General features: G+C 40.0%; 200 protein-coding genes, 2 tRNA genes and 2 pseudogenes (2 of these 204 cut by a window edge). 83 read left to right on the forward strand and 121 right to left on the reverse strand.

Features of this window, described 5'->3' with window-relative positions:
• Positions 1-596, forward strand: partial view of a transporter substrate-binding domain-containing protein gene (locus tag MTP24_RS13605; RefSeq protein ID WP_243531671.1) — the 3' portion only. 103 nt of this gene lie to the left of the window's left edge; the window shows 596 of its 699 coding nt (coding positions 104-699); its start codon lies beyond the left edge, outside the window; its stop codon occupies positions 594-596.
• Here MTP24_RS13605 and MTP24_RS13610 read toward each other — a convergent pair.
• The 4 genes from MTP24_RS13610 to zntR all read right to left on the reverse strand — a co-directional run bounded on the left by MTP24_RS13610 (position 593) and on the right by zntR (position 3,810).
• Positions 593-838 (reverse strand): DUF1289 domain-containing protein, encoded by a 246-nt coding sequence (locus MTP24_RS13610; protein WP_010556589.1) that lies wholly within the window; start codon positions 836-838, stop codon positions 593-595. The two genes, MTP24_RS13605 and MTP24_RS13610, sit on opposite strands and share 4 nt — an antisense overlap.
• Before the next feature lie 103 nt (positions 839-941).
• Complete coding sequence (locus MTP24_RS13615) at positions 942-2,078, reverse strand: 1-acyl-sn-glycerol-3-phosphate acyltransferase (RefSeq protein WP_058433151.1); 1,137 nt, start codon at positions 2,076-2,078, stop codon at positions 942-944.
• Between the two features lie 159 nt (positions 2,079-2,237).
• Positions 2,238-3,413, reverse strand: coding sequence for an SO_0444 family Cu/Zn efflux transporter (locus tag MTP24_RS13620; protein WP_243531673.1), 1,176 nt, complete (start codon positions 3,411-3,413; stop codon positions 2,238-2,240).
• Positions 3,400-3,810 carry a Zn(2+)-responsive transcriptional regulator gene (zntR, locus tag MTP24_RS13625; RefSeq protein WP_006793210.1) on the reverse strand — a complete coding sequence of 137 codons (411 nt, stop codon included), beginning with the start codon at positions 3,808-3,810 and terminating at the stop codon, positions 3,400-3,402. Before zntR ends, MTP24_RS13620 begins: the two co-directional genes overlap by 14 nt.
• A 103-nt stretch (positions 3,811-3,913) precedes the next feature.
• Between zntR and MTP24_RS13630 the strand changes: the two genes are divergently transcribed.
• Complete coding sequence (locus MTP24_RS13630; RefSeq protein ID WP_243531675.1) at positions 3,914-4,858, forward strand: D-2-hydroxyacid dehydrogenase; 945 nt, start codon at positions 3,914-3,916, stop codon at positions 4,856-4,858.
• Positions 4,859-5,086: 228 nt separating this feature from the next.
• Positions 5,087-5,467: a DUF3192 domain-containing protein gene (locus MTP24_RS13635; protein WP_243531677.1), complete on the forward strand. Its 381-nt coding sequence runs from the start codon at positions 5,087-5,089 to the stop codon at positions 5,465-5,467.
• 37 nt (positions 5,468-5,504) lie between these two features.
• On the opposite strand, the gene MTP24_RS13640 is transcribed toward MTP24_RS13635, so the two are convergent.
• The 3 genes from MTP24_RS13640 to MTP24_RS13650 form a co-directional block, all read right to left on the reverse strand.
• Entirely contained in the window at positions 5,505-6,404 is a 900-nt protein-coding gene (locus tag MTP24_RS13640; RefSeq protein ID WP_203985064.1) for a diguanylate cyclase, read from the reverse strand.
• Complete coding sequence (locus MTP24_RS13645) at positions 6,388-10,179, reverse strand: PAS domain-containing hybrid sensor histidine kinase/response regulator (protein WP_243531680.1); 3,792 nt, start codon at positions 10,177-10,179, stop codon at positions 6,388-6,390. Before MTP24_RS13645 ends, MTP24_RS13640 begins: the two co-directional genes overlap by 17 nt.
• 66 nt (positions 10,180-10,245) lie before the next feature.
• Positions 10,246-11,643: a PhoH family protein gene (locus tag MTP24_RS13650; RefSeq protein ID WP_243531682.1), complete on the reverse strand. Its 1,398-nt coding sequence runs from the start codon at positions 11,641-11,643 to the stop codon at positions 10,246-10,248.
• 307 nt (positions 11,644-11,950) lie between these two features.
• Between MTP24_RS13650 and rapA the strand changes: the two genes are divergently transcribed.
• The 3 genes from rapA (at position 11,951) to MTP24_RS13665 (ending at position 16,717) form a co-directional block, all read left to right on the forward strand.
• Positions 11,951-14,845: an RNA polymerase-associated protein RapA gene (gene rapA / locus MTP24_RS13655; RefSeq protein WP_243531684.1), complete on the forward strand. Its 2,895-nt coding sequence runs from the start codon at positions 11,951-11,953 to the stop codon at positions 14,843-14,845.
• Between the two features lie 193 nt (positions 14,846-15,038).
• Positions 15,039-15,692 carry a bifunctional tRNA pseudouridine(32) synthase/23S rRNA pseudouridine(746) synthase RluA gene (rluA, locus tag MTP24_RS13660; protein ID WP_243531686.1) on the forward strand — a complete coding sequence of 218 codons (654 nt, stop codon included), beginning with the start codon at positions 15,039-15,041 and terminating at the stop codon, positions 15,690-15,692.
• 119 nt (positions 15,693-15,811) lie between these two features.
• Complete coding sequence (locus tag MTP24_RS13665; protein ID WP_243531688.1) at positions 15,812-16,717, forward strand: DUF3530 family protein; 906 nt, start codon at positions 15,812-15,814, stop codon at positions 16,715-16,717.
• On the opposite strand, the gene djlA is transcribed toward MTP24_RS13665, so the two are convergent.
• Genes djlA through MTP24_RS13680 form a run of 3 tightly spaced genes read right to left on the reverse strand, consistent with a single transcriptional unit; the run spans position 16,700 to position 19,242 of the window.
• On the reverse strand, positions 16,700-17,557 hold the full coding sequence (gene djlA / locus MTP24_RS13670) for a co-chaperone DjlA (RefSeq protein WP_058429690.1): 858 nt from the start codon (positions 17,555-17,557) through the stop codon (positions 16,700-16,702). The two genes, MTP24_RS13665 and djlA, sit on opposite strands and share 18 nt — an antisense overlap.
• Before the next feature lie 33 nt (positions 17,558-17,590).
• Positions 17,591-18,244: an N-acetylmuramate alpha-1-phosphate uridylyltransferase MurU gene (murU, locus tag MTP24_RS13675; protein ID WP_243531690.1), complete on the reverse strand. Its 654-nt coding sequence runs from the start codon at positions 18,242-18,244 to the stop codon at positions 17,591-17,593.
• A complete protein-coding gene (locus MTP24_RS13680) occupies positions 18,241-19,242 on the reverse strand; it encodes a phosphotransferase (RefSeq protein WP_243531692.1) in 1,002 nt (333 codons plus the stop codon). Before MTP24_RS13680 ends, murU begins: the two co-directional genes overlap by 4 nt.
• A 112-nt stretch (positions 19,243-19,354) precedes the next feature.
• Here MTP24_RS13680 and lptD point away from each other — a divergent pair, with 112 nt between their 5' ends.
• The 7 genes from lptD (at position 19,355) to MTP24_RS13715 (ending at position 28,091) form a co-directional block, all read left to right on the forward strand.
• Positions 19,355-21,601: an LPS assembly protein LptD gene (lptD, locus tag MTP24_RS13685; protein ID WP_243531694.1), complete on the forward strand. Its 2,247-nt coding sequence runs from the start codon at positions 19,355-19,357 to the stop codon at positions 21,599-21,601.
• A 39-nt stretch (positions 21,602-21,640) separates the two neighbouring features.
• Complete coding sequence (gene surA, locus MTP24_RS13690) at positions 21,641-22,936, forward strand: peptidylprolyl isomerase SurA (protein WP_006793224.1); 1,296 nt, start codon at positions 21,641-21,643, stop codon at positions 22,934-22,936.
• A gap of 2 nt (positions 22,937-22,938) precedes the next feature.
• Positions 22,939-23,931, forward strand: a complete 993-nt coding sequence (gene pdxA / locus MTP24_RS13695) for a 4-hydroxythreonine-4-phosphate dehydrogenase PdxA (RefSeq protein WP_203985125.1) — start codon at positions 22,939-22,941, stop codon at positions 23,929-23,931.
• Positions 23,928-24,734 (forward strand): 16S rRNA (adenine(1518)-N(6)/adenine(1519)-N(6))-dimethyltransferase RsmA, encoded by an 807-nt coding sequence (gene rsmA, locus MTP24_RS13700; RefSeq protein ID WP_006793226.1) that lies wholly within the window; start codon positions 23,928-23,930, stop codon positions 24,732-24,734. The genes pdxA and rsmA overlap by 4 nt, the downstream gene beginning before the upstream one ends.
• On the forward strand, positions 24,718-25,107 hold the full coding sequence (gene apaG, locus MTP24_RS13705) for a Co2+/Mg2+ efflux protein ApaG (protein ID WP_006793227.1): 390 nt from the start codon (positions 24,718-24,720) through the stop codon (positions 25,105-25,107). The genes rsmA and apaG overlap by 17 nt, the downstream gene beginning before the upstream one ends.
• 12 nt (positions 25,108-25,119) lie before the next feature.
• A complete protein-coding gene (locus MTP24_RS13710; RefSeq protein ID WP_039038028.1) occupies positions 25,120-25,920 on the forward strand; it encodes a symmetrical bis(5'-nucleosyl)-tetraphosphatase in 801 nt (266 codons plus the stop codon).
• 155 nt (positions 25,921-26,075) lie between these two features.
• Positions 26,076-28,091 carry a methyl-accepting chemotaxis protein gene (locus MTP24_RS13715; RefSeq protein WP_010556604.1) on the forward strand — a complete coding sequence of 672 codons (2,016 nt, stop codon included), beginning with the start codon at positions 26,076-26,078 and terminating at the stop codon, positions 28,089-28,091.
• Between the two features lie 80 nt (positions 28,092-28,171).
• Here the strand turns inward: MTP24_RS13715 and mutM are convergent, their stop codons facing one another.
• Together mutM and MTP24_RS13725 are read right to left on the reverse strand one after the other, a co-directional pair.
• Entirely contained in the window at positions 28,172-28,981 is an 810-nt protein-coding gene (gene mutM / locus MTP24_RS13720) for a bifunctional DNA-formamidopyrimidine glycosylase/DNA-(apurinic or apyrimidinic site) lyase (RefSeq protein ID WP_006793230.1), read from the reverse strand.
• Positions 28,981-29,496: a hypothetical protein gene (locus MTP24_RS13725; RefSeq protein ID WP_033019392.1), complete on the reverse strand. Its 516-nt coding sequence runs from the start codon at positions 29,494-29,496 to the stop codon at positions 28,981-28,983. The genes mutM and MTP24_RS13725 overlap by 1 nt, the downstream gene beginning before the upstream one ends.
• Positions 29,497-29,614: 118 nt before the next feature.
• Between MTP24_RS13725 and MTP24_RS13730 the strand changes: the two genes are divergently transcribed.
• On the forward strand, positions 29,615-30,541 hold the full coding sequence (locus MTP24_RS13730) for a manganese-dependent inorganic pyrophosphatase (RefSeq protein WP_010556607.1): 927 nt from the start codon (positions 29,615-29,617) through the stop codon (positions 30,539-30,541).
• 85 nt (positions 30,542-30,626) lie between these two features.
• Here MTP24_RS13730 and MTP24_RS13735 read toward each other — a convergent pair whose 3' ends face one another.
• On the reverse strand, positions 30,627-31,532 hold the full coding sequence (locus MTP24_RS13735; protein ID WP_243531697.1) for a tetratricopeptide repeat protein: 906 nt from the start codon (positions 31,530-31,532) through the stop codon (positions 30,627-30,629).
• Between the two features lie 73 nt (positions 31,533-31,605).
• Positions 31,606-32,790, reverse strand: coding sequence for an NAD(P)/FAD-dependent oxidoreductase (locus MTP24_RS13740; RefSeq protein ID WP_243531699.1), 1,185 nt, complete (start codon positions 32,788-32,790; stop codon positions 31,606-31,608).
• Positions 32,791-33,121: 331 nt separating this feature from the next.
• Between MTP24_RS13740 and MTP24_RS13745 the strand changes: the two genes are divergently transcribed.
• On the forward strand, positions 33,122-35,257 hold the full coding sequence (locus MTP24_RS13745) for a S8 family peptidase (RefSeq protein WP_243531701.1): 2,136 nt from the start codon (positions 33,122-33,124) through the stop codon (positions 35,255-35,257).
• 321 nt (positions 35,258-35,578) lie between these two features.
• Here the strand turns inward: MTP24_RS13745 and rpmG are convergent, their stop codons facing one another.
• From rpmG to radC, 3 genes are all read right to left on the reverse strand, one after another.
• Entirely contained in the window at positions 35,579-35,734 is a 156-nt protein-coding gene (gene rpmG, locus MTP24_RS13750) for a 50S ribosomal protein L33 (protein ID WP_004587947.1), read from the reverse strand.
• Positions 35,735-35,745: 11 nt separating this feature from the next.
• Complete coding sequence (gene rpmB / locus MTP24_RS13755; protein WP_006793236.1) at positions 35,746-35,982, reverse strand: 50S ribosomal protein L28; 237 nt, start codon at positions 35,980-35,982, stop codon at positions 35,746-35,748.
• Positions 35,983-36,252: 270 nt separating this feature from the next.
• A complete protein-coding gene (radC, locus tag MTP24_RS13760; RefSeq protein ID WP_008131137.1) occupies positions 36,253-36,927 on the reverse strand; it encodes a DNA repair protein RadC in 675 nt (224 codons plus the stop codon).
• A gap of 143 nt (positions 36,928-37,070) precedes the next feature.
• On the opposite strand from radC, the gene coaBC reads away from it, so the two are divergent.
• The 3 genes from coaBC (at position 37,071) to MTP24_RS13775 (ending at position 41,889) form a co-directional block, all read left to right on the forward strand.
• Positions 37,071-38,264, forward strand: a complete 1,194-nt coding sequence (gene coaBC / locus MTP24_RS13765; RefSeq protein WP_010556610.1) for a bifunctional phosphopantothenoylcysteine decarboxylase/phosphopantothenate--cysteine ligase CoaBC — start codon at positions 37,071-37,073, stop codon at positions 38,262-38,264.
• 100 nt (positions 38,265-38,364) lie between these two features.
• On the forward strand, positions 38,365-38,952 hold the full coding sequence (gene slmA / locus MTP24_RS13770) for a nucleoid occlusion factor SlmA (protein WP_006794533.1): 588 nt from the start codon (positions 38,365-38,367) through the stop codon (positions 38,950-38,952).
• 162 nt (positions 38,953-39,114) lie between these two features.
• Positions 39,115-41,889, forward strand: a complete 2,775-nt coding sequence (locus MTP24_RS13775) for a prolyl oligopeptidase family serine peptidase (protein ID WP_243531703.1) — start codon at positions 39,115-39,117, stop codon at positions 41,887-41,889.
• Positions 41,890-42,046: 157 nt separating this feature from the next.
• Here MTP24_RS13775 and MTP24_RS13780 read toward each other — a convergent pair whose 3' ends face one another.
• The 5 genes from MTP24_RS13780 to rplU form a co-directional block, all read right to left on the reverse strand.
• A complete protein-coding gene (locus MTP24_RS13780; RefSeq protein ID WP_008131132.1) occupies positions 42,047-42,421 on the reverse strand; it encodes a DUF3718 domain-containing protein in 375 nt (124 codons plus the stop codon).
• A gap of 79 nt (positions 42,422-42,500) precedes the next feature.
• Positions 42,501-42,992 (reverse strand): type 3 dihydrofolate reductase, encoded by a 492-nt coding sequence (gene folA / locus MTP24_RS13785; RefSeq protein WP_243531704.1) that lies wholly within the window; start codon positions 42,990-42,992, stop codon positions 42,501-42,503.
• A gap of 71 nt (positions 42,993-43,063) precedes the next feature.
• Positions 43,064-44,215, reverse strand: coding sequence for an Obg family GTPase CgtA (cgtA, locus tag MTP24_RS13790; protein ID WP_006794537.1), 1,152 nt, complete (start codon positions 44,213-44,215; stop codon positions 43,064-43,066).
• A gap of 141 nt (positions 44,216-44,356) precedes the next feature.
• Complete coding sequence (gene rpmA / locus MTP24_RS13795) at positions 44,357-44,614, reverse strand: 50S ribosomal protein L27 (RefSeq protein ID WP_002957747.1); 258 nt, start codon at positions 44,612-44,614, stop codon at positions 44,357-44,359.
• Between the two features lie 16 nt (positions 44,615-44,630).
• Positions 44,631-44,942, reverse strand: coding sequence for a 50S ribosomal protein L21 (rplU, locus tag MTP24_RS13800; RefSeq protein ID WP_006794538.1), 312 nt, complete (start codon positions 44,940-44,942; stop codon positions 44,631-44,633).
• Between the two features lie 422 nt (positions 44,943-45,364).
• Between rplU and ispB the strand changes: the two genes are divergently transcribed.
• Complete coding sequence (gene ispB / locus MTP24_RS13805) at positions 45,365-46,336, forward strand: octaprenyl diphosphate synthase (protein ID WP_008131122.1); 972 nt, start codon at positions 45,365-45,367, stop codon at positions 46,334-46,336.
• Between the two features lie 95 nt (positions 46,337-46,431).
• Here the strand turns inward: ispB and mdh are convergent, their stop codons facing one another.
• The gene (mdh, locus tag MTP24_RS13810; protein ID WP_006794540.1) at positions 46,432-47,364 is read right to left on the reverse strand and encodes a malate dehydrogenase; all 933 of its coding nucleotides are present in this window, start codon (positions 47,362-47,364) and stop codon (positions 46,432-46,434) included.
• Positions 47,365-47,588: 224 nt separating this feature from the next.
• On the opposite strand from mdh, the gene argR reads away from it, so the two are divergent.
• On the forward strand, positions 47,589-48,056 hold the full coding sequence (argR, locus tag MTP24_RS13815) for a transcriptional regulator ArgR (protein WP_006794541.1): 468 nt from the start codon (positions 47,589-47,591) through the stop codon (positions 48,054-48,056).
• Here argR and MTP24_RS13820 read toward each other — a convergent pair.
• The 11 genes from MTP24_RS13820 to ampD form a co-directional block, all read right to left on the reverse strand.
• Entirely contained in the window at positions 48,053-48,952 is a 900-nt protein-coding gene (locus tag MTP24_RS13820) for a Dyp-type peroxidase (RefSeq protein WP_006794542.1), read from the reverse strand. The two genes, argR and MTP24_RS13820, sit on opposite strands and share 4 nt — an antisense overlap.
• Before the next feature lie 46 nt (positions 48,953-48,998).
• Positions 48,999-50,048: an ABC transporter ATP-binding protein gene (locus MTP24_RS13825; RefSeq protein WP_243531707.1), complete on the reverse strand. Its 1,050-nt coding sequence runs from the start codon at positions 50,046-50,048 to the stop codon at positions 48,999-49,001.
• Positions 50,049-51,680 (reverse strand): iron ABC transporter permease, encoded by a 1,632-nt coding sequence (locus MTP24_RS13830; RefSeq protein ID WP_008131115.1) that lies wholly within the window; start codon positions 51,678-51,680, stop codon positions 50,049-50,051.
• Positions 51,680-52,684, reverse strand: coding sequence for a Fe(3+) ABC transporter substrate-binding protein (locus MTP24_RS13835; protein ID WP_010556616.1), 1,005 nt, complete (start codon positions 52,682-52,684; stop codon positions 51,680-51,682). Before MTP24_RS13835 ends, MTP24_RS13830 begins: the two co-directional genes overlap by 1 nt.
• Positions 52,685-53,476: 792 nt before the next feature.
• Complete coding sequence (locus MTP24_RS13840) at positions 53,477-54,169, reverse strand: DTW domain-containing protein (RefSeq protein ID WP_008131110.1); 693 nt, start codon at positions 54,167-54,169, stop codon at positions 53,477-53,479.
• Positions 54,170-54,375: 206 nt separating this feature from the next.
• A complete protein-coding gene (gene lpdA / locus MTP24_RS13845; protein WP_243531709.1) occupies positions 54,376-55,803 on the reverse strand; it encodes a dihydrolipoyl dehydrogenase in 1,428 nt (475 codons plus the stop codon).
• Between the two features lie 175 nt (positions 55,804-55,978).
• Positions 55,979-57,883, reverse strand: coding sequence for a pyruvate dehydrogenase complex dihydrolipoyllysine-residue acetyltransferase (gene aceF, locus MTP24_RS13850; protein WP_243531711.1), 1,905 nt, complete (start codon positions 57,881-57,883; stop codon positions 55,979-55,981).
• A gap of 10 nt (positions 57,884-57,893) precedes the next feature.
• Positions 57,894-60,560, reverse strand: coding sequence for a pyruvate dehydrogenase (acetyl-transferring), homodimeric type (gene aceE, locus MTP24_RS13855; RefSeq protein WP_138739827.1), 2,667 nt, complete (start codon positions 60,558-60,560; stop codon positions 57,894-57,896).
• 90 nt (positions 60,561-60,650) lie between these two features.
• Complete coding sequence (gene pdhR, locus MTP24_RS13860; RefSeq protein ID WP_243531713.1) at positions 60,651-61,400, reverse strand: pyruvate dehydrogenase complex transcriptional repressor PdhR; 750 nt, start codon at positions 61,398-61,400, stop codon at positions 60,651-60,653.
• A 386-nt stretch (positions 61,401-61,786) separates the two neighbouring features.
• Positions 61,787-62,638, reverse strand: coding sequence for a beta-lactamase regulator AmpE (gene ampE / locus MTP24_RS13865; RefSeq protein ID WP_243531715.1), 852 nt, complete (start codon positions 62,636-62,638; stop codon positions 61,787-61,789).
• Between the two features lie 13 nt (positions 62,639-62,651).
• On the reverse strand, positions 62,652-63,206 hold the full coding sequence (gene ampD / locus MTP24_RS13870) for a 1,6-anhydro-N-acetylmuramyl-L-alanine amidase AmpD (RefSeq protein ID WP_243533726.1): 555 nt from the start codon (positions 63,204-63,206) through the stop codon (positions 62,652-62,654).
• Positions 63,207-63,422: 216 nt separating this feature from the next.
• Here ampD and nadC point away from each other — a divergent pair, with 216 nt between their 5' ends.
• The 7 genes from nadC to yacG all read left to right on the forward strand — a co-directional run bounded on the left by nadC (position 63,423) and on the right by yacG (position 70,308).
• Positions 63,423-64,268 (forward strand): carboxylating nicotinate-nucleotide diphosphorylase, encoded by an 846-nt coding sequence (gene nadC / locus MTP24_RS13875; protein ID WP_243531718.1) that lies wholly within the window; start codon positions 63,423-63,425, stop codon positions 64,266-64,268.
• 527 nt (positions 64,269-64,795) lie between these two features.
• Positions 64,796-65,212 (forward strand): prepilin-type N-terminal cleavage/methylation domain-containing protein, encoded by a 417-nt coding sequence (locus tag MTP24_RS13885; protein WP_279388985.1) that lies wholly within the window; start codon positions 64,796-64,798, stop codon positions 65,210-65,212.
• A 68-nt stretch (positions 65,213-65,280) separates the two neighbouring features.
• Positions 65,281-66,510, forward strand: coding sequence for a type II secretion system F family protein (locus MTP24_RS13890; protein ID WP_243531720.1), 1,230 nt, complete (start codon positions 65,281-65,283; stop codon positions 66,508-66,510).
• A 147-nt stretch (positions 66,511-66,657) separates the two neighbouring features.
• Entirely contained in the window at positions 66,658-67,551 is an 894-nt protein-coding gene (locus MTP24_RS13895) for an A24 family peptidase (protein WP_243531722.1), read from the forward strand.
• 17 nt (positions 67,552-67,568) lie between these two features.
• Positions 67,569-68,201 (forward strand): dephospho-CoA kinase, encoded by a 633-nt coding sequence (gene coaE / locus MTP24_RS13900; protein WP_203985175.1) that lies wholly within the window; start codon positions 67,569-67,571, stop codon positions 68,199-68,201.
• Positions 68,202-68,333: 132 nt separating this feature from the next.
• Positions 68,334-70,010 carry a type IV-A pilus assembly ATPase PilB gene (pilB, locus tag MTP24_RS13905; protein ID WP_243531725.1) on the forward strand — a complete coding sequence of 559 codons (1,677 nt, stop codon included), beginning with the start codon at positions 68,334-68,336 and terminating at the stop codon, positions 70,008-70,010.
• Between the two features lie 67 nt (positions 70,011-70,077).
• The gene (gene yacG / locus MTP24_RS13910) at positions 70,078-70,308 is read left to right on the forward strand and encodes a DNA gyrase inhibitor YacG (RefSeq protein WP_006794561.1); all 231 of its coding nucleotides are present in this window, start codon (positions 70,078-70,080) and stop codon (positions 70,306-70,308) included.
• 81 nt (positions 70,309-70,389) lie between these two features.
• Here yacG and MTP24_RS13915 read toward each other — a convergent pair whose 3' ends face one another.
• Complete coding sequence (locus MTP24_RS13915) at positions 70,390-70,881, reverse strand: Spy/CpxP family protein refolding chaperone (protein WP_203985191.1); 492 nt, start codon at positions 70,879-70,881, stop codon at positions 70,390-70,392.
• 183 nt (positions 70,882-71,064) lie between these two features.
• Here MTP24_RS13915 and MTP24_RS13920 point away from each other — a divergent pair, with 183 nt between their 5' ends.
• Genes MTP24_RS13920 through MTP24_RS13930 form a run of 3 tightly spaced genes read left to right on the forward strand, consistent with a single transcriptional unit; the run spans position 71,065 to position 74,098 of the window.
• Complete coding sequence (locus MTP24_RS13920) at positions 71,065-71,754, forward strand: response regulator (RefSeq protein ID WP_203985199.1); 690 nt, start codon at positions 71,065-71,067, stop codon at positions 71,752-71,754.
• On the forward strand, positions 71,732-73,147 hold the full coding sequence (locus MTP24_RS13925; RefSeq protein WP_203985207.1) for an ATP-binding protein: 1,416 nt from the start codon (positions 71,732-71,734) through the stop codon (positions 73,145-73,147). The genes MTP24_RS13920 and MTP24_RS13925 overlap by 23 nt, the downstream gene beginning before the upstream one ends.
• Positions 73,148-73,150: 3 nt before the next feature.
• On the forward strand, positions 73,151-74,098 hold the full coding sequence (locus MTP24_RS13930) for an alpha/beta hydrolase (RefSeq protein ID WP_243531729.1): 948 nt from the start codon (positions 73,151-73,153) through the stop codon (positions 74,096-74,098).
• Here MTP24_RS13930 and MTP24_RS13935 read toward each other — a convergent pair.
• A complete protein-coding gene (locus tag MTP24_RS13935; RefSeq protein ID WP_243533731.1) occupies positions 74,058-74,924 on the reverse strand; it encodes a cation diffusion facilitator family transporter in 867 nt (288 codons plus the stop codon). The genes MTP24_RS13930 and MTP24_RS13935 overlap by 41 nt on opposite strands.
• A gap of 155 nt (positions 74,925-75,079) precedes the next feature.
• Between MTP24_RS13935 and trmL the strand changes: the two genes are divergently transcribed.
• Entirely contained in the window at positions 75,080-75,544 is a 465-nt protein-coding gene (trmL, locus tag MTP24_RS13940; protein WP_008128796.1) for a tRNA (uridine(34)/cytosine(34)/5-carboxymethylaminomethyluridine(34)-2'-O)-methyltransferase TrmL, read from the forward strand.
• Between the two features lie 74 nt (positions 75,545-75,618).
• Here the strand turns inward: trmL and gpsA are convergent, their stop codons facing one another.
• Genes gpsA through MTP24_RS13960 form a run of 4 tightly spaced genes read right to left on the reverse strand, consistent with a single transcriptional unit; the run spans position 75,619 to position 77,874 of the window.
• Positions 75,619-76,626 carry an NAD(P)H-dependent glycerol-3-phosphate dehydrogenase gene (gene gpsA / locus MTP24_RS13945; RefSeq protein ID WP_243531731.1) on the reverse strand — a complete coding sequence of 336 codons (1,008 nt, stop codon included), beginning with the start codon at positions 76,624-76,626 and terminating at the stop codon, positions 75,619-75,621.
• Positions 76,627-76,629: 3 nt separating this feature from the next.
• Positions 76,630-77,118 carry a protein-export chaperone SecB gene (gene secB / locus MTP24_RS13950; RefSeq protein WP_006794821.1) on the reverse strand — a complete coding sequence of 163 codons (489 nt, stop codon included), beginning with the start codon at positions 77,116-77,118 and terminating at the stop codon, positions 76,630-76,632.
• Positions 77,119-77,152: 34 nt separating this feature from the next.
• Positions 77,153-77,410 (reverse strand): glutaredoxin 3, encoded by a 258-nt coding sequence (gene grxC / locus MTP24_RS13955; protein WP_006794822.1) that lies wholly within the window; start codon positions 77,408-77,410, stop codon positions 77,153-77,155.
• Positions 77,411-77,442: 32 nt separating this feature from the next.
• Positions 77,443-77,874: a rhodanese-like domain-containing protein gene (locus tag MTP24_RS13960; protein WP_243531735.1), complete on the reverse strand. Its 432-nt coding sequence runs from the start codon at positions 77,872-77,874 to the stop codon at positions 77,443-77,445.
• A gap of 271 nt (positions 77,875-78,145) precedes the next feature.
• Between MTP24_RS13960 and gpmM the strand changes: the two genes are divergently transcribed.
• The 4 genes from gpmM to MTP24_RS13980 all read left to right on the forward strand — a co-directional run bounded on the left by gpmM (position 78,146) and on the right by MTP24_RS13980 (position 82,944).
• Positions 78,146-79,690, forward strand: coding sequence for a 2,3-bisphosphoglycerate-independent phosphoglycerate mutase (gene gpmM / locus MTP24_RS13965; protein ID WP_243531738.1), 1,545 nt, complete (start codon positions 78,146-78,148; stop codon positions 79,688-79,690).
• A gap of 3 nt (positions 79,691-79,693) precedes the next feature.
• Positions 79,694-80,833, forward strand: a complete 1,140-nt coding sequence (locus MTP24_RS13970) for a peptidoglycan DD-metalloendopeptidase family protein (protein WP_006794825.1) — start codon at positions 79,694-79,696, stop codon at positions 80,831-80,833.
• Between the two features lie 34 nt (positions 80,834-80,867).
• Positions 80,868-82,115 carry a S41 family peptidase gene (locus MTP24_RS13975; protein ID WP_243531741.1) on the forward strand — a complete coding sequence of 416 codons (1,248 nt, stop codon included), beginning with the start codon at positions 80,868-80,870 and terminating at the stop codon, positions 82,113-82,115.
• Between the two features lie 79 nt (positions 82,116-82,194).
• On the forward strand, positions 82,195-82,944 hold the full coding sequence (locus MTP24_RS13980) for a divergent polysaccharide deacetylase family protein (protein WP_010556638.1): 750 nt from the start codon (positions 82,195-82,197) through the stop codon (positions 82,942-82,944).
• On the opposite strand, the gene MTP24_RS13985 is transcribed toward MTP24_RS13980, so the two are convergent.
• The 6 genes from MTP24_RS13985 to ftsY all read right to left on the reverse strand — a co-directional run bounded on the left by MTP24_RS13985 (position 82,945) and on the right by ftsY (position 88,663).
• Positions 82,945-83,361 carry a hypothetical protein gene (locus MTP24_RS13985; RefSeq protein ID WP_243531743.1) on the reverse strand — a complete coding sequence of 139 codons (417 nt, stop codon included), beginning with the start codon at positions 83,359-83,361 and terminating at the stop codon, positions 82,945-82,947.
• A gap of 35 nt (positions 83,362-83,396) precedes the next feature.
• On the reverse strand, positions 83,397-83,693 hold the full coding sequence (locus tag MTP24_RS13990; RefSeq protein WP_243531746.1) for a hypothetical protein: 297 nt from the start codon (positions 83,691-83,693) through the stop codon (positions 83,397-83,399).
• Between the two features lie 68 nt (positions 83,694-83,761).
• Positions 83,762-84,625, reverse strand: a complete 864-nt coding sequence (gene rpoH / locus MTP24_RS13995) for an RNA polymerase sigma factor RpoH (RefSeq protein ID WP_008128777.1) — start codon at positions 84,623-84,625, stop codon at positions 83,762-83,764.
• 441 nt (positions 84,626-85,066) lie between these two features.
• Positions 85,067-86,053 carry a permease-like cell division protein FtsX gene (gene ftsX, locus MTP24_RS14000; protein WP_243531749.1) on the reverse strand — a complete coding sequence of 329 codons (987 nt, stop codon included), beginning with the start codon at positions 86,051-86,053 and terminating at the stop codon, positions 85,067-85,069.
• Complete coding sequence (gene ftsE, locus MTP24_RS14005; protein WP_006794808.1) at positions 86,050-86,727, reverse strand: cell division ATP-binding protein FtsE; 678 nt, start codon at positions 86,725-86,727, stop codon at positions 86,050-86,052. Before ftsE ends, ftsX begins: the two co-directional genes overlap by 4 nt.
• 85 nt (positions 86,728-86,812) lie before the next feature.
• Positions 86,813-88,663 (reverse strand): signal recognition particle-docking protein FtsY, encoded by a 1,851-nt coding sequence (ftsY, locus tag MTP24_RS14010; RefSeq protein WP_243531752.1) that lies wholly within the window; start codon positions 88,661-88,663, stop codon positions 86,813-86,815.
• Positions 88,664-88,869: 206 nt separating this feature from the next.
• On the opposite strand from ftsY, the gene rsmD reads away from it, so the two are divergent.
• From rsmD to MTP24_RS14080, 14 genes are all read left to right on the forward strand, one after another.
• Positions 88,870-89,475, forward strand: a complete 606-nt coding sequence (gene rsmD, locus MTP24_RS14015) for a 16S rRNA (guanine(966)-N(2))-methyltransferase RsmD (RefSeq protein WP_243531756.1) — start codon at positions 88,870-88,872, stop codon at positions 89,473-89,475.
• Positions 89,476-89,620: 145 nt separating this feature from the next.
• Positions 89,621-89,836 (forward strand): 30S ribosomal protein S21, encoded by a 216-nt coding sequence (gene rpsU, locus MTP24_RS14020; RefSeq protein ID WP_002957797.1) that lies wholly within the window; start codon positions 89,621-89,623, stop codon positions 89,834-89,836.
• Between the two features lie 19 nt (positions 89,837-89,855).
• Complete coding sequence (locus tag MTP24_RS14025) at positions 89,856-90,302, forward strand: GatB/YqeY domain-containing protein (protein WP_006794811.1); 447 nt, start codon at positions 89,856-89,858, stop codon at positions 90,300-90,302.
• 239 nt (positions 90,303-90,541) lie between these two features.
• Complete coding sequence (gene dnaG / locus MTP24_RS14030; protein ID WP_008128763.1) at positions 90,542-92,293, forward strand: DNA primase; 1,752 nt, start codon at positions 90,542-90,544, stop codon at positions 92,291-92,293.
• A 124-nt stretch (positions 92,294-92,417) separates the two neighbouring features.
• A complete protein-coding gene (gene rpoD / locus MTP24_RS14035) occupies positions 92,418-94,262 on the forward strand; it encodes an RNA polymerase sigma factor RpoD (RefSeq protein WP_006794813.1) in 1,845 nt (614 codons plus the stop codon).
• A 66-nt stretch (positions 94,263-94,328) separates the two neighbouring features.
• Positions 94,329-95,210: a 50S ribosomal protein L11 methyltransferase gene (prmA, locus tag MTP24_RS14040; protein WP_008128759.1), complete on the forward strand. Its 882-nt coding sequence runs from the start codon at positions 94,329-94,331 to the stop codon at positions 95,208-95,210.
• Between the two features lie 281 nt (positions 95,211-95,491).
• Positions 95,492-96,463 (forward strand): tRNA dihydrouridine synthase DusB, encoded by a 972-nt coding sequence (gene dusB / locus MTP24_RS14045; protein WP_010556644.1) that lies wholly within the window; start codon positions 95,492-95,494, stop codon positions 96,461-96,463.
• Positions 96,464-96,482: 19 nt separating this feature from the next.
• Positions 96,483-96,773: a DNA-binding transcriptional regulator Fis gene (gene fis / locus MTP24_RS14050; RefSeq protein ID WP_002957804.1), complete on the forward strand. Its 291-nt coding sequence runs from the start codon at positions 96,483-96,485 to the stop codon at positions 96,771-96,773.
• 191 nt (positions 96,774-96,964) lie between these two features.
• A complete protein-coding gene (gene purH, locus MTP24_RS14055) occupies positions 96,965-98,551 on the forward strand; it encodes a bifunctional phosphoribosylaminoimidazolecarboxamide formyltransferase/IMP cyclohydrolase (protein WP_039037995.1) in 1,587 nt (528 codons plus the stop codon).
• Positions 98,552-98,652: 101 nt separating this feature from the next.
• Positions 98,653-99,474 (forward strand): class I SAM-dependent methyltransferase, encoded by an 822-nt coding sequence (locus MTP24_RS14060; protein ID WP_006791164.1) that lies wholly within the window; start codon positions 98,653-98,655, stop codon positions 99,472-99,474.
• Positions 99,475-99,490: 16 nt separating this feature from the next.
• Entirely contained in the window at positions 99,491-100,774 is a 1,284-nt protein-coding gene (purD, locus tag MTP24_RS14065; RefSeq protein ID WP_243531759.1) for a phosphoribosylamine--glycine ligase, read from the forward strand.
• A gap of 109 nt (positions 100,775-100,883) precedes the next feature.
• The gene (locus MTP24_RS14070) at positions 100,884-103,424 is read left to right on the forward strand and encodes an EAL domain-containing protein (protein WP_243531762.1); all 2,541 of its coding nucleotides are present in this window, start codon (positions 100,884-100,886) and stop codon (positions 103,422-103,424) included.
• A 23-nt stretch (positions 103,425-103,447) separates the two neighbouring features.
• Entirely contained in the window at positions 103,448-104,257 is an 810-nt protein-coding gene (locus MTP24_RS14075; RefSeq protein WP_006791167.1) for a DUF2797 domain-containing protein, read from the forward strand.
• A gap of 2 nt (positions 104,258-104,259) precedes the next feature.
• Positions 104,260-104,553 (forward strand): DUF4144 domain-containing protein, encoded by a 294-nt coding sequence (locus MTP24_RS14080; RefSeq protein WP_243531764.1) that lies wholly within the window; start codon positions 104,260-104,262, stop codon positions 104,551-104,553.
• 15 nt (positions 104,554-104,568) lie between these two features.
• Here MTP24_RS14080 and MTP24_RS14085 read toward each other — a convergent pair whose 3' ends face one another.
• The 6 genes from MTP24_RS14085 to MTP24_RS14110 form a co-directional block, all read right to left on the reverse strand.
• The gene (locus tag MTP24_RS14085) at positions 104,569-105,486 is read right to left on the reverse strand and encodes a histone deacetylase family protein (protein WP_243531765.1); all 918 of its coding nucleotides are present in this window, start codon (positions 105,484-105,486) and stop codon (positions 104,569-104,571) included.
• A 99-nt stretch (positions 105,487-105,585) separates the two neighbouring features.
• The gene (locus tag MTP24_RS14090) at positions 105,586-107,127 is read right to left on the reverse strand and encodes a serine hydrolase (RefSeq protein WP_243531769.1); all 1,542 of its coding nucleotides are present in this window, start codon (positions 107,125-107,127) and stop codon (positions 105,586-105,588) included.
• A gap of 13 nt (positions 107,128-107,140) precedes the next feature.
• Positions 107,141-107,632: a gamma-glutamylcyclotransferase family protein gene (locus tag MTP24_RS14095; protein ID WP_243531771.1), complete on the reverse strand. Its 492-nt coding sequence runs from the start codon at positions 107,630-107,632 to the stop codon at positions 107,141-107,143.
• 35 nt (positions 107,633-107,667) lie between these two features.
• Entirely contained in the window at positions 107,668-108,294 is a 627-nt protein-coding gene (locus MTP24_RS14100; RefSeq protein WP_008128734.1) for a LysE family transporter, read from the reverse strand.
• Positions 108,295-108,305: 11 nt separating this feature from the next.
• Positions 108,306-109,079, reverse strand: coding sequence for a hypothetical protein (locus MTP24_RS14105; RefSeq protein ID WP_039037989.1), 774 nt, complete (start codon positions 109,077-109,079; stop codon positions 108,306-108,308).
• Positions 109,080-109,097: 18 nt separating this feature from the next.
• Positions 109,098-109,580 (reverse strand): CreA family protein, encoded by a 483-nt coding sequence (locus MTP24_RS14110; RefSeq protein ID WP_006791174.1) that lies wholly within the window; start codon positions 109,578-109,580, stop codon positions 109,098-109,100.
• 206 nt (positions 109,581-109,786) lie between these two features.
• On the opposite strand from MTP24_RS14110, the gene MTP24_RS14115 reads away from it, so the two are divergent.
• Entirely contained in the window at positions 109,787-110,116 is a 330-nt protein-coding gene (locus MTP24_RS14115; protein WP_006791175.1) for a 5-carboxymethyl-2-hydroxymuconate Delta-isomerase, read from the forward strand.
• Here MTP24_RS14115 and MTP24_RS14120 read toward each other — a convergent pair.
• Positions 110,113-111,086 (reverse strand): annotated as a pseudogene (locus MTP24_RS14120) (LysR family transcriptional regulator). The gene MTP24_RS14115 and the pseudogene MTP24_RS14120 overlap by 4 nt on opposite strands.
• Before the next feature lie 137 nt (positions 111,087-111,223).
• Here MTP24_RS14120 and MTP24_RS14125 point away from each other — a divergent pair.
• Positions 111,224-112,047: pseudogene (locus MTP24_RS14125) on the forward strand (DUF4437 domain-containing protein).
• Between the two features lie 64 nt (positions 112,048-112,111).
• Here MTP24_RS14125 and MTP24_RS14130 read toward each other — a convergent pair.
• On the reverse strand, positions 112,112-112,693 hold the full coding sequence (locus tag MTP24_RS14130) for a porin family protein (RefSeq protein WP_058429645.1): 582 nt from the start codon (positions 112,691-112,693) through the stop codon (positions 112,112-112,114).
• Positions 112,694-113,005: 312 nt separating this feature from the next.
• Between MTP24_RS14130 and MTP24_RS14135 the strand changes: the two genes are divergently transcribed.
• A complete protein-coding gene (locus MTP24_RS14135; protein ID WP_243531774.1) occupies positions 113,006-114,172 on the forward strand; it encodes a site-specific integrase in 1,167 nt (388 codons plus the stop codon).
• 109 nt (positions 114,173-114,281) lie between these two features.
• On the opposite strand, the gene MTP24_RS14140 is transcribed toward MTP24_RS14135, so the two are convergent.
• The 3 genes from MTP24_RS14140 to MTP24_RS14150 all read right to left on the reverse strand — a co-directional run bounded on the left by MTP24_RS14140 (position 114,282) and on the right by MTP24_RS14150 (position 116,917).
• Positions 114,282-115,031 (reverse strand): hypothetical protein, encoded by a 750-nt coding sequence (locus tag MTP24_RS14140; protein WP_243531778.1) that lies wholly within the window; start codon positions 115,029-115,031, stop codon positions 114,282-114,284.
• Positions 115,032-115,420: 389 nt separating this feature from the next.
• A complete protein-coding gene (locus MTP24_RS14145) occupies positions 115,421-116,623 on the reverse strand; it encodes an ImmA/IrrE family metallo-endopeptidase (RefSeq protein WP_243531781.1) in 1,203 nt (400 codons plus the stop codon).
• A 9-nt stretch (positions 116,624-116,632) separates the two neighbouring features.
• Positions 116,633-116,917: a type II toxin-antitoxin system HigB family toxin gene (locus MTP24_RS14150; protein WP_138739927.1), complete on the reverse strand. Its 285-nt coding sequence runs from the start codon at positions 116,915-116,917 to the stop codon at positions 116,633-116,635.
• Between the two features lie 208 nt (positions 116,918-117,125).
• On the opposite strand from MTP24_RS14150, the gene MTP24_RS14155 reads away from it, so the two are divergent.
• Positions 117,126-118,556, forward strand: a complete 1,431-nt coding sequence (locus tag MTP24_RS14155) for an ATP-dependent helicase (protein WP_243531784.1) — start codon at positions 117,126-117,128, stop codon at positions 118,554-118,556.
• A 3-nt stretch (positions 118,557-118,559) separates the two neighbouring features.
• The gene (locus MTP24_RS14160) at positions 118,560-119,219 is read left to right on the forward strand and encodes a DarT ssDNA thymidine ADP-ribosyltransferase family protein (RefSeq protein WP_243531786.1); all 660 of its coding nucleotides are present in this window, start codon (positions 118,560-118,562) and stop codon (positions 119,217-119,219) included.
• Here the strand turns inward: MTP24_RS14160 and MTP24_RS14165 are convergent.
• From MTP24_RS14165 to MTP24_RS14200, 8 genes are all read right to left on the reverse strand, one after another.
• The gene (locus MTP24_RS14165) at positions 119,212-119,901 is read right to left on the reverse strand and encodes a hypothetical protein (RefSeq protein WP_243531788.1); all 690 of its coding nucleotides are present in this window, start codon (positions 119,899-119,901) and stop codon (positions 119,212-119,214) included. The two genes, MTP24_RS14160 and MTP24_RS14165, sit on opposite strands and share 8 nt — an antisense overlap.
• Before the next feature lie 35 nt (positions 119,902-119,936).
• The gene (locus tag MTP24_RS14170; RefSeq protein WP_243531790.1) at positions 119,937-121,448 is read right to left on the reverse strand and encodes a restriction endonuclease subunit S; all 1,512 of its coding nucleotides are present in this window, start codon (positions 121,446-121,448) and stop codon (positions 119,937-119,939) included.
• Positions 121,445-123,073, reverse strand: a complete 1,629-nt coding sequence (locus tag MTP24_RS14175) for an N-6 DNA methylase (RefSeq protein ID WP_243531794.1) — start codon at positions 123,071-123,073, stop codon at positions 121,445-121,447. Before MTP24_RS14175 ends, MTP24_RS14170 begins: the two co-directional genes overlap by 4 nt.
• A gap of 11 nt (positions 123,074-123,084) precedes the next feature.
• Positions 123,085-124,080 carry an Abi family protein gene (locus MTP24_RS14180; protein ID WP_243531797.1) on the reverse strand — a complete coding sequence of 332 codons (996 nt, stop codon included), beginning with the start codon at positions 124,078-124,080 and terminating at the stop codon, positions 123,085-123,087.
• A gap of 239 nt (positions 124,081-124,319) precedes the next feature.
• Positions 124,320-127,844, reverse strand: a complete 3,525-nt coding sequence (hsdR, locus tag MTP24_RS14185; protein WP_243531800.1) for a type I restriction-modification system endonuclease — start codon at positions 127,842-127,844, stop codon at positions 124,320-124,322.
• A gap of 271 nt (positions 127,845-128,115) precedes the next feature.
• Positions 128,116-130,680, reverse strand: a complete 2,565-nt coding sequence (gene mobF / locus MTP24_RS14190; RefSeq protein WP_243531803.1) for a MobF family relaxase — start codon at positions 130,678-130,680, stop codon at positions 128,116-128,118.
• A complete protein-coding gene (locus MTP24_RS14195) occupies positions 130,677-132,347 on the reverse strand; it encodes a type IV secretion system DNA-binding domain-containing protein (protein ID WP_243531805.1) in 1,671 nt (556 codons plus the stop codon). The genes mobF and MTP24_RS14195 overlap by 4 nt, the downstream gene beginning before the upstream one ends.
• Positions 132,344-132,634 (reverse strand): hypothetical protein, encoded by a 291-nt coding sequence (locus MTP24_RS14200; protein WP_243531808.1) that lies wholly within the window; start codon positions 132,632-132,634, stop codon positions 132,344-132,346. The genes MTP24_RS14195 and MTP24_RS14200 overlap by 4 nt, the downstream gene beginning before the upstream one ends.
• A 521-nt stretch (positions 132,635-133,155) precedes the next feature.
• Here MTP24_RS14200 and MTP24_RS14205 point away from each other — a divergent pair.
• Positions 133,156-134,712, forward strand: coding sequence for a hypothetical protein (locus tag MTP24_RS14205; protein ID WP_243531811.1), 1,557 nt, complete (start codon positions 133,156-133,158; stop codon positions 134,710-134,712).
• A gap of 86 nt (positions 134,713-134,798) precedes the next feature.
• On the opposite strand, the gene MTP24_RS14210 is transcribed toward MTP24_RS14205, so the two are convergent.
• From MTP24_RS14210 to MTP24_RS14220, 3 genes are all read right to left on the reverse strand, one after another.
• A tRNA-Ile gene (locus MTP24_RS14210) sits at positions 134,799-134,875 on the reverse strand.
• Positions 134,876-135,160: 285 nt separating this feature from the next.
• A complete protein-coding gene (locus tag MTP24_RS14215) occupies positions 135,161-135,319 on the reverse strand; it encodes a YqaE/Pmp3 family membrane protein (RefSeq protein ID WP_006791179.1) in 159 nt (52 codons plus the stop codon).
• 63 nt (positions 135,320-135,382) lie between these two features.
• Complete coding sequence (locus tag MTP24_RS14220) at positions 135,383-135,946, reverse strand: BON domain-containing protein (protein ID WP_006791180.1); 564 nt, start codon at positions 135,944-135,946, stop codon at positions 135,383-135,385.
• Between the two features lie 319 nt (positions 135,947-136,265).
• Here MTP24_RS14220 and MTP24_RS14225 point away from each other — a divergent pair, with 319 nt between their 5' ends.
• On the forward strand, positions 136,266-136,922 hold the full coding sequence (locus tag MTP24_RS14225; RefSeq protein ID WP_243531813.1) for a LiaF domain-containing protein: 657 nt from the start codon (positions 136,266-136,268) through the stop codon (positions 136,920-136,922).
• A 55-nt stretch (positions 136,923-136,977) separates the two neighbouring features.
• Here the strand turns inward: MTP24_RS14225 and MTP24_RS14230 are convergent, their stop codons facing one another.
• Positions 136,978-137,394 (reverse strand): VOC family protein, encoded by a 417-nt coding sequence (locus MTP24_RS14230; RefSeq protein ID WP_243531816.1) that lies wholly within the window; start codon positions 137,392-137,394, stop codon positions 136,978-136,980.
• A gap of 248 nt (positions 137,395-137,642) precedes the next feature.
• Here MTP24_RS14230 and suhB point away from each other — a divergent pair, with 248 nt between their 5' ends.
• Positions 137,643-138,446, forward strand: a complete 804-nt coding sequence (suhB, locus tag MTP24_RS14235; protein ID WP_006791183.1) for an inositol-1-monophosphatase — start codon at positions 137,643-137,645, stop codon at positions 138,444-138,446.
• Positions 138,447-138,508: 62 nt separating this feature from the next.
• Here the strand turns inward: suhB and MTP24_RS14240 are convergent, their stop codons facing one another.
• From MTP24_RS14240 to queA, 7 genes are all read right to left on the reverse strand, one after another.
• Positions 138,509-139,318 (reverse strand): transporter substrate-binding domain-containing protein, encoded by an 810-nt coding sequence (locus tag MTP24_RS14240; RefSeq protein ID WP_243533733.1) that lies wholly within the window; start codon positions 139,316-139,318, stop codon positions 138,509-138,511.
• Between the two features lie 31 nt (positions 139,319-139,349).
• Positions 139,350-141,119 (reverse strand): bifunctional diguanylate cyclase/phosphodiesterase, encoded by a 1,770-nt coding sequence (locus tag MTP24_RS14245; protein WP_243531818.1) that lies wholly within the window; start codon positions 141,117-141,119, stop codon positions 139,350-139,352.
• 128 nt (positions 141,120-141,247) lie between these two features.
• A complete protein-coding gene (gene secF, locus MTP24_RS14250; RefSeq protein ID WP_006791186.1) occupies positions 141,248-142,201 on the reverse strand; it encodes a protein translocase subunit SecF in 954 nt (317 codons plus the stop codon).
• A 9-nt stretch (positions 142,202-142,210) separates the two neighbouring features.
• The gene (gene secD, locus MTP24_RS14255; protein WP_006791187.1) at positions 142,211-144,070 is read right to left on the reverse strand and encodes a protein translocase subunit SecD; all 1,860 of its coding nucleotides are present in this window, start codon (positions 144,068-144,070) and stop codon (positions 142,211-142,213) included.
• 19 nt (positions 144,071-144,089) lie between these two features.
• A complete protein-coding gene (yajC, locus tag MTP24_RS14260; RefSeq protein ID WP_006791188.1) occupies positions 144,090-144,425 on the reverse strand; it encodes a preprotein translocase subunit YajC in 336 nt (111 codons plus the stop codon).
• A 25-nt stretch (positions 144,426-144,450) separates the two neighbouring features.
• On the reverse strand, positions 144,451-145,578 hold the full coding sequence (gene tgt, locus MTP24_RS14265; protein WP_006791189.1) for a tRNA guanosine(34) transglycosylase Tgt: 1,128 nt from the start codon (positions 145,576-145,578) through the stop codon (positions 144,451-144,453).
• Between the two features lie 184 nt (positions 145,579-145,762).
• Positions 145,763-146,794 carry a tRNA preQ1(34) S-adenosylmethionine ribosyltransferase-isomerase QueA gene (gene queA, locus MTP24_RS14270; protein ID WP_010556659.1) on the reverse strand — a complete coding sequence of 344 codons (1,032 nt, stop codon included), beginning with the start codon at positions 146,792-146,794 and terminating at the stop codon, positions 145,763-145,765.
• Positions 146,795-146,987: 193 nt separating this feature from the next.
• Here queA and MTP24_RS14275 point away from each other — a divergent pair, with 193 nt between their 5' ends.
• Both MTP24_RS14275 and MTP24_RS14280 read left to right on the forward strand, forming a co-directional pair.
• Complete coding sequence (locus tag MTP24_RS14275) at positions 146,988-149,504, forward strand: EAL domain-containing protein (protein ID WP_243531820.1); 2,517 nt, start codon at positions 146,988-146,990, stop codon at positions 149,502-149,504.
• A gap of 194 nt (positions 149,505-149,698) precedes the next feature.
• A complete protein-coding gene (locus tag MTP24_RS14280; RefSeq protein ID WP_243531823.1) occupies positions 149,699-149,911 on the forward strand; it encodes a hypothetical protein in 213 nt (70 codons plus the stop codon).
• A 30-nt stretch (positions 149,912-149,941) separates the two neighbouring features.
• Here the strand turns inward: MTP24_RS14280 and MTP24_RS14285 are convergent, their stop codons facing one another.
• From MTP24_RS14285 to MTP24_RS14315, 7 genes are all read right to left on the reverse strand, one after another.
• The gene (locus MTP24_RS14285; RefSeq protein ID WP_006791193.1) at positions 149,942-150,871 is read right to left on the reverse strand and encodes a hydrogen peroxide-inducible genes activator; all 930 of its coding nucleotides are present in this window, start codon (positions 150,869-150,871) and stop codon (positions 149,942-149,944) included.
• Positions 150,872-150,953: 82 nt separating this feature from the next.
• Positions 150,954-152,222, reverse strand: coding sequence for an inorganic phosphate transporter (locus tag MTP24_RS14290; protein WP_010556661.1), 1,269 nt, complete (start codon positions 152,220-152,222; stop codon positions 150,954-150,956).
• A 39-nt stretch (positions 152,223-152,261) separates the two neighbouring features.
• A complete protein-coding gene (locus tag MTP24_RS14295) occupies positions 152,262-152,939 on the reverse strand; it encodes a TIGR00153 family protein (protein ID WP_006791195.1) in 678 nt (225 codons plus the stop codon).
• 143 nt (positions 152,940-153,082) lie between these two features.
• A complete protein-coding gene (gene phoU, locus MTP24_RS14300; RefSeq protein WP_006791196.1) occupies positions 153,083-153,784 on the reverse strand; it encodes a phosphate signaling complex protein PhoU in 702 nt (233 codons plus the stop codon).
• A 46-nt stretch (positions 153,785-153,830) separates the two neighbouring features.
• Positions 153,831-154,658, reverse strand: a complete 828-nt coding sequence (pstB, locus tag MTP24_RS14305) for a phosphate ABC transporter ATP-binding protein PstB (protein ID WP_006791197.1) — start codon at positions 154,656-154,658, stop codon at positions 153,831-153,833.
• Positions 154,659-154,685: 27 nt separating this feature from the next.
• On the reverse strand, positions 154,686-156,335 hold the full coding sequence (pstA, locus tag MTP24_RS14310; RefSeq protein WP_243531825.1) for a phosphate ABC transporter permease PstA: 1,650 nt from the start codon (positions 156,333-156,335) through the stop codon (positions 154,686-154,688).
• A gap of 15 nt (positions 156,336-156,350) precedes the next feature.
• Positions 156,351-158,585, reverse strand: a complete 2,235-nt coding sequence (locus MTP24_RS14315; protein WP_039037978.1) for an ABC transporter permease subunit — start codon at positions 158,583-158,585, stop codon at positions 156,351-156,353.
• A gap of 365 nt (positions 158,586-158,950) precedes the next feature.
• On the opposite strand from MTP24_RS14315, the gene MTP24_RS14320 reads away from it, so the two are divergent.
• From MTP24_RS14320 to MTP24_RS14330, 3 genes are all read left to right on the forward strand, one after another.
• A complete protein-coding gene (locus MTP24_RS14320) occupies positions 158,951-159,457 on the forward strand; it encodes an ACT domain-containing protein (protein ID WP_006791200.1) in 507 nt (168 codons plus the stop codon).
• A 94-nt stretch (positions 159,458-159,551) separates the two neighbouring features.
• Positions 159,552-161,639, forward strand: a complete 2,088-nt coding sequence (ppk1, locus tag MTP24_RS14325) for a polyphosphate kinase 1 (RefSeq protein ID WP_243531828.1) — start codon at positions 159,552-159,554, stop codon at positions 161,637-161,639.
• On the forward strand, positions 161,632-163,119 hold the full coding sequence (locus tag MTP24_RS14330) for an exopolyphosphatase (RefSeq protein WP_243531831.1): 1,488 nt from the start codon (positions 161,632-161,634) through the stop codon (positions 163,117-163,119). The genes ppk1 and MTP24_RS14330 overlap by 8 nt, the downstream gene beginning before the upstream one ends.
• 70 nt (positions 163,120-163,189) lie before the next feature.
• Here the strand turns inward: MTP24_RS14330 and MTP24_RS14335 are convergent, their stop codons facing one another.
• The 7 genes from MTP24_RS14335 to MTP24_RS14365 all read right to left on the reverse strand — a co-directional run bounded on the left by MTP24_RS14335 (position 163,190) and on the right by MTP24_RS14365 (position 172,259).
• A complete protein-coding gene (locus tag MTP24_RS14335; RefSeq protein ID WP_243531835.1) occupies positions 163,190-163,645 on the reverse strand; it encodes a hypothetical protein in 456 nt (151 codons plus the stop codon).
• A 178-nt stretch (positions 163,646-163,823) separates the two neighbouring features.
• Positions 163,824-166,943: an efflux RND transporter permease subunit gene (locus tag MTP24_RS14340; RefSeq protein ID WP_243531838.1), complete on the reverse strand. Its 3,120-nt coding sequence runs from the start codon at positions 166,941-166,943 to the stop codon at positions 163,824-163,826.
• Positions 166,940-168,433: an efflux RND transporter periplasmic adaptor subunit gene (locus MTP24_RS14345; protein WP_243531841.1), complete on the reverse strand. Its 1,494-nt coding sequence runs from the start codon at positions 168,431-168,433 to the stop codon at positions 166,940-166,942. The genes MTP24_RS14340 and MTP24_RS14345 overlap by 4 nt, the downstream gene beginning before the upstream one ends.
• On the reverse strand, positions 168,423-169,790 hold the full coding sequence (locus MTP24_RS14350) for a TolC family protein (RefSeq protein ID WP_243531842.1): 1,368 nt from the start codon (positions 169,788-169,790) through the stop codon (positions 168,423-168,425). The genes MTP24_RS14345 and MTP24_RS14350 overlap by 11 nt, the downstream gene beginning before the upstream one ends.
• Before the next feature lie 149 nt (positions 169,791-169,939).
• Positions 169,940-170,314 carry a hypothetical protein gene (locus MTP24_RS14355; RefSeq protein ID WP_243531845.1) on the reverse strand — a complete coding sequence of 125 codons (375 nt, stop codon included), beginning with the start codon at positions 170,312-170,314 and terminating at the stop codon, positions 169,940-169,942.
• Between the two features lie 59 nt (positions 170,315-170,373).
• Entirely contained in the window at positions 170,374-170,991 is a 618-nt protein-coding gene (locus MTP24_RS14360; protein WP_243531847.1) for a paraquat-inducible protein A, read from the reverse strand.
• Between the two features lie 2 nt (positions 170,992-170,993).
• Positions 170,994-172,259 (reverse strand): HDOD domain-containing protein, encoded by a 1,266-nt coding sequence (locus MTP24_RS14365; protein WP_058429631.1) that lies wholly within the window; start codon positions 172,257-172,259, stop codon positions 170,994-170,996.
• A 153-nt stretch (positions 172,260-172,412) separates the two neighbouring features.
• On the opposite strand from MTP24_RS14365, the gene MTP24_RS14370 reads away from it, so the two are divergent.
• Positions 172,413-173,162, forward strand: coding sequence for a transporter substrate-binding domain-containing protein (locus MTP24_RS14370; protein ID WP_008130444.1), 750 nt, complete (start codon positions 172,413-172,415; stop codon positions 173,160-173,162).
• Positions 173,163-173,235: 73 nt separating this feature from the next.
• Positions 173,236-173,802: an alkylphosphonate utilization protein gene (locus MTP24_RS14375; RefSeq protein ID WP_010556671.1), complete on the forward strand. Its 567-nt coding sequence runs from the start codon at positions 173,236-173,238 to the stop codon at positions 173,800-173,802.
• A gap of 94 nt (positions 173,803-173,896) precedes the next feature.
• Here MTP24_RS14375 and rlmJ read toward each other — a convergent pair whose 3' ends face one another.
• A complete protein-coding gene (gene rlmJ, locus MTP24_RS14380) occupies positions 173,897-174,736 on the reverse strand; it encodes a 23S rRNA (adenine(2030)-N(6))-methyltransferase RlmJ (RefSeq protein ID WP_039037970.1) in 840 nt (279 codons plus the stop codon).
• A gap of 448 nt (positions 174,737-175,184) precedes the next feature.
• On the opposite strand from rlmJ, the gene zapB reads away from it, so the two are divergent.
• The 8 genes from zapB (at position 175,185) to MTP24_RS14420 (ending at position 180,908) form a co-directional block, all read left to right on the forward strand.
• Positions 175,185-175,415, forward strand: a complete 231-nt coding sequence (gene zapB, locus MTP24_RS14385) for a cell division protein ZapB (protein WP_006791213.1) — start codon at positions 175,185-175,187, stop codon at positions 175,413-175,415.
• A complete protein-coding gene (locus MTP24_RS14390; RefSeq protein WP_006791214.1) occupies positions 175,415-175,720 on the forward strand; it encodes a cell division protein ZapA in 306 nt (101 codons plus the stop codon). Before zapB ends, MTP24_RS14390 begins: the two co-directional genes overlap by 1 nt.
• Before the next feature lie 62 nt (positions 175,721-175,782).
• A complete protein-coding gene (locus MTP24_RS14395) occupies positions 175,783-176,805 on the forward strand; it encodes an MBL fold metallo-hydrolase (protein WP_243531852.1) in 1,023 nt (340 codons plus the stop codon).
• Positions 176,806-176,860: 55 nt separating this feature from the next.
• A complete protein-coding gene (locus tag MTP24_RS14400) occupies positions 176,861-178,348 on the forward strand; it encodes a LysM peptidoglycan-binding domain-containing protein (RefSeq protein WP_039037968.1) in 1,488 nt (495 codons plus the stop codon).
• Between the two features lie 66 nt (positions 178,349-178,414).
• On the forward strand, positions 178,415-178,903 hold the full coding sequence (locus MTP24_RS14405) for a peptidylprolyl isomerase (protein ID WP_006791217.1): 489 nt from the start codon (positions 178,415-178,417) through the stop codon (positions 178,901-178,903).
• A gap of 20 nt (positions 178,904-178,923) precedes the next feature.
• The gene (locus MTP24_RS14410; protein WP_008128273.1) at positions 178,924-179,652 is read left to right on the forward strand and encodes an SDR family oxidoreductase; all 729 of its coding nucleotides are present in this window, start codon (positions 178,924-178,926) and stop codon (positions 179,650-179,652) included.
• Positions 179,649-180,488 carry an amidohydrolase family protein gene (locus MTP24_RS14415; RefSeq protein WP_243531854.1) on the forward strand — a complete coding sequence of 280 codons (840 nt, stop codon included), beginning with the start codon at positions 179,649-179,651 and terminating at the stop codon, positions 180,486-180,488. Before MTP24_RS14410 ends, MTP24_RS14415 begins: the two co-directional genes overlap by 4 nt.
• Before the next feature lie 51 nt (positions 180,489-180,539).
• Positions 180,540-180,908 (forward strand): hypothetical protein, encoded by a 369-nt coding sequence (locus MTP24_RS14420; protein ID WP_243531857.1) that lies wholly within the window; start codon positions 180,540-180,542, stop codon positions 180,906-180,908.
• 72 nt (positions 180,909-180,980) lie between these two features.
• On the opposite strand, the gene MTP24_RS14425 is transcribed toward MTP24_RS14420, so the two are convergent.
• From MTP24_RS14425 to MTP24_RS14440, 4 genes are all read right to left on the reverse strand, one after another.
• Positions 180,981-182,156 carry a mandelate racemase/muconate lactonizing enzyme family protein gene (locus MTP24_RS14425; RefSeq protein WP_010556678.1) on the reverse strand — a complete coding sequence of 392 codons (1,176 nt, stop codon included), beginning with the start codon at positions 182,154-182,156 and terminating at the stop codon, positions 180,981-180,983.
• 26 nt (positions 182,157-182,182) lie between these two features.
• On the reverse strand, positions 182,183-182,950 hold the full coding sequence (locus MTP24_RS14430; protein WP_243531859.1) for a class II aldolase/adducin family protein: 768 nt from the start codon (positions 182,948-182,950) through the stop codon (positions 182,183-182,185).
• Positions 182,951-183,091: 141 nt separating this feature from the next.
• Positions 183,092-183,415, reverse strand: a complete 324-nt coding sequence (locus MTP24_RS14435) for a c-type cytochrome (protein ID WP_008128263.1) — start codon at positions 183,413-183,415, stop codon at positions 183,092-183,094.
• 180 nt (positions 183,416-183,595) lie between these two features.
• Positions 183,596-184,135: a DUF2058 domain-containing protein gene (locus tag MTP24_RS14440; protein WP_243531862.1), complete on the reverse strand. Its 540-nt coding sequence runs from the start codon at positions 184,133-184,135 to the stop codon at positions 183,596-183,598.
• 196 nt (positions 184,136-184,331) lie between these two features.
• Here MTP24_RS14440 and MTP24_RS14445 point away from each other — a divergent pair, with 196 nt between their 5' ends.
• Positions 184,332-185,480, forward strand: coding sequence for an MFS transporter (locus MTP24_RS14445; protein WP_243531865.1), 1,149 nt, complete (start codon positions 184,332-184,334; stop codon positions 185,478-185,480).
• Here the strand turns inward: MTP24_RS14445 and MTP24_RS14450 are convergent.
• Positions 185,447-185,947, reverse strand: a complete 501-nt coding sequence (locus tag MTP24_RS14450) for a prolyl-tRNA synthetase associated domain-containing protein (protein WP_243531867.1) — start codon at positions 185,945-185,947, stop codon at positions 185,447-185,449. The genes MTP24_RS14445 and MTP24_RS14450 overlap by 34 nt on opposite strands.
• Before the next feature lie 2 nt (positions 185,948-185,949).
• On the reverse strand, positions 185,950-186,345 hold the full coding sequence (locus MTP24_RS14455) for a hypothetical protein (protein ID WP_243531870.1): 396 nt from the start codon (positions 186,343-186,345) through the stop codon (positions 185,950-185,952).
• Between the two features lie 166 nt (positions 186,346-186,511).
• Here MTP24_RS14455 and MTP24_RS14460 point away from each other — a divergent pair.
• The 4 genes from MTP24_RS14460 to MTP24_RS14475 all read left to right on the forward strand — a co-directional run bounded on the left by MTP24_RS14460 (position 186,512) and on the right by MTP24_RS14475 (position 193,116).
• A tRNA-Ala gene (locus tag MTP24_RS14460) sits at positions 186,512-186,587 on the forward strand.
• A gap of 151 nt (positions 186,588-186,738) precedes the next feature.
• Complete coding sequence (locus tag MTP24_RS14465; RefSeq protein WP_243531873.1) at positions 186,739-188,001, forward strand: extracellular solute-binding protein; 1,263 nt, start codon at positions 186,739-186,741, stop codon at positions 187,999-188,001.
• Positions 188,001-190,862, forward strand: coding sequence for an ATP-binding protein (locus MTP24_RS14470; protein WP_243531875.1), 2,862 nt, complete (start codon positions 188,001-188,003; stop codon positions 190,860-190,862). Before MTP24_RS14465 ends, MTP24_RS14470 begins: the two co-directional genes overlap by 1 nt.
• 46 nt (positions 190,863-190,908) lie before the next feature.
• Positions 190,909-193,116, forward strand: coding sequence for an EAL domain-containing protein (locus MTP24_RS14475; protein WP_243531878.1), 2,208 nt, complete (start codon positions 190,909-190,911; stop codon positions 193,114-193,116).
• Positions 193,117-193,174: 58 nt separating this feature from the next.
• On the opposite strand, the gene MTP24_RS14480 is transcribed toward MTP24_RS14475, so the two are convergent.
• Together MTP24_RS14480 and proB are read right to left on the reverse strand one after the other, a co-directional pair.
• Positions 193,175-194,422 carry a glutamate-5-semialdehyde dehydrogenase gene (locus MTP24_RS14480; protein ID WP_008128245.1) on the reverse strand — a complete coding sequence of 416 codons (1,248 nt, stop codon included), beginning with the start codon at positions 194,420-194,422 and terminating at the stop codon, positions 193,175-193,177.
• Complete coding sequence (gene proB, locus MTP24_RS14485; RefSeq protein ID WP_006791232.1) at positions 194,419-195,525, reverse strand: glutamate 5-kinase; 1,107 nt, start codon at positions 195,523-195,525, stop codon at positions 194,419-194,421. Before proB ends, MTP24_RS14480 begins: the two co-directional genes overlap by 4 nt.
• Before the next feature lie 820 nt (positions 195,526-196,345).
• On the opposite strand from proB, the gene MTP24_RS14490 reads away from it, so the two are divergent.
• Positions 196,346-198,187: a sodium:proton antiporter gene (locus MTP24_RS14490; RefSeq protein ID WP_008128242.1), complete on the forward strand. Its 1,842-nt coding sequence runs from the start codon at positions 196,346-196,348 to the stop codon at positions 198,185-198,187.
• Between the two features lie 100 nt (positions 198,188-198,287).
• Here the strand turns inward: MTP24_RS14490 and MTP24_RS14495 are convergent, their stop codons facing one another.
• From MTP24_RS14495 to cutA, 15 genes are all read right to left on the reverse strand, one after another.
• A complete protein-coding gene (locus MTP24_RS14495; RefSeq protein WP_058429617.1) occupies positions 198,288-198,926 on the reverse strand; it encodes a tetratricopeptide repeat protein in 639 nt (212 codons plus the stop codon).
• Between the two features lie 111 nt (positions 198,927-199,037).
• Positions 199,038-200,351: an adenylosuccinate synthase gene (locus tag MTP24_RS14500; protein ID WP_008128387.1), complete on the reverse strand. Its 1,314-nt coding sequence runs from the start codon at positions 200,349-200,351 to the stop codon at positions 199,038-199,040.
• A 211-nt stretch (positions 200,352-200,562) separates the two neighbouring features.
• The gene (gene hflC / locus MTP24_RS14505) at positions 200,563-201,441 is read right to left on the reverse strand and encodes a protease modulator HflC (RefSeq protein ID WP_006791238.1); all 879 of its coding nucleotides are present in this window, start codon (positions 201,439-201,441) and stop codon (positions 200,563-200,565) included.
• Between the two features lie 14 nt (positions 201,442-201,455).
• Positions 201,456-202,616, reverse strand: a complete 1,161-nt coding sequence (gene hflK / locus MTP24_RS14510) for an FtsH protease activity modulator HflK (protein WP_006791239.1) — start codon at positions 202,614-202,616, stop codon at positions 201,456-201,458.
• A 100-nt stretch (positions 202,617-202,716) separates the two neighbouring features.
• On the reverse strand, positions 202,717-204,006 hold the full coding sequence (gene hflX / locus MTP24_RS14515; protein ID WP_008128385.1) for a ribosome rescue GTPase HflX: 1,290 nt from the start codon (positions 204,004-204,006) through the stop codon (positions 202,717-202,719).
• 15 nt (positions 204,007-204,021) lie between these two features.
• Entirely contained in the window at positions 204,022-204,285 is a 264-nt protein-coding gene (gene hfq / locus MTP24_RS14520) for an RNA chaperone Hfq (RefSeq protein WP_006791241.1), read from the reverse strand.
• An 81-nt stretch (positions 204,286-204,366) separates the two neighbouring features.
• Entirely contained in the window at positions 204,367-205,284 is a 918-nt protein-coding gene (gene miaA / locus MTP24_RS14525; protein ID WP_008128382.1) for a tRNA (adenosine(37)-N6)-dimethylallyltransferase MiaA, read from the reverse strand.
• Positions 205,285-205,294: 10 nt separating this feature from the next.
• Positions 205,295-207,127: a DNA mismatch repair endonuclease MutL gene (gene mutL / locus MTP24_RS14530; protein WP_243531882.1), complete on the reverse strand. Its 1,833-nt coding sequence runs from the start codon at positions 207,125-207,127 to the stop codon at positions 205,295-205,297.
• 36 nt (positions 207,128-207,163) lie between these two features.
• Positions 207,164-208,507: an N-acetylmuramoyl-L-alanine amidase gene (locus MTP24_RS14535; protein WP_243531883.1), complete on the reverse strand. Its 1,344-nt coding sequence runs from the start codon at positions 208,505-208,507 to the stop codon at positions 207,164-207,166.
• Between the two features lie 27 nt (positions 208,508-208,534).
• Complete coding sequence (gene tsaE / locus MTP24_RS14540; RefSeq protein WP_243531887.1) at positions 208,535-209,002, reverse strand: tRNA (adenosine(37)-N6)-threonylcarbamoyltransferase complex ATPase subunit type 1 TsaE; 468 nt, start codon at positions 209,000-209,002, stop codon at positions 208,535-208,537.
• A 126-nt stretch (positions 209,003-209,128) separates the two neighbouring features.
• Positions 209,129-210,469, reverse strand: a complete 1,341-nt coding sequence (gene accC / locus MTP24_RS14545; protein WP_243531890.1) for an acetyl-CoA carboxylase biotin carboxylase subunit — start codon at positions 210,467-210,469, stop codon at positions 209,129-209,131.
• Between the two features lie 26 nt (positions 210,470-210,495).
• A complete protein-coding gene (accB, locus tag MTP24_RS14550) occupies positions 210,496-210,963 on the reverse strand; it encodes an acetyl-CoA carboxylase biotin carboxyl carrier protein (protein WP_006791247.1) in 468 nt (155 codons plus the stop codon).
• A gap of 43 nt (positions 210,964-211,006) precedes the next feature.
• Positions 211,007-211,459 (reverse strand): type II 3-dehydroquinate dehydratase, encoded by a 453-nt coding sequence (gene aroQ / locus MTP24_RS14555; protein ID WP_006791248.1) that lies wholly within the window; start codon positions 211,457-211,459, stop codon positions 211,007-211,009.
• Between the two features lie 229 nt (positions 211,460-211,688).
• Positions 211,689-213,479: a protein-disulfide reductase DsbD gene (locus MTP24_RS14560; RefSeq protein WP_243531893.1), complete on the reverse strand. Its 1,791-nt coding sequence runs from the start codon at positions 213,477-213,479 to the stop codon at positions 211,689-211,691.
• Positions 213,479-213,799: a divalent-cation tolerance protein CutA gene (cutA, locus tag MTP24_RS14565; protein WP_006791250.1), complete on the reverse strand. Its 321-nt coding sequence runs from the start codon at positions 213,797-213,799 to the stop codon at positions 213,479-213,481. Before cutA ends, MTP24_RS14560 begins: the two co-directional genes overlap by 1 nt.
• A gap of 170 nt (positions 213,800-213,969) precedes the next feature.
• On the opposite strand from cutA, the gene MTP24_RS14570 reads away from it, so the two are divergent.
• The 5 genes from MTP24_RS14570 (at position 213,970) to MTP24_RS14590 (ending at position 217,418) form a co-directional block, all read left to right on the forward strand.
• Complete coding sequence (locus MTP24_RS14570) at positions 213,970-214,446, forward strand: FxsA family protein (protein WP_243531895.1); 477 nt, start codon at positions 213,970-213,972, stop codon at positions 214,444-214,446.
• Between the two features lie 110 nt (positions 214,447-214,556).
• A complete protein-coding gene (locus tag MTP24_RS14575; protein WP_006791252.1) occupies positions 214,557-214,844 on the forward strand; it encodes a co-chaperone GroES in 288 nt (95 codons plus the stop codon).
• A gap of 49 nt (positions 214,845-214,893) precedes the next feature.
• Entirely contained in the window at positions 214,894-216,543 is a 1,650-nt protein-coding gene (groL, locus tag MTP24_RS14580; protein ID WP_243531897.1) for a chaperonin GroEL, read from the forward strand.
• A 248-nt stretch (positions 216,544-216,791) separates the two neighbouring features.
• Complete coding sequence (locus tag MTP24_RS14585; protein ID WP_243531899.1) at positions 216,792-216,944, forward strand: hypothetical protein; 153 nt, start codon at positions 216,792-216,794, stop codon at positions 216,942-216,944.
• Positions 216,945-217,019: 75 nt separating this feature from the next.
• The gene (locus MTP24_RS14590; RefSeq protein WP_243531901.1) at positions 217,020-217,418 is read left to right on the forward strand and encodes a VOC family protein; all 399 of its coding nucleotides are present in this window, start codon (positions 217,020-217,022) and stop codon (positions 217,416-217,418) included.
• A gap of 5 nt (positions 217,419-217,423) precedes the next feature.
• Here MTP24_RS14590 and MTP24_RS14595 read toward each other — a convergent pair whose 3' ends face one another.
• The 7 genes from MTP24_RS14595 to rpoB all read right to left on the reverse strand — a co-directional run.
• Complete coding sequence (locus tag MTP24_RS14595) at positions 217,424-218,890, reverse strand: NAD(P)H-hydrate dehydratase (protein ID WP_243531902.1); 1,467 nt, start codon at positions 218,888-218,890, stop codon at positions 217,424-217,426.
• A gap of 369 nt (positions 218,891-219,259) precedes the next feature.
• Complete coding sequence (gene tuf / locus MTP24_RS14600; protein WP_006791257.1) at positions 219,260-220,444, reverse strand: elongation factor Tu; 1,185 nt, start codon at positions 220,442-220,444, stop codon at positions 219,260-219,262.
• Positions 220,445-220,506: 62 nt separating this feature from the next.
• Positions 220,507-222,621, reverse strand: a complete 2,115-nt coding sequence (gene fusA, locus MTP24_RS14605; RefSeq protein ID WP_006791258.1) for an elongation factor G — start codon at positions 222,619-222,621, stop codon at positions 220,507-220,509.
• Positions 222,622-222,648: 27 nt separating this feature from the next.
• A complete protein-coding gene (rpsG, locus tag MTP24_RS14610; protein ID WP_004588211.1) occupies positions 222,649-223,119 on the reverse strand; it encodes a 30S ribosomal protein S7 in 471 nt (156 codons plus the stop codon).
• A gap of 97 nt (positions 223,120-223,216) precedes the next feature.
• Positions 223,217-223,591: a 30S ribosomal protein S12 gene (rpsL, locus tag MTP24_RS14615; RefSeq protein WP_002958885.1), complete on the reverse strand. Its 375-nt coding sequence runs from the start codon at positions 223,589-223,591 to the stop codon at positions 223,217-223,219.
• Positions 223,592-223,785: 194 nt separating this feature from the next.
• Positions 223,786-227,961 (reverse strand): DNA-directed RNA polymerase subunit beta', encoded by a 4,176-nt coding sequence (rpoC, locus tag MTP24_RS14620; RefSeq protein ID WP_006791259.1) that lies wholly within the window; start codon positions 227,959-227,961, stop codon positions 223,786-223,788.
• A gap of 104 nt (positions 227,962-228,065) precedes the next feature.
• Positions 228,066-230,686, reverse strand: partial view of a DNA-directed RNA polymerase subunit beta gene (gene rpoB / locus MTP24_RS14625; protein WP_006791260.1) — the 3' portion only. Its footprint extends 1,405 nt past the window's final position; the window shows 2,621 of its 4,026 coding nt (coding positions 1,406-4,026); its start codon lies beyond the right edge, outside the window; it ends in the stop codon at positions 228,066-228,068.

The raw sequence follows: 230,686 nt of genomic DNA on the forward strand, positions 1-230,686 counted from the left end.
TACCGCAAGCAAATTATGTTCTTGAGCTTCTTACACTCGCCTACAAGGACATAGGCTACGAAATACACCTTATCGATTTTAATCCCCAAAATGCTCTTCGCGCTGCTAATAATGGCACACTAGACGGACAGTTGGGTCGAGACAACAGTATAGAGGTAGATTTTCCTAATTTGCTGCCTGTTAACTACCCATTGTTCAAGTTTAAATTAATACTGTATAAAAACTGCCAGCAAAGCATATTAAACCGGCTCGATAACGTCGCTATTTTAGCTGATTGCCCCATACAAGCACAGTACATAAAAAATACGCAATTTGATGGTAATGTAATTGAAGTAAAAAATATAAGTACGCAACTAAACCTGCTTACTCAAGAAAAAGTAAAAGGTATATTGCTACTCGATTTTGCATCTGACAGTCTACCAATCCAGCATCCTGATGTTTGCTACCAAAAAGAGACACTACGTGTAACACCTGTTTATCATTACTTAAACAAACAAAATGCGCACCTAATTGAAGGCTTAGAAGCGGCACTCAATAAACTTCATAACAATGGTACGGCTTATGCGCTTAAAGCTAAATACAATATGTATGATTAAAAATCGAATCCGTGCTGCTTTGCCGTGTTAGTTGCACTTTCAGCTTGCTGTTTTTTGAGAAGATATCGCTTGTAGCGCTGCTGACATAGGCTCAAAACTTTTTTCTTTTGTGCATTGGTTAAAGAGTTCCATAAAAATCGCTCGTCACGACTACGGTAACACCCTTTGCAATACCCTCTATTGTTAACTAAGCAAATACTTTTACAAGGACTTGGAATATCAAATATTTCAATTTGTTGCATAGCATACACCGCTTAGTTAAGGTCATACTTGCAGTATAGCGTTATTTTTAAACAAAAAAAAAGTAGCAATACTATTGCTACTTTTTACTTTATTTACTTAATGCTAAAGCGATTCAGGGCTTTTAACATTTATTTGTGCTTTACGATGAAATGGTTTTGCATACATAGCCAATACAAGTGGCTTAAGCTCTTCAGGTACCTGCGCAATACGTTGTTCAAATGTTGCCGTATCTGGAGAGTTAATTACCGACTCTTTACAACCACCAGCAATATAATTGCCTGGATGTAAGTAAAATGAATCTATTATTTGCTGGTCAATAGTGTTAGCAAGTTCCTCAGCGCTATCGCATTGTGACTCAATAGGCTGCCCAAAAGCTAAATGAACATGGCCCTTTGCCGTACTAAAGCCCTCAACAATGCTTAAAATATCTTCACCCACCGACTTAACATATTCACCATGTTGTTGCTTATGATAAAGCTCTTTAGCTTTTGCTATAGCACATGGCTCATATTGATAAGAAATAGACACAGGCACAACTTTTAACTCTTTAATGTATTCACCAAACTCTTTCTTTTGCTTACGGCCATTAAGTTGCAACATTTTTAGTAATGCAGGATCGGTTTGATCAAAGCCATCTTTAGCGCGCCCTTCTTTTTGTGCAATCCAAATGGAGTGCCCGCCCATTAGTGAGTCATAAATATACGATGACAATTGCGTAAGGGCTTTTAGCATTTCTTTAGGGGCTTTAGCTGAGCGCTTAACAATAAAGCTTTTATTTAAACGCATCAGCTCTGTTATGTAGGGTATCTGCAGTAAATTATCGCCAATAGCTATTCGTACCGTTTTCATTTTATGTTGGTATAACCCCCAGTTAACAAGCGCAGGATCAAGCACTATATCGCGGTGGTTAGAAACAAATAAATAAGCCTGATTAGGATCTAATTTATCTAAACCTGAAAAGGTGACTTTTGACGTGGTGCGTTTTATAAGTTTATCTAAATACTTAGCAACTTCATTTTGAACATCTTCAACGCTCGTTACTTTTCCCCACTTTTTGCGTAGTTGGCTTCTTACCAATGGGCGGGCAATAAATGGCACTGCTGATAGAAAGCGCGGTAGATTATACTTAGCAATGACATCTATAAATGCATCATCACTCATTAAACGCGCTAATGATGCGTTAACCTCATTGTCGTTGTAAGGTCTTATGTCTGCGTACTTGTCTTCTAATTCACTCATTACTGCATCTATAAAGTTAAAAAACGGCACGTAAAATACGTACCGTTTGTTTTATTGGTTTGAGTATAACTCAGGCAAACTGAAATGCGAACTAAGTCAGGCTATTGCATTTTTATAAAAACTAACAAGCACTCTAAAAAGTACATATATAACAAATAATTAAGTAATGCTCTTACCAGTTACCTTTCGCTTTGCTTGTAATGCTATGACAACTAAACGCAGAATAAGTGCGATTAAAATTACACCACAAATAAAGCTTAGCCAATATGGCAGCACCTGATGCTCTTCACCAAGTTGCGGGGAAACAACAAAGCCAAACTCAGTTACTAAATAATCCGTTAAAAACCCAAAAATCAATGCAACCCCAATAACCCCTGTCAAATAAGCGAATACAGCACGCTTGCCAAGCTCATTAGCTACAACACCTAACGTAGCAATATTTGTTGCCGGCCCTGCGAGCATAAACACTAACACCGCTCCAGGCGATACTCCACTCAATAACAAGCCTGCAGCAATAGGCGTAGAAGCAGTGGCACAAATATACATGGGTATACTGATCAAAATCACCACAAGCATGGCAACAATGCCACTGCCCCACTGTGTTAAAAATGACTCTGGAACATAGGTCTGTACCAACGCGGCAAAGAATAAACCAATCATTAACCAGACCATGGTATCCGACAGAAGTTTATTGCAGCTAAAACTTATCGCTTGTTGTACTTTCTGCCATTGACTTTGTAGTGCCTTGTTTGGTTTATCACAACAACTGGTTTGAACTTTAGGCTCCGCCGTTTTAGACGCACAACAACTGGTTTGAACTTTAGGCTCCGCCGTTTTAGACGCACAACAACTGGTTTGAACTTTAGGCTCCGCCGTTTTAGACGCACAGCAACTGGTTTTTGTTTGAGCACCTGCCGCTGGCTTAGTCTGCAGCCTATCGGTATCTCGCCCAACTAACACACCTGCAACAATAGCACTGCAGATAGCAGCTATGGGACGAATAATAGACATAAACGGACCTAATAACACATACGATACTGAAACAGAATCAACCCCTGTTTCAGGCGTCGACACTAAAAACGCAGTAGTGGCACCTTTTGAAGCACCGGCGCGTCTCAATCCTATTGCAGCAGGAATAACACCACATGAACACAAAGGCATTGGCGCACCAATTAAAGCCGCTTTCACTGTGGTCAAAAAGCCTTCTTTACCTAAATGTTTATTTAAAAAATTTGTCGGTAAATATACATTTAATAACCCAGCAATCAGCAAACCAAGCATTAACCAAGGGGCAGATAATAAAAATAACTGCCAAAAATTATTAAGTAAGTCCATCGATGTCCTCCAAGGTTGTTAATATTGAACAGTTATAAGCGGGTTCTTGTCCACCACAGCACTTATCTGCCAGTATCGATAGCGATTGATGAAAACGTGTTAGCTCAGCAATACGCTCTGCAACTAGATCGCGTTTTTGTATCGTTAAATCTTTCACTTCACGGCACGAATGCTGGTGTTTTTTAAATTTAATTTGCAGTAACTCTCTGATCTCTAACAGGCTAAAACCAACATTTTTAGCACGCAAAATAAACTTCATTTGTTTGAGAGCTGCCTTATCATAATCGCGATAACCTGCCTCGGTTCGACTTGATGGCGTTAACAAATTGTGTTTTTCATAGTATCTTAGGGTATCTGTTGAGACACCTAACTGATTTGCAAACTCACCTATTTTCATTTGTTTCTCCAATGAGTATATTCTCAACTGATGCCAACTATAAACCTTAGAGCACACACCAAGGTCAAGTATTAAAATTTATTTTATTTAATTAGGACACATCATGAAAATTACTGTTCTCGATAACGCCACATTAGCAAATACATCACTTGCCTGTTTAGAGCAACTAGGGAGCCTTAAAACCTACGAACTTACTAGCCCTGAGCAAGTTGTTGAGCATAGCCAAGGGGCTGATATTTTAATTACCAATAAGGTCGTGTTAAACCGCGAAACAATTAGCCAACTAAAAAATCTAAAACTAATATGCGTGAGTGCTACGGGAACTAATAATGTTGATCTAGAGGCTGCAAAAGATCACGGCATTGCAGTTACAAACGTTGCAGGTTATTCAACACCTTCGGTTGTTCAACATACCTTCTCTTTAATCACAAACCTGCTAGGTAATACACACCGATATCAAGCTGATTGTCAGCAAGGTGCTTGGCAGAAAAGTGAAATGTTTTGCCGTCTTGACTACAGTTTTAATGATTTACAAGGCAAAACACTAACAATCATAGGCGGTGGTACACTAGGACACGCTGTTGCAAATGTAGCCGAGGCTTTTGGTGCAAATGTAGTTATGTCTGAGCGCAAAGGCGCACCATGCCGCGATGGCAGAACGCCTTTTGACGAAGCCATAAAAACCGCAGACATAATTAGTGTGCACTGTCCGTTAACAGAAGAAACGCGCAATTTAATTACCCTAAACGAATTTAAAGTCATGAAACCAAGCTGCATCATAATAAACACAGCACGAGGCGGTATTATTAATGAGGCGGATTTAACCAGTGCACTAGAGCAAAATATAATTGCTGGCGCAGGCGTTGATGTATTAACAAAAGAGCCTGCTGAGCTTTCAAATCCACTGGCAAATTATAAAGGGAGTAACCTATTGCTAACGCCGCATATTGCGTGGGCAAGCACCGAATCAATTGTGCGATTAGTCAAAGAGGTAAGTTTAAATATTAAAGCATTCAAACAAGGGGAGTCTCGTAGCCGCTTAGTTTAATACTCGCATTAGCGAAGTAACCTGAGCTCTGAATAGTAAATACCTTAATCATTGCTTGGGTTAAATAAACTAAAAAGTGGCTGTTTTTACCAATTTTTTTATTTTTTAAAATTAACGAAATACCCCACACAACGTAAGCAATTGATTGTAAATAAAATTTAAACTTGGCGTATACTTTGCGTTACTATCATTAATAATTAAGTAAAAATGATTAAGGTACATACAAAAATGAATAAATCTCTACTAGCAGCGGCACTTATTACTCCATTTTTAACGGGTTGTGTTATCGCCGTATCTGATGGTGAAGCAGAAACGCACTGGGCAGGTAATGACTCAACTAGCTGGCAAACTAAGCACAAAAATAATCGCGAAGCGATTTCTGAATTAAAAATGGATAGCAGCTACCAGTCGGTATTAACAACACTTAAAACCCCTAATTTTACCGAGTTACTAAAAAAAGGGGATGATGTGTATCAAGTCTTATTTTATGCAACTCATAGCATTCATTCTGATGGTAAAATGACTAAAGATGAGTGTACGCCACTTGTATTCAAAAACGATAAACTTGTCGGTATTGGTGACAGCGCATTAAATATGATTAGCCACTAAAATACAAAAAGGCCAGTAACGTTACTGGCCTATTTTATTAGTGAGCGACCACTCTATTACGGCCAGCCTCTTTTGCTTCATACAACCCTAAGTCAGCTTCTTCTAATAATGAATGCTCTGAGGTTGAGCGGCCATCTTCCATGGTTGCAACGCCAATACTGATAGTTATACATTGTGCATTTAACGATGTTTTGTGTTCTATATTTAATTTGTTTACAGCGCTTCTAAGCTTATTTGCAAACGCAATTGCTTCCTCTTTAGATACATCAGGTAAAATAGCCGCAAACTCCTCCCCACCGTAGCGGGCAATAAAGTCACTTCCACGTTTACATTGTGCCAATAAAGATTGTGCTACTTTTTTTAAACATTCATCACCGGCTCTGTGGCCATATGTGTCGTTGTATCGTTTAAAGTAATCTATATCCATTAGCAGTACAGATAGCACCGAGCCCCCTCGTTTACTTCTTCGCCACTCTCGAGACAAATTTTCATCAAGGTAGCGTCTGTTGGGTATTTCGGTTAATCCATCAATGGACGCTAACATTTCAAGTAAATCGTTTTTTTGTTTTATCAGTAATTGATTTCGTACTCGCACTCTAACAATAGAAGCGCTGAATGGCTTAGTAATATAGTCCATCGCGCCTAGCTCTAATCCTTTTGATTCATCAGCATGCTCTTGATTAGCAGAAATAAAAATAACTGGAATAGCCTGGGTAATAGGATTTTCTTTTAACTTAACAATAAGCTCAAAGCCGTTCATAACGGGCATTACAATATCAAGCAGAATCAAATCAAACTGTGTAGTTCTTACAAAAGCAAGTGCCTCTTCTGCACTTTTAGCTAAAAACACGTCATGCTCTTCACACAACGTTTTTTCAAGCACTAACCTGTTAAGTGGATCGTCGTCAACTACAAGCACTTTAGCTTTTTTTGACATCCACCGCCTCCAAACCTCTAATAAATACAATAACCTGCTTCAACTGCATAATAAGCTCTTTTATGATTTGATCTTCAGGGTCATTGGTTGCTTTAAGACTTTGTTCGCACTGAAGCGCACAAGACGATAACCGCTTAAAACCCAAGTTACCCGATACTCCTTTGATACTATGCACTAAACGTACCAATTCACCTTTAACAGTACATTCGTCAATTTGTTGTAATTGGGTCTCACATAGGCTAGAAAATTTATCAATCATAGTATTAAGTAACGCCTCATCAGCGCTAAATTGAGCTAAGGCAAATGCCCTATCAAAAAATACCGTTTTAGTGATCTGCATATCTGCAATAGCATCAAGTAGTACTTTTGCTACAACGGGCTTTGTTAAATGTTTATTCATACCGCATTTTAACGAACGCTCTATATCCGCAGGCTCACAATGCGCTGTCAATGCAAATATAGGCAATTGCTTATCGTCAAACTGTTGACGAATCAACGTAGTAGCTTGACAACCATCTATATGCGGCATTTGCACATCCATTAAAATCAGATCTGGTTTTAAAACTTGTAGCAGCTCCATACCATCAGATGCATTGGTTGAGGTTACAACATTTACATTAGCTTTTTCTAAAACACTACTTATAATTTCTAAGTTTAGTTTATTATCATCAATTGCCAAGATCAGTAAACCTGACACCTCTCTACTCGGTTGCTGTGCCTGTATATTAGCGTCACTTGCAATTTGCTTTAATGCAAAACCACTACTTAAATCAAATAATCGCTGCCCAAGTGCAGATGCTTTAACATGCTGCGCTAATAAGCCTTTGCTCATAGATGAACTAAAGGTTAGCTGATGATTAACGATAATGACCGATACAGTGTGTGAAGTAAGCGAGTCATATATTGCTTTTACACTTAATAGCTCAGGTAAATCAGCTTCATCAACAATAAGCTGATTATATCCTGAAAGTTTGATTGGGTAATTCAATGCTTCATCTAAATCAATACTGGTCAACTCTGAATAGGCTGCTACAGCGCGTTTTAAAGCTCGGCTTCGCTGGGATATAATAGCCAGAGCATCAACAGGCAACAGCTGATTTTTTGTATCGTCTACCTGTAAACTAATGCTGAAATAAAACTCACAACCAAGGCCTTTTTCACTGTTTACGGCTATCTCGCCGCCCATGAGCGATACAGCATGTTTTACAATAGCCAACCCTAACCCTACACCTTGATGGGCGCGTGTTGATGATTCATCACCTTGTGTAAAGGCATCGAATAAACGTAATTGGTCAGCCTCATTAATCCCGCTGCCAGTATCTTTTACACTAAAACAGATCGCTTGCTCGTTACTATCTCCCTCAATTAGCTCCATTTTTAAGGTAATACTGCCATTGTGAGTAAACTTAACAGCATTAGTTAATAAATTACCCAACACCTGCTGTAGTCTTATGCTATCGCAAATCAAACTAGGTGCAATTAAAGGGTCAACATCAATAATAAATTCAACCCCTTTTTGCTCACACAAGGGCCCTGTTAAGCTATCGCAAATATCAACAAGTTCCACAACCGTAAATGGGGCTAGTTTTAACTCAGCCTGTGCGCTTTCAACTCTGGCAAAATCAAGCATGCGGTTGAGCATTAATAGTAAACTTTGCGCAGCTTGCTTAGCTTGATCTGTTTGCTGAATTTGTCTTTGCGTAAGTCCTTGCTCTATAAGCATGTCAAGCAAACCTAACACCGCATTCAAAGGGGTACGTATTTCATGACTTAAGTTAGCAATAAAGCGGCTTTTAGCAAGGGTTGCGCGCTCAGCATTGTGCTTAGCTTTAGTTAATGCACTCACATCTTGTAAGTGGATAACATAATACGAAGGATCTCGCTTTTCATCCCACACGAGCGATACACTGAGTTGAAGCCAGCTAGTCAAATTTCCTCGTGCTAATGTTAAATGATAAACCTCTTTCTTATCATCAAGCAGCTGAGCTAGTCTTGTTTTAATTTCTTGCCACTGACTATCATCAAATAGCAGTTTAAGTTGCTCACCTACCAACACATCTTGCTCAGTAAATAGTTTTCTTGCTGCTTTGTTTACTTGCAATATAGTCTGATCAAGCGAAAGAAGCACAACACCGTTTGCAGCAAATTCAATAGCACTTCTAAATTTAGACTCAGACGCTTTTAGTGCATGTAAAGTTTGCTGCTGTTCTGTTATATCTCTACCGATCCCCATTGTGCCTAACAAGTGCTGCTGCTCATTGTAAAAAGGCGCAATCGTCAGTTGGTAAGACTTATCATCTGTATCAACGCGTTGCTGAACATTACTGCGATTTTGTAAAACCTGTTTTTCAAGAATACTTATTTGTTCGTATTCGTCAGTTATATCTTGTATACGCCTACCCACTAGCGCGCTTTGATCGCACCCAATGTACGCTTCAAATGCCTTGTTACACCCTAAAAAAGACCCATCAATATTCTTAAAATATATAAAATCAGGAACACTGTTTAACATTGTGTTTAGTAAAGCTAAATGTCGCTCTTTAGCTTGATAACTGCGTGTTAGTTTTTCTGATTGCAATTGCAGCTTTTCGTCAAGCTCTCGGTTTACATCTTGCAGCGAATCGACTAGTTGTCTGTTTTTAGCAAATACTAGTTTTATTTTAGTGAACCATGGCTGCCAATTAATAGGGATTTGATAATTAGACTCTTTGCTGTTATCGCTATTGCTTTGCTCTAAGTAATGCATAAGATGTGTCATAGGTTTTAAAAATATGCGCTGACTTAACCAAAAGAACACGCAAAACATCAAACTTAAAAACAGCGTTAAAAATATAAACTCGAGTAAAATTTCATACCGAATAAGATTTACAAAATCGGATTTAGGCTCATAAAATGCTGCATGTATTGGGAGGTTGCTTTTTGGCTGCATAAAAAAGTTTGTGCCACTGGTTAACACCGTTAATTTTTGTTGTGATGCCGCCATTTCAGGCCAGTATTCTTTAAGTGTGATCCCCTCAGCTATCGCATTTTTTGTGCTTGCAACAACCTGATCAAACCGATTAACAAATATATATTCGCCCTGATTTGGCGTAACTTTTTTTAGCCAAGCAGAAATAACCTCCACATCGTAAATAACGATAATATAATCACGCGAGCCAAGTTCTCGCTGGCGTCCGATTGAGTAGTAAGCCTTCCCGTCTATATTTACAATCGGGCTTGAAGATAAAAGGCTGCCTGAAAAGTCTGGTTTAAATCGCCCTTCAAGAATCTCTGTTAGTAATAAACTCTTGCTCTTATTACGCCTAGCTACAAATGCAGCGCCATTTTCATCAACATACGCAACGGCGCTAAGCGACTGCATAAGTGCCAGAGTTGTATTAAACGAAGGACCTAATTTAACTAACTGTTGCCACTTTGAAAGTTCATTTGGTGAAAGATTAAAATCTCCTTTACCTACAATCTCGGTGCCTTGTTGAGTAAAATGGCGATAGTAATAACCTTCATACTGATTAATACCTTCAAATAAATTACGATTAGCAAGACTCAGTGCGGGCTGCTCGTATAAGTTAAGCATATTAGCCATTAAATCACTGATTGATTGCATGCCATGATTTATTTGGGCGGATATATTAAGAAAATCAGCGTCACGTTTTTCTACTGTGCGCTCAAGCTTGATATTGTAAAGATGTAAACACAGTAAAAAAGCAACGATTAAAGGCACCAACAGGGCAACAATTAAAGAGCGATAATAATGTTTGAGAGGTAAAAAATTCAACGTGCAGTCTGCCATTTGGCCCGAAAATCAATCATTAGACTATCGAGCCAAATAGTTAAGCGCAAGTTATAAATTCTCTTCTGCAAATGAAGCCAACCGACTCCTTACAACACCATTAAGATTTATAGTTGCACTGCCTTCAAAGTTTTTAAAACGCTCTACTATGTAGGTTAAACCTGATGTGACTGGCGTTAAATAATTACTGTCTATTTGCGCTAAATTACCGGTGCAAATGAGCTTGGTGCCTTCTCCGCATCGAGTAATAATTGTTTTAAGTTGAGACGCTGTTAAATTTTGGCTTTCATCTAAAATCACCACCGCATTTTGAATACTGCGCCCACGCATAAAATTAACCGACTTAAACTGTACATTGGCCTTTTCCATGATGTAATTTCGGCTCGATATTGGGTTCTCGTCACCCTTATGGAGCACTTCTAGCGTATCGGTAATAGCAGCGAGCCACGGCGCCATTTTTTCCTCTTCCGTACCGGGTAAAAAACCAATAGACTCTGCAATTTCAGGGGTATTTCGGGTCACAAGCACTTTATCGTAAATACCTTTTTCTATAACCAACTCAAGTGCACAGGCAAGCGCTAATAACGTTTTCCCACATCCAGCGGGGCCCGTTAAAATCACCAGCTCAATGCTAGTATCAAGTAATGCATCAAGCGCCATACCCTGATAAATATTTTTGGGCTTAACGCCCCATGCATGATGATGCATTAACCGCTCAACACTAATATCTTTTATAGTAATGTGCTTATCATCAAACGACTTTACCCTAGCTGCAAAGTGATTACTCTCGTCAAGTAAATACTCATTACAAAATACATCGGGTATTAAATTTTTAGGCACATGATGATACGTATCTCGCCCGTGCTGCTCTGTATTGCATTGCCCTACATGTTCCCAAAAATCACCCTCTACTTTTTTATATCCGCTAGTGAGCAAATTAATATCATCAATAAGCTGATCTGTTCGGTAATCCTCTACATATTTAAGCCCTGCACCTTTAGCTTTTAAGCGCATGTTTATATCTTTGGTAACCAATATCACTTTTGAATCGCTATGCTGCTTTTGTAAATATACAGCACAGTTAATAATTCGATGGTCGTTTTCATTGCCTGGCAAACCCGAAATTGAGTCTGCGAATAAATGGTCGTTAACAATAATGAGCGTACCGGCAGAGCTCGACTTTGCTTTTTTATTACTGGGTAAGGCTACACCTTGTAGCATTTGTTCAGGGGTTGCGTTTTTGAGTACCTCATCTAAACCACGAATTGCAACGCGGGCATCGCGGCTTACATCGTGTTTTCTATCTTTAATATGATCAAGCTCTTCAAGTACGGTCATCGGAATAACCACGTTATGTTCTTGAAAAGACAAATAAGCGAGGGGCTCGTGGAGGAGTACGTTGGTGTCTAGCACATACATTTTACTTTCAAGGTTCGAAGCTTTTTCCATAGCACTTTCCTTACGTTTTATGATTTTTATGCTATACCAAAATAACTAAGTAAAACGGGCAAAAATCAAAACCTGCAATACTTAATTGCCAAGGCATATTGAAAGTTTAGTCTATTTGTCATAAAAGTCCGTTTTATTACAACCTGAATTTAGTTTTTATTTACCTTTTTAATAGGTTAAAAAATGGCGGTTTTATTCTTTATAATTAACACTTATAAAATTAATTAAAAGTGAGCTAAATAGCGCCTTGCAGTGGTGTTAGCTTACAGGTAACATAGCCGCCCTTTTCATCATAGACGAGACATACATGAATTTTTCCTTAGGTCAGCGTTGGATCAGTGATACAGAGTCAGATTTAGGATTAGGCACCGTTGTTGCCATTGAAGGCCGCCAGGTCAGCATATTATTTCCAGCCAGTGGTGAAAACCGTGTTTACTCTACAGCAGAAGCACCCGTTACCCGTGTGGCATTTAATCCAGGCGATGTGATCAAAAGCGTTGAAGAATGGGAATTAGAAGTCGAATCTATTGAAGTACAAGGTGAGTTACTTTGCTATGTGGGCACCCGTGTTGATAACGGCGAAGAAGCAAAGTTAAAAGAAACCTTTTTAGATCATTTCATAAAATTTAATAAGCCACAAGACCGTTTATTTGCCGGCCAAGTAGACCGTTTTGATCGTTACACGCTTCGTTACCAAACATGGCAACATAAATTTGAACGCGAGCAATCACCTATAAAAGGATTGATTGGTCAACGCGCTAACCTTATTCCGCATCAGCTTTACATTGCCCAAGAAGTGGGTAAACGTTTTGCACCACGCGTATTATTATCTGACGAAGTAGGCTTAGGTAAAACCATTGAAGCAGGCATGATTCTGCATCAGCAAATTATTAGTGGCCGCGCCAGCCGTGTACTTATTGTTGTACCTGAAAACCTTCAGCACCAGTGGTTAGTCGAAATGCTACGCCGCTTTAACCTACGTTTTTCTATTTTTGATGAAGAGCGTTGCGACGAAGCCTTTGCCGACTCGCCAAATGTATTTGATACAGAGCAGCTAGTCCTTACTAGTCTTGAGTTTTTAACCAAGAAAAAGCGCTGGTTTGAACAAGCCACATTGGCTGATTGGGATCTATTAGTTGTTGATGAAGCGCACCACTTAAGCATTAATAACGGTAAACCAAGTACTGAATATCAGCGCATGGCTGAGCTAAGCCAAGATATTCCAGGCCTTATTTTACTTACAGCAACGCCTGATCAACTAGGCCATAGCAGTCACTTTGCACGTTTACAATTGCTCGACCCTGACCGTTTTTACGACTACGACGTATTCAAAGAAGAAGAAGCCAATTACAAAGATGTAGCGCAAGCTGCAAACCAGTTATTGCAAGAGCAAGCTCTTGACGACAATGCAAAAGCAACGCTTATCGAGCTATTAAAAGAAACCGACATTACCGTCATTCTTGAAAAAGCACAGCAAGGTGATTTACCAGCGCGTAAAGAAATACTTAACATGCTACTCGACAGACACGGTACTGGCCGTATATTGTTCAGAAATAGCCGCAGTGGCATTGATGGCTACCCAAGTCGTAAATTGCATGCCTATCCAATGGCATTACCAAAGCAATACAAAACGGCCATGTCGGTATTAGGTAACATGAGTGGTATTCAAAACGCTGAGCTGAGCGCGCATCGTGCTCTTTTTCCTGAAAAAATATTCCAAGAGTTTGAAGGTGAAAGCGCAAGCTGGGGCGCCTTTGACCCTCGCGTAGATTGGTTAATCGAAACACTTAAAACGCTTAAACACGAAAAAGTACTCCTTATTTGTGCCAAGGCCGAAACGGCTATTAGCCTTGAACAAATACTGCGTGAACGTGAAGCGATTAAAGCCTCGGTTTTCCACGAAGGTATGTCAATTATAGAGCGTGACCGCGCGGCCGCCTTTTTTGCAGACGAATACGATAACGCACAAATATTATTGTGTTCAGAAATTGGCTCAGAAGGTCGTAACTTTCAGTTCTCACATCACCTAGTGTTATTTGATTTACCATTAAACCCAGATTTACTAGAGCAACGAATTGGTCGATTAGACCGTATAGGGCAAACACAAGATGTAAACATTCACGTGCCATATTTTGAAAACACGGCGCAAGAAGTGTTACTGCGTTGGTACAATGAAGGCCTGGATGCGTTTGAAACCACATCAACAACTGGCCAGCTATTGTATAAAGAATTTCGTGATGACTTACTCGAGTTTATTTCAGCCCATAACTGTGATGAAGACGAACTTGACCCACTCCTTGAGCAAGTCGCTCAGCAAAATACTGTGCTACGTAAAAAAATGGAAAGTGGACGAGATCGTTTATTAGAACTGCACTCATCGGGGCAAGGCGCCGCCGACTCATTAGTTGCTGATATTGAAAAGCTCGACAACCAGTTTGAGCTGCCCAGCTACATGATTAACGTGTTCGACACCTTTGGTGTAAGCCAAGAAGACAAAGGCGAAAATACAATTATATTAAAGCCTACAGAGCATATGTTAAGCGCGTCATTTCCATCGCTTAAAGATGACGGCATGACAGTGACATTTGACCGTGATACTGCACTTTCGCAAGAAGATGTACATTTTATCAGTTGGGATCATCCAATGGTGCAAGGCACGATGGATATGATTTGTGATGATGACTTTGGTAGCGCATCGGTTGCTTTACTCAAAAACAAAAAACTCCCTGCGGGCACCTTTTTTGTTGAGCTTATTTTTGTAGCCGAAGCAATGGCGCCTAAAGCATTACAAGTGGGCCGCTTTTTACCTCCAACGCCTATTCGTATATTGCTTGATAAAGCCAGTAATAACTTAGGCGAAAACGTCGCATTTGACGGGTTTAACCAACAGCTTTCAGCCGTTGGTCGTCAAACAGCAAGTAAACTTGCGGGTGCGTTACAAAGCGCAATTCACCCTATGATCACAACTGCAAAAGACATGGCACAAGAAAAACTCGAGGTTATTCGTGCACAGTCGCTAGCTAAAATGCAAACGTCTCTTAGCGAAGAACAAGAGCGATTAAGCGCGCTTAAGCAAATTAACCCTAATATTCGCCAAGAAGAAATTACCTTTTACGATAAGCAACGCACCGAGCTAACTGCACACATTGAAAAGGCGCAGTTACAACTAGATGCAATTCGCTTAATCGTGGTTTCTCACTAAGGTTTTGAGCTTTTAGTTGTTAGTAAAAATTGCAAACAACAGCAGCTAAGTAAAGCGTGGTATTTATACCGCGCTTTTTTATATTCAAAAAAGTATATAAATTAGAAGCCTTCGTACAGGCTATCAATGTTTTCCTTGAGCCTTTGCCCTTGCTACCCTAAAATAGCGTCCTTCAAAATCATTAAGGTCGGCCGTGTTAGTTAATTACAATCCCCCAATGAACCCGTATTTAACCATACTTTTTCAAGACGACGACTTGCTCATTGTTAATAAACCCAGCGAATTATTGACCGTACCGGGTAAAGATCCTAAGCATGCCGACAGCTTAATTAACCGCGTTAATCGCGTATTTCCAACTGCAAGAATTGTTCATCGTCTTGATATGGCAACGTCTGGCATACTCTGCCTTGCTATGAATAAAGCTGCACACCGACATTTAAGTATGCAATTTCAAGATCGCGAAACCGCTAAGCGTTATATAGCTCGCGTTTTTGGTAAGCTTGAACAAAACAATGGCTCGGTTGATTTACCCCTTATTTGCGACTGGCCTAATCGCCCAAAGCAAATGGTAGATCATGAAAATGGCAAGCCATCACTCACTCATTTCAAAGTACTTGAACGAGAAGAAAACGCCACACGCGTAGAGCTCACTCCAATTACGGGGCGTTCACATCAATTGCGCGTACACATGCTAAGCCTTGACCACCCTATTTTAGGTGACCGACTCTATGCTCATAAAGAGGCGCTTGCAGCCGCACCGCGTTTACAACTCCACGCACAAATGTTGCAACTAAAACACCCAGTAACCGAACAAGTAATGACCTTTGAAGCAAAACCCGAGTTTTAATGGGCTCAATTACTTAGGAAAAATTAAACTTTTAAACAAGCATGCCGATACCTAACTAATGACGACTGGTTGAGCGTGTTATGGTGTTTTTGCAATTATTTAAAAAGGTTCTGTGTTACATGGCGTTTAGCTGTGTAGCCCTTTTAGGACTCTGTACAACGGCTGCAGAACATATTGCCCCGCCTTCTTTATCAAGTATTGAAAATAGCGATATTAAACGCCTTTTACCTACCGACGAAGTAAAAACAATGCTAGCAGGTGAAACTGAATTTTTAAGTTTACGTAGTGAATACATGAGCGCTGATTTTAGAGGGATTGTATTACTTATTCCCGATTGGCAATCAACCCCTACCAACAATGCTGGAATGAGTTACTTACGCAAAGAGCTTAACAATTTAGGCTACACCACCTATGCGATGACCACCCCTGATATTGATTGGCAAGCGAGTAAAATAGCTGAGTCTGCTGCAGAAACAGCACCAAGTGCCGCCACTGAAACAGAGAGTCAAGCCAACAGTGAATCAGAGCAGCCTGATGCTTCAAGTAAAAATGAAGCGCCTCATCATGTGGATGCCATTGAAGCCATCAGCGACGAAATACTCGATAACTACAAACTAAATTTACTTGCTCGCTACAAAGCGCTTTACCAAACCGCGATGCAAGAACCCACTAATATCGTTGTAATTGCGCAAGGCACCAGCGCAGGGGTTTTAACTGAGTACTATGCAGACTTTCCACAGGAGCGTATTGATGCGTTTATTAGTGTAAGTAGCTATCTGCCCAATGCAAAGCGCAATAAAAGCTTAAGCCAAACAACGTCTCTTGTTACGCCTGCATTTTTAGATATTTATTACGCCAGCGACAACCGTGATATTTTAATTAACTTAAAAAATCGCCAGCGCTGGGTTAACCGAAACGCCAAGTTTGACTACCGCCAGCGCCAGTTATTTGGGCTTCGTGATCAACCTCAACAACATGCTCGGCTAACAAAAGAAATAGACGGCTTTTTACGCCGCCTTTTTTAAATACTCATAGGCTGCTTGAATGTCTTGGCTTTTTTTAACCGCCAATTCCATCATATGTTTTGGTAAACCTTGCGATACTAATTTATCAGGGTGATGTTGCGCCATTAACTTTCGGTACGCTACTTTTACTTCCCGCTCGGTTGCCCCATCGTTAAGTCCTAAAAGCCCAAGCGCTTGCGCACGATTCATATTATTGTTGGGGGGTACATGGTGCCCTGAGCCTTCTTTATAACTGCTACTTTGCCCTTGCTGCTGTTGGTAACGCTGTTGCTGTTTTCTAAAGTTAAATTCAGCTTGATAGCGTTTAAGTACAAACGCAAAATGAGTTTTAGAAATACCTAACTGCTTGCTTACTTCACTTAATAACTGCTTTTCTTGGTCAGCTAAAACGCCATCAGAAAACGCCATTTGAATTTGTATTTCTAAAAATAATTGCAGTAAATCATGACGCTTAGCAAAGCGTTCTTTAAAATCATAGACGGTTTCTTTTAATGAAAAGTCGCTTTGTTTACCCGCTTGAAATGCATGCTGTGCTTCACGGCGTTCTTCGCCTTTCAAACCCATTTCGTCCATAAATAAGCTAGCGGCTTTAATGTGTACCTCGCTTACTCGGCCATTAGACTTTGCAATATGCCCCATCACTGCAAAGCAGCTTGAAAAGAATAGCGCTTGACGCTCGTGGACATCATCACCATTAAATAAACTTGAAAAACCACCCGCCTTATCAAAATTATTTTTTAAGCTTTTATCAAATAAATGACCAAGGTATAACCCTAAAATAGCACCAAAAATTTTGCCAAACATAAAACCAAAACAAAATCCGAGTATTTTTCCCCACATGTAAACGACTACTCCTATTAATTATGTGTCGGCTTACGCCAAGCGCTCATTTAATGCCATTAAACGCGCTGGTGTGCCTATATCATCCCAATTACCAATATAAAGCTCGGTAGACACTAAATGCTTACTTAGTTTTTCTCGCAATAACGGCCCAAGCGGACGAATGCCCGGCTCTAAACCATTAAAAAAGTCAGCCTGATAACGACTAATACCCGAAAACGTATATTTTTGACTATCTGGCGATAAATGGCTCAATGTAAAATCCCCACCAAGATTGTGTGGGGGATTTTCAATAAGCACCAAATGTGCCTCTCCTGGCTGTAAATGTAATTGCATAAGCGAGCTTACATCGTAATCGGTAAATACATCGCCATTTATCACAATAAACGACTCACCCAATAAAGGAAGTGCTTGAATAATACCACCGGCGGTCTCAAGGCCGCCTTCAACTTCTTGGCTATAAACAATATTTACACCAAATTGACTGCCATCTTTAAAGTACGCTTTAATTTTATCACCCTGCCATGCAAGGTTTATCACTATGTCGGTAATGCCAGCGGCCTTTAAGTTATTAACATGATGCTCTATTAGTGGTTTATTTTGCACTTTAAGCATAGGTTTAGGCATAGTTTGAGTGAGCGGCATCATGCGCTGCCCACGCCCTGCGGCTAAAATCATGGCTTTCATAAATTTACCTGCTCTAATCTTTTAGTCACTTTTGGCACTATCGTATTTTTAACCCAGTCACTGAGTGCATTGAGTTCAGGATAGCGTTCAGCAACATCTACAATATATTCAAGGGTAGGCAAAATATTAGCTAAATAACCGGCCTTACCGTCACGCAAATACAGGCGACAAAATATACCTGCGGCTTTTAAATGACGCTGTAAACCCGTTAAGTCAAACCAAACTTTAAATTCTTCAAACGACGTGTTAGTGACTAAGCCTTCGCGTTTAAACTCGTTATATCCAAATACTAGTAACTGAGCGAGTTCATTGTTAGGGAGCTTAAAATAGCAATCGCGTAACAACGAAACTAAATCGTAACAAAGTGGCCCGCGTACGGTGTCTTGGTAATCAATTATTGCCCACTGAGAATCGCTGTGCATAATATTACGGCTGTGGAAGTCGCGATGAACTGTGACCGTGGGTTGTTCAAGCATGGTTTTAGTGAGTAGATCACAGCTCAACTCCCACATTTTAAGTTGGTTTGTATCAACGTTTTCAGCAATAAACTCTTTTACTAACCATTGGCTGAATATCGACAATTCAAGCGCTATAAAGTCTTTACCATAGGCCTGCATATCTGAAGCCTCAGGCGTTTGTGCCCACTTGGCTGATAAACTTATTAACTGTGTGTAGTAGTCGGTTCTATTTGCATCATTAAGCATGTCGGCTAAGTGTGTGCTGCCTAAATCAGTTAAAATAAAAAAGCCTTGTTGTTCATCACTTTTAATAATATGCGGTAACAAAAAACCCTGGTCAGTAAAAACTTGATTCAAAGATAAATATGGTGCGTTATTGACCTTTTGTGGATCGGAGTCCATTACAATAAAGTGCTGATTATTAATTGTTAAGCGAAAATACCGCCTAAAACTCGCATCTCCGGTTATCGCCTCAAGGGTATCTGGCTGTTTGCCAAAGTGGGTCGTTATGAAGTGTTGTAAATTATCAAAGCGTGTCATTTTATAAGATATCTATTTTTAACTAAGTTAATTAGGTCAATTACTGTATTTGCCATTATTTTCCTTTATTATGTGTAAATTATATTTATACACACAGTATTAGGGTCAATAAATGAGCAAAACCTGGGGCATTTTGATGCTAAGCGTAGTTAGCGCACCATCGCTTGCCGAAACTGAACTGACACACAAACTTTGTGGCACTTCAATGCAAACCAGAGCTTGGCAACCGCTACCTGGCGTAAAACTCGGTAATGTTGACATTAAAGCTGATGATGTAGAACTCCTTGGTACTCAAAGCGCCGAATTTACCGGCAATGTTGATATTAACACCGTTAATATGAGTTTGTCCGCACAAACTGCATTGATAGACAAGCAACGTGGTTTACTTAATGCCACAGGTCCTATTGTATATCGCGATGCTGTTAGTAACGTAAATAGCTCAGGGTTAAATGCCGATTTAAATAATTCAGAAATTAGCCTGTTAGGTGCTGATTACAAGCTAACAGAACAACAAGGTAAAGGCGGTGCTGAAAAGCTCACTATAAACGATTCTGGCTTAGTACTGATGAATGCAAGCTTTACTGCTTGTCCGGGCGAAACCCCAGCTTGGGAAATTGAAGCCGACGAGATTAATTTATCTCGCGAAGAAGGTTGGGGTGAAACTCACAACGCCATACTTCGAATTTTAAATACCCCTGTTTTATATTTACCTTATTTTACTTTTCCATTAGACGAGCGCCGTAAATCGGGATTACTCACGCCTAGTATCTCAAGCTCAGACAAGTATGGCTTAGAAACCATTACTCCTTATTATTGGAATATTGCGCCTAACTTAGATGCCACCATCACGCCGCGTTATATGGCTAACAAGGGTTTGCAATTAAAAACAGAGCTTAGATATTTAACCAAGCAACATGAAGGCCTAGTGGGTATAGAATACCTAAACAAAGACGACTCAGAGCCAGCGCTTGGTGAGCGCTACATGTTTCATTGGCAGCAAAAAAGTTACTTAAACGAAAATTGGCGAGCAAGTGTTGACGTTACCAATGTAAGCGACGATAACTACATTACTGATTTAGAATCTAATTATGCAAGTAAAACCGACACCCAACTTTATCGTACCGGCGTACTGACTCATTTAGGAGACACATGGCGGACCGATATAAAAGTTCAAAACTTTGAGGTACTGGGTGATCACTTAGAGTCGTACACTGCTATACCACAAATTAATTTCACACAAACAGCACCATGGAAATTTGATCATTTTGATTTTAGCGTGTCTGGTGAGTTGAGCCATTTTACCAACAGCTCTGCAATTATAGATCAAGCAACTCGAGTTCATATTGAGCCAAAAGCACGGTTTGATTACGACCAATACGCATGGTCATTTTTATCTGAAGTAAGCTTATTACAAACAAATTACGATCAACAAGGTGACCTATCTGGCACACAGTTTAAGCAAAGCGTATCGCGTACTTTGCCAAAAGTACGTTTATATTCACAGCTTAATTTTGAGCGCGATACGTCCTACCTTGTCCAAGACGGCATTCAAACACTAGAGCCGCAAATACAGTATTTATATACGCCTAATAAGGATCAATCTGATATTGGTTTATACGATACAACCAAATTACAAGACGATTATTACGGCTTATTTAGAGACACACGCTTTTCTGGTGTTGATCGAATAGCTGCTGCAAACCAGTTTACGCTCGGTGCAACAACGCGCTTATTTGATAAAAAACAAGAAGAGATTTTTAACTTTAGTGCCGGACAAATCTTTTATTTATCTGATGATGCCAAGCCAACCGAGCAAAGCTTAAACTCAGATACCAATTACAATGCATTATTTGCAGCGCAAACCATGGTACATTGGCATCGTCGTTGGTATTTTTCTGCGGGTATACAGTACAACACTGATAGCAAACAAATGATTCAATCAAATGCCACTTTAGATTACAAAGGTGATAATAATCAGCTAGTGCAATTGAACCATCGCTATGCAAATGATGTCTCAGGAAATACAATCGAGCAAACGGGTGTGTTTACAAGTATTCCAATAAGTGACGAATGGCAGTTTATTGCAAGCTATCATCGCGACCTTGAAAACAACCGAAGTGTCGAAATATTAAGTGGGTTGCAGTATGAATCGTGCTGTTGGGCGTTTCAAATTACTGGTCACCGCCAAATCGAAACTGATTTAAATCAGTCAATAGGTACAGAGCAAGCCACCTTTGATTCAGGTATTAGTTTTAATTTTGTACTAAAAGGACTGGGAAGTAAAAGCCGCTATGATGCACAAAAACTATTACAACAAGGTATTTTTGGCTATCGTAGACCGTATTTTCTTAATAACTAGTATCACAAACGTACTATTAGCAAGAGTAGTAAATAGAACATGACTTTAAAAAAATTATTAGTATCAACCGTTTTAAGTATCAGCCTGTGCCAAAATGCATTTGCTGAACCAGTAGAAATTGACAAAGTTGTTGGCATTGTAAACCAAGGTGTTATTTTACAAAGCGAAGTAAACTCCATTGTTGATCGCGTAAAAAAGCAAGCCCAAGAACAAGGTCAACAATTACCTAAAGACGAAACTTTACGTGTGCAAGCCATGGAACGTTTAGTTAGCCAAGCACTGATGATGCAAATGGCTGAGCGCATGGGTTTACAAATTTCTGACAGCCAGTTAGATCAAACGCTTGCTAACATTGCAAAAGAGCAAGGCGGTACAATTAGCGATTTACGACGAACGGTTGAAGCATCTGGCGATAGCTTTCAAGCATACCGTGAAGAAATACGTAAAGAGATCACAACACAACAAGTTACCCGCGCAAACGTTGACCGCCGCATTTATATTAGTGAGCAAGAAGTCGATAATTTATTAAAAATAATGGCTAGCCAAGGTCAAAGTGCGGAAGAGTATGATATTGGCCACATCCTGATCGATATTCCTAACGAAGCAACAGCAGATGAAATATCAGCGGCTAAAACCCGTGCTGATAAAGTTATTGAATTACTTAACGACGGCCAAGAATTTAAACGCATTGCAATTTCATCATCAAGCGGCTCAAAAGCACTTGAAGGCGGTCAATTAGGTTGGATGGGTATAAATGAGATGCCTTCTCTTTTCGCTGAAGCTGTAAAGAGTAAAAAGAAAGATGCTATCGTAGGGCCACTTCGCTCAGGTGCTGGCTTTCATATTATTAAAGTTCAAGATGTGCGTGGCCTACAAGTAGTTGAAACAACAGAAGTGCGCTCACGCCACATACTTATTGAACCTTCAATTATTCTAAGCGAAGAAAAAGCACGTAATATGCTTGCTGGTTTTGCTAAAGACCTACGTGCTGGCAACGCTGATTTTGGCGAGCTCGCTAAAGAATACTCTGAAGATCCAGGCTCTGCACTCAAAGGCGGTGAATACGATTGGACTGATCCAACTACCTATGTTCCTGCGTTTAGAGATACATTACTATCGCTCAAACAAGACGAGATTAGCGAGCCTTTTAGAACCCAGTTTGGTTGGCATATAGTACAGCTACTCGACAAACGTGTTGCTGATAAAACTGAGTTAGCAAAACGTAACCGCGCACATGGCATGCTATTTAACCGTAAATTTAAAGAAGAAAGCTTCAACTGGCAGCAAGAAATGCGCGAACAAGCCCATGTTGAAATTTTCCCTACAGACGAATAAATATGACCTTAAGAATAGCAATTACACCAGGTGAACCTGCCGGTATTGGTCCAGATTTGCTCATTACGCTTGCTCAGCAAGCGTGGGACGCACAACTTGTTGTGCTTGCTGATGCCAAACTATTAAAAGAACGTGCAAAACTTTTAGGTTTACCTATAAACCTCATTGAGTTTGATGAAAACGCCCCCGCAAAAACAACACCCGCAGGCAGCGTGTATATTTATCAAGTCAATTTAGGTGATGATGTAGAGTTAGGCGTACTTAACGATGCTAATGGCCAATACGTGTTAGACACCTTGCGCATCGCAAGCGAAAAAAACATGGATGGGACGTTTGACGCTGTCGTTACAGGCCCTGTTCACAAAGGGATTATAAATAAAGCCGGCATTTCGTTCAGTGGCCACACAGAATATTTTGCACAACAATCAAACACTGCAGATGTTGTCATGTTATTAGCCACAGAAGGGCTCCGTGTTGCACTTGTGACAACACACATCCCGCTGGCTTATGTATCACGTGCAATCACCGAAGATCGCCTGACTAAAGTTGCCACTATTTTAGATCACGACTTACGGACTAAGTTTGGTATTGAAAGGCCACGTATATTAGTTTGTGGGTTAAATCCGCACGCTGGTGAAGATGGTCACTTGGGCCGTGAAGAAATAGACACAATTACCCCTACCCTTGATATTTTAAGAAACCAAGGGATGAATTTAATTGGTCCACTACCTGCCGATACATTATTTCAGGATAAATACCTTTCTGAGGCCGATGCCGTACTTGCTATGTATCACGATCAGGGTTTACCTGTGCTAAAATACAAAGGATTTGGTAAATCGGTGAATATCACACTGGGTTTACCTTTTATTCGCACTTCAGTTGACCACGGTACAGCGCTAGATTTAGCTGGTACAGGTACCGCCGATGTTGGAAGTTTTGAATTAGCGATCCGCGAAGCAATTAAGCTCGCCCATGAAAAAGCACAAAATCAATGACCGATAAAGTACACTTAGGACACCGCGCCCGAAAACGTTTTGGACAAAACTTTCTATTTGATGAAATGATCATCGATAAAATAGTTTCAGCAATCGATCCTAAACCAGAAGATAATTTAGTAGAAATAGGCCCAGGCTTAGGTGCGATCACCGAACCTGTGGCTGAACTTAGCGGACACCTAACAGTTGTAGAGCTAGATAAAGACCTTGCAAAACGCTTAATTGAACACCCATTTTTAGGGCCAAAATTAACGGTAAACCAAGGCGATGCAATGAAGTACGACTTTGCAAGCTTAGTTAAAGACGACAAAAAGTTAAAAGTGTTTGGTAATTTACCTTACAACATCTCCACGCCATTGTTATTTCATCTTTTTGAGTTTGCCGATAACATTGAGCACATGCACTTTATGCTTCAAAAAGAAGTTGTAAAGCGCATGGTTGCAGGTCCTGGCAGTAAAACATTTGGTCGTTTAAGCGTGATGACGCAGTACTACTGTAATGCAATGCCTGTAATTGAAGTGCCGCCAGAATGTTTTAAGCCCGCTCCTAAAGTTGACTCTGCAGTTATTCGCTTAATTCCTAAAAAGCCTGAACAACGAACAGCTAAAAGCGTAAAAATACTTAACACGGTATGTTTAGAAGCGTTTAATCAACGCCGTAAAACATTACGAAACAGCCTTGGCAACTTACTTACAGCCGAAGAAATGGCAAGCATAGGTGTTGACGCTACATTACGTGCTGAAAGTTTATCTTTACAACAATTTATTGATATAGCTAACTGGATTTATGACAAAGAGCAGTAATATTGGATCACCTGTAAAGGTGTCTGTAGAGACATTTTATGTTGAAGGTCAATCACAGCCGGAAATAGAAAAATACGTATTTGCCTACTCTGTAACAATAAAAAATCATAGTTTATGTAGTGCTAAGTTATTGCATCGTTATTGGTTAATTACAGACGCAAACGGCAAAGAAGTTGAAGTTGAAGGCGAAGGCGTTGTTGGCGAAACCCCCACAATTGGCCCAGGTGAGAGTTACAAATACACCAGTGGTGCTATCCTAGATACGCCTGTCGGTACAATGCAAGGCCACTACACGCTACGCAACGAGTTTGGTGCAGAGTTTGAAGCACCTATTAATGTATTTCGTTTAGCTTGCCCTAATATTTTGCATTAGTAAAAACGCTACATGGCCGATTATGCAATAGGTGATTTACAAGGGTGCTTCAAAGAGTTCAGCACCTTGTTACAAAGGGTTGATTTTAACCCAAGTAAAGATCACCTATATTTAGTGGGTGATATTGTTGCCCGTGGCCCTGACTCACTTGCCTGCCTTGATTTCATCTATCAACATCAAGACAGCATGACAATCACACTGGGTAATCATGATTTGCACATGATTGCTTGTTATTTTTTAAATAAGCCGACTAACCCAAAAGATAAATTAGCTCCTATTTTTAAAAGCAGCTTACTCAAGCGTTATATCTCTTTTTTACAAACCCAACCACTCGCTTTATATTTAAAAACACATAATTGCTTTATCTCTCATGCAGGCTTAAACCCTGATTGGTCAATTGAAGATGCATTGCAACACGCAAAATTTGCTCAAGATTGCTATCAATCAAAGAATGCAAAAAACTTTTTTAAGCATATGTACTCTCCCCATCCTAAAAAGTGGTCAACAACACTCAATGACTACGAAAAGTTTAGATATATAGTTAACTACTTTACCCGCATGCGCTTTTTAACCCATGACCATAAGCTAGACCTTAATGCAAAAGGTGCAATAGCAGATAGCAAAATGTTAACACCGTGGTTTATGCACAAGAACATTCTCACACTTAAGGATGAGCTTGTTTTTGGTCACTGGGCATCACTTGAGGGTAAAACAGGGGTTAACCATGTTCATGCTTTAGACACAGGCTGTGTATGGGGTAACGGGATGACGTTAATGGAACTTAAAACAAAAAATCTATTTATAGAAAAATGACTCTTTTTACCTAAATAACCTGAAAAATTCCAATACATCTGTTAGATTTATAAACTAATAGTTAAAATTAATTAAAGTAATTGATTTTAATTACTTAACTTATCCGAATAAAAGCCGATAAGTTTTAATTAAAGTATCTTTGAGTGGAAATCCATATGAATCTAACAGTGAGCCAACGTATTTGGGGTGGTTTTATATTTATCACGCTATTACTTTTAATTATTGGCGGCAATTCGTTAATTAAAATAGCGAATATAGACCGTTCTACTCAACAGGTGAACCAGCTATCATTACCGGCATTAAACAAAAGTTCAGAGCTACAAGCTGAATTCATATTAATGAGTAAGGCAGCACAAGCAAGTTTTTATACTTCATCCGCAAGTGAGCTTGAACCCATTAAAAAAAGAGTATTCGAACAAAAAAAATCATTCAACGAACTCCATGCACAGCTTCAGAGCGTTGTTAAAAACGACCCTGAACTAAGTAAAAGTAGTCAAAGTGTTGAGCAAACCTATGAAAACTTTTTAAGTATTGTTGAAAACTTACTCGAAGATAAAAATAAACAACTTGCATTAAATAAAACACTCACTGCACAAATTGAAGCCATTGAGCTTAGCGCAGAAGATGCTAACTCAGTAGTTTTAGACATAATTGATATAGATGGTTTTGAACAAGACCACCCTCGTGCTTTCCAAGCTGCGAATAACTTGGAAAATAACTTTATGTCGGTGGTTACCAACAGTACCGACATGTTAACAGTAAAAACGTTAACCACATTAGATATCGTTAAAAGCGAGCAAACCTACTATCTTGAAGAAGTAACACGCACTGTTGCTCTAATTAAACCGGCTATTGAGCAAAGCCATAGCGACTTGTTTAATGACCTCAAAGAGCATGTTGAAGCACTTGAGAGTAACGTAAAAGGTAACAACAGTTTAGCCGCGAATAAAAAACGTTTAATTGATTCAATTGCGCTCACTGAAAAAGAGCTAGCCGACTCAGAAGCCGCAACAAAAATAGCACTTAATCAAATTGACGAGTTAGTTTCGCAAGCAAGTAATGTTGCCTTTGAGCTTCAAAAAGGCGTTCGTAATGACGTAGACTCAGCAAACTTATGGACATGGGTTGGTATGGTTATCGCAACTTTACTTGCCATCGCCATTGCATATATAACCGTAAGCCGTATTACCAAGCCACTTGCCGAAGTAAACAGAATTTTAGATATTGTAGCCAGTGGTGATATGACTCAACGCTTGGATGACAGCGCTAAAGACGAATTTGGCGAGCTATCAAAAAGCTGTAATACTCTAATAGACAGCTTACGCAGCTTAATCAAAGGGATTATTTCTCGCTCGACCCAACTAGCGGCTGCATCAGAAGAAACTTCGGCAATTACTGCAGAATCAAGCCAAGCTATTAGTAACCAGCAAGCACAAGTGCAGCAGGCAGCAACAGCAACGACTGAAATGAGCAGCACATCGCAAACAGTAAGCAATAGTGCACAGCAAGCATTAAGCGAAATTAAAAACGCAGATAAAGAAGCTGAACGTGTTAAAGGTATTTCCAACAATAACAAATCAACTATTGAGCAACTTGCTCGCGAGGTTGATGATGCCTCTCAAGTTATTAATAAGCTTCACCAAGATAGCGCATCGATTGGCAGCATACTTGATGTTATTCGTGGCATTGCAGATCAAACTAACTTACTCGCGCTTAACGCCGCAATCGAAGCCGCTCGTGCAGGTGAATACGGCCGTGGCTTTGCCGTTGTAGCAGACGAAGTACGCTCACTGGCAAGTAAAACTCAAGAGTCGACACAAGAGATCCAATCAATGATTGAATCGCTACAAACGGGCGCAGAAGCGGCTGTAACAGCAATGACCAAAGGTAAGCAACGTGCGGTATCGTGTGTAGAGCAAACTGACTTAGCAAGTACAGCGCTTGACTCAATCACCTTTGCGGTATCGCAAGCCCATGACGTGAGTGAAGAAATATCTACAGCAGCACTTGAGCAACAACAAGTGGCTGAAGAAATTAGTGAACGTTTGGAGTCAATTGTTGCTATTGCAGAACAAACAGCTGAAGGCGCAAGCCAAACTAATATCTCAAGCTCTGAAGTAGCAAAACTAGCCGAAGAGCTGCGTTTATCGGTAGACGAGTTTAAAGTTTAAAACGCTTTGTATATACTAAAAACCCCGTTAGCACCATGTGTTAACGGGGTTTTCTTTATAGCATTAGAAAGTAAAGGTAGTTACTTTTGGCAATGTGAACAAAAAACGGTACTACGCTGCCCCAGCCTTATTTCTTCCAGCTCATTATCACACGTTAAACAGGGCTTTCCTTTTCGCCCATATACCAATAGCTCTTGAGCAAAATAACCCGGCTTACCATCACTTTGTGCAAAGTCTTTAAGCGTGGTACCACCTTGAGTGATAGCGGCAGCAAGCGTGTCTTTTATTATAGGGATAAGTGCTTGATAGCGCTTAAGTGACACCTTCCCCGCTTCGCGCTTTGGATGAATCCCAGCTTTAAACAGTGACTCGTTAGCGTAAATATTCCCAACCCCTACTACCACAGCGTTATCCATAATAAACTGTTTTACAGGTACTTTTTTATTGCGTGACTGCTCGTATACGCGCTTTGCGAAAAAGTTATCCGTTAAGGGCTCTGGGCCAAGCTTTGAGAGTAACTTATGCACCTCACCTGGCTCTTGCCATAAGCAACACCCAAAGCGGCGAGGATCGTTTAAGCGCAGCGCTTTATCATTAGCAAATACAAATTCAACATGGTCGTGCTTTTTTAAAGGCTCACTCTTATCTACAACCCTTAGGTTACCTGACATACCTAAATGTAAAATAGTGCTACCAAGCTCACAATGCAGCAATAAATATTTTGCACGGCGCTCAATATTGGTAACAGTTAACCCCTCTAGCTGGTAAACATCGTCAGGTACTGGCCAGCGCATACTCGCATTATAAATATTAACCTTGGTTACAACTTGGTTTTTTATATGAGGAGTAATGCCCATTCGGCTCACTTCTACCTCTGGTAATTCAGGCATTAATTAGACCCACTTTGTGAAAAATCAAAACTAGGAAACAACTGTGTAGCTATAGTTAGATCAAGTGCAAATACGCGCTGAGTACTTTTTTCGAGTAAATAATACTGATTATTTCCTTTGTAAAGTAAATATACCCAAGGCAAACTTTCTCCAGCTAATTCAAATGTGGCAACAAACAAAGGCGCATTTGGGTTAAAAACCACAGACTCATTAACCACTGGCAACTGTATTCCTTGCCAAATATTAACAAGTTCTTGTAGTTGTTGCTCTGATGGTTGCCAAAAAACAGGCACATCTTTCTTTATTGCAGTTGTACGCCAACTAGTACCAATACGCTCAATTTTTTGATCAACAAAACTAAGGGTTAAAACAAAGCTTTGTGTAGGTAACACCGCTTGCAATGTGGGCTCTTGTTCACCACTTAAAAACTGCTTATGCCAACCATTTAAAAAGAAAATCATAATCAGCATCGAGAAGATTATAACGTTATTCCACCCCTTACGGCCCAGTCGCATATTTATACACCTAGTAAATTCAATATTTTAAAGTGTAACTAAAACTTAATTGCACTGTCTATATGTTAAAGGGCGCAGACTTTGTTAGAATATCGGCAAATTTAAAGGAGTTCCGTCAATGTCTATGTATGTAGTGGGCCATAAAATCCCAGATTCAGATTCTATTTGTGGTGCAATTGCACTGGCTTATTTAAAAAACCAAATTGATGAGCCGGCAATACCAACTCGTCTTGGTGAAGTTTCACCAGAAACTCAATTTATCCTTGATAAATTTGGCTTCGAAGCACCTGAGCTTAAATTAAGCTACGCGGGCGAAGATGTGTATATTGTCGATCACACAGAAAAAACACAAGCACCTGATGATATCGACCAAGCCCGCGTTGTTGGCGTGGTAGATCACCATAAATTAGGTGACTTAACATCATCTACTCCGCTTGAATGTTGGATCCGTCCTGTTGGCTGCTCAAATACCATTATTAAAATGATGTACGATTTTTACAGCGTAGAAATCCCTAAAGACATCGCAGGTATTATGATGTGTGCAATTTTAAGCGACACCGTAATATTTAAATCACCTACATGTACCACTGCCGATATTAAATGTGTTGAAGCACTTGCTGAAATTGCGGGTGTTGAAGACTTTAAAGAACTAGGCATGGATATGTTCCGCGTTAAGTCTGCAGTAGAAGATACACCTGCACGTGACTTAGTTATGCGTGACTTTAAAGATTTCAACATGAACGGTAACCTAGTAGGTATTGGCCAACTAGAAGTAATCGACCTTGCTGTGTTTGACGATATTAAAGCTGACCTTGAAGCTGATATTGCAAAGCTTAAAGCCGAAGGTAATCGTCACTCAGTATTTTTGCTGCTTACCGATATTATGAAAGAAGGCTCACAAATGCTAATTGTATCTGACGATGCAAACTTAGTTGAGCAGGCTTACGGCGTAAAACCAGAAAATGATAAAGTATGGTTAGATGGTGTATTAAGCCGTAAAAAGCAAGTAGTACCTCCACTACAAGATGCCTTTGCTAAAGCCTAATAGCTTTAATAAATAACACTAAAAAGCCGATATTGAATATGCATTATCGGCTTTTTTGTTTTTAAATTTAAAGAGCAAACTAGCATTAGATTTTACTTTTTATTTCATCATAAACTTTTGCATGGTTTTTTGAGAATTCCACATTAGTTCTATCTATTTTATTTAACCACAAAGCCGCTTGTATTTTGTTACCCAACTCCCAATACGATTGCGCTAAACGTAAACTATAGGTTGCTTGGTAAATGCTATCCGGTTCGATGTAGTCGAACGCAGTTTTATAATATTTTACTGCGTTATTAAAATCATTATGCTTAAAATATGAAAAAGCTAAGTTACCTAGCGCAATTACAGTTTTAGCATGGTGTTTTGTTCTTTTTATAGCGTTGTAGGCTTTTAAATTACTTTCTATCGCTTGAGGGTACTGTTGCCAATTGTAATAAATGTGCCCTTTATTGATGTGCAGCTCAAAGTGAAAAATAGCATCACTACTTTTTGCATAACGCTTTTCGGCATCAAGCAATACCCTTAGTGCCTTTTTTTTATCGCCAAATATGTGCTGTAAATTAGCCAGCTCTACAAGCCTTAAAGGATCACCAAATACATTATAAATTTCATCAAGTTGAGCAAATGCTTTTGCCGCATAGGCTTTCGCTTGTTGCTTATCACCCAAGTAATTAAGCGATTTAGCATAATAAAAATAAACTTGTATTTTAAATGCGCCGGGTAATTCTTCTTGGTCAACAAAGGGGCTTAATGCGCTATGAAGATTATCGAATTTTTGATAATCAAAATAATAGTCAAACTCGTAAGTTTTCAATTTATACCAATTAGAGGAGTTCTTTTGTGTATTTAAAAGGCGAGATTGAATGTAGGTTAAGCAATCTTGGTCTGTTTTCATACAAAACACTTCATGATCACTTAAGTTTTCAGAGGCTTTTGCACCCATGCTTACATATAAAAGCAAAAAAACAATTAAAACATGCTTCAGCATTAGAACACTCATATTAGCCACATAAGCTTTAAGTGTAATATGAGTGTGCTCTATTTAACAATGGATAAAATAACTACGCGTATTGCCCGGCTGCAAATCCACAGCTCCAAGCGTACTGAAAGTTATAACCTCCAAGCCAACCGGTTACATCGGTTACTTCCCCTATAAAGTACAAGCCTTGTGATTTTTTGGCTTCAAACGTTTTAGAGCTTAGTTCGTCTGTATTTACACCACCTAGGGTTACTTCTGCAGTTCTATAGCCTTCGGTTCCGTTGGGTTTTATTTGCCACGCATGAATGTAGTTAGCAAGGTCTTCAATTTGACTATGGGTAAGCTGATTAATATTGCAATCAGGTATTGCATTGCTTTCATGTAATATTTCAATGAACCGTTTTGGCAATATTGTCGTTAGGCTATTTTTTAGTGATTTTTGAGGTTGCGTTTCTCGCCAGTCTGCAAGCTGCTGTTTTAAATCTAGCTCAGGAAGTAGATTAATAGTAACAGCCTGCCCTGCACGCCAAAATGAACTTATTTGTAATATAGCGGGGCCAGATAAACCACGGTGCGTAAATAATATATTTTCTTTAAATGTGGTGCAGTCTTCACTTGTTACTTCGCACGGTATGCTAACGCCTGATAACCCTTCAAAGCGTTCTTTGTCGTGTTGGTGAAGGGTAAATGGTACAAGCGCGGCCATAGTAGGTAGTACGTTTAAACCAAACTGCTCAGCAATTTTATAACCAATAGGTGTAGCACCAAGCTTGGGCATAGTAAGCCCACCCGACGCAACCACTAACGACTCGCAATGAAAGGTCTCTTGCTCTGTGGTAACGCTATAACCCGACTCTGTTTTTTGTACATTAATCACTTCACTGCGCAAGGCTATATTTACACCTGCCCACTCGCATTCAGTAAGAAGTATATTAACAATATCTTGCGCACTATTATCACAAAACAGCTGGCCTAACGTTTTATGATGGTATGCCAAACCGTGGCGGTCCACCAGCTCAATAAAGTCATATTGCGTATAACGGCTCAAACATGATTTAACAAAATGTGGATTGCTGCATAAGTAATTTTCCGTTGCTGCATTCTCATTTGTAAAATTACAGCGCCCGCCACCACTAATTAAAATTTTACGACCCGGCTTTTTACCCATATCAAGTACTGTAACACGTCGGCCTCGGTATCCAGCTTGTGCTGCACACATTAATCCAGCCGCTCCCGCGCCAATTACAATTACATCTACCTGGGTCATCTATTTATCTCACTTAACAATTTGCTCGATTATAGCAAAAATTAGTTGCCAACAATGCTCCAATTTAATTATTACAAATAACACAATAAATATACTTTCTACTTTTTAGAAGTATTAAAAACACAAACCAAAAAGCAATACCTTTATGTCATTTTTATTTTATATGATAAATACAAAACAATGAAAAAACCCTTTAAAACGCTCGTTATAACTAAATGAAATAGGGACATAATGATTTAGTATTTTAAATTTATTAACACATAATTTACCTTTGTACCTGCATTGTGACAATCCATCACGATATAACTAATAAAAAAATCTAGGGAAAATTATGACAACAAGTAAAACATTTAATAAGTGTGCAATAGCACTTACCATTAGTACGCTTTTTGCTACTGCATCAAGCATGGCTAACCCAGCACAAGCAATTGGCCCTTCAGTGGCTGATACAACAGCTAAACTTCAAAATCAAAGTGGCTTTGAAACGCAATTCATCATTAAATATAAAAATAACAACGTTGATGCACTGAGTTACTCTACTGCAGATGAAAGCCCTGTAAACATGAAAGCACGTGCAAAAAACTTTGTTAAAAACTTTGCCTCTAAAAAAGGAAAAGTTAAAGCAAAGTACATTCGCGCAATGGCACTAAATAACCACCATGTTATGCGAGCAGATAAAAAACTTAGCGCAGCAGAAGCACAAGAGTTTATGCAAGAAATGGTTGATTCAGGCAACGTTGAGTACATTGAAGTTGACCAAATGTTAAAACCTTTTGCGACACCTAACGATCCGCGCTATGGCGACCAGTGGCACTACTATGAGCAAGCTGGCGGTTTGAACTTACCAACAGCTTGGGACACCGCAACAGGTAGTGGTGTAGTAGTGGCTGTTCTTGATACAGGTTACCGCCCTCATGCCGATTTAAATGCTAATATTTTGCCAGGTTACGATATGATTTCTAACCTATCAGTTGCTAACGATGGCGGCGGCCGTGATAGCGATGCACGTGATCCGGGCGATGCAGTAGCAGCCGGCGAATGTGGTAATAATGGTGCGCAAGGGTCTAGCTGGCATGGTACGCACGTTGCGGGTACTGTTGCAGCCGTTACAAATAATGGTGAAGGCGTTGCCGGTGTTGCTTATGACGCAAAAGTAGTTCCAGTACGTGTACTTGGTAAATGTGGTGGTTTAACGTCTGATATTGCCGACGGCATTATTTGGGCATCTGGCGGTAACGTATCGGGCATCCCTGGAAACCCTAACCCAGCTGATGTTATTAACATGAGCTTAGGCGGAAGTGGCTCTTGTAGTTCTACAACACAAAATGCAATCAATACAGCTCGCAACAATGGCGCTGTTGTAGTTATTGCAGCAGGTAACGATAACGATAACTCAGCAAACTACAACCCAGGTAACTGTAACGGTGTTGTTAATGTAGCATCAGTTGGTCGAAATGGTGGCCGTGCTTATTACTCAAACTACGGTAGTAACATTGATGTTGCTGCACCCGGTGGTGCACAAAGCTTTGCTAACGATTCTGAAGGTGTTCTGTCTACGTATAACTCGGGATCTTCTTCTCCATCAACCGATAGCTATTCATTCTCTCAAGGTACATCTATGGCCGCTCCGCACGTAGCGGGTGTAGCTGCACTTATCAAGCAAGCAAAACCAAATGCTACGCCTGATGAAATTGAGAGTATTTTAAAATCGTCTACTCGCTCATTCCCTGCAACATGTAACAACTGTGGTACAGGTATTGTTGATGCAGCAGCTGCTGTTGCCGCAGCAAGTGGCGGTACAACACCACCTACAACAGGTGATAATGAACTTGTTGATGGCGAAGCTAAAACAGGCTTAAGCGGTGGTGCTAACGCACAAGATTTTTACACCATGACCGTACCAAGCGGAGCAACCAATGTGACGTTTACAATGAGCGGTGGTACAGGTGATGCCGATCTATACGTTCGTGCTGGCAGCCAACCAACTACATCAAGCTACGACTGTCGTCCGTACAAAGGCGGCAACAGCGAAGAATGTTCTATCGATAATCCAACGGCAGGTACGTACCATGTAATGCTTCGTGGTTACTCTGCTTACTCTGGTGTGAGTTTGGTAGGTAATATCACAGGTGCATCTTCTGGTGGCGGTTCAGGCACACCTGAAGCTGGTGGTGGTACTGTTAGTGACGTAAGTGCCAGTGCTGGTCAGTGGAAACACTACACACTAGATGTCCCTGCAGGTATGTCTACATTTACTGTAACTACTTCTGGTGGTACAGGTGATGCTGATTTATTTGTGAAGTTTGGTAGTCAGCCAACATCGTCTAGCTACGATTGTCGTCCATATAAAAATGGTAATGCTGAAACATGTACCTTTAATAATCCACAAGCCGGTACATGGCATTTAAGTGTAAATGCTTACAGAACCTTCTCTGGTTTAACTATTAGCGGACAATACCAACCATAATAGTAATTTCATAATCTTTGGGATAGCAAAGGCCAAACTGACTGTTTGGCCTTTTTTTGTGAGTAAGGTAATTTTTAGTCTAATGAGGCTTAATGCTAACGAGCTATTTTAGACAACTAAGCCTCGTCAATCACTAGAGGAAGCTTTGTTATATACCTGTTTTATATAAAGATTAAACATACAATATCGGTTTTATTCCCTAAAACTGGTTAAGTATAGTTGCTAATGAATATACGTATTAGTTCAAATATATTACTAACTTATCACCAGAAAACAAAAAACCCAGCCTAAGCTGGGTTTTTAAATTCTAAAAAACTAAAATTACTTGATTTTAGCTTCTTTGAAAATCACGTGTTTACGAGCCTTAGGATCGAACTTTTTGATTTCCATCTTTTCAGGCATGTTACGTTTGTTTTTGTCAGTAGTGTAGAAAAAACCAGTACCGGCAGTTGAAACTAAACGGATTTTATCGCGCATGATTCAGTTCCTTAAACTTTTTCGCCGCGAGCACGGATTTCTGTAAGAACCGCGTCGATGCCTTTTTTATCGATAATACGCATACCTTTAGTAGTAGTGCGTAATGTTACAAAACGTTTTTCACTTTCAACCCAAAAACGGTGTGTTTGTAGGTTAGGTAGGAAACGACGTCTAGTCGCGTTTCTCGCGTGTGAACGGTGGTTACCAACCGCTGGACGCTTACCTGTAACTTGACATACTTTAGACATGTCTATATATCTCCAATAACTTCGCTCGAGCTTAATTTAATCTAAGGCCGTGTATTTCTGCCCTAGATAAATCGAAGGGCGCTCTTTATACAGCTTTTACAGGCAAAGATCAAATACTGATCTATCCAACCAGCTCATATGTAAATTTGATAGCGGCCAATTATAAAGATCGAATGCCCTTAGGGAAAGTAAAAACTGCATTTAAATTAAACTAATTTACTAAAATGTATTAAACCGCTCATTTTTAGCACATTTCTATATTAAAGAGAGTCAAATAAGGCCACGCTCGGCAAACGAAACACACGTTTCACCTCCCACAATGATATGGTCAAGCACATTTATGTCTACTAATTGCAGTGCTTGCTGCAATTTATTGGTAATAAGCTTATCTGCTTGGCTTGGTTCAGCAATCCCACTTGGATGGTTATGAGCAAAGATAACAGCCGCTGCATTATTTTTAAGTGCCGCTTTAACAACCTCCCGCGGATACACACTTGCGGCATTTATTGTGCCGTAAAAAAGAATCTCATCTTTTACTAAGCGGTTTTGACTATCAAGATAAAGCACCATAAATACCTCTTGCTGTAGACCCCGCATTTGAATGGTAAGGTAATCGTATACTGAATTAGGGGAGTTAAACACGGCATCTCGTTGGCAGCGCTCCTGCATATAACGCTGACTTAATTCAAGTACCGCTTGTAATTGAACATACTTCGCCGTTCCCAATCCTTTTTGCGAACAAAATTCGTCCATGCTGGCATTAAACAAGTTATGTAATGTTTTATTTTCGTTCAGTAAGTGCTGAGCCAATTCTATTACGTTCATCCCCGGCAACCCGGTACGTAAAAATATGGCAAGGAGCTCTGCATCACTTAGCGCTTTAGCGCCTTTTTCGATAAGCTTTTCACGTGGGCGTTGAGCATTGGGCAGTGAAGTTAGTTGCATTTTTTCATCCTTGAATAACTCATGTGTCTTATAAATGTAATGCAAAATAAAAATTTAGCTTGTAATTTTAAATTAAAAGCTTAGCTGAACGAGTAAAGATTTGTTATTTTAGGCGCCATATTTAATAAGATTGACAGACAACCATGATGACGTTAACAAACAAAAAAATTGTACTGGGTATTAGCGGTGGAATTGCAGCCTATAAATGCGCTGAGCTCGTAAGACGATTAAAAGAGCATGGTTGTGAAGTAAAAGTTGTCATGACTGAGTCAGCCAAGCATTTTATTACGCCACTCACAATGCAAGCCGTTAGCGGCGAGATAGTATCGGATTCATTGCTCGACCCTGCCGCTGAAGCCGCGATGGGACACATTGAGTTTGCCAAGTGGGCTGATCTTATTTTAGTCGCTCCTGCAACATGTAATATTATTGCCAAAATGGCGACCGGCATTGCAGACGACTTACTGACGACTTTACTACTTGCGACTCCTGCAAAAGTTGCGGTAGCCCCAGCTATGAACCAGCAAATGTATGCACATGCTGCAACGCAAGCAAACCTAGCCACTTTAAAAGCGCGTAACGTTCTTATTTGGGGCCCGGGCAAAGGAGAACAAGCGTGTGGAGATGTCGGCTCAGGACGTATGCTTGAACCACATGAGCTTGTAGCGTTATGTGTTGAAAACCAACCTCCTCAAATTTTAGCTGGTAAAACAATTACTATCACCGCAGGCCCAACCCGTGAGCCGCTTGACCCTGTTAGGTTTATATCAAACCATAGCTCTGGAAAAATGGGTTACGCACTTGCAGAAGCCGCGTTGTTACTCGGTGCTAACGTTAATTTAATTTCTGGCCCTGTAACTATCAAAGCCCCTATTGGTGCAAATCTAATAAATATAGAAAGCGCAGAGCAACTATTAAATGAAGCACTAGTATATGCACCGCAGTCGGATGCGTTTATTGGCTGCGCAGCTGTTGCCGATTACAGAGCTGGCGAAGTAGCAACTCAAAAAATGAAAAAGCAAGGCGACGAGCTAACACTAACGTTAGTTAAAAACCCAGATGTCATTGCAGCGGTTGCTAATATAGAAAAAAACCGCCCTTACACTGTGGGTTTTGCCGCTGAAACGCAAAACGTTGAGAGTTATGCTAAAGGTAAATTAGTTAATAAAAACCTAGATATGATATGCGCAAACGATGTATCGCAAAGTGGTTTAGGGTTTAATTCTGATCAAAACGCGTTGACTCTGTATTGGCAAAATAAACAGTTAGAATTGCCCGTTAGCAGTAAAAGTACAATTGCTTTAAAAGTGATCGAACAGCTGGCTAAACATCTATAAAAGGCTGGAAACAAACTGAATAAAACATTAACATATGCTTTTCATTTGAACAAAAAATGATTAACCCCAGCCAAGAATAACTAATAAAAAAGGAATGTTCATGCCTGCGACAAAAAGAAGTAATCGCAAAGAGCAAATACTGCAAGCACTCGCACAAATGTTAGAAACAAGCCCTGGTCAACGAATCACCACAGCTAAACTAGCTGCTGAGGTTGGTGTATCTGAAGCGGCCCTGTATCGTCACTTTCCTAGCAAAGCGCGTATGTTTGAAGGCTTAATCGAGTTTATTGAAGACACTCTTTTATCGCGCATCAACCTTATTTTAGAAAACGAAAAAGAAAGCCAAACCCGTGTTTATAATATTTTACTTTTACTTTTAACATTTGCCGAAAAAAACCCTGGTATTACCCGTATTTTAACCGGTGATGCGCTGCAAGGTGAACAAGAGCGCTTACGTGAACGCGTTCAAAGCTTTTTTGAAAAATTAGAAACCCAACTTAAACAAGTACTTAGAGAACGCAAGCTTCGTGAAGGAAAAAACTTCCAAAGCGATGAGCTTACACTGGCTAACTTTTTACTTGCCTATGTTGAAGGAAAAATGAATCAATTTGTGCGCAGTGACTTTAAAACTAAGCCAAGCGTCCAATTTGAAAAACAATGGCCTGAATTGCAAAAAATTTGGCTCTAACATAATTATACCCGCTGAATTAATTTTTAAATAAAACGACCAAATGGTCGTTTTATCGTTTATACCTGTTACTTATCGCCACCACCTGCCTTCTATCCTATCTGGTCGAAATATTAGTCAAACTCGTTACAATAAAATAATGTTAAAAAACGAGATTCAATAATGAAAACAAAGCTCACCCTACTAAGTAGCGCACTTATTACTGGCTTAGTCAGCACCGCGCCTAATGCAAAAGAGGCATTAGAATTCACAGATGTATTTAACTTTAAATCAGCCAAAGGCACACAACTATCTGAAGATGGACGTATTTTATCTTTAAGTGCCACGCCATACCGCGGCAATGCTGCAGGTCAGGTTTACTCTTTAACCTCAAATAGTTTAATCAGCGAAGTGGACCGCGGCACCAAGCCGTTTATAAACAAAGCAGCCAACTGGACTGCATTTACACAAGTACCCACATTACTCGAAAAAGAAACCACCAAGAAAAAAAACACGCTTAAAAATAACTTAGTGCTAGTAAATACAGAAACAGGTGAGCAAAAACGTTTTGAGAATGTAAAAGACTACGCATTATCAAACGACGGGATATGGCTTGCGTATCGCTTAGATAAAAAAGCAGATAAAACTGATAATGTAGAAAAAAACACCAAAAATGAGAGTAAAGAGGAAGACAGCAGCGCCATTTCACCTGACAAAAAAGACAAGGTTTACTCGCTCGTTATTGTTAATTTAAAAAACCAACAAAGTGAAACTATTGATAATGTTTTTAGTTACAGTATAAGTGCTACCAATGATCAGCTTTTGCTAAGCCAAAGTTACCCTGATGGTAACGACAACCAAATAAAGCTAATCACACTAACATCTTTTAAAAGTGAAGTGCTAATTGATGAACCCGGTGTTGTTGCTAATAAAATAGCATGGCACCCAATCGAAGCAACCGTAGCATTTACTTTGGGTAATTATGTAAACGAAGATACCCGCCGTCGAAACCACTCACTACAATTATGGAAAAACGAAACACTTTCAACTATTGAATCTACAAACAAAGAGTGGACTATAGGCAAAACCGCAAAACTAAGCTGGTCAGAAAACGGCGAACGCTTATACTTTGAAAACCGACCAAAACTTGCAGCGAAAGTAAAAGCCAAAGAATTCGTAGATGAAACCTCACTCTATGACATTGCCACTATTCGCGAGCAAAAAGGCTTGGATGTTTGGCATAATAAAGACCCAGAAATAAAACCACGAGAAAAACAGCAATGGAACGCGGTTAATAAGCACCGTCACTACGAAGCCGTATACCATGTAAATTCACAAAAAGTGGTTCAACTAAGTACCCCTGCAATGCCGAGTGTTGCTCTTAATACAGAACGCGATACTTCCTTACTGGGCTCGTCAAATACTCCCTATTTAGAAAAAATAATGTATGGCGGCTTTTTTGCAGATTACTACGCTGTAAACATTAATACAGGCAAGCAAACTCCTATTGTGACTAACAGCCCTTTTAGACCTTCTCTTTCTCCTAATGGCTTATTTGCGGCTTACTTTGCTGACAACCAAATACAACTAAAAGAATTAGCTAACAATAAAGTTACTCCGGTTACAAAAGCCATAAAAGCAACTTTTGCCGACGACAAACACGACTACCCATCAGATCAACCAGGCTATGGTTTTGCAGGCTGGATGAGCGATAGCAGCCAAGTACTTGCTTATAGCAAATATGATATTTGGGCGTTTAATGTAAACACCAATCAAGCTAAACGCTTAACAAATGGAAAGCAGACTAATACACAGTATCGCGTCATTAATCTTGATAGAAACCAGGTAGGCTTTAAACAAGATGAAACACTGCTAGTTACTGCTGTTGACCTTCAAACAAAGCAACGGGGGATTGCAAAGCTTGATTTAGAAAACACGACCATTACTGAAGTACTCAGTGGTGATAAACGTTTTGATATTGTTAAAAAAGCCAAGAAAGCAGATAAATACCTATTTACAGAACAGACTTATCATCAGTTCCCAGATTTTTATCAAACCGACTTAAGCTTTTTAAGCACACAAAAAGTAACTGATTTGAACCCTCAAACCGCAAATTTTGCTTGGGGTGAAAAACCTGAACTGATTAGCTACAAAGGCTTTGATGGTGAAGACTTGCAAGGTGTTTTAATAAAACCTGACGGTTACAAAAAAGGCGATAAAGTGCCTGTTGTCGTTTATTTTTATCGTTACATGAGCCAGCGTATGTTTGATTTTCCTAAAATGGAGTTAAATCATCGCCCTAATTTCCCAATGTTTACATCAAATGGCTACGCCATCTTTTTACCTGATATTCGTTTTGAAATAGGTCACCCGGGCAAATCGTCAACGCAAACCATGATCAATGCTACCCAAAAGTTAATAGATCTTGGTATTGCCGATCCAAACAAAATTGGCTTGCAAGGTCACTCATGGGCCGGGTACCAAAGTGCATTTATGATCACCCAAACAGATATGTTTAAAGCGGTTGTATCAGGCGCGCCGGTATCTAACATGACCAGCGCATACAGTGGTATACGCTTAAAGTCAGGCCTTGCTCGCCAGTTTCAATACGAAACAGGACAAAGCCGCATAGGTAAAAACTTATTTGAGGCACCAGAGTTATATATTGAAAACTCACCCGTATTTTTTGCTGACAAGGTCAATACGCCAATTTTAATCATGTTTGGAGACAAAGATGATGCGGTGCCATGGCACGAAGGCGTACAGTATTATTTAGCACTTCGTCGTGCAGGCAAAGATGCCACTTTTTTACAGTATGAAGGTGAACCGCATCACCTTAAAAAATTCCCAAATCAGGTCGATTTTTCAGTCCGTATGATGCAGTACTTCGATCATTACCTAAAAGGTCAGCCTGCAGCTAAATGGATGATTGAAGGTGAAGCATTTATAAGTGAGTGAACTGAGACATTCATAAATAAACATGATAAAAGCTGATCAGGGTACTCTGACAGATAGAGGCCGATATTACTCAGTAATATCGGCCTCTAAATAGTCAATTATTTTTCCAGCAACAAAAAAGCCGCGATAATCGCGGCTTTTTTTAAATTACTAATAATTACAAACCAGCACGGTCTTTAATTACAGGAATAAGCGCAGAACCTGCGTGATTGCCTTCAGCCCAGGCTATGTCGGCACCGTCTGACAATGAACTTTTAGATAAGTTTTTAACAATATACTCACCTGCATCTACAGCATTGCTGGCAACAGCATGACGCAATAAGTTATTACCGTTACATTGAATAGAATCATATATGTTACGAATTTTTACACGAGAGCTTTTTAACTTACTACGTAAACGGTTTTTATCATCTGCTGCGATATACTCGCAAATAGATATTGCTAGTTGATCATCAGCTTTTACTGGAGCTGTGTAAGAAAGTGAAACTGCAGCGATAGCAGAAATAACAACTAACTTTGATAATTTAAACATTGTCGACCCTTGTTTGGTACTTTATTCCTACGTTAACTGGTTAATATTGTACCAACCTAGTTAACCTTTCGCAATAATGTTAGCAGTATTTATATAAAGTTACGAATTTATAACTATGTTTATTTTTTTCGTCTGGCTGTTTAGATTGCTCTTCTTTCACTTCCCAATTTGCAATAGCTTGGTAATCAGGGAACTGTGTATCGCCTTCAACATCGAGATCAATAAAGGTTAAATATAAGCGCTCAGCTTGTGTTAAAAACTGCTGATAAACATTTCCACCACCAATAATCATCACTTCTTCAACATCACAAACCAAGCTCAGCGCGGCCTCTGGGCTTGTTACCGTTTCAATACCTTCGGCCTTATATTCAGTGTTGCGCGTAATAATAATATTGCGTCTACCAGGTAAAGGACGGCCAATAGACTCAAAAGTTTTACGACCCATGATCACAGGCTTGCCTGTAGTAACGGCTTTAAAATGTTGGAGATCTGCAGGTAAATGCCACGGCATTTTATTATCAAGACCAATAACACGGTTATTTGCCATAGCGGCAATCATTGAAATAATCACATTAAATACCTAATACTTTACTATTAAAAAACAAAAAAGGAGCCTACGCTCCTTTTTATATTTAATGAAAATTAACGTTCGTAGACTACTTCTACATCGTAATCATCTTCATCCCAGTCATCCCAATCATCATCATCGCCTTTGGTGGCTTTTTGATGGTAGGTATCCCACTTAAATTCTATTTCTTCATCTTCAACTTGCTCAAACTTCTCTTTAGGCATGCTATCAAGCAATGTCATAATATCGTGTATAAGCGGTTGAGTATGCAGCTTGTTAATAGCTGAGATTTGATAAATATTTTCAGACTCACCTAGCTCTTGTGCAATCGCATCGCATAGTGCTTGTGCTTCATCTTCAGGTAACAAATCTATTTTATTAAATACTAACCAACGCGGCTTTTCTGCAAGTTTAGGGCTGTATTGATGCAGTTCGTTTATAATTGCAAACGCATTATCGACTGGGTTTGATCCATCTACAGGCATTACGTCAATAATGTGCAATAACACACGACAACGCTCTAAATGCTTTAAGAAGCGGATACCTAAACCGGCACCATCAGACGCACCTTCAATCAACCCAGGTATATCAGCTATTACAAATGACTTGTTAGCTTCCGGACGCACTACACCTAAATTAGGAATAAGCGTTGTAAATGGGTAATCAGCTACTTTTGGTCTTGCTGCTGACACACTGCGAATAAAGGTCGATTTACCAGCATTTGGCAAACCTAGTAAACCTACGTCAGCTAGCAATAGTAACTCTAATTTTAAGTTACGTACTTCACCGGGTGTACCTAGTGTTTTTTGACGAGGCGCTCGGTTAGTACTTGATTTAAAACGTGCATTCCCCAAGCCGTGGAAACCACCTTTTGCAACCAAAATTCGTTGACCATGTTGGGTCAAATCACCAAGCCCTTCTTGCGTATCAACATCGGTTATACGCGTACCCACAGGGACCATTACAAACAAGTCGTCTGCTTTTTTACCTGTACAGTTTCGGCTACGTCCGTTTGTACCGCGTTCAGCTCTGTGAAAGCGCTCAAACTGATAGTCAATCAGGGTATTTAAGTTTTCATCAGCTTGTAGATAAACACTACCACCGTCTCCACCGTCACCGCCGTCAGGCCCACCATCTGGGACATATTTTTCACGTCGGAAAGACACGATACCGCTTCCGCCGTCTCCGGCCTCTGCGCGAATTTCTACTTCATCTACAAACTTCATGATTACTCACTTTAGGGATTGGCTTGCTAATTTATACATTATATACCGAAGCCAAGCCGATTGCAGGCTTGGCTTTGGTATATATTTTTGTCTCAAAACAAAAAACCCCGCAAAGGCGGGGTTTTTTAACTACCTTACTGATTACTCAGTTACGATAGTTACGTATTTACGGTTTAAAGGACCTTTTTGTTCAAATTGAACTTTACCATCTGCTTTTGCAAAGATAGTGTGGTCTTTACCGATACCTACGTTTGTACCAGGGTGGAAACGTGTTCCACGCTGACGAACAATGATGCTACCCGCTAGAACTGATTCGCCACCAAAACGCTTAACACCTAGGCGTTTGCTTTCTGAATCGCGACCGTTACGAGTACTACCAGCTGCTTTTTTATGTGCCATTTCTAAGTACCTCTAATTAAGCGCTAATGCCAGTGATTTTAACTTCAGTGAACCATTGACGGTGGCCCATTTGCTTACGAGAATGCTTACGGCGTCTAAATTTAACAACCTTAATTTTCTCACCGCGACCATGTGAAACAACCTCTGCTGTTATCTTACCACCGTTTACGAACGGTACACCGATCTCGATCTTCTCACCATCAGCAACTAAAAGCACTGAATCAAATTCAACTGCCGCACCAGTTTCAACGTCTAATTTTTCAAGACGAATCGTTTGACCTTCAGTCACACGATGCTGTTTACCACCACTTTGGAAAACCGCGTACATAATTAACTCCGTCTGTGCACCCTCAAATCGGCGCAACTAAAATATTCTTCGATAGGGCGCGAAGTTTACGCTAACGCGAAATAACTAGCAAGCCTATTTTGTAATTAAAATGAATAAAAAGTAGCTGCTTTGAGAGCAATTCAATATTTTCTCTATTTTATATTAATTAAGCCTTTTGCCAAGCGCTTTTTAACTCTTTGCAAAAATAACCCTACTAATAAAATTACAACCTGCGTCGACCATTATTCAAACTCAAAAACCATCTTTCATCGTCTAGTAATTAAACACATTTGTGATTGAATTAAGCACTTATTAAGCACTTTAGGTAGGTTTTTTAAATCAATCGTCACAAAATATCGAGCTAGTGCGTTTTTTGTTGTACAATCTGCGCCGTTCACACATAAAAATTGGCTCGGAGATCAATGGATATAAAAGCTATCCAGGCGTTAATAGAAAGCGATATGAATGACGTCAATCAACTTATACATGCGCAAATGCGCTCAGAGGTGGCGTTAGTAAACCAACTTGGTTTATACATAGTTAATAGCGGCGGCAAACGCGTTCGCCCTATGTTGGCTATTTTAGCTGCCAAAGCGCTAGGTTATACTGGTAAAGACCACATTACACTTGCGACCATTGTTGAGTTTATTCACACCGCGACCTTATTACACGACGACGTTGTTGATGAGTCAAACTTACGCCGAGGCACCCCGACCGCTAACGCTGAATTTGGTAATGCTGCTAGCGTATTAGTTGGCGACTTTATATACACGCGCTCATTCCAGTTAATGGTTGGTTTAGGCAAAATGCAAATTATGCAAATACTCGCCGATGCTACCAATATCATTGCTGAAGGTGAAGTGCTGCAACTTATGAATTGCAACGATCCAGACACAACCGAAGCCAGCTACATGCAAGTTATTTACTCTAAAACGGCTAAGCTGTTTGAGGCTGCTACCGGGCTTGCTGCTATTATTACCAATAATGATGAAGCCACGCTCAATGCATTAAACTTATACGGTATGCACTTAGGTACGGCATTTCAACTTGTTGACGATGTGCTTGATTATAACGCCGATGCAGACCAGCTAGGTAAAAATATAGGCGATGATCTAGCCGAAGGTAAGCCTACCCTACCACTTATATATGCAATGCAACACGGTAATGCGCATCAAACACAGTTAATTCGTGATGCTATTGAGCACAGTAATGGTATGGAACATTTAGAAGAGATTTTATCTACGTTAAAACAAACCAATGCGCTTGAGTTTACAATGCAAAAAGCAGAGCTTGAAGCCGATAAAGCAATTGCTTGCTTAGATTTTTTACCAGAATCTGAATACAAGCACGCATTGGTAAGCTTAGCCCGTATAGCCGTTGACCGTGATCACTAGCCTTAACGAGCCTGTTATTTAACACTAATAGTAAATAACATTCGAGCAACAAAAAAGCCTGCAAATGCAGGCTTTTTTAATGCTCATTCTGGCTATTACGCCATGAAATCAACACCTTCTTTGATGTCTTTTTTCAGTGTCTCAAGCATATCGTTCTTCGCTTTTTCTTCAAATGCGCTTAGTTCGCCGTAAGAAAGAATTTCTTCAACGCCGTTTTTACCTAAACGTACTGGGTGTGCAAAATACTCTGCATCACCATCTTCAACAGCAACGTATGCGTAATCTACAACATCTTCACCTTGTAGGCCTTTAACTAAAGACATACAAAAACGTGCTGCAGCAGCACCCATTGATAATGTAGCTGAACCACCACCTGCTTTAGCATTTACTACTTCAGTACCTGCATTTTGGATACGTGGAGTAAGTGCAGCAACTTCGTCTTCAGTGAAAGTTACGCCTTCAACTTGAGAAAGTAGAGGAAGAATAGTTGTGCCAGAGTGACCACCAATTACTGGTACTTTAACTGTAGCAACGTCTACGCCTTTAAGTTCAGCAACAAATGCTTCTGAACGAATCACGTCAAGCGTAGTAATACCAAATACACGGCTTGCATCGTATGTGCCTGCTTTTTTGAACACTTCAGCAACAATCGGTACTGTGCCGTTTACTGGGTTAGTAATGATACCCACAAGTGCTTTAGGACAACTAGCTACAATGCCTTCAGCTAGTGTTTTGATGATACCGGCATTTACGTTAAATAAATCTGCACGATCCATACCTGGTTTACGTGGCATACCCGCTGGGATTAAAACAATATCAGCACCGTCAAGCGCTTTGTTTAAATCGTCTGCGCCAAAACCTGCTACTTTAACATCAGTTGGGATGTGTGATAGGTCAACAGCAACACCTGGTACAACTGGTGCAACATCGTAAAGTGATAATTCAGAACCAGCTGGTAAGCCTGTTTTTAATAGTAAAGACAATGCTTGACCGATACCGCCTGCAGCACCTAATACAGCAACTTTCATTGGAATTCTCCGTCATTTGAGGTAGGAAATACTTGTGGCCCTTAAGATAATGAAATTAGCGCCTAAAAACAAATTTATCGGACCTATTTTGCGATATTTTCGACCATAGTTGTAAACTTTGGTGGTTTATCGCATCAAACTGTCAAGTTGACTAAACAACTGCTGCATAATTATTCATTTTTGTGTACTATTTACAGCATAAATAACAATAATGAATAAAGACTATGCAACCTCAAGATAAACAAGAAGCATTGGTAAAAGCGTTTAAATCACTTTTAAAAGAAGAAAACTTTGGCTCTCAAGGCGAAATAGTTGATGCGCTTAAAGAGCAAGGCTTTGACAATATAAGCCAGAGTAAAGTGTCACGCATGTTAAGTAAGTTTGGTGCTGTGCGTACCCGCAACGCTAAACAAGAAATGGTTTACTGCCTACCCGCTGAAATGGGAGTGCCGACCGCTAAAAGCCCATTACGCCAGTTAGTCATTGATATTATGCATAATGAAATGATGATCATTATTCGCACCAGTCCAGGCGCTGCGCAGCTTATTGCCCGCTTACTTGACTCGTTAGGAAAGGCCGATGGTGTATTAGGTACTATTGCCGGAGACGATACTATATTTATTGCCCCAGCTAAAATTTCTGAAATAGACGTTACGCTTGAACGAGTACGTATTTTATTTGATACGGTTTAAATTTGCTTTAAAAACCCAACTGAGGGGGCAAAAAAAGCAGACCCCATATCGGCTTGAGTAAAATCAAGCCAATGGTCGTAACACTCCCCCTCTCCTAAACGGCTATTTAATACAGCCTCAAATGCAGTACCAGTACTTGCGCAGCTTATGCATAACATACCTTGCTCATAAACATCGCCATAAGGCATGCTTTGATTCAACAAAAGGGGTTGCCCCTCTTCATCTTTTAATTCGCTACGCGTGGCATGACTGGTATTTAATGCTGGGGTTATAAGCGTATTATCAAGTCGTGTACGGCCCATAATTTGCTCTTGCTCACTGAGCGATAAGTGCTGCCAAACAGTTAAGTCGTGTTTATAGCGCTGAACATGAATATAACTTCCCTGATCTTCAAAACAACCAGGTTTATTAATTAAAGCAGTTGAACGCTTTTTTCTTCCGTGTGGCATATCACCACCATAAATAAAACCATTAAAATCTCGGCCATCTAAAAAACGAAAGTTACGTATTTGCTCCACCAGCTCCACATCAGGTGCAAAAAGCTTTAAAACTTGCAATGCAAATAAGTGGTTTACGTCTTCTCTGTCTGAACGCACCTGCACAAACAAGTCGCACGGCTGAACACTCATTTGGTGATCTGCATGATTTATATTAGGAAAGCTTTGCAGCTCACTAGGAATATACTCAGGAAGAATATGAGGCCAATATTGGGCGCCAATGGCAACAACGCACGACAACATCGACTCTGAAAACTGATCATTAAACTCTTCTTCAATTGCGCTTACTTGTTTTAATTTAGCGCGCAATGATTCGTCTTGACCATCAAACACATTAAAAAATAAATGCAAACCATGCAGGTTTGCTTCAGCACAAATCCCAGATTGCGCTTGCGCCATTGTTATTCCTCAGTTTTACAGATATGTACACAGTGAATCACATTAACTATGATTCAAAAAAATTCACTGTGTGGGGTTTTATTTTTATTATAACCTGCTCATTGATTTCAAATGATTGGCCATATTGCGCTTCAACTTCAAGCGTTTGTTCGGCTATAACAACTTTATAAACATACGCAGAGCCAATAAAGCGACGACTTAATATTGTAGCCCGTTTACTGAGTTTGTCACTTTGACACTCTTGCAAAAGTTCAATTTGGTGAGGTCGCACATATAACTCACCACTACATGGATAGCAGCTCGTTTGCATATCTGACTCAACGGTGCCAAAAGGTGTTTTATATTCAGTAGCCGTTAATGCTTCTGCGGATAAGTATATGCCTTGACCTAGAAACTCTGCAACCACCTTTGACCTAGGAGCTGCAAAAAGCTGCTCTGGCGTACCTTGTTGGGCAATATTACCGCGGTCCATAATGGCAAGCGTGTCAGAAAAAGCAAAAGCTTCTTCTTTTGAATGGGTAACAAATACCGCTGATACTTGTTGCGCCTTAATAATACGGCGAATATCTGCAATTAATTCAAAACGAACTTGGGTATCTATATTTGAAAACGGCTCATCAAGAAGTAGTAAACTTGGTTTATAAGCCAACGCACGGGCAATTGCAACGCGTTGCTGCTGCCCACCAGAAAGCTGGTGAGGAAATCTATCTGCGCAACCAGACAAATGCACTAACTGAAGCATTTCATCCACACGCTGTTGTTTTTCGGATTGGCTCATTTTACCTAACCCAAACGCAATGTTATTTGCTACGCTTAGATGAGGAAACAACGCGTAATCTTGAAACATCATACCTATATTTCGGTGCTCTGGTGCAATAAATGTTGACCCATCACTTACCAGCTTGCCATCTATAAATACACTTCCGTGCTTGGCCTCAACTAAGCCTGCAATGGCTTTTAATGTGGTGGTTTTACCGCAGCCACTGGCACCAAGCAAGCATACAATCTCATCTTTACCCACGGTTAAGTCTAAGTTTTCGATCACCTTTGTACCGTTATAGTGATAGCTGACACCTTGCAAAATTAAACTACTCATTTAAGTGTGTTGCTCCATAGAACGATTAATAAAATACAAGGGGATAAATCCAACAATAACAATAGATAAAGCAGATATAGAAGCCAGCTCTAACTGCTCATCACTCACGTACTGAAAAACATGCGTTGCTAGACTTTCAAAGTTAAATGGTCTGAGTAATAACGCAGCAGGAAGTTCTTTCATGCATTCAATAAAAACGAGTAAGGCAGCTGTCAGTAAGCCTCTTCTTAATAAAGGTAGGTGCACTAAACGCAATGTTTGGCCTTGGCTTTTACCCATAGACTGGCTTGCCATATCAAGTGATGGACTAATACGCACAAAGCTCGACTCTATCGCTCCGTGAGCAATGGCATAAAACCGAACGACATAAGCAATCACAATAGTAAACACACTGCCTGTTAGTAACAAACCTATGTCTAAATTATAAGGCTCTAATACATTATTAATACTACTTTCTAACAGTGTTAGAGGTAATAAAACGGCAATTGCTAATACGGTGCCAGGCAGTGCATAGCCCGTACTCGCTAGTCGCCCAGGAACGAGAGGGTAAGACTGTGTTGCTATACGCTGATAAAAAACAACAAAAACACCTAATGCAATTGTTATTACGCTCACAACGCCTGCCACTTTTAGGCTTTGCCACGCATAATTAAAAAACTCAGCACTCCATGCTTTTTCAAAGTAGGTAATGGCGTAATTAAGTAATACTGCAATCGGGATCACAAAAGATACAAGTAAAACCGTGCCACAAAATGCCGTTGCTAACCAAGCCGACTTTCCCTTTAAAATATAAAGTGCTTCACTATTTACGCCCGATTGGCGTTCAAATACAGCTTGATTACGACGACTAAAGCGCTCTGCCATAAGCGCTAAAAAAAGTAGTAACAGCATGACACCTGATATTTTTGCAGCAGCAGTCAAGGAGTAATAACCAAACCATGTATCGTATACCGCGGTTGTGAGCGTGCTAACAGCAAAATAACTTACTGTTGCAAAATCGGCCATTGTTTCCATACTAATGAGCGCAAGAGCAGCAACAATAGAACCACGAGATAATACAAGACTCACTTTAAAAAAACTTTTAGTTGGGGAAAGTCCCATTAGTTGACTTGCCTGTACCAATTTAAAAGACTGCTCTCTCAAAGCCGTTTTAAAAATTAAAAATAAGTATGGGTAAAGCACCAAGGCAATCATGACTATTGCGCCCGGCAGGGTACGTATATCAAAAAACCAATAGTCACTGGGAGATTGCCAGCCAAACCACTCCCTTAGAGTAATTTGCACGGGTCCTGCATAATCAAGTAAATCAGTATACACGTAGGCAATAATGTAAGTAGGCATAGCAAGGGGCAGCATGAGCGCCCATTCAAAATGTTTTTTACCGGGAAAGTTACAATAAGCAGTTAGCCAACCAAGTGGCAACGCTATAACACTACTGAGTGCACACACACCTAATATAAGTAGTACAGTATTAGAAATGTAATCCCAAAGCACAGTGTCCCAAAGGTGAGTAAAAACCTCTGAGTTGCCTTGTAGCGATTCAAAAAGAAGGAAGAACAACGGGGCCGACAAAACTAAACCTGTCGACCACGCGAATAGCTGCCATTTAGACAGCTTAAATTTATAAGTCATTAAAGATCGAACTTCACCTCATCAATTAACTTAAGCGCTAACGGACGATATTTACTGATCTCATCAAGTGGCAAGCTATCTTCTTTAAAGCTGCCCCATGATGCAACCAAACTGGATAATTGCACACCAGGCTTAACTGGGTATTCCATATTAAGCGATGCATACATGTTTTGCGCTTTATTGTCGGTCATATACTCTATGAGTTTCAAGGCATTTTCAGGGTTTTTAGCATATTTAGTGATAACAGCCCCCGAAACATTAATATGTGAACCACGATTAATTTGATTAGGGAAATTAATGTGTACCGCCTCAGCCCATGCTTTTTGTTCTTCGTCTTGCAACATTTTACCCAAGTAGTAACTATTGCCTAACGCAAGATTACATAGCCCCTCTTTAACGGCTTTAACTTGAGCACGGTCATTGCCTTGTGGTTTACGTGCTAAATTAGCCTTGACGCCTTCAAGCCATGTTTTAGTTTGCGCTTCACCGTGATGCGCAATCATTGAAGCAACTAACCCTAGGTTATACGGATGTTTACCTGAACGAGTACAAATTTGCCCTTTATACTTTGGATCGGCTAGTTCTTCGTAAGTGAGCTTTGGTAATGCGCCCAAACGATCTTTCGACGAATATACATTTCGCACGCGTTTTGTTAGCGCAACCCATTGACCATCTCCATCTCGAAAAGCAGAAGGTACGTTAGCATTTACATTAGTGCTATTAATTGTTTGAGTTAAGTTTAAATCTTCCAATTGAATGAGTGCACTAAAATTAGAAGTAAGAACTAAATCAGCTTTACTATGTTTACCTTCGCGTTTTACACGCTCGATTAAGCCTTTTTTAGCAAACACAACATTTGTTTTAATACCGGTTTGTTTTGTAAAATCGTCTAAAATAGGTTGTATTAAAAAAGGTTGGCGAAAAGAGTAAATATTAACAACATCATTTGCAAAGGCTGGCGCCGATACGATAAACCCTAAAGCGATAGCGAGTGTTTTCTTCATTATTCCACCTAAATAGTAATTATTATCAATAATTCTACCGTGAACAGTTAAAAAGTGCACACCCTAAATACCCATAAATACTAAAAAAGCGTCCAAAACAGAAATACCCTGTAAGAGATATCTCACGGAAGTGGCAGCTTATAAGTAAAACGCCGATTAAATACCTAGCAAAAACAACATAAGCCATTGATATTTAATACCTATATAGTATTTAACAATAATAATACATAAACTATTTAGGGTTTTTGCCCTACTTTAGTTGGACCATTCACCTATAATTACCTCATCAACTAAGCAATGATGCTTAACGAGTGAAAGGACAGGGATCAATTACTCGCAAACCAGTGATTGGTTATGAAGGATAACACGGAGTTAGGACAGGCTCAGGATGAGCATCGCAACGGAGTGTTAATAAACGGACAGCATCAGGAAGATGCACACAGGAGTGCAACATTGGAGTGTTGCTTAACAGGAAGTTGAAGGAATATAAAGGACAGGCCTTAACAGGCAACACAATGGACTGATAACAACACGGAAGCACTAGGACGTGCAAATGAAGGATTTGGTAATAGGTTTTACCGCAACAGGACGTTTAGGAATAAAGGAGATAAGCCCGGATTGGCTTATATTGCATAGAACTAAAAAGTAATATAGCAATAAACATGGAACAGTAAAAATTGGAGTTGATTAAGTTCAATTGCAGGATGCAGAAAATTAGAAGATTCCGCAAGCGCGCCTAGAGATAGAGCGCGCTTTTCTTTGCCCTAAATTTAATACTCAATACAATCGGTATTAGAGAGACTCGGGTCTACCTTTATTTCGTTTTCCCATAAGATACGCATCTCTAAACTTTATAAAGTGATCCTCAAGCTTTTTAGCTGCATCCATTTCACCCGCGAGTGCTAGCACTAAAATACCTACTTCAGCTGTGCCTAATTGATGCGCATGAGGCGCAACTCGTAAGCGATAGTCTGATAACTTATCAGCTGTAATAGACAATACGGGCAAGTTATCTAAATATGGGCTTTTACGAATCATTTTTTTCGCTTCACGCCATGTACCATCTAAAAATATGAATAGCGGCTTTTTATTAGGCTCAATATTCACTTGCGTAATAGCTCGCCCCTCTTCTACATCCTCAGCAGGAAAAATAACCATTGGCTGATATTGCTCATCATTAATAAGCGCTATTAGCGCATCATCTGGATTAGTTCTATCCCATTTAAAAGCATGGTTATCGGGTATAATTTCGGCAATTAAACGCCCCGTATTTGAAGGTTTAAAACTTTCGTTATGGTACATCAATAAACACACTGCAGCATCGCACTGTGCTTTCTCTACGCCTTCACAAATACAGTAGTGCTTTGCAATTAAGCATTGCTCACAACGTGCTAACTTAGCGCCACGGGCATTAAATTCGCGACGAGACTCGCTAATTTGCTGAGCGCGTAATACCAGTACTGAATTATGGGAAGAGTGAGTCACAGTGATTAATTACCTTAAATTTGATCGGCGCATATTGTAGCTAAAAACGTGATGAATAGATATCAGCTATCAGCTATCAGCTATCAGCTCAAAATAAAATGGCATTTTATTAAAGCAAGTTTTGTTTATGTTTGGATTAACAGCTATAAAACAAAAAACCCAAGCCGAAGCTTGGGTTTTAAAAAAGCGTTGCTAGTTAAAAGAACTTACTTCTTCTTTTTAACTGCTTTTTTGTTTGGTAAATCAGTGATTGAACCTTCAAAAATTTCAGCTGCAAGGCCAATTGATTCGTTCAATGTTGGGTGAGCATGAATAGTAAGTGCTAAGTCTTCACCATCTGCACCCATTTCAATACCTAAACCGATTTCGCCAAGCATTTCGCCCGCGTTAATACCAATCATAGCACCACCAATTATACGGCCGCTTTCTTTATCAAAGATAAGCTTAGTAGAACCCTCAGTACGAGAAGATGCAATTGCACGACCTGAAGCAGCCCACGGGAATACCGCAGTTTCAATGCTTAAACCTTGCTCTTTAGCTTCTTTCTCAGTAACACCTACCCATGCAATTTCTGGGTCAGTGTAGGCAATTGAAGGAATACATTTAGGGTCGAAGAAATGCTTCTGACCAGAGATAACTTCTGCAGCAACATGACCTTCATGAACCGCTTTATGCGCAAGCATAGGCTGGCCAACTAAGTCACCAATTGCAAAAATATTGCTTACATTAGTACGTAACTGTTTATCAACGTTAATAAAACCACGCTCATCTACATTTACGCCTGCTTTTTCAGCATCAAGTAAATTACCGTTAGGCGTACGACCTACTGCAACAAGTACTTTATCGTAACGTACTGGCTCAGCTGGTGCATTTTTACCTTCAAATGTAACGTATAAGCCATCGTCTTTCGCTTCAACAGCAACAACTTTAGTTGAAAGCATAACGTTAAACTTATCGCTTACGTATTTTTGGTAAATTTTGATAATATCTTTATCAGCTGCAGGAACTAATTGATCAGCAAATTCTACTACATCAATGGCAGAACCTAATGCGCGGTAAACACTTCCCATTTCAAGACCGATGATACCACCGCCTAAAACAAGTAGTTTTTCAGGAATATCTTTAAGCTCTAATGCGCCAGTTGAGTCAATTACACGGTCATCTTCTGGGATAAAAGGTAAATTAACTGGTTTTGAACCTGCGGCAATAATAGCATTATCGAATGTGATAGTAGTTGTACCGTCAGCACCTTCAACAGCTAAAGTGTTGCTACCAGTAAATTTACCATAGCCTGGTACAACTTTAACTTTACGCATTTTAGCCATGCCGTCTAAGCCGCCCGTAAGCTGACCAACAACAGACTCTTTCCAAGAACGGATTTTGTCTAAGTCAATTTGCGGTGCACCAAAAGTAACACCATGAGATGACATTTCTGCAGCGTCATCAATTACTTTAGCTACGTGTAAAAGTGCTTTTGAAGGAATACAACCAACATTAAGACATACGCCGCCTAATGTTTCACGCGATTCTACTAATGTAACTTCTAAGCCCAAGTCAGCAGCACGGAAAGCCGCAGAGTAACCACCAGGACCACCGCCTAGTACAACAACTTGAGTTTTTAATTCGTTGCTCATGCTATTACCTTAATTGTTTGAACGGGACACTGCCCTAAAATTTAACTGCCATGTTTCTGCATGGGCAGAAAATCAGAGCAATTCACAAATAGTGCAAAGATTGTATCATTGCATATAGTAAAAATCCCAGCTAAAAACAACTGGCTGGGATTTGATTTTGTTCATATTGTAGCGATTACATCACTAATTGACGTATGTCGCTCATGTAGCTAGCAAGCGTTGCTGTAAAGCGTGCAGCTAGAGCACCGTCAATCACACGGTGATCGTATGACATAGACAACGGAACCATTAATTTAGGCTCAAAGTCTTTACCGTTCCACTTAGGTTTCATTTCAGATTTAGATACACCTAAAATAGCAACCTCTGGTGCGTTAACAATTGGCGTAAATGCCGTACCGCCAATACCGCCTAAACTTGAAATAGTAAAACAACCGCCTTGCATATCAGATGACGTTAACTTGCCTTCACGCGCTTTTTTAGATACTTCCATTAGCTCACGAGATAGCTCAATAATGCCTTTTTTGTCCACGTCTTTAAATACTGGAACAACTAAGCCATTAGGCGTATCTACTGCAACACCAATATTAATGTACTTTTTAAGAATCAAGCTTTCACCATCTTCAGACAGCGACGAGTTAAACGTTGGGAACTCAGCAAGTACTTTAGCCGCAGCTTTCATCACAAACACTAGTGGTGTGATTTTAACGCCAAGCTTTTTCTTCTCGCTTAAAACGTTTTGTTCTTTACGGAATACTTCAAGGCTTGTGATATCTGCTTCGTCAAACTGTGTAACATGCGGTATTTGTACCCAGTTACGGTGTAAGTTTTTACCCGATAGCTTTTGGATGCGAGACAGTTTTTTCTCTTCAATTTCACCAAATTTAGCAAAATCTACTTTTGGCCAAGGAATTAAGCCAAGCTCACTGCCACCAGCATTACCTGCTGATGCTGAAACTTGACCAGACTCAACTTGCTTCACTAAGCTTTTAACATAGTTTTGCACGTCTTCTTTAACCACACGGTTTTTACGACCCGTGCCTTTTACGTTCGCTAAGTTAATACCAAACTCACGTGCTAAACGACGAACAACGGGCGATGCATGAGCATACGCGCTATTGTTTTCAAAACTTTCGTTGCTAACTTTAGCGGCAGGTGCAGCCTGTGCTGGCGCAGACTCGGTTTTTGCAGGTGCCGCCGCTGGCTTTTGTTCAGCAGGTGCTGAAGCTTTTGCAGGTGCACTGCCTGCAACTTCAAATACAAAAATAAGTGAACCAGTTTTTACTTTATCGCCCGCTGCTACTTTAATTTCTTTAACTATACCTGCAAATGGCGCGGGTACTTCCATAGCCGCTTTGTCGCCTTCAACGTTTAAGATAGATTGCTCTTCTTCAACGGTATCGCCAACAGCAACCATGATTTCAGTTACTTCAACTTCGTCGTCGCCAATATCAGGGACGTTTACTTCTTTTATGCTTGGCTCAGCGCTTTGAGCAGGCTCTGCTGGTGCAGACTCTTGCTTAGGTGCATCTGATGCAGATGCGCTCGAACCTGCAACTTCAAAAACAAATACTAATGAACCTGTTTTTACTGTATCGCCAGTGGCTACTTTTATTTCTTTTACAGTACCAGCAAACGGTGCAGGTACTTCCATAGCTGCTTTGTCGCCTTCAACGTTTAAGATAGATTGCTCTTCCTCAACGGTATCGCCAACAGCAACCATGATTTCAGTTACTTCAACTTCGTCATCACCAATATCTGGTACGGTTACTTCTTTAGTTGAAGAACCTGAAGCGTGAGCTGGTGCCGCCGATTCAGCGGGGGCTTCAGGTGCTGAATCAGCACCTGCGCTTTCGCCTTCAAATATAAATACTAAAGAGCCCGTTGTTACTGTATCGCCAACATTTACTTTAATTTCTTTTACGGTACCCGCTTGCGCAGCAGGTACTTCCATTGAGGCTTTGTCGCCTTCAACTGTCAGTAAAGATTGGTCAACATCTACTTTGTCACCAACGCTTACTAAGATTTCGGTTACTTCTACGTCATCGCCACCGATATCTGGAACATTAATTTCAATACTCATTACAAACCTCTTATGCGTACAGTGGGTTTAGTTTATTTGTGTCGATGTCGAATTTCTTAAGCGCGTCAACAACAACAGACTTTTCAACTTCACCGCGTTTAGCAAGTTCAGATAACGTAGCAACAACAACGTAGCTTGCGTTAACTTCAAAATGACGACGTAAGTTTTCACGGCTATCAGAACGACCGTAACCATCTGTACCTAACACTTTATAGTTGCTGCTAGGAATAAATGAACGCGCTTGTTCTGCGTAGTTTTTCATGTAATCGGTAGCGGCAACAGTTACTGAGTCGTTTAATACGCTCGTGATGTAAGCTGTTTTTTGCTCGCTTTCAGGGTTAAGCATGTTGAAGCGCTCAACATCTTGACCATCACGCGTAAGCTCATTGAATGACGTTACAGAGTAAACATCTGATGCAATGCCGTAATCATCACTTAGAATTGCAGCCGCTTTACGCACTTCAGTCATGATAGTACCTGAGCTTAATAGCTGTACGTTGGCTTTTTTACCTTCGTAGCTTTCAAGCTTATAAATACCTTTACGAATACCTTCTTCAGCACCTTCAGGCATAGCTGGCTGATGGTAGTTTTCGTTCATTAGCGTTAGGTAGTAGTAAATATTTTCTTGGTCGTCACCGTACATACGACGAATACCATCTTGTACAATTACGGCAACTTCAAATGCGTAAGTCGGGTCGTAAGAAATACAGTTAGGAACCGTGTTTGCAAGAATATGGCTGTGACCATCTTCGTGCTGTAAACCTTCACCATTTAGCGTAGTACGACCAGCCGTAGCACCTAACAAGAAACCACGTGCTTGTTGGTCTCCCGCCATCCATGCCATGTCACCAACACGTTGGAAACCAAACATAGAGTAGTAAATGTAGAATGGGATCATTGGTAAATCATTCGTGCTGTATGATGTTGCAGCAGCAACCCATGACGACATTGCACCTAACTCATTAATACCTTCTTGAAGTACTTGCCCTGATGTAGCTTCTTTATAATAAGAAACAATATCACGGTCTTGAGGGGTATAGTTTTGGCCATGTGGGTTGTAAATACCAATTTGACGGAATAAACCTTCCATACCAAAGGTACGCGCTTCATCGGCAATAATTGGTACAATGTTTTTACCAATGCCTTTGTCTTTTAATAAAATATTAAGTGCACGAACAAAGCCCATTGTGGTTGAAATATCACGTTTTTGCTCTTCAAGTAGTGGCTTAAATGCTGCTACTTCTGGCAACTGTAATTTTTCAGAAAACTTAGCTATGCGAGTTGGTGTATAACCTTCTAAGTCTTTACGACGAGCGTGTAAGTATTTGTACTCTTCAGAGCTTTCATCAAGCTCTAAGTAAGGTAAGTCTTTAATTGCTTCTTCAGAGACTAAGTCTTGTAGGCCTAAACGGTCACGTAAGTGTTCAACATGGCTCATGTCCATTTTTTTCACTTGGTGCGCAATGTTTTTACCTTCAGCTGCTTCACCCATGCCGTAACCTTTTACAGTTTTAGCAAGTATCACAGTAGGACGGTCGTTAGTTTGCTCGGCCTTTTTAAACGCTGCGTAAAGTTTTGATGGCTCATGACCACCACGCTTAAGCGCAAAAATTTCGTCATCCGTCATATCAGCAACAAGGGCTGCTGTTTCTGGGTAACGACCAAAGAAATGCTCACGAACGTACGCGCCATCTTTTGCTTTATATGTTTGGTAATCACCGTCAATTGTTTCGTTCATCAATTGTAGTAATTTACCTGTTGTATCTTTAGCTAGCAGAATATCCCAACCGCTTCCCCATACAACTTTAATTACGTTCCAACCAGCGCCTTTAAATAGGCCTTCAAGTTCTTGAATAATTTTGCCATTACCCATTACTGGGCCATCTAGACGCTGTAAGTTACAGTTAATTAAGTAACATAGGTTGTCTAACTTTTCACGTGCAGCAAAAGAGATTGCGCCGCGTGATTCTGGCTCATCCATTTCACCATCACCTAAAAACGCGTATACACGTTGGTTTTTAGTGTCTTTTAAGCCACGGCCGTCTAGGTATTTTAAGAAACGCGCTTGGTAAATAGATGCAATTGGGCCTAAACCCATTGATACCGTTGGGAACTGCCAAAATTCAGGCATTAATTTAGGGTGTGGGTACGATGGTAAACCTTTACCATCTACTTCTTGGCGGAAGTTGTCTAGTTGAGCTGCGCTTAAACGCCCTTCAACAAATGCACGCGCGTAAATACCCGGAGAAATATGGCCTTGGTAATAAACTAAGTCACCACCGTCTACCTCGTTTGGCGCTTTAAAAAAGTGGTTAAAACACACTTCATAAAATGCTGCTGACGATTGGTAAGACGCCATATGGCCGCCTAAGTCGAGATCTTTTTTAGATGCACGCAGAACGATCATAATCGCGTTCCAACGAATAATTGAACGAATACGACGTTCAAGGTTCACATCACCTGGGTAAGCAGGCTCTTGATCTACAGGAATAGTATTAACGTAGTTCGTGGTAATACCCGTTGGCATATCAACGCCGTCTAAGCGGGCTTGCTCTAATACTTGCTCAAGTAAGTACTGAGCTCGTTCAACACCTTCTTCACGCACAACTGATTCAAGAGCTTGTAACCACTCTTGTGTTTCTAGCGCGTCTACGTCAATTTTATTGACTTCAGACATATGGAGGTTTCCTTATGTTTAAAATACGAATGTTGTTAATTTAATACAACTGATACTTAAGTTAGTGTGTTCAAGTAATAGAGTATTAGCTTAATTTTGTTTTGTGCGTCTTAAACTACGTTCAATTCGCGAATATTCTTTGCCCGCTTCAAGTAATGCTTCCTCAATAAACGCTAAATGCGCATTACTTGCTAAACGAGCTTGTTCTGGATTGCCGTCAATAACCGCATCCATTAACAAACGCCTGTGCTCGGCTAACTGACTGCTAATATCAGGTTTTTCTAATAAAACCGTTAAATTTTGCAATACGTTTTGCTCAAGCAACGCCTGCATACCTCTCACCAAGTGCAATAACACAACATTATGTGAGGCCTCAGCCACACTAAAATGAAAGGCATTAATTGCTTTTGCTTTTTGCTGTAAGTCATCTTGCGAAAGCGCAATTTTATCAAAGCTTTGTTTTACTTTAGTAAAATCGTTACTTGTACCTCGCAGTGCTGCGTAGTAAGCAGCAATACCTTCTAAAGCATGACGAAATTCGAGCAAATCAAATTGTGACTCAGGGTGTTTACTTATCAGTTCAAACAACGGATCAGTTAACCCTTCTTCCAGCTGATTTTTTACAAACGTACCACCGCCTTGACGACGCGTAACTAGCCCTTTTGCTTCTAGCTTTTGAATGGCCTCGCGCAGCGAAGGACGAGACACTTCAAACTGTTTTGCTAGTTCACGCTCTGGAGGCAGCTTTTCTCCTGGTGCTAACGAGCCCTCAAGAATCATATTTTCGAGTTGCTGTAAAATAACATCAGATAGTTTTGCTGCTTTAATCTTTAAAGACATGAATCAACGTCCGCGTTGTATAAATACCAAGCCCTAAAACTGGAGCTCAAAGTTATAAGATTTACCCAAAAGGTAAATTGGTCATACCAAGAATTTGCAATACGTTATCAAAAACCCATATAGCTGTCAATTTACAGGTTACTTGTACGGGAATATTAGCGTAACGCATTTTTAACGAAGATCAAACAATACACAATATAGCTTAGTTTTGAGAGGCTAGTAAGCTGGTCATTCAAATGGTCTGACCAGATAGATTTAGAGTTTTAACTCTATTTTAAAGGAGGGGCTAATCGCTATGTTTAAATAGAAAAGGTAACCAAAAAGCAAAGCTCTTGGGCATCAATAAGTGCTTTGCTTTTAAATTGGCTGTAAAAATAAATAAGGTGTTAAGACAAACCACCAAACAGGGTAAGTAATGCAATTAAAACTAAATAAAAGAGCACATTACGCTTAACTAATTTAATCATACACGTTGCCTCGTAAGTACAACCATAATAACGCTTTTCTACTTGCTCTGCTGCAAGCGCAGTATAGGTGACGACCTTTCGGTTAGGGCTTGAAAAATCAAGCGCGTAGTGTAACCAGCAGCTAGTGCCTTTATTAAAGTTACCAATCACTAAATAACCAAAACTCGCTATACGTGCGGGTAACCAATCTAACCAAAACAGTAATTTATGTATTAACTTAAAATGTTTAGCAAATATTACTTTGTGGTTGTCTCGTACTAAATCAGCAAAGGTACGTACAAGGGCATATAAAACAGCACCCGGCGCACCTAAAACAACAAACCAAAAAATAACTGCACAGTAAAACCTAAAATTTACCCAAGCAAGTGTTTGCCCAAAGGTTTCACCGCCTTTTTGATCTTCAGTACGTTTTTGCCCCATTTGCAATGCATATAAAGACGCCGCGGTACCATCATCGCGTGTAAGTGCGTTTAAATACGCTTTATATAAAGCACGTTGCTTTGCACAACCAAAGCAAACAAGTAAAACAGCAATATTAATGGCCAACTCCCACAAAACAAATTCCGACAAGTTGTAAATACACGCCATAGCTACTACAGGTAAAAATAGCCAAATTAAAAAACCAATTGCCGAACTAAATAAACCGTTACTGGCAAGTAAGCGGTTGGAGCGTTTTAAATAGCCATTAGCGTAATAGCTTATTTGCCAATAGTTAGCTCGCGCCCCTAAACGCTCTAAAATTAACGCTAAAATAATAGAAACTAAAATCATGATAGTGACTCTCTCAGCTTGGTTGCTCAAGCATATTTAAAAATAATGGCCAGTTAAAACTACTGCCGGGGTCTGTTTTGCGACCGGGTGCAATATCGCAGTGCCCCACAATACGCGAAGAGGTAATTTTGGGATAGCGCTGCATTATAGATTTACTTAAATTACATAACGAGGCGTACTGAGCGTGAGTATAAGCAGCTGTATCGGTGCCTTCAAGCTCAATACCAATACTGTAATTATTGCACGCAGTTTGTCCTTCATATTCAGATACGCCGGCATGCCAAGCACGCTTGTTAAATGGCACGTATTGAATAACCTCACCAGTGCGTTTTATAAAGCAATGAGCTGATACGCGCAGCCCTTTTAAATCACTAAAACTTGTATGGGCATTGCAATCAATACACCCCATAAATAAATCATCTACAAAGGGTGTGCCAAACTGCCCTGCGGGGAGTGAAATATTATGAATGACCAACAAGGTAATATCTGTGTGTTCTGGGCGCTCATCATAGTGCGTGCATGCGCGCTGTTGCGCCGCTAATAACACTCCATTTAAATCTATTGTCATCACATTTATACCAAACCATTCATAACCTTGATGCTAAAGGATTTATAAAAATAATGATAGTAACCAAGCCTCATCTAGGTAGGTAGGGAATTATAAGCTGCTTATATTTTAGTATTAAAGCTCTCAGCTATGATCTAATAATTAAAAGCGCTTCTATTCATTATTTAAACATAGTAAAATTTTCTTTAATTTATTAATGCTTATGAGCTTTTAGCCATGTCTATTTCGCACACTTTACTTAGTCAACTTGTTACCCTTGCGCTCGACGAAGACTTAAACTACCAAACCGCAGCCGATGGAGATATTACCGCTCAGCTTATCCCACAAAACGAGCAAGCAAGTGCCAAAGTGATAACCCGTGAAGAATGCATATTTTGTGGTAAAGACATCATTATTGAAGTATTCAAGCAAGTAGACCCAACAGTACAAGTGTCAGTACTGGTAAACGATGGTGACGTTGTCACTGCCAATAGCACCCTATTCACAGCAAAAGGGTCCGCCCGCGCAATTTTAACCGCAGAGCGCACCGCACTTAACTTTGTACAAACGCTTTCTGGCACAGCAACAACCACAGCGCATTATGTAAAAAAGCTTAGCGGCACTAGCACACAGCTACTCGATACCCGCAAAACAATTCCAGGACTAAGAGCCTTACAAAAATATGCAGTAAAATGCGGCGGCGGAGCAAACCATCGCATTGGGTTGTTTGATGCGTTTTTAATAAAAGAAAACCACATAGCAGCCTGCGGAGGTATTGAAAAAGCCGTTGCTCAGGCAAAACTAAACCACCCGAGCAAACCAGTTGAAGTTGAGGTTGAATCGCTGCAAGAGCTAAAACAAGCCATAGACGCTGGCGCCGATATAATCATGCTTGATAACTTTAGCGTTGAACAAATTAAGCAAGCAGTAATCTTAACTAACAAGCGCACTAAATTAGAAGTGTCTGGCAATATGACGCTAGAAACACTTAAAACGTATTCACAAGCGGGTGTAGACTTTATATCTAGCGGCGCATTAACAAAAAACTTACAATCAATCGATTTATCGATGCGTTTTGAATGATGCATAGCCAAAGTAATAATTTAGTTCTACATTTAATAAATGCTAAAGCGTTGACAAGTTAAAATAAAAGTAATTTAATAGTTAAAAATAACTAATTGTAACAATTTGTTAAATTAATTAGCTGTTTTAGGAAAAGTAGCGTGCTAACAACTAAAATAAAATGAAACACTTGTACTGCTTTATTATAAAAGCTCATCATAAATAATTAGATGCTTGATTTTTAGTTAATCCTAACAAGCAATCCAAGTTACTTATGACTACACTTTTTATTAGCTGCTGGTAGCAATTATTTGTATCCAGCCTATAAGCAGCCAGTTAAGTATAAAACATAATGAATTCACACCTAGCTTTTGTTTTCATACCCTAAAGCTAAAGTGCATATATAGCGCGGATTATCTCATTCAAACCGGAGATAGCGCAAAAAGTTTATTTTAAGCAAAACTGTAAAGTAAATCAGTTAAATTAAGCTCGGCATAATGCCAATTAAGTGATTTAACTTACACAATCTATCCTTTAGGAGAGGAAACATGAAAACAATGACTCAAAAACAACAGGGTTTCACCCTAATTGAATTAATGATTGTAGTAGCAATCATCGGTATTCTTGCAGCGGTAGCATTGCCTGCATATCAAAATTACACCAAAAAAGCATATTTTTCAGAGGTAATTTTAGCAACTGCGCCTTATAAAGCTGGTGTTCAAACTTGCATATTAACTAATGCAATCGCTGACTGTGATACTGGTTCTAATGGTATACCTGCAACTACAGCAACAAAAGTTGTAGCATCTGTTTCAGTTACTGACGGCGTAATACTAGTAACACCTAAAGCAGTGAATGGTGTTTTAGCAACAGATACATATACATTAACGCCTGTAGGGGCTACAAATGCAGGGGATCAGATAACTAGCTGGACTGAAACCTGTGCTAATGGTATCTACTGTTAAAATACAGGCACTTAACCTTAGAAGGCTGCTGTATTGCAGCCTTTCTTATTTAATCATAGAAGTTACCTATGAAAAAAAAGAATGAAATTAAAAAAGGAAAAGACACTTTCGAGTGGGTTGGCGTAAGTGTCAGAGGCAAACGCCTTGAAGGCGAATTAACCGAAACCAGTATCGCGTTAGTAAAGGCGCAACTTCGCAAACAAGGTATCACACCCTCTAAAGTAAAACGCAAAGCCAAACCTCTATTTGGCGCACGAATACAAAAAATCACACCGAAAGATATTGCCTTAGTTACGCGTCAAATTGCCACTATGCTGATGGCAGGGGTACCGCTTATACAAGCTATTGAAATGATAGGTTCTGGCTCTACCAATAAAAGCGTTGCTAAGTTAATGGAGACTATTGGCGATGAAGTAAAAGCAGGTCAGCCTTTATCACAAGCACTTAGAAAGTACCCTCGTTATTTTGACGACTTATATTGCGACTTAGTGGCGTCGGGCGAGCAATCGGGCGCTCTTGATAAAATATTTGATCGTGTTGCTTTATATAAAGAAAAATCAGAAGCGTTAAAATCAAAAATAAAAAAAGCCATGTTTTACCCTATTGCAGTTTTAGTAGTAGCGCTTATCGTTACCTCTATTTTGCTAATATTTGTAGTACCACAGTTTCAAGATATATTTGCAGGCTTTGGCGCTGAACTTCCCGCATTCACTTTGTTTGTAATTGCTATATCCGAATTTATGCAAGAGTATTGGTGGGTTGCACTAATTATAATAGTTGGTAGTGGTTGGATTTATAAAGAGGCACTCCTAAAAAGTTTAAAGCTCAGAGATGCAACCGACAGAGCCATACTAAAACTGCCAGTTATTGGCATGATTTTAAATAAAGCAGCAGTCGCTCGCTATGCACGAACGCTTTCGACCACGTTTGCTGCAGGCGTACCATTGGTTGATGCACTTGACTCTGCAGCAGGTGCCTCCGGTAACGCAGTGTACCGTTACGCTATTTTAGATATTAAAGCCGAGGTAAGCTCGGGTAATCAAATGAACTGGGCTATGCGTAACTCCAAAATATTCCCTGATATGGTAATCCAAATGGTGGCCATTGGTGAAGAGTCTGGCTCACTCGATGGCATGCTGGCAAAAGTAGCGACTATTTACGAGCAAGAGGTTGACGATGCGGTTGATGGCCTTTCTAGCTTACTAGAGCCCCTTATTATGACGGTACTTGGTGTGCTTGTGGGTGGATTGATTATTGCTATGTACTTGCCAATTTTCCAGCTAGGCTCTGTCATTTAATTAATAAAAATTTATAGGAACTAAAGAGAGCCTTGTTTTATGAGGTTGGTGGTTTAGTCTTCTCATTTGCTCTCTTTAACTTCTCTTTGTGATAATTATCTCACTTAATTTTTGCCCTCTAATTTTTAGAAAAGTTTTCAGGTATATATGCAAAGTATTATTGAAGTAATGCAAAGCCAACTGTGGTTTTATTTAATCACTGTTGGCTTAGTTAGTTTATGTGTAGGCAGTTTTTTAAACGTGGTTATTTACCGTTTGCCACTTATGATGCAACGTGAATGGCAAAGCGAGTGTAGGCTATTATTAGATGATGAGCTAAATACTAATATAACTAAACCAAAAAATACCAGCGAGCCTTTTAATCTTGTAAAACCAAATTCTACCTGCCCTAAGTGCAAAACGGCCATTAAGCCTTGGCAAAACATTCCTATTATTAGCTGGTTAATACTTAAGGGTAAATGCGCAAGTTGTAGTAATCCTATCTCTATTCGTTACCCTGCAGTTGAGGCTGTTACGGCTCTATTAAGCTTAGTGGTTGCTTATACCTTTGGCGCAACAGAACAAGCATTATTATACATAGTGATCACATGGGCACTTGTGGCACTGACCTTTATTGATATAGACCACATGTTACTGCCTGACCAGCTAACTTTGCCGCTTGTTTGGCTGGCACTTATTGCCGCTGTTGGCGGAGTTACAATTACACCAAGTGATGCCGTTATGGGTGCCGCTTTTGGTTATTTAAGCTTGTGGAGTGTATTTTGGCTATTTAAGTTATTAACCGGCAAAGAAGGCATGGGCTATGGCGACTTTAAACTGTTAGCTTTATTTGGTACGCTATTGGGTTGGCAGTCGTTACTTACCATAATACTGCTTTCAAGTGTTGTTGGCGCCATTATTGGCATCGCTTTGTTAACTATTCAGGGTAAAGATAAAGCAACGCCCATCCCATTTGGGCCTTACCTAGCAATTGCTGGTTGGATCACGTTACTGTGGGGTAACCAATTGCAAAGCGCGTATTTTAACTTAATTGGTTACTAACTTGAGTGCGCACTAAAATGAGCAAATCTGATATTAAAGCATCGCCTTGGGTACTTGGCTTAACAGGTGGTATAGGCTGTGGCAAAACAGCGGTAAGTAATATGTTTGAGCAGCTGGGTATAACAATAGTTGATGCCGACATTATTGCGCGCCAAGTCGTAAAGCCTAAAAGCGATGGTTTAAATGCCATTGTAAGCAAATTTGGACAAAGTATTTTATTGCGCGAAGGCACACTAAACAGAAGCGCTTTACGTGAACGTATTTTTACTAATAGTGCCGACAAAGAGTGGCTAAATAATTTATTGCATCCACTCATTAGAAACAAAATACATAACGACCTTACTGCCGCAAAAAGTCCATATGTAGTACTTGTAGCACCACTTTTGTTTGAAAACAGCCTAGATAAATTGTGTAATCGAACGCTACTGATTGATATACCTCAAAGTGTACAAATAGAGCGCACGGCTTCGCGTGATAACGTAAGTGTTGAGCAAGTAAAAGCGATTATTGCAGCGCAAATGTCACGCGAAGACAAACAAAAAAAAGCAGATGATATTTTAAATAACGACCGTGCACTTAACGACGTTAACCACGACTTATTAACGCTGCATAAACGTTATCTGCACATGGCACAAATGCAAGCAACTTAAATAGTAAAAACGAGTCAAAACAAACTAATCTCCTATATTAATTAATAAATTTAGCCTAGATTGTGAAGAGTAATGTAATCCCCTTCTTTTTTCTGATAAATTACTCTCTCTGAAGGATTAAAAAGGTGCGCAATGAATATTAACTCACCGTTATTAAGAAAGTTTCTTACGCTTGGGCGTATTGATGCCGATACGGTAAAAGCAAAGCAGCAAGAGTTTGCCTCAACCGCTGAACTGATTTCTAAATGCGGAAAAATAGACAGTAAAGAGTTAGCAGAGCAATGTATTGATTTGTTTCGTGTTCCCTATTTTGATTTAAAAGACTTTGATCCTGCATCTATTCCTGCCGATCTTGTAAAAGAAAAACTGATCCGCAAACACCATATTTTACCGTTGGTACAAAAAGGCCGAAAAGTGTATGTGGCGGCCTCTGATCCAACCGATTACGGCGCCTTCGAAAACTTTGAATTTAGTACCGGCCTTTCATGTGAAATAGTCGTCGTTGATTACATTCAGCTCGATAATAAAATTGAGCAATTGCTAGATGCAACCGGCAGCCTAAATTTAAGCGATGATGAGTTTAAAGAATTTGCCGACCTAGAGACAGAAAGCCAAAAAGAAACCGCCCCACAAGATGACGACAAAGACGATGCCCCAATTATTGTGTACATTAATAAAATTTTAATGGACGCGATAAAAAAAGGCGCATCGGATCTACATTTTGAACCTTACGAGCATAAGTACCGAATTCGTTTTCGTATTGATGGTATTTTGCACGAAGTGGCAAGCCCGCCTAATACATTAGCAACCAAGCTTTCTGCTCGTATTAAAGTAATGTCGCGACTTGATATTGCCGAAAAGCGTAAACCACAAGATGGCCGAATTAAATTAAAAATTACTGAACGAAAAAGTATCGATTTTCGTGTCAGTACTATGCCCACGCTGTGGGGCGAAAAAATAGTAATGCGTATTCTTGATTCATCAAGCGCTATGCTAGGCATTGATGTACTTGGTTACGAAGAAGAGCAGAAAAAGTTATACATGGATGCACTTGGTCAACCACAAGGCATGATACTTGTTACAGGTCCTACCGGGTCAGGTAAAACGGTATCGCTTTATACGGGTTTAAACATATTAAACCAACCTGAGCGAAACATTAGTACCGCTGAGGATCCAGTTGAGATAAATCTTGAAGGGATAAACCAAGTACAAATTAACCCTAAAGCCGACATGACCTTTGCTAATGCACTGCGTGCGTTTTTACGTCAAGATCCCGATGTAGTTATGGTAGGTGAAATACGTGACCTTGAAACCGCAGAAATTTCAATAAAAGCGGCGCAAACAGGTCACTTGGTTTTATCTACATTACATACCAATTCAGCGCCAGAAACCATTACCCGACTATTAAATATGGGCGTACCCGCCTATAACGTAGCCAGCTCAATTAGTTTAATTATTGCACAGCGACTAGCACGTCGTTTATGCCCTAAATGTAAAACGGCAGAACAATTGCCAAGCGAAGAGCTCTCTCGTCAAGGATTTAGTACAGCGCAAATTGAAGATATAACTTTATATGCACCTAAAGGGTGTGATGGCTGTACCGATGGTTACAAAGGCCGTGTAGGTATTTACGAAGTTATGCAAATCACACCAGAAATTGCACAAATAATCATGCGCGGTGGTAACTCACTAGAAATCGCTGAGGTATCATTAAAAGCCGGTTTTAATAATTTGCGCCTATCGGGTTTACGTAAAGCCGCTGATGGTTTAACGTCACTTGCTGAAATAAACCGCGTAACTAATATGTAAAACTATTTAGCGCTTTGCTTGCTTTAAATACAGTAAGCGCTAATGAGTAACCTGTTAAGAGTAAAACATGCCTACTGTTGTAAATTGTCCAACCTGTAAAACAAATGTTGAGTGGTCTGAGCAAAGTCCTCACCGCCCATTTTGTTCTAAGCGTTGCCAACTCATTGATCTGGGTGAGTGGTCGTTTGAAAATAATAAAATTTCAGCGCCAATCACATCGGCTGATCAAATAAACCAAGACATGATTGAAGACATAGAAGCCATGATGGCTAAAAATGAAGATGACTTTTTTAAGTAATGTCATCTAGTTTTTATATAAACAAAAGCCAGCTAAATGCTGGCTTTTTAGTACTCACTTAAAAGTTAACCTTAGGGTCAGTTAGCTTTTTTGCTTACGCTGCTTTTTACTTTTACGCTTTTGAATTTTAGCAAACTTTTCTTTTTGCTCTGCGTTAAGCAACTGCATTACTTGATGCTGCGTTTTTAGCTTAATTAAGGCAAACTCTTCACCTTTACTTTGGCGCTCACTTAAAAGCTCTTTTGCTGCATTTTCGTCAAATGTTGCTGCTGATAGTAGTACGTCCATTTTTGCTTTGTGCGCTTCACGCATTGCTTTACGTGCTTCTTTATCGTCGCCTCGTAAGGCTTTCATTTGTGTTTTTTGTGCTTCAAAAATAGCTTTTAGCTTAGTTTGCTGACCTTGCGTTAAATCAAGTTTTTCGGCGCCGCGTTCAGAAAGCAAAAAACGCGCTGAAGAATGCCCTTGTCGATCATGCATACCGCCTTTAGCTAGTACGCTACCTGCACCAAGTGTGGCTGTTGCTAAGCCACAAATAAGTACTAATTTTGAAAGTGTATTTACTTTAGTCATAATCATCACCTTAACTGTTGGGTTGGTTGTGGTTGGCTGTCGTGTAATTGCCTAGCCAGTGAGTTAACTATAACTAACTCAACGCAAAGTAACGCAAAGCAGTGTAAAGGTTGTGTAAAGATTCACTTTTGAGCAATTAAGGGCGTAAAATAAAGAAATGAAATATTGCCTAAGGGTTTGTAAATGAAACTATTAATGATTGACGACGATACGGGTCTTTGTGAGTTACTAAGCGAATACCTTTCAAGCCAAGGGTTTGAAATACAAAGCGTACACGACGGCGAACAAGGCCTAAAGTTAGCACAGGCAAACGACTACGCATTAATATTGCTTGATGTCATGCTACCTACGCTAGATGGCTTTGAAGTTCTAAAACAACTTAGGCAAACCAAACTCACCCCAGTTATTATGCTTACAGCTAAAGGTGAAGACTTTGATCGTATTTTTGGATTAGAGCTCGGTGCGGATGATTACATACCAAAACCATTTAATCACAGAGAGTTACTTGCCCGCGTAAAAGCGATTACACGTCGTATAGAGCATATAAACAGCTTAAATATCAACACAACTAATAAGCTGCTTGTAAATGGTGTAACTATTAACCTTGCAGCACGAGAAGCCTCTATTGATGAAAATACTCTCACGCTTACTGGCACAGAGTACGAAATACTGGCACTTTTGTGTAAAAACGCCAGCCAAGTTGTTAGTAAAGAGCAAATTAGTGAAGAAGTGCTAGGCAGGCGTTTAGCATCGTTCGACCGCTCTATTGATATGCATGTAAGTAATATCCGAAAAAAAATAGCAGAGCACATTAAAACAGAACGAATTAAAACAATGCGAGGCAGCGGTTATGTTTTCATCCAAGGCGAGTAAATCAGGCGCTTTATCTTGGCTTAAGCACCCTAGGCATTATTTATTTTTTAAAATATTTGTTTGGTTTTGGCTAACCATTATTGGCACCGTTACTGCGCTTGTTTTTTTAAGTAATATCAGTGTACTGAACTTAGTAAGTAATGAACCCTTACATGGCCCGATGGAAAAAAACCTAGCTTATACCGCAAGAAGCATTGAGCGCTCTGCATATAAGCATAAACGTTCGCTTGAGAGTATTCTTTCGCATCCACGCTTATCTAAACGTAAGCTTTTATATTTAAGCGCTGAGCAATCTGATATTTCTTTTACTAATAAAGAAACACCTATAAACATAGACCTAAGCCTTCTTAATTTTACCAAAAACATGCCACCGCAAATTGTTTTCACTGAGCAATATCAAGCCTTTGGGCCAGTTCAATTAACCGTCCCCGAAGGAGTATTTTATTTATATGAAATAGACATAAACAATCAGCCACCTCTGTTTATACGCTTAAAGCTAATGCCCGGCTGGATCAAAGTATCTATTGCAATTATTGCCTCTTTAATTTTGAGCTTTTTGTTTAGTCGTAACTTAATTGCACCAATTAACAGCCTTAAAAAAGCAGCTATAAAACTATCTTCTGGCAATTTAAGCGCACGTGCTGCTATTTCAACTAATAGAAAAGATGAGCTAGGGGTACTTGGTCGAGACTTTAACAGTATGGCAAACCAGCTAGAACTATTAATAAGCTCACAAAAACGCTTGCTTGCTGATATATCCCATGAGTTACGTTCGCCACTTACTCGCTTAAAAATGGCAACAGGCCTTGCACAAATGCAAGCAAATGAAGCAAGTCAGTCTTATTTATTACGAATAGAAAAAGAGGCTAATCAACTCGATCAAATGATTGCTGATGTGCTTCAAGTGTCTCGTTTAGAAGCAAAAAGCCAAACCCTTGCAATGCAAAAGCAATCACTAAACGTTATTGTTGAACATGTTTTAAACGATGCAAAATTTGAAGCAAAACAATATGATAAGCAGTTAACAATAACAGGCGATGCAAGCGTAACCATTAGCTGCGATGAAGCCCTGATTGCCAGCGCGCTTGAAAACCTACTTCGTAATGCCATTAAATATGCAAATAACACAATAAGTATAAAACTATCGCATGGTGATGCCGTGCATATTGAAATATGTGATGATGGCCCAGGCGTTCCAAATAACCAGCTTGATAAGCTATGTGAGCCGTTTTTTAGGCAGTCTGATGCAAGAGATAGAGTCAGTGGTGGAACCGGTTTAGGCTTAGCTATCGCAAAAAATGCAATTACAGCTCATAATGGCACCTTAGTTTTATCGAACAAAGATCAGGGCGGCTTGTGTGCTAATATCACACTGCCAATAATCAAAGAGTAAACCATGTTTTATAGTAGTGAGCGCGAGCTTAAAGGTAACCAATCAGCCATTAATGATTTTTATCAAAACACATTAGTTAAAGCGTATTTAAATACGCCTAATGGGCAGTTATTTTATGCGCATGCCCAGCCAGATAAAGCTCATGTTGCCATAGTTATTAGCTCAGGCAGAATCGAAGGGCTCGATAAATACAAAGAGTTGTTATGGGAGCTTTATACTAATAATTTTGCTGTTTTTATTGTTGACCACCAAGGACAGGGTCGCTCTTACCGCTATTTAAAAAATAAACATAAGGGCTATGTAAATAATTTTGGTGACTACAGTGCCGACCTTAATTTATTTAACACCCAAATAGTCGACACCGTTTGGCAAGGTAAAAAGCTATTAGTGAGCCACTCAATGGGAGGTGCAATTGCATTTGATTATTTGGCAAACTATGAGCATAGTTTTAGCGGTGCGTTTTTATCAGCCCCAATGTTCGATATACACACCAAAGGTATTCCAAAGCCTTTAGCCCGAATAATTGCAAGTAATGCCGTGCGTCTTGGTTTTCAGTTTAGCTATGCCCTTGGGCAAACCGACTACACCCCAGAAGAGTTCCCTTTAAACGTATTAACAAGTTGCGAATTACGCTACAGCCTATTTAGGCAAACATATAATGAGGAGCCTTTGCTACAACTTGGCGGGGTTACTTATGGGTGGCTAAATTCAACCTTTACTTTTTTATCATCAATAGATGAGCTTACTGTTGATATTCCACTTTATATTGCAAGCGCAAAAAACGATGTAGTTGTCGATAATGAAGCGCACTATAGACTAGCTAATAAGTACGCGAATATTACCCTAGAAAGCTTTGCTGACGCCAAGCACGAACTATTCTTTGAATGTGATGAAGTACGCCAGCCAGTGCTTAAGAGTCTGTATAAGTTTTGTGAGTCGGTGACGGCTTAGTTAAAACAGAAAGCGGGTCAAGGTGGATTAGTATATCAACCTCAGATTCAAAACGAGCACCAATCATCGCTTCAACCTCATCAGCCACAGTATGGGCTCGTATTAGACTTAAATGGTCATCAAGCTCTAAATGCATTTGAATAAACTTAATTTTCCCCCCCTGGCGAGTACGGATCCCGTGTACGCCATGCACATCGCTGTGCTCTTTAGCAATATCAAAAATGCTTTGCTTTTCATCGTCTGGGAGTTCTTTATCCATTAAATGATCGGCACTATCTCTTGCAATATCCCAACTGTTATAAAGTAAGTAACCTGCTACCCCTATTGCAAAAATAGGATCGGCATACATCATTCCGTAATAAGATAGAGCAATCGCAATTAAAACAGCAGCGTTTAAAATCAAATCACCTTTGTAATGCACCGAATCTGCTTTTATAGCAATCGACTCGGTATGCTGAATAACCTTAGTTTGTACAAAAACAATGACCAGAGTACATGCAATTGCAAAAGCACTTACCCATACACCTAATAATGAATGTGTAAGCTCTATAGGGTTAAATAAGCGCTCAACACCATGAAATGCCAGTAAACAGCCCGAGCCAGCAATAAACGCAGCTTGCCCAAGCCCTGCTAATGCCTCGGCTTTACCGTGGCCAAACCGATGATCATCATCGGCTGGGCGCAGTGCGTAGCCTAAAACTAAAAAACTCATAAATGTAGCGGTAATGTCCATTAATGAGTCTGTTAAGGAGCCAAGCATTGAAGCAGAGCCTGAAGCAAGCCAGGCCCATGCCTTTGCCCCAATCATTAAACTCACCATTACCATAGTAATAATACTAGAGGCCTTAACCCAAAATTCGTAACTGCGGTTATGCACAATTTCATCCGCTAAAAAGAGTATTCAATACCTTGAGTATATCATTTTTTTTAAGGGTTTCGTGTATACTGCTTTCGTCAAATACCATTATTAAAAGGCTAATTATGCTGGATATTGTTTTATACCAACCTGAAATTCCACCAAACACAGGGAATATTATCCGCCTTTGTGCAAATACCGGCTTTTCGCTGCATTTAATTGAGCCTTTAGGGTTTGAGTGGGACGACAAACGTGTAAAGCGTGCAGGCCTTGATTACCACGAATTCAGCCATGTTCAGCGTCATGCGTCATTTGAAGCATATCTTGAAAAATGTAAACCGAAAAAAGTGTATGCATGTACAACCAAAGGCAGCCAATTTCATCATGAAGCATGTTACGAACCCGGCGACTGTCTAGTATTTGGTCCAGAAACACGCGGGCTACCCGATGAGATGATTCAAGCTCTACCAAACGAGCAGCGCGTGCGTATCCCAATGCAACCAAATAGCCGAAGCATGAACCTATCAAACGCAGTCGCTGTATTTGTTTACGAATCATGGCGACAGCTGGGCTTTCCTAACGCGCAGTAATACGCGTATTATTAAAGCTGACAAAAAAACCGACATGATGTCGGTTTTTTTAGTTTTTATCACAGTAGTGAATACTATTCTGATCGTTGCTCTCTGCCTAACAATGCCATGGCAGCAGCTTTCATATCTTTATTTTCATAAAGTACTTTGTAAATCTGTTCAGTGATAGGCATTTCAACGCCTGCACGCTGGGCAAGTAAATACACTTCTTTGGTGTTTCTAAAGCCTTCGACTACTTGACCTATCGACTCAATTGCAGCTTCAACACTTTCACCTTTACCCAGTGCTAAACCAAAACGACGATTGCGTGATTGGTTATCGGTACAGGTTAAAATTAAATCGCCAAGGCCTGCCATTCCCATAAAGGTTTCTGGCTTTGCGCCTAGAGCGCAACCTAACCGAGTCAGTTCAGCAAGACCTCGTGTGATCAAGGCTGTGCGAGCATTGGCTCCAAAACCTACACCATCTGAAATACCCGCGCCAATAGCAATTACGTTTTTAACCGCACCACCTAGCTGTATGCCAATAAAATCGTCATTGTTATACACTCGAAATGAACGACCACAATGCAGTAAATCAGCCAATTGTTGTGCAAACTCAGGTGAGGTAGACGAAACAGAAATAGCTGTTGGTGAACCCATTGCCATTTCTTTCGCAAATGTAGGACCCGAAAGTACCGCAAGTGCGATTTCATCACCCAACTCTTGCTGCGCAACTTCTTGTAATAAACGCCCCGTATTTGGCTCAAGGCCTTTAGTCGCCCACGCGACTTTAGCATCGATTTGCAATGCAGGTTTTATTTGCGCAAGTGTGTCGCCAAATGCATGGCTTGGCACAACAACAAGCACAATAGCACTGCATGCAACTGCGCGTTGTAAATCGGCTTCTAGTACTAGAGAGTCTGGGAAGGGTGCATCTGGTAAGTAACGTTGATTTTTCCGCTCAGCTGCAAGCGTAGCAACGTCGTCGCTATTGCGTCCCCAAAGCGTCACTTTATGACCATTTCGGGCTAAACAAATAGCAAGGGCGGTGCCATAAGACCCCGCCCCCAATACAGTAACAGCTGAAGTTGCTGTACTCATAAGTTATGCGTCTGCTGTAACCTGGTCAGCTTGCGCAGTACGTTGTTGCATATACTGTGCAAACAATGCGTCAAAGTTTACTGGCGCAAGGTTTAACTGTGGGAAAGTGCCACGGTTAACTAGGTTAGATACCGCTTCACGTGCATATGGGAACAATACGTTAGGACAAAATGCACCTAGCATATGAGCAAGCTGTACTTCTTCAACCTCAGCAATAGTAAAAATACCCGCTTGTTGAATTTCACATAAAAACGCAGTTTCTTCGCCAATTGATGCTGTCACAGTTAATGCTAAAACAACTTCAAATACACCTTCGTCTAACTTGTTAGAGCGAGTATCTAGGTCTAGCTTAACTTCTGGCGTCCATTCTTTTTGAAAAATTGCCGGAGAGTTTGGCGTTTCAAACGACACGTCTTTAGTGTAAATGCGTTGAATAGTAAATTGTGCGCCTGCGTCTTGTGCCGCTGCTGCGTTTTGAGTTTCTTCGTTCATTGTTATTCCTAACTTGTTCGTTATTATAATTAAATTAAGCGTTAAGCTTAGCGTCAAGTTTACCTTGAGCCTCAATAGCCATCATGTCGTCACAGCCACCGATATGTTCATCATTAATAAAAATTTGCGGTACAGTGCTTGCGCCACCGGCTTTAGTAATCATTTCATCGCGAAGTTCAGGTTGTACACCAATATCAAAATTAGTGAATTCAACGCCTTTGCTTTTTAAAAGCGCCATAGCGCGCTGACAAAATGGACAATATGCCTTGGTGTATAAAACAACGTTACTCATAATAAATCCTCTATCGGTTTAGCTAAACGAGATTAGCGACCTGTTATCGTTGGTAAGCTAGCAGATTGCCATGCACCCATTCCGCCCGCTAATACATAAACCTGTTCAAAACCAGCTTTATGCATTGCTGTGGCCGTGCCTTGGGCTGTCATACCTGTAGTACATACCAATATAATGGGTTTAGTCTTGTACTTTTCAAGGCCTGAAAAGTCAGATTTTTTGGCATTTTCAGGGCTTAAGTGTTCAGCACCCGAAATACGGCCAGACGTAAACTCTTTTTGTGCGCGCATATCCACTACTTGACCATCTTCACGGTTAACAAGTAGCGTTAGTTGCTGAGGGTTTATTTGACGAATAGCTGAAAATTTACTTTTTATCCAACCACTGACAATAAGAAAAACAATACCAACCCAAGCAAGGCTTAAGATAGGGTGATTGCTTATAAATTCAATATATTGATCCATTCGACTTCCACTATAAATTACATCCTAAAACGCAATGTTTTAGACATTTTAGACTTTAGCCACGCAAGTATACCCAAACCAACTTAAAATGCGAGTTTACACAGAGTTTAAAAGGAGGAAAAACACCCCATATAAAGGTTATTAACCGCACATCAGCATCAATACGATATTCAATTAAGTGAAAAAAATTAATATGCTGTTTTGTATGCTGATTCAAGTAACAAAACACGGTATGCTAAAGCAAAACAGGTGCTAACTTTTAGGAGTGACTATGACTGAACATAAAAAACCACTGGTATTAATGATTTTAGACGGTTGGGGATATCGTGAAGACGAGCAAAGCAATGCAATACTAGCAGCGAATACCCCCGTGTTAGATAACTTATGGGCATCTCGCCCTCGCACATTAATTTCAGCATCTGGTTTTGATGTAGGTCTTCCTGATGGACAAATGGGTAATTCTGAAGTTGGGCATGTTAATTTAGGTGCAGGACGTGTTGTATACCAAGACTTTACTCGAATCACAAAAGCAATAAATGACGGTGAATTTGACTCAACCCCTGCACTTGTTGATAACATTGATAAAGCAGTTAATGCCGGCAAAGCCGTTCATGTTATGGGGTTATTGAGCCCGGGTGGCGTTCATAGTCATGAAGATCACATTGTTGCAAGCATAGAGCTGGCTGCAAAACGCGGTGCTAAGGAAGTCTATTTTCATGCATTTTTGGATGGTCGTGATACACCACCGCGTAGTGCCAAAGAATCGATTGAACGTATAGAAGCGTTGTTTGCAAAACTTGAATGTGGTCGACTAGCAACACTGGTTGGTCGTTATTATGCAATGGATAGAGATAACCGCTGGAATCGTGTAGAAAAAGCCTATGACGTAATGACCTCTGGCATTGGAGAGTTTAACTACAGCGATGGCGTAACCGCATTAAATGCAGCTTATGAGCGCGACGAAAACGACGAGTTTGTTGCTCCTACAACCATTACACCAGCAGGTAGAAAAGCTGCGCAAATTAATGACGGCGACACCGTTATTTTTGCAAACTTTAGGGCAGACCGGGCACGTGAAATTACACGCGCCTTTGTTGAGCCTGAGTTTGACGGCTTTACCAAGAAAAAATCCCCCGCTCTAAGCGCATTTGTCATGATGACAGAATATGCAGCCGATATAGACGCACCCGTTGCATTTGGCCCAACGCCTCTTACTAACGTATTAGGGGAATGGCTTGAAAAACAAGGGAAAACACAACTGCGTATTTCTGAAACAGAAAAATACGCACACGTTACCTTCTTTTTTAGCGGCGGACGTGAGGACGAATTTGAAGGTGAAACGCGTGAATTAATCCCTTCACCGCAAGTGGCTACCTACGACTTGCAACCGGAAATGAACTCAGAAATGCTAACTGATAAGCTCATAGAAGCAATTAAAAGCGGGAAATACGACGCCATTATATGTAATTACCCCAATGGCGATATGGTTGGCCACTCAGGTGTATTTGATGCCGCTGTAAAAGCTTGTGAAGCCGTTGACACCTGTATTGGCCGTGTAGTTGATGCATTGAACGAATTTGGCGGTGAAGCGTTGATCACAGCCGATCATGGTAATGCAGAACAAATGGCTAACCTTAAAACGGGCCAAGCACATACCGCGCATACAAGTGAACCGGTGCCCTTTATTTATGTTGGTCGCGATGCGACACCATCTGAAGGTAAAGCATTAAGTGATGTTGCCCCTACTATGCTGCACTTAATGGGCATGGAGCAGCCAAGTGAAATGACTGGCACACCTATCATGACGTTGAAATAACCCATGATTAAACGTGTTAACCGATACTTTAAGTGCGGCTTAATACTCGCCTCATTGGTGACTGCATCAGCAGTTGCCAATGAAGATCGCACTAAAAAAGATCTCTCACAGGTGAAACAAGCACTTGAACAAAGCCAATCTGAGTATAATCAACAACGAAAAAAAATATCTCAACTTCAAAAAAATCTTAAAAGCCATGAGCTTGAAATAGCTAAAAACGCTAAAGCACTTAATATGGCTGAGCAGTCTGTTAAAGAAACCCAACAACAGCAAAATCAACAACAAAAAAAAGCTGATGAACTCGATAAAAAACACATCGAATTTCAACGTATTCTAGGAGCGCAACTTAAAAGCGCTTACATGGCAGGTGGTGATGACTACTCTAAAATGTTGCTGAATCAAGAAAACACAGCGCAATTTGAGCGAACACTGAGCTATTATAATTACCTAAACAAAGCACGAATTGAACAGATAGAAGAATTAAAAGAACTTAAACAACAAATCGCGTTAAACCAAGTTGCACTCAATAAAACAAAAGAAAAACTTTTAGCTTTATACGACGAGCAAAAAAGGCGCCAAACAGCCTTAGTAAATGCACAAAGTGAACGCCAAGCTAACCTTAGGAATCTTCAAGCTCAGCTTACGAGCACTAAAAGTTCTATCGATTACTTAAAAGAAAACCAACAAACCCTTGTTAATACAATTGAAGAATTAGAAAAAGAAAAAACAAAAAAAATAGAATTACTTGGCCTCAATAAAAATAAAGGCAAATTAAACTGGCCTAGTAAAGGTAAGTTAAAACACAAATTTGGCCAACGAAAACATGGCGGCATTGATTGGAAAGGCGTGCTAATTGGCGCTAAAGAAGGCGAAAATGTTAATAGCGTGCACAATGGCCAAGTTGTATTTGCAGATTGGTTAAAAGGTTATGGCTGGGTAATTGTAGTCGATCATGGTGAAGGATTTATGAGCCTATACGGCCATGCACAAACACTACTGAGAGACGTAGGTGACATGGTACGCCAAGGCGAAACTTTAGCGTTGGTTGGCCAAAGCGGCGGACAGGCAAGTTCTGGTCTATACTTTGAAATACGACACAAAGGACGCGCAGTAAATCCCGTAAAATGGTGCAGACGTATTTAATTGAATAAACCGCTGCTCCGCTGAGGAGTAGCTGATGAAAAACAACAATGTAATACCCGCATTTAAAAAAGCAGGCTATGTTTTCAGCCTGCTTTTATTCACCTTTACTTTAGTACTTAACAATGCATTTGCCAGCTCAGTAAAAAACCTTAAAAGCCAACAAATAGATGAAATTTTATTTAACATACACGCCTATTATGTTGACGATTTAGATCTTCAAAACAGCCATTATGTGCAATACAACAACAAACAGTTTGAGCGCTTATACTCAAAGCTAGACCCCTACTCTAAATACCTTAACGAACACGAGCTCGATGCCTTATTTGATAATACCAATGGCCAATATACGGGCTTAGGTATTGAAGTAAAAAAGGTCGATACTGACATAAAAATAGTTAACGTGGTAAATAACTCACCAGCGAAAGAAGCAGGTATTTTAGCTGGCGATATTATTGTTAGTGTTAATCAAAAAACGGTTAATTTACTCAGCGTTAGCGAAGTCGCAACTTTAATAAAAGAAAATAAATTTACAACAATTAATCTCACCGTTAAGCGAAATGAAAGCCCAGAAGTTTTGTCATTTAACGTAGCTCGTACGCAAATACAATTAGAGAGTGTAACCAGTGAAGTTTTAGAGTCCGGCATTGGCTATTTAGCTATCAATAGTTTTTCTAATTACACGCTACACGAAGTTGCACTGCAAATTGCAGCGATGCAAAATAATTATGATTATCCATTATTAGGGCTTGTAATTGATTTACGTGACAACCCCGGAGGCACCCTTAAAAGTGCGATTGCCGTCTCTGATTTATTCTTAGAAAGCGGAACTATAGTAACAACGAAAGGCAGATACTTTGACGCTAACCAAGCCTTTTATGCTAAAAGGGGCGACATACTCAAAGGCGCCTCAATTGTTGTACTTATTAATGAAAATTCAGCCTCTGCGGCCGAAATTTTGGCCGGCGCCTTAAAAGACAACAACAGGGCAAAAGTGGTTGGAAGCCAATCTTTTGGAAAAGGGTCAGTGCAATCACTTATACCATTAGGTGATGGCAATACCGCTTTAAAACTCACTACCGCAAAGTATTTTACACCTTCTGGTGAATCAATAGATGGCGTTGGAATAAAGCCCGATGTGACGATTAATCAAACAACACTTCCACAAAACAATAAAGCCGTTATAATAAAAAATGAGCAAGTAAAAAATAATCAACACCAGCTTGTTAACACCTTAGCTGATTTACAGTTAGTTAAAGCAAAACAATTACTCAGTATGCAGTAATCTATTTTGTTTGAGCGTTACTGGGCATAAAAAGATAATAAAAATTATAAACGTGAATACTATTAACAAAAAAATACGGATGTGGCTTTTTTTCAGTGTATGTATTGCTTGCTTTAGCGCTAATGCTAAACAAATAGCGATAGTTATTGATGATATAGGCTACCACCAAAGAGACTTAGAGTTTTTAACCTTACCTGGGCAATTGACCTATTCAATTTTGCCCCACACACCCTATTCGCAAGTTTTTGCAACACGTGCTAGCAAAGCAAATAAAGAGCTGCTTTTACATGTGCCTATGCAGGCACTTAACGGCAAAGCACTAGGGCCTGGTGCGCTTACTCTTGATATGGACAAAGCTCAACTTCAACAAACGCTAGGAACAGCACTAGCAAGTTTACCGCAAGTTAGAGGTGTTAATAATCATATGGGCTCTGCATTAACTCAGCAAAGCCAAGCCATGAAATGGACAATGGAAGTACTTAAAAAGCGCGAGTTGTACTTTTTAGATAGCCGAACAACTGGCTTAAGCCAGGCGCAAAATGCTGCAAACTTTTTTGGGGTTGAAAATATTGGTCGCCATGTTTTTTTGGACAACATAACAACAGCAGATCAACTTCAGTTTAGGCTCGATGAACTTAAACAAAAAGCAACAGATCACAATTTTGCCATTGCCATTGCTCACCCTTATCCTGAGACCATTGCTTTTTTACGTAAAGCCCTGCCTGAGCTTACTCAACAAGGCTATGAGTTAGTACCTGTTTCTCAGTTAGTACAGCGTAAATATATTCAGTTAGCGCAAGCTCAAGGGAAAACGATTAGCGCGCGATAATTAAATAGGGTACTTATTCTTTTTTGCTTGTGCCTGATAGTATTTCAAAATACTCTTTTGGCCGTCTTCACTAATTGGTTTCAGTGTTATTTTTCGTGTTTTTAGCTTTTCATCTTCCATCAATGTAAGAACTATGTGTTCATCTAGCTTTTTTGCACTTACAACCGCGCTATTAGCTATTAACCAACGTGAACGAATTAAGCCTTGTTTAACCTCTGAATATTTAGAATAAAACCTAACCACTTCAATATTGCTATTAACAAAATACATAGTAATGAGTAGTACACCATAAAATGCAGCCATTGGTATAAAGAAGGCTAAAGGTAAAATTAATATACCTACATATAATTGTATTTGCAGTTTTCCTTTATCAACTTTAATAATACCTGTAGGTTTATCGATGGTTTCTGTTGTCATTTTTCAGTGTCCTTTTGAATAGTAATTTAGCATGATCATCCATCATGTTTCTTATTGCGTAGATACCTATCAGGCCAATAGGCACAAAAAAAAATAAAGCCAAGCATTGCTACAAAGCCAAATATCTTCTTATTAGTTAATCTATATATAAAGCCAAATATAGTGAGCAAAAAAGCAGGGATTAAGATGTAGTTTACTTCGTAATAGTCTGGGTCATGCCCAATGCTAATAATCACTCCTAGGGCGATAATTAACGACATTAAGTAGTAATTCAAAGCCAAATATCCTTTTAAAGCTTTTTTATAATCACTAGAACCTACATGAATGCGCATAAATTTTCAACAAAAAAGCCCTGCATTTTAATGCAGGGCTTTTAAAAATATTACGCTTTTAGAACGTATCAGCTCATAGCGCTTTGTAACTTTTTCATTGCTGTTTTTTCAAGCTGGCGAACACGCTCAGCAGATACACTGTATTTTTCAGCAAGCTCTTGCAGTGTTGCTTTATCATCAGACAACCAGCGCGCACTTACAATATCTTGTGAACGTTCATCTAGTGTTTTAAGTGCACTAAACAAACGAGTATGAGACTGTTCTTGCCATTGTTGCTGTTCAATGTCATCAGCTAAATCAGCAGAACCATCCGTTAAATATTGTACCGGTGAATAAGTGCTTGTTGGTGCGTCATCGTTATCATCACCCGTTAAGTCAAAGCCCATATCTTGACCGCTCATACGAGATTCCATTTCACGCACTTCTTTTTCGCTTACACCCAGCTCACTAGCAACAGTGCTAACCTCTGCTTGGTTAAACCAGCCTAAACGCTTTTTATTTTTACGAAGATTAAAAAACAATTTACGCTGTGCTTTTGTAGTAGCTACTTTAACTATACGCCAGTTCTTAAGAACAAATTCGTGTATTTCGGCTTTAATCCAATGCACTGCAAACGATACTAAACGAACACCCACGCTTGGGTCGAAACGTTTAACCGCTTTCATCAGGCCTATATTGCCTTCTTGAATAAGGTCAGCTTGTGGCAAGCCGTATCCCGAGTAGCTTTTAGCTATATGCGCTACAAAGCGCAAATGCGACATAATGAGTTGCTTTGCAGCACTAAGATCACCTTCTTCCTGAAGTTTTTTAGCAAGTTCTTGCTCTTCTTCAACTTTAAGCATAGGGATTGTGCTGACCGCTTGAAGGTAGCCATCCATGCTTGCGCTTTGTTGTCCAACTGTAAGTGCCATTGCGTATAAATCTTTACTCATTTTTCACCTCGGTGATAAACATTTGAAACCATCTTAGCACTCTTTCCTGAAGAGTGCTAACCCCAATTTAAAACTTTTTTAAAGTATAAATCAAGCGGTTTTTTAGCGTTATTGAAGTCTACTATAAGCGACTGAATAAGCGATGAATTAAGGGATTGCAGGTGATTAACGTCAGTTTTTCACTCTATTTACAATTCATGCTTGATAAGGAGGGTAGTAGATAAATGTGACAGTTTTTATAGGACCTGAACAACCTAACCCAATAACATACGCGCTAAGCATTGAGTTAGTTCACTTGTATTAGCTTGCGCGAATGAGGAAGAGATAAACACGCTTATAAAGTTAAATGTATATTCACAAAGTTTACTTTGAAGCGAATAAAGCGCCAATAGCATAACCTATATAGCTCGCTTGATTAACAGCGAGCTATATAGGTGCGTATTACACTTTGTCCGGCTCTATTTCTTTAATGTATCGATTTACAGATAAGTAAGAGCCAACAAACCCCAAACTTGTAGCAAGTAAAACTAAAAAGCCAAATTCGCTAAGCGTTAAACCAATGAGTAAAAAGTTAGTTTGATACACACCAGCCACACTGTTTACGGCTGAAGAAAGCCACCACATCATCAATGCAACTGATATAAAAGCAAATAATCCACCAATAACGCCATACCAAATACCAGTCCATAAAAATGGTGCGTGTATAAACGTATTTGTAGCACCTACAAGTTTCATTACTTGTATTTCTTCTTTTTTATCCATAATCGATAGGCGAATAGTATTACCTATTATGAGAGTTACAGACGTTAATAATAATAAGGTAATGGTTATTACACTTTCTTTTAGCAAGCTAAGCAATGCATTTAAGCGCTCTAACCAGGCTATATCAAGTTTGCCAAAATCAACCTCACGTTCCGCTTCTAACTTAGTCATAAGTACCTTGGCGGCATTAGGCTGGCGGTGCCGCTTAGTAGGTGTAACTAGCACAACATCGGGTAATGGATTGCTATCTAAATATTCTAGCGCTTGCCCAAAACCTGACACTTCCTGAAATTCTTTTAATGCTTGCTGTTTTGAAATAAACGTTACACTCTCTACTTCAGGATATAAGGCTAGGCGCTTAACTAGCGTCGCTGTTTCTTGTTTCGTCATTGTTTGTTTTACAAATAACGATATTTCACTAGCCTCTTCAAAGCCACTACTTACTTGCTGGACATTTTTAACCACTAAGTAAAGTGTGGCAGGAAGCGTTAAGCTTAATCCAAGTACCGCAATTGTCATCATAGATGCCAGTGGTGTACGCCACATTTCACCCAGGCTATGAATCCCTTGGCGAAAAATATTAACGATAAAAAAGTAGCTATTTGAAATAAATGATTTTTTTTGTTTTTCGTTTTTGTTTTGGCGGCTTTTAAACAGTAAACTCATAATGCCCCCTGCGCTAATGGATCTTCAAGCATTCTGCCATCCTTTAACGTTAAGCTCCTATACTTCATGCGTGCAACAAGGCCTAAGTCATGGGTAGCAATAAGTACGGTTGTACCATGCTTATTAAAGTCTTCAAATAATTTAAGTATTTCCATTGATAGTTCAGGATCTAAGTTACCCGTTGGCTCATCGGCAAGTAAAATTGGCGGAGAATTAACAATAGCGCGTGCAATACCGACTCGCTGTTGCTCACCACCCGACAACATAGATGGATGACATTTAACTTTATCGATTAAACCCACTTTATCGAGCGCACCATGAACACGCTTTGCAATTTGATTACGATGAGTACCTTCGATGATCAGCGGTAGCGCAACATTATCAAATACAGTGTATCGCTCTAATAATCGATGGTTTTGAAAAATAATACCAATATCTCGGCGAGCGTAAGGGATTTGTCGCGAGTTAACTTTATTTAAATCAACACCATTAATAAATACGTTACCAGCAGATGGACGTTCCATTAAGCTGATAAGCTTTAAAAGTGTACTTTTACCCGCACCACTATGGCCTGTCAAAAAGGCCAATTCGCCAGGTTTTATATGAAAATTAACTTTTTCGAGGGCACGATGCCCCCCTGGATAGGTTTTACTTACTTGCTGAAAATTTATCATTTTTTATTATGCCAACCTCATTAAAGTGTTAATGCAATTGGTATTCCTCGCAATTAAGAAGGGAGCAAGCTCCCTTCTTGGTAAATTAAGCGTCGTCCTCATCTTGGCTAAATAATGCATCAATAAAGTCATCGCTTTTAAATGAACGCAAATCATCAATACCTTCACCAACACCAATATAACGAATTGGAATGTTAAACTTATCAGCTACAGCAAAAATAACCCCACCTTTTGCTGTACCATCAAGTTTTGACAAAGTAATACCCGTTAAACCTACACATTGGTTAAACAAGTTTACTTGGCTAATCGCATTTTGCCCTGTACCTGCATCTATTGTTAGCATCACCTCGTGCGGTGCATCAGGATCTATTTTTTTCATTACACGAGCTATTTTCTCAAGCTCTTGCATCAAATTATCTTTATTTTGCAGACGACCTGCTGTATCAGCAATTAACACATCGACATTACGCGCTTTTGCGGCCTGAAAAGCATCAAATACCACCGATGCACTATCGGCGCCGGTATGCTGTGCTATAACTGGAATACTATTGCGCTCACCCCATACTTGAAGTTGTTCAACCGCAGCGGCTCTAAAAGTGTCACCCGCAGCAAGCATGACCGACTTACCTTCATTTTGGAATTGCTTAGCGAGCTTACCAATCGTAGTTGTTTTACCAACCCCATTTACGCCTACCATTAAAATCACAAACGGTTTTTTTTCTGCTGGTATTGTTAATGGCTGTTCAGCAGTCTTTAGCATCGCTGCCATTTCTTGCTTCATTAACTCATATAAAGCATCACCATCTTTAAGCTGCTTTCTATTTGCACCGTCCGTTAATCTATCGATTAACTTCATGGTGGTATCTACGCCTAAATCAGCCGTCAATAATTGAGTTTCAAGCTCTTCAAAAAGGTCATCATCTATTTTTTTACCACTAAAAATAGACGAGAACCCTGCGCCAATGTTAACGCGGGTTTTTAGTAATCCTTTTTTAAGACGTGAAAAAAAGCCTTCTTTCTTAGGCTTTTCTTCTTTCTTAGCTTGCTTTGCTACAATACGCTCTTGTTCTAAGCGCTGCGCTTCTGCTTGCTCTGCTGCAATACGTTCTTGTTCTATGCGCTGCGCCTCTGCTTGATCTGCTGCAACACGTTCTTGTTCTAAGCGCTGCGCTTCTGCTTGCTCTGTTGCAATGCGTTCTTGCTCTAAACGCTGCGCCTCTGCTTGCTCTGCTGCAATGCGTTCTTGCTCTATGCGCTGCGCTTCTGCTTGCTCTGCTGCAATGCGTTCTTGCTCTAAACGCTGTGCTTCTGCTTGCTCTGCTGCAATGCGTTCTTGCTCTATGCGCTGTGCTTCTGCTTGCTCTGCTGCAATGCGTTCTTGCTCTAAACGCTGTGCTTCTGCTTGCTCTATGCGCTGTGCTTCTGCTTGCTCTGCTGCAATGCGTTCTTGCTCTATGCGCTGCGCTTCTGCTTGCTCTGCTGCAATGCGTTCTTGCTCTATGCGCTGCGATTCTGCTTGCTGTGCTGCAATATGTTCTTGCTCTATGCGCTGCGATTCTGCTTGCTGTGCTGCAATATGTTCTTGTTCTAAACGCTGCGCCTCTGCTTGCCGTGCTGCAATACGTTCTTGTTCTAAACGCTGCGCTTCAGCTTGCTCTGCAAGGCGATTTTGTTGCTCCACTCTCTGCTGCTCGGCTTCCGCTTGTTCTTTTGCTAACAGCTCAGCATTTGCTCGTTCTATTGCTAATTTTTCCGCTTGCTCTGCAGCAGCGCGTTCTTGCTCGGCTTTTTCAGCGGCAACGCGTTCTTCTTCTAAGCGTTTAGCTTCTTGCTCTGCTAAAGCTTGTTGTTTATCAGCCTCTGCTTTTTGTTCGGCTTGTTTTTTATCTGACTTACCAAAGCCGAGCCAAGACATTAATTTACTTTTTTTTGCCATACTTGCTAATAACCACTTATAAAAATCTGATAAACTAAAATTTGAAAATAGCTTGGAAGAGCCAACACACTTTGCCAGCCAAACAACCATTCAAAACATAAGTGTTCAATAGTAACACTTTTAATGCGGTTGAAAAATGAAGCTATACGTAATCTACTACAATATTATCTGAGCTAGATCCCAGATACCATTTTTTAGTGAGCTAAATGAGAAATAAAACAACTAAAAATAAAGCAATTACCAAATCTACTGATGGCTTTATTAGAGTGATAAGTGGGCAATTTCGCGGCCGAAAGCTTCCAGTAAAAGACGTACAAGGTTTACGTCCTACTACAGACCGAATTAAAGAGACAGTATTTAACTGGTTAATGCAAGACACGCGTGATGCTAACGTTCTAGATTGTTTTGCAGGTTCTGGTGGGTTGGGGTTCGAAGCTCTTTCGCGTTTTGCAAGTACTGCTATTTTTATAGAGCTTGACCCAAGTGCAGCAAAGCAGCTAGCGCAAAACATAGCAACACTAAAATTACAAAATGCACAGGTAAGGCACACTAACTCTCTTTCATTTTTAGAACAAAAAAATAGTAATACGCCTTTTGATCTTGTTTTTGTTGACCCGCCTTTTCGCAAAAATTTAGCTCAAACTAGCTGTAACTTATTAGAAATAAATAATTGGCTTAGCGAAGAAGCACTAATTTACCTCGAAGTAGAGAGCGATCTAAATACGTTCAAACCACCTAGTAACTGGCTGTTAATTAAAGAAAAAAAAGCAGGCCAAGTATTTTGTAGACTCTACCAACGCCAGCTAAATTAATACTGTTTTACACTATGCGTTTCTGTTAATATTATCCTTTACATGTGGTGTTGCTTCGGATTACAATACCGCACCATTTTTGAACCACTTGATCAATGTTTGATCAACTTGAGCAACGCTCATAATTTAGGTAGGTGAATTTTTAATGCCAGTAATTAAAGTAAGAGAGAACGAACCGTTTGACGTAGCACTTCGTCGCTTCAAGCGTTCATGTGAAAAAGCAGGTATCCTTTCAGAAGTTCGTCGTCGCGAGCACTATGAAAAGCCAACAGCTGAGCGTAAGCGTAAGAAAGCTGCAGCAGTTAAGCGTCACATGAAAAAACTTTCTCGTGATAACGCTCGTCGCGTTAAATTATACTAATACATTAGGTCTTGTATAAATGAGCCTTTTAATAACGCTAAAAGATGCGCAAAAAGATGCGATGAGAGCTAAAGACAAACAACGTCTTAACCCTATTCGCATGGTACTTGCTGCAATCAAGCAACGTGAGATTGACGAGCAAATAACACTAGACGACGCAGGTATTACCTCCGTTATAGTGAAGCTTGTTAAACAACGTCGCGACTCTTACACTCAGTACAAAGATGCTGGGCGTGATGATTTAGCTGAAATTGAAGCCAATGAAATAACAGCACTTGAAACCTTCTTACCTCAACAGTTGAGTGACGAAGAAATAATTGCTCTCATTGACGCGGCTATTGCTGATACTAACGCAGCAGGTATGCAAGACATGGGTAAAGTGATGGGTATAATCAAAAGCAAAGCTGAAGGTCGCGCCGATATGGGTAAGATCTCTGGTTTAATAAAGCAAAGATTAACCGCCTAACACTCCCTATACGTAAAGTATAATTGAAGTAAACCGAGCCTAGTGCTCGGTTTCTTTGTTTTTACGTCACTAAAAAGTAAACGTTATGCCTATATTCAAAAATGAAATTATTCATACTGACTCTATTTATTTAGCCGTCATTTTGATAAGTTAAGATCCAATTATTTATACCTTACGAGTATAAATTTTAAGTTTCACTTTCGTTATTCTTCTTAATATTTCAGGACTGTATTTTACTAATGGCTGGAAAGATCCCACGAAGTTTTATAGATGATTTACTTGCCAGAACCGATATTGTCGACCTGATAGACTCTAAAGTTGGGCTTAAAAAAGCCGGTAAAGACTATCAAGCGTGTTGCCCTTTTCATAACGAAAAGTCTCCCTCGTTTACGGTATCGCAAGATAAACAGTTTTATCATTGCTTTGGCTGTGGGGCGAATGGCAACGCAATATCATTTGTTATGGAATACGACAAACTAGAGTTTGTTGATGCCATTGAAGAGCTTGCCAGCATGCTCAACTTGGACGTGCCCCGCGAACAAGGCGGTAGCTCTGCGCCAGAACGTACCGCTGCGCAAAAGCGTTCAGATTACGATTTGATGCTTCATACAGCTCGCTTTTATCAGCACCAACTAAAGCACCACGCTAACTCGGCCGCAGTCATTGACTATGTTAAAGGTCGAGGACTGAGCGGAGAAACCGTTAAAAAGTTTATGGTTGGCTACGCCCCTAGTGAATGGGATGGCTTATGTTTACAACTTGGCCGTAATAAAGAACAAAAAGAGCAACTCGTCGAATTAAAGCTCGCCTCAGAAAAAACACCAGGCAGGCAGTTCGACTTTTTTCGCGACCGCTTAATGTTTCCTATTCGTGATAAACGCGGCAGAGTTGTCGCCTTTGGCGGTCGCGTTATGCAAGCTGATCAAGGGCCTAAATATTTAAACTCTCCAGAGACTCGAATTTTTCATAAAGGGTTTGAGCTTTATGGCCTTTATGAAGCTAAACAAGCACACAAAAAGTTAGAGCACATTCTTATTGTTGAAGGCTACATGGATGTTGTTGCACTTGCAGAAAAAGAGATTGAATACGCTGTTGCAGCACTGGGAACCGCCACAACAAGCGAACACATGCATACGTTATTTAGAACGACCGATAAGGTCATTTGTTGTTACGATGGCGACCGAGCTGGACGCGATGCAGCTTGGCGAGCACTTGAAAATGCGCTCCCCTACTTAAATGACGGTAAAGCATTGAACTTTGTATTTTTGCCTGATGGAGAAGATCCCGATTCATTAGTGCAAAAAGAAGGTAAAGAAGCATTCGAACAGCGTTTAAGTGAAGCCGATGACTTTACTAAAGTCATGTTTAACAAATTAAGCCAAGAAATTGATTTAACACTCGATTCGGGTAAAGCAAAATTACTCAGTGCAGCCCTACCGCTCATTGAAAAAATTCCGAGTGAATTTTACCAAGAAAATATTTTAGAGCAATTAGGCAGACTAATTGGGCGCACGCGTGAACAACTTAATAATCGATTAAAAACACCAAAGCAACAGCATTCTATTGAGCGAAAATTTAAAATAACCCCAATGCGACAGGCTATTGGTATTTTAATTCAGCATCCAAACCTAGCTAAAAGTGTTCCTTATTTGCCAGAACTTGCACAAATGAACATTGCAGGTATTGGTTTATTGCTTCGCTTGCAGCAACAAGCACTTGAAAAAGAGACTATCACTACGGCTCAGATACTCGAATTTTTTAGAGATACTGACGATTATGAGCCTCTTATTAAGCTCGCTACTTGGCAACATGAAATAAATGAAGAGCGTTTAGAGACTGTTTTTAAAAATACTTTTAAATTTATTGAAGATCAGTGTTTAAATTATCGACTAGAGACCTTATTAATAAAAGACAAGACACAAGGTTTAAATAGCGACGAAAGACTAGAATGTCATTTACTAATGACAGCGTTAAAAGCGACTAACAGCTAGTCAGATCTAGTTTTGGATGTTATACTGTGCTATTCACTGCGTCACATTGTTCTGGTTGGCATTAATGTAAACCAAGTGATGGCGCCTGTTGTATCAACTTATCAGAGTGGAAGAAACAATCTCTATGGATCCAACTCCTCAGTCACAATTAAAACTTCTGATTCAAAAAGGTAAAGAGCAAGGCTACTTAACTTTTGCAGAAGTAAATGATCACCTTCCACAAGACATAATTGACTCAGATCAAGTAGAAGATATCATAAGCATGATTAATGACATGGGTATTAAGGTTAGCGAAAACGCGCCTGATGCCGATGAACTAATGATGCAAGAAACAACGACAGACGAAGACGCAGCTGAAGCTGCCGCTGCTGCACTTGCTACGGTAGAAAAAGAAATTGGCCGCACTACCGATCCGGTTCGCATGTACATGCGCGAAATGGGCACTGTTGAACTTCTTACACGTGAAGGCGAAATTGTTATCGCTAAGCGTATTGAAGAAGGGATCAACCAAGTACAAATTTCAGTTGCTGAATACCCTGAAGCAATCACTTACCTACTAGAGCAGTGGGATAAGTTTGAAGCAGAAGAAATGCGTCTAAGCGATATCATCGTTGGTTTCATTGATCCAAACGAAGATGAAGCGCCAATTTCAGCAACTAATATCGGTTCAGAATTAAGTGAAAAACAACTTGATGACGACGATGAAGACGATGACAAAAGTGACGATGATGAAGATGAAGAAGAAGTAGATACAGGCCCAGATCCTGAAGAAGCTCGCATTCATTTTGAAAACTTACGTGATTTATATAATAAAGCACGTGATACGTTTGAAGCTAAAGGTCGTTCGCATCCTGACTCACAAGCCGCTATTTTTGAAATTGGTGAGCTTTTCAGAACCTTCAAGCTAATTCCTAAACAGTTTGATCGCATGGTTAACAACATGCGCGAAATGATGGACCGCGTTCGTGTTCAAGAACGTCTAATCATGAAACAAGCTGTACAAATTGCTAAGCTACCTAAGAAAGCATTCGTTAAGCACTTTGCTAATAACGAAACAGATCCTTCGTGGGTTGATTTAGAAATTTCAAACAACGAAAAATACTCAGCTAAACTTGAAGAAGTTAAACCTGAAATAATTCGTTGTATCAATAAGCTATCTATTATTGAGCAAACAACTGGTTTAAGCATAGAGCGTATTAAAGACATTAACCGTCGTATGAGTATTGGTGAAGCAAAAGCGCGCCGTGCGAAAAAAGAAATGGTTGAAGCTAACTTACGTCTTGTAATCTCAATTGCTAAAAAATACACAAACCGTGGTTTACAGTTCTTGGATTTAATCCAAGAAGGTAATATTGGCTTGATGAAAGCGGTAGATAAGTTTGAATACCGTCGTGGTTATAAGTTCTCTACTTATGCTACGTGGTGGATACGTCAAGCAATTACTCGCTCTATTGCCGACCAAGCAAGAACTATCCGTATTCCGGTACATATGATCGAAACGATTAATAAGCTTAACCGTATCTCTCGTCAAATGTTACAAGAAATGGGTCGTGAGCCAAATCCAGAAGAATTAGCTGAACGCATGATGATGCCTGAGGATAAAATCCGTAAGGTACTTAAAATTGCTAAAGAGCCAATTTCGATGGAAACACCAATCGGTGATGATGAAGATTCGCACTTAGGTGACTTTATCGAAGATACCACCATTGATTCGCCAATCGATTCGGCAACAATGGAGTCGCTTCGTGGTGCAACTAACGATGTACTAGCCGGCTTAACAGCGCGTGAAGCAAAAGTACTTCGTATGCGCTTTGGTATTGATATGAATACCGACCACACCTTAGAAGAAGTAGGTAAGCAGTTTGATGTAACACGTGAGCGTATTCGTCAAATAGAAGCGAAGGCACTGCGTAAATTACGCCACCCTTCTCGCTCAGATTTACTAAAAAGCTTTTTAGACGCTAAGTAATTTAGCGCTTAATATAAACTAAAAAGGCCGCTGTAGCGGCCTTTTTTCTATTTCAAGGAAATAAAGATGGCTTGGATCCAAATCCGTATCAATGCCAATGCTGCAACCGCAGATGCAGTAAGTGACCTATTAATGGAAGCAGGCAGTGCGTCTGTTACCTTTATAGATGCTAAAGACACCCCTATTTACGAGCCAAAAATTGGCACTGTTGAATTTTGGGCTGACACCACTGTAATTGGTTTATTTGAAGCTAATCACGATATGAACGAAGTGATCGCACTATTAAAACGCCACGACGAAATAAATGAATCACTCGTTTACAAAATTGAACAGCTTGAAGATAAAGACTGGGAACGTGAATGGATGGATAACTTCCACCCTATTCAGTTTGGTGAAAAGCTATGGATTTGCCCTAGCTGGCGCGATATTCCTGATCCTGATGCTGTTAACGTTTTACTTGATCCTGGCCTTGCGTTTGGCACAGGCACACACGCAACAACAGCTCTGTGTTTAAAATGGCTAGAAAGCCAAGACCTTACCGGTAAAACCGTCGTGGATTTTGGTTGTGGCTCGGGCATTTTAGGTATCGCTGCTATTAAACTGGGTGCTGAGCGCATGATTGGGATTGATATTGACCCACAAGCACTCGAAGCAAGTTTAGATAACGCTAACCGTAATGGCGTTGCTGATAAACTTGAAGTGTACCTGCCAGAAAACCAGCCAGAGTTTACAGCCGATATTGTTGTGGCAAATATTTTAGCGCAACCTCTGCGTGAGCTTCACAGTGTGATTTTAGGATTGTTAAAGCCAGGTGGCAAAATTGCGATGTCTGGCATTTTAGAAGAACAAGCACAATCGGTTGCTGACATATACGCGCCCTTTATTGAGCTCGATGAAATTGCCATTGAAGGTGATTGGACCCGTGTTAGCGGTACAAAAAATAGCTAAGCATATACATTATAAACTTTAGAGTATTAACTCAAAAATCGCATGTAAAGCCTGTATTTAACAGGCTTTACTATTTTTTTACAAAATAAAAAATAAACATTATTTATTATAAAAACATCATTCGTTCAAATTTCACACAAATAAACCCTTCCGTCATACGGTTATCAAATGTCAATACGAAAAGTGCAAAAAAAAGTCACTTTTGTTCAATTTATAGCCTTTGATTTTTGTCAAAAAAGCCGTAAACTTAGCGCCCCTTGAAAAGAGGCCTATTGAATACAGTGCGTATCGGTAAATACCAACTTGAGAATAATGTAATTGTTGCGCCTATGGCCGGCATTACAGACAGACCATTTAGACAACTCTGCCGTCGCTTAGGCGCCGGGCTTGCTGTGTCTGAAATGTTATCGTCAAACCCAAAGGTTTGGAAAACTGAAAAGTCGATGAATCGTATGGATCACAGCGGTGAGTCGGGTATACGCGCGGTGCAGATTGCAGGAGCTGATCCTGAGCTTATGGCGCAGGCCGCACAATTCAATGTTGCTAACGGTGCACAAATCATAGATATCAATATGGGGTGCCCAGCAAAAAAAGTGAACAAGAAACTCGCAGGCTCTGCTTTATTACAGTTTCCTGAACTCGTGGAAGAGATTATTGATGCAGTGGTTAATGCTGTTGATATACCTGTAACACTTAAAATCCGTACAGGATGGGATCCGGATAACCGTAATGGTGTAGAGATTGCGAGAATAGCTGAACGTTATGGCATTGCATCACTGGCTGTACATGGGCGAACGCGCGCATGTATGTATAAAGGTGAAGCAGAATACGCCACGATTAGGGATATAAAACGTTCAGTGTCAATTCCTGTTGTTGCAAATGGTGATATTACCTCGCCAGAAAAAGCAAAACAGGTTTTAGACTATACGGGTGCAGATGCCATTATGATTGGTCGAGCCGCCCAAGGTCGCCCTTGGATATTTAGGGAAATAGACCACTATTTGCGAACTGGTGAACACATGCAGCCACCTGCTATTGCAGAGGTGCGCAGTATTTTAATGGAGCATTTAACAAACCTCCATGCGTTTTACGGTGAGCCAATGGGCGCGAGAATTGCTCGCAAACATGTATCTTGGTATTTGCAAACCCATGACAGTGATGGTCAGTTTAGGCGAGTATTTAATGCGCTCGACAACTCAGAAGCACAGGTCGTCGCATTAGAGCAATACTTTAAAACACTAGCAGCTAACTAAGAAAGAAAGAGACTTTATAATGTTCGAACAAAACGTGACTTCTCCATTTATCACAAACCCTCATGTTCAGTCACACGAGAAACCGCAGCCATTGCGTGATGCAGTAAAAAAAGCTGTTCACCACTACTTAAAACAGCTTAACGGTCAAGATGTGCAAGACGTTTACGACCTTGTTCTTTCAGAGCTAGAAGCGCCATTACTTGAAGAAGTAATGACATACACACGTGGTAACCAAACTCGTGCAGCTATTTTACTAGGTATCAACCGTGGTACTTTACGCAAAAAGCTTAAAAAATACGGCATGAACTAATATGCTGGCTGTGATAAATCACAGCTGTTTATTAAAAAAGCACCTTAGGGTGCTTTTTTTATGCGTACAATTTAGTAGAGATGTTGCAAAATGCTCACGCTTATTGGCGCTTTATAAGTCGTTTTTTAAGTTGTAATCAGTTAAAATGCCCGCTTCTAAGCTAGCTCATTAACTGAGGAAATCAAACTACAATGGATACTCATCGTCCCATTCGTCGCGCACTTTTAAGTGTGTCTGATAAAACCGGTATTGTTGAATTCGCCCGCGCACTAGAAGCACAAGGTGTAGATATTTTATCAACTGGCGGTACGTGTAAACTCCTTGCTGATAACGGCATAAAAGTGACTGAAGTTTCAGATCACACCGGTCACCCTGAAATCATGGATGGCCGCGTAAAAACCCTTCACCCTAAAATTCACGGCGGCATTTTAGCCCGTCGCGGACAAGATGAAGATGTAATGGCAGATAACAACATTTCTGCAATCGACATAGTTGTAGTTAACTTATACCCCTTTGCGAATACTGTCGCTCAAGAAAACTGCAGCCTTGAAGATGCCATTGAAAATATTGATATTGGCGGCCCGACAATGGTTCGTGCAGCTGCTAAAAATCACAAAGACGTAACGATTGTTGTAAACGCAAGCGATTACGATCGCGTTATTAGCGAAATGCAAAATAACAATGGTTCAACTACGTATAAAACACGTTTTGATTTAGCTATTGCCGCCTATGAGCACACAGCTCAATACGACGGAATGATTGCTAATTACTTTGGCAAAATGGTTCCTGATTACACTGAAGAAGCCGTTGAAGACACTAAGTTCCCACGTACTATCAACATGCAATTCACTAAAAAGCAAGATATGCGTTACGGTGAAAACTCACATCAAGATGCTGCTTTTTACGTTGAAAACGATGTAAGTGAAGCATCAGTTGCAACTGCTACTCAGTTACAAGGTAAAGCATTGTCGTTTAATAACATTGCAGATACCGATGCAGCCCTTGAGTGCGTTAAAGAATTTGATGTACCTGCGTGTGTTATTGTTAAACACGCAAACCCGTGTGGTGTTTCAATTGGTGAAGATATTCTTAGTGCTTACGAGCGTGCATTTAAAACAGACCCAACATCAGCGTTTGGCGGCATTATTGCCTTTAACCGCGAGCTTGATGCAGCAACAGCACAAGCCATTGTTGACCGTCAATTTGTTGAAGTGATTATTGCCCCGAGCATTTCAAGTGAAGCTGCAAAAATTGTTGAAGCTAAAAAGAACGTACGTTTATTAGCGTGCGGACAATGGAGTGGCAAAGCAACGGGCCACGATATTAAACGTGTAAACGGCGGCGTTTTAGTACAAGATCGCGACCTAGGTATGGTTACTCAAGGCGACTTAAAAGTCGTCTCTAAGCGTCAGCCTTCTGAGCAAGAACTCAAAGATTTACTGTTTTGCTGGAAAGTCGCTAAGTTTGTTAAATCAAACGCGATTGTGTATGCCCGCGACGGTATGACTATTGGTGTAGGCGCAGGCCAAATGAGCCGCGTTTACTCTGCTAAAATAGCGGGTATTAAAGCTGCTGATGAAAACCTAGAAGTACCGGGTTCTGTTATGGCATCGGATGCGTTTTTCCCATTCCGCGATGGCATAGATGCTGCTGCAGAGGCTGGTATAACAGCGGTTATTCAACCGGGTGGTTCAATGCGCGATGAAGAAGTTATCGCGGCCGCGGATGAAGCGGGCATGGCTATGGTGTTTACTGGCATGCGTCACTTCCGCCACTAATCACAAAAAGGGTTAAGCTCAACGTTTAACCCTTTTTGTTTGCAAGCAATTCACGTATTCTGATTATTCTAACTCCTAATTTTAATGTGAAGGAACAAACGATGAAATTTGCACTAAAGTCTCTACTTGTTGCTAGCCTAGCACTTACTTCAACAATGGCATTGAGCCATAACCATGAATCAAGCCTAAGCCACGCAATAAAAGCAAGCGAGCGAAGCGCTAAAAATAGTGCTCGTGATGAATATCGCCACCCTGAGCAAACATTGGCATTTTTTGGCTTTAAACCGTCAATGACCGTTGTAGAAATTGCGCCAGGTGGTGGTTGGTACAGTGAAATTTTAGCGCCAGCATTGAAAGAGCAAGGCTTATACTACGCTGCTCATTTCCCTAGCGACTCATCGGTTGGTTACTATCAACGCTCATTAGCTGCGTTTAAACAAAAAGTAGCTGAAGACGAACGCTTTAGTAATGTTAAAATTACAGAGTTTGCCCCTTTAACCCACCTAGATATTGCGCCTGCAGAATCTGCCGATATGGTACTTACCTTCCGCAATGTGCATAACTGGTATATGGGTAAAGATACAGACGGTGCATTGAGCGCATTTAAAGCGTTTTATAAAGCACTAAAACCAGGTGGTACATTGGGTGTGGTTGAGCATCGTTTAGCTGAAAACCGTGCTGATGAGGATCAAAAAACATCAGGTTATATGAAACAGAGTTACGTGGTTGACCTTGCAAAGCAAGCAGGATTTGAGCTAGCAGCAACTAGTGAAATAAATGCTAATCCAAAAGATACAGCCGATCACCCTAAAGGGGTGTGGACGCTACCACCTAGCTTAAGACTTGGCGAACAAGACGCTGAAAAATATAAAGCTATTGGTGAAAGCGACCGTATGACGCTTAAATTTAAAAAACCGCTTTAAATAGGAATAGTACGCCATGAATGTATTAGTCATTGGCAGCGGCGGCCGCGAACACGCACTTGCGTTTAAGGCCGCTCAAAACAGTAAAGTAAATACCGTGTTTGTTGCTCCAGGTAACGCAGGTACTGCACTTGAGCCTAAACTCGAAAACGTTGCAATTAACGTTGAAGATTTAGATGGCTTATTAAAATTTGCTCAGCAAAACAATGTAGAGCTCACCATTGTAGGCCCTGAAGTACCGCTCGTATTAGGTGTTGTGGATAAATTTCGTGAACATGATATGGCTATATTTGGCCCAACAGCGGGTGCTGCCCAGCTTGAAGGCTCTAAGTCGTTTACGAAAGACTTTTTAGCTCGCCATGATATACCAACCGCCGATTACCAAACATTTGAGCAAATTGACCCGGCCCTTGCTTATTTAAAAGAAAAAGGTGCGCCAATTGTAATTAAAGCCGATGGTTTAGCCGCAGGTAAAGGCGTTATTGTTGCAATGACACATCAGGAAGCTGAAGGCGCTATTCGCGATATGCTTGCCGGTAATGCCTTTGGTGATGCTGGTAGCCGTGTTGTTATTGAAGAGTTTTTAGAAGGCGAAGAAGCCTCTTTCATTGTAATGGTAGATGGTAAAAACGTCCTTCCGTTTGCAACAAGCCAAGATCATAAACGTGCTTATAATGGCGATGCCGGCCCAAATACTGGAGGTATGGGTGCATACTCTCCTGCGCCAGTGGTGACAAACGAAATCCACCAACGCATTATGGATGAAGTGATCACCCCGACAGTAGAAGGCATGGCAAGCGAAGGCCACCCGTACACTGGCTTCTTGTACGCAGGTTTAATGATAGATAGCTCAGGTACACCTAAAGTTATCGAGTATAACTGTCGTTTTGGCGACCCTGAAACACAACCTATGATGCTACGTTTACAATCAGATTTAGTTGAACTGATTGAAGCGGCTAACCGTGAAGAACTAGATAAAACCACCATCGAGTTTGACCCACGCGCAGCGGTAGGCGTTGTACTTGCAGCTAAAGGCTACCCGGGTGACTACCCTAAAGGCGATGCTATTTCAGGCCTTAAGGTTAACTACCCTGCTGATGAAAAAGTATTTCATGCGGGCACTAAACAAAGCGGAGATGATGTTGTTACTGCCGGCGGCCGTGTTTTGTGCGCAACGGCATTGGGTAATAGCGTAACAGAAGCACAACAACGAGCCTACGAGCTGGTTAAACAAATTAGCTGGGATGGTATGGAGTATCGAACTGATATTGCTTATCGTGCCATTGCTCGCGAGCAGTAAGCTAATAAAAATTGATTGGTATGACCAATTAATTTAACTAAAAAAGCGCAGTTCGCCTGCGCTTTTTTAGTGCTACACTAATTAAAAGTTTTTAAAAAGTAAGCATACATTGGAACTTAGAACTTTACGTTATCATTCAGTTGCTGTTGCCATTTTGATATTTATATTTTTTATTATCAATACATTGGCTTCAAACCTAGTAGTGCCTACACGTTACACAATTGATAAAACATCACCAATGTATCTCAATCACGCCTACTACATTGATGAAACCAAAAACCAAACATTCGATGCAATTATCAAGCAACCTAATTTACTTACCCATGCTCCTTTTTCAGAAATTCCTTGGAGTTTTACTCAGCAAAATTATTGGTTATTTCTTGATTTAGAAAACAAGAGCCAAGAAAGTCAAAAAGTAGTTGCTCACTTTGATAACCCAATGGCAGATCACCTCACAGTTTATCGTTTAGATAAAAACAACCATATATTAAAAACTTATAAGTTGGGTGATAGAGAAAAAAAACTGACTTTGTTTCAGTACAGCGTGCCACACATCAACTTTTTGATGGAGCAAAAATCAACCCAGCGCCTCGTTATTAAAATAGACACCGTGGGCATTAGCAAAACACCTATCAATTTATACCGCGATAAAGAATTTGTAGATTTAATGCGTTCTCAAACTGGTATTTGGGGAATATTTGCTGGCGTATTACTCATGGCTGCACTTTACAACCTAGTACTCTATTTTGGTATAAAAGACCGGGTTTACCTTGTTTATATTGGTTACATAATTAGCGCACTGATACTAATGGGTATTGTACTTGGGTTTGGGTTTTACCTTTGGCCTTTAGAGTGGCAACTATTTTTTCATCACAAAGTCATTGTGAGTAATTACGCGGTTTCGTTTTTTACTCTCGCCTTTTGTACTATGTTTTTGCGCTACCATAAAGATAAGTGCTGGCGATACACAATGAGCAAAGCGCTGCTTTCTCTTATGTTTGTTATGGGTATAGCTAGCTTTTTTATTCCTGAAAACATCGCTGCGCCACTTTTTTTCTGCGTATTAGCGCTGCTATATATTGCATGCACTATATTAATTTATAAAAAACTGCTTAGTGGTTTTAGATGGGCCAAATTTTACGTTTTTTCGTGGGTTCCCCTTATTTTAGGTGCTGTAATACAACCACTGGAGCTCACCGGCGTGATTGATTACAGTTTCACTTCGCGTCACGCCTTTTTGGTGGCGATTTTATGTGAAATTGTTTTAATGGCCATGGCGTTGGCTGATCGTGTACGCTATCAACGAGAGCGCGCGCTTTACCATGCAACTCACACTCAACAAACTAAGTTGCTTAATAGCTCTAAGCTCAAACAAGCATTTATGTCCCTGCAAAGCCAAAACCGTTCTACCACCTTGTGCCTAATAAAAATATGTCATTTTAATTCGCTTAATACCATCATTACATCGACTCAAGGTTACACCCTCATAAAGCACATTGCTGAGCGACTAGAGAATGAATTAATGCACGAAAGAGAGTTTGCAAACCTTGAAACCGATTTAAATAACAGTCCTCGTCTGGCTGATTTAAACAGTGGTGTATTTGCTTGTATCTCAACCAAAAACCAAAACCAAGACACACTCAAAACACTACTCACAAAAGTCATTAGTAACCTCCCCAAGCAATATGAAATTAAAGGTTTGAGTCTGCAACTCAACTACACAATTGGCATTAGTAGTGCAAACCAAAGTAATGATTTTGAATATTGGTTAAAGCGCGGTTACTTAGCCTTAAAAGATGCAAAAGGACGTGCAGATCGCGTTGCGTCGTCTGCAATTAATAACAGTTTAATAATGGATGTTGGTTTGGCGGCTCATTTGCAAAAAGCAATTAAAACAAACCAGCTTGCGCTGTATTATCAACCGCAAATAAGTTTAGTTAATAATCAAGTAATAGGCGCTGAAGCGCTACTACGCTGGCCTGATCCCACCTATAAAAACATTTCGATTGAAGAGCTTGTAATTTTGGCAGAGCATACCGGAATAATTAATGAGCTGACCTTGTGGGTTATTGAACAAGCTTGTAAAGATCTTGTAGAGCTAATTAACAGCGGCCATAAAGAGCACACAATTAGCGTTAACTTAAGCGCTAAAAACTTAGCCATTAATAACTTAGCTGAAAAAATAGAAAATATATTAATTAAACATCAAGCACCCGCTCACTTACTTAAGTTTGAATTAACTGAATCTGCCTTTGTAGAAAGCCAAGACGTGCTCATTAAATTAGTTGATGAATTATCAGCATTAGAAATAAAAGTTGTACTCGATGACTTTGGCACAGGTTACGCATCATTGAGCTACCTTGTTAACTACCACTTTAGCGAGCTTAAAATAGATAAATCATTTATTTTTGACCTCGTTAATAACCCCGCTCACCAAGTCATAGTTCAAACATCAATAGATATGGCGCACCAGCTTAACTTGTCAATTACTGTAGAAGGTGTTGAAACTCAAGAAATCCACCAGCTACTAAAACAAATGAATGCAGACCGCGCACAAGGTTATTTATATGCTAAAGCGTTGCCTTATCCTGAGTATGTTAATTTCTTAAAAAGCCAATACAGTTTAAAAATGTTAGACTCTCCTTTTTAAACATCTTTAGGGGCTATGTGAAGATGCAAGGCACACTGCGTAAATTAAAATCGAGCTTAACAGAACCCGTTCAATATCACCTTCCCGTTGGCGATGAGCTAGTTAATTTAAATGCTTTTATAGGTAAAGAACTAACGCTTACATTTAGCGGCACTATTTTGTGTTCTAACTGCGGTAAAAAAACCAAAAAAAGTTATTCTCAAGGCCATTGTTTTGTTTGTATGCGTAAGCTCGCTAGCTGCGACATGTGTATTATGAAACCAGAAACCTGCCACTACGATCAAGGTACATGTCGAGAGCCACAGTGGGGCGAAGCTAATTGTATGATCCCACATTACGTTTACTTAGCTAACACCTCGGGATTAAAAGTAGGTATTACGCGCCATACACAAATACCTACACGTTGGATTGACCAAGGCGCCACTCAAGCTTTACCTATTTTTAAAGTACAAACACGTTTGCAGTCGGGATTGGTAGAGGTTGCATTAGCAGAGTTTATTGCCGATAAAACTAATTGGCGCAACATGTTAAAAGGTCAAAACGAAGCTATAGACTTAAAAGCTGCCGCCGCTGAGCTTATTCCACAAATTAGCGATAAACTAAACGAGCTTAGTGAACTATTTGGTGCCACAGCCATAGAACAACTTGATGAAGACGTGGTTGATTTAAACTTTCCAGTCACCGAATACCCAACCAAAATTAGCTCGTTTAACTTTGATAAAAATCCCGTTGTAAGCGGTATTTTACAAGGTATTAAAGGCCAATATTTAATATTTGATAACGGCGTTATTAATATACGTAAATTTACTTCATACGAAGTAACTGTAGGCTAACCATGTTAAACAGCTTTCCACAGTTAATGGTTATTTATAATGAGCTTGAAATGGTGCGAAACCAGCAAGAGCAAAATGAGTGCTTACACGGTGTTGCATCAAGTGAACTAACTAATGTGAGAGTACTTAATAAACAAGGTGAATACCTTAACCTACAAGCTCAACCTTGCTTAGCCTTAACCGAAGAGCAGCTAGCACACCTTGTTACTGCTTACCTATTAAATGAAGGGCATTGTTGCCTAGGTAAAATTAAAACGCTAAGTACTTCACAGGCATTTGATTTACTCGGGCTTTAAACATACTTTTAATAACTATTGCTCGCTAAGCACTTTAATATGCGCTACTGCACTTCTACCCAATGCTGATAGCGCATAGCCCCCTTCCAAATACGATATAACTCCCTTACAGCCACTTTCTTTTGTTACTTTGCATAGCTGCTCAGTGAGCCAAATGTAATCGTCTTCCACAAAATTCAGGCTTGCCATGTCATCTTCTACATGTGCGTCAAAACCTGCACTTATAAATAACAGTTCAGGCTTAAAATCTTTTAATTTTGGTAACCATTGATTATTGAATACCTCTTTCAAATCGCCCCCATTGCTTGCAATGGGTAAAGGCGAATTAACAATATGGCTATTATTTTTAACCGCTGTATTTGGGTAAAACGGGTATTGAAATAACGAGCAAAGCAGTACCCTTTCATCATCAATAAAAATGTCTTGGGTTCCGTTACCATGGTGTACATCAAAATCGGCAATTGCAATACGTTTGATGCCTTTGCTTTGTGCATACTTAACAGCAATCGCTAAGTTATTAAATACGCAAAACCCTGATGACGAGTGCTTATTGGCATGATGCCCTGGCGGACGCACAGAACAAAATGCCGCGTCGAGTTTATCATCAAGTATTTCATCTACCGCTAAAACCCCGGCCCCCACCGCGCGCTCAATTGCTTTAAATGAGTCAGGGCAAAGCCACGTATCGCCATCGAGATTATTTAAGCCCTCTTGAGGAATTAATCGCTCAACCAAATTAACCAGCGCCTCATCATGCGCTAGTAAATAATGTTCTCGATGAGCTTTAGGCGCTTGTAAATGCTTTAACCCCACGTCGATGCCACTGGCAAGTAAGCGATCAGTTATCGCATCTAAACGTTCTGGGCACTCAGGGTGGTCGTCTATCATTTTATGCTTACGGCAATGTGGATGTGAGATAACTGCAGTACGCATAAAAACTCCAAAAACCAAATAAGTGAAAACTTAATATAACAAAGCCACCCGATGGTGGCTTTGCGACTTTGGTGTATAACTATATAACTTGAGCGTTAATCATTTAGTTTTTAAATTTAAATTTCTAAAGTCAAAGCTAAAGTCGGTCACGGCTGTTGAAACTGCACGCATGTTGGCGCTATTAACACGGTTAGCTGTACTCATTTCAAAACTAATAAACGCATCGGCTTCGAGCAGCTTTTCGTCCCACTTAACAATAAACGTATTGCCTGTATAGTGCTCAAGTGTGCCTTTTAAGCGTTTTGTGTGCGTAAAATCAATTCGTAATTTACCATCAAGCTCTTCAATAATAACGTCGCCATACCAATCATCGTTTAGTGTACCAGTATAATTTATACTAGGTAGCTGTGGCTGATAATCCGCAGGGGTTGGTGGTGTCGCATTTGCGTACGCTTTTTGCTTACCTTCAAAATGCTTTTTGGCTAAATCTTCAACCCAATCTTTATCCTCTAGGTTGAGCACATCCTCAAGTACTTCGTGGGTAACAGCACTTAAAGCACTAAATGCTTGCTGATTAGACAAAATAACAATACCGAGTTTTTTTTCTGGTAGTAACGTAACTTGCGACACCATCCCTAAAATACCGCCACCGTGACCTAACTTTTTAAAGCCGTGGTAGTCCTCTATACTCCAACCTAAACCATAACCTCTAAATTGTTGATGGTATGCCTCAAAGGCACTTTTAGATGCCATAGAGGTAATCTGCGGATGCCACATTTGCGCTTGTTGTTTTTCACTAAACAATTGATCGCCATTAGGCATTTTGCCGCCATTCAATTGAGTGCGTAGCCATTGGCTCATATCCTCTACACTCGATGCAATAGCACCTGCACCTCTAAAGTCTTCAAGGTAATTAACAAAAAATGGGTGTAAGCTTCCTTCCATTGGAATATGCCCTATTGCCCAGTTTTTATTACTTTTTGGAATACGCGAAAAACCTGCGCGTGAATTGGTCATTTTTAGCGGCTGTAAAATATGTTTTTCAACGTAATCGTTCCAGCTTATGCCAGATACACGCGCTACAACTTCCCCAGCGGTTACAAACATCAGGTTGTTATAAGCGTATTTACTACGAAAACTGCTGGCTGGTTTTAAGTATTTTAAGCCTGATAAAATATCAGAAACTGATTTATCTGTGCTTGGCCAAATCATTAAGTCGCCTTGCCCAAGGCCTAAACCACTACGGTGGCTTAGTAAATCGCGCACTCGCATTTCCCGGGTTACATATGAGTCGTATAATCTAAATTCAGGTAAATGGTCGATTACGCGGTCATCCCAGCGCAATTTCCCCTCATCGACTAATTTAGCTAACGCGGCGCTGGTAAATGCTTTTGTATTTGATGCAATACCAAATAACGTATCTTTATTTACTTCAGCCTTTGTATTTAGGTTTGCGATGCCAAACCCTTTAGCGAGTATAACCTCGTCATTTTCAACAATAGCAACGGCCATACCTGGCACATCAAAGCGCGCCATAGAGGTTTTAATGACCTCTTCTATTTTGTTGGTATCAACCTGTGCCCAAGTATTAAAAGTAGCACTGGCCAGTAGTGTAAAAGCCGCTAAATTAGTCAGTTTCATGTTAGTCCTTTTATTATTGATGCACTGCAAATTCAATTGCTGCGCGTTCTTTATTAGGATCGCTCTTTTGTGGGCGATTAAGTATTGCATCACTGTAAGCCTTTGGTACGCCCGCTTCAAGTGCTCCGCGATGAACATGTTTAACGTACCAATCGTAGGGTAAAACGTTCTCGTCGTGTGTATTTGCAATATAACAATGGGTATCAATTGTTTGCCCATTTAACAGCTCAACCGTTATATCTACACAATCGTAACCTGGGCCTTCTATCACATCTAAAGTGAGTTTTTCGTCAGTGTTAACCTCATAGACCACACCGTATACTAAGGCATCTGCTTTATCAGTTTTTTGAATACTGCATTTACCCGAACCATCAGAAAAAAGCATATCAAAGGTTAGCTCATACCCTTTAAGGATTGCTGTGCCCACACGCTTTGCGTTTGGCAAACGTGCTAACAAACGATTAGACGACATGTTAGATCCAAACGAAAAATTATATAAAGGCATGTTTACTCCTGCTTGTATTACATAAATTGAACAAGTTAAATAACAACACGTACAGCCAACGCAATTAAAATAACGCCAATACCTCGGTCAAACCAGTAGCCGCGTTGCTGAAAAAAATCACGCACGCAGGCTTTAGAAAGTACCAACGAAAGCGCAGAAAACCACGCCCATGTTGCAAGCGCCATATAAATACCATAACCAATTTGCACACTCACTGGCGTTGTTTGACTTATTACCAAGGTAAATAACGACATAAAAAAGAGCGTGGCTTTTGGGTTCAGTGCGTTAGTGAAAAAACCGCGTCTAAAAGCAACCCAAATAGACTCCTCTGGAGCTGTTTGGTTATCAATATCATTGGTTGATGATGCGCCCGGCTTAGCCGCTCTTAGTGCTTGTATTCCAAGATAAGCCAAATAAGCGCCTGCTACATATTTAAGTGCCATAAACAAACTAGGCGATTGAGACAAAATAAGCGCCACACCCATTACACAATAAGCTATGTGCAACAAAATAGCGCCGCCAACGCCTGCACTTGTCCACAATGCGTTTCGCCTACCTTGTTGCACACTTTGCTTTAGCACAACAGCAAAGTCAGGACCTGGGCTTGCTACTGCAAAGAAGTGAGCAATAACAATTAATAAAAATTCATCTAAATAGTCCACACTTATCCCTGCTAGTTAGGTGCATACGCCAGTAATAACGGGTTTGCCGATTCACTCACCAGCGCTTTAATTTCTTTTTGCGCTTTTTTGAATTGGCTTCGTAAATGGGGCTTTAAATGTTTTTTAGATACGTTGTCTTTTTTGAAGTAGCAAACCAGTGCATGCATAAATACCGTATGTGTTTCGCTCAATTGTGCTTCACGGTTAGCGTACGGGTTGTAACATGAGCCGCACCCGCCTTTAAACTGATACACCGTATTGCTCATCATGACACCAAAACCTAAAAAACAGGCAAGCGCATCAGCAGCTTGGGGTAAAAAGTCCTTCCCCCCTGGAGGCAATACACCAACATGATGAATCATAATAGTAGCCAGTGTTCCGGCAAAACTGGCAACTAAATCTTGGGGCTGATTTATTTGATTAGGGTTAAATGAAATATTAATAGCATGGCTCGGCGGCACAATTAACTCACAGCGCTCACCACGTATTACACTACTAAACTCAAAACGAGGAAACACTTGTGGCTGTAATTGCTGAGGCGCAACTAATTGAATTGGCCATGCACTCATTCCCGCATACGTAGTTACTCGCTTAAATACGCTGGTGGCCATTTGCTCAATACTTGATACCGAATCAGGAAAATATTGCCCTGTAGGCAATATTATTTGCGTATGTTTAGTAAAAAACTCAGCATCAAAATTTTCTACAGCCCAAATAAAGGTATCAATAAGCCATTGCTGCTCTTGTTGCTCTAACAAAGGCGCTGATTTAAATAACGCTAACATAGTGTACTCTTAATTTAATTATTCTTGCTCTTGTGCCCACTGCCATGCTTTCGTGTTATATAAAGGCACAGTAGATAATGCATGGTGATGACTGCCGCTCGACTCTTTTGTTGAATACGACAAATATAATAATGTGCGAGTTTTAGCGTCGTATATTCGGCGCACCTTTAACGATTTAAATAAAATGCTCTTTGATGACTTAAACACCACCTCACCAGACTTACTACGATCAATTTCTTGTAATTGCTCCGCAGTGATTGGCCCTGTTTGACGACACGCAATCGACATGTCTGACGGGTCAGAAAAGTCTAAATCGGCCTCAACATGACTAATATGACACGTCACTCCTTTAATGATCGGATCTTGTTGTGAGTTCACCACCACATCTTTTGTAGTAAACAAACCTAAACTCACCGACGCCACATCATCAGAGCAGGCACTTAACGTAATTACTGCGCCCATTAGCACGGCTAAATGTTTTATTTTTTGCTGAAATTTCATACTCATCCTTAATATAAGCTAGGTTTTTTTACACGCTTATTTTAATAAGCTTGGGTTCACCTGTGTGTTTTTATACTAACATCAAAAATCAGCACAACTAAATTAGTTTAAAACAAACATTTTAGCCGTATGGGGTTTAGCGAGCCGTCGTGTATTTGTTACAATTAACGACACGCTTAATGCCGTAACCAACAGGAACCACCCGCATGCCGCACATTATTATTGAGCACTCAGAAGACCTCCCTGTATTACCTCAAGTACTGGTAGAAAAAATCCATAAATGCACATTCGAAAGCGGTTTATTTGATTTAGAAACTATAAAAACTCGCGCAGTTGCATATCAGCAGTATCAATTGGGTGTGGGTAAAGAAGGGTTTATACATGTGCAAGCACACATTATGGCAGGGCGAACAGTAGAGCAAAAGCAAACTCTGAGTGAGCACCTACTTGCGTGTTTAAAAACCTATTGCAGGGAGTCTGACAGTTTAAGCGTTAATATTTACGACATGGACCACGAGATATATCGTAAAAATTAACACAATTCAGGCCTTGTACCATCATCACAAGGCCACTCGTCTTCAGTCAAAATATGCTTTGCCAATAGCGATGCCCTAAGAGCCATTATTTTACTTTTTAACTCATCACGTATCAGCCTTATTGCAGGCGAAATAAACTGCCGGCTCGGAAGCACTAACCACATTTCTGTTAAGGGTATTTTATAATCGGGTATTATTCGTTTGAGCTTTCCGCTAAGCAAATCATCTGCTACATCAATGGCTGACTTTTTTGCAATCCCAGCACCATCAACACACCAGCGTCTAACAATATCACCATCGTTTACAGCTCTATCGCTGTTCATTTTAACTTTGTATTGCTGTGTATTATCATAAAACTCCCAATCAGCGTGCACTACTTCGTAAAGTTTGTAGAGTAATGCGTTGTGCTCGCTCAAATCGTTCGGCACTAACGGCTCGCCATTCAGTTTTAAGTAACTAGGTGAAGCGCACACCACGTGTGGAATATTACAAATTTTAAATCCATATAAATTAAGCTCCTCAGCTACACCTTTTTTCATCGCTCTTAATGCAACATCAACTCCATCACGATAAAAATCAGCACGGCTATCACTTGCATGCAATCTCAAAGTTATAGAACTATGAATATCCATAAGCTCATTAAGCAAAACACGCATTAAATTACGTCCCATTTCAGACGACACAGCCATTCGCACTTCGCCTGTAATACACTCCTGCTTTTCATTAATAACCGCTGCCCTTGCATTAGTAGCCCAAGCGCCTGTTCGCATAAGGGTAAGTAACGCTCACCTTCAGCGGTCAATCTTATCTTTCTAGTAGTGCGAACAAATAGTTGTGTACCAAGAGCTTGCTCTATTCGTTTAATAGAGACACTCGCTGCCGACGAGCTCATATCCAACTGATGCGCAGCCGCTGTTATTGATTGAAGCTGCGCAACTTTTAGTAATACGCGTAAATCTGCAATTTTCATATCCGCCCCTTTATAAAACTATTCGTTGATGCTGCCAATTATCCACGTTTTAACGAAACTGTATTAAACATTAGCCTGTTTATGGAATGAAAAATACTCGCTATTGTGTCTCTATCCCAACGCAAAGGAAAATATTTATGAAATGTAGAATTGTCCTATCAGCTTTAATGCTCACAACTTCGCTTATATCTGTACCTACTTTTGCAGACGAGTACGAATCAAAAGTAATACCTGCGAACAAAGTCAAATGGGGCTATTTAAACCCATTAAGAGGCGATCAAAGTCCCGGTGCAGCCGATTTATGGGGCGATCGTACCGCAGATACCGCAACAGGTATGCTAGTACGCTTTAAAAAAGGGTTCGAGTCCCCGCCGCATATTCATAACATTACTTACCGAGGTATCGTAATTGAAGGCCAAATGCACAATGACGACCCCACAGCTGAAAAAATGTGGATGCCTGCAGGATCATTTTGGACACAACCTGCCGGTGAAAACCATACTACTGCAGCCAATGGCACTACAAATCTAATTTACCTAGAAATAGACTCAGGCCCTTATTTAGTAAAACCAACAAACAAACAAACAAACAGTTTGATAATGGTGAACGCCCATTAAACGTTCATAAAGACAACTTAGTTTGGCTAGACAAAAGCGACGTAAGCAATATTAATGCTAAAGGTGTACAAACAACCTACCTTTGGGGAGACACCGGGACAATGTACGGCTCAATGATAAAACTACCAGCCGGGTTTAAGGGGGAAATTAGCACAGATGCGGATGAGTTTCGAGCAGTGATAATTGCAGGCAACGTGCAATACAGCTCAAAAAGTAACTCACAAAACTTAAGTGCAGGTAGCTTTGTAGAATCTGGGGGTAAATTCATTCACTCGCTTGAGAACACAAGCGATATACCAGCAACTATTTACATTCGCAGCAATGGCTTATACCACGTAAATTAGCGTGTTATAGCTACGTAAAAACTAAAAAGCGCACTAATAAGTGCGCTCATTTAACTGCTTGTGATCAAAAGCTGTAACGTGCAGTTAAGCTAATATAATCTAAATCATCTATTGTGGTGTAGCTAGTACCTACAGAGAAATTTGTATTCACATAGTAACGAGCACCTAAAGTGATAGCTGTTTCACTGTCATCTGCAATATCAATGTAACTTAAGCGGCCATCAATTTCGATGCTATCAGTTAGCATTGATCTAACACCAACAGATAATCCATAGCCATTTTCATCATCCGACAAATCAGTACCGCTGAACGATACTTCAGTTTCAATGTTTTCGTACGTTACTAAACCATAAAAGTCAGTGCTTTCACTAATTGCAGTACGGTAACCCACGCCTGCGCTCAACCAATTTAGATCTACATCCAAACCATCTTCTGAGTCGCCTACAGTCTTATATTGACCAGACACAAAAAAGTTATCGCCTAGTAATTTACTACCATCAAGCGTCCAACCGTTTAAATCATCGCCATCAAGATCTGCATTTAAATAACCGCCAGAGACATAATTAAAGTTAGGTGTTTCTGCAAATGCAGCAGGGGTGACAAAAACTGAGCTTAATAATAAGAGTGCGACTTTATTCATTTTCATGGTACTTCCTTTTAGATATATTTTAACAACATATTGTTGTACCCAATAAAATACACAGCTATATATTTGATTGCAATTAGAAATTTTATAGATTAATTAAAAATCAATATATCAACCAATAAAGGATAATAATGTAGAGCTTTGGATTTTAAGTGCGTAAAAATTTAATAGGGATCTACTTGGAAAGTGGTGGCCCCTCCCAGTATAAATACAGCTGTTTTTCAGCGTTTTCAGGGTGGTTTTAGCACTGTTTTTTAAAGAAAAAGCATCTTTTTTTACACCTTTTCTCAATGTAAAAAAAGGTGTAAAAAAATGACTCAACCAACAAAATTCAAATTTACTGACCGACGTATAAAGATGTTATTACCAGAAAGTAAAACGAGAACATACTCGGACATATCTCTAGTTAATCTAAAGTTAACGTTAACACCATCAGGTACAAAAACATTTTATGTGCGCTTTAAAGTGAGTGCACAAGATATTAATCATAAGTTGGGTAATGCAGAAAAAATTACTGTAGATGATGCTAAGAGTAGAGCGATAAGCTTTATGAACTTAAAGTCAGCGCAAAAGCTCGAACATAATTCAGGATTAACAATCAATGACATCTTTAAAATTTATAAAGAAAATGAGCTTTCAGCAAGAAAGACTTTGGCAGGAAGAACGCATCCACTAGAGGTATCATATCGAACTCACTTGAAGCCGAAAATTGGCAAGACACCCATTGAAGAAATTACCAGAAAAGAAGCAAGAAACTTATTTTGTGAGATGGAGAAACTAGGTTACTCAGTACACAATAGGTGTTTAACTTCAATTAAGTCTGCATTTACTTATGTTATTGACTTTGAAGATGATCTAAACATCGGACTTAACCCTTTTATTGGTATTAAGAAGATGCGCGAAGTCCAACGAAATCGCTATCTAACCGAAGACGAAGCCAAACGGCTTTTAAAATCTTTGGATCATGAGAGTAATCAGGATATGGCTGATATCTACAGGGTCGCACTCTTTACAGGTGCGAGGCTATCGAATATTAAAACGCTTAAGTGGCATGAAATAGACTTCTCTAGCTGTCAATGGTTAATACCTGCAACCAATACTAAAACGAGTAAAGTTTATCAAATACCATTACATAGCTTTGTAATAAATTTACTAAAACAACGTAGAGAGCAAGCATCCGACTCCCCTTTTGTATTTGCATCTGAGCGTTCTAAATATGGCTACATCACAGGTGGAGACAAGGTGTGGAAGTCAGCGATTAAGCGAGCTGGCTTATATCACGAAAATCCAAACATCAGGCCGAGGCCACATGACTTGCGAAGGACGTTTGCAACGTGGCAAATTCAATCTGGAGCTGACATTAGTGTAGTGTCAAAAGCGCTCTGTCATACATCACTAAAGCATACAATGATCTACGCACAACTTAACGTTGAACAGGTTCGTAATTCAATAGAAGAGGCATTTAGAATGTTCAAGTAATTTGAATTTAATAATTACAAGTAAAGAGGGGAGAATTCTCCCCCTTTTACTGTTGAGACACGCCTATCGAGGCGTTGCCAGACTTAGTAGCAAATATCGGAAAACTACGTCAGGCTATTAAACGACTAAGTACAGAGGCTGGGCATAGTACCCATGATTGAAAGAAAGGCCCTATACCTCTATTGAGCAACCATTTATCAATAGTTAACTTGGAGTGCCTAGTCAAAGTTAATGTCTTTCCAGACCAAGAGTAAACTTTAAAACTACCGTCATTAGGCATGAAATAACACTGTATCATTTCTCCTTTGCTATTGCGTGAGTTTCGGTAATCAGCTGGTATATGCGCCACAAAACAATCTGTATTGCTAGAAACTAATTCAGATATCAGAGGTTTTAACTCGTCGTAAACCGGGTAGCAAATTATATTTACGTTCTTGAAAGTAGCATTATCCGGGTACTTGCTCAGTAGCCAACATTTGCCAGCAACTACTCTGTGGTTCCCATTTGTACATTCGTAAATTGAGCTTCCATACTGGCTAAACTTTAGCTCCCCTAAAGCCTCTGGAGCAGGAAACTCTTTACCTGCTAAATCAGATAAGTAATAGTTGAAGATATCATCAGACCAGTCTTTTCCATGTATTTTTTGAAGTACTTGGCGCCAATTTTCACCACGTCTCCAAAAATCACCTCGATTCAGAACCATGACGTTTCCAGCACTCACGTCTGCTGTCTTAGATGTCCATGCATCTACATCAGTGAATGACATCAGCCCTAGGTTGTTATCCAAGTATACGCTTTCATTTAAAGCTGCTTCATCCGACTGACTTGTCGATAGCTTTATTATATCAATTGCTTCCATGCTAACCTCTTTTAGGAAATCCTTTTATGTGAATTAATATGCTATCACATTAAAAGCATATCGACGGATTGCGTTTAAAATATTTATCTCGCTCATGTGCTTGTTAAAAAATATACTCATATATAACCAAGCTAATATTAAACTGAACTTTTAATTTCCTTAATTTGAAAAGTTCACCTTTTACATACTGCGCTGAACAGTCCGCAATTTAGCACTGTGTTTCTCTACCCAATACTTAAAATCAAAAAGGACTGAGTATGCCTGATAACCATGTTTTACCTACTAGCTTCGATATACACTTAATCGACTAGAGTCTTCAACATTGCCTGTATATTATTGACCATAAATTTCTAGCACTTACTTTAAAGTTAACCGTAAAGATAAGAAGTTTATTTTTTAAAATGGCTTCTTACTTTATCTCTAAATGCTTTACCAAATTTAGAATGATCATTGAGCTCATGGCGAACTCTACCGGCAACAATACAAGGGGAGATACTAAGGCTACTCGCAAATTTACGGACTGAACTAGTATCTTGCATTTCTAAAGGGTTCAAATAACCTGATGGAATTAAGCTTTCTTGAGCCAATGCATCTGCTTCTTGTTCAACTTTATCGCCACCTTCTGCATCTAAATTATCCAAATACCAAGTCTCGGTGCCATCTAAATGCAACGCGATATGAGCTAATTCATGCATCAATGAAAACCAAAAGTTATCTAACTTATCGTGGCGTAATGTAAGTGCAACAACAGGGTTCCCGCTTGCACAAATACATACAGCACCGTCCAAATACGTTTTTGGTAAATGACCCTCAATAACTAAATGAATACCATGGCGGTTTAAAAACTCTTTAGCTAATTTAGGCCCCTGATCCGACCATGACAATTGCGCTAATTTTTTCATCCAATTAGCATCAACAGTCCCTTTTACATATTTTACTGGGAGCTGCTCTAATTGCGCTTTTTGCAAAACCCTAACTTGCCAAGCCCATAGAGCATAGCTATCAGTCTCTTTGTCATTTGAGCGTAAATGAGCTGTGGTTCTTAATAATGCTGGTTTTAAAGAAAATCCATTAGGTACAGACGATAAAAACTGATTAAGCTTCTCAATTGAATACTCTTTCAATTCATTTATTGAGCCTTTGAATCCTTCAAAATATCCACGAGATCGCATTTCAGCTATAGGAAAGGCATCCCAATTAATATCTTTTGAGATAGCGCTTTTATCGCAAGGCTCTTTTATCAAAATGTCAGCAGATATTCCTAAGCCCGCGCTTAGCTTACGAATCATATTCAGGCTTAAACTTCGTGTGCCGTTTAGTACTTCACTCACTTTAGAAGCAGATCCAAAATAAGGCACTAAATCTTTTTTAATCAAGCCCAGTTGTTCCATACGAAATTTTATCGCTTCAATTGGATCAGGGGAGTCAATAGGAAACGCTTCTTCCTCGTACTTTTCAATTAAAAATGCTAGTAAGTCCAGCTCATCACTTTCAGCTGAATCTGGTGCGGGATCAAAATCCATTAATGTCATGACACGCGCTAAAGCTTGCTCATGATCTTGAGACGATTTAATTAACTTAATGTGGCCCATAATACCTCCTTAAAAGCGTTGCTTGTCATACTCCGAATGGGTTCCAACCCATTCAATCACAGCAATACCATTTTGATATCTCACTTTCACAACTAACCTATAATGGTTACCTTTTACATTAAAGATCACCCTATTATCAGCTAAAAAATCTGCGCTTCGATATCGGTTCTTTATATCTTGGGGTGTTTTCCAGTCAGCTTCATTAGCCTCTGAAAACCAAGCTTCAAGTGCTTTTTTTGCATTAGCATGCTTTTGACTAAACTCTGTAAGTTTGTCTCTTCCTAAGACCTTCATTTCGCCTCAAAGTTCCCAGCAAGGGAATTATAGTTGTTATTACCAAAAAGGGAAGTTAAGTTTTTTCTTACTTCAAATACTTAACAGCTATAACATTTAGAGTATGCTTGCTTCAAAATTAGTTTATCACTAAGTTAATTAAGAGTACTATTAATTATCAAAAGGGTATATTTACTAATAATCAGTAAGTTAAGAAAAGGAATTTCAATTGTTAAAGCGTATTACGTTGGTTGGTGAACAAAGAAAAGTTCTCACATTAAATCATGAAGGCCCAATACAAATTAAGGGGGCTGCCGGTAGTGGAAAGACTACCGTGGCTGTTTACCGTGCATGCCATTTAATGGATACCCATGCTGATATGTTTGAACCTAGTAAAGTCGCTATTTTCACTTTCGGTACAACTCTATCAAATTATCTATCTACGCTAACCCATAGCCTTAACGAAAATGATTACTCTAGTATGAAAATAATAAACTTTCATAAATGGGCTTTTGCTTTTATCCTCCAAAATGGTAAAAATTTGTTTGGGAAAACACTTTTCGATAATCAAATACAGTCAATATTGGCTCAAATAATCCGTTCGATTCCTAAAACTACCGAAAATTCACGAATTCTGAGTAAATCCCTAGATTTTTTCACGGATGAAATTTCATGGTTGAAAGGTAAGCTTATTAATTCTAAAGATGAATATATATCAACAGTTCGCTCTGGAAGAGGCACAAAGGACAGGGTTACAGCTAAAGATAGAGAAACTATATGGGAAGTTTTTACAAAATATAATCAAGCGTTGCTAGCGCAAGGTAAGGTTGATTTTGATGATTATGCCTTGCTAACTCTTAATATTATCAAGGAAAAAGGCAATGCCTTTGATCCTCCTTTCACTCATTTAGTGATAGACGAAGCGCAAGATTTAAATAAAGCTCAAATGGCAGTATTAGTTAAAATTGTATCTAAAACAACTAATAGCATCACAATAATTGCTGATGCAGCCCAGCGTATTTATAAAAGTGGTTTTAGTTGGAAAGAAGTCGGTTTAAACGTGGCAGGTGGTAGAACAGTCGAATTTAAAATAAATTACCGTAATCCCCAACCAATAGCCAAAGCGGCATTATCATTATTAGCCAAAGACAATGACTCTGAAGAGTTTACGAGTGTGGAAGTTAATACGACCGACGGTGATAAACCGGTTATTAAAAAATGTAATAGCTTATTTGAAGAGTACGCATTTATTGCTGCAAGCATCCAAAAAATAACACGTAACTCACCGAATGAAACAGTTTGTATATTACATCGCACCAATAGAGGTGTAGATAATGCAGTTAGACAATTAGCTGGGTTTAACATTGAGGCAGTAAAAGTAAAAACTAATGATAGCAATAGTTCCGTAGTTAAAGCGTTAACTATGCAGGGAGTCAAAGGGCTACAATTTGACCATGTCATTATTTTAGATTTAAATGACGACAATTTGCCTATTCTGTCAGGCTTTAGCGAGCCTGACGACGACCTTCACTTAACGACTGAAAGGCGCTTACTATATACTTGTATGACACGAGCAATGAAATCATTACTCATTACCTATTCCGGCAAACCCTCTCGATATATCGCTGAGATAGACCCTAGTTTGATTGAGTTGCAATAGTCAATGACAATCGCACAACGTATTAACGAAAGAAAAATCGATAGCCTCTATCATTTCACTACTATTGAAAATCTATTTAGTATTTTAGAGCGGGAATTTATTTATTCCCGAACTTTAATCGATCAACTTAAACTAACAAATGATGGGTTTTACACTGGGGACTACGTTGATCATATGGACCCTGAACGGCTTGATGGTTTAAGAAACTACATTAACTTAAGCTTATCTCGACCTCATTGGTATTTATTAAATAAGTATTCTAAACGCCCAGAATTAAAACATTTTGATTGGTGTATTTTGCAATTAAATACTGAACCTTTATTGCGGCCAGACACTTTGTTTTCAGTCTGTAATGCTGCTTCAAATGCAGCAAAAAATTATGGTATTTATCCAGGGTTAAATGCGTTCGACAACATGTTCAAAGAGCAAGTTAAAACGCCATCAAAAACATATAGTAGACAAAACCTACCGTCGCATTTCACCACTGATATTCAAGCTGAAGTGTTAGTCAAAGATCAAATTTCGATTCAAAACATTAAAACTGTTCATCTCCCAAGCGAAAAAAAATTAAAACAGTACCAAGCAGCATTTAATTTACTTTCTTTAAAGTCTGACTTATTCGCAGTAAACGAACCATTATTTACTGCGCCTATCCTTAGATAAGATTCTTTTGTACAGGCTTCTGTGTAGTTTCTCCTACGTCTTGCATCATCAGTTGCTTATATTTATTCGAGTCTTCTAAAACGGATTGTAATTGACCTGAGTTAAATAAAGCAATATACAGCGCAACAGAGCGAGCCTGACAATTAAAGCTTTTAGCCGGATTGAATTCTATATCGGTAAAACTATCAAACGCTAAAACGGCTGAGGCTAATTCACTTTGACGATGTAATGCGTTTATGTATATCCAATCATAAAATAAGGTTTTAGGCTCCAAAGGCCACACACCTTCTTTTCCTCTAAAACCGACCATATCACCTGATTCTTTTAATCGAATATCACGTTTCGCCTCTAGTGGTGTTGTTTTTAACAAATCTTTAAATGGACCTCCCTGTTCAAATATCTTTGCTGCTTGAAAAATGTTTTCTACAGCCACGTTTTGGCCATTGCCTAATTCAACTTTTAAATTAAATGCACTAAGGGCAGTGCCTATTTCCAAACTACTTTTCGAAGAAATCTCTAATGACGACTTCCCTAGCCCTAATGCATCAATAGCTTCATGAAACTCCACAATTGACTTTTGTTTCTGCGAAACGGCAAAGCCAGCATGCCACTTAAATTCAACCATAACTTCCTTAACAAATGGGAAGTCCTTTGACGGGATAAAAACAGGTCTACTGGCCATTGTGTGTTGTTCCCTTTAATATTCTCATATTGTTTTTATTTTGCCTTTTTCACTGCTTTCTTCTTGGGTTTCTTTTTACTTGAAAGCGTGTCGCGTTCAGCCTTAATCTTCGCTAGTAAAGCTTCCGCAGAATTTTCGCCACTAATTAACTCAGGGCTCTCGGCGCGCCAATCGGCAGTGAGTTCACCACGAAAGGCTTTGGCTAAAATGGATTGCGTCAGGTTATTTACGCGCTCAAGGGCGGCATTGGCTTTTTGCTCGATGCTATCAGCAAAGGCGAACAGTTCTTCGACTTGACGGACGATTTCGGCCTGTTCTTCAAACGATGGCAATGGAATTGGAAGCGAGTTGCACGAAGTTTTATTTAAGTAGCTTACTGTTGTAGATGTGGCTTGTGCTTCAAAATATTTAACATTTGCCCTAATGCAATATGCTAAATATTCAGCTTTAATAGAACTGTTAATTATAAATGCATGAAGTTGCTGGTTAATTACAGAATCTTCTTCCAATACAGCAGATAAACCTACTCGACCAACACAGGACATTATTACATTACCTGATTTTATAACCTTTGCTTTATATTCCAAAACTTCTTGCTCACTGAGACCATTCTCAATTTTTGAGTAATCAATCCAAATTGAGTGTTCTCTAAAGTGAGGTGTTAAAAGCCAATGATAGCCACCACTAAATTTCTTTGGTTTATCCCTATTAGGAACAATTGACTGACAGATTGATCCAACTCGTACCAATGGCCACCCTTCGATATGTCGAACTACTAAATCAAGCTCATCTGTTCCTATAGAGGGTGCTTTAGCTAATTTTTTTCCAAAATTTCCATGAGTAACCCCTTTTAAGAACAGCTCATCTTCAAAATTACTCGTATCAATATTATGTGAGCTACACTGTGCTCGCCACTCTTCAGTCAATTTGCCACTGACGGCGGCGGCGAGGACGGATTGGCGGAAGGTTTTTAGGATTTGGGGGATGCGGTCGAGGCGGGCTTTGCTGGTTTCCACCTGCGCCAATAGGGTGTCGAGCTTATCGGCAATCACTTTTTGTTCGGCTAGGGGGGGGAGAACACAATGAAAACCAGCTAAAGATTTAGGAGATAAGTTCGGCTGCAATGTTTCAGAGAGACCAGCCTTTACTTGCTTCATAAATTCTTCAGTTCTAAATTGATAGAGAATAAAGCTTTCTGGTAAACATTTATCTGCTGTTAGCTTTGCTACACGTTGATTCAGTAACCCTTGATTGCGACTCTTTGGATAACGGCATATTTTCAATTTTTCATTTGTTATTGGCCGAGTCAGAGCAATTAATAGGTCATCACCTGAAACGATATAATTAGAATAATCATCTAGGTATTGGCTAGGTAAATACTCTTGATTTTTCTCAACATATTCACCGTATTGAACATTCGAAATTTTTACAACTGGAACACCATCACTAACAAAGTCTTTGCTCTTAAATGCATTTCCAGAAAGTACATTACAAAATCCCTGAAGCTCGGATCTCACCCATTCTTTCGGTATCACATTTGATTTCATGATAACTCCAACGCCGCCAGCAGCTCATCAATTTCACTTAACGCCGCTTGCAATTCGTCTTTGGCTTCCCTCGCTAATACCGTAGGCTCTGGTAAATCAGCAGCATCAACACTATCTTTGTCTTTTAGCCAGCTAATATCTAACGAGTCGCCTTTAGTATTGGCTATCCAGTCGCGGCTAAAACTGCGCCAACGGCTATGTAATAACTTATCGTCAACATTTTCGTTTTCAACTGCGGCCTGTTTGTCTACTGCGATTTGTTCAGCGCCAAAGCTGTATTCACCTTGTGTGCGGGCTGCGAGTATTGTGGCAATATCTTGTTGTCGCGATAAATCACGACCTACAGGATTGTATACAGCTTCAAACGGGGCTAAGTGGCTATCGCCAAAGGGGGTGCGTTTGCCAAAGCTGGGCATGTTAGTACGCAGGTCGTATACCCATACATTTTCGGTGCAATTTTCTTGCTGGTATTTGTCGGTCGCACTGCCCTTGGTAAAAAACAGCACATTGGTTTTTACCCCTTGGGCATAAAAAATACCCGTCGGTAAACGTAAAATAGTATGCAAGTTACACTTATTCATTAAATCGCGGCGTACGTCGGTGCCCACGCCAGCTTCAAACAATACGTTGTCGGGCAATACTACAGCGGCGCGGCCACCGGGTTTTAAATTGCGGTAAATGTGCTGTAAAAACGCCAGTTGCTTGTTGCCTGTTTTATAGGTTAAATCGTCACGGGTATTGCTAGCCTCGCCTCCTTTGCTGGTACCAAACGGCGGGTTAGCCAAAATTATATCGGCGCCTTTTAATGCTTTACCCGCATCGCCCAGTGCGTTCCCTAAATGTATTACGCCCTCGTCGTCGCCTTCCATACCGTGTAACAAGCAGTTCATTAATGCTAAACGGCGCGTGTTAGGTACAAGCTCTACACCCACAAATGCGTCGTTTTTTTGAAATTCAGATTGCTTGCTGTTTAAGTCAAAATAATCATCTGTTTGCTCACGCATGTATTGATCGGCAGCCACCAAAAAGCCTGCGGTGCCCGCAGCGGGATCTTGTATTACTTCGCCAACTTGCGGCTTCATGCAACGTACCATGCTATTAATTAACGCACGCGGGGTAAAGTATTGACCAGCGCCCGATTTAGTCTCACTGGCATTTTTCTCTAATAAACCTTCGTATAAATCGCCTAGGCCGTCTTTAGCGGCACTAAACCAATCAATTTGATCCAGCGTTTTAATCATTTGCTCTAAATGGCGCGGCTCACGTAAGCGCGTTTGCGCATCGGCATAAATGGCGCTGATTAATGGATCTTCGTGTACTTGCACTTCTTTGGTTTGGCCTGGGTTTTCTGGGTCGGCCTCAAGGCGTTTACCGGTTGAGAGGGCAAATAAAATGGCCTTGTAATCATTTAATAAATTGATGCCTGATTTGTCACTGATATCCTGCCAGCGACAGCCGATTGGCAACGGGTGTTTTTTTAAGGTGCCAGCTTCGGTGTTTTCGTGCACCATTTTAATAAACAGCAGTAGTACCAGTTCGGTAACGTAGTCACTGTAGTTAATACCGTCGTCACGTAATACGTCACACAGGTTCCAAAGTTTTTGTACAATGTCGTTATTCGTCATGAAAGGTCTCGTTAAATAATCTGCCAAAACGGGTCTTGCTGCCAATCATTTGGCAAACCCATTCGGGCTAATGGTGTATTCGGGAATTCATTAAAAAGCTCGGCTAAGCGTTGCTTCCAACTCGCGTGTGGCGCGCAATAAATCATGAAGTGTTGCAATATTGGCAAAATAACGGCCGCACGAGTATGCAAATTTACATTGCCGTTTCGTAAGTAATCTGGCCATGCAACTCGTCTACTTTTAGGCACGGCTGGTTTTATGCCTAGCTCTCGATTCCATAATCGACTGTGGTGGGCACAAATATTTCTCACCGCAGTTAGGGTGTGTAACCAAGATTCCAGTAACGGCGCCTCTAGCCCTAGCCCTCTGGCAATAGCTTTTTTATCGCTGTCCTTACTTAAATTTTTGTATAAATGAGATAAAGTGCCTAAAGTAATTTCTTCCACCATGGCCCAATTAGGCATGAGTTGAGGTGTTGAATAAGTTAGCGCGTAGTGCCGCGCATAGCTTTCTTGTTGGCGCTTTTGTTTTAATTTTGCTTTGCGCGTTGAGTCAGTTTTCAGTTTATCTATGCGCTGGCATTCTCTATGGTAATCGCGCAGTTCATTGTCTTGCTTGCGACGGATCTCGTCTAGTAGGCGGTTATGCTGATCATTATTTTTAAAATGCTTAGCATCTAAATACCAATGGCTTTCATAGGTAGTGCCCATATGATTGCTTATGTGGCCACGAACCGCAACTTCTGCCCGCTCAATGGCGTCTATCACCAATAAACGCAAACGACGGTCAAAGTCATATAGCTCTGCTAACTGACGAAACCCCGTACCCGCGATAAAGTTATGCTGTGCATTGACCTGAAACGGCCGCATATAAGGTGTAAGGCGAAAGAAACTGACTGATTGTAAAAATGCCAAAGCTCGGGGTCGATCAAGGATGCTCAACCCACGCTGTTGCAGCAGAGTAAGCTGTTGCTCTGGAGTAATTGCTGGTTTATTAAATGCCATCATTGCCTTATCTCATTTTCGTGCAGGCAGATTGCAGACATAAAAAACCCGCACGATTTGAGCGTGGCTACAAGAACCATAGGCTTGGCGGGTATATTGCGGGAGATTATAGGTAGTAAAGCTAACTTAATCAAGCAGAACATGTGCAGCGTATAAGTGTAATAACAGCTCATTTCTATACATATATGCTGATATATATATAGTTTTTCATCTTTTTTATACATATTACCGCTCACCTTTTGCTAACCTAGTTTAGGCCATATGGCTTCACTAAGTTCTTCTAATACAGTATCAAGTTGATTATTCAATACTTTATCAAATTGCTTTGCGCCGCCATGCTCGCCAAAGCGGTTATTAACAAAGTCACGGTCAATAATGACTTCATGTACGAGTTGTTTAGCTAATCGGTCTAACCACTTGCGCTGGTTAGGGTTCCACTGGTGGCTTTGGTAAATGCGCGCCATAGCCTGCGCAACTCTTTGTTCAAACGGAACCAGTGCCTCTCCTAATGCCGCACGACGAATATGGCCAATAATGCTCGCTGCAATATCTTGATTAGTTTGGTTACGCACTGCACTTTGCAGCTTAGGCTCGGTGTAACCTGCACCATCAAGCAGCAGCTTAATATCTTTGAGCTGGGTGCGATTTAAATCGCGCGGCTTGTTAACAACCGCAGCAAGCGCTGCATTTTGATTTAATTGTTCTTTAACGAACTGATTAAAACTATCGAGGTAATCTTCTGGTTTTTGATGCGCACCATAGCTTTGGCTGCGATCGCGGATTTCATCGTGATGCTCTGAAATAACAGGTTGTCGCTCGCTGCCTAGCAAGCTATTTACTTCTGCTAATTGATTTAATAAACCACTGTGCTGGTTTATAAACGTTGCCGCTTGTTTTGGCCCTAGCTGGTTTAAATGGGTGTGCAAGCTTTTTGGTTCTACGCCCCATGACTCTTGTAACTCATCTAACTTTTGCTTGAGGGCTGGTTTATTTTCTGACTTTTTCTGTGCCTTACGTAATACCCGCATCACCTTTTGGCTTAGTTGACTCAGCACGACGTCAGCATGGCTTTGTTCTGGCGTATCGCCTGGAGCACTAAGCGCTCGTTCGAGTAGATCAGGATTGGTAATTTCATCCACTAATTGGTCGAGCGTAACGTTCGGATCTCTTACCAAGGGCTTCATGGTATTAACATCTTGCAATGCAGCATAGATATCTACTGGGTCATAAATGCGAAATACGGTTTTACCTATGTCATCACAGCGGCGGGTTGCACGCCCAACCATTTGCTCGTATAAAATGCGAGATTTTACTCGGCGCATAAACACTAAGTTACAAATTTTAGGCACATCAATGCCGGTCGTTAATAAATCAACGGTAATGGCAATATTAGGGTATCGCTCGTTTTTATATTGGCGGATAAGCTGCTCTACCTTATCACTTTGGCCAGTTACTTTAGCCACGGCAGCCTGATTATATTCGCCGTTATAAAGATCTTTAAAAGCCTCATCGAGTAAGCGTTTTACCATGTCGGCGTGCAAATCGGTGGCACAAAAAATCATGGTTTTCTCGTCACCAAAGGGATCTAGCTCTTGCACAAGTTGCTCACAAATAACACGGTTGAAGTTTTCGTTAATAACTCGGCGGTTAAACGCGTCAACTTCGAAACTTAGTTCGTCATCGAGTTCGGCGCTTTGTACTTCACCAGTTTGCGTGTTAATAGCGCTAACTTCCTCACCTTTGGTAAAAGTAATGCCATTTTGTGTCAATAAGGTTTCATAACGAATCGGTGGTTCGTGATCGATTAGCCAGTCGTCAGCTACTGCTTCTCTGTATGAATAGGTATAAACAGGTTTGCCAAAAATATCACTCGTGTGTTTTGCCGGTGTCGCCGTAAGTGCAATTTTTACTGCATCAAAATAATCTAATACTCGGCGATAGCTCGACAAGTATTGGCTGGTGTCGCGAGTAGCCAGTTCACCCTCTGTCATTTCTTGATCGAGTGTATAACCTCGGTGGGCTTCATCAATTATAATGCAATCAAACTGATCTAGCGGTGGCGGGTTATCACTCATAAAAATACGCTTAACCATAGCTTGAACAGTTGCAACTTGTACGCGGGTTTCTGCCTCGGCCGCCATATCACCTAGTTCTGCCACATTGTATATCTTTGATAATGTGTGATTTTGTTCAAGTGGCGCTTCGTTAAAAGCGTCTATTGCTTGTTGCCCTAGAGCTGTTCGGTCGACTAAAAATAAAATTCGCTTGAAGCGTTCAGCTTTTAAAAAGCGATACATTAAACCAATAATTGTACGGGTTTTTCCGGTGCCTGTTGCCATTGCTAGCAAAGCATGACGAATATTTTTCGCTAAGGTATTTTCAACAGCGATAATCGCTTTTTGCTGGTAATCACGCACTTTTAAGTAGCCAAAAGGCTCATCTTTTAGTTTTTGTTGGGCGGCGTCTTTGCTGCGCTTAAGTAGATCCAGCAATCCCTCTGGGGTATGAAACTTTGGCAAAGCGCGTTTAATATTCGCAGGCTCGCGTACATCACGAAACCACGTACCTGATTGTTCAGCAAGTTGAGGTACATACGGGCGACCGTTACAGGAATAAACAAACGGTACTTTATAGTGGCCATCCTCTTCATCTGGCCATGCTATGGTCAACCCTTGTAGCTCCCAAGCAGGTATTAAAGAGGATTGAACATTCAAGCCTTTACTGTATCGCTCTGCTTGTGAAATTTTACCTGCAACATTGGTGTTTTCTTTTTTAGCTTCAACCACAGCAATAGGTGAAAGGCCTGCAAAAAGTACGTAGTCAGCACGCCCTTTTTTTCCTTGATATTCAGTAGGCCACTCAGCAATGGCGATGTTTTTTCCTTTCTCTGGGCGAGTGCCATTTTTATAGGTAAGTACTTCAGTATCGACCTCCCAGCCAGATTCTTGTAACTGTTGGTCGATTAGAATACGCGTTAACGCTTCATCCAGGACGATATGCTGAGTTGCAGCTTTTGAACTTGTACTTAGCTTTTGCTTATATGAGGTGTTTGACTCTTCATCTAGGTTTGAAAGCTTAGTTTGTAACTCTGCTATCTTCTTTTCGTAGTTTTGCTTTTGGTCAGCAAGCGCTCTTTCATGTTCTTTAGCTTGCTCCGCTAGATCTTTGGACTCTTGGTCCATTTCAAAAGCTAGCGATTCATATTCTGTTTTTTCTTTATTTATTAGTTCGTTGAGCTGTTGGCTGGAGTCAAGATCGAGATTTGCTTTTTGTAGGTCGACTTTTAAGTTATCTATTTCACTTTGTAGACTGCGTAATTGCTCACTAGGGTCATGAGGGGGAGTAAAAGCTCCCGGTTTAAATGATGTCCCCTGCTTACCAAATGACTGATGAAACCATATTGCTAACTTGCGTGCGACAACTAAGCCGTTGATGGCTTCTTTATGTTTTGTTCTAAATTTGTGAGTTGCTTTATTCCCTTCAACCCTTAGCGTATGAAAAAGGTCTTTAACGACCTGATCTAATTGAAGCTCTCTACTGATTCTGTGTATTAATTCAAGCTGCGATGTATTGTCTTCAAAGTTAACTCTTACTAATACAGCAATGTGTTGCGCAATCGCCTCGCCTAGCTGTCTCAATTTAATTAATGTGGTATTAGGGTCACTAGCAAACGCTTTTTCAGCCGCACCCGCTAGCTCGACAAAAAGGTCGTCGTGTTCAGAAAGAAAGTAAAAATTTCCCGTTTTATTATCCACAGCTAACTCCATTTAAGCACTTGCTTTAACTTATTGGGCATCTACTTATTCAACTTATATTTTTATTGTTGAATACCATTAAGTTTATTACTTTCAGCCATAATACCAATATAAGTTAAAAATTATACATTCTTAATCAAAAAGATATACATACAAAAAACGGCCACTTATTTGTGGCCGTTTTAGTTGCATACTTTTTAGATTCATACTTAAGCGACATTTATGGCTAAAATAAGAATCAAGGAAAATTAAGGGGTACAATCATAAAGAGAGATTTAACTCGCTAAATGATAAATTCTTGCTCCATAACTTTCATCTCTTTATTTAGAGCAATCTCAAGCTCCTTCTGAGATAAATACTCAGAAGCTAATTTAGGACGATTATCACTCGACATATTTTTCGATAAAGCCTCGCGTAAACCTCGCTCACGAGGTGCATGTTGAAAGTTATCAGGAATATCTTCTTCTAGCTCTTGTGAGTTAACAAAAATATGAGCCTTGTCTTTATGGCGGGAACAAGCAACATAGGAGTGAGCACGATCCATGTATTGTGTGTAGTAAACAAAAACATCACCATCAATGGTTAATCCTTGTGAGCTATACACCGTCTGTGCGTATGCCTGCGTAATATATGTTCGCCCCTCATCATTTGAGTATGAAGATGACATAAACTGAGTTTCACGCCCTGAGTCTAATTTAACACGAATCCAAATATCGCCATCATCCATTAATTTAATTTTGGTTACTGTACCTATATCACCGTTGGTATAATTTCTGTCATAATCATTTTTGGTAAACCTAATACGCTCACCTAAAGATATGAGCACATCTATATCGCGATCACTTACAACACCTTTCACCAATACGTTTTCGTTACCTACCAATCCTTCCGATTGAAGCTGAGACCGCATTCCATTGTTTAGTTCAACTACATCCACCCAGCTTTGTGCGATAACCATGGAACGCTTTGTTGGCTGTTTATGTCTGAATGAGGTCCATTCACTAATAATCTTTTCTTTTGCTATTTGTTCATTGTTTTCAAAATAAAGCTGTCCATGTTTATCGTATTGAGCCAATGCTTTATTAGCATGCCCATCACGAAAGTCTGCAACCGCCTGTCGATCCCATGTATTACTCTGCCGGCGAATCGTTTCAACTCTAGCAGCTCCGATCACTTCAGGACTTGATAAATAGCGTAATACGCCGCCATGTTCGATCGCATCTAATTGCTTATCCTCACCCACAAGAATTATTTTAAAATCTAACTCCTTTGCAAAGTTCATTAATTGTTCAAGCTGGAAAGTACCAACTTGACCTGCTTCGTCAATGATTAGCACACCACCATTTGAAATAGGAGGCCTATCAGTATCTAACCATGCGAGAAGTCGAGTAATTGTTAATGACTTGATATGTGCTTCATTTTTAAGATTTTTGGCAGCAGATTGGGCTACAGATGCGCCTAAAACTTGCTTACCGATTGATTCGTAGATATCTCTTACACATTGCATTGAAGCTGATTTACCTGCACCGGCCGAACCTTGCAATATAGCCAGCTGAGATTCCATACAAACGCTATACACGCCAGATTTTTGTTCATCACTCAACTGAATTGATTGATTGTGGATATGATGCTCAACTGTCTTTAATGGTATGTTAGCCCAATTACACCCAGCTAAATACTTGGCGCTTTTAATTAGTGATTGCTCTTTTTCTAATACATTTCTGGTGGTAAAAATCTCGTTGTGTTTTCTGTCGGTACCAAGCTCAATGGTTGATTCGTTGTCGATTAAGTTTTTGATCACTGCGTGCAGTGATTGAAGCGACTGGCCAGACTCTATGGCCTTAACACCTCCAAGGAAAAAGGCTTGTTGTCTCGTGAAGGTAGACGATTTCTCAGTAAGAAGGTTAACAAGCGCTTCTTTGTCAAAAATTCCCTTAGGAAATAAACTTGCATTATCTATGGTCTTATCCAGAAGTTTTTGAACATCTAATTGTGATAGGCCAAGCGTTGATAATTCTGTTTGCCACTGTTGAAAAAAATCAGCTCTGTTGATTTCACCTTTTGCATCACGCGTACTTAATGAAGCAAGATCTCCCGAAACGGAAGAACGATTTTTAATACCACGCTCTTTTAGTGCATCTTCAATTTGTGCTGAACGTTTTGAAAAGTGTTTGCATATTGATTTAGGTATGCCAATAACTCTGAAGGCATCACCATCTAACTCTGTTTCAAAACCTAAACCTCGAATGGAATCAGCTAGGCTCACCTTGTAAACCATTCCAATTGCTTTTTGCCAAAGCATAATGGTGCGTGAGTCTATAGATCCCCATGTTCCATCTTCTCTTGGAGCTATGTTTGCAACAATTACATGCGAGTGTAAGTGGGGGTCAATAGCTCGGCTAGTGCTATGCTCAAAAGCAGCTGCTACCAATCCTGCGACTTTTTCTCTGTAACAACCTGCTTTACCCCTGCGTGTAAATGCGGCGTACTCTTCGATAATAGCAATAGCCTTTTTTACTGCTCTTAGTTGGGCAGTTTGTATTTTTTTTCGCAATTCTGGATCAGCGGCAGCCCATAAGACTGAGACTGATTTTGGCGCATTAAGTGTAAGATCCCAACCCAATGTATGGTTCTTACCGGCATTCTGGCACAAAGCTGTTTTGCCACAGGGAGAGTAACCTTGTAACAGGTTGCTTAACACATCAGATGTGACGGGCCCTTTAAGTTTTAGCAATAATGCAGCTGAGCCACACCATTTCCCATCTGGTTCGCCGCCCTTCAAGTAGTAATCCTCAGTAGCTAAATCCAAGTAATATTCAGCGCTTCCAATCTTTGCAAATGTCATCATTTGGCTCCCCTCCTATTTAATCTGTTCTTGGTCTTTACTAGAGGAGTTCGCTCGCGAGTTGGTTTTATGATGACAGCTTCAGCTACCTTCTTATATTCATTAATTGGCCAATTAAGACGATAAACAGCATTTGTTCCACTTATTAATGCGAAACCTTCGATTCCGCTTCTTAAGGTGGGTTGAGGCAGATGAATTAAGTCTTCGGGTTTAACAATAGCTATATCTTCTTGATGCAGAGAATTAGACTTTTCTCCCTTTTCATTAGTTGTTGCAGTCTGATATTCGACCCTTCTTTTACCTAAGGAGTCTGATGCTTTTTCAGCTGAATCACCAGTTGGAGCGAGCTTGAATGTAACTACATTGCCAAATAGCCCTAGCACTGTATTTGCGTCTTCTTTCCCGTATATCGACTCAAGTTGGGAAAGTAGTTGAACACCAGCAATCGTTTTACACCCTTTACTTCGTCCTAATGCTAACCAGGTTTCTAACCGTTTAGATTTATTCAATGTAGCAAGCTCATCCAGAATAAGCCAAATTGACTCTGTTTGGGTATCTGGCTGGGATAACACTTTATTGGTCAATATTGCGAGTAACGTGGTTATTAACGCTGAACTCATCAAGGGTGAAGTAAGGTCTCCTTGGACAATGAGTGTTTTTTTTGCTCTCGCCTTTAACCATTCTCCAATTGAAAATACATCGCCGCTATTTTGGTTTAGTTCTCCAAGTGTTTTTACCCAGGAAAGCTGAGTTGCAATCATGGAACGAATCGATGCAGTAGTTTTATCTTCTGGTTTAATAAACGTCGCAGCCTGAGGGTAAGAGCCCAGCCACTTTAGTAACTCTTCATCTTTACAGAACAAGTGTTTTGAGAGTTCAGCCCAAGACCAAGGTTTACCAGCTTTAATAAGACCAACAATTACACCAATCAGCACAACCCGAGCAGAATCGACCCAAAAAGTTTCCTTGGTTATATTGGATGAGATAACTGCTTCGGCAAATACTTCAGCAAGTCCAACATCAGTTATATCCAAACCTAAATTCCAATTTAAGCTGCGCTCATCTTTAGGGCTCAACAATAAGCAATCGTTCACCAAAAATAGTTCGGTATATTCGCCTTTGATGTCGTAAATCAGTGCACGATCTTTACGCTGAAGTATCTGTTTTATTAAAGACTTAATTAAGTTCGATTTACCCGCGCCTTGCATCCCCCAGATAAGAAAATTTCCAACTTCTTTTATCAAGGGGATTTGAAATGAGGGATGTATAAATAGTCCTCGCGTACCTTCTCGTTTTGTAGCACATTTAAAATGATATGTTGCTCTCGCACCTTTAAGTAAGCGCGGACCACGTATATGAAATAAGTCAGTTTGGTTAAAGTGCTTAACTCGAAACTTCCAAACCATTATAGAAGCGATAAGTGTTGATAAAATTAGTATAGATAAGCTACCAAACATAGCTGTTGATGGCACAGAAAAAACAGTGGGTGCTTGTTGCAAAAGAAAAGCTGATAGTAGTAAATTTTTGCCCCATACAACTAGCTTAACTAATACGGATGAACCCCCAAAGCTTTCCATAATTGTTATTTCTGAAATCAAGAAAATGATGCAAGAGAGAATCAAGGCAACAGTAAGGTGACTCCACTTTTGCGATAACTGCGATTGCCTCATCTTGCTCTCCTTGCCAACTTATTACTGATAGAGTCTTTAGCAGCATGAACTTCATCAGGATTAAGCCCTGCAACAACAGAGGTAATCACAAATGTGTTTTGAGCAATTTCAGCTCGCAGATTGTTGATCAAATCACGCAGCTCAACCTGTTTCTCGGCGCTCTGAATTCGTTGACGTGCAATTTCTGCTATCGTCGCTCCTTGATTTTCAGCTTCTAAAGCTAAGCGCTCGAAGTCTTGAGCAGTTAGGCGCACACTGATTTGCTTACTAGTTTTTAAGCTTTTCATTTTTGTCTTCCTTGAATTTAATGAAACCATTTGTAAATATTTGGGTTAGCAAAGCTATTTACTTGAATTGATCTCAGTTTAAATTTTGTCTCTTTCAGTTAAAAATATTGGCTTTACACGAATTCCGAATGTGACTTGGTAGCATCATAGGTGCTGGGGTGTAAGAGCATTTTTTTCACTTAAACAAACAATCCTTTCAAAGTGTCAATGAGCCAAACTTTTAATCCTGAACTCATGCACACTTCCAATATCATGACAGGTTTTTCTGGATCGGGCAGAAACAAAGTAAAATATTTTTTATATGTAAAAAATATACTGTCATCTCAAGGATTTAAATAATCTGTTAAAGAATAAAGTGAACAAATTTAATTTTTTACAAAAAATATCACTGAATAAAACCAATTAAAAAACAAACCTAATACATTGATAAATAATATTTATTTTTTTATCGGTCCAGTTCTGTCTAATACGCTAACATCTACATCGCCTCCAGGAAGGGGTGTTATAAAGGATGAATGCGCATGGATGCGATAGAGAATTTAGTGCTCAATGGGCACGTTGCAAATCAAAAAGTTCGAGCAGCTAGAAACAACGTACTTGCTTTAGGATTAAATAAATCGGAGTTAAATCAGCTAGTTGCTGAATTAGCGCTAGCCGCCACTGATTTAACTAATATGAATGAAAACGCGAATCTAGGTAAAAATTGCAATGTTGTGAATATTGCAGCTGGTACTGCTGATAGCCAGATAAAATTAAGCTCTCAGGTTATTACCCGACTACCGAATGAAACAAAAGATTTAAATATAAAAGAGTTTATTCAGACGTTTGAAGGAAAGCCTAAAGTGTTAAAAGGCTACCCTGGTATGTCAATCAAAGTATCGCGCAAAGAAAAAATCATTCAACTAAGAGATGATGGTGATGGTCAATATTTTAAGCTGATTTCATATCCGGTAGAGCACCAATTCACTAAGGAGGACATACAGACGATAATTGATGCTCATAAACGATTTATGGATAGACGAAAAGCCAAAATGCCATGGAGAGAGCGAGGTTACCTTCTAGGTGGTAGCTATCGTGAGTTGAGCACATTCCATGACTTGTTCGAATTTTATAAGGAATTAGCTTCAAAAAAACGTGCTGGTGCGATTAACCGTATTCAAACACGATATTTTTCTGGTCAATGGGGAGAGAAAATAATGGCCAACTACAGCATTGCAACATTCAGAACTGATTACTTAGACAGGTATGTTTCTTCTCGCCGTAAATCCGATCGTAATGAAATTATTAAAATGGTAAGAGCCGCTGTTAACAAAGCTAAAGCTAGTGAAAGTATCAAAATCAATGTTCAGGAATTAATCATGAGGGGGGAGCGCTCTAGGGCTGATAAAACAGATAAAACGATACCTAAGATGTCGACGTTAACTCAATTTATAATTGAAGCTTATAAGAGCGGTTACAACTCATTGGGACTAAAACTAATTATTCAGTTTATGGCATCGACTCGTGAGGCGAATACTAACGAACGGCAGTGGAGTCGCGTCAACTTAGATGACCTGTCTATTGAAGTGCCAACTCATGAAAGTAAAACTGGGTTTAGACGACACCCTATCCCTGAGCGACTAGTTGGTATACTAAGTACAGAAAAAAGTAAACAACAAAGGGATATGAACGTAACTAAGGATTGTAATGGTGAGCCCTTGTTCATGTTTGAAAGTCCATACAACCGCGGTAAGGTTGATACAACTCTAAACAAACAATTTCGCAATGTGAAAGCTAGCCTATTAGCTAAAAAGGAGCGATTAGGATCAACTAAAGAAGATTTAAAAAGCATAAGTAGCTTCACTCAGCACAGGATCAGAGATTTAGTAGAGCAGGCACTACTTGATGTTTCAGCCTCAGAAGGGCAAAAAGAAAAATGTTTGGGCCGTTTACCCAGAGAACAGGCAGAATCGTATGGAAATCACAGTATTGAAAAGCTCAGCGAATTGAAAGACCGCATGGTAGAGAAAGCAGAACTGGAATTCCCAGAGCTAAAAGCATTATTTCAACGTCTAATAGACAAAGAAATTGAGCAATGATAACTTATAGGGGTGTAAAAAAAGGTGTAAAAAAATTTCTGAATATACCTTAACTATCTGATATTAATTAAGTTAAAGGTTAAAAGTGGTGGCCCCTCCCAGACTCGAACTGGGGACCTAACGATTATGAGTCGTGTGCTCTAACCAACTGAGCTAAGGGGCCAACTTTATATAACTGCAAGGCAGTTAATTTTTGAAGCGTTCAGCCACAGAGCGACTAAAGCGGGTTGCAGTATAAAAACTTTTTTAGGGCTTGTCACTACCAAAAACCTTTATTTTAACAATCAATAAGCTAACTGCTTAAATTGTAATCTTTTAAAGAGTGTGAATGGGTAAATTTGGGGAGTTTTAGGAAAATAAAGTAAAAATGATTAAAAATAATATTTATTAATAGAATGCGCTGAGCGATATTTACTTACAACTGGCGTAAACATAGCTCAGCTGCGCATTATTTTTTAGCAATAATATAAATTGCATGTATTAACCCAGGGAAGTAACCCAATAGCGTTAATAAAATATTAATCCAAAAATGCATACCTAAGCCCACTTGTAAAAAAACACCTAGTGGTGGTAGCAAAACAGACAGTATTATGCGAATGATATCCATTATTTAGCTCCTTCAAACAGTTAAAAACAAAAAGCCCAGCAATGCTGGGCTTTGAGTATAACGTTATTCAGCTACGATAGATAAGTTATCTACCACATCACGTACGTCTTCAGCATTTTTTGCAATTTCGATTGCTAATTGCTTTTCCGCTGATGATTCAACTGAGCCGTTTAATGTAACAACACCATTATCGGTATCTACATCAATATCGGTTCCACCTACTTCAGAATCAAATAGGAAACGTGTTGTAATAACCGTGGTGATTTTAGCGTCCGTTAGGTCGTTATCATCATCCATCATTTTAGAATCTGTGTGTTTAGCGCTCATGTTTTTAACAACGGTTAGGCTGTTTTCAACGTCCATGACGCCATCTAGACTAAGTACAAGCTCTTCTGCTAGCTCTTTCTCTACTTCGCTATCAACTTTACCTGTAAGTACTACCTTGCCATTTGTTACATCAGTGTTTATGTCAAAGTTGTTTAGGTCTGTGTTCATAAGAAGCACAGTTTCTGCCTTGCCATCAATCCAAGCATCTTTACTTTCGTTTTCCCAGCTGTTTGCTTGTGCACCCATTGCTGTTGTACCAAGAACTAACGCGGCGATAATAGATTTGTTAAATGTTTTCATAATCTTTCTCCTTTTGATTAAAGACACTTTAACTAATGCGAACATCAAGCCAACTTTATTTACCATTAAAAATCATAAACTTAACGAGAAGCATAGACTCTTATAGGTTTAACGCATTCCCCTATTTACAGGCAAGTGAGTAAAACTTTCTCAAAGTGTGAAAATTACTAGATTATTGCTATTTTGGTTAATGTATCGTTAATATAACAACTAAACAAAAAGCCTTTAAAAATTAAACTATTGATAATAAACAAAATTAATTTTGGTATACGGTTTGCTAACTAGTTAACTAATTGCAAATACAATTAAGGAATGCCCCATGTCTGTAAAAGTTGAAGACCGCCCAATAGAGCAAGTACGCGAACAAGTGATTGATCAGTTAATTTATAACTATAGCCATGGCGTTATATCGGTTGAGGCATTTGAAAGACGATTAGACAAAGCAATGGATGCAAAAGACAATTCTGTGCTGCTTACGTTAGTAGAAGACTTAACACTTAATACCGACAAGCAATACAAAGCTGAAAAGCAATCGCAGTTTACGCCTAATTACAGTGCTCAACAAAATAGCGATGACGACATCACACTGCGCAGTATTTTGGGTTCAAACGAGCGAAGCGGACAATGGGTGGTTCCTAAAAATATTTACCTAAATAATTATATGGGCTCTGTGGTGCTTGATTTCACCGACGCTATCTTTACGCATCAAAACGTGACAATTCATGTTAATTGTATTTTTGGTAGCGACGAAATTTACGTACCCGAGCATGTTAATGTTGTGTCCAAAATGTTTTGTATTTTAAGCACGCTAGAAAACAAATCAGTAACGTTAAATAAGCGTCAAGGTCCTACTATTCATATTGAAGGCAAAGCGATACTAGGGTCGGTTGAAGTAAAGATAAAACGTACCATAAAAGAAAAGTTCATGAGCTTTGCAAACGATTTAAAGTCACAGCTAGGAGTCAGCAGTAAATAAGTGCAACTGTATTTGCTTTAATATGGCTGCTTTTGGCAGCCATATAGTGGTGGGCTTAAAGATCATTATTTCGTTCTGCAGGTATATCCGACAAGTACTCTACAAACTCAACTTCAAAGCCCGAAGGGTCTCTGAAGTAGATATTTTTTCTAAATGGGTTTTCATTGCCTTGCTTATGAACTGAAAAACCCGCTTTATTTAAACGAGACACCGTATTATCTAAATTAGCCGTCACGTAAGCAAAGTGAGCAAACCCAACTTGATGCCCTGAAAGCGATCTATTTTCACCCTCACCATGATCGCTCATTGCTATGTATTGCGTGTCGTCACCAAAGTGGACCCAACGCCTTGGTTTTCCATACCATTCACCCCGCCCTTCACTTCGTATTACCCAGTGGGGAAAAATGGCTTGGTAAAAGCGAATCATGGTACCAATGTTTTTAACAACTAAATTTACGTGTTCTAAATACATACTGTTTCCTTGTGAGTTAATTTAGACACACAATAAAACCTCAAGTTAACTTTAGGTAAAGCGCTTTTTTTAAATTTTTAGTGGGTAATTAAAAATACACTTTTGTTTTAATTAAATGTGCAACACTTTCAAGGCTGTACAAAAAACACTCACAAGTATTTAGGGTTTATTGTTTACTTTATGTCAAAAGTCGCTAAAATACGCCGGCTGAAAATACAAACGTTCTTTTACAACCCAAAGGTAACTCCATGCATCCAATGTTAAACATTGCGGTTCGCGCTGCGCGCAACGCAGGCAAAATTTTACTTCGCGCTGGCGAAGATTTATCAAAAGTTGAAGTGCAACAAAAAGGCGCTAACGACTTAGTAACTAATATTGATAAAGAAGCCGAAGCCGTAATCCGTGACACTATTTTACAGTCTTACCCTACTCACTCTGTTGTGGGCGAAGAACTAGGTGAACACAAAGGCAAGGATGATGATTACCAATGGATTGTAGATCCTATCGATGGAACAACAAACTTCATCAAAGGTATTCCACATTACGCAATCTCTATTGCACTTAAAGTTAAAGGTCGTTTAGACCAAGCCGTTATTTATGATCCGATTCGTGGTGAGCTTTTCACTGCATCTAAAGGTCAAGGCGCACAACTTAATAGCAAACGTTTACGCGTGAGTAAAACAACTGTTCTTGCTGGTACAGTTTTAGCAACGGGCTTTCCTTTTAAGCATAAACAACATACAGATGCATACACTGAAGCGTTTAAAGCGTTATTTGTTCACACTGCAGATATTCGTCGCGCAGGCTGTTCTGCATTAGACATGGCGTACGTTGCTGCTGGCCGTGTTGATGGCTTTTTTGAAATTGGCTTAAAACCTTGGCACTCTGCTGCAGGCGAGCTTATGGTTAAAGAAGCGGGTGGTATGGTTGTCGATTTTGCTGGTGGTAATAACTACAACCACAGTGGCAATATCATCTGTGGCGCGCCAAAACTGACTCAAGCTATTATTCGTGAAATTCGTCCAGTGTTAACTGAGTCGTTACTTCGCTAATAAATTGCTTTTACCAATATAATTGGTACAACAAAAAAGGAGCCTAGGCTCCTTTTTTGTTGTTAAAAATATGGGTTTATTAGCTTAATCTCTATAGTTTCCCATTTTGTATAAGGAAGGGAATTTAAATCTGTAGCAAAGTATTCATAAAATAACGCATCAAACTCGCCGTTTTGCTGCATTATTTTAATTCCCTGCTCAAGCGCTTTAGCCAACTCAGGCTTATCCTTAGACACAAAATAATATAGCGCTGTTGGGTAGCTAATATATAAATTAGGCACAATACGTAAATTTTTGTGATCTCGCTCTAAAAGCTCAGAATTGACTTCAATAAATGATCGCGGAAAGTAATCTATGCGGCCTTGGCTAGTAAGCGCAAACATGGCTTTTAAGTTTGATAATGGTCTCACGTTTAAACCGTTATTAACCAATATGCGCGTATCAGGCCAATCATGCCCCTGTACCGATCTCAGTTTTGATAATTGCTCAAGCGTTTTTATATCTTTAAATTTATCTAAATTCTGTTTATTTGTAACTAACGCTCTTTTGCCTATATACCCTTTGAACAATGGAATTTTAATGGCCGTGGCTAATGACTCTCGTTCAGGGCTGCTCATACTCCAAAATAAATCAAGCGAGCTATCATCAAGTGACATTAAATTGCGTTGCTGATGCGGGTGTACAGCAACACGTTCTATTTCGACAGGATACTGGGCTCTTATCAATGCCTTGGTTAGCATGTCATTGAGGTAATCATCACGGGCAAAATGCGCATGTTGATCTTTCGGAATTTTTACAATATTAACTTCGCTTGCTACAACACTTCCAATAAACAAGCTCACTACACATACGATACACTTTAATGGCAACATCATGATCACCTATAAGTAAATTACCTTTTTACTATTTGCTAATCGCTACTACTGGAGGCGCAGGGCGCCTTCGCTTGCATGTAAAAAGATAGCTATGACGAAATCGTTTGGCTTCTTTTTTCGCATCCGTTGCTAATGCTGCAACCTGATGGCTATTTTTGCACTGCTGTAAATCGGGTTCAACTAATCCTATTGATAAGGTAAGTAAAGGTACAAACTGCTTTTCACCTTCACGATTTGTAGCCCAATACCCTTTGCTAGCTATGTGATTGGGCGTAAAAAAAGCACGAGAACGATGTTCAAACTGTTCAATAATACGGTTACAAATACTTACCGCATCGCTTTGGTCAAAAACAACCATAAAGTCGTCACCACCAATGTGTCCTACAAAGTTAGCACTATTTGTACAGGCTTGCACTGTTACATCAGCCAATAATTTAATGACACTATCACCACTCGCGTAGCCATAAAGATCGTTAAACTGTTTAAAGTGATTCAGGTCAATATAAGCAAGATGAAATTTATTTTTATTACGTAACCTATGCTCTATAGCTTCGTTAATTGCAACATTGCCTGGCAACATTGTTAGCGGATTTGCATGTTGTGCGTGGCGAATTTTTTCTTCTGTTATATGTTTTAAAATGTCTCTTAGTGGCGCAAGCCCTAAATAATTGCCGCCTCTAGTAATAACAATATGGCGCCTAATATCGAAGTCTTGCTCAGTTATTTGCTTACTCACCGTATCTAGCTTTTGGTCTTCATCAACAATTAGGGGTTGTTTATCCATTAACTCTATAACAGGGCGCTTATCATAAAGAGCATGACCATAGGGTGCTGCAAATACCTCGGTAAGTTGGTCTTTATGTAGTAGGCCCACTGGCTGACCCTGTTGATTAATTACAGGTATGCTAATAATGGCTTTGTCTTGCTCAAAGAGTAAATGAGCGTCTTTGCATCGGGTATCACTTGCTATGGCCTTTTGTGGTTGGCTTAGCGCGCCAATCGCCATTGACTGGTCAAACTGATCACATAATTTAAATGTAAGTGCTTGTATTTGAGCAGAGCTAAAATCACGACTTGGTTGCAAGTTCGGTCGTTCAAATAAAAAACCTTGTACATTATTAATGCCTAAACTTTCAACCAGAGCGAGTTCCTCAGAGCGCTCAATGCCTTCTGCAATCACTAAGGTGTTTGTTGCTTTAGCTAAAACAATAATTGATTTTAAAAACTCCTTTTTAACCTCACTCTGATCGCAATGATCGATAAAATAACGATCTATTTTTACATAGTCAGGACGCAGTGCAGACCACTGCTTTAAGCCAGAGTACCCAGCTCCTAAATCATCAATTGCAATGGTAAAACCGAGCTCTCGGTAATGCGCAATGGTTTTAAGTAATAAGTCGTCGTTATCTACTTTGTCTTGCTCTGTTACTTCTATAACAACACGATTAGTCGCTAAACCAAACTGCTCGGTTAGGTGGCGTGTTTCGCCTTTTGGGTGGCAAGGGTCTAGTAGCGTTTTTGGACTCACATTTAAAAAAAGCTTACCTTGTAAATTTAGCTTAACAAAGTTTTCTATTGCCTTTGAGCGGCATAGTAGCTCTAGCTCAGAAATAAGGCCCTCTTGATGCGCAGCTTTAAAGAGCATATTGGGCATTTCTAATAAGCTCTTTTGTGGACCTCGACTAAGCGCCTCGTAACCAAGAATGAGCTGACCAGATATATCTAAAATAGGCTGAAATAACGTGGTTACTTCCCCGCTATCTAAAATAGCCTCTAAGGCTTGTCGTTGAAGGGTCACTACTGGCTCAATTATTATTTCAATTAGAGCAATAAAATAGCAATTCTGTATGACATATTTATTTCAAACTCCTATGTTATAGGCAATAAAAAACCGCTCATAGAGCGGTCTTTTTAATGCATTTAAGATTATGGCATTGCCATCGGATCTTGATCTGCACCTTCTTTTTCTATCACTTCTGGTATTAAATCTTCTTTACTTACTCCCATTGCAAGTGCAACCGAGCTTGCAACATATACAGAAGAATATGTACCAATAAATACACCAAACAATAATGCAGTAGCAAAACCATGAATGGTTTGTCCACCCCATACAAACAATGCAATCAATACCAAAATTGTGGTGATTGATGTAACAAGTGTACGGTTAAGTGTTTGCGTAAGTGAAATATCAATAATTTCAACGGTATCGTCGATGCGTACTTTTCGGAAGTTTTCACGAATACGGTCAGATACAACAATAGTATCGTTGAGTGAGTAACCGATTACCGCCAATATTGCCGCTAATATAGTTAAATCAAACTCTAAACCCAGTACTGAAAACAAACCTAAAGTGATAATTACATCGTGTAATAGTGCGCCTACAGCACCCACAGCAAAACGCCATTCAAAACGAAATGCAACGTAAATTAAGATACAAATAAGTGCAGTTAACATGGCTAGGCCACCCTGCTCTTTCAAGTCTTCACCGACACTTGGGCCAACAAACTCAATACGACGCATGACTACGCTGTCGTCCGCTTTTTTCAGTGCATCAATTACTTGGTTACCAATCACTTCAGCTTTAACATCGCTACCACGTGGAGCTAAGCGCACTAATATATCTTGGCTCGAACCAAACAGCTGCACTGATGCATCAGCAAAGCCATTTTCACCAAGTACATTACGCACTTTTTTAAGATCAGCCGGTTGAGAAAAACCCACTTCTACCGCGGTGCCGCCGGTAAAATCAAGACCAAAATTTAAGCCCTTCGTAAACATTGATACTATCGACGCTACAATTAATAGCGTAGAAAAGCCCATTGCCACTTTTCGAAGAGACATGAAACGAAGGGTTCTGCTACCCAAACTTAAAATTTGCATGTCTGCTCCTTAAATAGAAAGTTTATCAATGCGTTTACCACCAATAAATAAGTTGATCACCGCTCGGGTACCAACAATGGCTGTAAACATTGAAGTTAAAATACCAATAGCTAATGTAACGGCAAAGCCTGCAATTGGGCCTGTGCCCACAGCAAACAATATAACTGCCGCAATTAACGTAGTGATATTGGCATCAAATATAGTGCTGAATGCGCTATCGTAACCAAAATGAACGGCTTGTTGCGGGCTACGACCATCGGCCAGCTCTTCACGAATACGTTCAAAAATAAGTACGTTAGCATCAACCGCCATACCAACTGTCAGTACAATACCTGCAATACCCGGCAAGGTTAACGTAGCGCCTGGAATAAGTGACATTATGCCAACAATAAGCACCAAGTTGGCAGCAAGCGCTAAGTTAGCCACTAAGCCAAACCCTTTGTAATAAATAAGCATAAAGGCAAGTACAAACGCAAAACCAAGTGCAACCGCAGTCATACCTGCTTCAATGTTTTCTTGGCCTAAGCTTGGCCCCACTGTACGCTCTTCAACAATTTGAATTGGCGCAACAAGTGCACCTGCGCGAAGCAGTAAACTTAAGTTATGTGCTTCAGCTGGGTTATCAATACCTGTAATACGAAAAGAGCGGTCTAAACGAGCTTGAATTGTTGCCACGTTAATAACCTCTTCTACCTTAATAGGTGGAAGTGCTTTACCGTTTTCGTCTTTTTTACCTGATGGTTTATATTCAATAAATACCGTTGCCATGCGTTTGCCAATTGCACGCTTAGTAAAGGCATTCATTTTTGAACCGCCTTTGCTGTCGAGTGAAATGCTTACTTGTGGGCGTTGGTATTCATCTGCGCCAGATTGCGCGCCAGTGATATGGCTACCTTCAAGAATGATGCGTTTTTTAAGTACCACAGGGTAACCGTCGCGGCTCATGATCATTTCAGTGCCGGCAGGGATACGGCCTTGAGCGGCAGCGCTTGGATCGGCGTTTTCGTCTACTTCACGAAATTCAAGCGTTGCTGTCGCACCTAAAATTTCTTTAGCACGAGCGGTATCTTGCACACCGGGTAATTGCACAATAATACGTTCAGCACCCTGGCGCTGTACGTTTGGCTCTGCAACACCAATTTGGTTGATTCGATTACGAATGATTGTTTCGTTTTGCTTGATGGCGTAGTCACGAATCTCTTTCAGCTTTTGCTCACTCATGGTGGCAAAAAATGCATTATCGTTACTGCTGTCATCAATGTATACGTTAAGTGGGTAACGAGATTCTAAAAAGCGCTCTGCAGCATTTTTATCTTCTTCATTACGCATTTCAACACGCATACGGTCAGAGCCAGCCACGCGACGAACGCTGCGATAACGAAGTTTTTCTTCGCGTAGATCGCTACGGAAATCTTGCTCCATTTGCTCAAGCTGGTTATCAACCGCTGTTGCCATGTCGATTTCCATGGTGAAATGTACGCCACCACTTAAATCTAGACCTAACTTCATTGGATTTCCGCCAAGGGATTTTAACCAAAGAGGTTGAGCCGGCGCCATATTAATGGCTGAAATGTAATCGTCACTTAGCGAGTCACGCAATAAATCTTGTGCTTTTAATTGCTCTTCAACATTTTTAAAACGAACAAGTATTTGCCCGCCTTCAAGCTTGGTTGATTTAACTGCTACGTTATGTTTTTTAAGGGTTGCGTTTACTTTGTCTACTACACTGAGATCAACATCAGCACCTTTAGCGCCCGAAACTTGTATAGCCGGGTCACGGCCATACAAGTTTGGAGAGGCATATAAAAGGCCAATGGCAACCACAGCTAAAACAAGTAAATACTTCCACACTGGAAACTTGTTTAACACGGGGTCGTCCTTATTATTTTTATAGCGACTTCATTGTGCCTTTTGGCAATACAGCAGATACAGACGCTTTTTGAACTGTAACTTCTGCTTGCTCATTTAAAGAGATAACGATGAAATCTTTATCTTCTGCAATTTTAACAATTTTACCTACTAAACCACCTTGGGTTAGTACTTCATCGCCTTTAGCCATCGCATTCATTAAGCCTTTATGCTCTTTAACACGCTTAGCTTGTGGGCGGTAAATTAAAAAGTAAAAAACTAAACCGAAAATAGCTAACATGATTAGCATTTCCATGCCGCCACCGGCTGCAGGTGCGCCAGCTGATGCGTGTGCGTTTGAAATAAATAAACTCATAATACTTCCTCTTTAAATTTAAAGTTTAATTTTTTATATCTGCAAGCTCTGGCACTTCTTGGCCGCGGCGAGCGTAAAAATCTTTTACAAATTCTTCTAGTTTACCTTCGCTAATTGCATTGCGCAGGCCTTCCATAACACGCTGATAGTAACGTAAGTTATGTATTGTGTTTAGTCGTGCACCTAAAATTTCGTTACATTTATCAAGGTGATGTAAATAAGCACGCGAGTAATTTTTACACGTATGGCAATCACAATCAGGGTCGAGTGGACCGGTATCTGTTTTGTGCACTGCGTTACGTATTTTAATAATACCAGTGGTAATAAATAAGTGACCATTACGTGCATTACGCGTTGGCATAACACAGTCAAACATATCTATGCCACGACGTACCGATTCAACCAAATCTTCTGGCTTGCCAACACCCATTAAGTAACGCGGCTTATTTTCAGGCATTTTGTACGCACAATGATCAAGAATATTCATCATTTCGTTTTTAGGTTCACCAACTGATAAACCACCCAATGCATAGCCGTCAAAGCCAATTTCTTCTAAACCGGCTTGTGATTGTGCACGTAATTCTGGGTACATACCACCTTGAATAATACCAAATAACGCAGAAGGGTTATCGCCGTGGCCTTCTTTTGAGCGTTTAGCCCAACGAAGAGACAGCTCCATAGAGTCCTTAGCTTCTTTTTCAGTAGCAGGGTATGGTGTACATTCGTCAAATATCATTACAATATCTGACCCTAAATCACGTTGCACTTCCATTGATTTTTCTGGTGACATCATTATTTGGTCACCGTTTACAGGTGACTGAAACAAAACACCTTCTTCGGTAATTTTACGCATTGCGCCAAGACTAAATACTTGGAAGCCGCCTGAGTCAGTTAAAATTGGGAAGTCCCAATTCATAAAGTCGTGCAAATCGCCGTGCTGCTTAATAATTTCAGTACCAGGGCGAAGCATTAAGTGAAAGGTATTACCTAAACAAATTTGCGCACCTGTTGCTTTAACTTCATCAGGTGTCATGCCTTTAACAGTACCGTAAGTACCTACTGGCATAAATGCAGGTGTTTCTATTACACCACGGTCAAAAATCAAGCGGCCACGGCGCGCTTTACCGTCGGTGCGGTCTAATTCAAATTTCATATCATCCTCAATGTCGGAAAAACAGTCCAACAAGCTATAATTTAACCGCTCGATTCTACCCTTTTTGCACTGCTAATACTATTAGCTGCGGTAAATTCGCTCGTTATAATCATATGCAACTAAAAACCCCAGCAAGTATGCTGGGGTTGAGTGTTAGTTATATTTGATAATAAATAAAACAGCGCTATTTACGTGTTAAAAACATAGCATCGCCATAACTAAAAAAGCGATATTTTTGTTCTATTGCTGTGTTGTAGGCACCCATTATGTTGTCTTGTCCGCTGAACGCACTCACCAACATAATTAACGTTGACTCAGGTAAATGAAAATTAGTGACCATGGCATCAACGACATTAAATTGGTAACCCGGAAAAATAAAAATATCGGTATCGCCAAAGTAAGTATCTAATTTACCGCCATGTATTTTTGCAGCTGATTCGAGCGAACGCATAGATGTGGTACCAACAGCAATCACTCGCCCACCGCTCGCTTTAGTCTGTGCTACAGCGTCCACAACATCTTGTGGTACTTCAATGTATTCTGAGTGCATGACGTGTTCGTCAATGGTCTCTACACGTACCGGCTGAAATGTACCTGCGCCTACGTGTAACGTGACAAAGGCCATGTTTACACCTTTATTTTTAAGCGCAGCCATAAGCGGCTCGTCAAAATGTAAGCCCGCTGTAGGTGCTGCCACAGCCCCTGGTTTTTCACCATATACTGTTTGATAACGTTCGCGGTCAGCTTCGTCATCTGGTCTATCGATATAAGGCGGTAACGGCATATGGCCAATATCGTTAAGTGTGTCGAGTACATTTTTGCTGTGATCAAATTCCAGCTCAAATAAGGTGTCGTGACGGGCAATCATAGTGGCTTTAGCTTTGCCTTCTAAAATAACCTCATTGCCTGGTTTTAATGATTTACTTGCACGAACATGAGCAAGCACACGGTGTTCATCCAATACTCGTTCTACAAGTACCTCAACCTTACCGCCCGATGCTTTTTGGCCAAACATACGTGCTGGTATTACTCGCGTATTATTAAAAATGAGTAAGTCGTTTTCGTTAACTAGCTCAAGAATATCACTAAATACTTTATGGCTTATCTCCCCTGTTGGACCATCGAGGCTTAATAAGCGGCTACTCGTACGATCTTTTTTTGGAAAGCGAGCAATTAATTCATCGGGTAAGTCAAAACTAAAGTCAGCTACGCGCATAGTTGGTAATCCACATCATTAAAAATCGCGCCAAGTGTATATCTATCGTCAATTAAGCTCAAGAAGCCAATCCAACTACTGTAAACCTGAGCATCCTTCTATTCGGGGGGATTATTCAAATCTACTTGTTCTTACTAACAAAACTTATTACCCTTAGTAATGGTAGTAAATTACGATTTTTAGGATCTCCTGCGTGGCAGAACAATTAAATTTGCTGATTTTAAATGCAAGCCGTGCTGAGCGCAGGGTGATTAAAGATACTTTAAAAAAGCTTAACGTATTTAGCTTTATTGAAGCAAATGATAGCCAGGAAGCTCTTAAAACTCTTAAGCAACAACCGGTTGATATTATTATCACTGGATTAAATGTGGGTAAAATAGACGGTTGGCGTTTTTCTCGTATGATTCGCTCAGGGCTATTAAAAACCCCTAAAAACACCCCTATTTTGTTGATGCCACCGACTTACTGCGAACGAATTGCAGAAACAACCGCCCGTAGTTACGGAATCGATGCTGTTTTGCCTTTTGAAAACCAAGATATGCTACCGCAAGTTCTGGCTAATGTTTTATCTACACATTTAGAAAAAAGCAGTCGACTAAACCTACTTTTGTTAGAGCCCCACGCAAATAAGGCGGAGTCGATAACTGAAGAACTAAAACTAAATTTTGCTATTACACATGTCACAACGTGTAAAGCCGCACTGAACCAGTACAACCAACAACAGTTCTCAATCGTACTGCTTGATACCACTCAAGAAAAAACCGATGAATCTAGCCTACTTGTCGAAAATATTTTACAACATAACCCAAAGCAAGCCATTGTTACTATTATAGATAGCGCTGATGCTGATTATGCCGAACAGCTTTTGTTATCGGGCGTAACCGATTTTATTCGCGCCCCTTACGAACCTTCATTTTTAAATAAAGTATGTGATCATGCCGCTCGTCGAGAAGACTTTATGGTGAGCTACGCTGAATTTGCTCAAAAAGTAGAGCAGTTAAGCGTAAGCGAAGTGAGGTATAAAGAACTATTCTCAGCTCATCAGCGCATATTATTGCACCTTAATACTGTTGTTCTTGAGCTCGACCAGTTAGGAAAAATTCGCTTTATAAATCCAGCCTGGGAAACCTTAAGTGGTTTTGGCGTTAAAACAAGCCTGCAAAAAAGCCTAACGCAATTTTATACTGGTGAATGTCAGATAAAGCTCAAAGCAACCATCGACGATATACTCGGTGGTGGGAACGATCATCAGCAAATAGAAATAAAACTCCAACATAAAAACGGTGGCCAAATTTGGGTTGAATGTAGGTTGCAGCTAATTAAAAACAGACGCAATAATGCAACGATCACTGTCACTATTGATAACATTCACGAGCGTAAGCAAGCCGAACTTCAATTACGCCACCTTGCGCTGCATGATCCATTAACTGGTCTACACAACCGATACCACTTTGACCAAGAGCTAAGTCGTATTTGTAAACCCAAACATACTCACAGCGATGTTGAGCATGCCTTGATTTACATTGACCTTGATCATTTTAAAATTATTAATGATAGCCAAGGCCATCATCAAGGCGACTTGGTGTTAAAAGATGTGGCACAGCTGTTTAAAGACAACATTGAAAAAGAACACTTAGTATGTCGCATTGGTGGCGATGAATTTGCCGTCATTCTAAAAAATATGAACCTACTCGATGCGCACCTTATTGCAGAAGGTGTCTGTAGTGCCATAGAGCAGCATACCTTTAAGTCAAACGAGCAAAGCTACACAATAAGCTGCTCTATCGGCTTAACGCAAATTACAGTAAACAATAACGACCCTAATGAGTGTTTAAAACAAGCCGACATTGCTTTGTATATTGCAAAAAACTTAGGCCGTAACTTAGTACATTGCTATTCAAAAGAAGATGCGCACAACAATACACTTCAAACAGGTCTTGAGTGGGGACACGAAATCCGCCAAGCACTTCAACAGAATAATATTGAATTGCATTACCAGCCTATATGGGATTTTAAAGCAGAAAAAGTTGCTTACTTTGAGGCACTATTGCGCTTAAAGCATGAAGGCACTCTTATTTACCCTAATCAGTTTATTCCGTCTCTAGAAATGCTTAACGACACCTTTTTAATGGATCAGTGCGTAATTAGAAATGCAATTGCCAGTGTTGCAAAATACCCTCAACTTAGCCAAGTTGCTATTAATCTATCTGCACAATCATTCTTAGATGAACGGCTGCTACCACTCATTGAGTCGAACCTTGAAAAGTACAATGTTCCCGCCACACGGATTATTTTTGAGATCACCGAATCCGCAAGCATAAATAACATACAAGCTACACGTAAGATGATTGATAAGCTTAACTCTTTAGGGTGTCACTTTTCAATAGACGATTTTGGGACTGGCTTTAGTACCTTTAGTTATCTAAAACAACTGCCTGCTCAACATGTAAAAATAGATGGCTCGTTTGTTCGCGACATGCTTAATGACCCCATTGACCTTGCTTTAGTAAAAGCAATTAACGACATTAGTCGCTCACTCGATAAATATTCTGTTGCGGAATACGTTGAAAATAAAGAATTATTTACTACTTTAAGAGACATTGGTGTCGACTACGGGCAAGGTTACTTTATTGCTCGCCCCGTTCCTGTTGAAAAAATAAATGATGAGCTTGAAAAAATTTATCAAAATAAAAGTATTTACCAACAGTAGCCTAGCTTAAAACTAACAAATTCGAACAATTTAACGTCACTTTTTTCTTCCATTATTTTCTTTCTTGCCTATACTTTCTTTATCAGATAAAGAGGATGTCATGTAATTTAAAGGATTACGCTGTATAAACATGACATCAACCCCCAATCAATACATGGTTGATTACAAGCTACAAGGGTTTTAGGGAGGAAGGTATGGCGCAACTAGTTATATTATTACTGATAATTCACTTTATTATTGCGTACCAATGTTACAGATATTCAAGTTTAAAAGGTTACCCCGTCAAAGTGTTTACCGTATTAGGGTGCGTGCCCTACTTTAATGTAGTGGTATGGATTTACTTACTTTTTTTACCTGAACTGGAGCCATTTGAAAGCCATGTTCAAAGTCAAAAGCAGCCATTGTAGGCTGCTTTAATTTTTTAATAGCGGTTAACTTTAATTGCTTGGCTCATTAAAGTTTAAACTACATTGGCGTTGTAAAAACACCTCAAGCTGCTGGCTAAACAATTTAAAATCGCGAATACGTCCAGTAGTTTTTCGCCAAAGAATACCAATATCTCTGTAAGCATCGCTTTGCGACGGTGTGGCTACCATCTGTTTATTTTCTAAAATACCGGCATTAATGGCCATTTGTGGTAAAAAGGTCACCCCGAGCTGGTGTTCAACCATACTGAGTAATGTATGTAAGCTGGCCGCTTCAAATGGGTTAATACAACTAGAGCGGTTTAAATGACACGCACTCAGCGCGTGCCCCGTCATACAGTGCTCTCGCTCTAACAAAAACACACTTGCATCAGGTAATAGATTAAAGTCTTCTACGCCCTTTGCAGGCATATAATCTTTATGGTGCACTAAGCTAAAATGATCTTTTGCTAAAATTTGGGTATGAAACTTGTCGGTTGCATACGGTAATGCCAGTAACGCTAAATCAATGTGTCCATGCTCTAGCTTATCCAGTAATTTGTCGCTGGTATCCTCAATTAGTACCAACTCTAATTCACAAAAAGTTTGCTGACAAAAGTGATACAAAGGCGCTGCAATAAAGCTTGCAATAGTAGGGATTACGCCAACGGTTAACTTACCGCTGAGCGGCGTTAAAAAGCTTTTTGTGAGCTCTTTTAGACTGATAGTGTCGTTAATTATTTTTCGTGAACGCTCAACAACCTCTTCACCTATGCTTGTAAACATAAGACTTCGGTTTTCACGCTCAATAAGTTGGCAACCTAGCGTTTCTTCAAGGTTTTGAATGGCACTGCTTAGTGTCGACTGGCCAATAAAGCAGGCACTGGCTGCACGGCCAAAATGCTGATGCTGATGAACAGCGAGTAAATACTGAAGCTGTTTAATACTTGGAAGATTGGTCATTTTTTCTTTCCACAAATAAAAAGACCCCAATACCTAGGGCATTGAGATCTTTTCAAGCTAAAAGTCTTTTAGTACTTTTTTGTTAAACCCCAAATGCGGTTCTCAGTACGTAGAAGATAACAATAGCAAGGGCAGCACCAACTGGCAACGTTATTACCCAAGAAACTACAATGTTTCTGATAACGCTCATGTTAAGTGCACCAATACCACGTGCCATACCTACACCTAGTACCGCACCCACTAAGGTTTGAGTAGTAGAGATTGGCATACCAGTTCCTGATGCAATAACAACAGTAGAAGCAGCGGCAAGTTCTGCAGCAAAACCACGGCTAGGCGTTAAATGTGTAATGCCTTCACCAATTGTTTTAATTACTTTTTTACCTAAAATGGCAAGACCTGCAACAATACCAAAGCCACCTAGTGGAAGAATCCACCATGCAATTGCTGCTTTCTTAGCAATTTCACCGTTGTTTTCAACAATATTTACAACAGCAGCTAGTGGACCAATTGCATTAGCAACATCGTTAGAACCGTGAGCAAATGCCATACAACAAGCCGTTAACACCATTAATACCGCAAATACTTTTTCTACGTTATTAAATTGCATTTGTTTGTCAGCTTTAGGATCGATGTTTAAGCGAGAGATAGCAATTTTACCAATAATGGCAACAACCACTGCAACACCAATTGAAAGCGCATAGCCTTCAACAGAACCTAGGTTAATACCAACGTGCTTTAAACCTTTTTTGATTGTAACTAAAGCCATGATAAAACCCGCTAAACCCATGTAGATTGGTACGTAGCGTTTAGCGTTCTTTAATGGTGCATCTGTATCAAATATAAGCTTTTGCGCGCTCATGAATATTAGATACGCAATAAAGCCGGATATAGCTGGTGTAATGATCCAGCTTCCTACAATGCCGCCTACTTTATTCCACTGGATTGCTTCTGTACCCACTGCAACTAGCGCAAAACCAATGATTGCACCAATAATAGAGTGAGTTGTTGATACTGGCCAACCTAAGAATGAAGCGATTAGTAGCCATGAACCGGCGGCAAATAGCGCGGCAATCATACCTAAAACCATCAGTTCAGGAATATTCGCAAACGGTGCAGCATCAATTATTCCTTTACGAATAGTTGATGTAACTTCACCACCTGCCAAATAAGCACCAGCAAACTCAAAAACCATTGCTATTAAAATAGCTTGTTTGATTGTTAATGCTTTTGAACCTACAGATGTACCCATGGCGTTCGCAACGTCGTTCGCGCCAATACCATAAGCCATGAAAAAACCAACAGCTGCGGCAATTAAAACTAATACCGTGCCGTAAGATGCAATGATATCCATTGTATAACCTTAATCTTTCGTGTTTGAACTGATTTTAAATTAACGAGCTAACATCAGCTCAAGACGTGATCCTACGCGCTCTGCAATATCTGCAAGCTCACCAACCCATTCAATAATGCTGTATAAAAACATTACATCTACAGGGTTAAGCTCACTTTCTACTTCACGTAGTTGGCGGCGTACTTTAATTTGCATGTCATCCGTGTCTTGTTCTATTGCATCCAATTCAACGAGCATTTTTTCTACTAAGGTCACTTCGCGACCTTTAAAGCCTGTTTCTAATAGCTCTTCTAACTCGTTTATTGCTTTAGATGCTTGTTTTGTCGCATCCACACAACGAGTTAAGTAAGCCAAGAAATCAGCTTGCATTACTGCTGGTATGGTCATTTCACGACCGATTACGCGCCCAGCAATGTCTTTTGCTTTATTAGCAATTTTGTCTTGTTGGGTTACTAACTCGAGCAGATCCGTACGTTCTACCGGCATAAATAAACCGCGTGGTAACTGTAAACGTATGTCTCTTTTCATGTCATCGGCTTCACGCTCTAAATTACGAATAGTGATACGAAGCTCTTCTGCTTGTGTCCACTCTTCTTTAAAAACGTGATTAAAAAAAGGTATCAAAGCTTTACTAGCTTGATGAACTTTTTTGATGTGATCTTCCATTGGTTTGAAAGGAGATTTTGCAAAAACTCCTAAAAACGCGTTTGTAGGCATAACTGACCCTTTAATCAAATTACATGCGTGCAGCATGCGATTTTACAGTATTCACAACAATTGTGAACGGTTTTTATTATTTAACTTATAGCTAAATAAACAAAGCGGCTTATAGCCGCTTTGTTAAAATGCGCTAATGAACTTTAAAGCGATTTTTCAATATCTTCCTGTGATATATGGCGAATATCTTTACCATTTACAAAGTAGATAATGTACTCAGCAATATTCTGACAACGGTCGCCAATTCGCTCTAATGAACGCACTGACCAAACTAAATCCATGATTTTTGGAATAGAACGTGGATCTTCCATCATGTACGTCATAATTTGACGTGTTATGGCTTCATATTCACGATCAACTTTAGCATCTTCTTTGTGTACTTCAAATGCGCGCTGCACATCCATACGTGCAAACGCATCAAGTACATCGTGTAACATTTTTAAAACCTGACGACCCATATTTTCAATATTCACTAACAAATCTTGTTGATCTTTAGTGAAAGAATCGAGAGCTACTTTTGCAATACGCTCAGCTTCATCGCCAATACGCTCTAAATCAGCAATAGTTTTTGCAATAGCAATCACCAAACGTAAATCGCTAGCTGCGGGCTGACGACGCGCAATAATGCGTGTACATTCTTCATCAATGCTCACTTCCATGGCATTAACTTTGTAGTCGTTTTTACGCACTTTTTCTGCAAGTTCTGCATCGTTTGTGCTTACCGCATCAAGTGCACTACTTAGTTGCTGCTCAACTAACCCACCCATGCTTAGTACATGGTTACGAACATTTTCAAGCTCTTGATTAAAGCGACCAGAAATATGCTTATTAATATTATGTTCCATAATTACCTTCTCTCTAAATCTTGTACAACACGGTACTGTTAATTATTTAGCCGTAACGACCTGTAATATAATCTTCAGTCTTTTTCTTTGTTGGTGTTGTAAATAAGGTATTTGTATCTGAGTACTCAATCAGTTCACCCATGTACATAAAGGCTGTTTGGTCAGACACTCGCGCTGCTTGTTGCATGTTATGCGTAACAATAACCACGGTAAATTTATTCTTTAAATCGTTAATTAGTTCTTCAATAACTAAAGTCGAAATTGGATCAAGTGCAGACGTTGGTTCATCTAGTAATAAAACCTCAGGCTCTATCGCAATAGAACGAGCAATAACTAAACGCTGTTGCTGACCGCCTGATAAACCAAATGCACTGTCATGTAGTCTATCTTTTACTTCATCCCATAAAGCAGCGCCACGTAATGACTGCTCTACTACTTCGTCTAACTTACGCTTTTCTTTAATGCCTTGTAAGCGTAGACCATAGACTACATTTTCATAAATCGATTTTGGAAATGGATTAGGACGCTGAAACACCATCCCAACGTTACGGCGAAGCGCCGCAACATCTACATTTTTATCGTAAATATTTTGTCCATGAAGGAGTATTTCACCTTCAATTCGACAAATATCAACCAAATCATTCATGCGGTTAATACAGCGTAATAGCGTTGATTTACCACAACCTGATGGGCCGATAAACGCCGTTACTTGGCCTTTTGGAATATTCATATTCACTTTACTAAGCGCTTGTTTATCACCGTAGTAAAGATCGAGATCTTTAATCTCTAACGCTTTTTGCTCGTCTGTTAAATTGTCTAAATCTAACTTCATGCCCAAATTGGCTTGGTTTACTTTTGGAGCGACTGTAATCATGTTTGTTACCTATTAAATCTTTACTAATTAGTGTTCAAGCGATCTGAATTTTTCACGTAAATGGTTACGTATACCAATGGCCGTTATGTTGAGTGTGATAATAACCGACACAAGTAAAAATGCCGTTGCATATACCAGCGGGCGTGCCGCTTCAACATTCGGGCTTTGGAAGCCAACATCGTAAATATGAAAGCCTAAGTGCATGAACTTTCTGTCTAAGTGAAAATACGGAAAGTTGCCGTCTAATGGTAACGTCGGTGCCATTTTAACAACACCTACCAACATCAGGGGCGCAACTTCGCCTGCTGCACGTGCAACAGCCAGTATTAACCCCGTCATAATTGCAGGGCTTGCCATTGGAATTACAATACGCCATAGGGTTTCAACTTTAGTTGCACCCAATGCTAATGAACCGTCACGTACAGTGCTTGGAATACGTGATAAACCCTCTTCCGTAGATACAATAACCACGGGTAACGTTAGTATTGCCAATGTTAGTGCAGACCACATTACACCCGGCGTGCCAAATACTGGTGTTGGTGAAGACTCTGGGTAAAATAATTGGTCAATACTGCCACCAAGCATATATACAAAAAAGCCTAAGCCGAATACGCCATAAACAATAGAAGGTACACCCGCTAAGTTAATTACCGCGATACGAATCATTTTAGTGACCGCATTTTTAGCCGCGTATTCGTGCAAGTAAATAGCAGCAACAACACCAAACGGCGTTACTATCACAGCCATCAACATAACCATAAATACAGTACCAAATATAGCAGGGAATACACCGCCTTCTGTATTTGCTTCGCGTGGATCATCAGACACAAACTTGCCTAGTTGACCAAAGTAGTGGCCTAGCTTTGCAAAAAAGCCCATGTCGTTCGGAAACCACACATCAAGTACTTGATACATAGGGATCGTGACTATTTCGCCGCGCATATCTTTTACCGTAACATGGTCACGTTTTGCCTGTTTACGCAGTGCAAATAACTCTTTTTCAAGTTCGCCGTACTCTGCACGTAATTCGGCACGCGTTTTTGCAAGCTCTGCAACACGTTCATCTGTTAACTGGTTATCAAGTAAGTAGCTTTTCTCTTTTAAGCGTAAGCGCTCAAGTTCATAGTTGATATGACCTATATCGCCATTTTGTAAATCCAGTGCTTCATCATTTAAATCTACAGCACGCTCAACAAGGTCATATAAAACCTCTACTTTATCGCCCTCTACTGGCTTGCCATCTTTAAATACACTTTCTACATACCCGTAAAAATTACCATTTTTACTACGTTCAAATACTGCAAGCGTAGCCGGTGTAGACTTTGCTTTTATGTCGGTTTCAAGTATCCAACGAAAATCTAGAGCTACGTATTCACGGTTACCTGTTTTTATAAGTAAACGTTCAAATTCTTCTTTATCAAATGCTGAAACATCAACACCTGTCGCTGCCAAACGTTCTTTTGGTACGAGTTCACGGTCGTAAACTTCACCAATAACGGTTTGCTTGGCAATCGAGCCTTCAAGCTCAAACTGTACAACTTGAGAAGGCCAGAAAAAACTCAATCCCTTCCAGGCTATCATCGCTAATATACCTAAAACCGAAATTAAGCTGATGCTCACTGCACCGCCGGTCATCCAAATCCAAGGAGAACCAGACTTAAACCACTGCTTTACCATGTCGTGTCTCTCCACTTACATTGAGCTGTATTTTTCACGTAACTGCTGACGAACAAACTCAGCTAACGTGTTAAATACAAAGGTGAATATGAATAGTACAAAGGCGGCTAAAAACAATATTCTGTAATGCGAGCTACCTACTTCTGATTCAGGCATTTCTACCGCAATATTAGCTGCCAGCGTTCTCATGCCTTGGAAAATACTCCAGTCCATAATCGGTGTGTTACCTGTTGCCATGAGTACAATCATGGTTTCGCCCACGGCACGGCCTAGGCCCATCATTACCGCAGAGAATATACCTGGGCTTGCAGTTAATAGCACAACACGTACGAGTGTTTGCCATTGAGTAGCCCCTAGTGCTAATGAACCATTTGATAAGTGCTTAGGTACACTAAATACGGCATCTTCCGCAATAGAGAAGATAGTAGGAACCACTGCAAAACCCATTGCTATACCGACTACCAATGAATTACGTTGGTCGAATGTCATGCCTAACTCGTTTGTTAGATACTGGCGAACATTACCGTCAAACATCCACAGCTCTACTGTTTCGCTCATTGCGAACGAAAACCAACCAACAACTAATACAACAGGAATCAAAATAATTGAATGAGACCCTTCAGGTATTTTATGGCGAATACTTGCTGGTAACTTCGTCCACGCAAGTGCTGAACCTAAAATACCAATAGGTAATAAAATGAGTAAGCCAACAATTGCAGGTAAGTGCTCTTCAATTAAAGGCGCTAACCAAAGGCCCGCTAAAAAGCCTAAAATAACCGTAGGAAGTGCTTCCATTATTTCAACGGTTGGCTTTACAACTTTACGTAATCCACTCGACATAAAGTACGCAGTGTAAATTGCCGACGAAATCGCAATGGGTACTGCAAATAACATAGCGTAAAAAGCCGCTTTAATTGTACCGAACGAAATAGGCACTAGCGAAAATTTAGATTCAAAGTCATCACTTGCAGATGTTGACTGCCAAATGTATGCAGGCTCTGGATAACCTTCGTACCACACTTCTTGCCATAACGCAGACCATGTTACTTCAGGATGTTCGTTGTGAACCTCTAATACCGTTAATTTACCATCCGCTAAAATTAACGCAGCATTTGAACGTGGAGCAATTGCAAAGTATTTAATTTCGCCTTCACTTACTTTACCCTGCCACAACTTAGCTTCGCTTGTTGTGTAGTAAACACCAAGCTCACCGTTGCTGCTGGTAGTAAAGAAAGTACGACGATAAAATTCTGTAAAAATATTTAATTTGCTTTGTTTGGTTGTTTCAAACGCACGAATTTTTTGGAACTGACGACCAGCGTCTGTGTTTACTTCAAACCACTGCGATACTTCACCGTTATCATTAGCAAGCATTAATGAGTTTGCACCCGCAAGTAACTGAGCAGACACTATATTAGCGTTTTCTTCATTAGCCGATAATAACTGGATTTGCTCTACTTCACTCGGATAGCGCGTATCATAAACGTAAATTTGATTAGCTGAACGAATAAACGTACGTGTTGTATCTGGCGAAATTAAAAGCTCATCTACGCGACCTTCAACATCAAGCTCTGTTCGCTCAACAACCCACTCTACTTCACCTGTAAACATGTTTTCTTCAGCAACAAAGCTGCTAAACAAAACGCGCTTATCTGCGGTTAATGCAACAACCGCCGTTTTATCTTCATAGTGAGTAAACGCAAAACGCTTAATAGCAGCGCCTTGAGCATCAACTTCTAACGCCATTTCACCAAGCGGGTAATCAACGCGTGGCGTTAATTTGCGTTCGTTATTTGGAAAGGTAACTAAAAATTTAGGTACAACCACCATTACAGTGCCGTTTTCTAAACCATATGCGTATTGGCCCTGAAACGGTGCACTCGTTGCAAAGCTTGTTACTTCGCTTGGAAGAGCAACATTAAGCGTCTTGAGTTTTTTACCAAAACTTGCTTTTTCTACATTGTAAAAATCAACTTGGCCTTGTTGGCTTAGTAAATAAGCAACTTCGGTTTGCTCTTCAACACCTAAGCCAACTATTTGATCTGCGTTACTTACTGTGAAGCTGTCACGCTTTTCAACTTTAGCTGACTCAAAAATTGGCTGTACTACATAAAGAAGGTAGAAAAATATTAACAACAGCGCTATTAATACCATTACTCCACCGGCGGTTATGCCAAATTTGGCAAACCTGTCTTTAAATAGACGGCTTCGATCCGTATTAAAAGACGGTTTATTCGGATTGGAAGTCATCAAAACACCTTTAAATCTTAACGTTCTATAAATTATATTTCATCAAGATGACAGTAATGTTACAACGGTCATAATAAGCACTCTAATTAAAGGTATATCTAAGGTGGCATAAGTTATTGTATTAATTAAGCGTTAGATTAGTCATTTAGAAGGGAACTAAATAACAAAAATAATTGGACAAAGCATTTAACGAGGTTAATACTCAAATGGTAAATTAAGGGATGCGCTTACCTTTCTTTCATTCACGTTAAATTAATTATTAACATAATAAAATCATTAACCTATAAAAGCGCGTCAGCATCAAAACATATTTTATTTAATGCCTACGCATTTACATTCTTCGGGCTTAAAAAGAGGCACAATTTATGAAACAGTTGGTAATAACTATTTTAGGAAAGGATCGTCCAGGCTTAGTAGAAGATATTTCATCGGTAGTTTTAAAAAATCACGGCAACTGGTTATGTAGTAACCTTAGCCATTTATTAGGTCATTTTGCAGGGATTATTCAGTTAGAAGTTGCTGAAGAGCATTTTCAGGAACTGCAAAACGCGCTTACCGCTTTACCAAAACTTGAAGTGCGTATTGAAGCTGGCAATACTGAAATTGAACCTTCACCACGTGAACAAATCAATTTAGTGATCACAGGAAACGATCGCCCTGGTATTGTCCAAGAGCTCGCGAGCGTAATACGACACAAAGGAGCAAGTATTACTCATTTAAATTCTAGACAACAAAGCGCACCTAATTGGGGAGTCCCTATTTTTAGCGCTGTTGCAACCGTTACCTTACCTAACGGAATGGATAAAGACGAAGTAATTGATGCGCTTGAGTCAATAACCAGCGACTTAATAGTAGACACAGAAGAAGCATAATTTTTTATTGCGTGTCATACAAGTGACACGCATGTCATTTTAATGTCATTAAATTGTTCTATATTTAACTCAGCGTTAGATAATGGAATATAATATGAATGCCCACATAGAACATACTCAAACCGTTGAATACTTTGCTAAAGAGCTTAGTTGGCTGTCATTCAACGAGCGCGTTCTACAAGAGGCTAAAGACAAAAATAATCCAATAATTGAACGCATGCGGTTTTTGGGGATTTTTTCTAATAACCTTGATGAATTTTTTAGGGTGCGTGTTGCCGACGTTAAACGCCGTATTTTATTAAACAAACTTCCCGATGCTAATTTTGAAGAAGACGAAGCTTTATTAAGTCAAATTCAACAAAAAGTTTTGCAGCTAGGCAAAAAATTTAACCTAATACACCAACAAATTTTAAACGATTTAACCACTCATAATATCCATGTAGATCGCCCCGAAAAATTAACAGATTTTCATCTTAATTGGCTTAAAGCGTATTTTCATGACAAGGTTTTACAGCATATATCACCCATTTTACTTAATGAAAATAAAGATTACTCAGACTATATAAACGACACAATGACTTACTTGTTTATTGAAATGAGTGACGAAAAAAGCCACTACGCTATGCTTGAAGTCCCCACAGATCGAGTGCCTCGTTTTATTATATTACCGCCTGAAAAGACACGTCGTCGTAAAACCATTGTTATGCTTGATGACGTTATTTCTTACTTTTTAAATGATGTTTTTAGTAACTTTTTTCACTTTGATAAAATTCAAGGTCATGCAATAAAACTCACACGAGACGCAGAATACAACTTAGACGATGAGCTAGAAGAAGGACTGCTCGATAAAATGTCTAAGGGTCTTAAACAACGTATTTATGCAGAGCCTGTGCGCCTTGTTTACGACGAGAGCATGCCAGAAAGTATGTTAAAAGTGATGAAAAAACGTTTAAACGTGAGTCATCATGATGCGCTGATACCCGCGGGTCGATACCGTAACTTTAGAGATTTTATTGCTTTTCCTAATGTGGGTCGCCAATACCTTGAAAACAAAACACTTTCAGCCATACAAAGCACAGCTTTTAACAAACACAGCAGCGTATTTGACGCAATAAGCGAGCAAGACATACTGCTCTACTACCCATATCACACATTTAATCATTTACTGGAGTATGTTCGCCAAGCCGCATTTGATCCTATGGTGACGCAGATTAAAGTAAATATTTATCGAGTGGCGAGTAAGTCTCGGCTTATTTCTTTACTCATCAATGCCGCTAAAAATGGCAAAAGTGTCACGGTAATGGTTGAGCTTAAAGCGCGCTTTGATGAGCAGAACAATATTGAATGGGCTAAAGTTCTTAGCAGTGCAGGAATAAAAGTTATTTTTGGTATTCCAGCCCTAAAAGTGCACAGCAAACTGTGTGTTATTCACCGTAAAGAAAAAAACAAAATAGTTAAATACGCCCATATTGGTACCGGAAACTTTCACGAAAAAACAGCTAAAATCTACACTGACTTTAGCCTTTTCACAAAACATAACGGTATTTGTGAAGAATGCGATAGCGTATTTAAGTTTATAGAAAGCAGCTACAAGCCTTTTAATTTTGAATATTTAATGCTCTCCCCTATTAATGCTCGCGACACTTTATTGGATTTAATTGATAAAGAGATTCAGCATGTTGAAGATGGTTTCACAGGAAAAATTACAATTAAAGTAAATAACTTAGTTGATAAACAACTTGTAGATAAACTTTATTATGCCGGTCGTCGTGGAGTAAAAATCCGAATTATTGTACGTGGTATGTGCTCATTAATACCGGGGGTGGCTCACTTTAGCGAAAACATAAAAGTGATCAGTATTGTTGATCGCTTTTTAGAGCATCCTCGCGTAATGGTATTTGGCAATAATGGCAATGAAAAGGTGTATATTTCTTCCGCTGATTGGATGACTCGCAATCTTGATCAACGCGTTGAAGTGGGAGTGCCTATTTTAAATAATAAATTAAAACAGCTCATTATGGATATTTTAGAGCTACAATTTAAAGACCGCACAAAAGCTCGGCTAATCGATAGCGAGCAAAAAAATACCTATGTTAGGCGCGGTAACAGAAAAAAAATTCGCTCACAAATAGCAATATACGATCACTTAAAAAAATGGGAGGGTAATTATAATAATGAATGATCACCCATCAATAGCGGCCGTCGATCTAGGTTCGAATAGCTTTCACTTGGTCGTTGCGCGCGAAGTGGATGGCACATTACAAATTCTGCATAAAGAGAAACAGCGTGTTTATTTAGCCGATGGCTTAGACGATAAATTAAGACTAAACCAAGCAGCCATAGACCGTGCACTACTTGTACTTAAGCAGTTTGCAAACACCCTTGAAGACTTTCCTCCTGGTAATGTAAAAGTAGCTGCTACATACACTTTTAGGCGCGCCAAAAATATTCATGCCTTTTTAACTCAGGCGAGTAAGGTATTTCCATTTCATATTGATGTGATCCCAGGGCAAGAAGAAGCTCGGCTTATTTATCAAGGTGTGGCTCATTATGTACATAACGAAGAGAACCGCCTTATTATCGATATTGGCGGAGGCAGTACCGAACTAATTATTGGTAAGCACTTCAAACATAAGCTTCTTACCAGCCGTAATATGGGCTGTGTTAGCTACACAAAACAGTTTTTTAGTGGTGGAGCTATTACGGCTAAGCGTTTTAATCGAGCTGAAATAAAAGCGGAACAAGAAATCGAAGTTATTTTTGCCAACTACATTAACGAAGGTTGGCAAGATGTAATTGGTACATCTGGCACCATAAAATCTATTTTAACCATGGTGTGCGCACAAAACCCGCAACAAACATTTGTAAGTATTGACGATTTACTGGCTCTTAAGCAGCAATGCATTGCCGCTGAACATATCGATAATATAAGTATAGAAGGATTAACGCCTGAGCGTCAGCAGAGTCTATGTGGAGGACTTGCCATTCTTATTGCTGTTTTTAAAGAGTTCTCAATCAATCAGCTCTCTTATAGTGACTTCTCTTTAAGAGAGGGGCTACTTCATGAAATGCAGCAAAAACTCGCCGATAAAGACATTCGCAGCAATACAATCAATAACCTGAGTGAACGATACACCGTAGATAAAGCCCATGCCTCACGCGTTGCTAATACAGCTACTTGGATATACGAACGCCTTAGCAAAGCGTGGCAACTAAATGATAATAACGACATAGCGCTTCTTAATTGGGCTGCTAAGCTACACGAAATTGGCTTGTCTATTAACTCTTCAGGTATTAATAAACACAGCGCTTACATTGTGGCAAATAGCCAGCTTCCTGGCTTTACTCAGCAAGAACAACTCATTTTAAGCTCGCTAATTCGCTTTTACCGAAAAAAAATTAAACGTGATGAATTACCAGAGTTCACAACAATCGCGCAGCAACATGTAATTAAGCTTGTTACTATTTTACGCTTAGCTGTTTTATTTAATCAAAAACGCCAAATTAGCCAGCAACCTAATATGAATATTAGCGCTAATGCCACAGGGCTTTTTATTAAATTTTACGATAATTATTTACAAACACACACGTTACTTAATGCAGATTTAGAACTAGAACAGCGTTATTTGAAAAAGGTAGGAATAAGTCTTAACTGCTCATAATATTTTGAAGAGTAAATAATTAAGCAGGGTGCTATTACACCCTACTTTTAGCTAAGTATACTTTAGCTAATTACATATCCATATGGCGATTTGTACTTTGCATCATTTGTTTAAGCCCTTGCTTCTCAAGCTCTAGTAGCTGCGCTAGCTTCTCTTGCGCATTTTGCGTTTCTGCACGTTCAAGTAGGTAACCGTAAAGCGCAATCACTTTTTGATGCTGGCTCGATAAGTAATTTTGAATTGCTTTTTCATCTAACTGCTTATCTTTGCTGATATCGTTAAACGTAATAAGTTCGGGGTTGCTGGCAAAGTACTCATAGCAAAACGTGTCGAGCGTGTTAATTTCGGTAATCGCTTTAAAACCCACTAAATCTTCAGCGAGTTTTTTTTCGTAATTAAGGTAATAATCCACCAGCATGGCATTACGCTCATCAAGTATTGGTTTAACGCTATGAAAGTTAGCCGCCATTTGCGTATGAAATAATACTGTCCAATCGTATACCTCTTTAATTGTTTTAACTTGCATGTGCATTCCTTACTTAGTTAACTTATGAGTTACTAGTTGCTTGAATCATGCCAATAAAAACCACAATTAAAAACAATGGGTTACACTTTAAAAATAAATTAAAATACAAATTAATAGAATAACTTACAGACAATAGGTAATTTTTATAGGGCAATGATAAGTCATTACCCTATCACTGTTACTTAATGGCCTTTGTTCTCCACAACAGGTAAACCGCAGGAATAACTAATAAGGTCAACATTATTGCGCTTATCATACCACCCACCATAGGCGCTGCAATTCGGCTCATTACTTCACTACCGGTACCCGTTCCATAAAGCACAGGTAATAAACCAATAACAATAGTAGCCACCGTCATCATGACAGGACGCACACGTAACCCGGCACCTTCAATAATTGCTTGCTGTAACTGAGCTAACGAAAGTGGTTTATCAGCTCGCTTAGCAGTTAAGCACATGTTTTTATATGCCTGATTTAAGTAAACCAGCATAATCACCCCAATCTCCACGGCAACACCGGCCAGTGCAATAAAACCAACCCCTACGGCGACTGAAAAGTTGAAACCTTGAAGGTACATGAGCCAAACACCACCTATCATAGCCAATGGCAGTGTGCACATAATAATAGTTACTTCAGCAAAGCTTTTAAAATTAAGATAGAGCAGCACCACAATAATGGCCAAGGTGAGAGGCACTACGTAGGTGAGCTTCTCTTTTGCACGTTGCATATATTCATACTGCCCAGCCCATGTAATAGAATATCCCGATGGCAGTATCAAACGCTCATCGAGCACGGCTCTCGCGCTTTCAACATAGCTACCAATGTCTACGCCATCTATATCAATATAAACCCAACCATTTAAACGTGCATTTTCACTTTTAATGCCAGACGGGCCGTTTTCAATAAATACATCAGCGACATCTCCAAGCGCAATATGCTGTCCTTGTGGCGTCACAATGGGCATTAACATAAGGGCGTCAGGTGAATCCCTAAAAACTTGCGGATAACGCACGTTAACCGAATAACGAGCCTGCCCTTCTATTGTTTGTGTTACATTTTTACCACCAACTGCCGTTGCTATAACTTGCTGTATATCGCTTATGTTTAAATTATAACGCGCTGCTTTTTCACGGTTTATATCAATTTTTACGTAGCGCCCACCAGCCACTCGTTCAGAGTAAACAGATACAGTGCCTTGAATATCAGCAAGTAGCGTTTCTATTTGCTCACCCATTTTTTGAATTTCACTTAACTGTGGACCTGCCACTTTAATACCTATTGGGGTTTTAATACCGGTTGCCAGCATGTCTATGCGTGTTTTAATTGGCATAACCCACGCATTAGTTAAACCAGGAAACGTGACTAATGCATCAAGTTCGGCTTTGAGTTTTTCAAGAGTCATTCCCTCTCGCCACTCGTCTTTGGGCTTTAATTGAATAAACGTTTCAATCATTGTCAATGGAGCGGGATCGGTGGCTGTTTCAGCTCGCCCGACTTTACCAAAAACTGTTTTAACCTCTGGCACGGTTGCGATTAACTTATCTGTTTGCTGCAAAATCTCTCGAGCTTTAGCTATTGATATACTTGGGTATGTAGTGGGCATATACATTAAATCACCCTCATCAAGTGGCGGAATAAACTCGCTACCTATTTTGTTCAGTGGGTAAAAACCTACTAAGGTCATAACGAAGGCAAATATTAAGGTCGTTTTTGGAAAATTAAGCACCCATCTGAGCAAAGGTCGATAAGCCGCTACAAGCAATCTATTTACGGGATTTTTATTTTCAGGTATTACCTTACCTCTTATAAAATAACCCATTAATACAGGCACTAGGGTGATCGCTAATCCCGCTGAAGCCGCCATTGCATAAGTTTTAGTGTAAGCAAGAGGTGAGAACATTCGCCCTTCCTGCGCTTCTAAAATAAATACAGGCAAAAAACTCACGGTAATAATTAATAAACTAAAAAACAGCGCAGGGCCTACTTCGCTTGTCGCTTTAATAACGACTTCCCAACGGTTTTGATCAGTCAGAGGCGTTTTTTCCATATGCTTATGCATATTTTCAATCATTACTATGGCGCCATCGGTCATTGCCCCTATGGCAATCGCAATCCCGCCCAAAGACATAATATTAGCGTTAATTCCTTGCCAATACATCACAATAAACGCCGTTAAAATACCCAGCGGTAAGGTAACAATAGCCACCAAAGATGAGCGCACATGAAACAAAAACACAACACACACAAGCGCTACAACAATCAGCTCTTCAACAAGTTTGCTTGTCAGATTACTTATTGCGTTGTTAATTAAGTTTGAGCGGTCGTAAACGGGAATAATCTCAACGCCCTCTGGTAATCCTTTTTTAAGCGATTCGATCTTAGCCTTAACCAGTTCAATGGTTTTTTGTGCATTTTCGCCGTAGCGCATAACAACAATACCACCGGTAGCTTCGCCTTCACCGTTAAGATCACTCACGCCACGGCGCATTTGTGGGCCTAGGCGAATATTTGCGACATCACGTAACTGCAAAGCAGTACCATTTTCATTAGTACCTAATGGAATAGCCTCTAAATCGGCAACACTTTTTATGTACCCTGTGCTGGTAACCATGTATTCCGCTTCGGCCATTTCAATAACAGAGGCGCCTGTTTCTTGGTTTCCTTGCTGTATTGCAGTTTGAATAAGACTCAACGGAATGCCGTAAGCACGCAGCTTATTAGGATCTACATTTACTTGATACTGCTTAACCATTCCCCCTACAGAGGCTACTTCAGAAACACCCGGCACAGTTTGTAATTCAAACTTTAAAAACCAATCTTGTAAGTCTCGCAATTGGCTAATATCAAGCGTATTTGTTTTATCAATAAGGGCATATAGGTAAACCCAACCAACACCCGTTGCATCAGGTCCAAGCTCTGGCGTTGCACCTTCAGGCAGACGGTTTGCAGCTTGGGTTAGGTATTCTTGCACTCGGCTACGCGCCCAGTACAAATCAGTGCTGTCATCAAAAATAATATAAACATACGAGTCGCCAAAAAATGAAAAGCCTCTTACGGTTTTTGCCCCTGGCACCGATAACATAGCAGTAGTAAGCACATAAGTAACTTGGTCTTGAACCACTTGTGGCGCTTGCCCTGGATACGATGTTTTTACTATAACTTGCACATCAGATAAATCGGGCAAAGCATCTACTGGCGTATTTTTAACGGCAAACACACCACCGCCCACTAAAATTAATGTAAGCAACAATACCAATAACCGGTTATGAACGGACCAGCGAATAACAGCAGTAATCATTTTGCTTCCTCGCCCATCGTATGTTGCATTGAGGAGTAATCTATTGCGTCTATATTATTTAAAGCGGTGATCACAAAATCATCATTAATAATACTAAACGTGAAATCAATGGTTTGACCTTTAATAAGAGAGTTAACCTCTATATGCGGTGCCAGAACAAAATTCATTGTTGCTGGACCTCGGTTCCACTTTGGAATAGCTTCACGACTAATATTTACAATTCGAGTTGCTGCATCAATTGTATTTATAACGCCATTTACGGTTGCACTTTGAGAGTTGTCATCGTTACTACTATCAGCAGCTGGCATCTCCATTCGCTTAAAGTCTGAAAGCTTACTCGACTCAGAATCTATTAAAAATTGTGCAGAGGTAACCACGCTATCGTTTACCACCACACCTGATAAAATAATCGTTTCATCAACGCTTGTTTGTCCTACTTGCACTTCAACAGATTTAAAGCGCCCTTCGCCTAATGCTATAACTACGCGGTTTTGATGTTGCGTACGAATTACAGCTTCTTTTGGTACTACAAGCTGAGGTTCACTCGCATTTGTATGAATAGTCACCTGAGCAAACATATTCGCTTTTAGCTTAAGGTCTTTATTTGTAAATCGGAGCCTAACCCGAAGTGTTCTATTTTGAGCATCCAGCGCCGGATAAATATAATCGACCTGTCCTTGCCATATTTTTCCCTTAAAATAATCAAGGGTCATGGTTACCGGTAGGCCAACACTAATAAGCGACGATTGACGTTCAAATATTTCCGCCTCCACCCATACTTCATCAAGTTGAGCAATACTCATCATAGATGTACCCGGCTTTACATAAAAACCTTCTCGCACATTCAGCTCATCAACAATCCCACTTTGACGCGCATAAAAGGTAATATTTTGCATTATTTGCTTATTTTTTTGTAAGCGCTCAATAAATTCAGCAGATACATTTAACGACTCTAAACGTGCCTTTGCAGCACGAATTAGTACATTGTTATTTCTATTTACTGCCAATAAAAACTCTTCTTGTGCATTTACTAGCTGCGGTGAATATAAGGTATACAAAGGTTCGCCGGCGCTTACCTTATCGCCTTGCGCTTTTACATATAAATCCTCAAGCCATCCTTCTACTCGAGGGTGAATATGAGTAATTTCATCTTGGTTATATTGCACATAACCCACTGTATTGATGTTACTTTGCAGTGTTTTTAACTGCACCTTAGTGGTTTTAACTCCTAAATTATTAATTACCACTGGCGAAATAGTAATCGCTCCTTTTTCACTTTCACTATTACCAACTTCGTCGTAAATGGGCACTAAATCCATCCCCATAGGAGAGAGGCCTGGAGCGTCACGCCTATAATTGCTGTCCATGGGCGCCACCCAATATAAGGGTTGTTTTACGGCCGGTTTGTCATCAATTATAATTTGCGTAAAAGCAGCCCATAAACCAGCCCCTACAATAGCGGCAATGAATAGTTTCAAATTAGTGTTCATCAGGCTGCTCCTCGCGTAGTTCGCCCATAACTTGGGAGTCTAAGCTACTCATATAATAATTTAAGCGTGCAATAATAATGTGTTGATCAACTTGGATATTAAGCGCGTCAATTTTGGCATTTAACTCACTAATACGTGCTTGCATAACATCAGAAAAGTCACCGTCATCACGCGTATAAGCATTCAAGGTTGCTTGTGATTGCTCAGCCATTTGTACTAGTAAAATATTTTGATATAGCGTATTTCGTTTTTGTAACTGGGATAGCTGACTATATTCTTTAAAATACATACCTTTGAGCTTTTGCAAAGCGACCCTTTTTTGTGTTTTAGTCGCTTCCGTAATAGATATAGCCGATTTAACGTGTTGGTCTTGCCTGTTATCCGTAAATAAAGGGAGATCAATGCTAACTCCCACAGAAAGTAAATCGGCTCTTGATTGGCCCATTCGGGTGTCTGCTCGATAGCCATACCCCACATTAACCCCTATCTGTGGATTATAACTTTGTTTCGCTAAGCTCACTTGTGTTTGCTTTGCCAACACACTTTGCTCTATAGCAACAATAGCTGGATGAGCCATAAGTAATTGCATAAGTTGACTAAATTCAAGGGTATTAAAATCAGTAAGCGCCACAGGAGGTATAAATTTATCGTCTAAAGATTTTACTAACATTGTTATGGGTAACCATTGCGCTAGCCGGTTTTTAGCACTGTGAAGTTGCTGTTCAAGTATGAGTAGCTTATCTTCTAAGCGGGTAAGCTCTAACTGAGCACGAATAATATCTTGCTGGCGTGTTTTACCCTGCGTACTTGCGTAGCTGGCCTCAGTTATTTGAATAAGCTGAGTAAATAACTCTTTGTCTTTCTCAATCAAATTAATACTGTACTGAGCCCTATAAGCATTTAACCAAAACTCAGTAACCATCGCTTTGACTTGAGCCAACCTATCAGCTCGCTGCCATGGATATTGCTTAGACGACTGAAAAAGCGACTTTTGTTTCAGTGATAGACTATCACCGCGGCTAAATTTTTGGCTTAGACTCACTTTAAATTGAGTCATCCCTTCTTGGTCAAACGCATAACCATTTGTTGGTAAGTTCATAAGACCAAGCGTTAGTGTTGGGTCGGGCAAAGTACCCGCCATAATACTTTGCGCCATAATGGCTTGCTCTTGGTGGCGGCTTGCCGATAACCACGGATCATTTGCAAGTGCATAGGTAAGGGCGTGAGATAAGTTTAGCGTACGTACAGAGCTATACTCATCTATTGCGCCAGTCGTTTTTTCTTCTTGGGTATTTGCCGCACTACTGAACAAAGTCAAACAACATAGCACTGCATTTATTTTCAAAGCGTAATTCATCACTTGCTCCATTTAAAAATTAATAAAAAATTTAAATTGGCAAGAAAGGTGTTTATATCAGCCGCACCTAATACGAAAACTAATCACGTTTTCAAAAGATAAAAATCAGCTTGAGGTTCCATAAAATTTAGACACACCTATCCTGCTATTTAAGCAAACATTGGAGGTCGGTAAAGTGATTTGGGAGAGGTTGTTTGAGCACGCGATTCGCATGTATTAACTTTTTCAGTACTTGTAACTGTAATAAGTATTAGAATATCGACATTAAGCATTGAGTTAGCGGTACAGCCATTAACGGGACAACTGCATTCATTTTGAGCAGTCGCTTCCTCATCGCAGCAATCCATTTGCATCATGGAATGGTGAGCGCTGTTATTCTCTGCACTACTATTGCCCAAATGCATATTAACGTGAACGTTAGACTGATGAGGCATTTCACATTCACTTGCTACAGACGCAAACGACTGACCCACAAACGTGAGCAGTAAAGTAAGCGTAAGTAAAATAGTGTACAAGCGTTGCAAAATAGTACCTCAATCAAAAAAGGGGATTTTAAAGTAACTTATAAACGACGACAAATAATTTAGGGCGTGTTTTGTAGTTTGGTTTGGGGTTTAATTAAATAACTGGCAATTACTGTAAATATACAATAGCCACTAAAATACCAAAACCCTTCACCAAATTGTGCATTCATAACAAGCAATTCACCACTTTTACCGTGTGCATTGCCCGCTAAATACGTAACAATTAATGCTATTACAAATACATCAACCATACTCCATTTGCTGAGTGCACAAACAATATTGCCACATACTTGCTTAAGTCTATTCACTGGTAAGCAGCAATACAGTAGCTGTAATAATAGCTTTAAGCTTGGCACCACAACTGAAAAAAGACCAACCAAGGCAGCCACAAGTAAATTATTATTATTTGCTAGGTCTGTGATAGTGCCGTAAATACTTTGCGTTTTGCTATAAGCGCTAATCTCACCGTCTAACTTATCCAGGCCCAACATGTTTGAAAACATCATTAGTATGCTGCGCGTTCGGCCATCGCCCTCTTCAGCTAACATTTCAATCCCCGCTTGAGCAAGTTTTGATTTATCAATATTGCCTTCAATTGTTAGCACGGGTTTTGTAATACCCGGAAATAACAAACATAAAGCAATAACTACACTTACAACAGATAAAAAATTACGCATACTTATTCGCTCATAACTTCTATTACATCATCACTATAAAGCATTGACTCTAATATAAAGCTGTATATTTTTTCTATTTCCATCTCTGGGTTAACCAACTTAAGTTGTGTTTCAACCACTGCCCAGTTTTTAGTTTCAATCGCTTTTGCCAGTAATAAGCAATCACCCAGCAAACCGGTTTGCAGTAGCAAAGCATCTGTTATGCTTTTATCTAGCGTAAACTCTTTTACAATAGTTGCTAGCTCAATATCTAATATCGCATCAAGCATCGAAAACAAACCCACTAAGTAACCTTGCTGAGATAAATTTTTGTTTGTTTCAGCTAATATAAGCTCTATTAACCGAGCGCGTACAAGAGCAAATTTAGTCAACTCTGTTGGTTTATCTATTCCTAAATCGCTAACAGCTAATACACGCACAAATTGGCGAATTACGTCCTCACCTAAATAAACAACAGCTTGCGATATGGACGTAATAACTAAATTACTATTATTAGAACGTGCATTTGCCAAACGTAAAATTCGCGCCGTTATTCCTACATCTTTAGCTACACGCTGATGAATTTCTTCAAAGCATAACGATTCTTTTGCTATTGCTTTAAGGAGTTCGAAAACGGTAACTTTTGAAGGATCGACCCCACTGTAAGTTAGCATTTCTGGGCGGGCAAAAAAGAATCCCTGAAAATAATCACAACCTGCATCACGTAAGTTTATAAACTGATCGTAAGTTTCTATTCGCTCTACTATTATTTTGCAATGAGGGTAACTTCGTTTCAGCTTTTTAACCCGCATATTAGTTTTAATAATAGGCTCTTCAGCCTCAATTTTTATATAACTAACAAGGGCGAGTAACGGCTCCCATTTTTCATCGCCGTCATAATCGTCCAGTGCAAATACATAACCCTGTCCTTTCAGCGCTTTAATACGACTAGCAACCGCTGCAATATTTACCGTACGCTCCACAATTTCTATTACAGTATGTTCAGGGTTTAATAGTTTAGGGAATTCATCCAGCAAGGCGTCTGTAGAAAGATTTACAAAAGCAAGTTGGTGAGCTGTAAGCTTTTCTGCGCCAACTAGCATTAAGGTATTAAAAAACAAACGGCTGGTCGCGTGCTCATCGCTAGTGCCTACAGGAAACGCATTATTTGCGGAGTTTCGGTAAAGCAACTCATAAGCAAACACAGCTTTGTCAGCATCAAATATTGGTTGCCTAGCAACATATTGTGTCAACGTAGGTGTTAACGACGGGGTGTCAGACACGTTCAATAGAATTCACCTATAAGTTTGTGCAAAATTAAAGCTAATCTTTTGAGTCTAATCTATGTTAAAGATTAAAAGTATAGTAAATGCATCTTAATCGTTGCAAAATTTTGCAAAGTAAATAAAACTAATAAAAAAGTTCGTAGTACAGGAGAGGGTTTGCTTATTTTAAAGTGGTTATTGATATTATGTTTAGCATTGAGCTCGCTTCCTAATATTGCAGCACAAAGCAACAATACCCTAAAGTACAACATTAGCTCATCTGGAAGTCATTACCCTTTCTACACCAACAATCCTAAACGCCCGGGAGTGTTACCAGAAATCATTGAAAAAGTACTGATTGACGCTAATATCTCTGCTTCTCATGAATCGCTACCTGCAAAGCGAATCACTAAATACCTTAATGAAGGGATTATTGACTTTGATGTGATCTCGCTTGATTGGCTACCTCAAAGTGAAAGAACCAACACCAAATATGTATTTTCTGACCCATTAATTACAGTAACAGAAATGCTTGTAACGCTGCCCGAAAACACAAAAAAATGGCAACATGTGTCCAACATGGAGGGTAAAAATGTAGGCACAGTATTAGGTTATTATTATCACAATGCTGATACATTTAAACGCGTTGATTTTCCTTCGGAAAAAGAACTCATAGAGGCGCTAGTTCGAAAAAGAGTAGATGTTGCCATAATAGGTGAGTTGCCAACCTTATATTGGTCACAAAAACTTAATATCAACATTGGTTTTGGTGCTCAATATTCTCATGGTTTTTTGAGAATTCGCCTGCTTAGCAAACATAAGCACTTAATGCCTATCATTAATAAAGTAATAAAAAACCTCCACAGCATTGGTTATATAAACAACATAGCTGAAAAATACATGAAAGAAATACCCATACAAAACTAAGGGATTTATAACACACACCCAGTGCGCTGAGTTATACTATGCAAAAATATTAACCCACCAAAAAAGTAGTCCTATGAGTATTGAAAAAGCCTTAATTGAACGCAGCAATAACCAGTGTGAATTGTGTACAGCTACCAATGACTTATCTGTTTATGAAGTTCCACCTGTAACCGAAACACATTCAGACAAATGCATTTACACTTGCAAAACATGCAAAGAACAAATTGAAAACACCGTCGAAATCACTCCAACGCATTGGCATTGTTTAAATGACAGCATGTGGAGCCAAACACCTGCGGTTCAAGTTGTTGCCTATAGAATGCTATCGCGCTTAGCGCCAGATAACGGTTGGGCACAAGATGCACTAGACATGGTATATCTAGAAGAAGAGACTCTGGCGTGGGCTAATAAAGCACTTGCTGAAGATGACGATGTTAAACATGTCGATAGTAATGGCGTGGTTCTTCAAGCTGGCGATACCGTGACACTTATAAAAGATTTAGATGTAAAAGGCAGTAGCCTTACAGCAAAACGTGGTACTGCGGTGCGTAATATTGGTTTAACCAGTAACCCAGAACACATTGAAGGGCGTGTTGATGGCCAGCGCATTGTCATTTTAACTAAGTTTGTTAAAAAGTAGGCAGCAAATAACTCACACTATCTTCGCTTTTAACTGTGATTAATAAGTTAGAACAAAAATGCCCAGATCTGCTGGGCATTTTCGTAAGTAGTGGTTATTCGTCAACCAGTTGCTCACACCTATAAAAGCCAGTAGGTTCACTTAACAATGACACTAGCTCAGGCAATACATTATCCATAGTTTGTTTAAGCTTCCATGGCGGATTAATCACTATCATACCTGATGCAGTCATGCCATGAACGTCAGTATCGGCCTCGGTTCCCAGCTCAAATAACTGAATATTTCGCATACCGGAATCAATTAAACCCTGCTCCATATTGTTAATGCGCTCCCGATCAACAACCGGATACCAAATCATATAAGTACCCGTTGCAAATCGTTGATGTGCTTTAATTAATGTTTTTACAACGCGTTCATAATCATCTTTAATTTCGTATGGTGGGTCGATTAATACGCACGCTCTTCGAGACGCAGGTGGCAGTAGCCCTACCAAACCAGTGAACCCGTCTTCACCGCGCACTCGAATAGAGCGCTTACCCTGCATATTACTTTCTAGCAAGACTAAGTCTCTTGGGTGCAATTCAAAAAACCAACCTTTATCTTGACGACGTAAATAATGTTCAGCAATTTTTGGTGAACCCGGATAAAAATCGAGGTCACTCGTATTATTGAACGATTTAATTAGGTCAATGTATTCGTTAAGTGCCTCATGCTCACTTGTGTGCGCCCACAACTTTTCAATACCGTCTTGGTATTCTTGCGTTTTTTGAGCATCAGCTGCTGCGAGTTCAAAAAAGCCTGCGCCAGAGTGCGTATCAATGTAATCTAGCGGCTTATCCTTAACTGTTTGATATTTAAGCACCTCAGCCAATACAAGATGTTTTAGAACATCGGCCGGATTACCCGCATGAAATGAGTGTCTGTAACTAAGCATTATTTATTTTCGCCATACGCAATTTAATATCGCAAGTGAACCATAAGCACTGGGCTTTAGCAACTTGCACTAGGGTCTGTTAACCGTTCGAGGTTAAAGTTTAAGCGGCCTGTTTGATATTTAGGCAAAGTAGAGCCTACATAGTGCGGTTATACTTACATGAATTTAAGCCGGTAGAATAACGCGGGAGCAGTTACCGAGTCCACTGAGTTACAAACCTCGCGCCACGATTAAATACCCCCTAGTTTGAACAAACTTTAATCCGCAAAATTCAACAACCTCTTGGATAAAGGGTGTTTAAATGAACCATATATGAACAAAAAAGCACGTTGTATGAATTATCCCTTAACAAAGAAGAAAAATCAGCTAAAACTCGCGTAAATGCTAGTAAATTAATGTACTTTGCTTTACATTTGCAAGACATTAATTACAGTTATATGAGCGCCTTATGGACAACAATACTCTTCAACAACTCGAACAACTGATCGATTCACTTATTGAACGCAATAATCAATTACAAACTGACGTTGCTAGCTTAAAAGAACAAAACAGCAAACTTGCTGATGATAATGAGCTTTTACAACTAGAAGCGCTTGAAAACGAAGAAAAGCAAAAAGATGCCAGCACAACATTAACTGGCTTGCTTGATAAATTACAAAGCGCACAACAGGCTAGCTAATGTCTGAGCTGCAAAACCAGCGGGTCACTGTTGAGTTGCTAGGTAAAGAGCAGCAATTTGCTTGTCCGCAAGGACAAGAAGAGGCATTGATAGCAGCAGCTAAAAATCTAAACGACTTAGTTGAACAAATGAAACAGCGTTCAACCGTTCGAAACGATCAAAAAGCATTGCTTATGGCAGCACTTAATTTAAGCCACGATTTGCTTGAAGCAAAAACACAAGCAACTGTTGAGCAGCAACACCAAGACCAACTTGTTGATAAACTCAGCCAACATTTGGCAAGTGACCCCGAACAAAAAAAATAAAAAGCGCAACCTGCGCTTTTTGTTTATCATTAGGGTAATAAATGGCCTGCAAGAGATCGCAAATGAAGTACTCCTTACTCACTATTCACTCATCGTTAAAATATACACTCCTGATGATAGGTTTACTTTTTGCCATAGCCAATTCAAATGCAGCTATTAGCTGGCAAACTATTAATAACAATATCCAATTTTTAAAACAACAGGACGATTTACGCTTTTACGACTCAAACCAAGTGTTAATCGAAGGCGCTGAATGCGCCCTACTTGTTGATACCAGCGGGAATTTTGCCGGTGTTGAACAACTTGTCGTTGAACTAAAAAAACGTCTTAAAACGCCTCTTTGTTATTTAGTTGCAACTCATTATCACGACGATCACTTACTGGGCATGGCGGTGGTTCAACACTACTATCCAAACGCTAAACTCATTACCCACCAGCAAGTGAGCGCTGATTTTAAAACCTATCAAAAAGCCTACATCGATAAACTCGACAGCTATGAAAAAAGCATTGAACTGAGTTATCAGCGTTTAGCTTCAATTCCCAAAGAAGAACAAACAGCATGGCGAGAAAAGCTAGAACTGGCTAAAGCACGACTTTTTCGCTGGCGCGAATATAAGCTTAATCCACCAATAATAGCATTAGCAGTAAGTAAAACGCTTAATTTAGGGAACTTTGAAATAAATATCACACCACACAAAGCGCATACTACGGGCGATTTAACCATTACTACAAACAATGGGAGCACGTTAATTGGCGGTGATATTGTTGATTGGCTGCCTTACCCAGGCCACGGTGAGCTTAAAAGCTGGCAAACGTTGCTTAAACAATACATAAGTAATGAAAAGCTATCACTCATTATACCAGGCCATGGTGATACTCTAAATAAACAACAACTTAAGCAACCACTGGCATTCTTAAATGCCCTGACTGAGCACGTCAAAAGTAATCAAAACCTAACAACTGAAGCACTCATAGAATCTTTTCCACAAAATGTGCTTGCTCCTTATCAACAAGACACACTAAACCAAAAGTCGAGCCAGTTTTTTTTACAAGCAGGACTCAATCGCGCTAAAAGCTCACAATAACCCAACACAACGGATTGTGTTAAAATAATAAAAGGAATTTATTCAAGTGATCACTATGCGCAGTTTGATATTATGCTTTTTAGTACTTTTTTTGTTTGGTTGTGAATCAACTGAGCAAAAGCAGGCAGAGGCACCTCAAATATTTACACATTTTGAGCCTGATTACGCTAATCACCAAAACGTAGATGAACCGATCCCCCAAAAGCAACAAGCACTGCTTATTGAAGAACAAAGCACGCCACTAAAGGTTAAAAATAGAGTCGTAAAAAAGCGCCCACCAAAAACGACTGATTTATGGGTGCACATTGCTAACAACTTACACTTTACGGTTTATCAAAATCGGGCTTTAAAAAAACGCATTAAGTGGTATCTAAAACAGCCTAAATACCTAACCACGGTAAGTAAGCGTGCAGCCCCCTACTTATACCACATTGTAAAAAAAATAGAGCAAAGAAACCTCCCTATGGAAATAGCGTTACTGCCTTTTGTGGAAAGTGACTTTAGACCTACCGCTGCCTCATCGCAGCAAGCTGTTGGCGTATGGCAACTTGTCGGTGCGACTGCGTATCACTTTGGTATAAAGTCAGATCAATGGTACGACGGACGCCAAGATGTACTTGCTTCAACCGATGCCGCGCTGGATTATCTGAGTTATTTACATAAACGCTTTAATGGTAACTGGCTACATGCATTAGCCGCCTACAATAGCGGTGAAGGACGCGTAAAGCGGGCCATAGAGAAAAATACAAAACGAGGAAAAAGCACTGACTTTTGGTCGCTAAGCTTGCCAAAAGAAACTGCTGATTACGTACCAAAATTACTCGCTTTAAGTTATTTAGTTAAGCATCCACAAAAAGGCATGAAGCAACCAAAACTTGCCTATAAACCACTCACCACACAAATGAATATAGGTCAGCAATTCGATTTTTCGGTTATTGCTAAGCTGTCTGGAATTGGCTCAAAGCAGTTACATGCGATTAACCAAGGGTATTTAAAAAATCAAAGTTCGCCAAACGGACCACATACCCTACTACTGCCAATAGGCCAAGAGGCACTTTTAAAAAGTCAGTTTTTTAAATCTAACTTTGCTGGTGAATACATAGTAAAGCAAAACGATACACTTTATGGCATTGCAAAGCGTTATAGTATGTCGGTTAAAGCGCTTAAACAGCTTAATAACAAAGCCAATAACTTTATTGGTATAGGCGAAAAGTTATTGGTTGGGCAACCCAAAACCTTACCAAGCTCTTTAACCATAGATTACAAAATAAGCCCTTATTTAGAACCTCAAGAAGATATTGCCATCCCAACAATAGAAATAGACTACACCGTAAAAACCGGTGATAGCCTGTGGAGCATTAGCCAACTTTACGACGTACCACATAGCGATTTAGCTAAGTGGAATAAATTATCAGCCTCAAGTATTTTAAAGCCCGGCAGTCAGCTAGTACTTTTTATTCCTCAAGCTGAAAAACCTAAAGCCAAGCCAATCAAAAAAGACCTACTGCTTGATCTGCAAAAAACACTAAATCAACCACGTTAAGTTTATAAACCAATCTATTTCGCGTAAAATCACGCCCTAACATAGTTATTATTGAAAGAGATCAGCATGCAAATTAGTAAAAATTCGGCAGTAGAGTTTCACTACACACTCAGTGAAGCAGGTGAGCAAATTGAAAGTAGTGTAAATGATGCACCACTTAGCTACATCCATGGTAGCGAAGGTATGCTTGCGGGTTTAGAAAAAGCCCTTGAAGATAAAAGTGCCGGCGATAAATTTAGTGTAACACTTGAACCAAGTGAATCTTATGGTGAGCGTGTTGATGACTTAATTCAACGCATTCCACTAAAGCATTTACAAGGCGATGTTAAAGTGTGGAAACCAGGAATGACCGCAATGGTTCAATCTAACCAAGGCCGTCATCAAGTCACTATTGTTAAAGTTGGTCGTTTTAATGCCGATTGCGACCTGAACCACCCATTTGCAGGTAAAACTCTAACATTTGATGTTGAAGTTGTATCGGTACGCGAAGCAACCAGCGAAGAAATTTCGCATGGCCATGTTCACGCTGAAGGCGGTTGTGGCCACGCTCACTAATTAGCGAAAAAGGAACAAGTATGTCAAAAGTTGCAATTGTAACAGGTGGTACAAAAGGGATTGGCCTAGCGGTAGTAAAACGCTTGCTAACTAGTGGCTATGAGGTCCATAACCTTGATATCACACCAAGCGATGTAGGTGTTTTTCATCATTGCGATGTAAGTGATGTAGAAGCTGTCCGCCGCTCGATAAACACGATACATGAACAATCTCAACGTATTGACGTACTGGTTTCTAATGCTGGAAAACACTTAAGCGCAAATATAGAAAGCACTGATGAGCAAACGCTCGATGCGCTATTTGCGCTTAATGTAAAAGGCGCCTATGCGGCAGTACAAAGCGTACTCCCAACGATGAAGGCAAATAATGCGGGTTCTATTATATTAATAGCATCCGACCAAGCATTAATTGCCAAGCAAAATTCATTTGCCTACAACCTCACTAAACATGCCCTCGCCTCAATGGCAAAAACTACGGCACTTGATTATGCACGCTTTAATATTCGTGCTAATGCAGTGTGTCCAGGCACCATTGAAACCCCTTTATTTCATAACGCAATAGACGCTTACTGCGATAAAAGCGGTGCAAACAAAGCCGATATAGTGGCAGAGGAAGCCAGTCTTCAACCGCTAAACCGATTAGGTCAAGCCGATGAAGTAGCCGCTCTTGTGAGTTTTCTAGCAAGTGACGATGCAAGCTTTATTACTGGCAGCTTACAAAGTATTGATGGCGGCTATACAGCCCAATGAGTACAAATATAATTGACCCGCATGTTCATTTTTTTAATTTACTCGATGGTCAATACACTTGGCTACAAGGAAGCAATCCTCCTGCGTGGCCCAATTTAGAAAAAATAAAACGGCCTATTAGCGCACAACAACTTGCCAACAGTACCGACTTTAAATTAAAAGGCCTTGTTCACATAGAAGCGGGCTTTGATAACTCAGCCCCAATTAAGGAGCTAAATTGGCTAAGCAAGCATTTAAGTGAAATGCCATTTAAAGCTATTAGCTTTAACCAAATAGATGCGCCTGCTGAGCAATTTAGTAATGCACTAAATGCGCTTGCTCATTCAAGCTTATGTGGCATTAGAGATATAACCGAAGGAGATGACGCTGTAAGGCTAAAAAGCCCTAGCTGTATTCATAATCTTGATTTATTAGCAGCAAACAAATTGCATTTTGAAGCACAATTTGAGTTACACAATATTAGTGTGGCCAATCATATTGTTCACTGTGCAAAACAATTACCTCACCTACAAATTATTCTTAACCATACAGGGTTGCCTGATGATTTGCTCTCTTGGCAAAAAGGCGTTGAACTACTTGCCCAATATAGCAATATTGCTATTAAGTTTTCTGGCTTTGAATTATTAGACCTGACACAAGCACAACAAGAAGCCTGCTTTAAGTGGCTTTTACAACATTTTGGCGAGCAGCGTATTATGTTTGCTAGTAACTTTCCGGTATGCCAAATAAACACGCATTACAATGCCCTATGGCATCAGCATTATGCGTTATGTAATAGCCATAGCCTTTGGCATAAGCTCAGCTACGCAAATGCAAAGCACTACTACCAAGTGTAAGTAAAAGTCGTTATATTTAAATTTTATTATGCTTAAAATGGCGTAGGTTTTATGAAAAGCACATTATTCATTTCGAGCTTAGCCTTGTGCACTTTATTAAGTGGCTGTGTATCGCAACACGCTGAACCCACTCCAAAATTACAACATGCATTACTTTTAGCGCCTAATCAAAGCGCGGTTAACAAAGTAATCAATACCCTTATGAATATGCAAAATATAACGTTAGATGACGATGTATTTACAATAAACAGTGTGGTTACGCTGAGTAATTTAAACGAAAATAACATAATAAAAAGTCATCAGCTTAATCCACCCGACCAATTTGAGCTGATGATAAAAAACAAACAATGCTTTATACGCCACGTAGATAGCAAAGCAACTCAAGAGCTCAAAGGTGTTGAGTGCGTAATTAACGAATGACCTTAATTCTGCTAATAAAAAGCCGGTAAGTGAATAGTCACTTACCGGCTGTTATAATAACAAGCTTAGTTATTATTTTATTTCTACACGTTGCGACCGCATTACAATCTCATCGTTTAGCTCAATACCCAAACCTGGCTCTTCAGATACTTCAAAAAAACCATTTTTAGGTTGTGGGTCTTGTAAACACAACTCGCGGTTCCACTTTTTAATTGCGTACGTGTGATGCTCATGAATTAAAAAGTTAGGAATAGCAGTTTCCAGATGCAGTGATGCAGCCGTTGCAACTGGCCCACCACATACGTGCGCCTGAATGCGTACATCAAAAATATCAGCGTAATCACATACCTTTTTAGTTTCAGTAAAACCACCACATAAACCGATATCGGGCTGAAGTACGTCAATACTCTGATCTTCTAAATAAGGACGAACCCCCCAGCGATTATACAAGCGCTCACCACCTGCAATTGGCACATTCACTTTATCTGCTACTTTTGCATGCAATGAGTGATTTAAGTAGTTCACAGGCTCTTCAAAGTACATACAATCAAACTCTTCGGCTATTTCACCAATTTGAATTGCAGATGTAGCACCCGGTAAACTATGGCATTCAAAAATAATATCCACTTCATCACCCACAGCTTCACGAATAGCTTGCATACGCGCGCGATACAACTTCATTTCTGGGCGTGAAATAATATTAGTTCGGTCGTAATAGGTATTACCGTCTTTATCGTATTGAATTGGATCTACCTTTACTGCATCGTAACCCTCAGCTATGGCTTTTAATGCTGCCTCTGCATATTCTTGTGGCTGAACGAGCGCTTTAAATTCGCTATCCCAGTCAAACTGCAGTTGCGATGCATAAGTACGAAGCTTGTCGTTAACTTTACCACCAAGTAGTTGATATACCGGTAACCCAAGTGCCTTACCTTTAATATCCCAAAGCGCAGTATCAATAGCACTCATTGCAGCGTACACAACGGGTCCACCACCTAAGCCCCAAAAGCTTTCTCGTAACATGCGAGACCATAGCTTTTCTGTCTGAAACGGGTCGTGCCCAATTAAAAAAGCATCTGCCATTTCTTTAATCATGGCGGCAGCTGCGCTATGACCTAAATCATAAGCAAGACCCGCCTCACCCACACCACTAATGCCCTCATCAGTATGAATGCGAACGAATACGGGTGTCCATGCTGGGCGCTCTGGACAATGAATATCAAATACTTCTACGCGATTTACCTTCATAAAAATTCCTTATCAACCTGTTAAGGTTATTTTGCAAAACTGGGATCAAGCCGATACGCTTTACGCAGCATGGCAGGCCAAGCAAGCTGGCCTCCGGTGCTGCCGCTATGAACCACATTAGCTTGATTATAAATATTGTCGATAATTGGTTGAGGCACGGGAATGACCTCTTGCGAGCTGGCTTGCAGCGCTAATTGTATTTCGCAGGCGCGCTGTAAGTCGTAAAAACGCATAAACGCATCGCCTACAGTAGGGCCTACAGTTAACCCACCATGGTTAACTAATAACATGTGATTAGTTGAGCCTAGGTCATCCTGGAGGACTTTGCGCTCATCATCATTAACTGCGAGGCCTTCGTAACCATGATATGAAAGCGACGGCAATGAAAACATAGAATACTGACTTAATGGTAATAAGCCATTTTTTTGCGTAGCCACAGCAATGGTTTCTTTGGTGTGCAGGTGAATAACGCAATGCGCATCTTCTCTTACTTCGTGTATTGCACTATGAATAGTAAAACCAGCAGGATTAATGCTAAAAGGAGTGTCGTCGATTATATTCCCGTTTAAGTCTACCTTAACCAAGTTTGACGCGGTTACTTCATCAAATGTTAGCCCAAAAGCATTAACAAGATAATGGTCAGTGCCCGGCAAACGCGCTGATAAATGCGTATAAATTAAATCTCCCCAGCGAAAGTGTTCCACTAGCCGGTAACAGGCAGCAAGGTCGACACGAAGTTGCCACTCTTGAGCAGATACTTTATTTTTTAAATCGAGTTGGGGTAAATCAAACATAGTAAGCCTTTTAAAATACACACATAACAAGTGCGAATAGATGTTTAGAAGTCTAAAACACTCTGTTCTTTATAGCAATCAACAAACAAAAACAGCCACACGTGTGTGGCTGTTTTTTAAAGGGCGAATAACTGCTTTGCGTTATTTTACTTTAGATAAGTAGTCTGCAATAGCTTCAAACTCTTCGTCTGTTACTGTAGCAACCATTGCTTTCATCGCCATAGACATACCATTATTACGCGCACCCGACTTAATGTCTTTCATTTGTGCAACTAAATAATCTTTGTTTTGGCCATTAAGCTTAGGGTACATACCCATGATTGGTGCTTTACCATCTGCACCATGGCAGGTTTGACAATTTTTTGCAGTGTAAAGAGCGGCGCCATCGGCAGCAGCTGCATTAAACGAGAAACTTGCGGCTAAACTAATGCCCGCGCCTAGTATTAGTGTTTTCATCTTGCTCATTGTATTTACTCTTCTTTTTTGACGGTTAGAAAAAACTGTTCAATTGATTGTAGTCAACAATCAAATAAAAAGCATACGTTAGAAACGATGCTAGACGATCAACTTAATCCTACACTGCTAGCTCGTTTTATGCTCATAATTAGTTTAGCAAATAAATATGAGCAGACGCTTAACTGATTGTTACCATACTAAATCGTCTGGCACTTCAAAATCTGCGTACGGATCGTCTTCATCTTTTGGTTTATTTTCAGCTTCAACATGAAAAACAATGTATTTTTCGTCAACTTCAGCCACCTTGCGAGCGGGTTCGTCTTCTAATACATAAAACTGCCCTTCTAGGACACAGATTGCTAAACGACCACCTGACAATGCTTTTTGAGTGTTTTCATTCACTTCAATACTTTTAACTTTTTTGTCGTAAGTAAAATTAAAGGTTCGCTCACCACGAATAGCATCTTGGTTGTTGTGCTCTAAAATTTGTTTAACGCGCGCTTCTTGCTCACGCTGTTTAAGGCTAACTTGGCGAGCTTGGTTAAGCTCTTCTGCTTTTTTCTGCTGTTCAAGTTTAGTTTGTTGAATATGCTTTTGCAGATCACTAGGGTTACTTGTCGCCCCCTTTTTTTGTTTTTTTTGTTGCTTACGTTTTTCTGATTTAGCAACTTTAGCTTTATGCGATGTTGTTAACCCTGCTTGAAGCAATTGGTCTTGTAATGAACCCATGGCATTGTTCCAGTAAAAACTAATATTACGCTCATTTTAATCATCAACGCGTTTAAATAACAGTGCTATTGGTATTAATCTAACAAACTCCTTCATACTAAGCATGATATAAAGCAATAATCGTACTTTTAATTATCAATTAGAGTTAACTTTCAATACAATAAAGTAGCCAACCAGCTAACTCATAAGCCAAATAATGCGCTTAATTCATCTACTTGCTTGCTCCATAGTTATATTTTTTGTGCTTTATGCACCTCAACCGTTATTGAACTTATTTGCGAGTGAATATAATGTATCGCCTGCCGTTGCTGGTAGCCTTATGACGGCAACCATGCTGCCACTCGCTATTGCACCATTAGTATACGGCTTGTTTTTAGCTAAACAGAATCCTTTAAAAATACTTCGCATTGCAATGATAATACTGAGCTTTAGCTGCTTGCTATTTATATGGGTGCCTAGTTTTGAGCTCTTACTGTTAGTAAGGTTTTTACAAGGCCTTACTCTTCCCGCAGCATTAACCGCCATGACCAGTTTCATAGGTATAAGCTTTAGCGCTAGTACACTTCAAAAAAATATGACATTTTATATAGGCAGCAGTATTGCAGGTGGTTACTTTGGAAGAGTACTTGCTGCACTGTTTAGTGACTTATGGCATTGGCAAAGCTTTTATTACTTAATTGCTTTTATGCTTGTTTTTTTAGCCATATTAATAAAGCCCTATAGATTCAATAACATGAGCACCCATGCTTCAAAATCACCTCTAGATTACATCAAACAACTTAAGAAAGGTCCTGTCTTAAAAGTTTACAGCGCTGTGTTTTGTATGTTTTTTTGTTTTGCTGCTTTGCTTAATTATTTGCCTTTTATACTGCAAAAAACATTTTTAATTACCAACACTCGTGATATCGGATTAGTTTATAGCGGCTATTTAATTGGTGCTTTGGCATCTATTGCGACGCCTTGGTTACTGAAAAAAGCACCTTCAGCTTGGCACGTATTAGCGGCGACTTTCATTTTTTATAGCCTTAGTATTGTTGCGCTAATAAGCCACCAGCTAAGCGTATTTTTAACTGCATTCACGCTATTTTGTGCGGCTATGTTTATTATTCATTCAACCGCAGCTCCACTGGTCAATCAAATAAGTAAAGCACCACCAAGCGTAACAAACGGAGGGTATGTCTCGTTTTATTACAGTGGCGGGGCTTGTGGCTCGCTATTACCGGGTTTAGTTTATCAACAGTACGGACAAACAGCATTTATGTTTACCTTACTTGTTGTTTGTTTGTGCGGCTTTTTTCTTATTACCTGGGCTTATCTTGACGGTAAAAACATGACACGCGGTTGATGACCCGTATGCTTAAAAAAGGTTTCTAGGTCTGATTTACTCAAAACCCATGTCAGCGTATTTTCAAAGGGGTGGCAGTGAAATAACTCCCCAAACCAAATATCTTGATCTAACCATACTGTTACCGCATTTTGTTTATCGTTTAGAAGCGCAAGCATTGATACACACCCTGGTGCAACTTTTAAATAGGTTGCTAAACGTTCGCTTGAAGCGAACCCTAAACGCGACAAACCTTGCTGTTTAGAGAGCGCTTTTAGGTCCAACTGCTTATTGTGAGCTGTAATCACTAAAAAGTGACGTTTACCTTCGTTATCACGCAAAAATAAATTTTTTAAACGTGTACCTGGGCGTTCAAGCAGTAATTCATCCGCTGCTAAGCTAGTATGTAAAGGTGGGTGTTCGATAACATCGTAATTAATATTTAAATGCGCTAAACACGCCTCTAATTTTGTTTTATCCGCTAACATAGTTACAAACAACGCCCTCTTAATTGCACGCTTAGATCTCGCCACAGAACGTCTGTTATTACATGATTATTAGCGCAGTATTCACGCGTTGTAAGCTCTTGCTTTAATAATTCAACGGCCCGATCTTCTAGTTTTAGTTTTAACACACTCGACTCTTCAAAGTGTTCTTGCTCAATATATTCCTTAACTTCACTGCGAGAAGGTCTGTTATTACGTCCACGATCGAGATTAAAGTTCTCACGGTGCTTAGCTTTAACCGATACAACATAAGCAAATACATTATTTCCTTGCTCATCTTGTTTTTCAAAAAACTGTTTGTTGTTTATTTCAAAAGGCGGCTCTTCATTTGATGCACAACCCGAAAGTAAAACCATCAGTACCAAAACGCTTTTTTTCATTATTTTCTGTCGTTTTAATGAGTAATTAAGCCGAGTCTATCAAAAATTCATCTAAACTGTGAAAATTAGCGAAAAAATACTTGACCAAATTTATAAAAAAACTTAAAGTTCGTCCCGCTTGGAACTCAGCAGCCAAGCGTTTATGCTATGCATAAACTAGGAATGTGGGGCTATAGCTCAGCTGGGAGAGCGCCTGCCTTGCACGCAGGAGGTCAGCAGTTCGATCCTGCTTAGCTCCACCACTTTCCTACTCCTTTCTCAAATATATTCTTTACTTCAAAAACACCCTAATTCATTCATTTTATTTTGTTTTTCATTTATCTCTATTATCTTGAGTCTTTATCAATTATTAGCTATACATACTTGTATATCTATTAATGCCTTAGGTAAATCATGGACTCTCCAAAACGCTCAACACTTAAAAAACTTGCAGCTATAGGCTTAACTGCAGGCGCTATAACGCATGTTCCTTATGTTTTTGCTCGAAATAAGGTCACAATAAGAGTGCTTGGCACACATGTAACGTTACAAGATGCAATTCGTAAGCAAGCCATGAGTGATTTAGGCATTAATATTGAATTTACGCCCGCTGGCAGTGCCGCTGTTTTGCAAAGAGCCTCAATGGACCCCAGCTCATTTGATTTATACGAGCAGTGGTCAAACAGTATTAATGTGTTGTGGAATGCAGGTTCAATACAACCCATAGAAAAAAAACGCCTTACTTATTTTAACGAAATAAATAGCCTTACAAAAACAGGAAAGTTATCAGAAGATGCCAATATAGGTGCAGGTGACGCTCCCTTCAAAATATTAAACGTACAACCCGATGGCACACTCAGTGAGCAAGAAAGCGACTTAATAAGCTTTTTACCCTATGTTCATAATGTTGACTCTTTTGGTTATAACACTGAATTTATTAAACCTGGTATTGCTTATGAAACAGAAAGCTGGGGATGGTTATTGGATGAGCAGCATAGGGGAAAAGTAGGTATTGTAAATGCACCAACTATTGGTTTATTTGACTTAGCGCTTGCAGCTAAAGCTAAAGGGCTTGTTAAAATTAACAATATTGGAGCAATGACTCGCATTGAGTTAGATAACTTATTTAAGGTATTGCTCGACTATAAACGCCAAGGCCACTTTAGCGGTTATTGGAACTCAGTGCCTGAATCTGTTCAGTATATGAAAGATGAACGTGTTCATATTGAAAGCATGTTTTCACCTGCGGTATCTGCGCTAAATGGCCAAGGCATAAATGTGCGCTTTGCAGCACCTAAAGAAGGTTACAGAGGCTGGCATGGCGTAATGTGTTTGTCATCACAAACGCATGATAGTGTGAAAGATGCCTCTTACGATTATATGAATTGGTGGTTATCTGGCTGGCCAGGTGCGTTTATTGCTCGCCAAGGTTATTACATAAGCAATCCGCAGCGTTCTAAACCATTACTTTCACAGAATGAATGGGACTATTGGTATGACGGCAAAATCGCAAGCACTGATTTACTAGAAACAAATGGTAATATTGCGGTTAGAAAAGGCGAGCAAAGAAATGGCGGAAGCTATACTAAGCGCTTCAGCAACGTTGCAGTATGGAATACCGTTATGCCAACCTACGACTACAGTTTACAAAAGTGGTATGAGTTAATAAGTCGCTAATGCGTTCTATTAAATCAAAAATAATTGCGACCTTAGCGGTACTAGCTGGACTGCTTCTTTTACAAAGTTATTTATTTAACCACTTGCAAGAGTCGTTAACCAGCCTGCAAAACATTCAAAACAATGCTATTAGTAAAAGTGAAGCTGTCGTAAAGCTGGAAAGAGATGTCATCGCCTTACAAAGTCATGCAGTTGCATTTATTGATGACGCTAATAAAAATAATATTGCAAAGTTTAAAACATATTTAGACCAAGCAAATATTCATTTAGGGCAATTAACATTAAACACGCTAGACAAAACCCCTGAATATAAAAATATGCTTACTCGCCTCAGCGAGCACCTAAAAAACTATGAAACAACATTTGAAAAAGTAGTTATTAACAGACAAAAGCGCGAGCAAATATACTCATCTGGATTTAAACAGCCCATTGAAGAGCTACAAAAAAAGGTAATGGCACTTGAGTCACTATCAAATGAAGATAAAAAAATTCTCTACAATGATATTTTACTAACCATTAGTAACCTTAAGCATGCAGCTGTCAGCTACCTTTATAAACCTAATTTTGATGAAGCTCAAAATGTGAAACAAAATCTAGAGTTTTTGCACACAAAAATTAACCGTATGTCAGCTATTAATGACTCCTTGCTTGATAAAACAATTAATCTTAAAAAAACACATAACCAACTAATACTGCTAACACGTAGTTACACCTACTCTGTGAATGTTGTGCTGACAGGGATCGAAAACGAACTTTTATACCTAACTAATAAAATTAAAAGCGCTGAAGAAAAAAAATTAAATTTGGTTAAGTCGCAATTTAATAGTGAATTAACGAAAAAAACCAAGCAAAGCAGCCTATTTACCTTTCTAATTCTGATTATTATTTTGCTGCTTTGTTATTTTATTGTTGCTTTTGTTATTAAACCCCTATCACAGCTTACTTTGCTACTTAATAGTATGAATGAAGGTGAGCCAATTACACTAAAAAATAAGCATGCAAAGCTGAGCGAAATTGCATCTGTGTTAAAAGCGGCTAATACACTTTATTTAAAAAGTGAGGAAACGAAGCAATTACTTGATGAAACACGCGCTTTAAATGTAAAAATGGAAGCCATGAATACAGAGCTTACTCAAGCAATAGAAGAAACAAACAAGGCTAATAAAACAAAAATAGATTTTGTGGCAAATATGAGCCATGAACTTCGCACACCAATGAACGGCATATTGGGTATGCTTCAACTCTTACAAAGTAGTGAAATGCCCGCTAAGCAGGAGCAATACGCTAAAAAAGCGTTTTCCAGCGCGCAAAGTTTACTGCAAGTTTTAAACAATATTTTAGACTTTTCAAAACTCGACTCTAATAACGTCAAACTTGAGAAAATCCCTTTCACACTCGATACGATCGTATCTAACGTTCAAGATTTATTTTCGATTAATGCACAACAAAAAGGATTAGTTTTAAATTGTGTAGTGCATGCCGACAGACACCTGACTCTGTTGGGCGATCCTATACAGCTAAATCAAATAATTAATAATTGCATTGGTAATGCCATTAAGTTTACCGATAAGGGTGAGGTGTCATTAACCATAGAAGTCATTTTTCAAAAAGAAAACAAAGTACAGTTGCGCTTTAGCATTAGTGATACCGGAATTGGTATGACGCAAGCCCAATCTGATAGGGTGTTTGAATCATTTGCTCAAGGCGACTCAAGTACAACAAGAAAGTACGGGGGTACAGGGCTTGGCCTAACAATTAGTAAACAGTTAACCAAATTATTAGGTGGTGACTTACAAGTAAAAAGTGAACTTGGTAAAGGGAGTGAGTTTTTATTTACCCTTCCATTCACCATTGCTGAACAGCGCGCTGCTCACACTAATAACAAAAAGGCCCCTTTACCTGCAACGGTAGACCTGCCAAAACTAGCGGCCTATCAGGCACTTGTTGTAGATGATAATAAACTTAACCAAGAAATAGCCTCTGCAATGCTAAGTAAATTTGATCTTAATACAACAATTGCAAACGATGGGCTAGACGCTATAGATAAAGTATCGGCTCAACATTTTGATATTGTATTTATGGATATACAAATGCCCCATATGGACGGCCTTGAAGCAACAAAAGAGCTAAGAGCTAAAGGCTACAATATGCCTATTATTGCTTTAAGTGCCGCTGTAGAGCCCAGAGATAGAAAAGCAGCCGCTGATGCAGGTATGGATGACTTTTTGGTTAAACCCATTGTATTTGACGCGCTTTACGGAAGCTTAGATAAACACCTAAAAAGTAGAGATAATTTGCAAACAATAAATTTAGTAAAAGCAAAGCAAAACGTTGATAACAATGAAACCTTACTCATGACATTGCTTACTCGGTTTATAGATGGTAATAATAACTTTTCAGCGAAGGCTGATTTATTAATAAACAATAATGATGTTGCTACTTTAAAGCGAACGGTGCATACACTGAAGGGGTTAGCGGGTACATTAGGGCTAGAGAAGCTGCAAAAGTGTGCATTAGAGACTGAAAAAGCACTACTTGAGGAAAGTTCGCTTAATATAGATTTATTAAAAGAAAATTTGGCAGCAACGCTTTTTTCTATTAAAGAATTATTAGCGACACTCAATTTGGAAAATATAGAGCCGAAACGACACAATCTCGAAGATGAGCTGGTAGTGATAAATGAGATTCACTCACTAGCATTAGCGTCTCGTCCTATCCCAAACGACCTAAAAAGGCATTTAGAAGCGAATAGCTATGATACTGAACACGGCTTATCAAAACTAATAGAGGCGATTAATAGTTTCGACTATCCGTCTGTAATTTCGATTATTGAAACATATAAAGCAGACACAAAGCATTAATGATTGAGTGATTCAGAATTTAAATACTATGTAAAAAGGATTAACAGTGCATTTAACTCATTCCACCATAAATAAAAGTGAACAAAAAGCGCAGCGACAAAAGCCTTTAATTCTAATTGTTGATGACGAACCAAGTAACTTACATATTTTGGTAGAAGGGCTTTCAACCGACTACGATGTTCGAATATCGACAAGTGGAGAGCAAGCTCTAACGTTTATTGAGTCTACCCGTCCAGATTTAATTTTACTCGACATAATGATGCCGGGAATGAATGGTTATGAAGTGTGCACTATACTAAAAGGGAAACCCAAAACAAAAGGCATTCCCATCATCTTTGTTACGGCGCTTACAGAGGAAGAGTCAGAAGAAAAAGGCTTTGCTATGGGCGCCATAGACTATATTCACAAGCCTTATAAATTAGCCTTAGTCAGAGCTCGCATTCGTACACATATAACAGCACAAGGTATGCTAGACCGATTAATAGAGAAAAACTTTGACCTACATGACAAGCTGCTTGAAATAGAATCTTTAGCAATGGAGCTGGATGTTAGAGAAAAAGAATTAAAGCAGTTATCATCTAAACATCAACTCTTTTTTCACGCACTAACGAGTACAGCTGACGGTGTTGTGATAACTAACAGTACAGGCAAAATAATCGCGGTTAATCCTTCTTTTTGCCGCATCACGGGTTACGATGAAGCTAATTCGTTAAATATGCATATTCACGATATCAAACAAAATAACCAGCCAAATATAAACTTTGAACAAGTATGGCAACACGCAAGTGAAGCCGGCTACTGGAGTGGTGAGTTAGTTACCCGACGCAAAAGTGGTGAGTTATACCCTGAATTGCTAACGTTGAGCCTTGTAAAAAATGAACACGATACCAACGATCACTACATCGGGGTATTTAGCGATATATCAAGCCTAAAAGTGACCCAGGAGCGAATAGATTACTTAACTTGGCATGACGAATTAACCGCCCTACCTAACCGTAACAGCTTCTTAAAGCAGTTAGAGCAGCAATTACAAAGCTGTTCCACTGACAAAAATTTTGCCTATATTTTTATTATCGATGTAGATGGGTTTCACTCATTTAATGATGGAATGGGCCTGCTAGCCGGTGACCATGTCCTAAAAGAACTAACTAAGCGTATCCATACAAATACTGATAATAATGATATTATTGCTCGCTTGGGAAGCGATGCCTTTGCAACGTTGTCTGTCCTAGATAAAGGCATTGGCAGAGCAAGAGCTCAAATTATTGCAGAGAAAAAAGCACAAGAAATTCTTACATCCGTAAGACTGCCTTTTTTTGTTGATTTAAAGGAAGTTAGCCTAACAGTAAGTATTGGTATGTACATATTCCCGCAACATGGGCAATGGGAAAGCGCTATCGAGACTATCAGAAACTGTGAAGCTGCCTGCTATAAAGCAAAAGAGAAAGGGGGCAACCGAGTTACATTTTTTGACACCTCATTTGGTGAACAAGCAAAAAGACGTTTCGAAATTGAGCAAGACCTACGTAAAGCAATCGCTTATAACGAGTTATCACTTCATTTACAGTCTCAATATGATAGTGATCAAATTTTAAAAGGAGCTGAGGTTTTACTTCGTTGGCAACACACGACAAAAGGCTTTATTAGCCCCAGTGAGTTTATTTCTATTGCGGAAGAGTCTGACGTTATTTATGACTTAGATTGCTGGGTATGTGAAAATGCCTTAAAAACATTAGCTAAGATTAATCAAACACACCCTCACTTAAGTTTATCAATAAACATAAGTGGTCGACATTTCCATGAGCCACGCTTTTTAGCCTTTTTAGTTGAACAGCTAACAATTAATAATGTTATTGCGTCGCAACTCACTATAGAGATTATTGAAGGTACGCTACTAAATAATATGGACTCTGCTATTGAAGCTGTGCATAACCTCAAAAAGTTGGGTGTAAAAGTATCAATTGATGATTTTGGAACTGGCTATTCAAGCCTCACATATTTAAAGCAATTACCAATTCAAGAGCTTAAAATAGACCGTTCTTTTGTGCTCGAAGCGCCAACAAATAAAAATGACAAACTAATAATAGATATGATTGTGAGTTTGGGACATTTATTTGAATTAGACGTTGTTGCAGAGGGTGTCGAAAACCAATCACACTTCGATTTACTACAGGAATACCCGGAGGTGATACTACAGGGTTATCACTTGCATAAACCTGAGCCAGTAAACGATTGGCTAGCTAAATTAAAGTGATTTTTATCAAAAATAAAAAGCCGAGCTATGCTCGGCTTTTGTAAAATTAATATAAAATTTATTCGCGAACTTGGCCTTCGCCATTCACTAAATATTTTTCTGTTGTGAGTGATTCAAGCCCCATAGGACCATACGCATGAAGCTTAGATGTAGCAATGCCAATCTCTGCACCCAATCCTAACTGTGAACCATCAGAAAAACGAGACGATGCATTCACCATCACAACTGACGCATCTACACTACGTTGAAATAACTCAGCTGCGGCTTGGTTTTTAGTACAAATCACTTCTGTGTGATTTGAGCCAAATTGAGCAATATGCTCAACAGCGGCTGAAAATGTAGGCACTACGCGTATCGCGATTTCTAAGTCTAGGTATTCTTCACCAAACTCATCATCAGCTAAAACAGTTGCATTATCGAAGTATTTGGCAGCAAAGCTATCAGCATTGATCTTTACACCTTCTTGACGAAGTACTACCGCACATAAATTTAGGAACTCATCTGCGATATCTTCGTGTACAACCAAACCTTCAAGTGCATTACATACACCCGTTCGTTGTGTTTTACCATTAAGTAATAAATTAATCGCAACCTCTAGATCTGCGTCTTTATCGACATACAAATGACATACGCCTTTGTAATGCTGAATAACAGGAATGGTACTGTTCTCGGTAACAAAGTTAATCAACCCTTCACCGCCGCGAGGAATGATTAAATCGATGCTATCACGTTGCTGCATCAACTCCATAAGAAGTGCACGATCGGGATCTGGAATAACCGAGATTAATGAAACGGGTAAGTTGTGCTTTTCAAGTACACTGTGCATTACACTGGCAATCGCTTGTGAGCTTTTAAGCGCCTCTTTACCACCGCGTAAAATAACGCCATTACCCGATTTAAAACACAAAGCACCAGCGTCTGCGGTCACGTTAGGGCGTGCTTCATAAATCATACAAACAACACCAAGTGGTACGCGCATTTTACGAATTTTAATACCATTAGGTCGTTCCGTGATTTCACGAAGCTGACCCACTGGATCATCCAGGCTGACTATAACTTCTATCCCTTCAGCCATCGATTCTATGCGTTCATCGTTCAGAGTTAGACGATCAACCATTGCCGCAGGCAAATTGTTGTCGCGCGCAGCGCTTAAATCACTTTCGTTTTCTTGAATTATAAATGCTTTTTGCTCTCTTAATGCCGCAGCCATTTCTGTTAACACTTGGTTTTTTGTCTCGGTGTCGAGTAAAGCAAGTGTATTTGCAGCTTTAGCTGCCTGACGCGAAATATCCGTAATTAAACTCATGACTTCTCCAATAATGCGATATCTTTTTCTGAAATAACAGGTCCAATAGAATCCTGCATTTTTTCACTAAATTCACTTTGTTCGTTGTCTGCAATGAAATTCAACAAACAACTACTGTAATTTGCGGTCGCTTTAGCTAAACGCGTACCATCTTCACTTCTAACAAGTATGGTGTCGCCAATTGCAAACTCACCATGTACTTCAACAATTTCATCGCCGCGAATTATGCCTGTTTCACCTTCGATTGATTCATCAAATGTTCCATCTACCACAACTTCACCTTGCTCATTCGCAGTGTGTGTCATCCAATGCACAGAATCTTGCATTGGTTTTTCGTATGGTAAAAATATTGTTCCAGGGTTGTCACCCTCTAATAAACGATTAAATGTCTCTTCTTTAAAACCATTAATTATATATGTTGCGATTCCGTGTGATGTTGCTTTTTCTGCCGCTTCTATTTTAGTTTTCATACCGCCAGTACCTACCGCGCTAGTAGCACATCCTGCCATGGCGTAAATAGAATCATCAATTGATTTTATTTCAGGTAATAAAACAGCGTCGTCATGAAGATTTGGGTTTTTATCGTATAAACCATCTACGTCTGAAAAAATCAGTAAAGCGTCTGCATCAGCGGCTGCTGCAACCATTGCTGATAAATTATCGTTATCACCTACTTTAAGGTCATCGGTAGTTACCGCATCATTTTCATTAATGATAGGTAAAACACCATGCTCTAATAATGTAAACACAGTTTCACGAATACTTTGATAACGCTCTCGGTCGCGCAAATCACCATGAGTTAGCAAAAGCTGGGCAGATGGAAAATCAAAAAAGCGGTCCCACATAGCAATCATTTCAGTTTGACCTGCGGCGGCCATTGCTTTTTTTAATACAACTGAACGGGGTTGGTCCGAAGGGAATAGGTGCGAACCTGCCGCAACAGAACCTGATGAAACTAAAATGACCTCAATGCCGCGAGCACGACAACGAACAATAAACTGTGCGATAGTAAGTATGTAACGAGAACGACAACCGTCTTGATCTGGAGCAATAAGTGCGCTACCTACTTTTAAAACAATGCGTCGCCAATTTAACTTTTGCATAAGTCTTCTACTTTCCATTTTATCTGTGCTCAGTGTTAATGAGCTAAACTAAATAGCTACCAATATATGTAGCTTCGAATTTGTGTTTTTTGGCAACACTTTTAAACACACACAAGAAAGCCAAAATCTAAAAGCAAGGCTTTAAGATATAAAAAGCAGATACCTTGCAATGAAAGTAATGCCTATAAGAAAGTTTAAAAAGTGTTGTTTATGCATCGCTGTAAAAAGCCTTGGTGACTTTTTTATTAACAACATACATAGAGCCTCTAAAGTCTGGTACACCAACAGATAGGGTGAAGACTAAAGGACCGAGATTTAACCGCCACGATGGGGGTTAAACATTGAAAGATATCAATTCAACTCAAACTTTAAATGCTTGAGATAAACCGTATCAAGTAATTAAATAAATTATATTTTAGACGTTCAAATACTGAACTAGCTTCTAAATAACGATTATACCTAGCAAATATGACCGTAACATTAACGACGAATTTATTTCCCAGATAATTTAATTAGATACCTAATTATTCGAACTCGAAGTATAATACGCTAAATTAGGTCGTAAGATCAAGGCTAAAATTCAAACGACCACATTGAAAAGCGTTTAGTAACAAACTTTTTTACTTTCAAATCATGAAGATAGAAGGTGTTATTGATAATTTATAAAATATTTAGCAACGCTAACCATAATTAATACGTACTAATATTTTGTTAGCGGCTAAAATTAAATAGTAATAGTTGATTTTCCCGTGTATACCCCTTTAATAACAACTAAAATCGTTATACTTTAAATAAAATCATAATAAGGAATTCTTAATCTATGTCAGCAATTTACATAGCCGGTATCGCACTCTGTTCAGTGCTTGCCCAATGGGTAGCGTGGGCATTTAGAGTACCCGCTATTCTTTTTTTATTGCTCACTGGCCTGTTACTTGGGCCATTTAGTGGTGTTTTAGACCCTGATGCACTTTTAGGCGACTTACTCTTCCCTGTCGTATCATTAAGTGTGGCTGTTATTTTATTTGAAGGCGCCCTTACCCTTCACTTTAGGGAGTTAAAGGGAATTGGTAAAGTAGTCAGAAACCTATGCTCCATTGGTATGATTGCAACTTGTGTTGTAATTAGTTTAAGTGCCTATTGGTTACTTGAGCTCAATTGGCGGGTTGCTGCTGTGCTCGGCGCAGTGCTTGTGGTAACAGGCCCGACAGTAATAGCGCCTTTACTAAACTCCATGCGCCCCACACAAGACATAGACCGCATTCTACGCTGGGAAGGGATTGTTATTGACCCTATCGGGGCATTGTTTGCTGTACTGGTATTTGAAGCAGTAATGTTAGTAGGCCAAGGCGAGGTACTAAGCCATACTATTGTGGCTTTAGTTAAAACCGTTGGAGTTGGTCTAACAATAGGGGTAGCAGCAGGCTGGGTTACAACTCAATTAATGCGCCGAGAATGGTTGCCATTTGAATTACACAAGTTTGGTATTTTAGCGCTGGTATTAATTAGTTTTTCTGTATCAAACTACTTAAGCCATGAGTCAGGCTTACTGGCAGTAACGGTATTTGGTATTTGGCTTGCGAATCAAGATGACCTAGAAATAGACTCTGTTTTAGAGTTTAAAGAAGACTTGTCGATGATTCTTATATCAACGCTTTTCATCTTACTCGCAGCCCGTTTGCAGCTTTCCGACTTAATGATGTTAGATAGTGATGTATTTATATTTTTAGCGATTGTGTTATTTGTAGCCCGCCCTTTATGCATTGCTATCTCTACCTTTGGTACCGACTTACCAATTAAATCTCGCTTAGTACTCGCCTGGATTGCACCAAGGGGTATTGTAGCAGCCGCTGTTGGTTCAGTGTTTGCACTTAGCATGATGGAAGCGGGTGTGGCTGATGCAGAAAAAATGGTTCCACTTATTTTTACAGTTATCATTATAACTGTTGTACTACAAAGCCTAACCGCAATCCCTGTGGCTAAGTTACTAGGTGTACGTCAACCATCACCTAATACTATTTTAATTATTGGGGCTAACCATGTGTCACGTGCAATAGGGCGAGGTTTAAAAGAGCAAAATATTCCTGTTCACCTTTCAGATCCTGCTTGGGAAAACTGCAAAATGGCACGTATGGATGGCTTGCCTTGCTATTATGGTAATCCGCAATCAGAGCATGCTGAACGATACTTACCGCTTACAACTATCCGAAGTGTTTTAGCGCTTTCACCAAACAGGCATCACAATGCATTAGGTGTGCAGTATTTTTCACATTTACTCAATGAAAAAAACGTGTTTTCGCTACGCTCATCAACAACACACGCTAAAGCTAATAAAGACAGTGCGACCTTTTTATCGCGTCAAATATTATTTGGGGATGAAGGTTCGTACGCTCGCTTAAGCAGTGTCATTGCTAAAGGTGGAAAAGTAAGTGCTACACGTATTTCAGATGAGTTTAGCTGGGAGCAATACTTAGAAATGAACCCTGAGGCTATCCCTTTATTTATTCTCAAAGGAGATAAAGACAACGATGACGATACACCAGCTAAAGTAACACCATTCACACTTAATATGGACAAACCACCTCAAGAAGGTGAGCGTATTGTTGCACTGCACCCCCCAAAAATGTCGTTATTAAAAGACCCACAACTTAAAGACAAAGAATAAAGTTAATTAAAATAATACTCACAAAAAAGCCCTAATTTTATTAGGGCTTTTTTCTAAATGTACAGCAACTCGCTTAATTAAAGTTTATTCTTGATTAGTATTACATAGGTAACCGAGCGCGCTCTACTACACTATCAGGCATTTTTTGCGCAAGCTTAGTTAGGGCGTTTTCAATTTTTTTATGCGTTGCTTTATCTGCTACCATTGCATTAAACAACCAACGATATGCATCTTCAAAATCCCGTGGGCTACCGTAGCCATCATTAAACAACTTCACTAAACGTAACTGCGCTTTTAAGTTACCTTGTGCAGAAGCTTCCCGTAAATACGTAATAGCCATGGCTTTATCTTGCTGAACTAGCCTTCCGGTATCGTAATAGCGACCTAACTGCTCAAGCGCTGCCGCTAAGCCTTGCTCAGCAGACTTTCTCATGTAATACACGCCTAGCTTTACATTTCGTTCAACACACACATTATAAGCAAGCATATCGCCATATAAAAATTGATAGGATGGCAATGCCATTTTATTGGCTCGCGCTTCAATATCTTGAACTAACTGGCAATCATCTGCCTTTACACGCTGCAAATGCACATTTTTATTTATTAACGCGATAAGCTCTGATTCAGTGTATAGCGGTACTGCAGCAGGTGATTCATCTGCTAACGTATTGGAAGATATAAATAAAGACACTGACACTAAGGGCACAGCTAATAACGAACTTTTTAAAAATAGGCGCATGTTCACCACGTACAAAAATTATCTTACTAAATAATATACAAAGATCGTTCCAAGGTGAATTTTAGACACAAAAAAAGCTGCATTTAGCAGCTTTTTTTATATTTATGGTAATTAAGCAAACGGGTTGCGAAGTACCATCGTTTCTACACGGTCTGGACCTGTAGAAATAATATCAATTGGAACACCAGTAATTTCTTCAATACGCTTGATGTAATCAATTGCAGCTTTCGGTAAGCCTTCAAGTGAAGTTACACCCACAGTATTTTCAGACCAACCCGGCATCTCTTCATATACCGGTGTTACTTTCTCGTAACCTTCAGCAGCTAATGGTGTTACGTTTGTAACAGTGCCATCTTCAAGCTGGTAGCCAGTACAGATTTTCAATGTTTCTAAGCCATCTAAAACATCAAGCTTAGTTAAACAAAAACCTGAAATACTGTTGATTTGAACTGCACGGCGCATTGCCACTGCATCTAACCAACCAGTACGACGAAGACGACCTGTTGTAGCACCAAACTCATGACCTTTGTCACCTAAGTGCTTACCAACTGGGTCTTGCTTATCAAGGCCATCGTAAAGCTCTGTAGGGAAAGGGCCTGAACCAACACGTGTTGTGTACGCTTTGATAATACCTAACACGTAGTCAAGGTTTAGTGGACCAAAACCAGCACCAGTTGCAACGCCACCAGCGGTCGTGTTTGACGAAGTTACATAAGGATAAGTACCGTGATCAATATCAAGTAATGTACCTTGCGCACCTTCAAATAAAATGTGCTCACCTGCTAAACGTGTTTGGTCTAAAAGCTCAGTTACATCTACAACCATTGCTTTTAAGATATCTGCAACAGCCATTGCATCATCAAACGTTTTTTGGAAATCTACAGCGTCTACTTTGTAGTAATTAACTAATGTGAAGTTATGGTACTCAAGAACTTCTTTTAGTTTAGCTGCAAATAATTCAGGATTAAATAAGTCACCTACGCGTAAACCGCGACGTGCTACTTTATCTTCGTACGCAGGACCAATGCCACGGCCAGTTGTGCCAATTGGCTTGTCGCCACGAGCTGTTTCGCGGGCTACATCTAATGCAACATGGAAAGGCAAAATTAGCGGACATGCTTCACTTATTAAAAGACGTTCGCGTACTGGTACGCCACGCTCTTCAAGCATGCCAATTTCTTTCATTAGCGCTTCTGGTGATAAAACAACACCATTACCAATCACACATTTAACATTGTCACGTAATACACCCGATGGAATAAGGTGTAGAACCGTCTTTTTACCTTCGATAACTAAAGTATGACCTGCATTGTGGCCACCTTGATAACGAACTACTAAAGATGCTTTGTCCGTAAGGAGGTCAACTACCTTACCCTTACCTTCGTCACCCCATTGGGTGCCTAATACAACAACGTTTTTACCCATTGTAAATTCACTTAGAGAAAATTAGGACGAGATTTTACCAGAAAACCCAAGCAAAGATCACCCCTGTTCAGCTTATTTTTTCTGCGAAGAATTATTAAATTAAAATATGAGTAAATAACCACATATATAACAGTGATTTAAAGTTGTAGATTGTATTCAACAAAAAGCCCCGCAAGTGCGGGGCTTTAAAATTTAAAAGTATAAATATAGTCTACTGCGCTTTAGCGCCTTTCATATATTGGAAGAAGTCACTGTCTGGTGAAAGCACCATCACGTCTTGCTTACCTTTAAACGTTTTCTTATACGCTTCTAAAGAACGTACAAAGCTGAAAAACTCTGGATCTTTATTATATGCATTTGCATAAATAGCAGCAGCATCTGCATCACCTTGACCACGTACTGAGCGTGAGTTACGTTCAGCGTCTGCAAGCATAACTGTCACTCGACGGTCAACGCTAGCACGAATAGTCTCCGCTTTTTCCTGACCTTCAGAGCGGTGCTCTTTAGCAACGGCAGTACGCTCAGCACGCATACGTTGATAAATCGAACTACTTACTTCTTGAGGCAAATTAATTTGCTTAACACGTACGTCTAGCACTTCAATACCTAACTCGCGGGCACTTTCAGATGCTTGAACTAATGCTTCTTCCATAAGCTCACTACGCTCACCCGATACAATTTCACGAATTGTGCGTGTACCAAAGTTAGTACGAAGTCCGTTATTAACCTTTTGCTCAAGTAACGTTTCAGCATATTGCTTGTCGCCACGTGCACGTAAGTAAAAAGCACTAAAGTCGTTAACACGCCATTTAACAAACGAATCAACAATTAAGTCTTTCTTCTCACTTGTCACAAAACGATCCGGTGTTCCATCTAGCGTTTGAATACGTGCATCAATACGACGTACTTGGCTAAAAAATGGGACTTTCAAATGCAAACCTGGGCCATAAACAACCGCTTGATCATCGTCATCTTTTTGTACTTTACTGAACAATAGCACAATTGCTTTTTGCCCTTCAGGTACAACAAATACCGATGAGAAAGACATCACAATGGCAACTAGTAGTATTACTAAACTAAAATTTTTCATTATGCTTATCTCCCCTAGTTAAAGCGATCGTTGTTAAAGCGGTCGTTGCTGCTATTAACGGTGCTGTTACGTGATGTATTTACTTTGTTTCTTAAGTCTTGAATGTCACTTGAGCTTGGTAACGCAACACGTGTTGCAGTGCCTTGCTTTTCCATGATTTTATCAAGAGGTAAGTACATCATGTTATTACCACCCTTCACATCAACCAACACCTTAGAACTGCTACCTAACACTTCTTCCATTGCATCAATGTATAAACGTTCACGCGTTACTTCTTTAGCCGCTAAATACTCAGGTAATAGCTTTTCAAAACGAGCAACCTCACCTTGCGCTTCCAGTGTAATACGCTCTTGGTAACCTTCAGCTTCTTGTGTCATACGTGTTACTTGACCACGTGCACGCGGTTCAATTTCACGCGCATACGCTTCTGCTTCACGGATGAAACGCTCTTCATCTTCTTGTGCTGCAATCGCATCATCAAACGCATCTTTAACTTCAGTAGGTGGGCGAGAATCTTTAAAGTTAACATCAGTAACAATTAAACCAAGATTGTATGGTTCGATTACCTTGTTAAGCTCATCCCATGTGTTTTGACGCACTTCTTCACGGCCGTTCGTTAAAACTTGGTCCATTTTTGCATGACCCACAACATAACGCAGTGCACTGTCTAGCGCTTCTTCTAAACTGCTATCAGCATTTGTTACGCTAAACTTATAAAGGTATGGGTCAATAACACGGTATTGCACCTGAAACTCAACACTTACCACGTTTTCATCTTCAGTAAGCATAAAGCCAGACGCCGACAGTGAACGAACGGCTTCGATATCAACTGGGATAACCGTTTCAATAAACGTCATTTTCCAACGCAGGCCTGGTTCAGCAATTCGGTCATATTTACCAAACTGCAAAACAACACCACGTTCGGCTTCTTTAACCGTATAAATACCACTTAACGCCCACACAATAGCGGCGATAATGAGGATAAATGAAATACCGGCTCCGCCAAGTCCGCCACCGCTTCCATTGCCGGATTTTTTACCGCCAAATAAGCCGCCGAACTTGTTACTAAACTTACGGAACACCTCGTCTAAATCAGGTGGGCCTTGATCACGTCCGCCTTTATTGTTCCACGGATCTTTGTCATTGCCATTATTACCCGGTTCATTCCAGGCCATAGCTATACTCCATTGTTATCTAAATAAATTAGGAAATTGTGTTAAATCTATCAAATCTACTGCGTTTCTCATACAAAAACCGACATTTAAACGTCAATTTTTAATCTTGGTTGATAAAACCAACAATTTCAGGACCAAATTCTTTAATTAAGCGATTCCATTCAACCATTGGCATTCTTACATCTAGTAGCCAATTGCCTTGTTCATCAAATCGCTCTTCATGCACCGCATTTAAGCTAAAAAGTGAAGCCCTTAAACGCCCGTATAATGGGGTTAATAAAAGCGTTTCACTAAACATTTTTTTAGCAAGCAATTCGCTAATGGCTTCGCTTAGTAATTCACACCCTTCACCCGTTTGTGCAGACAACCATACTCTTATAGGTTGACCTTCACTATCTCGATCAATACGCGGAGCAACATTATCAAGCGCATCAATTTTATTATAAATTAATAGCTGTGGAACGTCATCGGCTTCAATTTCTTTAAGCACCGATTGCACTTGTTCAATATTTTCTTTAATCCGCGAATCAGCAGCATCAATTACGTGTAACTGCAAATCGGCTTCACGTGTTTCGGTCAATGTTGCTTTAAATGCAGCCACTAAATCGTGAGGCAAATGACGGATAAAACCCACGGTATCGGCTAAAATCACTTGGCCAACATCACCCAACTCCAGTTTACGCAGTGTTGGGTCAAGCGTCGCAAAAAGCTGATCGGCAGCATAGACCTCAGAATCTGTAATACGATTAAATAATGTAGATTTACCCGCATTAGTGTAACCCACTAATGACACCGTTGGAATTTCATTACGGTTACGCGCGCGTCTACCCTGCTCACGCTGGACTGCCACTTTTTGTAGTCGTGCACGAATACTTTGAATACGTACGCGCAGTAAACGCCTATCGGTCTCTAATTGAGTTTCACCAGGCCCACGTAAACCAATACCACCCTTTTGACGCTCAAGGTGAGTCCAACCTCGGATCAGCCGAGTAGACATATGACGAAGTTGTGCCAATTCAACCTGCAATTTACCCTCATGGGTACGTGCACGTTGGGCAAAAATATCAAGAATAAGGGTCGTTCTATCAAGCACACGGCACTGACAAACGCGCTCTAAGTTGCGTTCTTGTGACGGTCTGAGTTGATGATTAAAAATAACGACATCTGCATTGTGGATTTTGACAATCTCAGCTATTTCTTCTGCTTTACCGGTACCGACGAATAGTTTCGGATGTGGTGCTTGACGGCTGCCTTGCACAACCGCCAAACTACTAACACCAGCAGAAGATACCAACATCTCTAATTCATGAAGATCTTCACGATCCCCTTCTTTAGGTAAGTCGATATGAACTAAAATTGCCTGTTCGCCGGATTCATAGCGGTCAAACAAGCATTACGCTCCTAATTAAAAGTTTCCAGCTTCTGGTTCTTCAGTGTCATCGCTCCCTTGAACACCTTGGAAGTTGACTGCGCGAGCAGGTACAACTGTTGAAATTGCGTGTTTGTAAACCATTTGATTTACCGTGTTTTCAAGTAAAATAACAAATTGATCAAATGACTGGATTTTACCTTGTAATTTTATGCCATTAACCAAAAAGATTGATACCGGAATGCGCTCACGACGTAGTGCATTCAAAAATGGGTCTTGTAACGATTGGCCTTTTGCCATGTTATTCTTCCTTCGTTCTAGGTGTTATTATAATTAAGTGGCTGAACTCATTTAATAAAGCTAAATCATATCCAACTACTACTAGCTTAGCGAACTTACTACATGATGCAAGTTTTCTTCATCGCCGGTTGTTAACCAAGTAACATCAGGCCAACTTCTCAACCAAGTTAATTGACGTTTAGCCAATTGCCGGGTTGCTGCGATACCTCGAAACACCATTTCATCATGACTTACTTCACCCGCAAGGTAATCCCACATCTGTCTATAGCCCACACAACGAATAGAAGGCATATTGTGATGTAAATCTTTACGTAGATATAAGGCCGAAACTTCATTTTCAAACCCCTGATCTATCATTATTTTAAACCTTTCTTCAATTCGTTGATGTAATTCACTTCGCTCTTGCGGCGCGATGGCAAATTGATGAAAAGTATACGGTAAAGGTGGCTGCTTTTGCTTTTGCAGTTCAGTCATTGTTTTACCGGTTAATCGATATACCTCCAGCGCACGGTTAATTCTTTGCGAGTCGTTTTCACTCATTTTTTGTGCCGCTTGTGGATCTATTTTTACGAGTTCTTGATACAAGTGTGGCCAGCCAAACTCACTAGCCTCTGCTTCAAGTTGAGCCCTTATAGCTGGGTCTGCCTCAGGCAGAGGCGATAAACCGTCAATAAGTGCCTTGAAGTACAGCATTGTACCTCCAACTAATACAGGTACTTTACCTTGTTGATGAAATTCATCAATTTTTTTTATTGCATCACGTCTAAAATCTGCAACTGAATACGTTTCACTCGGGTCAAGCAGATCAATAAGATGATGTGGAGCGCGAGCCAATTCTTCTGAATCAGGTTTCGCAGTGCCAATGTCCATACCTTTATACACTAATGCTGAATCGACGCTGATTATCTCTGTATTTAAATGCTCGCACAAAGAAATAGCCAATGCTGTTTTACCTGCAGCAGTGGGACCCATTAAAAATATAACTGGTAATTGACTCAACACGAACACCCTAATTTAATTGCGCTAAATACTGACTTAGCTCTATTTTAACTGCTTTTTCACGCAAGCGTTCAATAGTTTGCGGATTATTTTGTAAGCGCATTTGTTGAGTTATAAATACGTTGCTAGCATAAAAGCGCGGCGGTATACATTCGGCCTGCCATTTTAACCAATCTTCTATGTTCTCAAACTGCCTTTTACACGCGCTTAGTAACTCGTTAACAGCATTACTTACATCAAGTAAATACAAACATGAAGGCAGCTTTTTAACCATAACAAACTGCTTCTCTATCACCAATTCAAAGCCAAGCAGCGTGAACCACGATTGCTGCCCTTCGATTAGCAAACAGTCTTCTTTTGATAAATTAACCCTGACAGGTAATAACAATGCTTTACCTTCAAGGCTACCTTGCTCTTTAATTTGCTCATGCCAATCATCAACTATGGCGTATTTAAAATGTGAGCAAAATAGCTCCTGCTGCGCACTAAAGACACAGTTTCCATCATGCAAACTAATAATAGACACCATACTCACAGCACTTTGATCAGGTACTGATGAATCTTGCTGAGTGGTTTGCGCCACGACATCAAAGTGAGCAGCATGTTGTTCACTCACTCCCTGATAAAACGCATTCACGTCTTGATGGTTTGCACTTGATGATGCTCTGTATTCACCACCACTACTTTTTGCACCAGTTGAACTTGAACTACCTGAGTAATTTGGTTGTAACTGAGATTTAGGATAATCGTAACCGTCGCTAGTCTCATTTTTAGATGTCGACGGATGCATGGCATGAGTAAATGCAGGTAAATGATCATCAGCTGTCGTTACCGCTTCATTGTTAAACTCACCTTGCAATGGCACAACAACTTGCTTGATAGCTTGTAAAATAAAGTCATGTACTAAGCGACCTTGATGAAAACGTACTTCATGCTTTGCTGGGTGTACATTTACATCAACTTGGCGTGGGTCAATATCAATATAAATTACAAACCCTGGTAGCTCTTGTACCCCACTAACTTCTTCAAATGCCTGACGAATAGCGTGTAAAATGAGCTTATCGCGCATCATACGATTATTTACATACGTGTACTGCGTTGTATTTACAGAGCCTACCGGTAAAACCCAGCCATGCAGTTGAAGGCCTGCTTCCCCAGATTGAATATGAAGTCCTTGCTCTGCAAACGCCTTACCCGCAACTTGTGCAACGCGAGTTATGGCGTGAGCGGGATCTGTTTTTGCGCGGTATTGCCTAACTACTTTTTCGTTATGAGTCAGCGTAATCGATACATCAAACCGGCTAAGCGCTATACGCTTAATGAGCTCATCAATATGGGTAAACTCTGTTTTTTCGGTACGTAAAAATTTGCGCCGTGCAGGGGTATTAAAAAATAGATCTTTAACCTCAATGGTGGTGCCATCAGGGTGAGCAACCGGCTTAACTTGCACAGCCATATCACGGCCTTCTGCAAATGCTTGCCAAGCAGCGTCTTGAGTCTTTGGTTTGGAGCTGAGGGTTAATCGCGATACTGAGCTAATTGAAGCTAATGCCTCGCCCCTAAAACCTAGTGAACAAATATTTTCTAAATCATCAAGCGACTTTAACTTACTTGTCGCATGGCGAGAAAGCGCAAGTGTGAGCTCTTCTTTACCTATACCCGAGCCATTATCACGAATACGAATAAGCTTATGGCCACCACGCTCTATCTCTATTTGAATACGAGTAGCGCCAGCATCTAGGCTATTTTCAACAAGCTCTTTTACTACCGACGCTGGACGCTCAACCACTTCACCTGCGGCAATCTGGTTGGCTAAACGGGCAGGTAGTATTTCAATATTCATGATATTTCCTAGCAAACTGCGTGCAGATTTATGTAATTAACTTTGTGGTATGTCGAGCTCTTGACCAATAAAAAGCGTGTTTGAATTTAGTTTATTTACTTTTTTTATTTTACTTATGCTGATCCCATAACGGCTTGCCAACATACTTAAAGATTCACCCGGACGTACTTTATGTTTTGTAGGGTATTGCGACTTTAATTTTGCAAACAGCGAATCATCTGGTGGGTTTTTCAAATAGTAATTTTTAATTGAAGTGAACATAGCCTTGGCTAAACGCTCTTGATGATTTGCACTTTTCAATAATTTTTCTTCTCGCGGGTTAGATATAAACCCCGTTTCGACCAAAATAGAGGGAATATCTGGCGACTTAAGAACCGCAAGGCTAGCATGTTGCGGGTCTTTTTTATGAAGCTTTGCAACTTTTCGTAGCTCTTTAACTACTTCTTCAGCAACGTTTAAGCCGGTTTTCATTGAATGATCCATCGACATATCAAGTAATGCCTGCGCTAAGTATTTTTCGTTAGCCGCATCTTTCATTACATCGGCTGCACCACCGAGCAACTCGGAATGCTTTTCTTTATCCTCTATCCATTTACCTATTTCAGAATTAGCTCTTCGTAATGACAGCACCCATACCGATGCACCATTGGGACCAGGGCTTGTAAATGCATCTGCGTGAATAGACACAAAAAAGTCGGCTTTTTTCTCTCGTGCTCTGTTTGTTCTCGTATTAAGTTTTACAAAGTAATCACCACTTCGTACCATACGCGAAATCATGCCTCGCTCAGCGTCTATCATTCGCTCAAGGCGCTTAGCTATTTGCAACGTGACCGTTTTTTCATACGTGCCTGATGGCCCTATTGAGCCAGGGTCCTCACCGCCATGCCCTGCATCGATAGCAATTACAATATCGCGTTCTTGGCTAAGTTGACGTTTTTTTGCCGCTTTTTGTGCAGGTGAAGCCACTGGTTCTGGTTCACTTTTATTATATAAATCAACCACAAGCCTATTTTTGTATGGCCCAGTAGGCGCAAGCGCAAATAGCACTGGTTTTACGGGTGCGCTTAGCTCAAATACTAAACGAACGCTTTGCTTATTTTTGGGCTTTGAGTAACGTAATTTGCTAACAATTTGGTGCTTAGGTGGCACACCGGGTAGTACTATAAGCTCTTTGGTGTTTTCTAAGTCAACTACTAAGCGGCTTGGGTTTTTTAGCATAAAATAACTAAAATCGGGTTTATCGTCTAAATCAAATACAACGCGTGTACTATCTGGAGATGGCCACACACGCACACTATTTATTGTGTTTTGTGCCCACAAAGAAAAGCTCATGATGAAAATCATAAGAAAAACTGAGAGTTTAATTGCGCCTCGATTCATTTGATAATTACTGCCTTCACTATTTTATTATATGTTTTTTAGTTTATCGACAATTGCTGCACCACGTTCACTGGTACTTTTGAACACAATTTTACGCTCGTCACCTACATAGCTTAGCGTTATATCTAAATCGGGTACAGGGATAAACTCTCCGCCCTTTTCTGGCCACTCAACAACACAAATAGCCTGCGGTGAAAAATAATCGCGTATACCCATAAATTCAAGTTCTTCTGGATCACCTAAGCGATACAAGTCAAAGTGATACACGTTTGCACGGTCAAGCTCATAGGGTTCGACCAGCGTATACGTTGGACTCTTAACTTTACCTGTATGACCAAAGCCTTGCACTACACCACGTGTAAACGTTGTTTTACCAGCGCCTAAATCACCATGTAAATAAATCACAGCACCTTGCTCAATAACTGCTGCTACTTGCTTACCCATTGCAACAGTTGCAAGTTCATCATTTAAGTGAGATTCAAAACTACGGGTCATTATTACCTCAAAATTAACTTAAAAGCGCATATTAGCTAATCATACCAGATTATTTATTTATGGCGATAAATTGAAGTTTCAGGCATAAAAAAACCGGCCTAAGCCGGTTTTTTTAATTTAGGAAGATTACAACCCTAACTTTTTCTCAAGGTAGTGGATATTAGTTCCACCATTTTGGAAATTCTCATCTGCAAGAATACGCTTATGCAAAGGAGTATTAGTTTTAATTCCATCAATTACTAATTCGTTTAGTGCATTACGTGCACGGGCAATAGCCACATCACGGTTTTCACCGTAAGTAATTAGCTTGCCAACCATTGAATCGTAGTGAGGTGGTACAGTGTAGTCAGCATAAATATGGCTGTCCCAACGAATACCTAACCCACCAGCGGGATGAAAACGTGTAATTTTACCCGGTGACGGGATAAACGTTTCAGGGTCTTCAGCATTAATTCTACACTCAATCGCATGGCCACGAATAACGACGTCGTCTTGCGTGAACGATAATGGCTGACCCGCTGCTATTTTTAGCTGTTCTTTGATTAAGTCAATACCCGTAACCATTTCTGTTACTGGATGCTCAACCTGAATACGGGTATTCATTTCAATGAAGTAAAACTCGCCGTTTTCGTATAAAAACTCAAACGTCCCCGCGCCACGGTAACCAATTTCAATACACGCACGTGTACAACGCTCACCAATAAACTTACGTGTTTCAGCTGTTATGCCTGGAGCAGGAGCCTCTTCAACTACCTTTTGATGACGGCGCTGCATTGAACAATCGCGTTCACCTAAATGAACTGCATTACCTTGTCCGTCGGCTAATACTTGCACTTCGATATGACGTGGGTTTTCAAGGTATTTCTCCATGTAAACCATACCGTTACCAAAAAACTGTTTAGCTTCTTGCTGCGTTAGTGAAATTGAATTTACTAATTCAGATTCATTGCGTACTACACGCATACCACGACCACCGCCGCCGCCAGCTGCTTTAATAATAACCGGATAACCAATGCGCTTAGCAATTTGCATGTTGCGTTCGTTATCGTCTGTTACAGGACCATCAGAACCCGGTACACATGGAACGCCAGCTTTACGCATTGCGGAAATAGCAGATACTTTATCGCCCATTAGACGAATTGTGTCGCCTTTTGGACCAATAAATACAAAACCACTTTGCTCAACTTGGTCTGCAAAATCTGCGTTTTCTGCAAGAAAACCATAACCTGGGTGAATCGCTACCGCATCAGTTATTTCAGCCGCAGCAATAATGCGCGGTATATCTAAATAACTATCTGTTGCTGATGGCTTACCAATACAGATGGTTTCATCTGCAAGCAATACATGCTTAAGATCGCGATCCGCCGTCGAATGAACAGCAACCGTTTTGATCCCAAGCTCTTTGCAGGCGCGCAATATACGAAGTGCTATTTCACCTCGGTTTGCTATGACTACTTTATCTAACATTAGAGTTGGCCTTTTACGTTATGCTATTAGTCAATGATGAATAGAGGTTGGTCAAATTCAATTGGCTCGCCATTTTCAGCTAAAATTGCGCGTACAGTACCCGCTTTATCAGCTTCAATTTGGTTCATCATTTTCATGGCTTCAATGATACACAGTGTATCGCCTACATTAACTTTAGAGCCTACTTCTACGTAAGCAGGTGCCTCTGGAGAAGATGCTGAGTAAAATGAACCAACCATAGGTGATTTAACTTGATGACCCGTTGGTGCAGCAGGCGCAGCTTCTGCTTCAACTGCTACAGGGGCTGCAGGGGCTGACGCTTGCTGTGCAGGAGCTGGTGCATATTGTTGTGGTGCAAATTGTGGGTAAGCTGGACCCGCACTCATGTTGTTACGGTTTATGCGTACCGACTCTTCACCTTCAGTGATTTCTAGTTCCGCAATGCCCGATTCTTCTACTAATTCGATAAGTTTTTTTATCTTGCGAATATCCATTACACGACCCGCCTGTTAGTTTGTTAGTGTGTTAATTTTTAAATTAAATTGCGTTTTGCGACCGGTTAACCGCTGCATTTAATGCTGCGTGGTAACCCATTGCACCTAATCCACATATAACGCCTTGTGCCACATCTGAAAAATAAGAATGATGGCGAAAAGCTTCACGTGCGTGCACATTGCTCAAGTGCACCTCATAAAACGGAATATCAACACTTAACAATGCATCACGTAATGCAACGCTTGTATGCGTAAATGCTGCGGGGTTAATAATGATACAATCAACCGCTTGCCAAGCATTATGAATTCGTTCTATGAGCGCTTGCTCACCATTACTTTGAAAGTGCGTAAGTTCAACATTCAGACTATTAGCGGTATTTGTTAGTTCGCTCATAATCTCGCTAAGTGTTTGCGTACCGTATTTTTCTGGTTCGCGCTTTCCTAGCATGTTTAAATTTGGACCATTAACAACTAAAATCTTTAATTTTGCAGCCATAATACGCGATATACCCTCTAAGTAATGAGTTAAGCCATTGCCAGCTATTTTTTAACTTTAAACTAAGCATAAAAAAGCTAAATTGCAACATTTTCTCACGTTAGCTGAGTATTATAGTGATTTCGACGTAAATAACAGCAAAATACTGGTCCAATCACTATTTAAGGTACATTTTGAAAGGTATAAATAACAAAGCCACTTAGTAAATTTAAGTGGCTTTATTGCACTATTATTGTGCGCTGGCACGCACTGTAGCAAGGTGTTTAGCAAAATCCTCAGCATTTAAAAAGCCTGTCACTCGCAACGTGCTTAGCTCTTGCCCTTGAGTGTTAAAAAACAAAATACTAGGTAATCCGAACACGTCATACTCTTCCATTAGCTCAATAGTTTTACTATCACTTTCAGTTAAATCGATTTGAATTAACTGATAATGACTAAACTCCTTTTGCACATTTTCATCGGGAAAAGTGTAATGTTCAAACTCTTTACACGCAACACACCAATCGGCGTATAAATCGACCATAACAAGTCGACCTTGTTTATTGGCATCATCGACCGCGACTTTTAATTCGGCTAAATTGGCAACGTGTTTAAACTCGTTTTTTTGTGCGTTTACTTGGACTTGTACAGGCCAAAAATAGTCTTTAGCTAAACTAAATCCAGTAAATACCAACAACATGGCTGCAAACCATAAAGCTGTTTTTAATTTACTTTGCTGCTGATTACTTTGCCAATGGTGTAAGTACAAAGCAGCAGCTAACGCCAATATACCTGCCATAAGTAATATAATGTTGGCGCTAATCAAACGCTCTAACAATATTAGCGGAACGACCAACATTACAAAGCCAAATAAGGTTTTAACTTGCTCCATCCAACCGCCTGCTTTAGGTAGCAATTTACCACCCGATGTACCAAGCAATAATAAAGGTAACCCCATACCTAAACTCAATACATACAACGTTAGCCCGCCCACTAAGTAATCACCACTTTGCGCAACGTATAATAAAGCGGCTGATAGCGGCGCCGTAGTACAAGGTGATGCAATTAAACCGGACAATACACCCATCAAAAATACACCAACATAGTTGCCACCTTTTTGATTATTACTTACCTGCGTGAGTTTATTCATCACACTGCTAGGGAGTTTTATTTCGTACCAACCAAACATCGACATAGCCAGTAATACAAATAATAAGCTAAAGCTAATAAGTACATAGGGGTGCTGTAAATACCCTTGTACTTGTCCACCTAATGCTGCAACAACTAGCCCTAATGCCGCATAAGTTACCGCCATGCCTTGTATGTATACGAACGAAAGTGCAAAGGCTTTTTTAGTTGATAAATTTTGTTGCCCAGCAATTAAGCTCGACAAAATAGGAAACATCGGGAACACACATGGTGTAAAAGCAAGCCCCACACCCACTGCAAAAAATACTAATAAGTTAATAGCTAAACTTTGACTTGCCAGTTGCTCAGTAAAAGAAAGATCTTTTTTAGTGATAGCAGCATCCGGTTGCAATGTTGATTCGGTTAATGCGCTTGCAGCATTAGACGGTGTTGCATTTTGCGATTGCTCGCCTGCAATCACACTCAATGGAATAGTGATAACTTCAGGCGGGTAACAGAGTCCAGCCTCAGCACAGCCTTGATAACGCACTTTGACTACGGCGCCTTCATTTACGTCACTCAGCTTACTGATGATACTAACGCTTTGAAAAAACACCTCTGTTTTACCAAAAAACTCATCTTCGATAATCTCGCCATCACCTAAGCTTCCTACATCAATGCTGGCATCTTTAGCGAGTATCTCTATTTTTTGCTTATATAAATAGTAACCTGGCGCAATATCCCACCCTATAAACAAGGTGCGACCTTGCTGATCAAAGTCAAACTCAAACGCTTGTGTTACGGGTAAAAAGGTTTGCTGCGTGGGCGCTAATAAATCATTAAGCACATTATTTGATGTAGCCTTTGCAGGGGCTGTTAATAATGTCACTAATAGCAAAAACAAAAAGCGCATTAATGTAATACCTCATCCATCCAGTTAAAATAGGCCAAGTTTCCGGTTGTTATGTCAATAACTTGTATTTCAGGTACTTCGTAGCTATGCATCGCTTTTATAGTTAAAAACACATCGTTCATTTTCTCTGTTTTGGTTTTAACTAGCATTTTAACTTCTGTCATTTCTTTTACCTCACCCTCCCACATATAAATAGAAGACATTGCTGGTAAAATATTGACACACGCGGCCAGCTTTTTTTCTACCAAAGCTTTACCAAGCATGCGTGCTTCAGCCTCGTTTTTACAGGTAGTAAAAATTAATTTAAATTGTGTATTCATTATGAACCTTTACTTGTTGAACGATGTCTAGCTTCATAGTATCTGATAGGTAAGCCAATGTGTAGAAATCCAGTTAAATGACACTACCTACGCATTAACCTTGAAAAGAGACCTATTAACCCTCACTTATATTTCATCAACTCTTACGAGTACCTTATTTAGAGAGCATTATGTTTAGATTTTTATTTGTGTTGTTTATTATCATTCCTATTATCGAAATCGCCTTGTTAATTCAAGTAAGCGATGTAATAGGGGGTGTAGCGACTATTGCACTAGTGGTTATTACCGCAATTGTAGGCGCTAAGATGGTGAAACAACAAGGTATGGGCGCACTTCAAAATGCGCAAACGCAAATGGCGCAAGGCCAGATGCCTGCTAAAGAATTATTCACGGGAATATGCGTTATTATTGCCGGTGTACTATTGTTAACGCCAGGCATCATGACTGACGTTTTTGGTTTACTTTTATTAACCCCTGCAATTCGTAATAAATTAGCTGCAGGCCTTGCAAGTCAGGCAACTGTGAGAATGAGTGCAGGTATGCAACAAGGTCCTTCCCCATACGCTCAACAACCGCACTCAATGCGTGACCAGCAACAAACCGAACAACCAACAACCATTGATGGTGAGTTTGAACGAAAAGATTAAAAATTTATCATTTTTTCTCTTGGAATTTTTTACTCTACCCCCATTAATGAATGCAAATTAGAAAAGCTTTTTTCTGTACTGTTCAGAAACTGTTAGGAGAACTAAAAAACATGAACATTCGTCCTTTACAAGATCGCGTAATCGTTAAACGTCTAGAAGAAGAAACAAAATCTGCTGGCGGTATTGTATTAACTGGCTCTGCAGCTGAAAAATCAACTCGCGGAGAAGTAGTAGCCGTAGGTAATGGTCGTATTTTAGATAACGGTGACGTTAGAGCTTTAGAAGTAAAAGCCGGTGACACTGTGTTATTTGGCTCATATGTTGAGAAAACTGAAAAGATCGAAGGTCAAGAGTACCTGATCATGCGTGAAGACAACATTTTAGGCATTGTAGGCTAAGCCTACTTTTCGTTTAACACACATTTAAGAATTTAGAGGAATTTAAAACATGGCAGCTAAAGAAGTACTTTTTGCAGGTGACGCACGCGCTAAAATGCTAACTGGCGTAAACATCCTAGCAAACGCAGTTAAAGTTACATTAGGTCCGAAAGGCCGTAACGTTGTACTAGACAAATCGTTTGGCTCTCCAGTGATCACTAAAGATGGTGTATCTGTAGCAAAAGAAATCGAACTTGAAGACAAGTTTGAAAACATGGGCGCGCAAATGGTTAAAGAAGTTGCATCTAAAGCAAATGATGCAGCAGGCGATGGTACAACTACCGCTACAGTACTTGCACAATCTATTGTTAATGAAGGCCTTAAAGCAGTTGCTGCAGGCATGAACCCAATGGACCTTAAGCGCGGTATTGACAAAGCAATCATTGCTGCTGTTGCAGAGCTTAAGGCGCTTTCTGTTCCTTGTGCTGATACTAAAGCTATTGCTCAAGTAGGTACTATTTCAGCTAACTCTGATAAAGAAATTGGCGACATCATTGCAGAAGCAATGGAAAAAGTAGGCCGTAATACAGGTGTTATTACTGTTGAAGAAGGTCAATCACTAGAGAACGAACTAGATGTTGTAGAAGGCATGCAGTTTGACCGTGGTTACCTATCTCCTTACTTCATTAACAACGCTGAAAAAGGCGCAGTTGAATTAGATAACCCATTTATTCTACTTGTAGATAAAAAAGTATCTAACATTCGTGAGCTACTACCTACATTAGAAGCCGTTGCTAAAGCAAGCAAGCCACTATTAATCATTGCTGAAGATCTTGAAGGCGAAGCACTTGCAACGCTTGTAGTTAACAACATGCGCGGCATTGTTAAGGTATCAGCGGTTAAAGCTCCTGGTTTTGGCGACCGTCGTAAAGCGATGTTACAAGATATCGCCGTATTAACTGGCGGTACTGTTATTTCTGAAGAAATTGGCCTTGAGCTTGAAAAAGCAACAGTTGAAGACCTAGGTACAGCTAAGCGCGTTGTTATCACTAAAGACGATACAACTATCATCGATGGTGCTGGCGAAGAAGAAGGCATTACCGGTCGAGTTTCTCAAATTAAAGCACAAATTGAAGAAGCAACATCAGACTACGATAAAGAAAAACTACAAGAGCGTATGGCTAAACTTGCCGGCGGTGTTGCAGTAATTAAAGTAGGCGCAGCAACTGAAATTGAAATGAAAGAGAAAAAAGACCGTGTTGAAGATGCATTACATGCAACTCGTGCAGCGGTTGAAGAAGGCGTAGTACCGGGTGGCGGTGTTGCTCTTGTACGTGCAGCTAGCAAGCTAGTTGAACTACTTGGCGATAACGAAGATCAAAACCACGGTGTTAAAGTTGCCCTTCGTGCGATGGAAGCACCTCTTCGTCAAATCGTAACTAACGCGGGTGACGAAGCATCTGTTGTTATTAACGCAGTTAAAGGCGGCGAAGGTAACTACGGTTACAACGCAGCAACTGGCGAATACAATGACATGATTGAAATGGGTATCCTAGATCCAACTAAAGTAACGCGCTCTGCACTACAATTTGCAGGGTCTATTGCGGGTCTAATGATCACAACTGAAGCAATGGTTGCTGAAATCCCTAAAGAAGAAGCTGCTGGTGCCTCTGATATGGGTGGCATGGTCGGAATGGGTGGAATGGGCGGCATGATGTAATCATCACCGTTTAAGCACCTTGCTTATATAAAACCCAGCTTCGGCTGGGTTTTTACTTTTTAGTACTTTTTTATTGTTATTGTTCAATTTACCCCCAAATAGTAATAACGTATAAATTAAAAAACCACATCATGGACATACTTAATAGTAATGGAATTACTTTCATCGCAGTGCTTGCAACCCTAATATCTGCATTGCTGCTTTTAATAGTGTGCCTTTTGTTAAAAATGATTACTTGGGGTAAAAGTATGTCGACAGGGGCATATTTGTTTTTAGCGTTTTTTCCGCTTATTTCCCTGATGCCAATTCCGCCACCTACCTACGAAAATGTTCAAAAGGCGAAGCAAGAACAAAGAAAACGTAAGGAAGACTCAGGCGACCCGGCGGATGAAGAGGTATAATCTACAATATACAACCCTACACAAAACACACTCTGATATGTAAAAATACGCAGCAACACAATAAAGGAGTAGTTTATGTCAGGTATAAAACAGCATATTGGCAGTATTGCCTTAATCGTAAAAGATTATGATGAAGCCATTGAGTTTTACACTAAAAAATTGAGCTTTGAATTAGTTGAAGATACTGATTTAGGTGAGGGAAAACGTTGGGTGTTAATTACACCGCCGCAGTCAAATGGTACGCATATACTACTTGCTCAAGCCACTGAGCCAGAACAAGTAAGTGCTATTGGTAACCAAGCCGGTGGGCGTGTTTGGTTATTTTTACATACTAACGATTTTTGGCGCGATCATGAAAACATGTTAGCTAACGGTGTTGTCTTTAATGAACAACCCCGTAATGAACCTTACGGAGTTGTTGCTGTTTTTGAAGATTTATACGGTAATAAGTGGGATTTAATTCAACAAAAATAGAAAGCTTAATTTATTAAGGATCTAACTATTTTAAATAAATCGGAGGGTAGCATACCTCGCTCCCCTTCTCGCTCACTGGCGATATCACCGGCTTTAGCGTGCAGTGTTACGCCATATCGCGCTGCTTCATCAATATTTAAACCTTGAGCCAGTAAGGCGCCAATAATACCAGTGAGTACATCGCCACTACCACCAACGGCCAGTGCCGGATTACCGTCTTTACATACCCACAAGTTCTCAGCATTATCAATTAATGTGCCTGCACCTTTTAATACGCAAGTAGCGTTATAGCGCTTAGCACACAGTCGAGCATTCTCGAACCTATTTGACTCAATATCCACAATAGTTTTACTTAATAGCCTGGATGTTTCTCCTGGGTGCGGTGTAAGTACACATTGCTTTAATGTGTACGATGAGGCTTGCTTGGCTAATAAATTTAGCGCATCGGCATCAATAACCAGTGGCATGTTATTAGTTTGGCAGTAATATATAACCTCCTCAAAGGTTTTTTGTGCCCATTCATCCTGCCCCAGACCTGGCCCTATTACTACGCAGCTAGCCCACTCAAGCGCTTCTTTTAGATTAGTACTGGTTACCATTAATTCTGGCCTACCAATGCTTACAGGCACTACAGAACTTGAATGTGTATACACTTTTACCATAGCCGCACCTGCTCTAAGTGCGGCCTCGCTGGATAATCTAATTGCGCCAGCCGTCCCCTCATTACCACCTACACAGAGGAGTTTACCATGAGTTCCTTTATGGCTATTTAGGTTACGCGCACCAAGCTTTTTAAAGCTCTTAATATTTATAAGTGTGCCGCTTGAAGTAGCGAGCTCAAAAAATGCAGGTCCAATATTTAGATCGTCAAATATTAACTCCCCGCAATGTTGTTTACCTATAGCCGTTGTTAGCCCCTGCTTAATACCAACAAAGGTTATTGTTTTACTTGCTTGTATAGCAATACCTAAAGGTTGGCCAGTATCTGCGCTGATACCTGAGGGTATATCTATACTCAATACAGGTTTATTACTGGCGTTAATCTCATTAATAACTTTAGCAAAATTATCGCGAACCGAGCTTGTGATCCCCGTACCTAGCATTGCATCTATAATTAAATCACTTCGGTTTAATAACTCACTCGTATAAGCATTAACTTCACCGCCTTCATCACGCCATAACTTAAACGCTTTTGCAGCATCTCCTGTTAGTGATTTTTCAGGGTTAACGGCACACAAAGTTACTCGCTTACCCGCTTGCTTAATTAGGCTCGCGGTAATATAAGCGTCCCCAGCGTTATTACCATGCCCTACAACAACTAACGTATGCTCTGCATTAAAGTCTTGCCAAGCGTTGAATGCAGCGTGCCCAGCGCGCTGCATGAGGGTAAATAACTCACAATGGCTATTTTTAGCAGCCAGTGCCTCGTTATCCCTAACTTCTTTTGCAGTAAATATTAGTTTATTTAGCATGAAGACCCCTCTAATAAGTGACACCCTACCTTATCAAATACACATATCAAGCGGCTAGTTTTGTGAGCTTTTAATCGAGGTAAGTTCGTTAATTAAAACGCACTAAAGATCACATATCTATCCGGGTCAGATAACTGATAGCTGAAAACTAATCACTTTTCTTCAGGCGTTAAAAACCCCGAGACTAAGCTCGGCTCGTTTTTTTAGTGTTAATTTACTTAAACGTTAACTATTACTCATTGAACGTTGCTACAAAGCACCTACGCCTAAGGTAAGAGCGCCACCTTCACGTGACGTAAATTGCAGGCATTAAAAAACCCGAGACTAAGCTCGGGTTTTTTTAGTATTAATTAACTAAAACGTTAATTATTACTCTACGATAGTTGCTACAACACCAGCACCTACAGTACGGCCACCTTCACGGATAGCAAAACGAAGACCTTCATCCATCGCGATTGGTGCGATTAGAGTTACCGTCATCTTGATGTTATCACCAGGCATTACCATTTCTACGCCTTCTGGTAACTGTACGTCACCAGTTACGTCAGTTGTACGGAAGTAGAACTGTGGACGGTAACCTTTGAAGAATGGAGTATGACGACCACCTTCATCTTTAGAAAGTACGTATACTTCTGAAGTGAATGTAGTGTGTGGGTTGATTGAACCAGGCTTAGCTAGTACTTGACCACGTTCAACGTCTTCACGCTTAGTACCACGTAGTAGTGCACCAATGTTCTCACCAGCACGACCTTCGTCAAGAAGCTTACGGAACATTTCAACACCAGTACAAGTAGACTTAGTAGTCTCTTTGATACCAACGATTTCAACTTCGTCATTCACGTTGATGATACCGGCTTCAACACGACCAGTTACAACAGTACCACGACCTTGGATTGAGAAAACGTCTTCGATAGGCATGATGAATGGCTTATCGATGTCACGCTCTGGCTCTGGGATGTAAGAATCTAGTGCTTCTGCAAGCTCTACAATCTTGTCTTCCCATTGCTTCTCGCCTTCAAGTGCTTTAAGTGCAGAACCTTGAATTAGTGGTAAGTCGTCACCTGGGAAATCGTACTCAGAAAGAAGCTCACGAACTTCCATTTCTACTAGCTCAAGTAGCTCTTCGTCATCAACCATGTCACATTTGTTCATGAATACGATGATGTAAGGTACGCCAACCTGACGAGAAAGAAGGATGTGCTCACGCGTTTGTGGCATTGGGCCATCAGTCGCAGCTACTACTAAGATAGCACCGTCCATTTGTGCAGCACCAGTGATCATGTTTTTAACATAATCGGCGTGACCAGGACAATCTACGTGTGCGTAGTGACGAGTTGGTGTATCGTACTCAACGTGTGAAGTTGAGATTGTGATACCACGCTCGCGCTCTTCTGGAGCGTTATCGATTGATGCGAAATCTTTAGCAACACCGCCGTATACTTTTGCAAGTACGTTAGTGATTGCTGCAGTTAGTGTAGTTTTACCGTGGTCAACGTGGCCGATTGTACCAACGTTTACGTGCGGTTTTACGCGTTCAAACTTTTCTTTTGCCATCTTAAAAAATTCCTAATTAAGAAATTAAAGCCTGACTCACTATTGAGCCAGACAAGCTAAAATCATATTACAGCGCGAGCTGAAATTATTGTATCTGCAACCTGCTTTGAGGCTTCAGCGTACTTCAAAAACTCCATAGAGTAAGAAGCACGACCCTGAGTTGCAGAACGTAAAGCAGTCGCATAACCGAACATTTCAGAAAGTGGAACTTGCGCATTTATTTGCTTAAGTCCACCAAGTGCATCTTCCATGCCCTCGATCATGCCGCGACGACGGTTTAAGTCGCCAACTACATCACCCATGTTTGAGTCAGGAGTGATTACCTCAACCTTCATTAGTGGTTCTAAAAGAACTGGGTTTGCTTTAAGCGCACCGTCTCTCATAGCTAATGAACCTGCAATTTTAAATGCCATTTCATTCGAATCTACATCATGGAACGAACCATCATATAAAGTCGCTTTAACGCCAAGTAAAGGATAGCCTGCCAGTACACCTTGAGACATTTGCTCTTGGATACCTTTGTCTACCGCTGGGATGTATTCTTTAGGAACTGATCCACCTACGGTTTCGTTAACGAATTCGTAAATTGGAGAATCATCATCCGAAATATCCATCGGTTCAAGCTTCAACCAAACGTGACCATATTGACCACGACCACCTGATTGACGAATGAACTTTCCTTCAACTTCTACAGTTGAACGAATAGCTTCACGATATGAAACCTGCGGCTTACCAACGTTACATTCAACACTGAATTCACGTTTCATACGGTCGACGATAATATCTAGGTGAAGTTCACCCATACCAGAAATAATTGTCTGGCCTGATTCTTCGTCAGTTTGTACGCGGAAAGACGGATCTTCGGCAGCTAGTTTACCTAGCGCGATACCCATCTTGTCCTGGTCAGCGATTGTGCGAGGCTCAACCGCAACAGAAATAACTGGTTCTGGGAATTCCATACGCTCAAGCGTAATAATTGAATTCGGAGCACACAGTGTCTCACCTGTTGTAACGTCTTTAAGACCAATAGCCGCCGCGATGTCGCCTGCGTAGACTTCTTTGATCTCTTCACGAGAGTTTGAATGCATCTGTACGATACGGCCAAGTCGCTCACGCTTACTTTTAACTGGGTTGTATACCGCGTCACCCTGTTTAACAGTACCAGAGTAAACACGGAAAAAGGTTAAAGTGCCAACAAACGGGTCTGTTGCAATTTTAAATGCAAGTGCAGCAAACGGCGCTTTATCATCAGCTGGACGTTCCTCTTCGGTACCATCTTCTAAGATACCTTGGATTTGTTTAACTTGTTCTGGTGAAGGCATGTATTCTACAACGCCGTCAAGCACCGCTTGAACACCTTTGTTTTTAAATGCGCTTCCACAAGTTACTGGAACAATCTCATTGGCCAATGTGCGTTGACGTAAAGCATTTTTAATTTCTGCTTCACTTAACTCTTCACCTTCTAAGTATTTGTCCATTAGTTCTTCTGAGGCTTCAGCAGCGCTTTCAACTAAATGAGAGCGCCATTCTTCAGCTGACTCAAGAAGGTCTGCCGGTATTGCCTCATATGTGAAAGTCATCCCCTGGTCCGCTTCGTTCCAGTTAATCACTTTCATTTTTATAAGGTCAATAACACCTTTAAAGTCGTCCTCAGCGCCTACTGGCAACTGAATTGGAACAGGCGTTGCTCCAAGACGAGATTTCACCTGGCTAACAACAGCTAAAAAGTCAGCGCCCGTGCGATCCATTTTATTTACGAAGATCATTCTTGGAACTTCGTATTTGTTCGCTTGACGCCAAACTGTTTCAGTTTGCGGCTGTACACCAGAAGAAGCACAAAGCACAACTACCGCACCATCAAGTACACGTAAAGAACGCTCTACTTCGATAGTGAAATCTACGTGTCCTGGAGTATCAATAATATTGATACGATGGGCGTCAAATTGAGCGTCCATCCCTTTCCAAAAACACGTTGTTGCAGCAGAAGTGATTGTGATACCACGCTCTTGTTCCTGCTCCATCCAGTCCATAGTTGCAGCGCCATCATGTACTTCACCGATCTTATGAGAAAGACCTGTGTAGAACAGAACACGTTCTGTTGTGGTGGTTTTGCCTGCATCTACGTGAGCTACTATGCCGATATTACGGTAGCGCTCAAGTGGAGTTGTACGTGCCATATGATCCTCTTAAAGGTTAAGGACAGATTACCAACGGTAATGAGCGAATGCTTTATTCGCTTCAGCCATACGGTGAACGTCTTCACGTTTCTTAACCGCAGTGCCTTTATTATCAGCAGCGTCAACGATTTCTTGAGCTAAACGTAAGCCCATAGATTTTTCGCCACGCTTACGTGCAGCGTCTACTAACCAACGCATACCTAATGCGTTGCGACGAACTGGACGTACTTCAACTGGTACTTGATAAGTTGAACCACCAACACGGCGAGATTTAACCTCTACCTGTGGACGGATGTTATCAAGTGCAGATTCAAAGATTTCTAGGTGCGACTTGCCTGATTTCTCAGCAGCCACGTCTAGCGCACCATAAACAATTTTTTCAGCAGTAGATTTCTTGCCGTCTAACATTACGATGTTAACGAATTTAGCAAGAAGTTCCGATCCGAACTTAGGATCTGGAAGAATTTTACGTTGACCTATTACGCGTCTTCTAGGCATTTTGTATCTCCGGTTTATTCAGGTTTGCTCTTTCGAGTCAATCACCCAAAACAATAATTAATAATATTTAGTGCTTGGCCTTACTAACGGAATACAATTACCCTTTAGGGCGTTTTGCACCGTATTTAGAACGAGCTTGACGACGGTCGCTAACGCCTGCACAGTCAAGTGCACCACGTACAGTGTGAAAACGCACACCTGGTAAATCTTTAACACGACCACCACGGATTAGGATTACACTGTGCTCTTGAAGGTTATGACCTTCACCACCGATGTAAGATGTTACTTCGAAACCGTTAGTTAAACGTACACGAGCTACTTTACGTAACGCTGAGTTTGGTTTCTTAGGTGTAGTTGTATATACACGAGTACATACACCGCGCTTTTGCGGACACGCTTTTAGTGCAGCTGAGTTACTTTTCGTAACCTTGCTACGGCGTGGCTTACGCACTAGCTGGTTAATAGTTGCCATTTAAATAGCTCCTGAAATTAAAATTACTACTGAAAAAAATAAAAAAATCCGCCCTTTATTACCTGCCTACGATAAGCACACAAGTAAATGGGTGGCGGAATTTTAATGAGCAAAGTTTAACCTGTCAACCTAAACTAACCGTAAGACAGCACTTAACTGCCTTACGATCTCTTAATCTATTGATTAAGAACAGTTTATTGATTTCCAGACAAATCAGCATTTAGTGCATCAGTTAGTGCTTGAGTTGCCTCTTCAGCGCTTACTGTTTGCTCTTCTACTACTTCTTTGCTTTGTTTACGGCGAGCCATACGATCTTGATGATACGCAAAACCGGTACCGGCTGGGATCAAACGACCCACAATTACGTTTTCTTTCAGACCGCGAAGCTCATCGCTCTTACCATTCACTGCTGCATCTGTAAGAACACGTGTTGTTTCTTGGAAAGACGCTGCAGAGATGAAAGATTCTGTCGCTAGTGATGCTTTAGTAATACCCATTAACTGGATTTCAAACTTCGCTGGGATCTTACCTTGTTTTTCAAGGTCACGGTTTGCGATATTAACGCGCGCCACTTCGATTTGTTCACCAGCTAAGAAGTCAGTATCACCACCGTGTAAAATGGTACATTTACGTAACATTTGACGGATAATTGTTTCAATGTGCTTGTCATTGATCTTAACGCCTTGCAAACGGTAAACCTCTTGCACTTCGTTAACAATGTAGTTAGCAACATGAGTCACACCACGTAGGCGTAAGATGTCATGTGGTGATTCAGGACCATCGGCGATTACTTCACCTTTAGATACTTGTTCACCTTCAAACACGTTAAGTTGACGCCACTTAGGAATCATTTCTTCGTAATGATCGCCTTCAGCTGGAGTAATAACTAAACGCTTCTTACCTTTAGTCTCTTTACCGAAGCTAATAGTACCGGTGATTTCAGCTAAGATAGCTGGATCTTTTGGCTTACGCGCTTCAAATAAGTCGGCTACGCGTGGTAGACCACCCGTGATATCACGAGTTTTAGAGCCTTCTTGCGGGATACGTGCTAACACGTCACCTGGGTTTGCAGTCGCACCGTCTGTTACTTCAATCGTTGTGAATGAAGGAAGACGTGTTTCTTGCAGACCACGCTCATCACTTTCGATGATAAGTTTAGGCTCTTTAGCATTCGCTTTAGCAAGGTCTTTAACTACAATACGAGTCAAACCAGTTAGTTCATCGGTTTGTGTCTCTGTATTCGAGTCATCGATATCGCTAAACGATACTTTTGATTTGTGCTCAAGAACGATTGGGTGACTATGCGGGTCCCAAGTAGCAACAATGTCGTTACCTTGAACTTCTGCATTGTCTTGAACTGTTAATACTGCACCATAAGGTACTTTATAACGCTCTTTTTCACGGCCATGACTATCGATGATAGTGATTTCCGTTGAACGAGACGTAATAACAATTTTACCGTCTGTATTTAATACATACTTAGCATTGTGAAGTTTTAACGTACCGTTAGTTTTAACTTGTACATTATTTTCAGCTGACGCTCGAGATGCCGCACCACCGATGTGGAATGTACGCATAGTAAGCTGTGTACCCGGCTCACCAATTGACTGTGCCGCGATAACACCTACTGATTCACCTGCGTTGATGATATGACCACGTGCAAGGTCACGACCATAACAGTTAGCACATACACCAAAGTCATTATCACATGTGATAACTGAGCGTACGCGTACTTCATCAACCGAGTGCTCTTCTAAAAGGTCACACAGTTTTTCATCAAGCATGATATTACGTTCTACAAGTACAGTATTAGTACCTGGAATAACAACATCTTCAGCTACAACACGACCTAGTACACGTTCGCGAAGCGCTTCTACAACATCACCACCTTCAATAAGCGGTTTCATTGTTAAGCCATCTTCTGTGCCACAGTCGTCTTCGTTGATTACCAAATCTTGTGCTACGTCTACTAGACGACGCGTTAAGTAACCCGAGTTCGCTGTTTTCAGTGCTGTATCGGCAAGACCTTTACGCGCACCGTGAGTTGAGATGAAGTACTGAAGTACGTTTAGACCTTCACGGAAGTTAGCCGTGATTGGTGTCTCGATGATTGAACCATCTGGACGTGCCATTAGACCACGCATACCTGCTAGCTGACGGATCTGAGCGGCACTACCACGAGCACCTGAGTCGGCCATCATAAACACTGAGTTAAATGACGGTTGCTCTACTTCTTCACCTTTCGCGTTGGTTACTGTGTCTTTCGACAAGTTAGCCATCATCTCACGTGATAAGTTTTCATTTACACGTGACCAGATATCGATAACTTTGTTGTACTTCTCACCAGCCGTTACAAGACCTGATTGGAATTGTTGGTTGATTTCAGTTACTTCAGCTTCTGCTGATTCAATGATCTGCGCTTTAACCGGTGGGATAACTAAGTCATCGATACCGATAGAAACACCAGACTTCATTGCGTAATGGAAACCGGTGTACATAACTTGGTCAGCAAACACAACGGTGTCTTTAAGGCCTAAGCGACGGTAACACTCATTCAACAAGCTAGAAATCTGCTTCTTACCTAGTGGCTGGTTGATTGACTCAAACGGCATACCAGTTGGTAAAATTAGAGACAGAATTGCACGACCTACCGTTGTTTCGATAACCGTTGTAGTATCTTCTACTACACCGTGCTCATTAGCAACTGACTGGCTAATACGTACTTTCACAATAGCGTGAAGGTCTGCATTACCGCTACGGTATGCTTTTTCTGCTTCTTTAGGATCTTTAAATATTGCGCCTTCGCCTTTTGCGTTGATGCAATCACGGGTCATGTAGTAAAGACCCAATACAACATCCTGTGAAGGAACGATGATTGGCTCACCATTCGCAGGAGATAGAATGTTGTTTGTTGACATCATCAATGCACGTGCTTCAAGCTGTGCTTCGATTGTTAACGGTACGTGTACCGCCATTTGGTCACCATCGAAATCGGCGTTGTAAGCCGCACATACTAATGGATGCAAATGAATCGCTTTACCTTCGATAAGCACAGGCTCAAACGCTTGGATACCCAAACGGTGAAGTGTTGGTGCACGGTTTAGTAATACCGGATGTTCACGAATTACTTCGTCTAATACATCCCATACTTCCGCTACTTCACGCTCTACCATTTTCTTAGCAGCTTTGATTGTCGTAGCCATGCCGCGACGCTCTAGTTTGCCGTAGATAAACGGTTTGAATAGCTCAAGTGCCATCTTCTTAGGAAGACCACATTGGTGAAGCTTAAGTGTAGGACCTACTGTGATTACAGAACGGCCTGAGTAATCTACACGCTTACCAAGTAAGTTCTGACGGAAACGACCTTGCTTACCCTTGATCATATCAGCAAGAGATTTAAGCGGACGCTTGTTAGAACCTGTAATAGCACGACCACGACGACCGTTGTCAAGTAGCGCATCTACCGCTTCTTGTAACATACGTTTTTCGTTTCGTACGATAATGTCTGGTGCTGCTAAATCTAATAGACGCTTAAGACGGTTGTTACGGTTAATAACACGACGGTAAAGGTCATTTAGATCAGATGTCGCAAAACGACCACCGTCTAGTGGTACTAATGGACGTAGATCAGGTGGCAATACTGGAAGTACTGTCATGATCATCCACTCAGGGTTATTACCTGATTGGTGGAATGATTCCATTAACTTAAGACGTTTAGTGATTTTTTTACGCTTAGTTTCAGAGTTAATTGTTGGTAACTCTTCACGCATCTCAGCAATTAATTGGCCAAGATCAAGTTCACGAAGCAAGTCTAAAACTGCTTCAGCACCCATCTTCGCTTCAAACTCATCACCATGTTCTTCTAATGCATCTAGGTACTCTTCTTCACCTAGTAACTGACCACGCTCAAGCGTTGTCATACCAGGCTCAGTTACTACGAATGATTCGAAGTAAAGAACACGTTCAATATCACGAAGCGTCATATCTAGCATTAAGCCGATACGTGACGGTAATGATTTTAAAAACCATATATGTGCTACTGGGCTCGCAAGGTCAATATGACCCATACGATCACGACGCACTTTGGTCAGTGTAACTTCAACGCCACACTTCTCACAGATCACACCACGGTGTTTAAGGCGTTTATATTTACCACATAAACACTCATAATCTTTCACTGGGCCGAAAATACGGGCACAGAATAAGCCATCGCGCTCAGGCTTGAAAGTACGGTAGTTAATAGTCTCAGGTTTCTTTACTTCACCGTATGACCATGAACGAACCATGTCTGGTGAAGCAAGACCAATGCGAATTGCATCGAATTCTTCGGTCTTATTTTGTTGCTTCAGAAACTTAAGTAAGTCTTTCACCTTAGCTCTCCTGTCGGAGTTAATCTCGAGGACGGGTAATCTCGTCCCTACATTCTATTCAGCCGTAACAGATGCTGCAGCGTCAACTGCAGCATCTAATTGGCTTAATTTTCTTCCAACTCGATGTTGATACCCAGTGAGCGGATTTCTTTCAACAATACGTTGAACGATTCTGGCATACCTGGTTCCATCTTGTGGTTACCATCAACGATGTTTTTATACATCTTAGTACGACCATTCACGTCATCCGATTTCACTGTAAGCATTTCTTGTAGAGTGTAAGCAGCACCGTAAGCTTCTAGTGCCCATACTTCCATCTCACCAAAACGCTGGCCACCGAACTGTGCTTTACCACCCAGCGGCTGCTGAGTAACAAGGCTGTAAGAACCAGTAGAACGTGCGTGCATCTTATCATCAACCAAGTGGTTAAGTTTAAGCATGTACATGTAACCAACAGTTACTTGACGTTCAAACTGATCGCCAGTACGGCCATCATAAAGTGTAACCTGACCACTTCTAGGGTATCCACCAAGCTCTAGCATGTCTTTGATTTCGTCTTCTTTAGCGCCATCAAATGCAGGAGTAGCGATTGGTAAACCACCTTTTAAGTTTTCAGCTAGGCGACGAATTTCGTCATCAGAGAAACTTGCAATGTCTACAACTTGGCGAGATTCACCAATTTCGTAAGCTTGCTTGATGAATTCACGTAGCTCATGAAGCTCACGTTGCTCTTTCATCATTTCTTCTAAACGTTCACCGATACCACGTGCAGCAAGACCCATATGTGTTTCAAGGATCTGACCGATGTTCATACGCGATGGTACACCTAGTGGATTTAGTACGATATCTACCGTACGACCTTTATCATCGTATGGCATATCTTCTACTGGTACGATAGTCGAGATAACACCTTTGTTACCGTGACGACCCGCCATTTTATCACCCGGTTGGATACGACGTTTAACAGCTAGGTATACTTTAACAATTTTAAGTACGCCTGGTGCTAAGTCATCACCTTGAGTAATTTTACGACGTTTGTTTTCAAACTTCTTATCGTATTCAGCTTTAAGTTCATCGTACTGTGCAGCTAGTTGCTCAAGTTCAGCTTGCTTATCTTCTTCAGCAAGGCTTTGAGTTAATAGTTTTTCAGCATTTAATGACACTAAGTTGTTTTCATCAAAGCCTGCAGCTACAAGTAGCTTACGAGCGCGTTCTAAAACGCCAGCTTCAAGAATACGGAACTCTTCGTTGAAGTCTTTCTTCGCTTCGCGAAGCTGCATGTCTTCAACCTCTAACGCACGCTTATCTTTTTCAACGCCATCACGGGTGAAAACTTGCACGTCAATTACTGTACCAGTTACAGAGTTTGGTACACGTAAAGAGCTGTCTTTAACGTCAGATGCTTTTTCGCCGAAGATAGCACGCAGTAGCTTCTCTTCAGGTGTAAGCTGTGTTTCGCCTTTCGGAGTCACTTTACCTACTAGAATATCGCCGCCTTTAACTTCAGCACCAATATAAACAACGCCTGATTCATCAAGCTTGCCTAGTGCAGACTCACCCACGTTAGGGATATCTGCAGTGATCTCTTCTGGACCTAATTTAGTGTCACGGGCAACACACTGTAGTTCTTGAATGTGGATAGTCGTTAAACGATCTTCTTCAACTACGCGCTCTGATAGTAAGATTGAATCCTCGAAGTTATAACCGTTCCATGGCATGAATGCCACGCGAAGGTTTTGACCAAGGGCTAAGTCACCTAAGTCAGTCGAAGGACCATCTGCTAACACGTCACCACGAGTAACCGGTTCACCAACCATGCACGTTGGTTTTTGGTTAATACATGTATTTTGGTTAGAACGTGTGTACTTGGTTAAGTTGTATATGTCGATACCCGCTTCACCAGGGATGCGTTCTTCTTCATGTACGTTTACAACGATGCGACTTGCGTCGGCATACATTACTTCACCACCACGTTTTGCAACAATCGTTACACCAGAATCTTTCGCTAGTGTTAACTCAATACCTGTACCTACTAACGGCTTATCCGCTTTCAATGTTGGTACTGCTTGACGTTGCATGTTTGAACCCATCAATGCGCGGTTAGCATCATCGTGTTCTAGGAACGGGATAAGTGCTGCTGCTACAGAGATCACCTGTTGTGGTGATACATCCATATATTGCTGGTCCATGCGGCCCATAAAGGTTGATTCACCTTTGTGACGACATGGAATAAGTTCATCTACAAACTCATTGGTTTCAGTTAAGTTTGAGTTTGCCTGTGCGATAACAAACTGACCTTCTTCAATGGCTGATAAGTAATCAACTTCATCAGTTACTACACCGTCTACCACTTTGCGGTAAGGTGTTTCTAAGAAACCGTAGTCATTTGTACGTGCGTACGTAGACAATGAGTTAATTAGACCGATGTTTGGACCCTCAGGAGTCTCGATTGGACATACGCGACCGTAGTGAGTTACGTGAACGTCACGTACTTCAAAGCCAGCGCGCTCACGTGTTAGACCGCCCGGACCTAATGCAGAAATACGACGCTTATGCGTTACTTCTGATAGCGGGTTATTTTGGTCCATAAACTGTGATAACTGAGACGAGCCGAAGAACTCTTTAACCGCTGCCGAAATAGGCTTAGCGTTAATAAGATCTTGTGGCATTATCGCGTCAAGGTCACCTAAGCTTAAACGCTCACGTACAGCACGTTCTACACGTA

This window comes from Pseudoalteromonas sp. APM04, from assembly GCF_022809815.1.
Lineage (GTDB): Bacteria > Pseudomonadota > Gammaproteobacteria > Enterobacterales > Alteromonadaceae > Pseudoalteromonas > Pseudoalteromonas marina.

Bases quoted from the DNA above. Each gene is read 5' to 3' on its own strand.
- MTP24_RS13610 (WP_010556589.1), bottom strand. From the start codon at position 838: ATGCAACAAATTGAAATATTTGATATTCCAAGTCCTTGTAAAAGTATT.
- MTP24_RS13615 (WP_058433151.1), bottom strand. From the start codon at position 2,078: ATGAGTGAATTAGAAGACAAGTACGCAGACATAAGACCTTACAACGAC.
- MTP24_RS13620 (WP_243531673.1), bottom strand. From the start codon at position 3,413: ATGGACTTACTTAATAATTTTTGGCAGTTATTTTTATTATCTGCCCCT.
- zntR (WP_006793210.1), bottom strand. From the start codon at position 3,810: ATGAAAATAGGTGAGTTTGCAAATCAGTTAGGTGTCTCAACAGATACC.
- MTP24_RS13630 (WP_243531675.1), top strand. From the start codon at position 3,914: ATGAAAATTACTGTTCTCGATAACGCCACATTAGCAAATACATCACTT.
- MTP24_RS13635 (WP_243531677.1), top strand. From the start codon at position 5,087: ATGAATAAATCTCTACTAGCAGCGGCACTTATTACTCCATTTTTAACG.
- MTP24_RS13640 (WP_203985064.1), bottom strand. From the start codon at position 6,404: ATGTCAAAAAAAGCTAAAGTGCTTGTAGTTGACGACGATCCACTTAAC.
- MTP24_RS13650 (WP_243531682.1), bottom strand. From the start codon at position 11,643: ATGGAAAAAGCTTCGAACCTTGAAAGTAAAATGTATGTGCTAGACACC.
- rapA (WP_243531684.1), top strand. From the start codon at position 11,951: ATGAATTTTTCCTTAGGTCAGCGTTGGATCAGTGATACAGAGTCAGAT.
- MTP24_RS13665 (WP_243531688.1), top strand. From the start codon at position 15,812: ATGGCGTTTAGCTGTGTAGCCCTTTTAGGACTCTGTACAACGGCTGCA.
- djlA (WP_058429690.1), bottom strand. From the start codon at position 17,557: ATGTGGGGAAAAATACTCGGATTTTGTTTTGGTTTTATGTTTGGCAAA.
- murU (WP_243531690.1), bottom strand. From the start codon at position 18,244: ATGAAAGCCATGATTTTAGCCGCAGGGCGTGGGCAGCGCATGATGCCG.
- MTP24_RS13680 (WP_243531692.1), bottom strand. From the start codon at position 19,242: ATGACACGCTTTGATAATTTACAACACTTCATAACGACCCACTTTGGC.
- lptD (WP_243531694.1), top strand. From the start codon at position 19,355: ATGAGCAAAACCTGGGGCATTTTGATGCTAAGCGTAGTTAGCGCACCA.
- surA (WP_006793224.1), top strand. From the start codon at position 21,641: ATGACTTTAAAAAAATTATTAGTATCAACCGTTTTAAGTATCAGCCTG.
- pdxA (WP_203985125.1), top strand. From the start codon at position 22,939: ATGACCTTAAGAATAGCAATTACACCAGGTGAACCTGCCGGTATTGGT.
- rsmA (WP_006793226.1), top strand. From the start codon at position 23,928: ATGACCGATAAAGTACACTTAGGACACCGCGCCCGAAAACGTTTTGGA.
- apaG (WP_006793227.1), top strand. From the start codon at position 24,718: ATGACAAAGAGCAGTAATATTGGATCACCTGTAAAGGTGTCTGTAGAG.
- MTP24_RS13710 (WP_039038028.1), top strand. From the start codon at position 25,120: ATGGCCGATTATGCAATAGGTGATTTACAAGGGTGCTTCAAAGAGTTC.
- MTP24_RS13715 (WP_010556604.1), top strand. From the start codon at position 26,076: ATGAATCTAACAGTGAGCCAACGTATTTGGGGTGGTTTTATATTTATC.
- mutM (WP_006793230.1), bottom strand. From the start codon at position 28,981: ATGCCTGAATTACCAGAGGTAGAAGTGAGCCGAATGGGCATTACTCCT.
- MTP24_RS13725 (WP_033019392.1), bottom strand. From the start codon at position 29,496: ATGCGACTGGGCCGTAAGGGGTGGAATAACGTTATAATCTTCTCGATG.
- MTP24_RS13730 (WP_010556607.1), top strand. From the start codon at position 29,615: ATGTCTATGTATGTAGTGGGCCATAAAATCCCAGATTCAGATTCTATT.
- MTP24_RS13735 (WP_243531697.1), bottom strand. From the start codon at position 31,532: ATGCTGAAGCATGTTTTAATTGTTTTTTTGCTTTTATATGTAAGCATG.
- MTP24_RS13740 (WP_243531699.1), bottom strand. From the start codon at position 32,790: ATGACCCAGGTAGATGTAATTGTAATTGGCGCGGGAGCGGCTGGATTA.
- MTP24_RS13745 (WP_243531701.1), top strand. From the start codon at position 33,122: ATGACAACAAGTAAAACATTTAATAAGTGTGCAATAGCACTTACCATT.
- rpmG (WP_004587947.1), bottom strand. From the start codon at position 35,734: ATGCGCGATAAAATCCGTTTAGTTTCAACTGCCGGTACTGGTTTTTTC.
- rpmB (WP_006793236.1), bottom strand. From the start codon at position 35,982: ATGTCTAAAGTATGTCAAGTTACAGGTAAGCGTCCAGCGGTTGGTAAC.
- radC (WP_008131137.1), bottom strand. From the start codon at position 36,927: ATGCAACTAACTTCACTGCCCAATGCTCAACGCCCACGTGAAAAGCTT.
- coaBC (WP_010556610.1), top strand. From the start codon at position 37,071: ATGATGACGTTAACAAACAAAAAAATTGTACTGGGTATTAGCGGTGGA.
- slmA (WP_006794533.1), top strand. From the start codon at position 38,365: ATGCCTGCGACAAAAAGAAGTAATCGCAAAGAGCAAATACTGCAAGCA.
- MTP24_RS13775 (WP_243531703.1), top strand. From the start codon at position 39,115: ATGAAAACAAAGCTCACCCTACTAAGTAGCGCACTTATTACTGGCTTA.
- MTP24_RS13780 (WP_008131132.1), bottom strand. From the start codon at position 42,421: ATGTTTAAATTATCAAAGTTAGTTGTTATTTCTGCTATCGCTGCAGTT.
- cgtA (WP_006794537.1), bottom strand. From the start codon at position 44,215: ATGAAGTTTGTAGATGAAGTAGAAATTCGCGCAGAGGCCGGAGACGGC.
- rpmA (WP_002957747.1), bottom strand. From the start codon at position 44,614: ATGGCACATAAAAAAGCAGCTGGTAGTACTCGTAACGGTCGCGATTCA.
- rplU (WP_006794538.1), bottom strand. From the start codon at position 44,942: ATGTACGCGGTTTTCCAAAGTGGTGGTAAACAGCATCGTGTGACTGAA.
- ispB (WP_008131122.1), top strand. From the start codon at position 45,365: ATGGATATAAAAGCTATCCAGGCGTTAATAGAAAGCGATATGAATGAC.
- mdh (WP_006794540.1), bottom strand. From the start codon at position 47,364: ATGAAAGTTGCTGTATTAGGTGCTGCAGGCGGTATCGGTCAAGCATTG.
- argR (WP_006794541.1), top strand. From the start codon at position 47,589: ATGCAACCTCAAGATAAACAAGAAGCATTGGTAAAAGCGTTTAAATCA.
- MTP24_RS13820 (WP_006794542.1), bottom strand. From the start codon at position 48,952: ATGGCGCAAGCGCAATCTGGGATTTGTGCTGAAGCAAACCTGCATGGT.
- MTP24_RS13825 (WP_243531707.1), bottom strand. From the start codon at position 50,048: ATGAGTAGTTTAATTTTGCAAGGTGTCAGCTATCACTATAACGGTACA.
- MTP24_RS13830 (WP_008131115.1), bottom strand. From the start codon at position 51,680: ATGACTTATAAATTTAAGCTGTCTAAATGGCAGCTATTCGCGTGGTCG.
- MTP24_RS13835 (WP_010556616.1), bottom strand. From the start codon at position 52,684: ATGAAGAAAACACTCGCTATCGCTTTAGGGTTTATCGTATCGGCGCCA.
- lpdA (WP_243531709.1), bottom strand. From the start codon at position 55,803: ATGAGCAACGAATTAAAAACTCAAGTTGTTGTACTAGGCGGTGGTCCT.
- aceF (WP_243531711.1), bottom strand. From the start codon at position 57,883: ATGAGTATTGAAATTAATGTTCCAGATATCGGTGGCGATGACGTAGAA.
- aceE (WP_138739827.1), bottom strand. From the start codon at position 60,560: ATGTCTGAAGTCAATAAAATTGACGTAGACGCGCTAGAAACACAAGAG.
- pdhR (WP_243531713.1), bottom strand. From the start codon at position 61,400: ATGTCTTTAAAGATTAAAGCAGCAAAACTATCTGATGTTATTTTACAG.
- ampE (WP_243531715.1), bottom strand. From the start codon at position 62,638: ATGATTTTAGTTTCTATTATTTTAGCGTTAATTTTAGAGCGTTTAGGG.
- ampD (WP_243533726.1), bottom strand. From the start codon at position 63,206: ATGACAATAGATTTAAATGGAGTGTTATTAGCGGCGCAACAGCGCGCA.
- nadC (WP_243531718.1), top strand. From the start codon at position 63,423: ATGTCTATTTCGCACACTTTACTTAGTCAACTTGTTACCCTTGCGCTC.
- MTP24_RS13885 (WP_279388985.1), top strand. From the start codon at position 64,796: ATGAAAACAATGACTCAAAAACAACAGGGTTTCACCCTAATTGAATTA.
- MTP24_RS13890 (WP_243531720.1), top strand. From the start codon at position 65,281: ATGAAAAAAAAGAATGAAATTAAAAAAGGAAAAGACACTTTCGAGTGG.
- MTP24_RS13895 (WP_243531722.1), top strand. From the start codon at position 66,658: ATGCAAAGTATTATTGAAGTAATGCAAAGCCAACTGTGGTTTTATTTA.
- coaE (WP_203985175.1), top strand. From the start codon at position 67,569: ATGAGCAAATCTGATATTAAAGCATCGCCTTGGGTACTTGGCTTAACA.
- pilB (WP_243531725.1), top strand. From the start codon at position 68,334: ATGAATATTAACTCACCGTTATTAAGAAAGTTTCTTACGCTTGGGCGT.
- yacG (WP_006794561.1), top strand. From the start codon at position 70,078: ATGCCTACTGTTGTAAATTGTCCAACCTGTAAAACAAATGTTGAGTGG.
- MTP24_RS13915 (WP_203985191.1), bottom strand. From the start codon at position 70,881: ATGACTAAAGTAAATACACTTTCAAAATTAGTACTTATTTGTGGCTTA.
- MTP24_RS13920 (WP_203985199.1), top strand. From the start codon at position 71,065: ATGAAACTATTAATGATTGACGACGATACGGGTCTTTGTGAGTTACTA.
- MTP24_RS13925 (WP_203985207.1), top strand. From the start codon at position 71,732: ATGTTTTCATCCAAGGCGAGTAAATCAGGCGCTTTATCTTGGCTTAAG.
- MTP24_RS13930 (WP_243531729.1), top strand. From the start codon at position 73,151: ATGTTTTATAGTAGTGAGCGCGAGCTTAAAGGTAACCAATCAGCCATT.
- MTP24_RS13935 (WP_243533731.1), bottom strand. From the start codon at position 74,924: ATGGTAATGGTGAGTTTAATGATTGGGGCAAAGGCATGGGCCTGGCTT.
- trmL (WP_008128796.1), top strand. From the start codon at position 75,080: ATGCTGGATATTGTTTTATACCAACCTGAAATTCCACCAAACACAGGG.
- gpsA (WP_243531731.1), bottom strand. From the start codon at position 76,626: ATGAGTACAGCAACTTCAGCTGTTACTGTATTGGGGGCGGGGTCTTAT.
- secB (WP_006794821.1), bottom strand. From the start codon at position 77,118: ATGAACGAAGAAACTCAAAACGCAGCAGCGGCACAAGACGCAGGCGCA.
- grxC (WP_006794822.1), bottom strand. From the start codon at position 77,410: ATGAGTAACGTTGTTTTATACACCAAGGCATATTGTCCATTTTGTCAG.
- MTP24_RS13960 (WP_243531735.1), bottom strand. From the start codon at position 77,874: ATGGATCAATATATTGAATTTATAAGCAATCACCCTATCTTAAGCCTT.
- gpmM (WP_243531738.1), top strand. From the start codon at position 78,146: ATGACTGAACATAAAAAACCACTGGTATTAATGATTTTAGACGGTTGG.
- MTP24_RS13970 (WP_006794825.1), top strand. From the start codon at position 79,694: ATGATTAAACGTGTTAACCGATACTTTAAGTGCGGCTTAATACTCGCC.
- MTP24_RS13975 (WP_243531741.1), top strand. From the start codon at position 80,868: ATGAAAAACAACAATGTAATACCCGCATTTAAAAAAGCAGGCTATGTT.
- MTP24_RS13980 (WP_010556638.1), top strand. From the start codon at position 82,195: ATGTGGCTTTTTTTCAGTGTATGTATTGCTTGCTTTAGCGCTAATGCT.
- MTP24_RS13985 (WP_243531743.1), bottom strand. From the start codon at position 83,361: ATGACAACAGAAACCATCGATAAACCTACAGGTATTATTAAAGTTGAT.
- MTP24_RS13990 (WP_243531746.1), bottom strand. From the start codon at position 83,693: ATGCGCATTCATGTAGGTTCTAGTGATTATAAAAAAGCTTTAAAAGGA.
- rpoH (WP_008128777.1), bottom strand. From the start codon at position 84,625: ATGAGTAAAGATTTATACGCAATGGCACTTACAGTTGGACAACAAAGC.
- ftsX (WP_243531749.1), bottom strand. From the start codon at position 86,053: ATGAGTTTACTGTTTAAAAGCCGCCAAAACAAAAACGAAAAACAAAAA.
- ftsE (WP_006794808.1), bottom strand. From the start codon at position 86,727: ATGATAAATTTTCAGCAAGTAAGTAAAACCTATCCAGGGGGGCATCGT.
- ftsY (WP_243531752.1), bottom strand. From the start codon at position 88,663: ATGGCAAAAAAAAGTAAATTAATGTCTTGGCTCGGCTTTGGTAAGTCA.
- rsmD (WP_243531756.1), top strand. From the start codon at position 88,870: ATGAGAAATAAAACAACTAAAAATAAAGCAATTACCAAATCTACTGAT.
- rpsU (WP_002957797.1), top strand. From the start codon at position 89,621: ATGCCAGTAATTAAAGTAAGAGAGAACGAACCGTTTGACGTAGCACTT.
- MTP24_RS14025 (WP_006794811.1), top strand. From the start codon at position 89,856: ATGAGCCTTTTAATAACGCTAAAAGATGCGCAAAAAGATGCGATGAGA.
- dnaG (WP_008128763.1), top strand. From the start codon at position 90,542: ATGGCTGGAAAGATCCCACGAAGTTTTATAGATGATTTACTTGCCAGA.
- rpoD (WP_006794813.1), top strand. From the start codon at position 92,418: ATGGATCCAACTCCTCAGTCACAATTAAAACTTCTGATTCAAAAAGGT.
- prmA (WP_008128759.1), top strand. From the start codon at position 94,329: ATGGCTTGGATCCAAATCCGTATCAATGCCAATGCTGCAACCGCAGAT.
- fis (WP_002957804.1), top strand. From the start codon at position 96,483: ATGTTCGAACAAAACGTGACTTCTCCATTTATCACAAACCCTCATGTT.
- purH (WP_039037995.1), top strand. From the start codon at position 96,965: ATGGATACTCATCGTCCCATTCGTCGCGCACTTTTAAGTGTGTCTGAT.
- MTP24_RS14060 (WP_006791164.1), top strand. From the start codon at position 98,653: ATGAAATTTGCACTAAAGTCTCTACTTGTTGCTAGCCTAGCACTTACT.
- purD (WP_243531759.1), top strand. From the start codon at position 99,491: ATGAATGTATTAGTCATTGGCAGCGGCGGCCGCGAACACGCACTTGCG.
- MTP24_RS14075 (WP_006791167.1), top strand. From the start codon at position 103,448: ATGCAAGGCACACTGCGTAAATTAAAATCGAGCTTAACAGAACCCGTT.
- MTP24_RS14080 (WP_243531764.1), top strand. From the start codon at position 104,260: ATGTTAAACAGCTTTCCACAGTTAATGGTTATTTATAATGAGCTTGAA.
- MTP24_RS14085 (WP_243531765.1), bottom strand. From the start codon at position 105,486: ATGCGTACTGCAGTTATCTCACATCCACATTGCCGTAAGCATAAAATG.
- MTP24_RS14090 (WP_243531769.1), bottom strand. From the start codon at position 107,127: ATGAAACTGACTAATTTAGCGGCTTTTACACTACTGGCCAGTGCTACT.
- MTP24_RS14095 (WP_243531771.1), bottom strand. From the start codon at position 107,632: ATGCCTTTATATAATTTTTCGTTTGGATCTAACATGTCGTCTAATCGT.
- MTP24_RS14105 (WP_039037989.1), bottom strand. From the start codon at position 109,079: ATGTTAGCGTTATTTAAATCAGCGCCTTTGTTAGAGCAACAAGAGCAG.
- MTP24_RS14110 (WP_006791174.1), bottom strand. From the start codon at position 109,580: ATGAAATTTCAGCAAAAAATAAAACATTTAGCCGTGCTAATGGGCGCA.
- MTP24_RS14115 (WP_006791175.1), top strand. From the start codon at position 109,787: ATGCCGCACATTATTATTGAGCACTCAGAAGACCTCCCTGTATTACCT.
- MTP24_RS14130 (WP_058429645.1), bottom strand. From the start codon at position 112,693: ATGAAAATGAATAAAGTCGCACTCTTATTATTAAGCTCAGTTTTTGTC.
- MTP24_RS14135 (WP_243531774.1), top strand. From the start codon at position 113,006: ATGACTCAACCAACAAAATTCAAATTTACTGACCGACGTATAAAGATG.
- MTP24_RS14140 (WP_243531778.1), bottom strand. From the start codon at position 115,031: ATGGAAGCAATTGATATAATAAAGCTATCGACAAGTCAGTCGGATGAA.
- MTP24_RS14145 (WP_243531781.1), bottom strand. From the start codon at position 116,623: ATGGGCCACATTAAGTTAATTAAATCGTCTCAAGATCATGAGCAAGCT.
- MTP24_RS14150 (WP_138739927.1), bottom strand. From the start codon at position 116,917: ATGAAGGTCTTAGGAAGAGACAAACTTACAGAGTTTAGTCAAAAGCAT.
- MTP24_RS14160 (WP_243531786.1), top strand. From the start codon at position 118,560: ATGACAATCGCACAACGTATTAACGAAAGAAAAATCGATAGCCTCTAT.
- MTP24_RS14165 (WP_243531788.1), bottom strand. From the start codon at position 119,901: ATGGCCAGTAGACCTGTTTTTATCCCGTCAAAGGACTTCCCATTTGTT.
- MTP24_RS14170 (WP_243531790.1), bottom strand. From the start codon at position 121,448: ATGAAATCAAATGTGATACCGAAAGAATGGGTGAGATCCGAGCTTCAG.
- MTP24_RS14175 (WP_243531794.1), bottom strand. From the start codon at position 123,073: ATGACGAATAACGACATTGTACAAAAACTTTGGAACCTGTGTGACGTA.
- MTP24_RS14180 (WP_243531797.1), bottom strand. From the start codon at position 124,080: ATGATGGCATTTAATAAACCAGCAATTACTCCAGAGCAACAGCTTACT.
- hsdR (WP_243531800.1), bottom strand. From the start codon at position 127,844: ATGGAGTTAGCTGTGGATAATAAAACGGGAAATTTTTACTTTCTTTCT.
- mobF (WP_243531803.1), bottom strand. From the start codon at position 130,680: ATGATGACATTTGCAAAGATTGGAAGCGCTGAATATTACTTGGATTTA.
- MTP24_RS14195 (WP_243531805.1), bottom strand. From the start codon at position 132,347: ATGAGGCAATCGCAGTTATCGCAAAAGTGGAGTCACCTTACTGTTGCC.
- MTP24_RS14200 (WP_243531808.1), bottom strand. From the start codon at position 132,634: ATGAAAAGCTTAAAAACTAGTAAGCAAATCAGTGTGCGCCTAACTGCT.
- MTP24_RS14205 (WP_243531811.1), top strand. From the start codon at position 133,156: ATGGATGCGATAGAGAATTTAGTGCTCAATGGGCACGTTGCAAATCAA.
- MTP24_RS14215 (WP_006791179.1), bottom strand. From the start codon at position 135,319: ATGGATATCATTCGCATAATACTGTCTGTTTTGCTACCACCACTAGGT.
- MTP24_RS14220 (WP_006791180.1), bottom strand. From the start codon at position 135,946: ATGAAAACATTTAACAAATCTATTATCGCCGCGTTAGTTCTTGGTACA.
- MTP24_RS14225 (WP_243531813.1), top strand. From the start codon at position 136,266: ATGTCTGTAAAAGTTGAAGACCGCCCAATAGAGCAAGTACGCGAACAA.
- MTP24_RS14230 (WP_243531816.1), bottom strand. From the start codon at position 137,394: ATGTATTTAGAACACGTAAATTTAGTTGTTAAAAACATTGGTACCATG.
- suhB (WP_006791183.1), top strand. From the start codon at position 137,643: ATGCATCCAATGTTAAACATTGCGGTTCGCGCTGCGCGCAACGCAGGC.
- MTP24_RS14240 (WP_243533733.1), bottom strand. From the start codon at position 139,318: ATGTTGCCATTAAAGTGTATCGTATGTGTAGTGAGCTTGTTTATTGGA.
- secF (WP_006791186.1), bottom strand. From the start codon at position 142,201: ATGCAAATTTTAAGTTTGGGTAGCAGAACCCTTCGTTTCATGTCTCTT.
- yajC (WP_006791188.1), bottom strand. From the start codon at position 144,425: ATGAGTTTATTTATTTCAAACGCACACGCATCAGCTGGCGCACCTGCA.
- tgt (WP_006791189.1), bottom strand. From the start codon at position 145,578: ATGAAATTTGAATTAGACCGCACCGACGGTAAAGCGCGCCGTGGCCGC.
- queA (WP_010556659.1), bottom strand. From the start codon at position 146,794: ATGCGCGTAGCTGACTTTAGTTTTGACTTACCCGATGAATTAATTGCT.
- MTP24_RS14280 (WP_243531823.1), top strand. From the start codon at position 149,699: ATGGCGCAACTAGTTATATTATTACTGATAATTCACTTTATTATTGCG.
- MTP24_RS14285 (WP_006791193.1), bottom strand. From the start codon at position 150,871: ATGACCAATCTTCCAAGTATTAAACAGCTTCAGTATTTACTCGCTGTT.
- MTP24_RS14290 (WP_010556661.1), bottom strand. From the start codon at position 152,222: ATGGATATCATTGCATCTTACGGCACGGTATTAGTTTTAATTGCCGCA.
- MTP24_RS14295 (WP_006791195.1), bottom strand. From the start codon at position 152,939: ATGCCTACAAACGCGTTTTTAGGAGTTTTTGCAAAATCTCCTTTCAAA.
- phoU (WP_006791196.1), bottom strand. From the start codon at position 153,784: ATGGAACATAATATTAATAAGCATATTTCTGGTCGCTTTAATCAAGAG.
- pstB (WP_006791197.1), bottom strand. From the start codon at position 154,658: ATGATTACAGTCGCTCCAAAAGTAAACCAAGCCAATTTGGGCATGAAG.
- pstA (WP_243531825.1), bottom strand. From the start codon at position 156,335: ATGGTAAAGCAGTGGTTTAAGTCTGGTTCTCCTTGGATTTGGATGACC.
- MTP24_RS14315 (WP_039037978.1), bottom strand. From the start codon at position 158,585: ATGACTTCCAATCCGAATAAACCGTCTTTTAATACGGATCGAAGCCGT.
- MTP24_RS14320 (WP_006791200.1), top strand. From the start codon at position 158,951: ATGAAACAGTTGGTAATAACTATTTTAGGAAAGGATCGTCCAGGCTTA.
- ppk1 (WP_243531828.1), top strand. From the start codon at position 159,552: ATGAATGCCCACATAGAACATACTCAAACCGTTGAATACTTTGCTAAA.
- MTP24_RS14330 (WP_243531831.1), top strand. From the start codon at position 161,632: ATGAATGATCACCCATCAATAGCGGCCGTCGATCTAGGTTCGAATAGC.
- MTP24_RS14335 (WP_243531835.1), bottom strand. From the start codon at position 163,645: ATGCAAGTTAAAACAATTAAAGAGGTATACGATTGGACAGTATTATTT.
- MTP24_RS14340 (WP_243531838.1), bottom strand. From the start codon at position 166,943: ATGATTACTGCTGTTATTCGCTGGTCCGTTCATAACCGGTTATTGGTA.
- MTP24_RS14345 (WP_243531841.1), bottom strand. From the start codon at position 168,433: ATGAACACTAATTTGAAACTATTCATTGCCGCTATTGTAGGGGCTGGT.
- MTP24_RS14350 (WP_243531842.1), bottom strand. From the start codon at position 169,790: ATGAATTACGCTTTGAAAATAAATGCAGTGCTATGTTGTTTGACTTTG.
- MTP24_RS14360 (WP_243531847.1), bottom strand. From the start codon at position 170,991: ATGCGTAATTTTTTATCTGTTGTAAGTGTAGTTATTGCTTTATGTTTG.
- MTP24_RS14375 (WP_010556671.1), top strand. From the start codon at position 173,236: ATGAGTATTGAAAAAGCCTTAATTGAACGCAGCAATAACCAGTGTGAA.
- rlmJ (WP_039037970.1), bottom strand. From the start codon at position 174,736: ATGCTTAGTTACAGACACTCATTTCATGCGGGTAATCCGGCCGATGTT.
- zapB (WP_006791213.1), top strand. From the start codon at position 175,185: ATGGACAACAATACTCTTCAACAACTCGAACAACTGATCGATTCACTT.
- MTP24_RS14390 (WP_006791214.1), top strand. From the start codon at position 175,415: ATGTCTGAGCTGCAAAACCAGCGGGTCACTGTTGAGTTGCTAGGTAAA.
- MTP24_RS14395 (WP_243531852.1), top strand. From the start codon at position 175,783: ATGAAGTACTCCTTACTCACTATTCACTCATCGTTAAAATATACACTC.
- MTP24_RS14400 (WP_039037968.1), top strand. From the start codon at position 176,861: ATGCGCAGTTTGATATTATGCTTTTTAGTACTTTTTTTGTTTGGTTGT.
- MTP24_RS14405 (WP_006791217.1), top strand. From the start codon at position 178,415: ATGCAAATTAGTAAAAATTCGGCAGTAGAGTTTCACTACACACTCAGT.
- MTP24_RS14410 (WP_008128273.1), top strand. From the start codon at position 178,924: ATGTCAAAAGTTGCAATTGTAACAGGTGGTACAAAAGGGATTGGCCTA.
- MTP24_RS14415 (WP_243531854.1), top strand. From the start codon at position 179,649: ATGAGTACAAATATAATTGACCCGCATGTTCATTTTTTTAATTTACTC.
- MTP24_RS14420 (WP_243531857.1), top strand. From the start codon at position 180,540: ATGAAAAGCACATTATTCATTTCGAGCTTAGCCTTGTGCACTTTATTA.
- MTP24_RS14425 (WP_010556678.1), bottom strand. From the start codon at position 182,156: ATGAAGGTAAATCGCGTAGAAGTATTTGATATTCATTGTCCAGAGCGC.
- MTP24_RS14430 (WP_243531859.1), bottom strand. From the start codon at position 182,950: ATGTTTGATTTACCCCAACTCGATTTAAAAAATAAAGTATCTGCTCAA.
- MTP24_RS14435 (WP_008128263.1), bottom strand. From the start codon at position 183,415: ATGAGCAAGATGAAAACACTAATACTAGGCGCGGGCATTAGTTTAGCC.
- MTP24_RS14440 (WP_243531862.1), bottom strand. From the start codon at position 184,135: ATGGGTTCATTACAAGACCAATTGCTTCAAGCAGGGTTAACAACATCG.
- MTP24_RS14445 (WP_243531865.1), top strand. From the start codon at position 184,332: ATGCGCTTAATTCATCTACTTGCTTGCTCCATAGTTATATTTTTTGTG.
- MTP24_RS14450 (WP_243531867.1), bottom strand. From the start codon at position 185,947: ATGTTAGCGGATAAAACAAAATTAGAGGCGTGTTTAGCGCATTTAAAT.
- MTP24_RS14455 (WP_243531870.1), bottom strand. From the start codon at position 186,345: ATGAAAAAAAGCGTTTTGGTACTGATGGTTTTACTTTCGGGTTGTGCA.
- MTP24_RS14465 (WP_243531873.1), top strand. From the start codon at position 186,739: ATGGACTCTCCAAAACGCTCAACACTTAAAAAACTTGCAGCTATAGGC.
- MTP24_RS14470 (WP_243531875.1), top strand. From the start codon at position 188,001: ATGCGTTCTATTAAATCAAAAATAATTGCGACCTTAGCGGTACTAGCT.
- MTP24_RS14480 (WP_008128245.1), bottom strand. From the start codon at position 194,422: ATGAGTTTAATTACGGATATTTCGCGTCAGGCAGCTAAAGCTGCAAAT.
- proB (WP_006791232.1), bottom strand. From the start codon at position 195,525: ATGCAAAAGTTAAATTGGCGACGCATTGTTTTAAAAGTAGGTAGCGCA.
- MTP24_RS14490 (WP_008128242.1), top strand. From the start codon at position 196,346: ATGTCAGCAATTTACATAGCCGGTATCGCACTCTGTTCAGTGCTTGCC.
- MTP24_RS14495 (WP_058429617.1), bottom strand. From the start codon at position 198,926: ATGCGCCTATTTTTAAAAAGTTCGTTATTAGCTGTGCCCTTAGTGTCA.
- MTP24_RS14500 (WP_008128387.1), bottom strand. From the start codon at position 200,351: ATGGGTAAAAACGTTGTTGTATTAGGCACCCAATGGGGTGACGAAGGT.
- hflC (WP_006791238.1), bottom strand. From the start codon at position 201,441: ATGAAAAATTTTAGTTTAGTAATACTACTAGTTGCCATTGTGATGTCT.
- hflK (WP_006791239.1), bottom strand. From the start codon at position 202,616: ATGGCCTGGAATGAACCGGGTAATAATGGCAATGACAAAGATCCGTGG.
- hfq (WP_006791241.1), bottom strand. From the start codon at position 204,285: ATGGCAAAAGGCCAATCGTTACAAGACCCATTTTTGAATGCACTACGT.
- mutL (WP_243531882.1), bottom strand. From the start codon at position 207,127: ATGAATATTGAAATACTACCTGCCCGTTTAGCCAACCAGATTGCCGCA.
- MTP24_RS14535 (WP_243531883.1), bottom strand. From the start codon at position 208,507: ATGAATCGAGGCGCAATTAAACTCTCAGTTTTTCTTATGATTTTCATC.
- tsaE (WP_243531887.1), bottom strand. From the start codon at position 209,002: ATGACCCGTAGTTTTGAATCTCACTTAAATGATGAACTTGCAACTGTT.
- accC (WP_243531890.1), bottom strand. From the start codon at position 210,469: ATGTTAGATAAAGTAGTCATAGCAAACCGAGGTGAAATAGCACTTCGT.
- accB (WP_006791247.1), bottom strand. From the start codon at position 210,963: ATGGATATTCGCAAGATAAAAAAACTTATCGAATTAGTAGAAGAATCG.
- aroQ (WP_006791248.1), bottom strand. From the start codon at position 211,459: ATGGCTGCAAAATTAAAGATTTTAGTTGTTAATGGTCCAAATTTAAAC.
- MTP24_RS14560 (WP_243531893.1), bottom strand. From the start codon at position 213,479: ATGCGCTTTTTGTTTTTGCTATTAGTGACATTATTAACAGCCCCTGCA.
- cutA (WP_006791250.1), bottom strand. From the start codon at position 213,799: ATGAATACACAATTTAAATTAATTTTTACTACCTGTAAAAACGAGGCT.
- MTP24_RS14570 (WP_243531895.1), top strand. From the start codon at position 213,970: ATGTTTAGATTTTTATTTGTGTTGTTTATTATCATTCCTATTATCGAA.
- MTP24_RS14575 (WP_006791252.1), top strand. From the start codon at position 214,557: ATGAACATTCGTCCTTTACAAGATCGCGTAATCGTTAAACGTCTAGAA.
- groL (WP_243531897.1), top strand. From the start codon at position 214,894: ATGGCAGCTAAAGAAGTACTTTTTGCAGGTGACGCACGCGCTAAAATG.
- MTP24_RS14585 (WP_243531899.1), top strand. From the start codon at position 216,792: ATGTCGACAGGGGCATATTTGTTTTTAGCGTTTTTTCCGCTTATTTCC.
- MTP24_RS14590 (WP_243531901.1), top strand. From the start codon at position 217,020: ATGTCAGGTATAAAACAGCATATTGGCAGTATTGCCTTAATCGTAAAA.
- MTP24_RS14595 (WP_243531902.1), bottom strand. From the start codon at position 218,890: ATGCTAAATAAACTAATATTTACTGCAAAAGAAGTTAGGGATAACGAG.
- tuf (WP_006791257.1), bottom strand. From the start codon at position 220,444: ATGGCAAAAGAAAAGTTTGAACGCGTAAAACCGCACGTAAACGTTGGT.
- fusA (WP_006791258.1), bottom strand. From the start codon at position 222,621: ATGGCACGTACAACTCCACTTGAGCGCTACCGTAATATCGGCATAGTA.
- rpsG (WP_004588211.1), bottom strand. From the start codon at position 223,119: ATGCCTAGAAGACGCGTAATAGGTCAACGTAAAATTCTTCCAGATCCT.
- rpsL (WP_002958885.1), bottom strand. From the start codon at position 223,591: ATGGCAACTATTAACCAGCTAGTGCGTAAGCCACGCCGTAGCAAGGTT.